Below are 222,931 nucleotides of genomic sequence, written 5' to 3' on the forward strand. Positions count from 1 at the left end.
CCGGTCACCTTCGCGCCCAGCGCTGCCAGCGTGACGTGTGGCCAGCAGCGCAGCCCGGAGCCGAAGGCGCCGCCCACGAACGGCGAGATGACGCGCACATTGGCGGCCTTGATGCCGAACACGGCCGCGATCTCCTCGGCCGTGTTCTCGACCCACTGCGTCTTGTCCCACAGCGTCAGCTTGTCGCCCTGCCAGGCGGCGATCGTGGCGTGCATCTCGATCGGGTTGTGGTTCTCGCGCGGAATCACGTAGGTCTGGTCGACCTTGACCGCTGCCTCGGCGAGCGCACGCTGCGCGTCGCCGCGCTGCACCTCGGGCGGCGTGCCTGCTCCCTGGTCACTTTTCTGCTGCGTGGGCATCACCGGTTCGACGCGTGCCACGTCGGTGGCCGCCACGTCCGCCGCGTACGCGACGCGCACCAGCGTCGCGGCGTGTTGCGCTTGCTCCAGCGTGTTGGCGACGACCAGCGCGACCGGTTGCCCTTGGTGGTTGACCTTGTCGTCCTGCAGCACGTGTACGCGCTCGCCGACCGCGGGATCGGTGGCGCCCTTGTGCGGCTTGTAGGGCAGGCGGGGCGCGTTTTTGTGGGTGAGCACGGCGACGACGCCCGGCGCGCGCAGCGCCGCCGTGGTGTCCACCGACGTGATGCGGCCGCTCGCGATGGTGCTGCGAACGGTCGCAGCGTGGGCCAGGTTGGACTGTTGGAACTCGGCGGAGTAGGTCGCTCGGCCGGTCACCTTCAGCGGGCCGTCGACGCGGCTGACGGGCTGGCCGATGAATTGAGTGGTCTCTGTGCTCATGCGCGTGCTCCCGCTGCCTCTGCGGCTCGCACGATGACGCGCTGCAGCAGCTCGATCTTGAAGTCGTTGTGACCGCGCCCCTGCGCCCCGCGGGCCGCGATGGACGCCGCCTTGTTCAGGCTCTCGCGGTCGAGCGCCGAGCCGGCCAGCGCCGCCTCCACCTCGGGCAGCCGCCACGGCCGGGTGCCGACACCGCCGGCCGCCACGCGTGCCTGGGCGATGCGCCCGTCCTGGCGGAGCTCCAGCGCCACGGCAGCGGAGACCAGTGCGAACTCGAACGATGCGCGGTCGCGCACCTTGAGGTAGTGCGAGCGGCGCGCCACCGGGTTGGCCGGGACGGTGATCGCGGCGATCACCTCGCCCGGCAACAGCTCGGTCTCGATGTTCGGCGTCGAGCCAGGCAGCCGATGCAAGACCGCAAGCGGTACGGTGCGTTCGCCGCGCGCGCTGCGGATGTGCACGAGGGCGTCGAGGGCGACGAGTGCCACGGCGAGGTCGGACGCGTGAGCGGCAATGCAGTGCTCGCTGCCGCCGAGCACTGCATGCCAGCGGTTCTCGCCACCGATCGCCGTGCAGCCCGAGCCCGGGGTGCGCTTGTTGCAGGCGGCGTATCCGGTGTCGCGGAAGTAGGGGCAGCGGGTGCGTTGCAGCACATTGCCACCCATCGTTGCCTGGTTGCGCACTTGCGGGCTGGCCGAGTTCAGCAGCGCCTCGGCGATCACGGGAAACTGCGAGACCACTGCCGGGTGCGCGGCCGCCTCTGCCATGGTGGCTGCAGCGCCCAGGCGCAAGCCCTCGGCGGTGACGTCGATGCGCCGGTCGAGCAGGCCTGCGAGGCTGACGAGGCGATCAGGGCGCCGCACGTTTTCCTGCAGCAACTGCACCATGTCAGTCCCGCCGGCGATGTATTCCGCGGCGGCATCGGTGCGCCCGGCCTGTGCCTGCATGGCGAGCGCCGCGGCAAGGTCGCGCGGCCTTTCGAGCTTGAAGGGGTGCATGGCTCAGCCTCCCTGTCCGCCGGCACGCGCCGTGTCCTGGATCGCAGCGACGATGTGGTCGTAGGCGCCGCAGCGGCAGATGTTGCCGCTCATCCACTCGCGAATCTCCTGTGCCGAGCCTGCATGCCCTTCGGCAATGCAGGCAACGCCGGCCATGATCTGTCCCGACGTGCAGTAGCCGCACTGGAACGCATCGCGCTCGATGAACGCGGCCTGCAGCGGATGGAGCTTGTCCCCGTTTGCCAGACCCTCGATGGTGGTGATCTCGCGGCCTTCGGAGAGTGCTGCCAGCGACAGGCAGGACTTGAACCGCTTGCCGTCCATCAGCACGGTGCAGGCACCGCATTGGCCGAGGCCGCAGCCCTTCTTCGAGCCCGTCAGATGAAGATGCTCGCGCAAGGCGTCGAGCAGAGTCGTGCGCGGGTCCAGTGTCAGGCTGCGATCGGTACCGTTGACGCGCAGCGACACACGCACCGGCGCAGCAGATGCCGGCGCATCCTTGGCCTCGGCCGGTACGGGCGCCGTCAGCAGCGGTGCCGTGGCGGCTGCGCTACCAGTGGCGATGGTGGCTTTCAGGAGATCTCGTCGCCGCAGGGCGGCACCGGCTGGCACGGGTGGGTGTTCGTCTTGCATGGGAGTCCTTTCAGAAGTGCCACAGCACCGGCGTCTGCGGCAGTGCACATTGCTCGGTGCTGCGCTGGCAGATGCAGGTGATCCCTGAGCCATCGAGGTCATTCGAGCTCATCGGCGGCAAAGAAACGGCGAGGCCCATTCTTCCCGCGATGTACTCGGTGCCGTTAGCCTGATCCGTCTGATTTCTTGCCCGATTCGACGGCACGCTGATCTCCGTTCGGTTGAACCAGACGGCCATCGAATGGAGCGGAGTCCACCTTGGGTGTCAGTGCCGAGATATCGCGTTTGGGAGGCGCACCGAAGAGGCGGCTGTACTCACGGCTGAATTGCGTGGGGCTGGCATAGCCAACGTGGAATGCGGCGCTCGCTGCGTCGAAGTTCTCGTTCAGCATCAAGCGCCTGGCCTCGTTCAAGCGGAGTGACTTCTGGTACTGCAAGGGGCTGGTGGCAGTGAGATGGCGAAAGTGATGGCGCAGGTTGGACGGGCTCATCTGCACGCGCGTGGCCAGTTCATCAATGTGCAGCGGCAAGGCGTAGTTCACCTTCAGCCAATCGATCGCTTTCGCGATTCGTTGGCTCTGGCTGCCTGCTGAAGCGATGTACCACAGGCGCGCGGCCTGGTCGCTCGCGAGCAGCCGATAGTGGATCTCGCGTTGAATGAGCGGGCTGAGCACCTCGATGGCGCCGGGCTCGTCGAGCAGATCCAGCAGGCGCTTGAACGGCTGCAGCAAGACCGGCGTGGTGACGCCGATGCCCATGCCWGCGCCATCACAGAGATCGCTGGGCTGCGGCAGGCCACTGTGCGCAATGAGTTCTGCCAAGACGCGCAGATCGAGCTTCAGCATCACGCCGAGGCAAGGCTTGTCAGGGCTGGCTTCGACGACCTGTGAATGGGCTGCCAGGTCGAGCGATGTGATGAGATGGCGGTCTCGGTCGTAGGCGTAGGCCTCACTGCCCATCAACATCCGCTTCGCCCCCTGGACGACGATGAGGATGCTCGGTTCAACCAGGCGGGCGGATGGTTGCGTGGGCAGCTCGCGCCTGAAGAGCGAGAGATTCGGGATCGGCGTCGCGCAGTCCTCCGTTCCCCGGGTTCGTTCTTCGATGATTCGGGCAAGCGACGCGTGCAGCACGTCAAGCTGCTCATGCCTGACGTGCAACGGTTCCATTCAGAGCCGGCGCAGCGGTAGATCGCGAACACGCTCGCCCGTCGCCGCGAAGATCGCGTTGACGAGCGCCGGTGCCACCGGTGGCAGCGGTGGCTCGCCCACACCGCCAGGCAGCAGACTGGGGTCGCCGCCGACCAAGTGCGTTCGGATCACGCGGGGTGACTGCGCGTGGCGCAGCACCTCGTAGTCGTGGAAGTTGCTCTGCTTGACGCGGCCGGCCTCGAAGGTGATCTCGCCGGTGAAGGCCAGCGACAAGCCCATGACCGCGGCGCCTTCCATCTGCGCGCGGATGCGCTCCGGGTTGACCTGCGGGCCGCAGTCCAGGGCCATGTCGACCGCGACCACCTTGACCTTGCCTTTGGCGTCCACCGCCACTTCAACGACGGTGGCCGCATAGGTGACGAAGCTGTAGGCGAATGCGAGACCCAGCCCATGTCCCTTGGGCAGCTTGCGGCCCCAGCGTGCGCCCCGGGCGGCGGCCTCGAGGACGACGCGCATGCGGCCCGTGTCGATCGGGTACTCGACCGGTGACTCGCTGTAGTTGAACGAGTCGGACAAGGCGTTCGGGTCGATCTTGCGTGGTGGGCCGATGAGCGCCAGCGCGTATTGCAGCGGATCTTTCTTCGCGCGATGCGCGAGCTCGTCGATGAAACATTGCGTGGCGAACACGTGCGGGATGTTGGCCACCGAGCGGAACCAGCCCATGCGCGCATGCGCTTCCACCTCGGCCCGCTCGATGCGCACATGGGACACGGCGAACGGCATGTTCGTCGCTGACATGCCGGTCTCGAACGGCGCTGCGGCCTTGGCGCCCGGTGCGAAGAGCGAGGTGATCGTCGGTGCGGCCGTGCGGTGCAGCCAGGCCTGGGGAAGACCGTTGTCGCCGACGGCGGCTTCCATGCGGTCCAGCGAGACCGCGTGGTAGTAGCCGTGGTGAATGTCGTCATCACGCGTCCACACCAGCTTGACGGGCGTGCCGGGCATGGCCTTGGCCACCAGGGCTGCTTCGGTCACGTAATCGGGTTTGGACTTGCGGCCGAAGCCGCCGCCCAGCAACAGCACGTTGAGCTTCACCTGCTCCGGCTTCAAGCCCAGCGCTGCGGCTGCGCCGCCGAGCGCGGCCTGCGGGTTCTGCGTCGACGTCCAGATCTCGCAGCCCTGTTCGTTGACCAGCGCCGTGGCCACGGGTGGCTCCATGGTCGCGTGGGCGAGATGGGGAACGAAGTACTCCGCGCTGTGGCGACGATTGGCAGGTGCATCGGCCAAGGCCTTCACCGCATCGCCATCGTTGCGCACGACGGTGCCCGCCACCTTGACGGCCGCAGCTTGTTGCTTCCGGAACGCAGCCGATTCGTACGTGGCATTGGGGCCGTCGTCCCACTCGATCTTGAGCGCCGCGCGGCCTTGCATGGCGGCCCAGGTGTTGTTCGCCACCACGGCCACACCACCCAGCGGCTGAAAGGCTGGCGCGCCCTGGAATGCCGGAATCTCGACGACCTTCAGCACACCCGGGAGCTTCAGCGCCTCGCTGGTGTCCACACTGCGCAGCTTGCCGCCCACCACCGGTGGCCGCGCGACGACGGCGAAGACCATGCCGGGCAGCGTGACGTCCATGCCGAAGGTGGCCCGGCCGCGCGCGATGGCATCCATGTCGGTGCCACCGATGCGGCCCTTGCCGATGTACTTCCATTCCGCGGGCTTCTTCAGACGCAGGCTGCTGGTTCCGGGCACGGGCAAGCGCGCAGCGTCGGCTGCCAGTTCGCCATAGCCGAGCCGCCGCCCGGTCGGCATGTGCAGCACCTCGTGCTGCACGGCCTGGACCTCGGCCACCGGCACGGCCCACCGTGCTGCCGCGGCCGCTTCCAGCATCTGCCGCGCGGCCGCGCCGACGCGCCGCATGGGCAGGAAGAAGTGGCGCACGCTGCGCGAACCGTCGACGTTCTGGTTGCCGTAGCGCGCTTCGTCGGCGAGTGCCTGCACGATCTTCACGCGGTCCCAGCGGGCCTCCATCTCGTCGGCGACGACCATGGGCAGGCTGGTGCGCACACCGGTGCCCATCTCGGCACGGTGCGCAACGATGGTGACGGTGCCGTCGGCCGCGATCGACACGAACACCAGCGGGTTGTCGACCGTGCCGCCCGGCATGGAGGCCGCGCCGTACTTCTGCGGCTCGGAAGCCAGGGCACCGTCCTTCATGCCGATGACGAGCGTGAAGGCACCGGCCGCTGCCTGCAGCAGCTGGCGGCGCTGAATCTGGACGTCGACGCCGCTCATGCCTTGGCTCCTGCAAGCCGGCGCGACGCCAGCTGCACCGCAGCGCGAATGCGCGGGTAGGTGCCGCAGCGGCAGATGTTGCCCGTCATCGCCTCGTCGATCTGGCGCTCGCTCGGTTTCGGCTTGGCCTTCAGCAATGCGGCCGCCGCCATGATCTGCCCCGCCTGGCAGTAGCCGCACTGCGCCACGTTGAGTTCCACCCAGGCCTGCTGCACGACCCGACCGACACGGTCGTTCTCCATGTGCTCGATCGTGTGCACCGCGCGCCCGCTGACGGCGGACGCCGGTGTGATGCACGATCGCGTCGGCTGCCCATCGACGTGAACGGTGCAGGCGCCGCACAAGGCCATGCCGCAGCCGAACTTGGTGCCAGTCATTTCCAACTCGTCCCGCAGCACCCACAGCAGCGGGGTTTCGTCGGGTGAACTCGTCGTTCGAGACTGGTCGTTGATCTTCAGCGCGGTCATGCGGTCTCCGGTGGTGGGAGAGGCGAGGTTACCGACGCGTGCCTGTGCGAGTCAGCCCCTCCCGCCGCATGGGCCTATGAGCACCGCTCATGAATCGAGTTCGGGTTTTCGGCGAGAGCAAAGGTCTCGCAACCGTTGCCTCGTTTCATGAGCGCTCGAGAGCCGCTTACAGCCAGCCCTTGAATGCCATCGTGTCCGCGACCAGCTGGGCGAGCAGGCGATAGCCGTAAGGCGTCGGGTGCACCGTGTCGGCGTACAGGTAGGTGTTGGCAAGGGTCGCAGGCTGGGTCAGGTCGCTCGGCGTCAGCGCGCTGATCAGCGTCGCCTTCGTGCACACCAACGAACTGCTCGTGGTGCAGGTGGGCGTGGTCACGTCGGTCAGGCCGTACTTGGCCATGTTCACGGCCTGGTCCACGCTCCGCGTGAAAGCATCCACCAGCAAAAGCGAATCGCCGTGCGTCAGCTTCGCTGCCAGCTCGGCATTGAAGGCCTGCACCATCGACTTGACCAAGGCCTGGCCCGAGGCACCCGAGGCGATCGCAGCAGGCGTGAGGCTGATGTCGGGCAGGTTGACGACGACGACATGCGTCGCACCCTTCGCAATCAGGTTGGTGTTGACGTCGTCGGCCAGCTCATCGGCAGCGGTGACCATCGCAGCGACGGCCGCTGCGGCGGCGGTCGTCGGATCGCCGCCGAGGGCAACCGTCGCCTGGAAGCTCGCGGCGTTGCTGATGATGTCGTTGCCCCCTGCAAACACGGTGATCAGCTGGTTGCTCGAAAACGCAGGCGACACGTTGGCGAGGTAGCGCTGGATCTGCTTGTGCACCGGCACTGTCAGCTGGCCAATGGCATTGCTGAACGTGCTTGGGTCGGCCTGATTGAACAGCCTGGCGTTGCCGGGCCCGATGTCTGCGGTGACGCGTGCGCCGCCCTGGGCATAGCTCAGGCAGGGAGAAGCTTCGCTGTCGTGGAACTTCGCCGAGACCGGGGCGACCCCGACGACGGCCTCGATCGTCTCGAGGCCGGTTTCCGCGGCGCACGGCTGCGTCACGTGCAGCGTGGCAGCGAGGAACTCGGTCCAGTTTGTGTGCGCCAGGCCCGTGGCATCTTCCCTATTGATCGAGAAGTGGCCTCCGCCCTGCAACTGCACGGCACCGACGGCATAGCTGCCAACGTCACTCAGGCTGTCGCCGAAGTTGATCATCTGGGTGAAGGCAACGTGCGGGGGCTCGTCCGTCGAATCAGAGCCACCACAACCAGCCAGAAATGCCGCGGCCAGCAAGGCCACGGTCGATACGCGAGATTTCATCATGTTCGTGTTGTTAGAAAAAGATTCGAAGAGTCATTGGTAAAACGATGGTTCGACTGCACGCCTGCAACGCCTGTACTGACGCGCGCAAAATTCAGCTCGAATGCAAGGTCTCATGCAGTGAGTGCCGTCGTCACGACAAAACGTTGCGGGCGATTTCCAACGACCGTGAAGTAGCGTGCTCGGATGACAGATCGGGCGGATGAGGACATGGCCGCTGACGCGGCCGCGTGCTCACAAATCCACAGTGAGGCCGACGTCACAACGCATCGAATCGGGTTGTGGTGCATTGCCGCGAGGCGATGCAGTCCAAGCAAACGGTGTGTGCTCTTCCACCTCTCCAGTGAAGCGGTAGCCGATGCGGGACATCGTCTTGATCCTCCTGGGCTTCTCGCTGTCACGGGTCGCCAAGCGCACTTTGTATATCGCGCTGGCAATCACGCTGACTGAAACGAAGCGGGTTCTCCACACCCGGTCCAGGAGTTCATCCTTGGACACGACTCGGGCTCGGCGCTCGATCAGGTAGACGAGCAAGTCGAAGGTCAGGGGCTCCACAAGCTGCACGCTACCGGCAACGATCAGTTCCCTGCTGCCGAGCCGAAGCTCGCAATCGCCAAAGCGGTACACCTTCTCTTGCATGGCTGTGTGAGTGATGCATCGCGACGCGAGTGGGACCTTCAACGAGGGGTACATCATGCGGAGTGGTGCATCTTTCGACCCGGTGGCTCGCAAGTCGCCGTCACCTTGTGTGAATGCTCGAACGCTGTGCTGGACGGCACCGTGATGCTTCGCCCGGCTTTCAACGCCTGCAGCTGCGCAGGGGTGAACGTCACCGTGTGGTCGTGGGTAGCCTGAGCTTGGATGCTGTAGGACTTGTTGGATTTGGAGTCGAGATCGGATGTGGCGATCGAGAGCGCATGTCCGTGATTGCCGGATATCGCCGCACCGCTCGATGTGCATTGATCAGTGCCTTCGCTCGCGCTCTCGCTGTCGTTGTCATCGTCACTGCCGCCACACGCCTGCAACAAGAGCGCAACGGTGCCTCCAGCCGCCGCGCCGAGGAATCCTTTGCGGGTCATCTTCATCAAATCGGGCTTCCCAATGTTCGGCGCTGAGTCCGCGTCAACGAAGCAAGCACTTCATCGGAGGCTCGCCTGCCGCGGGTGCTTGTGTCGGTGAGTGCGGGGAATCGCGGCGAAAGGTTGCACCGACCAGCAAATAAATCTCAGGCGCCGTTTTCCGCCACAAGATGAATGTCTGGACAAGGCACGGGGTATTGGTGCTGCGCAACCGCTCGACGGGTGGTCAAGGTCCACACTCTTTGGTTGAAGTTCTTCTATTTGCCGCTCAACTCGTAGCGGTTCATTTTTTATCAGGAGCAGCAACATGAAAGTATTGATTGTTTTGACCTCACACGACCAATTGGGTGACACAGGCCGCAAGACGGGCTTCTGGCTTGAAGAGCTGGCCGCTCCCTACTACGAGTTCAAGGCTGCAGGTGCGGAAATCGTGCTTGCCTCGCCGAAGGGAGGTCAGCCGCCGCTGGACCCCAAGAGCAGCGAGCCGTCCTCGCAGACCGAATTCACTCGACGCTTCGAGTCCGATGTGCAAGCAACAGCACAACTTGCTTCCACCGTGCGTCTCGACGGTGTTTCACAAGCCGACTTCGACACCGTCTTCTACCCTGGCGGTCACGGCCCGCTCTGGGATCTGGCTGAAGACAAGACTTCGATCGCGCTGATCGAATCCTTCATCGCCGCTGGCAAGTACGTCGCCCTTGTCTGTCATGCGCCGGGTGCCTTGCGGCACGTGAAGGCTGCGAATGGCAGGCCGCTCGTCGAGGGCAAACAGGTCACTGGATTCACCAATTCCGAGGAGGCTGCCGCGGGGCTGACCGATGTGGTGCCGTTCCTCGTCGAAGATGAGCTGAAAGCCAAGGGTGGCCGGTATTCCAAAGGTGAAGACTGGCAGTCTCACGTCGTCGTCGACGGCTTGTTGATCACCGGCCAGAATCCAGCGTCGTCTGCCGCTTCCGCTGCAGAACTCATGAGCCACGTCAAGGCGGCGCGCTAGAGGCGCGGCCCAACGAGTCTCCCTCGTCGGGGGCGGAGAACAATTGGTTCTGCTCCTACGAGGGGACGGCAGTTCGTCCCACGAGCGGAGTTCAACTGCCGCACGAAACTTTGCGACCAGGAAGTTCCCATCGCCCTGGCCGGCGACGACGCGCGAACTACCCGCAAAACAGGCCGCGCTCGCGGCTGCTTTTCTGCGCGCAAAACGAGCTCTTGAGAACTCCGTGACCAAAACAGTCCAGCCAAAAAACATGCGAGAAGATGCTGCTCATCCCATGTGCGCCACCAAGCTGAACGGCTCGACCACCAAGCCGAAGGCGCATGGCGGTTAAGCACCTCTCCAGAACGCGCGCGATCTGGATTGCGCTAGCTGCAGCTTTGGCGACGGCGGTTCTGGGGCTCATTGCCTACAACTTCATCGGCGGTGAGAAGCGCATCGAGCGCAAGCTCGAACGCCTCTACGGGATCGACGATCCACACTTCGAACGGGAGTTGAGCGTGCTGCTGGGCCCGCCAGTGGTGGGTGGCAATCGTTATCGCGTGCTCAAGAACGGCGACGAGATTTTTCCGGCGATGCTGGGCGCGATTCGCGGCGCCCAAAAGACGATCACCTTTGAGTCCTACATCTACTGGTCGGGCGACATCGGCAATCAATTTGCGCAGGCGCTGGCCGAGCGCTCTCGCGCCGGCGTCAAGGTGCACGTGTTGCTCGACTGGGTGGGCAGTCAGAAAGTCGACCAGTCGGTACTCGACGGAATGAGCTCCGCCGGCGTTCAGGTGCAGCGCTATCACCCCGTCCACTGGTACACCTTGGGCAAGCTCAACAACCGCACGCACCGAAAGCTCTTGGTCGTCGACGGCAAGGTCGGCTTCACCGGAGGTGTCGGGATCGCGCCCGAATGGACGGGCCACGCTCAAGACCCCGATCATTGGCGCGACACGCACTTCCAGGTTGAAGGGCCCGTGGTGGGCCAGATGCAATCGATCTTTCTCGACAACTGGATCAAGGTCAGCGGCGAGGTGCCGCATGGTGAAGACTACTTCCCATCGCTGCCCCCGGTAGGAGACGGCCGCGCGCAGATGTTCAGCAGTTCACCCACGGGCGGCAGCGAAAGCATGGTGCTCATGTACCTGCTGGCCATCACCGCATCGAGCAAGTCGGTCGACCTGTCTGCAGCCTATTTCGTCCCCGATGATTTGTCGTTGAACGCGCTCGTTGCGGCACTCCGACGCGGCGTCAAAGTGCGCATCGTCGTTCCCGGCGAACACATCGATTCCGAGACGTCTCGGTCGGCCTCTCGGTCGAAGTGGGAGCCGCTGCTGGCGGCAGGCGCGCTGATCGCCGAATACGGGCCCACGATGTACCACAGCAAGGTCATGATCGTGGACGGTCTGCTCGTGTCGGTTGGCTCCACGAACTTCGATAACCGCTCTTTCCACCTGAACGACGAGGCGACGTTGAACATCATCGATCAGGCCTTTGCCGCCGAGCAAACCCGCATCTTCGAGCAAGACCTCGCGCTTGCCCGCCCGATATCGCTGCAGGCGTGGAGAGAACGCCCGTGGCGCGAAAGGCTGGCAGACCGCGTGACATCACTCATCGGGTCTCAGCTCTGATGGCTGACGCCACAACCGGCAGAGGAGACGAATGATCAGTTGGGCATGGGGCTGCCTGCTGCTCGCGGTGATCGTGGTGCAGATCGCGGTCATCTGGTCGATTCGTCGGCACCGGGACCCGGCTTTGAAGATCGACAGCGACTCTCCCATCGACGAGTTGATGCCGAGCCTGTCGGGGCTCACGCTGTGCACGGCGGTGGAGGGCAACCGTGTCGAAGTGCTGGAGAACGGGGCATTCTTCGACGTCCTGCTGGCTCGCATCGCCGCAGCCCGCCAGTCCGTCCACTTCGAGACGTTTCTCTGGAAAGACGGGCTGCTGGGCCAGCGCTTGGCCCAGGCGCTGATGGAGCGTGCTCGTGCCAAGGTACAGGTTCGTGTGTTGCTCGATGCGCAAGGATCGAAAGACGTCGGAAAGGAGATCACGCGCCAGATGCGTGTCGCTGGCTGCAACGTCAGGTTCTTTCATAAGCGGGCGTTCCGGAATATCGGCGTGTTCAACGACCGAGACCATCGCAAGATCGTTGTGATCGACGGACGCGAGGCCTTCGTCGGCGGCCATTGCATCGTCGACAGTTGGCTCGGAGATGCCGAAGACCACACACATTTCTCCGATGTCAGCCTGCATCTCCACGGGCCGATCGTGCACAGCCTTCAGGGCGCCTTCAGCGAAAACTGGGCCGGCGAAACCGGCGAGTTGTTCCTCGGCGAGGATGTATTCCCGCGGCTCGAGCCCGAAGGCGACGTGCTCATTCACGCAGTATTCGCCAAGCCGGAGAATTCGGCGCCGACGGTAAAAATTCTTCACCACACCGCCATCTGCGTGGCGCGCAAGCGCATATGGATTCAGAACCCGTACTTCATTCCTGAGCCGGACGCCATCGATGCCTTCGGCGCAGCCGTGCGACGCGGCGTCGACGTGCGCGTGCTGATGCCCGCCATCAGTGGCTCAGACAATCCCATGGTCCAACACGCGGGACATCGCAATTTCGAGAAGCTTCTGAAGTGCGGTGTTCGACTGTTCGAGTACCCGCATACCTTGCTGCATCAGAAGATCATGACGGTCGATGGCGTCTGGTCTGCGATCGGATCGAGCAACTTCGATGACCGCAGCTTCGAGACAAACGACGAGATCAGCCTGTCGATATTGGACCGGGCGCTTGCAGATCGGCTCGATGCCATCTTCGAGAGGTACGTTCAGCGTGCCGACGAAGTTTTGCTCGAAGAATGGCAGCGTCGAGGCTGGATGCAGAAGATCAGGGACAACGCGTTTTATGCACTCAACGAGCTGCTATAGGTAAGTCTGGCGTCATCGGCCAACTCGTAGCGAGTTGAGCCCGAATCAAAGACCGACTCGACGGTGTACGCCTTCCACACCCTAGCGTTTGCTTCGCCCCTGGCTTGGTGGCTTCGCAGGTAGGCGAGCCTCAGCCAGTATCTGCTCCGCGACAACACGCCCTTCACGCACAAACTCCTCCGCCAGCCCGGCTCTTTGCAGGCCGACAGGTAGTGCAATTGCAAAGCGATGATCGATTCGAGTTGCCAAGGGCCGCAACACGACTCCGCGGTCCGCGAACTGCGCGGCAAGGAGCTCCGGCAAAACCGAGACTCCCAATCCGCTCGCAACGAATCCACATATCGCGGTCGCCGAGTGAGTGTCGACGCGAACGTCCGGGAGTCGTCGGGCGGCCCGGAACAGGGCGTTCAGTTCGCTGCGCCAGACCGTGTCGCGCCCGAGCAGAACCAAGGGCTCGCCGGCCAAGGCGGCGAGGCTGATCTCGCTGTGTTTCGCCAACGGATGCCCGTGCGGGAGCACGCAGACAGCGCCAGAGTCGATGAGCGGCTGGGTCGAGATGCCTGCATGCGAGACAGGTTCCTTGAGGACCCCAATGTCAACGGCGCGCTTGGCAACCATCGCGGCAATCGCTTCATACGTGCCGAACTCGACCGCATAGCGCAGGTTGCGGTGAATGGCCGCCAATCGCGCGACTACGCGGGGAACAAAGACCTCACCCAAGGCGTATGGCGAGGCAATCCTCAGCACGCCGGTGTCATGGCCGCGCAAGCGGCTCGCGAGGTTGAGAACACGATCGATGCCTTCGAAAGCAAAGGTCACTTCGTCGTACAACGCAATCGCGCTCGCAGTTGCGCGCAGCTTGCCTCCGCTTCGGGCGAACAGGTCCAGGCCCAGCTCACGTTCTATCTGCGCGAGCTGACGGCTCACCGCTGGCTGGGATATTCCAAGCCGACCGGCCGCCGCGGTCGCGGAGCCCGTGTCCATGAGTGCACGAAACACTTCCAGCTGCCGGTAATTCATCGCAGCCCATGCAGCACGGTTATGGGGGAATGCACGGTCAGAAACTCGTTTCCAGGCAGGCAACGGATACCCACAATGCCACCACTCGGCCACGTTATGCAAAGCCGAGGCGCCGAAGCCACCCTCATTGCGCTGCAAACGAAAGTCTCCATGAAGTCCACCCTCCATCTCCTTCTTGTGAGCCTTGCCGCCGTGAATGTGCAAGCAGCCCACGCTGCCGATTTTCCAGAAAAGCCGGTGAAGATCATTGTCCCCTTCTCGGCTGGTGCTGCGGCTGACGCCGTTGCCCGTCCCTTGGCCGCCAAGCTCACCGAGTACTGGGGACAGCAGGTGCTTGTCGACAACCGCCCGGGCCTCACGGCTGGAGCCCAGGCCGTTGCCACGTCCCCCGCTGACGGGTACACGCTGCTTCTCGGTGCCACCTCCACGATGGTGACGACGCCCATCACGGTGAGCAAACTACCCTATAACGTGGAGCGCGACTTCGTGCCCGTCATGCGCGTCGTGACGCTGCCGCCGATCCTCACCGTGAACTCTTCGCTCGGCGTCACGAGCCTGAAGGACCTGATCGCGCTCGCCAAGGCCAAGCCAGGTGAACTGAACTACGCCTCCAGTGGAATCGGAGCGCCCAACCACCTCGGCATGGAACAACTCATGTCGATGACGGGCATCAGCATGACCCACGTCCCCTACAAGGGCGGCGCTCCTGCGGTGGTCGACCTGATCGGCAACCAGGTGCAGGTCGGCTTCAACACCATTCCGAGCGTCCTGCAACACATCAAGTCCGGCAAGCTGACCGCCATCGCGGTGGGAAGCCCGAGGCGTTCTCCAGTGGTACCGACGATCCCCGCCGTGGCCGAGACGATGCCTGGCTTTGACTACACCGCGTGGTACGGGCTGTTTGCCCCTACCAGAACGCCTCCCGGGATTCTCGAAAAGATCAGAGCCGACGTGCAGCGCGCGCTCGCGACGCCCGAGTTCGCCAAGCTTCTTCTGTCCGAGGGCAGCGAGCCCGCACCCAGCTCCGGCGAGGAGCTCGGACAGGTCATAAAGCATGAGACCGCCATCTGGTCGAAGATCGTCAAGGATCGCAAGATCAAGGCCGAGTAGGTACGCCTCCATGACCGCCAATTCCAATCTCGAGCAAAGCACTACCTACCGGATCCACGCGGGCTCAGCCGAAGCGGCAACGCCCATCGTGATCGACTCCCCTCACAGTTTTCGGGACTGGCCTTGTGACGGAACTCCGACGATTGCTCCTGAAGAGGCGCTGCTCACCAGTTGGGATGCGTGGATCGACGAGCTTTGGGTGGAGGCTTCTGCGGGGAAGGCGCCGACGCTTGCAGCTGGATTCCATCGTGCATACATCGATGCAAATCGCGAGCGAGGCGACATCGACCCCGATCAGCTGGAGTCCGCGTGGCGGGAGCCTTTGCAACCGACGGCCAAGTCGCGCGCCGGGATGGGGCTGATCCGCCGTTTCGCACTGCCCGGAGTCCCGCTCTATGACCGACGTCTTTCGGTCGAAGACGTCCGATCCCGACTCACCCGCTGCTATGACCCCTACCACGCCGCACTGTCTCGGCTCGTGGACTCTGCGCACTCCCGCTTCGCGCTGAGCTGTCACATCGACTGCCACTCGATGAAGTCGGTTGGGAACGCGATGAATGAGGACAGCGGTCGACCGCGCCCGGACATCGTCATCAGCGACCTCGACGGGGCGAGCGCCGACCCGGCCCTTGTGCGCTGGTTCGCTTCGAGCTTCGCGGGCCTGGGCTTTCGGGTGCAGGTCAATGACCCGTACCGCGGTGCAGAGTTGATCCGGCGCCATAGCGATCCGTCAAACGGCCGCCACAGCGTCCAGGTAGAGATCAATCGGGCTCTGTACATGGACGAGCGACGGTTCATCAAGAACGACGGTTATGGAAACCTCGCTTCGAGTCTCGCGACGTTTTTCGACCGCCTTGCGAAGGCACTCGACGACGAGCTCGGTGAACTGCTGCGCAGCCGTTAGCGCTTTTCCCGTTGCCCTCAAGGATGCAGACACGATGAACACCTCTGAAGGCAAGCTTCTCGCCCGAGTCGAGTCTGACGAAGGCTGGAGCTGCTCGAGACGTTCGCTCGAATTTGGCGCGAACAAGTGCGAGACAGCACTCGCTACTTTCGACGGGTGATCACGCCCTAGACGGCCGGGCCCGGCCCTTCGAATCCACAGATCCATCACGAGGCACCTTGTGCCTTGTGAGGGTCGACCACGCCCATGGCAAATTTAATCCGGAGGATCCTTTCATGAAGAACCCATCGTGCGGCCCGATGCTCGCCGCGGCAGCGCTTGCGCTGAGCCTCGCCCCAGCCGCCGCGCAAACCAATGTCTCGGTCTACGGCCAGATCCGACTCACGGTCAACAGCATCAAGACGGGCAATGCCAGCGATCTGAAGGAGCTGCGCGACAACGCATCGCGGCTCGGCTTTCGCGGGATCGAAGACTTGGGCGGCGGCATGAGCGCGCTCTTCGGCCTTGAAATGGGACTCAGCGCTGATGACGGGACGGTCCCGGCCCCCACTTATCGCAACAGCTTTGTGGGGCTGCGCGGTGCGTACGGCACTGTTGCGCTGGGGCGGCTGGATTCAACCAACCCGACAGGCTCGCCCTTGTACTCGCAGGTCACGGCGATCACCAGCTTTGCCCCCAATGACGCCGGCGCCACCGCTATCGGCACCTCCATGCTGAACGCGCGCAATCGGACATCGAATTCAATCGGCTATCAGAGCCCCAACGTCGCGGGCTTCGATGTCCGTGTGCGGGGCTATCTCCGTGGGGCACCGGCCACGCTCGACAGCGAGAACGGGGCGAAGTCCTTGGACGTCGGGCTGAACTACGCGACAGGGCCGTTGAAACTCGCGTTCGGCGTGGCCAAGGACAAACGACCGGGCGGGCTCCTCACCAACGAGTTCGACAACAAGGTCCAGTTCGGTGTGCGCTACGACTTTGGCAGCATCGAGCCTTACGCCTTGCTCGGCAGGGACCGGTACAAGAACACCGTCGCGACACGTCGCGATGTCAACTACTGGATCGTCGGGACGAAGTACGTTGTCGGCTCGCATGCCATCGTGCTGAATGCGATCCAGCGTGCGGTGCAATCGAATCTCCTCGGACAGAGGAGGCGTCAGGAAATGTCCTATCAGTACGCGCTGTCCAAGCGCACCGAATTGCAGGCGTTCATCGACCGGGACGGAATCGACTCGTCAAAGAGCAACGTGCGCGTTCGCGCCATCGGTGCCGGCATCCGCCATGACTTCTGAATCACCGCAGGTTCAGTCGCTTGCGAAGCGACAAAAGGCCTTTGACCATCGCGCGCCTGTTCATCACCGACGGGTGATCGCACGCGTTCAGCGATCGGGCCTGCGCTCGTGGCGTCCGATCAACCACTGCTTCCAGTCGGGCAGGCTGGCGTTGTCGACCGCGAGCCGATGCGGAGGAAAGAACACCGAAGGTGGCGCGCCGTAGCAGCGTGTCCACACCTTGGCGAAGTGAGCCGAGTCGACGAAGCCGGCGTCTTGGCCGATCTCGGTCAGGCTGAGGCCGCTGCCCATGTACTGGGAGGCCGCGCGGATTTTTATCGCCAAGCTGTAGATGCGCTGGGCGATGCCCATGTCACGCGAGAACAGCCGCGACGCGGCGCTATCGGACAGGCCCAGCTTCACCGCCATCTCGTGCAGAGTGATGGCCGGCTGCAGGTCCATCATCTTTTGCATTCGCCGGACGCGGGGATCGAGCGCAGGCGGCGCTGGCCAGGTTGCGGCCAGCGTGTCGATCGATTCGCGTGCGGCGCGATCGGCGTCGGTGCCGGTCAGGGTGCCGGCATGGAAAGCCCTCGCCATCTCGCGGAAAGCATGCGCTGGTTCATCCGGCAACGTCTCCACGCCGCTGTTCCGGCAGGCGGCGGCCAGCACGCGAAAGTGCCGGTGGCTCGGCTCGACATCCATCAGGACGAACGGCACGCCGCGCGCCAGCAGGGTCTTGGCCTCCAGCGGAGCCACCATCAGCATCGTGCTCCGCAGCGTCTGTCGCTGGCACCGCACTTCAAGCTGCTGATCCCCCACGGCGCAGAGCAGGCTGACGGAGTGTCGGCAGGACTGACTGTCGTGGCCCGGGCCGGCGAACAGGAAACTGTCACCCATCAACCTGAACCGCGGGCTGGGCACCGGTGACGCAGGGTCTTCCATCTCGACTCCACGAATGCATGTCCAGCGTGCATTGTGAACACTGTCCCCCTGATGCGATGCTGTGAGGAACATCCCGTTTCGATTTGGCCTTCCAAGCGATCAGGGCCCGGGATTCTCCAAGGAATAGCGGGCTTGGGCGCGAATGGCCTTCTGCTCAATCGTCAGGTTCGCGGCGCGGTCGTCGCGCATCATCTCCAGCAGTCGCTTCGACACGGCCTCTTCGGCCCCGAACAGGTGTTGCGCCGCGTCCTGGCCGAAGTAGCTGGCACGCAAGGCACGTGTCGCCGCCAGTTCCGCGAGGCCTTCCTCGGGGACCATGGGCGCCGTACCGGGCTCGAAGGTGCCACGCCGCGCGGACTCGTAGGCACCATAGCGCTCAACCAGATCACGTGCCTGTGCGGCCGCCTCGGCTGGCAGCCCCGATGTCTGTTCTCCCACGAGTGCTGGCAGGCTCTCGGGGCCGTTCAGCCCGACGAGTTTCTCCACCGCCAGCCGCGTGCGCTCGTCGAGCACAAGCCGGCCCTTGCCGTCGGCCCTGAAGGCGCGTTCGTCATTGGCCGGCGTTTGCACGGCCGCCGCGGGAGGTGCGGGCACGGGCATGGCCGTGACGGCTGCCGACGCGGCGACCTGCAATCTCGGTGTGGCCGAAGGTTGTGCGGGCGTCGAGGTCGGCGAGTTACCCGCCCTCGACACCGCCGGTGCGGCATCGCCTTTCGGTTCCTCCCCACCCGACCACCAGGTGGCAGCCACAACCGCGGTCACCGCGGCGACTGCGATGAGCCGCATGCGCTGGGACATTCAGTACGGGCAGTTCTGCTGGTAGCGGTCGAACACCGACGGGGTGGCGTAGGACTCGTGGGGCGATCCACAAAGGAACGGCGAGTAACGCGTGTCGCCGTCGACGAAGCGCTTCATCCAGGTGACGCCGTAGCGGCCGATCGGCGTGTTGGTGGAGTTGGGCGTGAAGTGCGACGCGCTGTTCAGCTCGCCATAGGCCTTGAAGGTGCTCGAAGACAGGCTCGCGTACATGGGCCGCGAGTGCGCCGTCACCGCTGCGACGGTGTCGCCGTCGGCACCGATGATCATCGTCGGCACGCGAACAGAGCCGAAGCTCGTGCTCGTGTTCCACGGTGTCATCGGAAAGGAGGCCTTCAGCGACGCGTTGTCACGTGCCGCGATCATCGAGCCGCCTCCACCCATCGAGTGCCCGGACACGGCCTGTTTCGACGTGTCGATGCGACTGCGCACCGCGCTCGGGGCGCTATTGACCGCGTACGAGAGCGCGGCCATCAGCTGGTTCGCTCGGCTCGCGGGCTGATCGAGTGTGGAGTTGGTGTTCATCGCGACCACGACGAAGCCATGGCTCGCCATGCGCCGTGCCAGCCAGGCGATGCTCGACTGGGTGGCGGTGAAGCCCGGGCACATGGCGATCACACCATAGCTGCCGGCGGTGCTCGGGTAATACACGGTGCCGCCGCCGAAGCCGCGAGCGGCGAAGGACGAGATGCTGGACGTCGACACGGACAAGGGGCCCGCGGTGGCATTGAGTGAGGCTGACGTGGGTGCCGAGGTCTGGGCCTGAGCCACGCCAGCTAACAAGGAGAGGGCCGCCATGGCGGCCGAGACCAGGGTGCGCAACGCGGGGGTGCGAGTCGAGTTCATGGGGCTTGTCTCCATCTGATTTTTTGCCCTACATCGCGCGAATCGCGACAGGGCGAAATCAGTCTAGGCCGCGATCCCCCACTCGCGCTTGTATCGGTTTGCGATGCGCGGGAAGGCCCTAGGCTTGGGTTAGCCCTGCAACAGAGCAAAGGCAAGCGCTATCAGCACTAGAGGCGGGCCGGCCTCTTCGAGAGATCAAATAGTGGAGCAGCGCGACAGAAAGGTGCACCTCCACCGAGATCGCGAACCTTCCAAAGCCGCCCCACTTGAGAACGAGCAGATGAAGTGGCGCGAGGACGAAGTGCCACGGTGGCGACGGTGAGGATTGCTCGGTGACAGTGCTAGGGTGGCGAGATGCGAACCAGGCGGCCGCTATGGAATTCGGCGATTTTGAAGGACATTGAACAATGAGCATGCGTCGACTTTTCATCGGATTGATGGCCTCCCCCACGGCGCAGAAGGCCATCAGCCAATATCAGCTTCAGTATCAATGGCCTCCAACAGTCCGCCTGACGGAACCGGCCAAGCTGCATCTGACGCTTCTGTTCCTCGGTCAAGTTGAGGAGGAAGCTGAAACACGGCTGAGGGCAGCGCTGGCAAGTGTCCCGATGTCACCCATCTACTTGCGCTTTGGCAAGCCAGAGATGTTCTTGAACGGAGTGGCAGTCATCAGGCCCGACGAGAGCCAGCCCTTGGAGCTCATTCAGGGCGACATCGCTGCACTGGTGCATTCCCTGGGAATCGCGTCACAAGGCAAGCAGTGGCTACCCCACGTGACGCTCGCGAGAGATGCTGATGGCTGTGTGGCACCGCGTGATGAACCCGCCATCGAGTGGGATTCGTTGGCGTTCTCGCTGGTGTGGTCGAGGCCCGACCGAGGAGCGGGCTATGAGATTGTGGAAAGCTGGTCTCGTAGCTCTTAGGCTGTCTTGACTGGATCGATCTCCATGCAACCTTTGGATTGTTTCGCCAGTACTCAACCCATTGCCGCACAACAAGTTTCAAGTTGGTGGAGAGGAGGAGGATCGAACTCCCGACCTTCGCATTGCGAACGCGACGCTCTCCCAGCTGAGCTACCCCCCCAACGGAAAATAGTCTAGCAAAGACTGGCCCGCGAAACACCCTCTGGTTTGCGAGAGCGTGTCGGGTTAGAAAGCGGCTCTCGCGGCGACGCTTTCTGTGGAATCACCATGACCCAGCTCGACCCGGACTGGTTGGACGTGCAGTACAACAACCGCGCCCGTATTCCGGAGCATCCGCAGATATTCGAGCGCTGGGCTCGCGCTTCGGCGCACGCGCGTGAGGGCATGGCTTGCCATCTGGACGTTCGTTATGGCGGGGGCGAGAACGAGACGCTCGACGTCTTTCCGTCTGCGCGGGCGAATGCGCCAGTGCTGGTGTTCATCCACGGAGGTTGGTGGCGCAGCCTGGACAAGCGCGACCATTCTTTTCTCGCGCCGAGCCTGGTGGGCAAGGGCGCGATGGTGGTGATGCCCAACTACGCCTTGTGCCCCGGCACCGAGGCACAGCCGGTCAGCATCGAGACCATCACGCTGCAGATGGTGCGTGCGCTGGCCTGGGTGTACCGCAACGCTGCGCTATATGGCGCGGACCCGCGGCGCATCGTCGTGGCCGGCCACTCGGCGGGTGGGCATCTGGCGGCCATGCTGCTGAGCTGCAACTGGAAGGCCGTAGCCGACGATCTGCCGGCGCAGCGGGTGTCTTGCGCGCTCGGCATCTCGGGGGTCTACGACCTGGAGCCGATCCGGCAGACACCGTTCCTGCAAGCCGACCTGCGCCTCACGCCGGAGTCCGCGCTCGAGCTCAGCCCGGCCCGCTTCCCCAAACCAGAGGGGCAGTTCTACGCGGCCGTGGGCGCGCTGGAGAGCGAGGAGTTTCTGCGGCAGAACAGCCTGATCCAGCAGGCCTGGGGCAAAGGCGCGGCGCCGGTGTGCGAAGCCATTCCCGACGCCAACCATTTGAACGTGTTGCACGACCTGGCCGACCCGGACGGCCGCCTGCAGAAGATGGCGCTTCAGCTGCTGGGCTTGGTGGAGTGATCCGGAGCAGCCGACTGCGCGTTAACCCTAAAAAATAGCCGAGCGCTATGAACTCGTATTGAAGCTTTGTATTGGCGCACAGGGGCGGGCAGGAGTACGTTCGCAGCGTTGGCGGCTGTGTCCGCCATCACCTCCAATTCATTCACACGCGAGGAGAGCGACATGGGCTTGAAAGGATCGAAAACCGAGCAGAACCTGAAGGACGCCTTTGCGGGCGAATCCCAGGCGAACCGACGCTATCTGTATTTCGCAAACAAAGCCGACATCGAAGGGCAGAACGACGTGGCCGCGCTGTTCCGCTCCACCGCCGAGGGCGAGACGGGCCATGCCCACGGCCACCTGGAGTTCCTTGAGGCCGTGGGTGACCCGGCCACCGGCCTGCCCATCGGCTCCAGCCGCAACAACCTGAAGGCGGCCGTGGCCGGCGAGACGCACGAGTACACCGACATGTACCCGGGCATGGCCAAGCAGGCGCGCACCGAAGGCTTCGACGAGATCGCCGACTGGTTCGAGACCCTGGCCAAGGCCGAGCGCTCTCACGCCAACCGCTACCAGAAGGCGCTCGACGCCCTGGTGGACTGAGCAAGCAGCTCATCGGCCCCGTGTTCTGCGGGGCCGATTTCTTTCCGAGCCACGCTGGCGCTCAGCGCCACGCAGCCAGGAGTTCACATGACGACTCGAGAGGGCAACCTCGAAGCGCCCACGCGCCACGCGATCGACTGGAAGAACCCCGAGTTCTACGACGAAGACAAATGCCTCCACGAGATGGAGCGCATCTTCGACATCTGCCATGGCTGTCGCCGCTGCGTGAGCCTGTGCCAGTCGTTCCCCACACTGTTCGACCTGGTCGACGAGAGCAGCACACAAGAGGTCGATGGCGTGGCGAAGGTCGACTACTGGAAGGTGGTCGACCAGTGCTACCTGTGCGACCTCTGCTACATGACCAAGTGCCCGTACGTGCCGCCGCACCCGTGGAACGTGGACTTCCCGCACACCATGCTGCGGGCCAAGGCGATCAAGTTCAAGAAAGGCGGGGTGGGCAAGGGCGAGCAGCTGCTGGCCTCGACCGACGTGCATGGCCAGTTCGCCGGGATTCCCATCGTCGTGCAGGTGGCCAATGCGCTCAACAAGACCAAGCCGATGCGCAAGGTGCTCGACAAGGCGCTGGGCGTGCACCCCGACGCGTGGTTGCCCGACCTCGCGAGCAGCCGCTTTCGCTGGAGCGCCAAGAAGAAGGGCAGCGCCAAGGACGTGCAGGACGGCGAGCGCACGCCGGGCAAGGTGGCGATCTTCTCCACCTGCTTCGTCAACTACAACGAGCCCGGCATCGGGCACGACCTGATCAAGGTGCTCGAGCACAACGCCATTCCGTACGAGATCGTCGAGAAGGAGAAGTGCTGCGGCATGCCCAAGCTCGAACTGGGCGACCTCGATGCCGTGGCCGAGCACAAGGCCGCGAACATTCCGGTGCTCGCGCGCTATGCGAAAGAGGGCTATGCGATCTTGAGCGCGATTCCGAGCTGCACGCTGATGTTCAAGCAGGAGCTGCCGCTGATGTTCCCTGGCGACGCCGATGTGGCCGCGGTGCAGGAGGCGATGTACGACCCCTTCGAATACCTCGTCGCACGCAACCGCGACGGTCTGCTCAAGACGGACTTCAAGCAGGAGCTCGGCAAGGTGAGTTACCACATCCCCTGCCACGGTCGCGTGCAGAAGATCGGCAAGAAGACCGAAGAGATGCTCAAGCTCATCGGCCAGTCGGTCACCGTGCAGCTCAACACGGTAGAGCGCTGTTCGGGCCATGCCGGCACCTACGGCGTGAAGACGGCGACGCACCCGGTGGCGATGAAGATAGGCAGGCCGGTGTTCAAGGCGATGGCGAAGGACGAGCCCGATTACATCAGCTCGGACTGCCAGTTGGCCGGTCATCACATCGCGCAGGGCATGGCGCAGCAAGGCGGCCCGGATACGAAACTGGCGCATCCGTTGAGCCTCGTGCGCATTGCCTATGGGCTTGCCTGATTGGTGTGGACCTTCGATACCTCAGCCCGAACGATTGGGTGAAGCTCGCAGAAAGGTGAAGCAGACATGACCACCATCACCCGCGACAGCCTGATGAGCCTGGAGGCTTACGCCAAGATCCGCAAGGCGCAGGCGCCGGAGTTCATCGCCCACCGCAAGCTGCGCAGTGTGGGGCTGGGCGAACACATCACCGTGCAGTTCGAAGACGAGCAGACGATCCGGCGGCAGATCCAGGAGATGCTGCACATCGAGAAGATCTTCGAAGAGGAGGGCATCGCCGGCGAGATTGCCGCCTACGCGCCGCTGGTGCCCGACGGCAGCAACTGGAAGGCGACCATGCTGATCGAGTACCCCGACGTGCACGAACGCAAGCGCGAGCTCGCCCGCCTGATCGGCGTGGAAGACCGCATGTTCGTCGAGGTCGAAGGCTATCCGCGCATCTACGCCATCGCCGATGAAGACCTAGACCGCGAGACGGACGAAAAGACGTCCGCCGTGCATTTCCTGCGGTTCGAATTCCCGAAGCCCGCGCGCGATGCCGTCCTCGCGGGTGCCGCGGTCAAGCTGGGTTGCGACCACACGCACTACCCGGCGCACGTTGCGATCGCCACCGACACCTTGGCCAGTTTGGCGGGCGATCTCCGCTGACGCGGTGCCGTCCCCTGATATAGGCGCGCTGCGTTCAGCTCGAGGCAGAGCGCGTCCAGCGCTGACCGGCCATGGCTACAACCCTTCTGCGAGCGTGGTGCCAGGTCCTGCTGGCGCAACAGACATTTCCTACATGCCTGCGCGGCCCAGACCGATGCCGGCCGGTGTCGGGGGTTTCTAGAGTTGCTGCATGGCGTGCGTTGCAAAGCGACGTGCGTCTGATGAAGCAGGAAATGCTCATCCCTTGGCGCCGAACGGCGCTCAGGCTGCATAGCAGCTCCAACCTGAAGGAACTCATCATGACCACCTACAAGACAACTGCCACCGCCCTGTGCACCCTTGCTGCAGCGCTCGCGCTCGGCGCCTGCCAGCGCAATGACGCAGAAAAAACTGCCGGGGAGCGTCTCGACACCGCCGTGGCCAAGAGCGAGCAGAAGGCCGATGACATCAAGGCCGACGTGAAGCAGCAGGCCGGCGAGGCCAAGGAAGACATGAACAAGGCGACCGACGCCGCTGGCGCGCGCCTGAAGGACATGTCCATCACCACGGCTGTGAATGCGGAGCTGGCCAAGGACACCGAGCTAAGCGCGCTGAAGATCAATGTCGACACATCGCAAGGCCGCGTGCTGTTGCGTGGCTCGGCACCGAGCGAAGCATCGCGCGAGCGGGCAACCGCCCTCGCGTCGCGTGTCGACGGCGTGCTTGGTGTCGACAACCAGCTGACCGTCTCGCGAGGCTGACCCGCGCGGCATTGAGGTGGCGGGCCGCACAACTTGCAAGGTTGTGCGGTAAAGCGGCCACAGTTCCTCGGGACTGTGGCCGCTTTCATTTACAAACATCTTTAGGGTTTTTCGGGAACGCCGTTCGCCAAGGGAAAGGGGTGACAACTCCTACCGAGGTACCCATGCAACGCGTCATCGATGCGATCGTTCCCAGAGTGGTGCTTTACGTCGAGGACCATCCAACCAATGTGAGCCTGATGAAGGCGGTCTTCAGGCGCAGACCGCATCTCGAGCTCGTGGTGGCAACGGACGGCCGGGAGGCGCGCGAACTTGCGACCCACCTGCGGCCCGCTTTGCTGCTGCTCGATCTGCGCTTGCCCGACACCTATGGCGTCACGCTCCTGAGCGAGCTGCGCCGCATCGGCGGCTGGGCTGATATTCCGGCCGTGGCTGTCACCGCGGAGTCGGAGTTCCAGCTCGCTGGCAGCGGCTTCCGCGAGGTGTGGCCCAAGCCGCTGGACCTGGCGTTCCTGCTGGACCGGCTCGACCACCTCACGTCTGCACCGATCATTCGAGCGCCCGCGCGCGAAGAGGCGATGGCGCATGCCATGCCCGCCTCTCTGCCCGATCTGCAAGCTGCGACCCGATGAGCTTGATTGCACACACGCCGCCCCCAGAGCCAGGCGTGGTGCCGCCGGTGCCTCCGCCTCTTCCGCCGCCAACGCCGGACGAGCTGCCGCCTGAGGTCATCGAGCCTCCAGCGCCTGGGGAACATGAGCCGGTGCGAGAGCCGAATCGTCCGCGTCAGGACACCCCTCTCCAGTAAGCGCAGTTCGCGCCTGCAACTCTTACAGGTAAGCGAATCCGAGGTCGGTATTTCTGTCCGGCAAACGGTGTGCCGCCGCATTTCTTGCACTGCAGCAATTTCATAACTGCAAATTTTTACGAGCGTGGCACCTCGTTTGCCCTTGCGTCCATGGAGCAGGGTTTGCGCGGCATGACTGCCTGCCAAAACGTCTCTGTCTTGAAGAAGAAAGGCCCGGGAAATTGAACACATCACTGACATCGAGTCCGCTGCGTCGTGCGTGGCCAGCCACGCGCAGCGGTTGGGCGCTCGCCGTCTTGGCGGTCGCCACACTCGCTGGCTGCGGCAAGGGCAACGGTGGGCCGACGCAGGTCGCCGCGAAGGTCAACCGGGAAGAAATTTCGCTCCACCAGGTCAACTATTTGCTGCAACGTCAGAGCGGCGTCGCCGCCGACCAAGTCGAAGCGGCGAGCCGGCAGACGCTGGAGGCACTGGTGGACCAGGAGCTGGTGCTGCAGGCTGCCGCCGAGCAGCACATCGACCGCGACCCTACGGTGCTGCAGGCGCTGGATGCAGCGCGGCGCGAGATCATCGTGCGGGCCTATGCAGACCGGCTTTCGCAAGGCGTGCAGAAGCCGAGTCTGGCCGAAGTCTCCCAGTACTACGACAGCCGCCCGGCCTTGTTTTCAAAACGGCGGCTGTACACGCTGGTCGACACCGCCTTCATCGGCACGCCGGCGCAGCAGAAGGCCATCCGCGCCCAGTTGGGCGGGACCCGTAACGCCGCCGACGTGGCCGCATTGCTGCGCCAGGCCGGCCTGCGTTTCGGCGCACGTCGGTCGACGGTGGGCGCCGAAGCCTTGCCCTTGTCGGCCGTCGATGCGATGGCTGCGCTGCGCGAAGGCCAGTCTCACCTCGTGAGCGGCCCGCGCGACGCGCATGTGCTGACCATCGTGTCGACCGAATCCGCGCCGCTGTCTGAAGACAGCGCCCGTGCATCGATCGAGAACTTCCTCATGGCCGAGCGCAAGCGCCTGGCCGTGCAGCAGCAGATCAAGGCGCTGCGCAGCACTGCCCGCATCGAGTACGGGGGCAGGTTCGCGCAGCCGCTGGACGTCAAGAGCCAGGCTGCGCCCGCCGTCGACGCCGAGACGGCACTGAGCTCGGTGTCGCTGCAAGGCGCCGAGCCGTCCACCAAGTCAACCCTCACCAAGTAGCCGTCGTAGTCCAAGTAGCCATCAAGTAGCCAACAAGAGAAGACCAACATGCGCCACGCTTTCACTCTGTATTTCGTCTCGGCCCTCGTGCTGCTCGGCCTCGCGGCCTGCGCCAGCGGCCCCACCGCTGCTCCGCAGGCCACGCGGGCGGCAGCCGCTGCAGCGCCTGCTCAGGCTCCTGCGCCAGCGCCCAGGCCCGCCGCCGAAGCCTCAGCGGTACCCACCGGGCCCGACACCTCGCGCGACTACGTCGTCGGCCCGGGCGACGTGCTGCGCATCACCGTGTACCAGAGCCCGGACTTGTCACTCGACGCGCGCGTCGCCGAGAGCGGGCTCATCACGTATCCGCTGCTTGGCCAGGTGAGCGTGGGCGGCCAGTCGGTCTCACAGGTAGAGGCGACCATTGGCAATGGCCTGAAGAAAGGCAACTTCATTCGCGCGCCGCAGGTGTCGGTGCTGGTGATGCAAGTGCGCGGCAACCAGGCCTCGGTGCTGGGCATGGCCAACCGGCCGGGCCGTTACCCGATCGAAGTGAAAGGCATGCGCCTGAGCGAACTGCTCGCGCTGGCCGGCGGCGTGGCACCGGGCGGCAGTGATGTCGTCACCTTGAGCGGCATTCGGGACGGCAAACCTTTCCGGTTGAAGGCCGACATCACCCGGCTCTTTGCCGGCGGTGAAGGCGACGACCCGATCGTGCTCAACGGCGACACGCTCTATGTGGAGCGCCTGCCGATCGTCTACATCTATGGCGAGGTCCAGAAGCCCGGCCCTGTGCCGCTTCAACCCGACATGACGCTGATGCAGGCCGTGGCCAGCGGCGGCGGCCTCACCCAGCGCGGAACCATTCGTGGCTTGCAACTGCACCGCCGCAACGCCGCCGGAAAGCTCGAGGTCTACAACCCGCGCATGGACGACATGCTGCGGGCTGGCGACGTGATCTATGTCAAAGAGAGCCTTTTCTGAAAGCGGCGCCATGAAAAAAACCACCATCCACTTCGGTTGAGCAGTCATGACCTTTTCTCAGCTCATTGCGATCCTGAAAGCGCGCTGGAAGGCGGCGTCGATGGTCTTCGTGCTCATCGTCGGTGGCGTGGTGGCCGTGAGCCTGCTGCTGCCGAAGAAGTACACCGCCACGGCGGCGGTGCTGATCGACATGAAGTCGACCGACCCGATCGCGAGCCTCGGCTCGGTCAACGGCATGCCGATGGGCTATGTGGCCACGCAGGCCGACATCATCCAGAGCCCGCGCGTGGCGATCCGGGTGGTACGCGACCTCAAGCTCACCGACAACCCGCAACTGCGCGCGCAGTGGATGGAAGCCACCGACGGCCAAGGCTCGTTCGAAGTGTGGGTGGCCGAAGCGCTGGGCTCCAAGCTCGACGTGAAGCCCTCGCGCGAGAGCAGCGTCATCAGCGTTGCCTTCACGTCACCCGACCCGAAGTTCAGCGCGTCCCTGGCCAACGCCTTTGTGCAGGCCTACCTGGACACCACGCTGGACCTGCGCGTGGACCCGGCCAAGCAATACAGCACCTTCTTCGACAGCCGCTCCAAGGAGCTGCGTGAGGCGGTAGAGAAGGCGCAGGCCAAGCTCTCTGCCTACCAGAAGGAGCATGGCATCACCGCGAACGACGAGCGCTACGACGTCGAGAACGCACGCCTTGCCGAGCTGTCTTCGCAGCTGGTGGCGGTGCAGGCTTTGAGTGCCGAATCCGCAAGCCGCCAGGAGCAGGCCCGCAAGTCGGCCAACCAGTTGAGTGACGTGATCAACAACCCGCTGGTGTCGGGCCTGCGTGGCGACCTGTCCCGGCAAGAAGCCAAGCTGCAGGAGATGAGCAAGCGCTACGGCGACGCCTACCCGCAGGTGGCGGAGCTGCGCGCCAACATCGACGAGCTGCGTGCGCGGCTCGAGACCGAAAGCCGCCGCGTGAGTGGCAGCGTCACCGTCAACAACAGCATCAACCAGTCGCGCGAGGCCGAACTGCGCTCGGCCCTGGCCGCGCAGCGTGTGCGCGTGATGCAGATCAAGCAGCAGCGCGACGAGGCCACGGTGCTGCAGCGCGATGTCGAAGGCGCCCAGCGCGCATATGACGCGGTCTCTTCCCGCCTCACGCAGAGCAGCCTCGAAAGCCAGACCAAGCAGACCAACACGGCGTTGCTCAACGCCGCCAGCGTGCCGACTCGCCACTCGTCTCCCAACATTGCGTTGAACAGCCTGCTGGCCGTGTTCGTCGGTGCGATGTTCGCGGTCGCCTTCGCCTTGCTGCGCGAGCTGCAGGACCGCCGGCTGCGCAGCGTGCAAGACGGTGTGCAGATGCTCGGCCTTCCGGTCATCGGTCATCTCCCCGGGCCTCTGCGGCGGCCTTTGCTCGGAAAGCGGCGCTTCGTGCTGCCGGCCCAGGTGGTCGCGCGCCTGCCGCGTTCACGTGCAACGTCCACAGGCCTGGAGGTCCCCCGATGAGAACTGCCACCAACTCCCACGAGGAGCCCGATTTCGACTGGGGCCCCGCTTCGCAGGCAGCCGCCTCCTGGTCCGACGACGAGATCACCGACGTCCACGATAAACCGATCGGCAGCATCCTCACCGAGACCAACCGGCTCGGTGCCGGCCAGGTGCAGAAGGTGCTCGACTACCAGCGCAAGAAGGGCGTGCGCTTCGGCGAGGCCGCGGTGGCCCTGCGGCTGGTGAACGAAGACGACGTGCTGTTCGCGCTGTCTCAGCAATTCCACTATCCGTATGCGCCGCATGGCCGGCGTGACCTCAGCGGTGAGCTCGTCGCCGCGGTGCAGCCTTTCGGTGAACAGGCCGAGGCCTTCCGCGCGCTGCGCAGCCAGCTCACGATGCGGCAGGTGGTGGGCGGCGGCTCGGGCCGCGCGCTCGCGGTCGTGAGCCCGGAGTGCGGCGAAGGCAAGACCTTCTTTGCCGCCAACCTGGCGATCACGCTGGCGCAGCTGGGTGGCAGCACCTTGCTCATCGACGCCGACCTGCGCAACCCGCGCTTGCACGAGGTGTTCTCCATCACCGACCGGGCCGGGCTGTCGGGCGTTCTCAACGGGCGTCAGCAGGCCAACGTGATCCACCAGGTCCCAGACCTGAAGAGCCTGTACGTGCTGCCGGTGGGCGTCACGCCGCCCAACCCGCTCGAGCTGCTGGAGCGGCCGGCGTTCGGCCGCTTGCTGCTGGAGCTCATCGCCAAGTTCGACAACGTGATCGTCGACACGCCGGCCGCGCAGCGCGGCTCCGACGCCGGCGTGATCGCCTCGCGCTGCGGTGCGGCGCTCGTCGTGGCACGCCGCCACCAGAGCCGCATCGGCGCGCTGCAGAAGCTGGTGACGTCGCTGGCCGAAAGCCGTGCGCAGCTCGCGGGACTGGTGATCAACGAGTACTGACAAGGCACCGACGCCAGTGCCCCGATCCATGCTGCCCATCACGCACACCGCCGAGCTCCGGCGCCCCTGGACCTGGCCGTCGCGCTGGACGGTGGGAGCGTTGATCGCCGTCGGCCTGTTGGTGATGTACGTGCCGACGTACTGGACGCTGTTCCAGACTGCGTGGGCGTCCGACGAGCAGGGCCATGGCCCGCTCATCGTGGGCCTGTGCATCTGGCTCACGGTTCAGCGTTGGCCGAGCTTTGTGGCCTTGCCCGATCGCTCTGCCGGTGGCTGGGGTAGCCTGGCCTTGGCGGTGTCGCTTGCGGCCTACGTGATCGGGCGCTCGCAGGGCATCCAGGGGCTCGAAGCCGGTTCTCAGATCGGTGTGCTGGCGGGCCTGCTGCTGTGGTTCAAGGGCCGGGCAGGATTGCGGCTGATGGCCGTGCCGCTGGGCTTTCTGGTGTTTTCGGTGCCGCTGCCCGGGATCCTCGTGCTCACGCTCACCATGCCGCTGAAGTCGGCGGTGTCGGCCTGTGCCGAATGGCTGCTGCACCTGGCCGGCTACCCGGTCGGCCGCACGGGTGTCGTGCTCGTCATCGGGCAGTACCAGCTGCTGGTGGCCGACGCCTGCGCGGGCCTCAATTCCATGTTCACCCTCGAAGCGCTCGGCTTCCTGTGGATGAGCCTGCGCCCGCGCAGCACGGTGGCGCGCGATGCATTGCTTGCGCTGGTGATCCTGCCGATCTCGTTCGCCGCCAACGTGGTGCGCGTGATGGTGCTGGTGCTCATCACCTACTACTTCGGTGACGCGGCGGGGCAAGGCTTTGCCCACAGCTTCTCCGGCATCGTGCTCTTCGTCGTCGCCGTGCTGCTGATGATGGTGGCCGAGAGCGTGATCCGCCGGCCGCTCGGACGACGACGCGAGGTGCGCGCATGACGCGGCAGGCCGCTCCGACCTACATCGCCCGGGCCGCCTGGTTGCTGGCGGCGATGTTGCTGGCCGCCTGCCTCGCGCAGGTGCTCAAGCCTTCGCAGCAACTCGCCTCGCACCTCACCGCGATTCACTTGCTCGAGCAGGTGCCGTCGTCATTTGCCGGCTGGCGGCTCGACGAATCGACCGTGCCGGTGCTGCCGGACCCGACCCTGCAGGCGCGGCTCGATTCGGTGTACGACCAGACCTTGGCCCGCTCTTACGTGAACGCCAGCGGTGAGCGGGTGATGCTGACCATCGCCTATGGGCGCGATCAGAGCTCCGAAGCCACTGCCGTCCACCGCCCCGAGTTCTGCTACGGCGCGCAAGGGTTCCGCGTGCGCGGCAACGGTGTCGAACGCGTGGCCGTGGACGGCGGCTCCGTCGCCGTGCAGCGCCTGGTGGGAACGCTCGGCCAACGCATCGAGCCGATCAGCTACTGGGTGACGCTGGCCGACCACGCCACCTTGCCCGGCATGGGCCGCAAGTGGACGCAGCTGCGCCTGGGCCTCTCGGGCTACGTGGCCGACGGCATGCTGGTGCGCGTCTCCACGCTGGGCATGCCGGCCTCGCCGTACTCGGCGCAAGACCGCTTTCTGCAAGACCTCGCACGGGCACTGCCTGGCGATGTGAGAACGCGCTACTTCGGCGTCTGATTCCCATGGCCGCTTCCACGCTGCTAGACCTCCCCACCGCGCGGCCGGCTGTTGCCGTGCCGAGCCTGCCGTTGGGCCGGGTGACGCCTGCCGCGGTGCCGGCCGAGTCGACGATCTACGCCACCTTCCTGCTGCTGGCGGTGGTGTGCCACCACTGGGTGCTGTGCTTTCTGCAGACGCGGGGGCTCACGGTGTCGGTCGCCCTGGTGGCGGTGGCCGAGCTGGTGATCTATGTGGCATGCCTGCCTTACCTGCTGAAGCGCCTGTCGCTGCGCTCGCTCGTCGTGGTGTTCGTGGTGCTCGGCGTGTCGGGGCTGCTGGCGCTGCTGCGCGGCGGCTACTTCGACCCCAAGGCAGCGCGCGACCTGCTGATTCCGATGCTGTTCGTGTGGGCCGGTCGCAGCTTTGCGCAAGGAACGCGCTCGCTCGACGGGCCGCTGCTGGTCGCAAGCGCGGTGGTGCTCGTCATCGGCCTGGCGGAGGCGGCCGCTCCCGATCTCTACAACCGCGTCTTCAACACCTTCAACTACTACGTCAGCCTCGGCGGCATCCAGGCTGGCTCGGCGCAGGTGACTGGGCAGAACGTCACGCTGAACGGCATGCGCCCGGAGGGCATCGGCCGCACGCTGCTGCCGCAGCTGTTGGGCGCACAACGCGTGTCGTCGGTGTTCCTGGAGCCGGTGTCGCTGGGCAACTACGCCGTCATCTTGTTGGGTTATGCGCTGGCCAAGCCCTTCCGCGAATGGCGGCGTTCGCTGTGCTTCATGCTCATCGCCTTCGTGCTGATCGTGCTGGCCGACTCGCGCTTCGGCCTTTATATGACCGGGCTGCTCGTGCTGCTGCGCCTGACGGTGCATGGCCGAGCGCACAACGCCGCCATCGTGCTGCCGCTCATCGGCGCGGGCACCTTGCTGCTGTTCGCGAACTTCGCCACCTACGCGGGCGACAACCTGATCGGCCGCATGACCACCAGCGGCCAGTACCTCGCCACCTTCGACGAGATGAACCTGCTCGGCTTGCGCGACTACGCCACCAACTTCGGCGACATGGGCTACGCCTACGCCATCAGTCGCTTCAGCCTGATCGGCGCGGGGCTGCTGTGGGCCTGCGTCTACCTGCTGCCGCTGCACGACGAACCCGCCCGGCGGTTTCGCACCTACCTGTCCGCCTACATCACGCTGATCCTGTGCGTGAGCGGCACCTCGTTGTTCGCGTTGAAGACCGCCGGCGTCATGTGGTTCGCGTTCGGCGCGATGTCCCTGCGCCGGCCGCCCCCACCCAAAGAGAAAGAAGGAGAAACACCATGAGAACTCCCATCCGATCAGAACGGGCCGAGCGCCGGGCCGCTCCCAAGCCGGACCGCATCCCCTTGGGGGATCGTCTGCGGTACTCCGCAGATGAGGGGCGGACATGAGCGAATTAAGCGTCGTGCATGTTGTGCGCCAGTATTTGCCTTCGCGTGGCGGCATGGAAGACGTGGTGTTCAACATCGCGCGCATGCAGCAGGAGTTGCACGGCCATCGCGCGAGCGTGGTCACGCTCGACCGCGTGTTCCGCCAGACCGAAGACGTGTTGCCGGCCGACGAGGTGCTCGACGGCATCCCGGTGCACCGGCTGCCGTACAGCGGCTCGGAGCGCTACCCGCTGTTCCCGTCCGTACTCAAGAACATCAGCGACGCCGACGTGGTGCATGTGCACGGCATCGACTTCGCGTTCGACTTTCTCTCGCTCACGCGCTGGTGGCACCGCAAGCCGATGGTGGCCTGCACGCACGGCGGCTTCTTCCACAGTGGGTTTGCGCAGCGCGCGAAGAAGATGTTCTTCCACAGCGTGACGCGCTGCACCGCGCGCGGCTACGAGCGCATCCTCGCCAGCAGTGCGAACGATGGCGAGCTGTTCCGTCAAGTGGTGCCTGAAGACCGCGTGCGGGTGATCGAGAACGGTGTCGACATCGACAAGTTCGCCGGCGCCTCGTCGCCCATGCTGCAGCCGACGCTGATCTACGTGGGCCGCTGGTCGGTCAACAAGGGCTTGCCGCGCACGCTCGACCTGCTGGCCGCGCTGCGCCGCATTGACCCACGATGGACCATGATCATGGCGGGCCGCGAATACGACCTCGACCACCCGGCGCTCGTCAAGCTGGCTGAAGAAAAGGGCGTGACGGACGCGCTCACGCTGATGCCCAACCCCGACAACGACGCCATCCGCACGGCGATGGGGCGGGCGAGCTATTCGGTCTGCCTGTCGCGCCACGAAGGCTTCGGCCTTGCGGCCATCGAGGCGATGAGCGCCGGCCTGGTACCGGTGCTGAGCGCGATCCCACCGTTCGAGCGGCTGGCTGCAGAAACACGGGTGCCGCTGATCGTGCCGGAAGACGTGGACGACGCCGCGGCGCGCATCGTCGAGCGCCACCAGCAACTGGCGATGCACCACGCCGCCGCACGGGCGCAAGCGCAGCTCGCGGTGCGGCCCTACAGCTGGCGCAACGTCGTCGGCGCGTATGTCGAAGAGTACGAACGTGCCATCGACGGCGCGCGGTACGACCGAAAGGTGGCGGCATGAACGCGCGCCTCCTCGGCAAGTTCGCCGTCTGGTTGCGATGGGCCTGCGTGTGCGCGGGCTTGTCGGGCCTGGTGGCGAGCGCTCAGGCGGCGCAGGGCACCTGCCTGGGCGACAAGCCGCTGCGTGGCGTGAACATCGCGGGTGGCGAGTTCAACAGCCAGCGGCTCCCCGGCAAGCTCTTCAAGGACTACACCTACCCGACCGCGGCCGACCTGAAGTACTTCGCCGACAACGGCGCCAACACCATCCGCATGCCGTTCAAGTGGGAACGTGTGCAGCGCATCCTCGGCCGCCCGCTCGACACGAACGAGGTGGCGATGATCGGCAAGGTGATCGACGGCGCGCGCGAGTTGGGCCTGTGCGTGATCCTCGATGCGCACAACTTCGGCGGCTACGCCACGCAGCCACTCGGCACGCCGATGATGCCGCTGTCGGCCTTGAGCGATTTCTGGCTGCGCATGCGCGAGGCCTTTCCCGATGCCGACAACGTGGCCTTCGGGCTGATGAACGAACCCTCGAGCGCCGCGCGTGCGGACTGGGCGAAGGCCGCGCAAGACGCCGTGACCGAATTGCGCAAGGCCGGCTCGAAGCACCTGCTGCTCGTCTCGGGCGCGGGCTGGAGCGGCGCCCATGATTGGATGGAGCGCCGCGACGGCCTGTCGAACGCAGACGCATTCGCGAAGCTCAACGACCCGCTGAAACGCAGCGTGATCGAAGTGCACCAGTACGCCGACAAGGACGCCTCCGGCACGCACAACGACTGCATGGACCCTGCGCGCATGCAGGCCACCATGAAGCGCGTCACCGACTGGGCGAAGGCAAGCAACCAGCGCCTGTTCCTCGGGGAATTCGGCGTGCCGCCGACGCCCGAGTGCCTCGACACCCTCAAGGCCCAGCTCGACGCCACGCGCAATCCCAACTGGGCCGGGTGGACCTATTGGTCGGCCGGCGCATGGTGGGGGCCGGCGTATGCCTTTGGCGTGCACCCGATCAATGGCGTCGACCGGCCGCAGCTGGCTGTGTTGAAGGCCGCGTGGGGGGCGCCGCCGTGACGTCGTCACCGCCGGCTTCGGCCGCTTCTTCGCACGGCCAGATCAAGGCCTTGAACGCCTTGCGCGGCCTGGCGGCGCTGCTGGTGGTGTTCTCGCATCTGCCGGACTTCGCCGGCATGCACTTCGGACCTGCGCGAGAAGGTCACCTGGGCGTGATGGTCTTCTTCACCCTGAGCGGCTTTTTGATGGGACTGCTCTATCTCGGCCAGCCCGTCACGCGGCGCACCGTGTCTGCCTATGCCGTGGCGCGCGTCTCGCGCATTGCGCCGCCGTACCTCATCGTCGTGCTGCTGGCGTTTGCGGTCTACACGCTGGCCGACCCGGCGTTCCCGTACGCCATCGGCCCGCAGAACCTGCTGCGCCACCTGCTCTTCTCGGGCAATGTGAGCGTGCTCTGGAGCATCCCGCCCGAGGTGCAGTTCTATGCGCTCTTCATCGGGCTGTGGTGGGCCGTGCAGCGCGCGGCAACGGGCCGTGGCGCCGGTGCACTCATCGCGGTGCTGGCGATCACCGTGGCCGCGATCTGCCTGCGCGGCATGGTGCCCGGCACGTTCGTCGCCTCGAAGCTGCACTACTTCTTGATGGGAAGTTTGCTCGGCTGGTTGCACCCGCGCCTGCGTGCGGTATCGATCAGCACCCTGTCGCTGACGCTGCTGCAGGCGGGCCTGCTGATCTGCTTTGCGCTCTTCATGGTCGGCACCATCGGCCTGGGCGAAAACTACTGGCTCGATCTCGCGCCGGTGCTGGTGTGCGGCCTGGTGGTCTTCGCCTTCTCGCACGACCGCACCGCGGTCGACACGGTGCTCGCTGCCCGCCCGCTGCAGTGGCTGGGCGACTGGAGCTTCTCGCTCTACCTGCTGCACGTGCCCGCGCTCTACCTGCTGAACAAGGCCGGGCTCATGGAAAGCATGCCGGCCAGTTGGACGAGCGTGGCGCTCGCGATCGCGGCCTGCGCCGGCTTCAGCCTGCTCGTCGAACACCCCGCCTGCGCGGCCACCAAGCGCCGCCTCAATGCGCTCGTGCGGCGCACCGACACACCTCAGTCATCACCCCTTCTTGCTACCGACCGGAGACCTTGACCCTTATGAACAGCCCACTTCGCGAGAAGCTATTGCCGCTGTTGGTGAACGATGCCCACACGTGGGACGGGCTGCGCAATGCGCTGCGCGGCATGATCGCGCGCCACCCCGGCCGGCTGAAGTACGTCGCCAACGAGGGCAACGCCGGCGACGCCCTGATCGCTGCCGGCACCTGGCAGTTCTTCGACGACATGGGGGTGAACCCACCCTACGCCCAGGTGCGCCAGATCAAGGCCGGCGACGCGCCCATCTACAGCGGCGGCGGCAACCTGGTGAACGAGTACATGACCTGCGCGCGCTTCCTCGAGCGCTGCCTCGCGGTGGACGTGGCCGAGGCCCTGGTGATGCCGCACACCATTCGTGGCCACGAGCCGCTGCTCAAGCGGCTCGACGAGCGCTTCACGCTGGTCTGCCGCGACACCGCCTCGCTGCTTCGCGTGCAGGCCACCGGCTCGCGCGCCAAGCTGCTGTTCGCGCCCGACATGGCGCTCTACATCAACGTGCCGCGCCTGTTTGCCACTTGCAACTCGTACCGCGGCGCGAGCTTCTGGCTGCGCACCATGCAGACGAGCCGGCTGCTTCCTTACCTGCGCTGGCGCCACAAACTGAGCCGCCGCCTGCCACAGGCCAGCGGCAACGTGAGCATTCTGCGCGTGGACGTGGAGGCCACGTCGTCGGCGCCCGGCGACCCGCGCTGGGACGTGTCGAACATGTACGGCTCCGGCTTCAACTCGCGCGAGGAGTCCGAGCTGGTGGCGCGCGACTTTCTCGCCTTCTTCGAGAAGGTGAGCAGCGTGCGCACCAACCGTCTGCATGCGGGTGTGGCCGGCGCGCTGATGGGGTGCGAGGTGACCTACCTCGACAACTCGTACGGAAAGATCAGCGCCGTCTACGACGCCTGGCTGAGCCACCTGCCGTTCATCAGCTTCGAGGAAGCGGGGGCACCGGCATGAAGTTCTCGCTGATCATGGGCACCCTCGGCCGCAAGGACGAGGTCGGCGCGTTTCTCGAATCGCTGCAGCGCCAGGATCACCGCAACTTCGAACTGCTCATCGTCGACCAGAACCCCGACGAGCGGCTCGCCGACCTGGTGGCGGAGTACCGCAAGCACTTCAGCATCCGGCGCTACCGCTCGGCGCCGGGCCTGTCGCGCGCACGCAATGTGGGGCTGCGCTACGCCACTGGCGACGTGATCGCCTTCCCCGACGACGACTGCTGGTACCCCGACGGCCTGCTGTCGTACGTGGCGACGCGGCTGCTGGCGCAGCCCTCGCTCGACGGGCTCACCGGCCGCTTCGTCGACGGGGCCGGCCGTGCGGAGGGCCGCTGGCTGGCGCACTCGCAGGAGCTCAACCGCTTCAACGTGTGGCGCGGCGCCATCTCGTTCAGCATCTTCCTGCGGCGCCCGCTGGTCGAGCGCATCGGCGGCTTCGACGAAGCGCTGGGGGTCGGTGCCGGCACGCCCTGGGGCGCGGGTGAGGAGACCGACTTCCTGCTGCGCGGCATGAAGGAGGGCGGCCGCATCGAGTTCGACCACGACCTGGTGCTGCACCACCCGGTCAAGACGGCCGATTTCGGGCCTGCTGCCATCGAGCGGCAGAGCCGCTACGAGGCAGGTTTCGGCCGTGTGATCCGGCGCGGGGGCTTCCCGCTCTGGTACTTCCCGTGGGTCTGCAGCCGAACCGTCTTGGGCTCGCTGCTTGCCCTGTGTCAGGGCCGGGTGGCCCAGGCTCGTTTCAAGTGGCACAGCGTTCTGGCACGTGTTCGCGGCTGGCGCCAGGGCGCAGCCATCTCGTCGACGGCTCCCGTTCGGCATTCGTCCACCAACGCATGAGGTCCAACACCATGGCGACGACTCGCCCGCAAACCCTTCAGATCGGCCCCTTCCGCGTCAAGTCGTTCGACGCGCAGGCACTGATGAGTCAGATTTACCGGCGCCTGGCCCTTGGGCGCCACACCGAACTCTTTTTTGCCAACACCAATTTCGTGGTGACTTGCGAAGGCTTTGCATCGCGTTTCGACGACCCCGGCATCACGCTCGTCAACGACGGTGTCGGCATGGACCTTGCCGCCAGGATGGTCCATGGTCAGCGCTTCCAGGAGAACCTGAATGGCACCGATTTCATCCCCCGCCTGCTGCGTGGCAGCCCGCTGCCCTTGAGGGTGTTCCTCTTCGGCGCACGGCCCGAGGTCGTGCAGGATGCGTCCGAGGCCATCGAGCACCGCCTCGGCCAAGAAGTGGTCGGCGCCTGCTCGGGCTATGGGGTCGACGACAACGAGGTCTGTGCGCAAATCCGCGCGGCCCAGCCCGACGTGGTGCTGGTGGCGCTGGGCAACCCGCTGCAGGAGCGCTGGATCCTCGACCACGCGGCGAAGATGCCGCCGGCGCTCTACGTTGGCGTCGGTGCGCTGTTCGACTTTCTGGCCCAGCGGGCGGTGCGGGCGCCGATGTGGGTGCGCCGGCTGCGGCTGGAGTGGCTGTTCCGCCTGAGCCGCGAGCCGGGCCGCTTGTGGAAGCGCTACACCGTCGACGCCTTCAGGTTCTTCCGCATCTGCCGCAGCGCCAAAGCATGAACTGGACTTCTCCTGCAAACCCGCACGTGCCGGGTCGAAGATGCCATTTGACGAGGTCGCCGACTGAGGGTTCGTCGTGACCCGTGGCGGCTGGGCAGCCAAGTCGCTCTGGTCGGTGTGCGACAACGTCGTACAGCAGCTGTTGTCCTTCCTGATCTTCGCGGTGCTGGCGCGCTGGCTCACGCCGCACGAGTTCGGCCTGCTGGCGATCGCCCACCTGGTGGTGCAGTTCGTGCGCATGTCGCTGCTCGATGCGGTGGCCATGCCGGTGGTGCGTGCGCCGGAGGCCGATGACGCGCTCTTCAACTGGTTGTTCACGGTGTGCACGGTCGTGGCAGGCATGATGGCCTGCCTGATGGCGTTGCTGTCGTGGCCGTTGGCGCGCTTCTTCGGCGCCCTGGACCTGGTGCCGGTGCTGCTGGGCATGAGCATCGCGATACTGCTTTTCGGGCTGGTCCGGGCTCACGATGCCCGCCTGTTGCGCGAGGGCAATTTCAGGCTGCTGGCGATCCGCTCGCTGTGTTCGGTGACGGCCGGCGGTGCGGTGGCGTTGATCCTCGCCTCGCGCGGATTCGGTGCCATGGCCCTGGTGGCGCAGCAACTGGTGATGGCCATCGTCGGGCTGACGATCGCGGTGGTGGCCGAGTGGCGCATCTGGCGGCCGCGCTGGCGCTGGTCGGCTGCGCTCATGCGCAGCAACGCGGCCGAGGTACGGCGTGTCGGCCTGAGTTCGCTGGTCAGCTACGCCAACAGCAATGGCGACGCTGCGCTCGTGAGTGTTCTGCTCGGGCCTCAGGCCACGGGCCTGTACAACCTCGCGAAGCGGGTGTTGTCGGCGGCCTATCTGGTGGTGGCCGCGTCGCTCAGCCGGGTGGGGGTCAGCATGTTCGTGCAGCGCCAGCGCGACCCGGTGGCCCTGGCGCTCAGCTACACCCGCGTTCTCGGGTGGACGCTGCTGCTATTGGCGCCCATCTACACCATTGCCACGCTGGTGGCCGAACCCATGGTGGTGGTGGTCTTTGGCGAAAAGTGGCGCCAGAGCGCGAGCCTGTTCGGCTGGCTTTCAGTGGCGTACGTGAGCCAGTCCGCCTTCTGGCTGGGGCAGAGCCTGTCATTCACCACCGGGCGCAGCGACCGGGCCATCCGCCTGTCCAGCTTGCAGTTGGGCCTGTCGGTCACGCTGGCGCTGTTGCTGTCGCCTTTTGGCATGGGCGGCGTGGCGGCCGGCTTCGCTGCCGGCGCCATGGCGGGCTGCGTGGTGATGCAGGTGGCGGTCAAGCGGCAGCTCTCGCTGTCGTGGGTGGCGCTGGGCCGTACGGCGCTCCCGGCGGTGGTCGGGACGCTGGCAACGGCGGTGGCCATGTTGGCTTTGCCCTACATTGGGCTCGACGCGCAACGCTGGTTGGGGCTTCTAATGGCACTTGGCTTGGGGATTGCCTGCTATGCGGCAATCGCTACCCTCGTACATTGGCTCATGAGGCGGCAATGGCGCCTCAGGGCGTGAGTCTCCTTCACGGTGAAAATCAGGCCTCCGCTGGTTTCTCGAAGCTTCCAAGAAAACGAAAGGAAAACATGGCAAAAGCAATGATCCTCGCCGCAGGGCAGGGAACGCGGGTACGCCCGCTGACCAAAAACATGCCCAAGCCGATGGTGCCCATCCTCGGCAAGCCGGTGCTGGAGTACCTGATCGAACACCTTGCTCGCTACGGCATCAAGGAGATCATGATCAACGTCGCTTTCAACCACTGGAAGATTGAAAACCACTTCGGTGATGGCAGCCGCTGGGGCGTGGAGATCGGCTACTCCTACGAAGGCGTGCGCGAGCACGGCGACGTGGTGCCCAAACCCGTCGGCTCGGCCGGCGGCATGAAGAAGATCCAGGACTTCTCCGGCTTCTTCGACGAAACCACGCTCGTGATGTGCGGCGACGCACTGATCGACCTCGACCTCGGCGCAGCCTTGTTCGAGCACAAGAGCAAGGGCGCGATGGCCAGCGTGGTCGCGCTCAATGTGAAGCGCGAAGAGGTGCAGAGCTACGGCATCGTCAGCACCGACGAAAGCGGCCGCGTGGTCGAGTTCCAGGAGAAGCCGACGCCCGAAGCCGCCAAGAGCACGCTCGCGTCGACCGGCATCTACATCTTCGAGCCGTCGGTGCTCGACCTCGTGCCGAGCGGCAAGACCTTCGACATCGGCAGCGACCTATTCCCGCTGCTGGCTGAGAAGGGCCTGCCGTTCTACGCGCAAAGCCGCTTCTTCAACTGGATCGACATCGGCCGTGTGAGCGACTACTGGAGCGTGCTGCAGCGCGTCCTGATGGGCGAAGTGGCACAGATGGAAATGCCGGGCCGCGAGGTCAGGCCGGGTGTGTGGGTCGGGCTCAACACCAACATCGCCTGGGACGAAGTCGACATCACCGGGCCGGTGTACATCGGCTCCGGCGTTCGCATCGAACCCGGCGTCACGCTGGTGGGGCCGAGCTGGATCGGCACCGGCAGCCACCTGCGCAAGGGTGCCAACGTGAAGCGCAGCGTGCTGTTCGAGTACACCCGCATCGGCGTCGATCAGCTGTTCGAAGAGATGATCATCGCCCCTCAGTACTGCGTGAACCGCAGCGGCGCCACCAGCTACGTGGGAGATGAAGACCGCGGACACCGCTGGGGTGACGCGCGCGCCTGATCGAAGGCGCACCTGCCAAGAAAAACGGGCCGCGAATGCGGCCCGTTTGCTTTACAAGCTTGAACCCTCAGAGGCGCCGGCGGCGGCTCACGAAGACGATGGCGCCGAGACCTGCCAGCATCATGGCGTAGGTGGCCGGCTCGGGAACGGCCGCAACCTGGATGTTTTGCAGCGACATGCCGAAGTTGGTGCTGGGCACGCCGCGCAGGGCAAAGATCAGCGAAGCGTCGCCGCCGATCTGCGAGACGAACGAGTAGGTGTTCCAGCCCGCTGTGGCGGTGGAATCGTGGAGCACGCCGCGCGTATCTGCACCCTTGAGATTGTCGAAGAGGAACCCGAATGTCAGGTTTTTGTCGCCATTACCGGAAAATTTTTCAGCCTGATATTCAAAGCTGACGTTGTAGGCACCAGGTGTGAGGTTGTCGAACACCTCAGCGCAGAAGCGTTGGCCGATGGCACTGGTAAGCGGGTCATCGCAGCTCGCCAGCGCGGCATGGGAGGCCGTGCTTCCCAAAGCCATGGCGGCAAAGGCCAGACTTGCAAGGATCTTCTTCTTCATGGGTTCTCCTGAGGTTGAGGTCGGAACATTCAGAGCAAACGGCGCTCCTGGTGAACAGGTTCATCGCAAGGCGAACTGCGCGGAACAGCTCACCACGGAAGCGGTGTACGGCGAGCTCAGGCCGGCGTTGCCTTTGACCTTGCGCTGCTCGCGCGCCACGTCGCAGCCGAGGTCGAGCGCGTTGATGGGCGTCCAGCGCAGGCCCAGGCCGACGTTGGTGGTGTTGTCGGTGCCCTCGAGCGCGGTGTTGCCGAGGGTGGAGTCGAAACCGCTGTCGAGCTTGCGGTGCACGTAGCTGGCCTTCGGGATCACGCGGATCTTGGCGGTGGCCGCCCAGGTGACGGTGAGCGCGGCGGTCTGGGCGAGGCTCGTGTCGCTCGACGAAGCGTTGATCAGCGATGAATCGAAGCCGGTCTGCCCGACGCTGCTGTCGCGCACCAGATTGAGTGCCGCCGTGAGCTTGCCGGTGGGCTGCCAGCGCCAGCCGAGTGCGCCCGTCCAGCCGTTGATGTCGCGCTGGGACTGCACGCTGTGGCGCTCTCGTGTGGCGCTCAGGCGGGTGTCGAGGTGGCTTGCGCCGGTGGCCTCGAAGGTGCTGATGAGGTCGATGTCGTTCCGCGTGAAGTCGTCCGGGCCCGCGCCGAAGCGCGGGTACGTGCCCTCGCTGTGGCGAAAGTTCAGCCGGGTGTTGACGGATGAACTGGGCCCGTAGCGCACGCCCGCGTTGAACGAGTGCTGGCGCACGTCCTGGTTGTCCACGTCGGTGCCGCTGTAGTCGTTCTCGCTGCCTGCCGCACCGGCCTCGAACGACAGGCGGGTGCTGACGCCCACCCGCGCCAGGAAGCCCACCGCGGTGGTGCGAAGCTGGTTGCGTTGGGTGTCGATCACGCTGCCGGCTTGCTCCCGGTAGAGGCTTTGCGTCTGCGCAGCGCTGATCTCGCCCGACACGCGTTCCACCGTCTGCCAGTTCAGCTTGACTGCGGCACGGTAGTCGGTGTTGTTGAGCTGCGTGTTGGTGCGATAGCGGTTCACGTTGGCCGCCAGGTCGGCACTGAAGAACTGCCGGCCGAGGGGCTGGTTCACGCCAAGCCGCACGCCGGTGGAAGAGATACGGTCGCTCACCACCAGGCCGCTGCCCTCTGGCGCGCGGAACAGGTTGTCTTCGGACGTGAAGGTCTGCGTGACGCCGAGCAGATAGGGGCTCTGTTCGTTGCTGTCGGTGGCGTTGTTACCGGACGCGTTGTTCGCCGGTGCGGCGCTGTCTGAACTGCTGGTGCTGCCCGAGTTGCCCGAGCTGCCTCCGGGGGCGTCTTGCGCGATGGCCTTGGTGGCCATGAGCAGGCAGATGGCCGCCGTCAGCAACGACAAGGCAAATGGCGAACCCGCAAAAAGCCGCGGGCCAGAAACTTGTAGAACAGAAATTTGAGAGGAGCCAGAAACCAGCGAACCAGATGCTGGGCCATACCAAGTGTTTTCGCTCCCTTCGGAGCTGATGTCAGTACGCATTGCGGTCGAAGAGGACGACGCGCACGGTGCGCGCGATGATCTTGAGGTCAAGTGCCAGAGACCAGTTACGCAGGTACTCCAGGTCGTAGTGGACGCGTGCCGCCATCTTCTCGACGGTGTCGGTTTCCCCGCGGAAGCCATTCACCTGGGCCCAGCCGGTCATGCCGGGCCGCACCTTGTGGCGCAGCATGTAGGCCTGGACGATCTTGCGGTACTGCTCGTTGTGCGCCACTGCGTGCGGCCGCGGGCCGACGAGGCTCATGCTGCCGAGCAGCACGTTGAAGAGCTGCGGCAACTCGTCGAGCGAGGTCCGTCGGATGAACGCGCCGAAGGGCGTGATGCGCGAATCGCCACGCGTGGCCTGCTGCACCACGCTGCCGTTGTCTTGCGTGGTCATCGAGCGGAACTTGTAGACCAGGATCTCCTTGCCATCGAGCCCGGTGCGCCGCTGTTTGAAGAGCACCGGCCCCGGCGAGCTTCGCTTGACGCCCCATGCCAGCAAGGCCAGCACCGGCGAGATCGCGACCAGGATCAGCGAGGCCAGCACGATGTCGGTGGCGCGCTTGATCAGGTGGTTGGTGCCGGTGATCGGCGACTCGAGCAGGCTGACCACGGGCACACCGTTGATGTCTTGCAGCTGGCCCTGGATCACGTTGATGCCGAACACGTCAGGTGCGTAGTGCACCGAGGTGGTCGTGTCCTGCAGCTTGCTGAGCAACTCGACGATGCGCGGCTGAGCGGTCAGCGGCAGCGTGATGTAGACGTTGTGGATGCCTTCGCGCTTGACATGCTCGACCACGTCGTCGACGCGGCCCAGCACCCGGCCGAGGGCGTCTGCATGCACGCGCTCAGCACCGCGGTCTTCGAAGAAGCCAACGAGTTCGTGCACGCAGTCGTTCTGCGAGGCCAACGCCTGCGCCATCCGCACGCCGTTGTCTCCGGCCCCGACCACGACGCTGCGTCGCTTGAACTCGGGCCGTTCATTGATGCGGTCCAACCAGTGCCGGCCTGCCACCACCGAGCCCCATTGCACAAAGGGTGTCAGCACCGCCCACCACATCAACGTGGAGCTGGAGAAAAAGATGAAGCTGTCGGTGGCATACCCGCACAGCAGCAAGATGGCCACCACGGCGGCCCAGTCGGCCACGATGTGAATGCCGGCGGTGAGGGCGTTGTCCTTGAAGCGGTTGGCACCCGGAAAGGTGAGCACCAAGACGAGCATGCAAAGGATCAACCCGGGCCGGTCGACATGTTCGCCCTGCCATCGCACCACCAGTGCAAAACAGGCCAGTGTCACCAGCGGTTCGAGCACTGCGGCCACGAACGCCTGGATGGATGGCGGTGCGCTGGGAAACAATCGTCCCGGATGAGTTTCTGCGCGCATTGCACTGGCTATCGCACCCGCCATCGGCACATCTGACATACGGATTCCCCTTTGACCGGTCAAGACTTCCGGCCGCGGGCTGGCTGCGCTTTTGGCGCCCGTGCATCCCTTTGCACAGCAGCCCCGACCTCTGCGTCAGTAGGCAAAGCGTGTGCCGTGAGGCCCATTCGGACTGGTGCGACGACGTAAATTACAAACGCTTGTAAATTGGTATTTGCGAGTAGCTGCTCACTTGAACGTGGATCTCCCGATCGCGTTCAAGCGTTGCGAATCAGGCGCCACCACTCCGTGCGCTGGCCTTCTTCAATCCAGCCGATGAGCAGGCCGTTTGACGCGTCTGCATCCTGTTGTGCGAGTTGCAGTGCAGCGTGTGCGTCCTGGCACAACGCGAAGCGGGCATCGCCTTGCCACGCCAGTTGCTGGCTGAGTGCGGCGAGCATCTGGCTCGGCTGGCTTTGCATGAAGTTAAACGGCATCGGCAAGCCGGTGCGCGATTGCTCGGCAATGGCGCGGGCTGCCGCCATCGGCGCCAGCCGGCTGCCGATGCGCAGTGCGGTGCCGATCGGCAGCGTGGTCTCTTCCGCGGCATCGAGGCACAGGCGTGCGCCGTACAAGGCCAGTTCGGCAAAAGGGCCGATGCGGCGCGGGCGTTGGCCGAGGCGCTCGGCCAGGCGCTCTCGCCAGTCGGCGGGCAAGGGGTCGACGACCACATGGGCGCTGATGTGCCAGGCGTTCACCGGAGTGACTCTCATGCTTCGACGTCCTCCAGCACGACGGCCGTGTGGCCGCCTCCGAAGCCGAGGATGTTCGCCAACACATGGCGTGCGCGCGGCGGTGCCTGTTCGGCCAAGGGAGTGTTCAACGCGGCATCCAGCGGGTAGTCAACGCGCGGCCAGATGCCCGATTCCAGGCAGGCGGTGAGCAAGGCCAATTCGGCTGCACCAGAGGCCCCGAGCGTGTGGCCGATGGACGCCTTCAGCGAGACCAGCGCGGGCAGTGTCCCGAACACGTCTCGCAAGGCCTGCGCTTCGACAGCATCGCCCGACGGGCTGCCGGCCGCTTGCGGCTTGATAAGGGCGATGTCGCCGGCCGCGACGCCGCTGTCGGCGAGCGCCTGCCGGCACATCGCGACCACGGCACCCGGCACAGGCCCCGCGGGGTCTTTTCCATCCACCACGTTCGCACCGCCCGCAACCCGCCAGCGCGCGGGACGGGACGACAGGTGCAAGGCCGCAACCGCTTCGCCGAGGACCAGGCCGGCGCGGCCTGCGCCGAAGGGCAACGACCGTGTCGCGCTGAGCAGCTGCATGCCGCCGAAGCCGCCCACGGTGACGCGGTTGCGCAGCTCCAGGCCCAGCACGAGCGCGTGGTCGGCGTGGCCGTGACGGATGAGCGAGCGTGCGCTGAGCACGGCATTCAGGCCCGAGGTGCAAGCGGTGGAGATGGCGAACACCGGACCGCGCCAATCGAGCCAGCTGGCGACCAGGGCCGGGAAGTTGGGGTCGCTGCCGTCGAAGATGCTGTGGTCTTCGAGCGCGCCCATGTCGAGCGACGACGAGCAGAGGAACAGCGGACCGGTACGCGGGCCGGCCAGCGCGCCGCTCTCGGCCGACACGCGCTGCGCGATGCGGCAGGCGCGGGCCATCCAGGCGGCATCGTCGTCGGCCATCGCGTAGTACGGCCAGGAGAATCCGCCGGCCACCTCGAAGCGCGTCGGCGCCACGCCGCCTTGGCCCAACGCGACGAGCGCGCTGGCGAGGTCGGGCCCAAGTGCCGAAGCCAGGCCGCGGCCGGCGAGGTAGACCTCGTTCATGCCTTGCGTCGGCCCGGGTGCTGGGCGAGGTGCTCCGCCAGGTTGGCAACCGACGTCAGGGCACGCCGCGTCTCCTTGCTGTCCGGCATGCGCACGCCATAGCGCTCCTGGATTGCCATCGAGACCTGCAGCGCATCGAGCGAGTCGAGCGCGAGGCGGGAGTCCGGGCCGAACAGCGCTTCGTCGTTACCGAGGCCGCCGGGCGGTTCGGGCTTCTCGGCGGCTTCGAGAATCAGCGTCTTCAATTCGGCGGTGAGGTCGGTCATCGGGCAGGGCGTTGAAACAGCAGCAGGGCGATCGCAAACATCAGCACGGCGAAGCCGCCGAGCCGCAACACGTGGGGCAGGGTGCTCGCGACGTCACCGCCGCGCAGCAGCACGGTGAGCAGGGCTTCGAGGCCCCAGTTCATCGGCGAGAGTTCAACCAGTCGCTGCATCGACACAGGCATCACAAACTTGGGGACCATGATGCCGCCGAGGGCAGCCATCAGCACGTTGGCGATCGGGCCGATGGCCCCGGCCTGCGCCTGCGTGCGCACCGCGCAGGCGAGTGCGATCGCCATGCCCACCGACGCCAGGCCGATGGCCACGAGCGCCGTCACCAGTGCACCCCAGTGGATGCCGGCGAGCGACAAGGCATCGCCGCCCAGCAGCGGCATCAACCAGACGCCGACGGCGAGCATCAGCACGGCCTGCACCGCGTTCACGCCGAGGTAGGGAACCACCTTGGCCAGCAGCAGCATGCTGCGCGGCACGCCGAGGCTGTGCAGCCGCGCGAGCGTGCCGTTGCTGCGCTCTTCCACCAGCAGGCTGGACAGCGATGCGATCACGAAGAACATGCCGAACACCAGCCAGGCCGGCACGTTCTGCTGCACGGAGCTGGGCCGCGGGCCGCTCTGGCTCGCGAAACGCTCGGCCTGGATCAGCGTGAGCATCGACGCGTTCGGTGGCGGTGGCGGTGCATCGGTGTTGGCCAGCGCGGTGCGGGCCTTCAACTCGCCCGCCGTGCCGGCCAGCTGCGCTTGCAGCGAATTGAAGAGGTTGCTGTCGAGCCCTGGTTCGGTCAGGAAGCGGATGCGCGCGGTGGCGGGCAGCGAGGGCAGCTCCAGTTCGGCCGACAACCCGGGTTGCAGCACCAGCACGTACTTGAGTTGGCCGCTGCGCAGCTGTTCTTGCCAATTGGCCGCGAGCGCCTCGGGCTTGCCGTGGCTTTTCTCCCAGCTGCGCAGCAGCGACAGCGCCAGCGCGCCGTTGTCGCGTACGTCGACCGCGTAGTGGATGGCACCTTGCGGTGGGCTGTAGTAATCCTTCAGAGCCAGCGACATGATGATGATGAAGATCACCGGCATCGCGAAGATCGCGACCAGGCCGTGCGGGTCGCGCACCAGGGCCAGCAGCTCTTTCTTGATCAGTGCGGCCAGCATCAGTCGTCCCTCAGCGAGCGCTTGGTGAGCGACATGAAGAGCTGCTCGAGGTTGCTGCGGCCGAATTCGGCATGGCGCACGCGGGCACCGGCCGCATCGAGCGCAGCGAGCACCGTGGCGGGTGGCGCGGTCAGCAGCAGGCGCACGTGGTCGCCCAGCGCGTCGACGGTTCCGAATCGCGACAACAAGACTTGCAAGGCGTCGGGCGCGATGCCGTCGGCGGCCAGCGTCATCACCATCTGGTCTTGCGCCAGCAGGTCGTCGAGCGAGCCAGCGCGCAGCACGCGGCCGTGGTCGAGGATCACCACGTCATCGGCGATCGCCTCGATCTCTTCCATGTAGTGCGAGGTGTAGATGACCGAGGCGCCTTGCTTGGCCAGCGTCTTGATCGCATCGAGCATGAAGGCGCGAGATTGCGGGTCGACACCGACGGTGGGTTCGTCGAACAGCATCAGCTCGGGTTGGGGCAGCAGCGCAATCGCGAGGTTGAGCCGGCGCTTCAGGCCGCCTGAGAGCTGCGAGGCTCGCGTGCCGGCGAAACGTTCGAGCTGGGCAAAGGCCAGACTGGCCTGGATGCGCTCTTGCCGCTTGGCGCCATTCAGGCGGCCGGCCGCGGCGAAGCAGCTCAGGTTCTCTGTCACGCTGAGCATCGGATAGAACGCGTATTCCTGCGGCGCGACGGCAATGCGCGTGGGCGCCTTGGCACGCACTGCGTGCAGCGGCTCTCCGTCAATCAGGATCTCGCCGTGCTGCAAGGCCAGCAGGCCGGCGAGGTGCGAGATCAGCGTGGTCTTGCCGGCGCCGTTCGGGCCCAACAGACCGAGCACGCTGCCGCGCCGCGCTTGCAGCGACACGTCGTCGAGCGCCGCACCCGGCGCCTTCGGGTAGCGGTGGCCGAGGTGCTCGATCGAGAGCATCAGAGGGTGTGAATGGATCCGGCGTGCCCGAGCGGGCCGCCGGATTGCGGCCAATCAAGGCGCAAAGCACAGCCGTAGCTCGGGCTACGGCGAGCATTTGCAACGCAGAGTGGGTGCAATCTGGCGGAACGAGCGGGCATGTCGGATTTGTTCATACCCTCTTAGCGCACTGCGGTCCTGAGTTCGCGGAAGAACGCTTCCTCTTGCGCCGCCTGCTCGCGCAGCTTGGCGGCGATGGCGGGTGGATCGACGGGCTCGCGGCCCTTGACCATGCGTGCGGCCTTCAGCGCCAGGGCACGCCAGCCGTCGCCGATGTTCGTCAGCCGTTCGGAGAATTCGGCCAGCACTGGCAGATGCGCGAGCTGGGCGGCCTCTTGCAGAAAGGCGGCGTAGATGAAGCGGAAGCCCGCGCCGCCGGTACCGATCTCTTCCTGCATGCGCACGATGTGGCCGATGAAGTCGGCGCTGTGCGGCGCGCCTGCCGGCAGCTTCTGGACCTTGTTGGCCAGCAGCCGCATGCCACGCACGCCGGCGATGGGCACGGGCGCGAGCATGGCGCGGCAGTTCTTGCGGATGGCAGCGCGCACGGACTCGCCCGTCACTCTCTTGCGGTCGATGGACTTCGGGTAGTACAGCAGGCCCTTCGGTGCGAGTGCGCCCTTGGCAAAGCGGGCGCGCGAGAGGTCGGCGCTGGCGCATCGCACCGGCTCTTCAAACACCGGGTCGCTGATCAGGTAGTCGTCGCCGTCCTTGCCGTAGACCAGCAGGTTGTGCGCGTTGAAGTGAAAGCGCATGTCCGGCGGAAAGTAGGGCAGCCAGTAGACGGAGGTCTGCATGCCGACGATCTGCCCGTCTGCGAGCAAGGCATCGAGGCGTTGCTGGCCGGCCAGCGGCGTGCGGAAGGTCTCGAAGCGAAAGCGCGCGGCCAGCGGTGCCATCAATCCCTTGATGATGGAGCGCGGCAGTGCACGGTAGGCAACGACCGGCAGGCCGTTGATCTTGATGAAGGGCAGGTAGGCAAACGACAGGCTTGCAGACAGGCCGAAGGCCAGGCTCTCCGACATCGGCACGCCGTGGTGGCGCAGCAGGTTCGAGATGACGCCGCTTTCGCAATGCGCCGCATGCTGGTGCTGAAAACTCATGGCAACTTTTGAAGAGCGGCTGGCGAAATGCCGAGGGCTTCGGAATAGCGTTCGATCTGCTTGAGCGACAAGCTGGCGAAGCCTTCGGGCCGCAGGTGGCGTTTCACGCGCCATTGCCAGAAGCCGCTGGTCTGCGACAGCAGCGGCACGTCCATGCGGCGCTCGTACATCCAGAACTCCAGCGGCGAACTCACGCCGGCCTTCACGCGTTCACGTGCCTGTTCGGCCTGGGCGTGAATGGTTTCGACGGCATGGCTGGTGACGATCTCTTCGGCCTCCCACCCGGCCGATGGCGCGAGCACCATGCGGCCGTTGGCGTCCTTGGCGTACATGGCCTTGCGGTGGCCGCCCAAGGTCGCGTTGCCTTCTTGAGGAACAGATTCAATGTCCATTAGCAATAGCAAGCAAGCGAAGTGGTGCGCACAGAGCCACACCCGAAGCACGGGTTCCCCGGGCCGATGGGTGGCGCCCCTTGGGAGCAGGAGCGGAGCGACTGGGGGCCATCAAACCGCTTCCATGTAGACGAAGCCGCTGGAGAACCTGCCGCTTTCCGGGACGAACATCAGCAGCTTGTGTCCTGGCTTGATGCGCCCTGAGCGGAACAACTCATCGAGCATGATGAAGGGCGAGGCCGAGCCGGTGTTGCCCTTGCTCGTGAGGTTGCTGAACCAGCGCTCACGGGGAATCGGCAGGCCTACGACGTCCAACGAATCGAGCACGACCTGCACGAAATACTGTGATGAAAGGTGCGGCAGGAACCAGTCGATCTGGTCGGCTCGCAGCTCGCGCTTCTTCATGATCTCGGCGAGCGACTCGCGCATGGCACGGGCAATGTTGTCGTTGAGCAGGCGAACGTCCTGCTTTACCGAGAACACCGACTTGGCCTGCCAATCGTGCGTGGAAAAGCGCAGCCAGCCACGCAGCGATTCATCTTCGTTCTTGTCGGCGCCAGCGTACATGCAGACGGGCAGCTCGTGCGCAGCGGACGAGAGCTCGATCCAGTCGATGCGCAGAGAGAGCGGGCCGCGCGGTGCGGTTTCGAGCAGCACCGCACCTGCACCGTCGGACAGCATCCAGCGCAGGAAGTCTTTCTCGAACGCGATCTCGGGGCGCTGTTCGAGTGCCTGGAGCTTCTGCTCGACCTCGGCGTCGAAATTGCGCGCGAGCAGGATCGGCGAAGCGAGTTCGGACCCGGTGGCCACCGCGCGCTGCGACTCGCCAGCGCGCACCGACAGCCACGCATGCTTCAGCGCCGCCGTGCCAGCCAGGCAGATGCCGGCGCACGAGACCACTTCGAGTCGCGGCCAACCGAGTTCGCCGTGCACCATCACTGCGTGGTTAGGCATCAGCTGATCGGGCAGCGAGGTGCCGGTGGCGAGGCAGTCAACGTGGCCGATGTCGCCCATCGCACGGATGGCCGCTGCAGTGAGTTGCGCATTGGTCATCGCCGGCTCGCCGGTAGCGCGGTCGATGGCGTAGTGGCGTGATTGGATGCCGTTGCTGCGCAAGACGATGCGTCTTGCGCGCGATGGCTTGCCGCCCACGCGGCCGAGCACGTCTTCGATCTCTTCGTTGCCGACGGGCGCAAAGGGAAGGAAGGCGCCCGTTCGCGTGAGAAAGACTTCAGTCCTCATAGATGTGGCTGCGTTCCGTGGACGAGCCCGAGGGCTGCTCATACTGAGTCTTGATTTTAGTCAGCCACCTGCCCATGAAGGGCCGCAACAGCGCCTGCAAGCCGAGGCTCGCCGGCACAAGCGTGATGATCATCACGATGAGGAAGGTCACGTACAACGCCAGCACCGGGACGCGCTGCCACGCGCCGGGGCCGCCTACGGCAAGCAGCAACTTGCCCCAGATGAAAAAGCCGCGGGTACCCGCACGTTCGCTGAAATAGAGCCGGGGCTCGACTTCGACGGCGCCGAGGCCGCTGAGCAGTGGTGCGCTGCCCTTTTCGCGATCGTTCAGCAAGCCGTCGCGCAAGGCGAGTCCGAAGCGGCGCGAGCCCTTGATTTGCTCGTCGTTGAGCCCGGCAGGCGGCATGCCCCAGAAGCCCGTCTTGTTGCCCGTTAGCACCCAGCGCGGCGTGGTGATGAAGGTGGCGAGCGTGGGACCGGGGTCGATCAGCACCACGTTGTCGATCAGGCGCGCGCCTGCGTTGGCCAGCATGGCCTTGAGCTTGTCTTGCGCCGACAGCCACATGTTGCGGCATGCGATCACCGTGACCACCGGTTTGCCGCGCAGCACGCGCTGGCCGACGGGGTGCTTGAGGAAGGCGGTGACCGGTTGCGAAGGCGCGAGAAACCAGACTTGGTAGGGAAGCACGATCAGGTCGAAGTCTTCATCGCCGGTCAGCGAGAGCGGCTGCAGCGCGGGGGGGCACAGGTGTGCCGATTCTGGGAAGGCGTCGAGGAACTTGAAGAAGCTCCACGGGAAGGGAAACGGCTTTTGCGGCACCAGCGTTTGCACTTGCACCGCGATGCGTGGGTCGGCACGAAGCGGCGCGACGATCTGCTCGGTGAGGGTGGTCAATTGCCCGGATTGCGAATACTGGAGGACCAGCACTTTCTTGATCGGGCCAAGCGCGTCTGCTTCGGAGGTGCCAGTGTTCACGGGGGCAGTACTTCAGTTCTTTTGAGCAGCGCCAATGGTAGGCGGACGGCGGTCAGGGTAAGCCCTGCAAAGTGGGGAGCACACGGTCGCGTGCAAACCCTCGCAACGGTTATGTCACGAGATGTTTATTCAGGCCACACGGGGGACTTGACTGCGTGTCCACCACCAGCTCTCCGCGCTGTACATCGCGAGCGCCAGCCAGATCAGCGAGAAGCCGAACAGCCGGCTGGCCGAGAAGGGTTCGTGAAACAACCACAAGCCGAGCGCGAGTTGGATGGTTGGGCCGATGTATTGCATGAGGCCCAGCGTGGTGAGCGAGATGCGGCGCGCCCCGGCCGCAAACAGCAGCAAGGGGATGGCGGTGATGGGGCCCGCGGCGATCAGCCAGAGGTTCGTCGTGGCATCGGCCGACGGGAAGTGGCTGCTGCCCTGCCACATCCAGATGCCCAGCACCACGGCGGCAATGGGCGCGAGCAGCAAGGTCTCGAGCGTCAGGCCTTCGAGTGCGCCCAGCACGGCCACCTTGCGCAGCAGGCCGTAGCAGCCGAACGAACCAGCGAGCGCCAGTGCGATCCACGGCAGGTGGCCGGCTTGTACCGTAAGCCACAGCACGCCGCCAGCCGCCAGGGCCAGCGCCATCCATTGCAGGCGCCGTAGACGCTCGTGCAGCACGGTGTAGCCCAGCAGCACGTTGACCAGCGGGTTGATGAAGTAGCCCAGGCTCGCGTCAATCACATGGCCGTTGTTGACCGCCCAGATGTAGGTCAGCCAGTTGACCGACAGCAGCAGCGCGCTGGCAGCGAAGGCAGCCAACACGCGTGGCTGGCGCAGCACGGGCTTGAGCCAGGCCCACTGGCGGCGCGCGCTCAGCGTCATGATCACGAAGACGAGCGACCAGACGATGCGGTGGATCAGGATCTCGCCCGGAGGCACCGAGGCGATCTGCCTGAAGTAGATCGGGAAGATGCCCCACAGCGCGAAGGCGAGGGCAGCGTACAGGGCACCTGTGGACATGGGCGAGGCAACGAGACGGAGACGGCGGAGGCGCATTGTCCCAGCGACTTTGCTTCGGTACGGCGATGGCCACTTATTCGCTTCGAGTGAAGGTGTGGTGAAAGGCTCACACACGCCCCCCTGCAACGCGGGGGAGCCCATGCGCGGGGGAATGACAGTGTCACGAAGCGTCCAGACAATTCAAGCATTCCGGGGAGGAGTTGCCATGCCCATCACCATCGCTGTCGGGGCCCGTTCGTTGTTCGTCACAGCAACGGCGTGGGTGTTCATCATGCTGGGCATGCTGGCGAGCCTGTCGGCGCTGGTTCAGAACGCGATGCTCGCGTCGCTGCTGCCCGTTCCGGCGAATTCCGGCGTGATGGGCCTGCTGATGGACTACCTGCCCTGGGTCGTCGGCACCGGGCTCGTGATCTCGCTGGCCACGCTGGCCTCAGCCATCGGGCTGTTGCTGCGCCTCGACTGGGCGCGCCGCACCTTCATCACTTTGCTGGCGGTCGCCATCGTCGCCAACCTGCTCGGCTTGTGGCTGCAACAGGAAATGATGCAGTCGGTGGTCAGCAGCACGCTGGGCACGGTGGCCTTGCCGCCGCAGGCACTGGGCGTGTTCGGTGGTTTCGTCACTGCCGTGCGCGTGATGGCGGTGGTGGTCACGCTGGGCGCTTGTGGCTTGCTGGCCTGGATCATTCGCCGGCTGATGTCGCCTGGCGTGCGGCAGGAATTCGCCTGACTAGGGCCCCCCAGTCGTTTCGCTGCCACCTTGCAGGCCGCGCTGGGCCAGAGGCCCAGCTCTTCGCCAGGCACAAACAGTCCGCTGGACTGTTTGAGTCCAGGCTCAGCCCCAAGGGGCGCCGCCTGGCGGACCGGCAAAGCCGGATCCGCGGGCGTTGCTTGATGATCACCTCGCTTCGCCGGTGTGGCGGACTCGGTAGCTAGCGCATGTCTCCGTCGACGTAGAACCATCGGTTGTTTTCCCTGATGAAGCGGCTGAGTTCGTGCAGACGCTGGGCGCGCCCGCCGAGTTTGCTGCGGGCTACGAACTCCACCGTGGCATGGTCGTTGTCTTGTATTTGGTGGCCGCGTACCTCGAGCCCCAGCCAGCGCAGGCCCGCTTCGTTGATATCGAGTGCTGATGGGCGTGTGCTCGGGTGCCAGGTGGCGAGAAGGTAGTCGCTCAAGTCTCTAACGAAGGCGCTGTAGCGGGATCGCATCAGCGCTTCGGCGGTGGGCGCTTGCAGGTGCAGTGGGCCGGCGTGGTAGCGGCCGCAGCAATCGTCGTAGCGGCGAGGCGTGCCGCAATCGCAGTTCATGTCAGTTCTTTCTGCCAGGTTTCGCCGACCAGGTCGTGGCCGAAGCTGTGGTGCGATTCGCTGGCCACCAAGGCATAACCGGCCTTCTTGTAGATGCCCCGTGCCGCATACAGGAGGCTGTTGGTCCACAGCGTGATCTTTTCATAGCCGGCCAGGCGTGCGAAACGCTCGCATTCGTCCACCAGCCGGGCGCCGATGCCCAGCCCGCGTGCCGTGGGCTCGACCAGCAGYATGCGCAGTTGCGCGACGCCGGGCAAAGGTTCGTGGCTCGATTCGTCGCGCGCTTGCACCAGGAAAACGCTGCCGACGTTGCTGCCCTCGCGCTCGGCGATCCAGCAGGCTTCGCGTGTGGGGTCGAAGCGATCGACGAAGTCGGCGGCAATGCGGGCCACCAGCGCTTCGAAGCGCATGTCCCAGCGGTATTCCTGCGCGTACAAGGTACCGTGCCGTGCGATCACCCAGCCGATGTCACCAGGGCGATGGGGTCGCAGCAGATAGGGCGGCGCGCCATGCTGCGGCGCCTGGTCGCCGAGCAGGCGTTCGATGGTGGCCATGGCTTGCAGCAGTTGCTGCTGGCTGGCCTCGGGCAGCGCGCCGAGCAGGCCGGCCACTTGCTCGCGCGAGCGGGTGTTCAGCGGCGCGAAGGCCTTGCGGCCGGCTGCGGTGAGGCTGAGATGCACATGGCGCGCATCGGTGCTGGAGCGGGTGCTCTTGATCAGCCCGCGTTCCTTGAAGCTGCGCAGCAGGCGGCTCAGGTAGCCGGCGTCGAGATCGAGGGCATGGGCCAGGTCGGTGGCGGTGGGGTTCTCGTGGTGGGCAAACTCCCACAGCAGGCGCGATTCGGCCAGGGTGTAGGGCGAGTCGAGCAAACCTTCGTGCAGCACGCCGATGCGGCGGGTGTAGAACCGGTTGAAGGCGCGAATGGTCTCGATGCGGTCGGTCGTCGTCATGCGATGGCATTCTGCACAGATGTTTGCCAAAAGCAATCATCTGTTTGCCAAAGACAATCCAGGGTAGAGCGGGGTCATTTGCATAAATGACTGTATGAACATACAGTATTCTCATGGATGCGATGCCCACTTCCCTGCTGCCTCCGGCCCCTGCGCCGGTGCAGTCGGCGCGCGGGCCGCTGCCGCCTCCGGAGACCTTGCATCCGAGCTTGTGGCTGGCGCATCAGCTGGGCCGCAGCGCCGACAACACACTGCCTAGCGGCTTCGGCCCGCTCGATGCGCAACTCCCCGGCGGCGGGTGGCCGCGCCGGGTGTTGAGCGAGTTGCTGCTGCCACACCCCGGCATCGGCGAGATCCGCTTGCTGTCGGCTTGCTTGGCCGCGGTGCAGAAAGCAGGCCGGCTGGTGATGATGTTCGACCCACCGGCTGCAGTGTCTGCCCCCGCCTTGGAAGAACTGGGGCTCGACGTGGCGCAGCTGCTGGTGGTCCAGACGCATCTTCAGGTGCGCCCCGGTGCCGATCGCCTGTGGGCGCTCGAGCAGTCCCTCAAGAGCGGCCATGTGGGCGCAGTGGTGGCGTGGATGCCTCAGCGCTTGCGCTCCGAGCGCTTGCGCCGGCTGCAACTGGCCGCGCATGCGCACGACGGCCCGGCCTTTGTGCTGCGAGAGATGGCGGCGCAAGGCCATGCGAGCGCCGCACCGCTGCGCCTGGCCTTGCATCCGGCCGGCGCTGACCAGTTGGCGCTGCGCCTGCTCAAGCGGCGCGGGCCGCCCTTGCTTACGCCTTTGCATCTGGCTTTGCCGCCGGTCTTGTCTGCATCGGCGCTGCGCCGCGCGCAGGCCTGGAGTGAAGGCTTGGCCGAGGCCCCGCAGCCACTGCGCGCGGCCACCTTCGTCAACCTGGCGTGACGGTTGTGGGCTGCGGCTGCCATGTTGTGGGTCGGTCTCCATCTGCCATGGCTGTCGCTCGAATCGTTTGCGGCCACATTGCCGCCGGCACAGGCCGGGCAGCCCCTGGCGTTGATCGACGCGCACCACATCGTCAGTGCCAATGCCTGCGCCCTGGCCCTGGGCGTGACGCCAGGTCTGAAGCGTGCCACGGCGCTGTCGCTCGCGCCTCACCTGGTGCTGGGCCAGGCCGATGAGCTGCGCGATGCCCAGGCGCTGACGAGCGTGGCGCATGCCGCGCTGGCGTTCACGCCGGCGGTGAGCCTGTCGCCTCCCGATGGTGTGTTGCTTGAGGTGCAGTCAAGCCTGCGCTACTTCGGCGGGCTGCAGCCGCTGGTCCAGCAGCTGAGGGCCACGCTCGCCCCCTTGAACCACCAGGTGCATTGCGTGAGCGCGCCCACGGCGCAAGGGGCGGCTCTGCTGTCGCGCTTGCATGACGGTTTGCATTGCATCGACCGGCCTGCCTTGCAGAAGGCGCTGGATGCTGCACCCGTGTGGCTGCTCGCAGCCGGGAGCGAGCACCGCGAGGCCGTGCAAGGCATGGGCTTGCGCACGCTGGGTGAGTTGCGCCGCTTGCCGCGCGCGGGGCTGTCACGGCGTTTCGGTGTGGCGCTGTTGCAGGAGCTCGACAGCGCGCTCGGCGACCGGCCCGATCCGCGCGAGCCCGTCTGCTTGCCGCCGGTCTTTCAAAGCCAGCTGGAGCTGTTTGCCCGGGCCGACACCACCGAGCAGTTGCTCTACGGGGCCCAGGTGCTGTTGGCTCGCCTGGTGGCCTGGCTGTCGGCCCAGCATGCCTTCGTGCGCCGCTTCACCTTGCAGATGAAGCACGAGCCGCGATGGCGCCACAGCACCGAGTCGCCTGCCGTCACCGTGCTCGAGGTGGCCTTGGCCGAGCCCTCGCGCGACGCGGCGCACATGCTCGCGCTGCTGCGCGAGCGCCTGGGCGCCTTGCAACTGCCCGCGCCCACGCTCGAGCTGGGCCTGCAGTCGGACGACATCTCGCACCGCCCGCCGCCCAACACCGAACTCTTCGCCACACCGCAGAGCGAGCACGCCGGCCTCACGCGCCTGATCGAACGTTTGCAAGCCCGCCTGGGGCGCGACCAGGTGCAGCGCCTGGAGGCGGTGGCCGACCATCGGCCCGAGCGAGCCACGGCCGTTCACCCGGCGGAGCCGATCCGGCTGCGCGCCCGTGAAGCCGCCATGCATCGGCGTGAAGACATGCGCGGCACGGCACCCAGGCGCCCGCTCACCCGCCCACTGTGGCTGCTGCCGCAGGCCCTGCCGCTGCAAGAGCGCCACTCCCGACCCGTGCTCGATGGCCAGATGCTGCACGTGCTGGCCGGGCCCGAGCGCATCGAGTACGGCTGGTGGGACAACAGCCTGGCCGAGCGCGATTACTTCATCGCCCAGACGGTCGAGGGCGCGTTGGTCTGGCTCTATAAGGCGCGGCTGCCGCTGTCGGCCGAGCGCGACGGGTGGTACCTGCATGGCCGCTTCGCTTGAGTTCGTGCAGGGTCTCTGGCATTGCAGGCGCCGAAGCTGCTAGGGCCGCAAGTGCCACATCACCTGCGAAGCCAGCGGCGTCCATGCGCTGACCTTCACGCCGGCCTGCCGCAGCCCTCGGCCGATCCACACATTGCAGGTGGTGAAGAGGCTGTAGGAGCCACGCGCTTCATAGAACGCGTCGTCTTCGCCGTAATGCTGGCCCGGCACGTTCACGCCTTGCCCGGACTCCGAACGCACGAGTGTGGCGTCGATGTACTTCATGAGCGATGCGTACTGCGCTGCCGAGAGCGGTAGTGGGCGGCTGCCTTCCAGCAAATCGCTCTGACGCAGGTAGGTCACGTGCAGCAGCGAACGCCCGCTGCCCGACAAGGCCTGCAACGCGCGGCTCACCGTAAGGTCTTGCCAGCGCGGCGTGTTGAGATAGAACTCGCGGTCTCCCCAGCCGATGGCAATGAACGCCGCATCGGCCGGGATCTTGGGAAAGTGCCCCGCAGGAAACGTGAGCGCCCAATCGACGCTCTGGGTGTGGATGGGAAAGACGAAATCGGTGTGCACGCCGTTCGAGTGGACGTATGCGTTCACCGCCGTAGGCTCAGTGCGTTCGTGCGAGCCCACAGGCCACAACACCAACGCGTAGGCCACGGCAAAGTAGAGGGCTGCCAGGCCAATCGGCAGCAGCACCAAGCACATCAGAAGCTTCAAAGCGCGTCGCAACGGAGTGATCTGGAGTCAACGGTCGGCATGCTTGCCGACCAGGCGCACGACGGTGTTCCATGCGCGCGTGGTCACCGGCAGCGCGAGCGCCTTCTCCAGGAATGCATTCGGGCTGCCCGGCGTCTTGCCTGGCTTGTACGAGACGGACAAGACCTCCGAGTCGGTGAGCTGCACGAACTTCACGTCGCCCCGAGGCGAAGCTCGCGGAAAGCTGCGCGGGATCACGGCCTTGGCGTGAAGAAAGGTGACGTAGCAGTCGTAGACAGAATCGAGGTCGATCGACTTGAAGGGCCGTGTATCGACCAGCGTGGCGAGGTAGGTTATCTCGCGCAAGAACGCAGGTTCCACCAGGCCGCAGCTGGCTCCCATCAACTCAGAGGCTTCGGTGAGAATTTTCTTGGCAGAGCGGATGCCGCTTGCCTGAAACGCGATCGTTCCGTTCGTCAAAAACGACTTTGCTTCAGTCGCGCCCGCTTCGAGGAATGCGGCTTCGAACTGCTCGCGATTCGGGCTGTTGGCGCGCCCCAGGTTGAGGTTTCGGAAGAACGCTGCGTATCGCATGGGATGTGACCTCGATGGCAGTGGCGCCTTGCCGCTCAGGAGTCCGGCGCCAACAACGCGCGTGCCGAACCGCTCGGCGCACCACTCGGCTCATTCGGTTCTGAGATCAGCCCAAGTTCCATTCTTTGATCCATTGATGATGACCGAGCCCGGCATGACTGAGGATGAGTGCGAAGCGAGTGGCCGTCCATCGGATGGGTTGGATCGCATGCTCGGCGACCAACTGCGGGTCGTACAACATTGTCATGTGAGGTGTACTCGAGGATTGTGGGCGATGGCCGAATTGCCGCAGCGCCCTAGCGAGTGGCTGACGCAACCGCGCGATGGCTTCATCGCTCTTCGCGTCACACCGCAGAACGAAAGCGTTGCTTTCCTTGAAGCTCATTGCGCGGTCGAAAGTGATCTCGAACGGCGCGCAGTCCACGCGGCTCGCCGCAGCAACGGCCGCATCGATCTTCTCCTGAGGGATTTCATCCACAAAACCATCCACCTTCAGCAGCGTGATGTGCAGACGATCTTGCAGCAGGAGTTTGCCTGGGAGCCCGTACTGGCCGCGCAGCTTGCTTGCGAGGCCAACGAATTGCCGAGCGTCGGTGAACTCGGGAAAGATGGCCAGGAACAGCGTGTATCCGAACAAGGTGCCATGCGACGTGCTGATCAAGGCCGGCCTGAATGGTGGCGAAGGTGCATCGAGCCCGGGCAGGCTCAGCTGTGACGAGAGGGCGTTCGAACGCTGCATGGGATTTCTCCAGCAAGGCAGAAGCCTATAGGTGGAACGAAAAGAATACTGTATAAACATACAGCCTTCAATGCCACTTTGACGCCTTCGTTCCCGCCTTGCCCACCGTGCCGCGCCATGCAGTCATCCATCCTGCTGCCGTCTTACGCCGAGTTGCACTGCCTCAGCAACTTCAGCTTTCTCACAGGTGCTTCCCGCCCTGAAGAGCTCGTCGCGCGGGCGCAGGAGCTCAGCTATGGCGCGCTGGCTCTCACCGATGAATGCTCGCTGGCCGGCGTGGTGCGTGCGCACAACGAGGCCAAGGAGCGCGGCTTTCATCTCATCATCGGCAGCGAGATGCGCCTGCACTCGGCCTTCAACGGCGAGCCGCATGCGCGTCTGGTTCTGCTGGCGCAAACGCGGCGTGGCTACGGCAACCTGTCTCACTGGATCACCGTGGCGCGCAAGCGTGCCGACAAGGGCCGCTACCTCGCCCACCCCGACGATGTGGAAGGCAAGGTGCCCGACGGTCCCACGCTCGCCGGCCTGCCCGAATGCCTGGCGTTGCTGGTGCCGAGTGCTTCGCAAGCGTACGAAGAGGTGCTCGCGCATGCCCAGTGGTTGAAGAGGTGGTTCCAGGAGCGCGCCACCATCGCGATCGAGCTGCGCCATGGCGCGGGTGACGACGAATTGCTCGAGGTGGTGCAGCGCGTGGCGAAGGAAACCTCGTTGCCCATTGCCGCCGCCGGCGGGGTGCTGATGCACGTGCGCTCGCGCAAGCCTTTGCAGGATGTGCTCACCGCCACGCGCCGCGGCTGCTCGGTGGCGCAGTGCGGCAATGAGCTGCAGCCCAATGCCGAGGCGCACCTGCGGTCGCTGTCGAGGCTCGGCAGCCTCTACCGCGCCGAGTGGCTCGAGAAGACGATGGAGCTGGCCCGCACCTGCACCTTCTCCCTCAACGAACTGCGCTATGAATACCCGCAAGAGATCGTGCCGGTTGGCGAGACGCCCACGAGTCACCTGCGCAAGCTCACTTATGCGGGTGCGCTCAAGCGCTTTCCGCGCGGCCTGCCGGAGAAGGTGTGCGACCAGATCGAGCATGAGCTCGACCTCATCCAGCAGCTCGACTACGAGCGCTACTTCCTCACCGTGGCTGATGTCGTGCAGTGGGCGCGAGGCCAGAAGATTCTGTGCCAGGGCCGCGGCAGCGCCGCCAACTCCGCCGTCTGCTATTGCCTTCACGTGACCGAGATCGACCCCGACCGGGCCACGCTGCTGTTCGAGCGTTTCATCAGCGCCGAACGCAAGGAGCCGCCCGACATCGACATCGACTTCGAGCACCAGCGCCGCGAACAAGTCATCCAGTACATCTACGGCAAATACGGGCGGCATCGCGCCGCTCTCACCGCCGTGGTCATCTGCTATCGCCCGCGCTCGGCCTTGCGCGATGTGGGGCGCGCGCTGGGCATCGACCTGCAGCGCATCGAGGCCGTCGCCAAGAGCATTCAATGGTGGGATCACGGCCCCAAGAATCCCGAATGGCCGTCGGAGGAAGACGAGGCGGATGAGCCGCCCGGCACCGAGCGGGTCAGCAGCCTGAATGGTGATCGCTTGATCGAGAGCGGCTTTGACCCCGAGGCGCCGATCATCAAGCTGTGGATGGAGCTCACGCAGCAGCTCATCGGCTTTCCGCGTCACCTGAGCCAGCACCCCGGTGGCTTCGTGATTGCGCGGGACCAGCTGTCGCAGCTGGTGCCCGTCGAGAACGCGGCGATGGAGAAGCGAAGCGTCATCCAATGGGAGAAAGACGACCTTGAGTCGCTGGGCCTGATGAAGGTCGACATCTTGGCGCTGGGCATGCTGAGCGCCTTGCGGCGCTCGCTCGAATTCGTCGGCCACAAGCTTGGACGCGAGGTACCGCTGCAAGACGTGCCCGACAAAGACAAGCCTACCTTCGACATGATCTGCGCGGCCGACACGGTCGGCGTGTTCCAGATCGAGAGCCGCGCGCAGATGAGCATGCTGCCTCGCCTGCAGCCGCGCGAGTATTACGACCTGGTGGTGCAGGTGGCGATCGTGCGGCCCGGGCCGATCTTGGGTGGCATGGTCCACCCTTACCTGAAGAACCGCGGCCTCAAGGATGAGCAGATCGAATATCCCGGCGAATTGAAGCCGGCGCTCGAGCGGACCAAGGGCGTGCCCATCTTCCAGGAACAGGTGATGCAGATCGCCATGCTCGCGGCCGACTTCACGGCCGGCGAAGCCGACCAATTGCGCCGTGCCATGGCCGCCTGGAAGCGCAAGGGTGGGCTCGGCCCATTCCATGATCGGCTGGTCAACCGCATGGTGGAAAAAGGCTATGACGAAGCGTACGCGGAGCGCATCTTCAAGCAGATCCAGGGTTTCGGCGAATACGGCTTCCCCGAGAGTCACGCCGCCGGCTTCGCCTTGCTGGCCTACGACAGCAGCTGGCTCAAGTGCCATCACCCAGATGCCTTCCTGGCCGGTTTACTCAACAGCCAGCCGATGGGTTTTTACGCACCGGCGCAACTGGTCCGCGATGCGCGTGCGCATGGCGTCGAAGTGCGCGAGGTGAACGTGATGGTGAGCGGCTGGGAATCCACGCTCGAAGGCCCGCGTGGGCAAGACACAGGCGAGGTGCACGCACCGCTGCAGCCAGTGCGCCTGGGGCTGAACCGGGTCTCGGGGCTGTCGGAAGAGTGCGGCAAGCGCATCGTGGCAGCGCGGGAGCAGGGCGCTTTCACCAACGTCGAAGACCTGGCCCGCCGTGCCGAGCTGAATGCGCATGAACTGAAGGCGCTGGCGCAGGCCAACGCCTTGCAGGCCATCAGTGGCCACCGCCACCAAGCAGCCTGGGCCGTGGCCGGCATCGACACCCGGCCGACGGCCATGCTGCGCTCAACGCGTGTCAGCGAAGCGCCCGCCGAGCTGGAGGCTCCGGAAGAGGTCGAAGACACGCTGGCCGACTACCGGGCACTGGGGCTCACCCTCAAGCGCCATCCGCTGGCCTTGCTGCGCGAGCAGCTCGATGCCTTCAAGGTGCAGACGGCTGCCTCGCTGCGCAGCTACCCGCATGGCCGCTTGGCGCGGGCGAGCGGCCTGGTGACGCACCGCCAGCGGCCACCCACGGCCAAGGGAACGATGTTCGTCACGCTCGAAGACGAAACCGGCGCCATCAACGTGATCGTCTGGCCCAAGGTGGTCGAGTCGCAGCGCAAGCCCTTGCTCGCTGCCCGCCTGATGACCGTCTATGGCCAATGGCAACGGCAGGGCGATTCGAAATTTGCGGTGATGCACCTGGTTGCCACCAAGGTGATCGACCACTCTGCCTTGCTCGATGGGCTGGCGAGCCGCAGCCGCGATTTCAGGTGACGCCAAGCGCTTTGTAGGACGGGACCCACAGCCGAAACAGCGGCTTTCCGAGCGACACGGTCGAAGCTCCTGTCTACAGTGCGCTCAACAGATCGACGGCCTTCGAGGAGGCGCCATGAACGTCAAGTCCACGCTATACCTCTACGTTGCTGGTGCTTCCTTGGCCGTGGCGGCTTGCCAACCAAATGAAGGCTTGGCGGAGCGGGCTGCCAGGTCGCTCGATGAAGCCGCCCAGAAAATCAACAATCAGGCGGACAAGGGCGGCGACAAGGCGAAGGACACTGTCCGCGACGCGAAGAAGTAAGGCGCGCCGCCTCAGACCATCTCAGGTGCTGCCGTCGGCGCCTTGCTCACCTTGCGAGCCGGCTTGGGTGGCATTGTCATTTCCAGCGAGTTGTCGTGGCGTTGCACGATCTCTGCGCCGCGAAGCACATGCTTCAGTTCGCGTGCCCCACCCATCACGACGATGAGGTTGCAGCCCTCTTGACGAAGGTTGCGCGGGGTCTTCGCCTCCGGCAACCACAAGACAGCAGTCGCACCCCAGGCGCCAGCGGCCTGCATCAGCGGGCCCACCGGGTCTGACTTGAATTTCTTGCCCCGTGGGCCGACGAGCAAGGGCTCGCCGATGATGGGGTCGTTCCAGTCGGCATCGCCGTAGCCCTGGATGTCGATCACGAAGCGCACCCCGTCCGAGCGGATCACCGCCACAGGGATCACGCCGCCATGCGGCACGCGCTTGTCGAACTTCACCGCCCACTGTGTCGGGAACGTCAGCGAGCGGCGCGCCTTGCGAAGGATGCGCAGCGGGCGTTGTTTCTTCTCGGCATAGACCATCAGCGCGAGGCCCAGCACCGATGCTGCTGCGCCCGCGCCTGCGACCTCCCACCAAGTGCCCCAGGTGACGCGGGCGACCTCGAAGCCGCCGAGAAAGAATGCAAAGCCGAGCAGGATCTGTCCGAGCCAGGAAGCGAGATGGGTATGGCGCATGGCTGGTTTAGACGGGGGGATGTGGTAACCGATTCTGTCAAAGGTGTCCGGGTGCACAAGTGGCGTATTGCACAGTTCGGCTTGATTTACGGCCTGGGCATGCGTTGCCCGAGAATCGGGGCATGCACTTTCTGATATCTCCCGCCAAGACGCTCGACTACGAACGCTCATTGCCCACACCGGTGCTCACTCGCCCACGGTTCCTGGCCGATTCGGCCGAGCTGATCGACGTGCTCAAGCCCAAGACGCAGGGCGAGATCGCCGAGCTGATGGACTTGTCGGCGCCGCTGGCCTCCCTGAATGTAGAACGTTATGCCGCCTGGTCGAACCGTTTCACTGCGGCCAACAGCAAGCCGGCGATGCTGGCCTTCAATGGCGACGTGTACGAAGGGCTCAACGCGCCCACGCTCAGTCAGGACGATCTCGCCTGGGCGCAAGACCACGTGTCCATCCTCAGCGGCTTGTACGGCCTGCTGCGCCCGCTCGACCGCATGCAACCGTATCGCCTGGAAATGGGCACGGCGCTGGCCACGGCGCGCGGCAAGAACCTGTACGAGTTCTGGGGCGACATGCTGGTTCGCCAACTGAACCGCCAGTTGGCAGGCAGCACGCCAAAGGTCATCGTCAATCTTGCGTCGCAAGAGTACTTTCGCGCGGTGCAACGCAAGACGCTCAAGGCGCGTGTCATCGAGTGCGTGTTCGAAGACTGGAAGAGCAGTGCGGCAGGAGGCAGCTACAAGGTCATCAGCTTTTTCGCCAAGCGTGCCCGCGGGCTGATGCTTCGCCACGCGATCGACCGCCGGCTCACCGCGCCCGAGGGGCTGGTGAAGTTCAAGTCAGAAGGTTACCGATTCGAAAGCGCGGTATCTGAACCTGACCGGCTGGTATTTCGTCGTCGTATCGAGGATTGATCCGGCAGAATCAAGCGCATGAAATATCCAGCATCGACTTGGTCCGGGCCGACCGCCGGGCCGCTCCCAAGCCGGCCCGCGTCCTCCCGGCGGATCGGCCGTGGTATGCCGCCGACGAGGGGCTGACATGAATCAACACATCACTCCCGAACTTCGTCAATGGATCATCGACCAGGCCAAGGCCGGCCGGCCGCCTGACGACGTACTGAAGTCCATGATGTCCAGCGGCTGGGACGAAGACGTGGCCCTGGTCGCGCTCGAAGAGACGCTCGCCGGCTTTCTGAAGGAGCACGCCCAGGCCAACGGGCTGCCCTCGCCGGTGCCGGTGCCCGAGCCCGATCTCACCGACGCGCCCAGCTCCCTGGTGGTCGACGGCCATGAGATCAAGATCGTGATGACGCTGCGCAACCCCCGCGTCATCGTGTTCGGCAACCTGCTGTCGCATGACGAGTGCGATGAACTGGTCGAGCTGGCGCGGGCCCGCCTGGTGCGCTCAGAAACGGTGGTCACGAGCACAGGTTCGAGCGAAGTCAACGTTGCACGCACCAGCGACGGCATGTTCTTCGGCCGCGGCGAAAACGCGCTGTGCGCGCGGATCGAAGCGCGCATCGGCGCTCTGCTCGGCTGGCCTGTCGAGAACGGCGAGGGCCTGCAGGTGCTGCGCTATCGCCCGGGTGCCGAGTACAAGCCGCACTACGACTATTTCGACCCGGCGCACGCCGGCACGCCGACCATCCTGAAGCGTGGTGGCCAGCGCGTGGCGACCATCGTCACCTACCTCAACACGCCCGAGTGCGGAGGCGCCACGACCTTCCCCGACGTGAACCTCGAGGTCGCGCCCGTCAAGGGCAATGCGGTGTTCTTCAGCTACGACCGCGCGCACCCGATGACCCGCACGCTGCATGGCGGCGCACCCGTGATGGCGGGCGAAAAGTGGGTCACCACCAAGTGGCTGCGGGAAGGGCGCTTTGAGTGACGCTGCGCCGCTGCAAGGCATTCGTGTTGTCGACCTGACCCGGCTGCTGCCCGGGCCGCTGGCGACCCGGCACCTGATGGAGTTGGGAGCCGAGGTCATCAAGATCGAAGGCCCTGCAGAGCAGGGGCAGGAGGACGGCTCTCGCCTCTACTGGCGCACGCCGCAAGAGCAAGCCGCAGGGCAACCGAGCCTGATGTTTCGCGAGCTCAACGACGGCAAGCAACTGCGTCAGCTGGATCTGCGCAGCGCTGATGGCAAATCCGCTCTGCACGACTTGCTGAAGACGGCCGATGTGCTCGTCGAAGGTTTTCGCCCTGGTGTGATGAATCGTCTGGGCTTGGGTTGGGGCGAATTGCACTCGCGCTATCCGCGTCTCGTGATGTGTGCGATCAGCGGCTATGGGCAGCACGGCGTGTGGGCGCTTCGTGCGGGCCACGACATCAATTACATCGCGATGGCCGGTGTGCTGGAGCAGTGCGCGAGCGTCGACGGCGAAGTCATCACGCCCAACTTCCAGATCGCTGACCTGATGGGTGGCACGCAGGCAGCAGTCAGCGGCATCCTTGCCGGCTTGCTCGGTGCACAGCGCAATGGAGTGGGCCGCTTCGTCGACATCTCGATGACGCATGAAGTGCTGCGTCATCACGTGTTGGCGCGCATCACGCTGTCGAGCACGGGGCGTCCGCCACAACAAGGGCGAGAGCTGCTCTCCGGTGGAGCACCATGCTATGGCGTGTACGGCACGGCCGACGATCGCTACCTCGCGGTCGGCGCGCTGGAGTTGCCCTTCTGGCAACGGCTGTGCGAGACGCTAAGTAAACCGGAGTGGGCCGATCAGCACTGGTCACTCGGCTTGGTGGTGGGCAGCGATGAATCGATGAGCTTGCGTACTCTTCTTCAGCTTGAGTTCAGGAGTGAATCATTGGCGCACTGGGTGAACCGCTTCGACTCAGTCGATTGCTGCGTGACGCCGGTGCTGCGCCTCGATGAAGCGCAGACGCATCCTGCGATTTCCGAAAATTTGTCGAAACATCGTCAACCGGCGTTCTGAAGGCGGCGTTGTGGCAAGGGAGCAAGAAGCTCTTAACCCTTTGCAAAGGACATCACCATGAACAAAATCATCGCCGCGCTGATCGCCGCTACCTTCTCTTTCGGCGCTTTCGCCCAAGCCGCTTCGGCTCCTGCTGCCGCTCCGGCTGCCAAGGAAGCCAAGCCGGCTGCTGCCAAGGCAGAGAAGAAGGCCAAGGTCAAGAAGGCCAAGGCTGCGAAGAAGGCTGCTTCGGCTGCCTGAGCGTTCTCGCTCTCAGCATGAAAAACCCGGCCTCGGCCGGGTTTTTTGTTGGCACAGAGCCCGGTCGAGACCGGGCTTTTTCACGTGCACCTCGAGAGGATTCAGACCAGATTCAGGCGCGTCGGCGTGGTGCCGGTTGATCAGCCAATTCACCGGGTTGCGTGGTGCCGGCGTTGAGCCCCGCGAAGGGGCGGCTGAGGGCAATGCGCATCCATTTGCGCTGCTCCCAGGTCTGCGGGCCTTCGAGAGGCCATTGCTCAACGCGCGAGGCGAGTTCGGCACGTGGCAGCCGTGCATAGGCCGGCGCACCGGGGCGCAGCAGCCACACGCTGCGGCGGAGCCGCGACGGCAGCGAAGCCTTGTGTTCAGAAACCCAGTACACGCACTGGCGCTCGGCCCAGAAGCTCAACCGTTCGAAGTTCACGCGGCCTGCAAAGCCGGTTTCAGCGGGCAGAAGGATGTGTTCGTTCGGCAGCTCGACCAGTGCGAACAAGAGGTCGCCGGGCTTGTCACCGCTGCCGCGGTGCACAAAGATCACGCGTTCTATCTGTGCGGCCGGGAAACGGTCCACCTCTTTCTCGTCCTTGAAAACGACGAGGTCAGGGCCTTGCCAAGCGGTGTTCCAGGGGGTGCTCATGTGACTTTCTCCACAGTTCTGGCCGAAGGTACACGTTTTAAGCCATTGGGCTCCGAGCAGCGCGACAACCTGCAAGCGACAGGGGCTTTGGGTGACTCTCGTTAACAACTGGTGACAGTTGAAGCGCCGTGCGCTCAGTGCAGGTCGCCCGACCGGATCACCTGAATGCCGGGCCCGGGGTTGGTCAGGGCGCGCAGCATGCCTTCGGCGACCCGGGTGGCGGGGATGGGCCGCACGCTTCTGGGCAGCCAGCCCATCAATCGGGCACCCCACACTTCACCGGCGCGCACGGGCTGTCCGAGTGCAGAGCGGTCACCGACCAGGAGTGACGGCTGCAAGATGACGACCGACTCGAAGCCGAGCGCCGCGATGGCGTCTTGCATTTCGCCCTTCACTCGGTTGTAGAACACCCGCGATGTCGCGTCGGCACCCAATGCCGACACCACGGCCAAGGCTGTGGCACCCGCCTGGCGGGCCGCGCGGGCCGTGTTCACCACGGCATCAAAGTCGACCTGGCGAAACGCGGCTTTCGAACCAGCCACCTTGATGGTGGTGCCCAGCGCGATGAACACGTCATCGACCTTCGGCAATGCGGGCAGCGACTGGAAGTCGACCACCTGCACCTGCAGCTTGGGGCTGCTGGGCAGGTCACCTGCGGGCCGGCGCACCAACGCATGCACCCGCGCATAACGCGGAGAAGCCAGCAGCAAGGGCAGCAAGGCCCGGCCGATGAGGCCGGTGCTACCGGCCAGCAGGGCGACGCGTGGGGATGCGGATTCAGCGGCCATCGTGGATGGCCACTGTACTCAGCGCTTGGGCTGGGTCAAACGCGACGGCGGCTTGCCGCTGCCACCGCCGTCACGGCGTGGCTCGGGGCGAGGGCCTTGCGGGCGAGCGGCCGGCTGGGCTTGCCGAGCCGGTGCGTGGCCGCCTTCACGCGCGGGTGAGYGCGGTGCCGAACGCGGGTCGTTGTTGCGCGGCTCGCTGCTGCGCCCGTCGTTGCGGCCACGGCCGGAGTTTCCACTGCGTCCGCCACCACCACCGCCGCCACCACCACTGCGGTGACCGCCACGGCCGGCGCCTTCGCCGATCGTCATGCGGCCGAGCACGATGGGCTCGGGACGCTCGTTCGGGCTGGGTGCGAATCCGGGAATGATCTCCTTGGGGATCTCGCGCTTGATGAGCTTTTCGATGTCGCGCAAGAAGCCGTTCTCGTCCACGCACACCAGCGAGACTGCCTCGCCTTGCGAGCCGGCGCGGCCTGTGCGGCCGATGCGGTGCACGTAGTCTTCGGGCACGTTCGGCAGCTCGAAGTTGACGACGTGGGGCAGCTGGTCGATGTCGATGCCGCGGGCGGCGATGTCGGTGGCGACCAGCACCTGCAGGTCACCGCTCTTGAAGTCGGCCAGCGCCTTGGTGCGTGCGCTCTGGCTCTTGTTGCCGTGGATGGCCATCGCGCTGATGTCTTGCTTCAGCAGATGCTCCACCAGCCGGTTGGCACCGTGCTTCATGCGCGTGAAGACCAGCACCTGGTGCCAGTCGTTCTCTTTGATGAGATGGCACAGCAGGTCTTTCTTCATCTCGCGGCCGACGGGGTGAACCTTCTGCGCGATGCTGTCGTTGGTCTGGTTGCGGCGTGCCACTTCGATCAGCGCCGGCTTGTTCAGCAGGCGGTCGGCCAGGGCCTTGATCTCGTCGCTGAAGGTGGCCGAGAACAGCAGGCTCTGCTTCTTGGCCGGCACGAGTGCCAGCACCTTCTTGATGTCGTGGATGAAGCCCATGTCGAGCATGCGGTCGGCTTCGTCGAGCACGAAGATCTCGATGTGGCTCAGGTCGAGCGTGCGCTGTTGCGCGTGATCGAGCAGGCGGCCCGGCGTGGCGACGAGGATGTCGACACCACGCTTGAGCTTGTCGATCTGCGGCTGCATGCCGACGCCGCCGAACATCACCATCGATGTCAGCTTGGAGTACTTGCCGTAGGTGCGCACGCTCTCTTCCACCTGCGCCGCGAGTTCGCGGGTCGGCGTGAGGATCAGTGCGCGGATGGGCATGCGGCCGCGTGCATCGCGCACCGACGGCGTCGCCATCAGGCGGTGCAGCAGCGGCAGCGTGAAGCCGGCGGTCTTGCCGGTGCCGGTCTGTGCGCCGCCGAGCAGGTCGCCGCCGGTGAGCACGATGGGGATGGCTTGCGCCTGAATGGGAGTGGGGACGGTGTAGCCCTGTTCGTGCACGGCACGCAGCAGCGGCTCGGCAAGGCCGAGGGAGTCAAAAGACATTGGGGATTCCGGAGCAGATCGGCCCGTCGCTCACAAGGGAGCGCCAGTCGCAGGCAGAAGAGGTGGAGAGCATGGCCCTTGTGTAGGGCACGGCTCGTGTCAGAACTGACGTCAGCGCAGTGACTGGGGCCTGGGCTGGTGCGCGGAGTGTAACAGTGGGCCGCGCTCAGGCGGGCTGCAGGGTTGCCTGCTTGCGTGCACTCATCCACACGGTGAACAGGCCCAGCGCCGCCAGCGGCACGCCCATCCAGGCGAGCCGCGTCATGCCGAGCTGCGCAGAGATCGCGCCGCCGGCCGCAGCGCCAAGCGCGGTGCCCAGGTACAGCATCGAGGTGTTGAGCGAGAACAGCAGCGGCGCCTGCGCCGGAGCCAGTGCTGCCAGCCGCGATTGCTGCGGCGTCATCATGCCGAAGCCTGCAAGGCCCCAGACCACGAACACGGTGACGAGCAGCGGATAGTTGCCGTGCGTGAAAGGCACCAGCACCATCATCGAGCCGAGCAGCGTCATCTGCACGGTGAGTGTTCGCAGCGTGCCGAAGCGGTCATTGGCCCAGCCGCCGATCAGCGTTCCGGCCACACCCGACAGGCCGAATACCGCCAGCGTGGCCGACATGCGTTCGTGCGACATCGGAGACAGCGCCTGCAGCACCGGACCGATGTACGAGAACACGCTGAAGATGGCCATGAAGTAGAGCAAGGTGAACGACAGCGTCCACCAGACCGCGGCCTGGCGCAGCAGCGCGGGCAGGCCGGCGAAGCTCGCGCCGGGTGCGGCCAAGTCCTTGGGCACGACCAAGAGAAGCGTCGCCGCGCCCAGTAGCGACATGCCGGCAATCAGCACGAAGGGCCAGGGCCAGCCGAAGCGGAACGCAAGCCACGCGCCGAGCGGCACGCCGATCACATAGCTCAGGCTCATGCCCAGGAACACTAACGACAGTGCGCGCCCGCGCCGTGCCGGTTCGACCATCGCCACGGCGATGCCCGCTGCCAGCGGCGTGAACACCGCGCCCATGCCCATCAGCGCGCGGCCTGCGAAGAGCCAGCCCAGGTGGGTGGCGACGGCGCAAAGCAGATTGCCTAGCGCAAAGACCACCAGGCCGCAGCACATCGCACGCCGCCGCGGCCAGCGCCCGGTGAACACCAGCGCGAGCGGCGCCAGCACCGCAGTGGCGAGCGCATAGACCGTCATCGCCTGCCCCGCCGAAGCCACGCTCACACCGAGCGCATCGCTCAAGGGCTGAAGGATGCCGCTGAGCACGAAGGCGCCGGTGCCGATGACGAGGTTGCACAGGGCGAGCAGGTACAGCAGGCGGGGCATGGGCGAGGCGATGAGCATCGGGAAGGGCCACGCTAGCAGAACCGCGCTGCCCCTGGGGAGGCGTGATCCGTTGGGCGGCGGCCTGGGCACGTTCGGCATCGCCCCCCTAGCCTGAAGGCTGCCGGCGTGATCCGCTTTGGCGCGTGCTTGCGTCCTTGTGGACAGGAGCGTGGCATGCCGCTGTGCTCCGTTTTTCAGCACACACACAGGAGCACTTTCATGCCAACACTCAACACACCCACCCTCACTCTGGGCGACACGGTCAGCAACAAGCGCGACGTGACCGTCGCGGGCACCATCACCTTCGACGCAGGCGACGTCGGCAAGACCTACCGTTTGGAGATCAAGCTCTTCGGGGACGACTCGGCCAGCGACAACCGGCCGGCGGCCGACTCCGCGGCCGACGACCTCATCTACACGTACCAGTGGACATCGCCCTTCCTGTTGCTGCCCCGGCCCTTCAAGGCCATCACGGTGACGGCGGCCGGCAACGTGAGCTACTCCGAGAAGCGCGCGGTTGCCAGTGCCGCGCTCGACGAAGACAGCGGTGTCGTGTCGAACATGGTGGGCGGGGTGCTCATCCAGATGCCGCGCTCCGACGAGGTCTATGCCACGGTCACCATCGCAGGAGCGCCGGTAACCGCGAACACGGCCACCGTCACGGCCGGCATTGGCGTCTGACCGTCGGGAGCTCGGCGCGCCTCACTGGGTCACGCCCGAGGCCACGCCTGTGGGCCGCGTCGGGGTGTGCGTTCCGCCGCTCCCCAGTGTCGAGGTTGGGCGGGCTGGAAGGTGGGGGGCGCTGGCCTTCCTGGCGGGGGCGGCCTTGGCCTTGGGTTTGACCGGCGCCGAGGCCGCAGGCGCGGCCGGCGTGGCGAAAGCCGCCGGCGTGCCGACCCATGCAACGAGGGCCATCGAGGCGCAGAGGCCGGTCTTGAGAAGCATCGTCGTCTTCATGTGTTCGCTCCTTGGGTTGGGTCAGAACATCAGCAGGGGCCACAACTCGGCCACTTGCAACCGGGGCTGCGGTGCTTGCGCCAGCAGCTTCTGAGAATAGACGGAAATGGCGCTGAGATCGGATCGTTTGGGCAAGGCGCCGTGATACGCAGCGCTGGCTTGCAGCAGCGCGCGGCCTGTGGCCTCGCCAGGCGCTTGCCGCCACGTCGACTGCGCCAGCAGCAGCTCTGCCAGGGCCTGTTGAGGATGCCCTGCCGGCAAGCGGTTGGTCGCCACCTCGCGGGCTTTCTCGTAGTGGGGCAAGGCCTGCGTGACGCCGTGCAAGGCATCGGTGGCGATGGCCAACAGCATCAGCGTGGGCCACATGTCCTTGTGATGCGCGCCAAACAGCGTGCGCTGGTCGGCCAGGGTGCGGTTGAGCGTGGCAACGGCGCTGGCCGCATCACCGCGGCGGAGCTGGCATTCGCCCAGCAGGGCACGCGTGCGCGCGGCACGGCCGCGCGCCGAAAGGCCTGCCGCTTCGTCTTCGCGCAGGGCGGCGCGCAGCAAGGGCTCTGCCTGGTCGACCTGACCGCGGCGTAGCAGCAGGCGGGCGCCGATGAACTGCACCACCCTCATGACAGCCGGGTTGCCGGTCTTCGGCGCCGACTGCATCGCCAGCGCGATGGCCTGGTCGCTTTGGTCATGCTGCCCCAGGTGATGCAGCGCGACGGCATGCCACACCCGCGCATAGACCGTGTAGTTGTCGTCATCGCCCCAGAGCTCGACCAGCAGGTCGATGAGGGCCGGCATCAAGGTCTCGGCGCGGGCGTACTGGCCGAGCTCGACGTCGAGTTCGGCCATGCCATAGCGGGCGCGTGCCGCGGCGGGCGTGCGCTTGTCGGTGAGGTCGGCGTAGACGGCGGCGTAGAGCTGCCTGGCCTCGTTCCACTGGCCTGTCTCCTTCACCACCTCAGCCAGTTCGGACAAGGCCAGCCGGTGCGCCGGGTGGCCGCGCCCGAAGCGGGCTTCGGCCTGGTTGGCCGCCAGCCGCAGATCGCGCTCCGCTTCGTCGAGCCGGCCCTCGGTGCGTGCCAGCGTGCCCAGGCGCGTGCGTGCGTGGACGGGCTCCACGAAGCGACTGGCGTCCATGGTGGCGGCCGTGTCGATCACGTCGTGATAGTGCCCGCGGGCTGCGTCGTTGCGGCCCAGCAGTGAGGCCGCGTAGCCGAGTTCGAAGGTGACCCGCAGGTAGTCGTGGCTGCGGGTGCGCCTGGCTTCGCGCAGGTGCGCGTGGCTGAGCGAGAGGGCCGCATGGGCCTGCGCCACATCGCCGGCCGCGGACAGCATCAGGCCCAGAGGCTGGGCCACTTCGGCCTGCAGAGCCGGGTCGTCTCGCAGTGTCTTCTGCGACTCGCTCCAGCCACGGCGCAGCAGGTCGACCACGGGCACCTTGGCCGCCCCTGAGTCCTCGGGGTTCAGCTCGGTGAAGATGCCCGTCAGCAGCTGCACGACCGCGTGCGTGCGATCGGCCTCCTGCAGCGCGGCACGCCACTGCCAGGTGGTGGTTGCGATGCCGGCCACCAGCGTGAGCACGAGCGCGGCCAGCACGGCCACCTGGGCGCGGTTGCGCTGCACGAACTTGCTGGCGCGGTAGCCGAAGGTGTCGGGCTGCGCACTCACCGGTTCGTGGGCAAGGTGGCGCTGCAGGTCGTCACGCAGCTCCTGCACCGTGGCGTAGCGCTCTTGCGGGGACTTCTTCAAGGCCTTGGCGACGATGGTCTCCAAGTCACCGCGCAGTGCCTGCTCCAGGGCAGCGAGGCTGCTGCCGCGCGAGAGTGCTGCATCGGGCGATGCGCGCAGCGCGGCGGCCAGGCTGCGCGGCGGCTCTTCGACGATGGCGCGCGCCATCGCCGCCACGCCGCGCGAGGTTCCGCCATACGGCCGGGCGCCGCTGAGCAGACCGAACAGCACCACGCCGAGCGCGTACACGTCGGTCGCGGTGGTGATGGCCCCGCCTTCGACCTGTTCCGGCGCCGCGTATTCGGGGGTGAGGCCGGCCGCGCCCGCGCGCGTGAGCTCGGTGAGTTCACTGAGCTCATTGGCATCGACCAGCAGCTTGGCCACGCCGAAGTCGAGCAGCTTCACGTGGCCGTCGTCGCTCACCAGGATGTTGGCCGGCTTGAGGTCGCGGTGCACCACCAGGTGGGTGTGCGCATAGGCCACCGCCTCGCACACCTGCATGAAGAGCTGCAGGCGCGCGTCGATGCCGAGCTTGCGCGCGTCGCACCAGTGGTCGATGCGTTCGCCTTGCACATACTCCAGCACGAGGTAGCGCGCGCCGGCGGCGGTGAAGCCGGCGTCGAGCAGCTGTCCGATGTGCGGGTGCGCGAGCCGCGCGAGAAATTCGCCTTCGCGCGCGAAGCGTGCCTGCGCCTGCGTGCCCATGCCGGCAGCGTGCAGCAGCTTCACCGCAGCGCGGCCGCTGTAGAGGCCGTCGCTGCGCGAGGCCAGCCATACCTGCCCCATGCCGCCGCTGCCGATCGTCTCACGCAGCTCCCAGGCGCCCAGCCGCATGCCGGCGTGCTGGGCAGGGTCGTCGGCTGCCGTCGGCACGACGAGCTGCGGCGCTCCGTCGCTCAGGAAGTCCCGAGACTCGGCGGCGAGGTCGGCACCGATCATCGCCACCAGGCGCGGGTAGAGCGAAGGCTGCTCGGCCCGCACGCGCTGCAACTCGGCCTCGCGGGCAGGCTCATCGGCCGCCGCCCAGCGGTCGAACAGTGCCAACACCTCGCGCCAGGCCTGAGTCGATGACAGGGTGCCGGCCACGGCGGTCAGCGCATCAGCGGCTGAGGTAGTCGAACAGGAAGGCGCGTGCGCGGCGCCAGTCGCGCTTGAGCGTGGGCACCGACAGCTCCATCACCTCGGCGATCTCTTCCATCGTCATGCCGCCGAAGTAGCGCATCTCCACCAGCTTGTGGCCGCGCTCGTCGATGCGGCCCAGCGCCTGCAGCGCTTCGTCGACGGAGACCACGTCGGGGTGCTGCGGCAGCTCGTCGAAGGCGGCGGTGCTGAGCGTCACGTCGGCCACGCCGCTGCCGCGCTTCTGCGCCATGCGTTCGCGCACGTGGTCGACGATCACGCTGCGCATCACCGCACTGGCATAGGCGAAGAACTGCTTGCGGCTGCCGGTGGTCTGCCCGCCGTCGCAGCGCAGCCAGGCCTCATGAACGATGGCGCTCGGGTCGAGCGTGATCGGCCCGGCGTTCGACAGGTGCCCTCGCGCCAGGCGCTTCAGGTCGCTGTAGAGCACGGTGTACAGGCGATCTTTCGCCGCGGTGTCGCCCGCCTGCGCCTGCGCCAGCAGCAGAGTGATCTCGCTCATGCGGGCGATTCTATGCAGCGCTCCTCACCGAACTAGGGGGGTCTCTTTTGCTGCGCGCTTGCGTCTGTACAAGCAGGAGCCGATCGGGCTCTGCGTTGTTCATTCACCCAAAGGAGACCCGCATGAACATTCAAGGAAAACTGCATCGCATCACCAACGTGAGCGCCTTCGTTGCGAGCTATGTCAAGACCGGCGGCAAGCCGACCACCGGCTTCGCGCCGTGGGGCAAGGCGCGCGTGCACCTGGGCACCGATTTCCCGGGCGGCGACTTCGCGGGTGGATTCATCCCCCCGATGTCGCTGAAGGCCGACACCAACAGCCAGGGTGTTTTCAAGTTCGACGTGCCCGAGGCCTTCGCCAACGCGCGCGGCCGGGTGGTGGCATACAGCATCGGCTCCACACCCAGCCCCTTCCCGGGCCTGCCGCCGATCCCGGTGCTCGACCCGATCTACCGCTCGCAGGCCTTCAAGTTCACCGAGGTGTCCCCCGCAGAGCAGGCGCAGGTGCAGAACATCTTCATCTTCCCGGCCAAGACGCCCACCGAGGCCGGCGTGTCGCAAGAAGAGCTGAATGCAGAACTCGGTGCCCTGAAGAAGTCGCAGAAGCTCGACAAGTTGCGCGCCACCATCGGCTCGCACCACATCAGCGTGGCGGCCGAGAAGAGCGGCGGTGACCTCACCTTCAAGGCCCATGTGCGCGGCTCGACCTCGCACGACCTGGAGCGGGTGATCGAGATCAAGGCCGGCGAGATCGACATCGATCTGCCGGGCCCCGATTTCATCGTCGGGCTGTGCGTGGACGAAGACGAGATCGAGTCCAGCATCCGAAAGGGCTTGTCCAAGATGTCGGCCAAGGTGAGCAAGACGCTGCTGAACGAACTGGACAAGCAGTTCCCCGGTATCGCCTCTCAGGCCACGGTGTCGGTGTGGCGCACGCGCCATGTGCAGACCGGCGACAAGATCATCAAGTTGCCCTTGGTGCCCGACGTTCACGTCCCGGTGTTTGCCGTGGTGCCCGATGGCGCATTGGGAGTGCCTCGAAAACTCTATTGAGCCGGTATTGGGGCCATGGCGTGTGGGGTGGAACGGGTTGTCCCGGATAATCCTGGGTTTCCGGTTCCACCAGCGACCGCTCCACCCGAGAGAAGTGCCCCATGGCCCAGTACGTTTTCACCATGAACCGCGTCGGCAAGATCGTTCCGCCGAAGCGTCAGATTCTCAAGAACATCTCCCTCAGCTTCTTCCCCGGCGCCAAGATCGGCATGCTGGGTTTGAACGGCTCGGGCAAGAGCACGCTGCTCAAGATCATGGCCGGCGTCGACAAGGACATCGAGGGCGAAGCCACGCCGATGCCGGGCCTGAAGATTGGTTACCTGCCGCAGGAGCCGGTGATGAACCCCGACCAGACCGTGCGCGAAGCGGTTGAAGAAGGCATCGGCGGCGTACTGGCCGCCAAGAAGCGCCTCGACGAGGTGTATGCCGAATACGCCGCTGAAGACGCCGATTTCGACAAGCTCGCCGCCGAGCAGGCCGAGCTCGAGGCCATCATCTCCGCCGCCGGTTCCGAGAACACCGACCTGCAGCTCGAACTCGCGGCCGACGCGCTGCGCTTGGCGCCGTGGGACGCGGTCATCGGCAAGCTGTCCGGCGGTGAAAAACGCCGCGTCGCGCTGTGCCGCCTGCTGCTGAGCAAGCCCGACATGCTGCTGCTGGACGAACCCACCAACCACCTTGACGCCGAATCGGTCGACTGGCTCGAGCAGTTCCTGCAGCGCTTCCCGGGCACAGTGGTGGCCATCACCCACGATCGCTACTTCCTCGACAACGCGGCCGAGTGGATTCTCGAACTCGACCGCGGATCGGGCATCCCCTGGAAGGGCAACTACTCCACCTGGCTCGAGCAGAAAGAAGGCCGCCTGGAGCAGGAGCAGAAGACCGAAGACGCTCGCACCAAGGCGATGAAGAAGGAACTGGAGTGGGTGCGCTCGAACCCGAAGGGTCGCCAGGCCAAGAGCAAGGCGCGTCTGGCCCGCTTTGAAGAATTGAGCGACGTCGATTACCAAAAGCGCAACGAGACCAACGAAATCTTCATTCCTGTGGGCGATCGTCTAGGCCACGAGGTGCTCGAGTTCGAGAACGTCACGAAGAGCTTCGGCGACCGCGTACTCATCGACAACCTCAGTTTCAAGGTACCGGCCGGTGCGATCGTGGGCATCATCGGGCCGAACGGTGCCGGCAAGTCGACGCTGTTCCGGATGATCTCGGGGCAGGAGAAGCCCGACAGCGGCAACGTGAAGATCGGCCCGACCGCCAAGATGGCCTTCGTCGACCAGAGCCGCGAGTCGCTCGAGGGCGACAAGACGGTGTGGCAAGACGTCTCCGGTGGGCTCGACAACATCATCGTCGGCAAGTTCGTGATGCCCTCGCGCGCCTACATCGGCCGCTTCAACTTCAAGGGCAACGACCAGCAGAAGCTCGTCGGCAGCCTGTCGGGTGGTGAGCGCGGCCGCTTGCACCTGGCCAAGACGCTGGCGCAGGGCGGCAACGTGCTGATGCTCGACGAACCGTCGAACGACCTGGACGTTGAAACTTTGCGTGCGCTCGAAGACGCATTGCTCGAGTTCGCTGGCAGCGTGATGGTGATCAGCCATGACCGCTGGTTCCTCGACCGCATCGCCACCCACATCCTCGCGTGCGAAGGCGATTCGAAGTGGTTCTTCTTCGATGGCAACTACCAGGAGTACGAAGCCGACAAGAAGAAGCGCCTCGGCGAAGAAGGCGCGCGGCCGAAGCGGGTGCGCTTCAAGTCGATCAAGTGATCGGCGGGCACTGAGATCGAGAAGGGCGCTGCGGCGCCCTTTTTCATGGGCGATCGGAAACGGTCCCCCCAAACTTGGCAGTCTTGACGCTGTCACTCGCCGGTTCGACGATGCCGCCTCACCCTGCGAGGAGACAAGGCATGGCAACGGGCAAGACCACAAAAGCCGAGACGACGAAGAGCAAGGCGACCAAGAGCAAGACCAGCAAAGGCAAGCCGGCCAAGGCACCGCCCAAGCTCCTGTTCATGCGGGTCGCGCGCCCCGACCCGCCCGACTCGCGCGACCGGCCGTTCCGTCCTAACGTGGGTCGTGCGCCGGCCGCCACGCTCTTCCCGGCGGCGGGCCTTGCGGTCAAGGACCAGGGCGACACCAACGCCTGTACCGGCTTCGGCCTGTCACTGGTGGTGGAGCATCTGCTTCGCAGCGCGGAGCGCGAGTCCACCCCAGCCATCTCGCCGTTCATGCTGTATTCCATGGCGCGGCGCTACGACGAATTTCCGGGCTCCGTCGAAGACAAGGGCTCCAGCCTGCGCGGTGCGCTGAAGGGCTGGTTCAAGCACGGCGCCTGTCGCGCCGATCTGTTCGCAGAGATCGGCATGCCGGCCGCGAGCACGAAGCTCTCGGAAGACTGGTGGTTCGACGCGGTCAAGCGGCCGCTCGGCGCGTACTACCGCATCGACACGCAGTCCATCACCGACATGCACGCGGCGCTCAACGAGGTTGGAATCCTCTACGCGAGCGCAGGCTGCCACTCGGGCTGGGACGAGGGCATGAACCAGCCGCAGTTGAAGCGCCGGCCGACATCGTTCAAGGGCATCTTCGAGATCCCGATCAAAGGCGGGCACGCCGCGCACCCGGGCCACGCCTTCGCCATCGTCGGCTACAACGAGCGCGGCTTTTTGATCCAGAACTCGTGGGGACCGGAGTGGGGCTCTTACGGCTACGGAATCATCAGTTACGACGACTGGCAGAGCAACGCAATGGACTGCTGGGTCGCGCAGCTCGGCGTGGTGACGCAGGACCATACTGCCATCTCCAAGGCGATCAGCCTGCGCACCGATGCCGCCGGTCGTGTCGCGCTGGCGGCGAGCGAGGTGCTGCGCAACCGCGAGATCTCGCCGTTCATCGTCAACATGGGCAACAACGGCGCGCTCAGCAACAGCGGCGTGTTCCGCACCCAGCCGGACGACGTGCGTGCGCTGGTCGAGGTGCATCTCGCGCAGGCGCGCAAGAAGTGGGGGCTCGAAGACGAGGTGGTCGACGTGTGCATCTACGCGCACGGCGGCCTGGTCGGCGAGACCGCGGCCGCCGACATCGCTGCGCAGTGGATTCCCTTGCTCTACGACGCGAAGGTGTTCCCGATCTTCCTGATGTGGGAGACCGACTTTTTCTCGGCGCTGCTCGGCTGCATCGAAGACGCGGTGAGGGACGTGCCGCGCACCACCGGCTTCTCGCTCAAGCACTGGTGGAACCAGCGGCTCGAGCAGTTGCTGGCCCGCCCCGGCACGCGCATCTGGGGCGAGATGAAGCAGAACGCCGATGCGATGAGCGCCTACCGGCCCGTGCTCGCCGATGCGCTGGTCGACGAACCCGGTGGCGTGCGCCTGTACCAGCACTTCAAGCACGGCATGGTCAACAAGAAGATCCGCATGCACTTCGTCGGCCACTCGGCCGGCAGCATCGTCGCGAGCTTCATGATCGAGCGGCTGGCGCAAGAGGGCATGCAGTTCGAGTCGGTGAGCTTCATGGCACCAGCGGTGAGGCAGGACACCTTCGACCGACTGGTGCGGCCGCACCTCGAATCGGGTGTGGTCAAGCGCTACCAGCAGTTCCACCTCACCGACCAGGCCGAGCAGGACGACGGCAGCTGCGGGCCGTATCGCCGCTCGCTGCTCTACCTGGTGAGCGAGTCCTTCGAGGGCGGTGACACCACGCCCATCCTCGGCATGGAGAAGTTCTTCGCTGACTATGCGAAGAAGCTGCCGAACACGACGATGTACTCGTCGCCCGGGCCGGTCAGCTCCAGCCGTTCGCACGGCGGCTTCGACGACGACCCGGGCACACGTGCGCAGATCGTCAAGTTCATCCTGGGCCAGTAATCCGCTACAGCACCCGGCGCACGCGTTCGGCCTGCTCGTCGCTCAGGCGCTGAGTGGCCTGCACCAGCGCGAGCTGGCGCTGCGTCATCTCGCGGTAGAGCGCCGCGTGTTCGCGGCCGAGCGCTTCGAACGCCGCGAGGTGCCGCGCGATCACACCCGCGTCACCGCGCGACACGGGCCCTGCCACGGCCGCTGACAAGCCCTTGCTCGCAGCAGCGGCCAGCGTGCCCTGCGCGAGTGGGAGCAGTGCCTGCAATGCCTGCGCTTCGTCCACGCCAAAGCTGCGCCATGCGGCCACCGCTTCGGCCAGCATCGACAGCAGAAAGCTCGCTGCATAGCTGGCGCCGCCGTGGTACAGAGCCCGTGCGCCAGGCGGCAAGCGGATCGGGTGCATGCCGAGCAGCGCTGCCAGCTCCTGCAATTGCACTTCGAGTTCAGGCGGGCCTTCGATGGCCACCGAGCTGCCGGCAATCAATTCGAGTGCGCGGGCCGGGTCGGAAAAGATCTGCAGCGGATGAAAGCCGCCGATTACCGCGCCGGCATCGGCTGCAGGCTGCAGCACCGCGACTTCGGTGGCACCGCTGCAGTGAACCACGGCTTGCCCAGGTCGCCACGGCAACTGTGCGGCCACGGGTGCGAGCGCGTCGTCCGGCACCGTGAGAAACACCAGGTCGGCCTGCGCGGCCTCGCTCGCGTCGACGGCGCGGCAGCTTCCGAGTTGCGCCGCGAGTTGCTGCGCCGATGCAGCGTTGCGGTTCGCCACCATCGCAATGTCGACGCCCTGCCGGTGCAGGGCCTTCGCGAGCGTCGCACCCAGGCGACCGGTGCCGATGATCGCGATGCGGCCCGCCATGGGTGTCTCAGGCTTGCAGCGGCTTGTCGCGCGCGAGCTCGCCGCCCAGCGCGTTGATGAGGTCGGGAATCAACTGGCCCAGTTCGCCGGTGGTGATGGCCACGTCGGCATCGAAGCCGTTGTCTTCCTTGCCGCCGGTGGAGCCAGCGCCTTCGAGCGCGACGTCGAGCAGCTTGATCTTCTTGATCGTCATCGCTTCGGTGAGCACAAAGGAGACGCGGCTGTTCCACGTCATCGCCAGCTGCGTGGGCAGCTTGCCTTGCGCGATGTGCTCGCCGACTTCTTCGATGTCCAGCGTGTGGCGTGCATAGCGCACCGTCGACTTCTCGCTGTCGGGCTGCTTGAGCTCGCATTCGCGGTCGATGGTGAAGCCGGGAGGCGCTTCACGCGTCTTCAGCCACTCGGCCATTGCCGTGCCGGCCGAGGTCTCGGTCTGCAGCAGCGTGAGGGTGATGCCCCCGCCGAGCAGTTCGACCAGCATGCTGACGATGCGGTCCGCCGCCTTCACGCTGCCTGCACCCACCGTCACCAGATTGGCGCGCGGGTCGATCCAGATCGTGGTGGTGGACCGCTTCGGGAATGCACGCGGCAGCAGGCCGTGCACGATGTCTTCCTTCAGCTCGCGGGCCTTCTTGCCCTTGGGGCGGCGGCCCGTGTCGACCTCGATCTTCTCGAGTTGCTGCTCCAGCGTGTTCTTCACCACCTGGCTCGGCACGGCCTTGCGCTCGATGCACAGCTTGAGGATGAGCTGGCCGCCCACGCCTTCCATCAACACGCCGTTTTTCTCGCCGCGCGGTTCGACCCAGCCGGCGGACTCCAGCTGTGATGCGCCGCATTCGACGAAGCGGCCGGTGTCGAGGCGGCTTTCGATCTCGGCGCTCGAGGGCGGCTCCCAAGGGCCGATGCGGTAGAGGAGGGCGTTCTTGAACATGGGTGCACAGAGGGTTGGGGGGCGGATTGTAGGTGTCGGCCCTCGGGCTTCATCCGCGCTTCCACCATGGCCGGCTGGCGCATATCTTGCGAACATGACTCACCTTTACCGCAACCGAAAGAGCCTCCCCATGAAGAAGACACTCATCGCGCTGTGCGTTGCTGCCCTTGCCACCGCATCGGCCCAGGCCCAGGAAACCAAGGTCGCGATCGGAATGTCCGGCTGGACGGGCTTTGCACCTCTCACGCTGGCCAAGGAAGCCGGCATCTTCAAGAAGCACGGGCTCGACGTCACCATCAAGAAGATCCCGCAGAAAGACCGCCACCTGGTGCTCGCCTCGGGCGATATCCAGTGCGCTGCCACCACCGTTGAAACCTGGGTGGTCTGGAACGCCAACGGCGTGGCCGCCACGCAGATCTTCCAGCTCGACAAGAGCTACGGTGCCGACGGCATGGTGGTCAAACCCAACATCGCGAAGATCAGCGACCTGAAAGGCAAGACCGTGGCCGCCAGTGCGCCCGGCACCGCACCGTATTTCACGCTCGCGTGGATGCTGAAGAAGAACGGCCTCTCGATCAAGGACGTGAAGATCGTCAACCTGGAGCCGCAGGCCGCCGCCGCAGCCTTCGTCGCCGGCAATGCCGATCTTGATGCCGGCATGACCTACGAGCCCTACCTGTCCACCGTGCGGGCCAAACCCGAAGCCGGCAAGATCATCGCGACCACGCTCGACTACCCGATGGTGATGGACACCTTCGGCTGCGCACCGAAGTTCTTGGCCGAGAACCCGAAGGTCGCGAAGGCCATCGCCGATTCTTATTTCGACGCCGTCGAGATGATCAAGGCCGATCCGAAGAAGAGCTTCGAGATCATGGGTGCCGATGTGAAGCAAAGCGGCGAGGCCTTCGAGGCTTCGCAGAAGTACCTGCGCTGGCAAGACCGCGCCGCGAACCAGAAATTCTTTGCGGGCGAGCATGCTGCGTTCACCAAAGAAGCGGCCGAACTGCTGCTCGAGGCGGGGATCATCCGGCAGATTCCGGATCTGACGAAGCTGGCGGATACGCAGTTCATCAAGTGAGGCGAACGACGGCCCACTCCAACCCCCGCACGTGAAACCTCTCACTCCCGTACCACCCACCACCCGCATTGCCCTCGGCATCGCCTTCTTCATCGTCTTCGTCGCGCTGTGGGCTTTGGCCACGCTGAGCGGCTTTGTCTCCAAGACCTTTCTCGCCGACCCGATCACGATGGTGAAGGCCGGGTGGACGTTGCTCACCGAGATGGGTTTCATGAAGGACATCGGCATGACGGTGTGGCGCGTGGTCGGCGGCTTCGTGATCGCCGCCCTCGTCGCCTTGCCGCTCGGCGTGGCGATGGGGGCCTACAAGCCGGTCGAGGCCTTCTTCGAACCCTTCGTGTCCTTCGCGCGCTACCTGCCGGCGAGCGCCTTCATTCCGCTGCTCATCCTCTGGGCCGGCATCGGCGAATCGCAGAAGCTCGCGGTGATCTTCATCGGCAGCTTCTTCCAGCTGGTGCTGATGATCGCGGTGGTGGTGGGCAACACGCGGCGTGATCTGGTCGAGGCCGCCTACACGCTCGGCAGCAGCGACCGCGGTCTGGTGTGGCGCGTGCTCATTCCCGGTGCTGCGCCCGAGATCTGCGAGATCCTGCGCATGGTGCTGGGCTGGGCCTGGACCTACGTGATCGTCGCCGAACTCATCGGTGCATCGAGCGGCATCGGCCACATGATCACCGACAGCCAGGCGCTGCTCGCGACCGACCAGATCATCTTCGGCATCATCGTCATCGGCCTCATCGGTCTGGCGAGCGACCTGGGCTTCAAGTGGGTGAACCGCCGCGCCTTCCGCTGGGCGCTACTGGGGCGATGAGATGAACCCAAACCCGATTCTTTCCGTGCGCGGTGTCTCGCGCAGCTTCCCGGCCACGAAGGGCGGCTCGCCCACATTGGCATTGCAAGCCACCACGCTGGACGTCGCCGAGAACGACTTCGTCACCATCCTCGGGCCCTCGGGCTGCGGCAAGAGCACGCTGCTGCGCATCGTCGCCGGGCTCGACCATCCGAGCAGCGGCGAGGTGCTGCTCGACGGCTGCCGCATCGAAGGCCCCGGTGCCGACCGCGGCATGGTGTTCCAGAGCTACACGCTCTTCCCGTGGCTCACGGTGCGCGACAACGTGTGCTTCGGCTTGCGCGAGCGCGGCTTGCCGCGTGCGCAGCAGATCGAGATCGCACAGGGCTTCATCCAGAAGGTCGGGCTCACCGGCTTCGAGGGTCACTACCCTCGCCAGCTCTCCGGCGGCATGCAGCAGCGCACGGCCATCGCGCGCGCGCTGGCCAATGGTCCGCGCATGCTGTTGATGGACGAGCCCTTCGGCGCGCTCGACCACCAGACGCGCGAGCTGATGCAGGAGCTGCTGCTCGGTATCTGGGAAGCGGAACGAAAGACCGTTCTCTTCGTCACCCACGACATCGACGAAGCGGTGTTCATGGGCAGCCGCGTGGTGGTGATGAGCGCGCGCCCCGGGCGCATCAAGCTCGACCGCACGGTGCTGCTGCCGCACCCGCGGCACTACTCGGTGAAGACCACGCCCGAATTCATGGCGCTCAAAGCCGAGCTCACCGAGCAGGTGAGGGCCGAGGTGTTGGCCGCGCAAGCGCAAGCGACTTGACTGCTGACTAGGGTCGCGCGCGAGCGCGTCATTCACGGCCGCGCATTGCTGCGCCGCGCCATCGAACACCTCCAACCGGCTGGTCGCAATTAGCGGTTGACAGAGAGCTTTGCGGTCTCTATAAAACAAATGTTCCCAAGAATGAAAAAATAGAATAAATATTCTATTGGCGTTCTAACCCCAAAAAGCGATGCCGTTTGAACGGACGTCGCGAGGAGACAGACATGAATCACGCCCACGCGTCGTTGCGGGCCGGGTCGCGCCTTTTCGCGGCTTTGCTTTTCCTTTGTGCGCTGCTGCCGGGAGGCGCCAGCGCCGCCGGGCCCGGGTTGCCCAACCTCAGCTATGGCAGTGCCGAAGTCTTCAAGCCGCTCACTATCATCAACAGCGACGTGAGCGGCAGCGCGCGCGGCCAGGGCACGGTGCAGATGGTCGACGGCTATCTCTTCGTGCCCTTCGGCCGGGACTCCGGCGCCTCGGGCGGCGGCTTTTCGTTCTACGACATCTCCAACCCGCGCGCGCCGGTGAAGGTGTCGCAGACCAATGTGACTGCACTGCGCGAGCCGCACGGCTTCGGCTTCAGCAACAGCTACCCGGGCAGCTACGCGGTGATGCAGTCGATCGGCGGCATCCAGTTCTGGGACTTCACCAACCCGCTCGCACCGGCGCTGCTCAACTCCATGGTGCTGCCCGGCATCGCCGAGTCCGACTACGCACTCGGCGCGTGGTGGGCCTTCTGGCAGGCGCCTTACGTGTACGTGGGCGGTTCGGGCAACGGTCTCTACATCGTCGATGCGCGCGACCCGCGCAACCCGGTGTACGTGAAGACGGTGCCCACCAGCACCTGGGGCGGCTTCCGCATCGGGCCGGTGTTCGCGGTCGGCAACCTGCTGGTGATGACCAGCACCGATGGCAGTGGCCTCGCCACCATGGACATCAGCGACCCTGTGAATCCACGGCTGCTCGCATCGACCACCGCAACGGCAGGCCAGTACAGCGGCGTCGTTAACGGCGACCGCATCATCACCGCCGGCACCGACAACAAGCTGCATGTGTTCGACATCAGCAACCCCTCGGTGATCACCCAGACCGCGGTGTCGGCCGACATCGGCGGCAAGGGCGGCTACGTGTCGACCCAGCGCGGCTTTGCGCACGCAGGCTTCTCGGTCAAGTACGCCAAGATCGACCTCTCCAACGGCGCCATCGTCGGCACCGGCACGTCGAACATCGCCGACCGCGACGAAGACTTCGGCACCGTGATCGGCAACTTGGTGCTCATAGGCAACGACCACGGCAACGGCAGCGCAATCGTGCCGCACCAGACGGGGCCGATCACCGGTGCGCCGGTGGTGAACATGGTCTCGCCCAAGAACAACGCCACCGACCAGCCGGTGACCAGTCGCGTGGGCATCACGCTCACCGACCACATCGACCTGCGCACCGTGTCGAGCAGCAGCTTCATCGTTCGCCCGCTCGGCGGTAGCGCGCTCGCTGGCAAGTACAGCGGGCAGTCGTCCATCCTCAACTTCGCGCCCGACTCGCCCTTGCTGCCCGGCACCACCTACGAGGTGGTGGTCCCTGTCGGCGGCATGAAGGACGACGTGAACAACGGCGTTGCGGCCTTCACCTCACGCTTCACCACAGCCGGCAGTGCGGGCGTTTCGTGCACGCTCGCCACGCCGCGCGCGGCGGCGCTGGTCGGCAGCACCGTGTCGTTCAGCCCGGCCTCGGCCAGCGGCTCCAACCTGCAGTACTCGTGGAATTTCGGCGACGGCAGCAGCACCGCCTTCTCGAGCACGTCATCGGCGAGCAAGGCCTACTCGGCGCCGTCGCACTACCCGGTGATCCTCACGGTGCGCAGCGGCACGGTCACGAGCACCTGCTCGGCCACGCAGACGGTCTACGCCCAGCCTACGGCGACGGCACCGCGCTGGTCCGGCACCATCGCCTTCGACGCGTCGCGCAACCGCGTGTGGGCGGTCAACTCCGACAACGACTCGGTCACCGCCATCAACGCCGCCACCAACGCGAAGCTCTTCGAGCAAGGCGTAGGCGTGAGCCCGCAGACCCTGGCGCAGGCACCTGACGGCCGCATCTGGGTCACCAACCAAGGCTCGGGCAGCGTGAGCGTGCTCGACCCGGTCAGCGGTGCCGTGGTGCAGACACTCTCGTTCGGCCCCGGCACCCGGCCTTTCGGTGTGGTGTTCAACCCACTGGGCACCTCGGCCTTCGTCACGCTGCAGGGCGCGGGCAAGGTGCTCAAGCTGCACCCGAGCACGGGCGCGGTGGAGGGCACGCTGGTGGCCGGCACCTCGCCGCGCGGCCTCGCGATCACGGGTGACTCGAACCGCCTGCTCGTCACCCGCTACATCTCGCCGGTTGACCGCGGCGAGGTGGTCGAGGTGAACCCGAGCGCCTTCGCCGTCACGCGCACCTTCGCGCTTGCCACCGACCCCGGCCCCGACAGCGAAGCCAGCGGCCGCGGTGTGCCCAACTTCCTGACGGCCGTGACCATCCAGCCCGATGGCACGCGCGCCTGGATTCCGTCGAAGAAGGACAACACGCTGCGCGGCAGCTTCCGCGACGGCAATGCGCTCACCTTCGAGAGCACCGTGCGCACCATCGTCTCTCAGATCGATCTCGGCTCGAACGCCGAGGTGCTCAGCGCGCGCCGCGATCTCAACGACCGCGACATGGCGAATGCCGTCACCTTCAGCCCCCTGGGCGACTACGCCTTCATCTCGACGCAGGGCACCAACCAGATCGAGGTGATGGACGTGTACAGCCGGCAGATCAGCACCGGCATCGTCAACGTGGGCCGGGCGCCGCGCGGCCTGCTCATCACGCCCAACGGCCGGCTCTACGTGCAGAACTTCATGTCGCGCAACGTGGCGGTGTACGACGTGAGCGGCATCCTGAACGCCACCAGCAACAGCGCCACCAAGCTGGTCGACATTGCCTCGGTCGGCAGCGAGGCCCTGGCCGCCAATGTGTTGACCGGCAAGCGCATCTTCTACAACGCCGACGACCGGCGCATGAACCGCGACAAGTACATCAGCTGCGCCAGCTGCCACCAGGACGGTGGCCACGACGGCCGGGTGATGGACTTCACCGACCGCGGCGAAGGCCTGCGCAACACCATCCCGCTGAACGGCCGCCGCGGCGTGGGCCAGGGCCGCGTGCACTGGACGGCCAACTTCAACGAGATCCAGGACTTCGAGCACGACATCCGCAACAACTTCGGCGGCACCGGCTTCCTGACCGACGCGCAGTTCAACACCGGCACGCGCAATACGCCGCTGGGTGATCCGAAAGCCGGACTCAACACCGACCTCGACGCTTTGGCCGCGTATGTGAGTTCTCTCAACAGCGTGGGCCCGAGCCCGTTCCGCAATGCCAACGGCACATTGACCGCCGACGCCGTCGCGGGTCAGGCGATCTTCAACGGCAGTGGCCAGTGCAGCAGCTGCCACAGCGGCACCGACTTCACCGACAGCGCCGCCGGCGTGCTGCACGACGTAGGCACGATCAAGGCCTCGTCGGGCAAGCGACTCGGTGCCACGCTCACCGGCTTCGACACGCCCACGCTCAAGGGCCTGTGGGACACCGCGCCCTACCTGCACGACGGCTCGGCCGCGACGCTGCTCGACGTGCTGACCACCGCCAACCCCGCAGGCCGCCACGGCACCACCAGCGGCCTGAGCGCCACGCAGCTGCAGCAACTGGTGGCTTACCTGCAGCAGATCGACGACAGCGTGGATGCGACCACGCCGGTCGCCATCAGCAGCCTGTCGGTGAAGGACACCGCCAACGCCGCCGACTGGTCGGTGCAGAACAGCCTGCAGAACGGTGCCGTGCAATACGGCGACCGCACCTACGCCTTCACCACCGTGCCGGCCATCGTGGCCGGCGGCCGATGGATTCGCACGGCGAACGACTCTAAGTCCTTCACCGGCAACCCGACCGTCACCTTCAACATCAGCCAGGCCGCAGACGTTTACGTGGCGCTGGATGACCGCGTCGGTGCGCAGGGCTGGATGACGGGCTGGACCAACACCGGCCAGAAGCTCGTCAACAACGAAGGCGAGCCCAAGAGCTTCACGCTCTTCAAGAAGAACTTCCCAGCAGGCGCCGTGAGCCTGGGCCCGTCGACGGCCAGCGGCAGCATGTACACGGTCGTCGTCAAGTGATCGCCTGACGACTCCAACCACTCGAACCAAGGAGACACACGTGCCCCATATTCATCGAGTTCCTCTCACCGTGCCGCGTGCACGGGTGCTGCTGCAGTGGCAGCGATTCCTGCTGCTCGCCTTCGGGCTGCTGCTGATCGCCACGCTCGCGCAGGCGGCCAGCGTGCCGGTTGGCTTCAACGACCGGCAGGTCGCTGCCGGCCTCACCAGCCCGACGTCGATGGCGGTGATGCCCGACGGCCGCGTGCTGGTGGTGCAGCAGGACGGCATCGTCCGCATGATCAAGGCCGACGCGATGCTGCCGACCAATTTCTACGCAGCCGCCAACGTGGACTCGTCGAACGAGCGTGGTTGCCTCGGCGTGGTGCCCGACCCGGCGTTTGCCACCAACCACTACGTCTATCTCTATTGCACAACCAAGGTCGGCAGCGTCAGCCGCAACCGGGTGACGCGTGTCACCGAGGCCAACGACGTGGCCGTGGCCGGCAGCGAGCGTGTGATCTTCGAGCTGCCCGACGTGCCCGCCGCTACCAAGTGGCACATGGGCGGCGCGATGCGCTTCGGCACCGATGGCAAGCTCTACATCGCCGTCGGCAACCACGAAGACAACCCGCAGCCGGTGGCGACGTCCAACTCGCAGAACCTGGCCAGCGCCTTCGGCAAGGTGCTGCGCATCAATGCCGACGGCACCGTCCCGAGCGACAACCCGTTCTTCACCAACGCCACGGCCTACAAGGCGGTGTGGGCACTGGGCTTCCGCAACCCTTTCGTGCTCGACATCCAGCCCGGCAGCGGCCTCACCTACATCGGTGACGTGGGGCAGGGCAGCTGGGAAGAGGTGAACCGCGGCCAGGCCGGGGGCAACTTCGGCTGGCCAGCGGTCGAAGGCGCGGGCAGCAACGCGAGCTACATCAACCCGGTGTACGCCTATGCGCACAGCGTGGGCTGCTCCATCACCGGCACGGCCTTCTACAACCCCACCACCGCGCAGTTCGGCGTGGCGTATGTCGGCCAGTTCTTCTTCGCCGACTTCTGCAACGGCGCGATCAAGTACTTCGCGCCGTCGACACCGAACACCGTGACGACCTTCGCCAGCGGCATCGGCAACCCGACCAACATCGGCATCGCACCGAGCGGCGCCATGTACTACCTGGCACGCAACCAGGCCACCGGCACGCCAGCGCCGGGTGCGGGCACGGTGGGCAAGATCACCTACACCGGCAGCCAGGCGCCGCGCATCACGCAGCAGCCGCAGAGCCAGACGGTCTACGTGGGCACGGCAGCCACCTTTGCTGCCGCGGCCGATGGCGCCACCTCGTTCCAGTGGCAACGCAACGGCGCCAACATCAGCGGCGCGACGGCCGGCAGCTACACGCTGGCCACCACCACGGTCAACGACACCGGCTCGCGCTTCCGCGCGGTGGCCACCAACTCGTTCGGCAGCGTGACGACGGACGAAGCCACGCTGACGGTAACGACCAACCGCGCGCCCACTGCGCGCATCGACACACCCTCGGCCACCACCGGCTTTGCCACCGGCGACGTCATCACCTACAGCGGTGTCGGCACCGACCCCGAGGACGGCAACATCGCCGCCGCCAACCTCAGCTGGAAGGTCGACTTCCAGCACGACACGCACGCGCACTCGTTCATCACGCCGGTCAGCGGCAGCAGCGGGCAGTTCACCGTGCCCGACTTCGAGGCCAGCGAAGCCAACATGTGGCTGCGCATCACGCTCACGGTGCGCGACTCGTCGGGCGCCACGAACTCCGTCACGCGCGACATCTTCCCGCGCACGCAGGTGAGCAGCTTCCCGCTGATCGGCACGCCGGCCAATGGATGGGGGCCGTACGAGGTCGACCGCAGCAACGGTGAGCAGGGTGCGGCCGATGGCCGGCAGATCTCCATCGGCGGCGTGCTCTACCAGCGCGGGATCGGCGTGCATGCACCGTCGGACCTGCGCTTCAACCTCAACCGCACCTGCTCGGGCAACTTCGTGGCCGACCTTGGCGTGGATGACGAGGTGGCCGACAACGGCAGCGTCGTCTTCCAGGTCTACCTCGACGGCACGCTGGCGTACGACAGCGGCGTGCTCACCGGCGCTTCGCTGCGCAAGACGGCCATCGTGCCGGTGGCCAACAAGGCCGAACTGCGCCTGGTCGTCACCGATGGCGGCAACGGCGACGGCTACGACCACGCCGATTGGGGCGGGGCGCGCGTGACAGGCTGCGGTGCGCCGCCGGCCGTCACGCCGTCGAACCTGCTGGTGTCTGACGGCGCCAACTCGGCCAATTGGTCGGTGCAGAACAACCTGCAGGCGGGCAATCTGTCGTTCGGCGACCGCACCTTCACCTTCACCGCCGTGCCGGCGGTCGTGGCCGGCGGCAACTGGATCCGCACCGCCAATGCGTCCAAGGCCTACACAGGCAACCCGCTGGCGACCTTCGCGATCTCGGCGGCGGCCGATGTCTACGTCGCGCTGGACAACCGCGCGCCGCTGCCGTCGTGGGTCGACAGCAGCTGGGTCGATACCGGCGCTGACCTCACCATGGCCGAAAGCTCCACGGTGTCGCGCGGCTTCAGCCTGTTCAAGAAGCGCTTCAACGCCGGCACCGTCTCGCTCGGGCCGTGGAACAACACCGGGACCAGCATGTACACGGTGATCGTCAAGTAGCGCTCTCTGGAGCCGGCAGGCCGCGCGCCTGCCGGCTCTTCGTGCCTCGCCCCTCGAAAACCGCCGCTCGTCGCAGCGGGGCCGGGGGCGCCTTGGGAAAGGCGTCGATTGGCCGTATCGTGCGGCGCATGAACTCTCCTGCGCCCTCGTCTCACCGGCCCGGTTTGGGGGCCTTGCTCAAGGCCTCGTTCAAGCCCTGGCGGCTGGTGGTCAGTCTGGCCATCGCGACGCTGGTGGCGATGGCACTCAATCCGATCTTCATCACCTCCTTCGTGAGCGTCTGGGCACGCACGGTCTTCGTCGGCGTGGTGCTGCTGCTGGCGTTCGAGGTGGCCGGCCACTGGCCGCTGCGCTGGATGCCGCGCTGGGTGGCGCAGTTGCTCGCCGTGGGCCTGGCCGCGCCGGTTGCCACCTCGCTTGCCTACCTGTTGATCGTGGGCGGCAATGTGCGGGAGTTCCTTCAACACGAAGGGCTCATCTCGGGCTTCTTCTACATCAGCGCGGTCAGCCTGGTGGTCGGCCTGCTGCTGGCGCTCGGCGTGCTCTACCGCCAGCGTGACGTGCAGGCGCGCGCGCAGGAACTCGCGTTTGCGCTCGAGCGCAGTCAGCTCGAGAAGCAGGCGCTCGACGCGCGCTTGCGCCTGCTGCACGCGCAGATCGAGCCGCACTTCCTGTTCAACACGCTGGCCAATGTGCAGCAGCTGGTCGAGTCGGGCTCGCCTCGCGCAGCACCCGTGCTGCAGAGCCTGATCGCCTACCTGCGCGCCGCCGTGCCGACGCTGGGCGACGGCAACGCCACGCTGGGCACCGAGATGGCACTGGTCAAGGCCTACCTCGAGCTGATGCGCATGCGCATGCCCGATCGGCTGGAGTTCAGCGTTGATTGGCCCGCCGAGTTGGCTTCCCTGCGCTTCCCGCCCATGGCCCTGCTCACGCTGGTTGAGAACGCGGTGCGCCACGGCATCGACCCCAGCGAAACCGGCGGGCGCATTCGGGTTGAGGCGAGCGAACGGTCGGGCGGCGTCGAGGTGTCGGTCACCGACACCGGCGTCGGCATGGGCGAGACCGCGGCACCCGGCACCGGCTTGACCAATCTGCGCGAAAGGCTGCGCGTGTTCTTCGGCGATGCGGCACAGTTGCAGATGCTCGATGAGCCCCCGCACGGCTTGAAGGCCGTGATCGCATTCCCGAAAGGCTGAGCCCGCATGCCGACCGCCCTTGTCGCCGACGACGAACCCCTGCTGCGTGAACGCCTGTGCGGCCTGCTGGCTCGCCTGTGGCCTGAGTTGATCATCGTCGCGCAGGCGCGCAACGGGCGCGAGGCGGTGGAGATGTTCGACGAGCACGCGCCGCAGGTCGTCTTTCTCGACGTGCACATGCCGGGCCTGAACGGCGTGGAGGCTGCACGCTCCATCGCACGGCGTGCCGAAGTGGTGTTCGTCACCGCCTACGAGCAGTACGCCGTCACCGCGTTCGAGCAGGGCGCACTCGACTACGTCGTCAAACCCTTCGACGAAGCGCGGCTCGCCGACACGGTGCAACGCTTGCAGCAGCGCCTGGCGCGCGCGCCGGAAGGTGATGACGCCAAGCTCGATGCAGTGATCGAGAAGATGTCGGCCGAGCTCCGCCGCCGTGTCACCACGACCGGTTGGCTGCAGTGGATCAAGGCCTCCGTGGGCACCAGCGTGCGGCTGATTCCGGTCGAGCAGGTGGTCTACCTGCGCTCCGACGAGAAGTACACGCTGGTGGTGTGGGAAGGCGGCGAGGCGCTCATCCGCAAGAGCATCCGCGAGCTGGCCGACGAACTCGACCCCGAGCGCTTTGTGCAGGTGCATCGCTCAGTCATCGTCAACCTGCATCAGGTGAGCCAGGTTGCGCGCGGCCCGAACGAGACGGCCGAGGTGCACCTGAAAGGCCGCACCGAGCTGCTGCCGGTGAGCCGCAGCTTCGTGCACGTGTTTCGCCACATGTGAGTGGCGAAGCGTTCAGGTGTTGAAGTGGCGCGCGAACACCGGCGCGATGTGCGGGTGTGATTCGATGCGCTTCAAGGTGGCGAGAAACTCCGGCCGTGCCTGAGCAAGGTGTGCCCGCGTGCCCGACCATTTCGACACCACGGCCGCCAGCATGTCGAGCGCACGTGGTTGCGTGTCGCGCAGCTGTGCCGAGAACTGGTCGGCGAAGACATCCCAGTGGTGGTGCAGCCGCGCACGCGTGCCGCGGATGATCCGCTCGCGGGCCGAGTCGTCGATGTCGGCGCACCAGCGTTCCGGGTAGTCGATGACGCTGATGGCCGAATAGCAATTGGCCGTGATGTAGACCAGCCCGCGGATCGATTGCGCGCGGGCCGGTTCATCGGCGGGCAGCAGCTCGGCCCGTGGGTAGGCAAGCCCGAGGTGGATCAGGATGGCGGCGCTCTCGGTGAGCACGCTGCCGTCGGGCATCGCGAGCGTGGGGATCTGCTGCAACGGGTTGACGGCTCCCAGCTCGGCCAGCGCCGAATCGGGCTCCCAGGTCGCCGCACTGACGATGCGAAACGGTTCGCCGGTGCGTGCCAGCGCGGCTTCGATGGCAGCCGACCCGGAGCCCGCGCTTCCGAACAAGGTGTACATGGGTTCACCTCCGAGAAAGATGAACCCGCAGGTTAGCCCAGCGGCTCAATCCCTTGCACCGTGCAGCAATACGCCGCGGCCTTCGGCCGGCGTCAACGCGACCGCCGATGCGCTCTTGTGGGTGTGGCTGGCGCGCTTGGCGGTGATGACCACCGTCTCCAGCACGATGGGTTGCGCCGGCATGCTCCGTGCGGCCACTGCGGCCACGACTGCGTCAGTGCGCGGTGTGGAGAACAGGCCCGATGCGATCGCGGCCGTGCCGGCGATCAGCATGATGAAGGTGAGGAGGGGAGCGAAGATGCGGTCGATCATGGTGGGCTCCGAACGTTGGGTTTGACTGGCGACGAAATGGACTTTAGGCAGCGGGTCCGTCGCTTCCCAACGGATTGCGATGAACTGCGGGAAGTGCGGGACGGACTGCAGGCTCCAGTGATCGGTGACGCGTTGTCAGCGACTGGCAGCAGTGCGTTCATCAACGAAAAGAGCAGACAAAAAAAGGGCGACACGGCATGACCGTGTCGCCAACAGGAGACCTGCTCCGCGGTTCACCAAGCCGGGATCACCGGCCGGTGTACCCACATGGAGCAGGCATGTTCACGAGGTGCGCTTGGCGGTGATGACCACCGCTTCAAGCTGAATGACGGGCGCCTTGGCGACTTGCTCGACGGGCTGCGTGGCCGGCGACGAGAACAGAGCCATCGCGATGGCGACGTGGCCTGCGATCAGAACCGAGAAGGTCAGGGCGGGTGCGATGAAACGTTCGATCATGTTGGGCTCCAGTGGGTTTGTGTGTTGCGTTGGAGTGAACTTTAGGCAGCAGCCGTAGCGCCCGCCATCGGTCTGCGACGAACTGCGGGAAGCGCGGGATGGGCCGCAGATTGGCGAGCTGAGCGGTGCCGGTGGATCGAGGTGATGCGCTCGTTCGGCTGCACAGCGGCCGCAGGGCAAGGGCAGCACACAATGCAAGCCACCATGACCCACACGGAGACCACATGAAAACACCTCGCCTCACCCGCCGCGACGCAATCTGCCTGGGTGCCGCCGCCTTGACTCCGTTTGCCGCGCGGGCTCAGGCAGCCTGGCCGAGCAAATCGATTCGCTTCGTGGTGCCGTTCGCGCCGGGCGGCAGCTCCGAGATCGTGGCCCGTGCAACGGCCGCCGAGCTCGGCAAGTTGCTCGGGCAAGGTGTCTACGTCGACAACAAGCCCGGCGGTGCTGGCAACGTGGCCATGGCCGAAGTGGCGCGTGCCGATGACCAGCACACTGTGATCCTCGGCCACATCGGCACACTGGCGGTGAACCCGTACATCTTCGACAAGTTGCCCTATGACCCGGTGAAGGACTTTCGGCCGATCTCTTTGCTGTCGAAGGTGCCGAGCCTGTATGTCGTCAAGCCCGAGTTGAAGGTGAAGAACCTGAAGGAGTTCATCGCGCTGGCCAAGGCCAAGCCGGGCGCGCTGAACTACGGCTCAGCCGGCAACGGCAGTGCCGGGCACCTGGCCTTCGAGTACCTGAAGATGGTGAGCAACACCTTCGTGCTGCACGTGCCCTACCGCGGCACCGGGCCGCAGCTGACCGACCTGATGGGCGGCCGGCTCGACGCAGCGTCCGTTGGCGCGCCGGCGATCATGCAGTTCATCAAGACCGGCAAGCTTGTCTGTATCGCCACTGGCAGCACGCAGCGGCTGGCGCAGCTGCCCGACGTGCCGACGGTGGCCGAGCAAGGTTTCCCGGGCTTCGAGATGACGCAGTGGTACGGCATGCTGGCGCCATCGACGATGTCGCAGGCGAATGCCGAAAAGTTGGCTGCAGCGGCGGCGCGTGCCGTCAAGGAACCGGGGGCCATCAAGCTGCTGGAGAGCGAAGCGGCCATCACCGTGGGCAGCACCGCGGAAGAGTTCACGCGGTTCATTGCGGCCGAACAGCAGCGCTGGAAACCCGTGATCGCACGGGCCAAGATCAAGCCGGACTGAGCTCCGGCTGATTCAGACGACTGTGGATCAGCGGCCGGCGCCCGACGGGTAGATCGACAGGTAGACGCGGGCGCGGTCATTCATGCGGCGCTCCAGGTCATAGATGTCGACGGCGTCGTTAAGGTAGCGCTCGGTGTGGGCGGTGGCAGAAGTGCTGTTCCAGGCCGAAGAAATGGCGTGGACGATGGCGCGAAGGATGTTCATGGTGTGTCTTGGAGGCCCTTTTGAGGCCCGATCCTGTGATTGGGGTAAACCCTAGTTGTGCATGGTAGCCCTCTTCGCAAGACCTTGCCGGCGAAGAAGCGCGGCGAATGCGCTCTTGTTCACGCCGTGGCTGCATTCCTTCCGTTATCCCGTCACCTCATCGTTCCGTACGCACCATGAAAAACGCCAGCAAGCTGCTGGCGTTTAGGGAAGCAGAGAGGCAGTTTCAGGCCGGCTTGCGCTTCGCGGTGATAACCACGGTCTCCAGCACGATCACGGTTTTGGCTGCGCTTTGTGCCACTTGAGGTGCCGGAGCGGCTTGTTCGGTGAAGAGGCTCGATGCGACGGCGGCGGTGCCGCCGATGAGCAGTGCGAAGGTCAGGAAGGGGGCGAAGATGCGGTCGATCATGTTGGGCTCCAGCGGTTTGTTCGTTGCGTTGGAGTGAACTTTAGGCAGCGCCCCCCGCGCTGCCTACCGCATTGCGACGAACCGCCGGAAGCGCGGGATGAACCGCGCCTGCGGTGGACAGTCAGATCGGCTGCGTACGCTCGTTGAGCCAGGCGAGGGCATCGCCGGCCACCAACGGCGCCAGGCGCTCGCGCACCGTCGCGTGGTAACGGTTGAGCCAATCGATCTCGTCGGCACGCATCAGGCCCTTGTCGATGCAGCGGGTGTCGATGGGGCACAGCGTGAGTGTCTCGAACTCGAGGAACTCGCCGAAGGCGCCATCTGTCTCGGCCGGCACGTTGAGCACCAGGTTCTCGATGCGCACACCCCACTGGCCGGGGCGGTACAGGCCGGGCTCGATGCTGGTGATCATGCCGGGCTCCATCGCCATCTGCGGCTCGGGCGTCGTCTTCGAGATGCTCTGCGGGCCTTCGTGCACGTTGAGGAAGTAGCCCACGCCGTGACCCGTGCCGTGGCCGAAGTCGATCCCTTGTTCCCACAGCGGGACGCGTGCAATGGCATCGATCATCGGCGACAGCGTGCCGCGCGGGAAGCGCGTGCGGCTGAGCGCGATGGTGCCCTTGAGCACCAGCGTGTAGTCGCGCCGGTGCGCCGCGTTGAGCGTGCCGATGGGCCACACGCGGGTGATGTCGGTGGTGCCGCCGAGGTACTGGCCACCCGAGTCGATCAGCAGCAGGCTGCCTTCGCCTGGCTTCACTTCGATCACGGCGTGCGAGTCTGGGGTGGCGTGGTAGTGCGGCATTGCGCCGTTGGCTGCAAAGCCGGCGATCACGTTGAAGCTCAGGCCGACGAAGCCCGGCCGCTTGGCGCGCTCGGCGCTCAGCTTCTCGTCGACTGTCAGCTCGGTGATGCGCTCCTTGCCCAGCGCCTTCTCGAACCATGCGTAGAACTCGCACATCGCGGCGCCGTCTTGCGCCATGGCTTCGCGCACGTGGGCGGCTTCGGGGTTGCTCTTGCGACTCTTGAACAAGGTGCTGGGGTTGATCGCCTCGACCACTCGTGCCTCGGCGCCCACGCTTTCGCGCGTGCCCCAGGTGATGCGGCGCGGGTCGATCAGCAGCACGTCTTTCGCGCCCAGCGCTTTCAGGGCGGCGGCGGCCTGCCCATACGGTGCGAGTTGTACGCCGTCGGCGGCGAGCGCCGCCTTCACGTCCGCCGGCACCTTGCCGTCTGCGACGAACAGCGTGGCGCCGTGCAGGGTGATGAGCGCATGCGCAAGAAAGACGGGGTTGTACTTGACGTCGGAGCCGCGCAGGTTGAAGAGCCAGGCAATGTCGTCCACCGTCGAGACGAAGTGCTGCGTGGCGCCCTGGCGGGCCATCGCCTCGCGCACCTGCGCCAGCTTGGCAGTGCGCGACAACGGCGCATGTGGCGCCTTGTGTTCATAGACGGGTGCACTGGGCAGGCCAGGGCGCTCGGCCCAGACTTCGTTCAGCACGTCGAAATCGGTGTTCAGCTTGACGTTTGCCTTGGTCAGGTGGCCGCGCAGGTGCTGCGCCGCAGCCAGGCCTAGCACGCTGCCGTCGACCCCGACCGTCTGGCCGGCCGGCACATGGCTCGCGAGCCAGTCGACATGGTGGGTGGCGGTGCCGGTGGGGATCTTCACCAGGCTGATGCCGGTGCCGGCGATCTCAGCTTCGGCCTGCGCCCAGTAGCGGCTGTCGGCGAACAACGCAGCGTCATCGAGCGTGATGACCAGCGTGCCCATCGAGCCGGTGAAGCCCGACAACCACTGCCGCCCCTGCCAGCGCTCCGGCAGGTACTCAGACAGATGCGGGTCGCTCGATGGCACCAGCACGGCGGTGAGCTGGTGCTGCTTGAGCGCGTCGCGCACACGTTCGAGTCGCAGGCGGATGGGAGAGGTGCGGGTGTCCATGGGTGCGGTCCGGGTGGTGCCGCCGTCGCAGCCCGGGTGGGGCGCTGGGCGAGCGAACTGTGGATCGGCTCATTCTAGGAGCCTGCACTCGCCATGGCTGTTCAGGCGGCACAAGCCCTGCCGGTCTCCCAGTCGAACTCGCGCCAGCCATCCGGCACGCTGGGAATTACCTCCACGATCTCGAAGTAGCGCTGGCCGAAGAACGCGTGCTCGTGCAGGGCGGCCACTGCATCGCGGTATTCGGGCATGTCGGTCGTCTCCCACATCAGCACGTCGGAGCAGCGGCCCGAGAAGCCGCTCGAGTCGAAGAAGCGCACCCGCACCGAGGGAAAGTGGTTGTAGACCTGCATCAGCGCGCCGTCGTACACCTCGTCGCGGCGGGCGCGGTCGAGGGCCAGCCAGTGCGGCGTGGCCTTGAGCAGCATGAAGACGGTGTAGGGGCGGGCGGGCATGGGTGGTGTCCTCGGGGAGTTGACGCGGCGGTGGCCGAGGCGAGATGATGCGAGCTTCTGCTCATATTTCCAACTCGCATTTCGGACCGACCCATGAAGACCGTGCTCAGCCCTCGCAAATCGCCGCGCCAGGCGCGTTCGCAAGCCACCGTCGAGGCCATCCTCGATGCGGCGGCTCGCGTTTTGGTGGAGCGGGGGTATGCCGCGACCAACACGAACCTGGTGGCCGAGCGTGCCGGCGTGAGCGTGGGCTCGCTGTATCAATACTTCCCGAACAAGGACTCGCTCATCACCGCCTTGCACGACCGCCATTCGCGGCAGATGAACGAGGTGATCAACGACGCCTTCGATCGCAGTGCGGAGCTGAATTTCGACGATGCGCTGAGCACCCTCATCGAGGGCCTGGTGGAGTCACATCGGGTGGAGGCCGGCCTGCACCGCGTGCTCGAGATGCAGCTCGCGGGGCATGAAGACCTGGACAGCCACGCCAAGGCCGATGCCGCCATCAGCCAACGCATCGTCGAGCTGCTGCACCGCTACAGCGACGACATCAACGTCCCTCACCCCGAGCTAGCGGCCTTCACGTTGATGCACTCGCTGCACGGCCTCGTGCACGCGGTGGTGCTGGACCTGCCGGAGGGCGTGCCGCTCGAGCACGGCACGCGCGAGATCGTGCGCATGGCCAAGGCCTACCTTCAAGCCAAGGGCTGAAGGCCGCCCTACGGGTTGGCCGACTGGCTGTCTCGCCGACGCAGCGGCAGGGTGTCGGGTGCGTCCATCACGGGCGGCTGGGTGGGTAGCGAATCGGTTGCGGGCGGACTCGCCTCGGCCACCACGCGCGCATGGCGTTCGAAGGTGAAGTAGGCCCAGGCCCAGTCGATGAGCACCACCAGCCGGTTGCGAAAGCCGATCAGGAAGTAGATGTGCGCGAAGAGCCAGAACAGCCACGCGAAGAAGCCCGAGAAGCGCAGCGCACCGAACGCCGGCACCGAGAGGTCGACGACCGCCGCGCGCCGGCCGATGGTCGCCAGGTTGCCGTAGTCGCGGTAGTAGAAGGCCCGCGTCGGCTCGCCCTTCATTGAACGCATCAGGTTGCTTGCGGCCAGCCGGCCCATCTGCTTGGCGGCCGGGCTCACGCCTGGCACCGAGGCGAGCCCGCTCGGGCCGTAGCTCTTGGCGGCAGCGAGGTCGCCGATCACGGCGATCTCGGGGTGATCCACCAGCGTCAGGTCGGGCTGCACCAGCACGCGGCCTGCGCGGTCGAGCGTGGCGCCCGCGGTGGTGGCGAGTGATCTGCCGAGCGGTGAGCCTGCCACGCCGGCTGCCCAGATCACCGTGCGGCTGGGCAGGTGGGCCGCGAGTTCCACGTCACCTTCGTTCGAGACGTAGCTCACGCCGCTCTGGCCGATGGCCGTCACGGTGCAATTTGTACGCACGTCGACCTTCAATCGCTTGAGCTGCTCCTTGGCGCGCTGTTGCAGCGCAGGCACGAAGCTGCCGAGCACCTTGTCCGAGCCTTCAAGCAGCACCACGCGCGCGTGCTTGGAGTCGATGCGGCGGAACTCGCGCGACAAGGTCTGCTGCGCGATCTCGCTCAGCGTGCCTGCCATCTCCACGCCAGTCGGCCCGGCACCGACCACCACGAAGCTCATCCACTCTGAGCGCTCGATCGGGTTGGTGCAGCGCTCGGCGTGCTCGAAGGCGCCGATCACGCGGGCGCGGATGTTGAACGCATCCGCCAGCGTCTTCAGCCCCGGCGCATACGGCGCCCAGCCGTCATGGCCGAAGTAACTGTGCGTCGCGCCGGCGGCCACGATCAAATGGTTGTAGCCGAGCCGTTCGTTGTCGTCGAGGACCACGGCGCGGGCGTTCGCGTCGATGGCCGTCACCTGGGCTTGCAGCACGGTCAGGTTGCCACGTGCAATCTGTTTGCGCAGGATGTGGCGGATCGGTGCCGAGATCGCCGGCGCACTCAGCCCCGCCGTGGCCACCTGGTACAGAAGCGGCTGGAACAGGTGGTGGTTGGTGCGGTCGATCAGCGTGATCGTCACCGGCGCCTTCGACAGCGCGCGCACGGCCTCCAGGCCGCCGAAGCCGCAGCCGATGATCACGACATGCGGGAGATCAGGAACAGAAGATTTCATGGAGCGTGACGCCTGTCAGTGCGCGGCTGCTGCGGGTTGATCGAGGCGGTGAAGCGCGCGAGACAACATCTGCCGCGCGATCAAGCGATGAAACGGCATGATCGTCGCGAGGTACACCCGCCCCAGCCGGTTGTGCGTGCGGACCACCGTGCTTGTCGTGACGCGGCACCCTTTGCCTTGCGGCTCCACATGCACCCACACGCGAAAGTCGAGGTGCTTGTCGTCCTCGCCCAGCACGACCTCGGTGGCCGTGTCGCTGCGCACCGGGAAGATGCCGACCTTGCCCTCGCGCCCGCGGGCGATGAGGCCCTTGCTGGTCTTCAGGCCGACCAGGCTGACGACGCCATCGCGCACCGCCATCAGAGAGCTGACCCAGCGTGGCGGGTCTTCGAACATGCCGCGAGCCACTTGCATCGCAGTGACGTCGGCGCGGTTGATGTGGCCGCTGAAGGCGTCACTGAAGTCGCTGCCGGGCAGGCCGGCACTTGCAAAGGCCAATGCGGGTGTGGGCACTTCAGTGATGGCATTGGTTGACGTAGTCATGACTTTCGTCCTTGTTGTCTTCCGCTGGCCAGATTTTCCACAAGGTGGCGGTAACGGGAGCATTCATGGTTCATGCCAGTTGGGCCAGCAGGTTCAAACGTTGCATCACGGTATGCGCCCGCTCGGCGAGCGACTCGTCGGGCACGATCATCCCGATGAGGGTGTCTTCGAAACCGGGCTTCGTCAGCCAAGTGCTGCATTGCTCGGCCAGGTAGCGGCGCAGGTCTTCGGGAGCGACTTCCACTTCGGGCACCAACTCGGGCCGGCCGTCGACGAGGTTGACGATGTCTTCGGCGTCGTGGCTGCCGAGCAGGTCGTTCTGCCCGCGGCCCGCGAAGGCCTCGAACTTGGTGGCCATGAAAGCGGGGGCGCCGATCAGCCGGATGGCCGTGCCGCTCGGCAATTGCACGCGCTGCGCTCCTGCCACGGCCTGCGGGTACCAGCGATTGGAAAAGCCGAGCACGCTGGGGTCGGTGGGCATCAGGTCGACTTCGAGCCGCTGGTAGCGCCAGCGGCAGATCGGCGCATCGGGCGACACGTCGCGCTGGAAGCCCAGGCGCGAGAACTCGCCTTCGAGCCGGTGGTAGGCACTCAGCGGCGCCACCTCTGCGATCAAGTCCACGTCGTAGGTCACGCGGGGTGGGGCTGCGGCCGGGTCGGTGAGCAGCAGGCCCACGGCGCAGCCGCCCACGAAGACCACCTTTTCGCGCAGGTCGCCCAGCGCCTTGGCGATCATTTCCACCTTGGCCACGTTCGGGTCGCTCGGGTTCATGTGTTGGCGCAGTTCACAGGAATTGCGATTTCAAGAGCTTCAGTGCTGCGTCTCGCTCACGCGCCTGGCCCATGCGCAGTGCATCGAGCAGGGCCATCGCGGCGTAGAGCCGCGCGTCCTTCAGTGCTGCTTCCGGCACCGAGGAGTAGAGCGGCGCCAGCGACAACCCCCGCGACGAGCCTTTGGCGTGTGGCCATACTGGCGGCGGATCGGCCGAAGGAGCGATCACCTCATTGAGCGGCGCGGCCGCGTAGGCCGTGGGCACGCCGCGCGTGAGCCCGCCCTGCACCGGCGGGAAGGCGTAGCGGGCGCCGTGGTCCAGAAACTCAAGCAGCGCGGCCTTCAGCACCTGCGGCTTCCGCTCTTGAAACAGCACCAGCCGCGAGGCCGCGGCGCGCTTGAGCGAGGCATGCACGGCCGAGACGGCCAGCCCGGTGAGTGCCGCGAGGTCGGGGTACAGGCTGGCCGGAGGTTCGGCTCGGCTCAGCAGGGCCATTAGCACATACAGGTCTTGCGGCTTGAGGGCAATTTGACGGTTGCTGATCTTCGGCATTCTTATTTCTTGAAATGAGAAACGACCGTTAATATTAAAGGTAATTTGGCGGATCAACCTGGTTGTTCTCAATTCGAGAAATGAGAAACAGCAGGTTGCCCCTCCACCACGCCATACCGCCTCGGACATCTCTGCCCGAGGCAAACCGTACGAGTCCGCGAGCCGCGCAGGTCGACGCTTATGCCGCCGGCTGCGCCGCCAGCAGCTTGCTGCGCACCATCTGAATGTGGCTGCGCAGCGAATACAGCTCGTCGGCGTAGCTCAGCGGCACGCTGACGCCTTCGACGCCTTGCTCGATGTCGGCCAGCTCCTTCATCAGCTCGTCAGTAGGGCGCTTGCCCTGGGCTTCTTCCACCACGCGCAGGCGGCCGTACCAGCGGAAGACGCGCGAGCGGATGCGGAAGGTGTAGAGCGGCGGCACCACGCGGCTCAGCGGGATCAGGATGGCGACGATGGACACCAGCACCACCCACATGCGGTCGACCAGGTTGGCCAGCCAGAACGGGAGGAAGCGTTGCAGCACCGGAACGCCGGTCGCATAGAAACGCTGCGCTTCGGCGGCGATCGGGCGCTCGGTGTTCTTGATGTTCGGGAAGTCGCCCTTGTGCTGGAACCAGCCCGCCTCGCCGTGGATGGTTCGTGCGGCCTGCACGAAGAGCTGGATCAGCGCCGGGTGCGTGCTCTTGCGCGAGACCAGCGTGGCCGTGGGCGCCACCAGGCGCACGTCGGTCGGTGGCAGGTCGCCGGCCAGGTCGACGATGCCGCGCGGCAATGTCACCGGGCTGATGAATGGGAAGCGGCGCGAGTACGCATCGGCCTGGGCGAAGTTGAAGAGCTTCACGCCCGGCGTCTGCAGCAGCATCTGCACCATCAGCGATTCGGGTGCCGAGGCAAAGGCCACCGCGTCGATGTTGCCGGCCAGAAAGCCCACGACAGCGGGCGTCTGGGGTTCGCGCAGCAGCGTGAGCGTCTCCTTGTCGATGTGGTTCGCGTCGATGAGCTTGCGCATCAATGCCGGCACACCGCTGCCGCGTTCGCCGATGTTGACCTTCCAGCCCGGCAGCTGGGCGAGGCTGGTGAGTGCCACTTCCGGCTCGGGCTCGGCTTTTGCGCCGCGCGGCTTGGCCGGCTTCTTCGGGTCAGCCAGCAGGCGCTTGGCCGAGTCTTCGCGGTAGAACAGCCACACCGGTTCGTAGAACAGGCTGCCGAGCGATACGAGCTCTTCCTCTTGCTCGTCGAGGGCGAGCTGCTTTTCGTCGGACCCGCCTTGCACGAAGGCGATGTCGACGCCGGAGTTGTCGTCGCGCAGCAGCTTCAGGTTCTCCGACGCACCCTTGGTGGACCGCAGCTCCACCGTGATGCCATGCTGCTTCAGCAGTGCGGCATAACGCTTGCCGAACTCGGCGTACGCGCCTTGCTCCACGCCGGTGGCGAGCACCACGCGTTTGGGCGGCGTCGGGTCGAGGACCCAGTAGGCCACGACGAGCAGCACGATGGTGAGAACGATGAACGGCCCGGCCGTGGCCAGTACGTCGCGGAAAGAAAGCAGGGTGTTGCGCAGAACTTTTGGCATGGTGCAGCTCGAAGGCAGGTGCGGCCTGCACGATACCGTATGCTTTTCGGCGCCCCGCCTGCCCAACCCCGTTCGGGTATGCGCCGTCTGATTTCCTTTCAACCCTTACCCACCCAATGCGCCTGCTCCTTGTCGAAGACGACCGCATGATCGGCGAGAGCCTGCGCACCACGCTGCGCCAGGAGGGCTATGCCGTCGACTGGGTGCGCGACACCACCGCCGCCCAGGCCACGCTGGGCAGCGAGCGTTTCGACCTGGTGCTGCTCGACCTCGGCCTGCCATCGGCACCCGATGCGGCGCCCACCGGCGAAGGCGGCCTTGGCGTGCTGCGCTGGCTGCGCGGCCGGCAAGACGCCACGCCGGTGATCGTGCTCACCGCGCGCGATGCACTCGGCGATCGCGTGTCCGGCCTCGATGCCGGTGCCGACGACTACCTCGTCAAACCCTTCGAGCTCGACGAGCTCAATGCCCGCATGCGAGCCGTGCTGCGCCGCCACAGCGGCCGCGCGCAATCCACGCTCACCCACCGCGGCGTGACGCTCGACCCGGCCACGCGCCAGGTCAGCAAAGACGGCCAGCCCGTGCTGCTCTCTGCCCGCGAATTCGCGGTGCTCGAAGCGCTGATGACGCGGCCCGGCGCCTTGCTGTCGCGCGCGCAGCTCGAAGACCGGCTCTACGGCTGGGGCGAAGAGATCGAGAGCAACGCCGTCTCGGTCTACATCCACCAGCTGCGCCGCAAGCTCGGCGCCGAGTTCATCCAGAACATGCGCGGCGTCGGCTACTTCGTTCCGGCATGAGCGCGAAAGCCGGCCCGTCCTCCGCACGATCGCGCACCTTCGGGGCAGGAGCGCGGGTACGTGGGGGCTGGATGAATTCGATCCGCGTTCGGCTGCTGCTCGCCCTGCTGGGCATGCTCGCACTCGTTGCCCTCGTGATGGGCGTGGTCACCTATCGCAGCGTGCTCACCGAAACCGAAGCCCTGTTCGACTACCAGCTGCGCCAGATGGCGCTCTCGCTGCGCGACCAGGGCGAGATCCCCGCCGACCAGGCCGATGCGCTCGCGGATGAACAGCTCGACTTCGTCGTGCAGATCTGGACCATCGACGGCCGCAGCATCTACGCCACCCGCAACCACAGCGAGCTGCCGAGCCGCGCGCTACTCGGCCTGGCCGACGTGGGCGTGAACGGCGAAACGTGGCGCACCTTCAGCGTCGCCACACCGGGCCGCGTGATCCAGGTGGCGCAGCCGCTGCGCATTCGCCAGCGGCTGGCGGCCAACGCGGCGCTGCACAGCATCACGCCGATCTTGTTCCTGGCGCCGGTCATGGCGCTGATGGCCTGGTGGCTTGCGGCATTGACGCTCGCGCCGCTGCGCCGCGTGGTGGCCGAGGTGCGTGCGCGCGACGGCAAGCTGCTGCAGCCACTGCCCGACGCAGGCTTGCCCGACGACGTGTCGCCGCTGGTCGTCGCACTAAACGGTCTGCTCGAGCGGCTCGGCCAGACGCTCGACACCCAGCGTGCGTTCCTCTCCGACGCCGCCCATGAGCTGCGTTCACCGCTCACCGCGCTGAAGCTGCAGATCGAGACACTGAAGCGCGCTCACGACGAGCCGACGCGTGGCGCGGCCATCGCCACGCTGGCCGACGGCGTGGACCGCGCGGCCCGCATCGTCGAGCAGCTGCTGACGCTCGCGCGCAGCGAGCCGGGCGCGCCGGCCGCGGCCATGGAGCCACTGGACCTGAGCGAGGTCGTGCGCCAGGCCGTGGCCGACACGGTGCCCTACGCCTTGTCGCGCGGCAGCGCCTTCGAGTTGTTTGCCGACGAGCCGGTCAGTGTGCGCGGCGATCGCGTGGGCCTGGGCGTGCTGGTGCGCAACCTCGCCGACAACGCAGTGCGCTATTCACCCAAAGGTTCGCGCGTGGAGCTGCGCGTGTTCAGCGATGCCGGCGTGCCGACGCTGCAGGTCGACGATGCCGGCCCCGGCATTCCGTCGGAGGAGCGCGAGCGGGTGTTCGATCGGTTCTATCGCCGGGCCACGGGGGACGAAGAAGGCTCCGGCCTGGGCTTGGCGATCGTGCGCAGCGTGGCGGCTCGGCATGGGGCGGCGGTTTCGCTGGATGCCTCGCCGCTGGGCGGGTTGCGGGTGCAGGTTCGGTTCGCTTGAGCGGCGCCGAAAGAATCTCTTCGTTGTGACTGCCTAACGGAACGCTGATCAGTCACCCATCGGCAAAGTGATCGACACCCTCAACCCGCCCTCGGTGCGGTTCAGCAGCGCAATCCGCCCACCATGCGCTTCGGCGATCTCGCGGGCCAGCGCCAATCCCAAACCCGTGCCGGCGCGCTTGGTCGAATAGAAGGGCAGCAGTGCCTGCGCGAGCACCGTCTCGCTCATGCCCGGCCCGCGGTCGCTCACCTCGAAGCGCAGTTCCTGCCGGGCGCTCACGACGCTAAGCGTCACCTCGTCGTCCGGCCCGCCCGCTTCATGCGCGTTCTTCAGCAGGTTGATGAGCGCCTGCTCGATCTGCGCCGCATCGAACGAGCCGGTCTCGCGCGGCAGCTCGCCGACGAGGCGGAATGGGTTCTGCGCTGCCAGCCCGTCGAGAAACGACGCCAGCACCACGCGTTCGATGCGCGGCGCCGGCAGCTTGGCGAAGCGCGCGTAGCCGTCGAGAAAGCCGTGCAGGTGCCGCGCTCGCTCGCCGATGGTGGCAAACACGCCTGGCAGGCGCTCCATGTCGCCGCGGCGCGCCAGCTCGGCGCCGGTGTGCGCGAGTGACGAGATCGGCGCGAGGGAGTTGTTCAGCTCGTGGCTGATGACACGGATCACGCGCTTCCAGGTCGCTACCTCTTGCCGCGAGAGTTCGCGCGTCATGCGGCGAAACAGCAGCAAGCGATGCGGACGCCCTTGCAATCGGAACTGCCGCTGCGACAGGTGGAAGGTCTCTTCGCTACCCTCGAGCGTGACGCTGAAGAGTGCGTCCACACCGGCATCCACCGCCTGCGCGAGGCCGGGCGGCGTGTGGCGCAGCAGCTCGGTGAAGTCGCTGCCCTCCAAGCTGCGGCCTTCGCCGAGCAGCTGGCGCGCGGCGATGTTGGCGTAGGCCACGCGCTGACGCGTGTCGGTCAGCACCAGCGCGACCGGCGTGTTCTGCACCACGGTGTCGAGCAGAAGCTCACGCTGCGCGAGGTGCTGGCGCTGGTCGCGCAACGCATGGCCGAGCGCGTTGTGCTGGCGCACGAGTTCACCCAGTTCGTCGTGGTGGTCGGCGGCGATGGAAACGCTGAAGTCGCCGTCGCGGTAGCTCAACACCGCCGTTTCCAGCGAGCGCAGCAGGCGGCGCAGCGGCGCCATCCAGCGTTCGGCGAGCCAGAGTGCAAGCAGCACGGCGACGACCACGGCCGTCACCACGATCGCTGTCCCACCGGGGACCCATGCGGCCCAGGGTGCGCGGCCACCGTTGCTCAACCATGCTTGCCAACGCGGCCAATCGCTCACCACCGCATGCAGCAAGGCGCCGGCCGATGCGGCCAGCAGCAGCGCTGCGGCCAGGCGAAAGCGCAGCGTGTTGATGCGCACGCTCAGGTCGACGAAGCCAGGCCGTAGCGCTCCATGCGCCGGTACAGCGCCTGGCGCGACAAGCCGAGTGCAGAGGCGGCACGGCTCACCACGCCATCGGCCTGCGCCAGTGCAGCGACCACCACCTCGCGGCTCGGCTCATCGAGGTTGCGCGCCGACGCCGAGCTGGGCGCCGGCAGGCCCAGCAGCTCCGGCGTGATCGCACCATCGCGTGCCAGCAGCGCGGCGCGCTCGATCACGTTCTTCAGCTCTCGCACATTGCCCGGCCACGGGTGGGCCAGCAGCAGGTCGAGTGCCGCCTCGCCCAGCGTTGCGCGGTTGGCGAGAAAGTGTTCGGCCAGCGGCAAAACGTCGTCGCGCCGGTCCGCGAGCGAGGGCAGCGTCACCTCGATCACGTTGAGCCGGTAGTAGAGGTCTTCGCGAAACGTGCCGGCCTTCACCATCGCCTTCAGGTCGGCGTTGGTGGCGCTGAGCACGCGCACTTTGGCTTGGCGCGTTCGGCTCGAACCCAGCCGCTCGAAGCGCCCGGTCTCCAGCACGCGCAGCAGCTTTACTTGGCCGCTCAGCGGCAGGTTGCCGATCTCGTCGAGAAACAACGTGCCGCCATCGGCCGCTTCGAATCGGCCTTCGCGCGCCTTGGTCGCGCCCGTGTAGGCACCGCTCTCGGCGCCGAACAGTTCCGCCTCGATCAGGTCGCCGGGCAGCGCGCCGCAGTTCACCGCGACGAAGGGCCCGCACTGCACCGCCGAGTTGGCATGCACGATGGCGGCGATGCGCTCCTTGCCGCTGCCGTTCGGCCCGGTGATCAGCACCGGCACATCGGCCTTGGCCACCTGGCAGGCCAGCTCCAGCGTGCGCGCCATCGCGTCGGATGCGAACACGATGCCGTTTAGGTCGTAGCGCTTGGCAAGTGCTTCTCGGCGCACACGGCGCTCGTCGCGCACGCGGGCCACCTCGCGTGTCGACTCGGCCAGCTCCAGCAGGTTCTCCACCGTGGCCAGCAGCTTGGCGTCGTCCCACGGCTTGGCGAGGTAGTCGGCGGCGCCGGCCTTGACCAGCTCCACCGCAGCTTCAAGCCGCGTCCACGCCGTCAGCAGGATCACCGGCAGGTCGGCGTGCTTCGCGCGGATGGCGCGGAACAGCGCGGCACCTTCGGCACCCGAGGTGGTGTCGGCGCTGAAGTTCATGTCCTGGATCACCACGTCGATGCGCTCGCGTTCCAGCAGCGCCAGGCCCTCGGGCGGGCTCAGCGCCGTGAGCGCGCGAATGTCGTGCAGCGAGAGCAGGAGCGACAGCGCCTGGCACACGGCCGGGTTGTCGTCGATGATCAATATGGATCGCATGTCTTCAGCTTAACCGGCTCATCAAGCTCCACGCATCACGACGACCGGTGGCAACGCGGCAGCACGCCGTGCCGGCCCCAGCACCGCGATCTGCCCCAGCGCCCACAGCAGCACCGCGCCGATCGGCAGGCACACCCACGGCAAGCGCGGCAGCTCGTAGTAGGTCATCAGCACCTGGTTGATGCCGTACGCGCCAACCATGCCGATTACGATGCCGATGCTGGTGAGCAAAAAGTTTTCCGTCTGAAAGTAGCCGAGGATCTGCCGGCGTGAGGCGCCGAGCGCACGCCGCACGCCGATCATCCGGGTGCGTTGCTGCACCCAGAAGCTCGCCGGGCCCACGATCCCGAACGCAGTGACGACGAGCAGCGCCAGGCACACCGCCACCAGGAGCGCCGTCATCCAGCGGTCTTGCTGGTAGTACTTGTCGCGGATGTCTTCGAAGGTTTCTTGTCGCGTCACCACGCGCCGGCTGTCCAGCTTCTCGAGCGCCGCGACGGCGGTCTTCAGCACGGCCTCGCGCTGCGCGCTGTCCACGCGCAGCAGGTAGGCGCCTTCGCTGAAGGCGGGCCGCACCGGCACGATGACCACGTAGTCGCCCGCCGCGTTCAGCGGCCGCGGCGGCGCGAGGCGGTCGACGATGCCGATGATGCGGCTGGGCTTTTCGAACAGGTAGATCTGCTGGCCGATGGCCGGCTTGTCGGGGAACAGACGCTTGGCCGTCACGCGGTCGAGCATCACCGACGGCATCTCCAGCTTGTCGTCATGCTCCACCTGCGATTGCAGGCGGAACTCTTCGGGCGTGAAGTCACGCCCTTCGACAAGCCGCACGCCGAGCGTCGCCAGGCCTGATTCGCCGAGCAGGTAGAACGACGCTTCCAGCGTGGGCGCCGGTTGGTCGTGCTCCAGGTTGATGCCGGTGTCCGACGAGTGCTCGCCGAAGGGAAACTGGTTCACGGAGGCCACGCTCTTCACGCCCGGCAGGTTGCGCAGCGTGGCCAGGTCTTGCACCGTGATCGCGTCGTCGTTCTCCACGTTCTGCGAAGGCGTCAGGCGGATGTGCAGCAGCTCGTTCTCGGCCACGCCGGTGGGGGCCGACATGCGTTCGCTGCGGTCGGCAATCAGGAACACGGCATTGCTGACGATGGCGCAGGTGAGCGCGATCTCCAGCACGATCAACGCGGCCGCAGTCTTGTGGCGGCGCAGTGTCGAGAAGATGGGGCGGATGTCCATGGTCGATGCTCCTCGTGGTTATGGTGTCGTGTTCATTGCGACTTGAGCTGCAGGGCCGGCGTCACCTGGCATGCACGCCAGGCCGGCAGCAGGCCCGCAAGCAGGCTGGCCAGCAGGGCACTCAGCAAGGTGATGAACAGCATGGGTGCGTCGATCTGCGCGAGCTGTGCGTAGCTGGCGGGGTTCTGGCGAACACCCCACAGCCCGAGCAATGCCAGGCCCAGGCCGAGCACACCGCCCACCACGCCGATGGCACCTGCTTCGACGAGGAACTGCGCAAAGATCGCCTGCTTGGTGGCACCCAGCGCACGCCTCACGCCGATCTCGGAGGCACGCCGCAGGCACTTGGCGAGCAGGAGGCCAATGGTGTTGGTGAGGCATACCGCCAGAAAGCCGAAGGCCAGCCACATCTGCAGCCGCACGTCGCTCGGCACGACCTTCCTGAACTCCAGCCACTCGGTCACGTTGCGCAGGCGCACGTTGGTCGGCCGCTGGTAGCGGCCAGCGGCGCGCTGCTGGTCGGAGTGGTTCATCAGGTACTGTTTGTACGACGCGGCATCCGCCGCGGAGGCCAGCTCCACCCAGTACTGAATCCATGCGCAGGGTGCGTTCACGGAGCGGCGGTCTACCGTGTTGCCGTTGCCCCAGCAGCTCAGCGAGCCGACGATGCGCAGCTGCTGCTGCAGCGCGGTGGTGAAGGGCACGAAGAGCTGCTCGGTGTCGGCATAGCGGCCGCCGATCAGGTCGTAGAAGTGGGGGATGGGCCGCCAGCGGGCGAGCACGCCGATGATGCGCAGGTCGTGGCCGCCCACGTTCAGCGTCTTGCCGGTGCTGTCGGCACCGCCGAAGAGGCGCTGGTTCAGTTCCTCCGAAATCACCGCCACCCGTGCCGACGCGGCGTCGTCTTCGGCGCTCCATGCGCGGCCGTAGCGAAACGGCGTGTCGAACATCGGGAAGAAGTCGGCCGAGGTGTAGCGCGCGGTGGCGAAGAAGGGCTTGATGTCACCTTGCTGCGGCTGCTGGGCCGGCTGCACCGCCACGTTGCCGCCGGTCATCATGGCCTGCCGCAGGCCGCGCTTGTCGCGCAGCATCGCCTCGGCGTCGAAACGCGAGAGCTGCAGCGGCGGCTCCGAACCGAGGGGCGCGCTGCCGCTGGCCTGCGCGTCGAGCTGCACGTAGAACAGCCGGTCGCTCTTGCCCGGAATAGGGTCGGCCGAGAGCACGTGGTAGACCGTGAGCGTGGTCATGCTCGCGCCGATGCCGAGCGCGATCGCCAGCACCATCAGCGCGGTGAGGGCGGGGCTGCGGCGAAAGCTGCGCAGGGCAAGGTCGAGGTAGTAGCTGAACATGGTTCCCTCCTACTGAAGCAAGGCGTTGACGGCGGCGAGATCGGTCTCGCCGATCGCACCCACCGCCTGCTGCAGCAGCAGGCGGCTGAGGATGAACTGATGGCGCGCTCGCGAGTACGAATCCTGCGAACCCGCGAGCGTCTGGATGGCGAGCAGCAGGTCGGTCATCGTCTGCGTGCCCAGGCCCTGGCCGATGCGGGTCGACTCCAGCGCCTTGCGGGCCGAGTCCACCGCCACGCGCGTGGCCTCGATCTGCCCGATGCCGGCGAGCACGCTGCGGTACTGCGCCAGCGTTTCGCGGGCCACGCGGCGGCGGCGCAGCTCCAGTTCGTCGCGCGCGCCATCGCGGCGGTGCAGCGCCTGGCGCACCTGCGCCTGCGTGGCCCCGCCGGCGAACAGCGGCACGTTGAGCGTCACACCCACGGTGGTCACGTTGCGGCCATCGGTGTTCGATGCTGGCACCGGCCATGCGGCGGAGCGGCCCACCCCGAGCGCCGCGTTCAGCGTGGGCAAGTGCCCGGCGCGCGCGGCGGCAATGTCTTCGTCGGCGGCCGCCACGCCGCGCTGCTGGGCCTGCAATGTCGGGTTCTGGTTCAGCGCCACGTCGACCCAGGCCTGCGGCTCGGCGGGCGAGGGCGGCAGCAGCGGCAGGTCATCGCGCAGCGTCTTCAGGGGGCCGACCGGCTGGCCGGTGATCTCGGTGAGCGCCTCACGCGCGTCGGCCAGCGCCTGGCGCGCGGCGATGGTCGAGGCACGTGCCCGTGCGTGGTACGCCCGCGCCTGCTCCACGTCGACCGAGGCCGTCAACCCGTTGCGAAAGCGCTGGGCCGACTGCTCCACCTGCTGGCGGAACGCGTCTTCATTTGCCATCACGGTGGCCAGCGCGTCTTCGGCCGTCAGCACGTCGAAGTAGGCTTGCGCCACGCGGGCGCACAGCGCCTGCTCGGTGGCGCGGTAGCTGGCGTCTTGCGCATCGGCCAGCGCCAGCGCCGAGCGCAGCTGCGAGAGCCGGCTCACGTCCACGAGCACCTGGTTGAGGTTGGCCGACACGGCTCGCGCGCTGTTGTTGCCGGCGCTGTCTGCGGCCACGTGCGTCTGGTCGTAGGCCACGCCGGCCTGCGCCTGCGGCAGCAGCGGCGCGCGTGCGAGCGTGACGCCTTCGCGCACCGCCCACCGCGCTGCGTTGGCACCTGCGAGCACCGGGTCAGCGCGGCGGGCTTGCTGATAGACCTGCAGCAGGTCTTCGGCATGCGCGGCAACGGGCAGCGCCATGCACAGCGCGGTCAGGCTGGCGGTTAGACGAAACCGGCGCATCGCTTCTCTCACCCGCGTTTTGTCCTGAACTTTCACGCCACCACGGCGTCGTCGCGCGAGGTGTTCAGGCGCAGCTCGTCGGACACATCGACCACCTGGCCGTCGACCACGTGCACGTTGCGCTGCGCACGTGCAGCGAGCTGCGGGTCGTGCGTCACCATCACGATGGTGGCGCCTTCGCGATGCAGGTCTTCCAGCAGGCTCATCACGCTGCGTGCCATCTGGCTGTCGAGGTTGCCGGTGGGCTCGTCGGCGAGCAGCAGGCGTGGCGAGCCGGCCAGTGCGCGGGCAATCGCCACGCGCTGCTGCTGGCCGCCCGACAGCTCGGCCGGGTAGTGGCGTGCGCGTGCGCCCAGCCCCACGCGCTCCAGCGCATTGCGAACCCGCGTGCGGCGCTCTTCGCTCTTCATGCCGCGGTAGCGCAGCGGCACCTCCACGTTGTCGGCCACGTTCAGGTCGGGGATCAGGTTGAAGGCCTGGAAGATGAAGCCGATCTTCTCGTTGCGGATGCGCGAGCGCGCGTTGTCGTTGAGCTGGCCCACCTCCACACCGTCGAGCTGGTAGCTGCCGCCCGTGGCGGCTTCGAGCAGCCCGGCGATGGTGAGAAACGTCGTCTTGCCCGAGCCCGAGGGGCCGGTCACGGCCACGAATTCGCCTTCCTTGACCTCGAGGTTGAAGGCGCGCAGTGCATGCGTCTCCACCACTTCGGTGCGGTAGACCTTGGAGAGACCGGTCATCTTCAGCATGGTGTTCTTCCTCTGTGTTGGGAGTGAAAAGTTCAGCGCGGATTCAGCGGCTCAGGGCCACCCGCTCGGCGCCTTGCAGCGATTCGCCGCCTGCAATGACAACCTCGTCGCCCACGTTCAGGCCGCTCAGGATCTCGACCTTGTCGATGCTTCTCGCACCGACGCGAATGGGCGTCTTCACCGCGATGCCGTCGCGCACCACGTACGCATAGGCCCCGCCCGATTCGTCGACGAAGCTACCGCGGCGCACGGTCAGCACGTTGTCTCGCTTGTCAAGCAGCACCCGCACGGAGAGGCGCTGGTTTTGCCGCAGCTGCCCCGGCGTGGCGCCAGCAAAGCGCAGGCGCGCCGCCACCTCGTTGGCCACCACCTCGGGCGACACGGCGCTCACGAGGCCCTGCCACGCTTGCCCGTTGCCGCCGATCTCGCCCGGCATGCCGATGGCCAGCTCGCGCGCAAAGCTCTCAGCCACCTGTACCTGCACTTCGAGTGCCGAGAGGTCGATGACGGAGAGCAGCTGCGCATCCTTCGCCACGCTCGCATGCTCGGGCACGAAGAGCTGGCCGACCTGGCCGTCGACCGGCGATTTGATGGCCAGGCTGTCGAGCTGGCGCTGCAGGTCTTTCACCAGCAGCAGCTGGCGCTGGTGGGCGAGCTGCTTGGCCTGCACGTCGAAGCGCAGGCTGTCTTCCTTCAGCTTGAGGCCGGCGGTGGCGTTGGCGAGTGCGATGCGCGCTTTCTCGAGCGTGTCTTTCGCGTGGTCGACCTGCATGCCAGCCACGGCGCCGGCCTCGAAGGCCTTCTGCTGGCGCGCAAGGTCGTTCTCGGCGGTCTTGTGGTCGATGCTCGCGTTGTCCCAGGTGGACTGTTGTGCTGCGCGCTGGCTGCGCGAATCGACCTCGGCACGCATCGCGTCGGCCTGCATCGCATCGGCGTTCGAGCGCTCCTGTGCGAGCTTGGCCGTGAGGTCGGGGCTGTCGATCAGCGCGAGCACCTGGTTCTTCTTCACGCTGTCGCCGGCATGCACCTGCAGCGTCACGGCGCCACTGGCCGGCGCATACAGCGTGGGGCTGCCCGCGGCGACGACCTTGCCTTCGGCTGCGATGTCGCGCACGAAGGGGCCACGCTCCACCGTGGCGAACGACAGGCGTGCGGCGCTCACCGAGCTGCCGGTCGAGAAGGCTCGCTGCAACGCCGGTGCGCCTAGCACCGCTAGCAGCAAGGCGGCGCCCACGCAGCCGCCGATCACGAGCAGCCGGCGCTTGCGGGCGGGCTGGGTGTCGAGCGGTCGGTCTTGAGCAGAGGTGTCGCGAATCATGGCGTGTCCGGGTGTCGCAGACGGTGCGATCTGTCCTTCAATTTGCAACTCGCGTGCCTGTGGGGCCGCCAAGGGAAAGTCCATGCGAATCAAGGGTTTGGGTGTTTCGCGGTGTGCGCCCAATGTGTCCGCGGACACTTTGGCGGACTGTGCGGACACTGCGCTCTGGCTGGTTTAACCTTGCACCCCCAGGGCCACTGACCGGCCTGCTGCATGGAGAGTTGTGCAATGAAACATCGCCGTGGTGTGCTGTCTCTCGTCGTGTCTGCCACGCTGCTCGTGGCGTGCGGCACGCAAGTCGTCAACCCCGTCACCGGCCAGGCCGAGCGCTCGGCCATGAGCGAAGAAGACGAGATCGCCGAAGGCAAGAAGGCGCACGAGCAGGTGCTGCAGGAGTACACGGCCCTTGCCGACCCGAAGCTGCAGGCCTACGTGAACGAGCTCGGCCAACGCCTCGCCAAGCAATCGCACCGGGCCAACCTGAAGTGGACCTTCACCGTGCTCGACAGCCCCGAGATCAACGCCTTCGCGCTGCCCGGCGGCTACGTGTACGTCACGCGCGGCATCATGGCCTACCTCGACAGCGAGGCCGAGCTGGCCGGCGTGATGGGCCACGAGATCGGCCACGTGACGGCACGCCACGGCGCACAGCGCGCCACGCGCCAGCGCACCGCCGGCATCGGCGTGCTCGCGGCCACCGTGCTTGGCGCGGTGCTCGAAGGCGCGGGCGTCGGCGGCGCCACCGACCTGGCAAGCCAGGTGTCGCAAACTGCCGCGGCCGGCTACATCGCTTCGTACAGCCGCGAGCAGGAGTCGCAGGCCGACCAGCTCGGCGCCGAGTACCTGGCGCGCAACCAGTACAACCCGCAGAACATGGTCGAGGTGATCGGCGTGCTCAAGAACCAGGAGCGCTTTGCCGCCGAGACGGCCAAGGCCGAAGGCAAACCCGAGCCCTCCGCCGCGAGCTGGCTGGCCTCTCACCCCAGCAACGACAAGCGGCTGGCCGACATCAAGACCATCGCCGCCAAGTACACGGGCCAGTGGGGCGAAGACTTTCGCGGGCGCTACCTGCAGGCCGTGAACGGCATGACCTTCGGCGACAGCCGCGAGCAAGGCGTCACGCGGGGCCGCAACTTCTATCACGAGCCGCTGGGCATTGCGCTCACCGCCCCCGAAGGCTGGCAGGTGAAGAACTCGCCCGAGGCCATCCTGCTGGTGAACACTGCAGCGGACGCCGGCCTCGTCGTGCGCCTGGTACCTCCGAAAGCTGGCAGCACGCACGAAGAGATCTTGCGCAACGTCGTCAAACCCGCCAGCGGCAACAGCGAGCGCCGCAGCCTCAACGGCCTGAGCGCCACGCACTTCACCGGCACCGTGCGCAACGAGCAAGGGCAAAGCAGCAACGTAAACCTCACGCTCGTCAGTGGCCCCGGCGGGCGCAACTACCTGCTTCAGTACGCGGCGAAAGATGCAGCTGCCCTGCAGCGCGCCACCACGCAGATGGCCGAAGCCGAAGGCTCGTTCCGCGCGCTCACCGCAGCCGACCGGGCGGCCGCCAAGCCGTATGTCGTGAAGACCGTGAGCTTCCCGCGGGGCGGGTTTGCGGAGTTGGCGAAGTCGTCTCCCTTGACGACGCGGCCGGAAGCGCAATTGCGCTTGCTCAACGGCGCGTTCGGCGGCGGGGCGGAGCCGGCTGTGGGGCAGTTGGTGAAGGTGGTGGGGTGAGGGGTTGAGAGAAGCGCCATGACCAGGTCGTACGCCCCCAAGCAGACCAGCACCCGCGGGCATGCCGTTCAAGTCAACGGCATCGAGATGTACTACGAGGAGTACGGGGCCGGGAAGCCTCTGGTGCTTTTGCACGGCTTTGGTGGTTGCGCACAGAACTGGCACCCCTTCACCGCTGAGCTTGCAGAGCGCCATCGACTGATCGTGGTGGATCTGCGTGGCCATGGTCATTCCACCAACCCCGAAAAGAAGTTCACACACCGGCAAGCGGCCAGTGACGTGTTCCTCTTGCTTGAAAAGCTGGAGGTTGATCGCTTCTCAGCGATGGGAATGAGCACCGGCGGGATGACGCTGCTGCACATGGCAACGAGCCAACCCAAGCGCATCGACACCATGGTATTGATCAGCGCAACCACCCATTTCCCCGAGCAGGCGAGAGCCATCATGCGCAGAGCTTCGTTTGCCACCATGCCAGAAGAAGTGCGAGAGATGTACCGGGAGTGCGCAATACGCGGTGACGAGCAGGTTCGTGAGTTGATCGCGCAGTTCAACGCCTTGCACGCAAACTATGACGACATGAATTTCACCGCGGAAAGCTTGTCGACCATCACAGCTCGCACGCTCGTCGTGCATGGTGATCGCGACAGCTTCTTCCCGGTTGAGATTCCGGTGAACATCTACCGCTCCATACCAGACGCCGCCTTGTTGATCATTCCCGGCGGCGATCACGTTCCCATCTATGACGCTGCGGTTCCATTCACTTCAACGGCTCTGCGATTTCTCAGTGAGCCGGACGGGCGGTAGCCATCAGCGGCCTGGAGACACCTACAACCATGAGTCCAACCACTGTGTCTACAGAGACCCGCGACGCTGGCCCGATCTTTTGTGCCATCTACCGCTGGCGCTTGCATCCAGGCACCGAAGACAAGTTTGTCCAAGCCTGGTCGCAAATCACCGAGTTGTTGCGTGCAGAGCGAGGTTCCCTCGGCTCTCGCTTGCATCGTGGTCCGGACAACGTTTGGTACAGCTACACCCAATGGCCGTCCGCAGCAGCGAAGGCGGACGGACTGGCTCAACCGTCTGTCGATCCTGAGGCGTGGCAGCAGCTGCGCGAATCCATCGCAGAGAGCTTGCCGGAGTTGGTTCTCGAGCCGGTTGCTGATTTTTTGGCGCCGCTTCGGTTGGATGTCGCCTGACCGTTCCGTCTAGCCGAGGTCCAATTGAATGCGGCCGCCGGTCGCTGCTAGGTTCATCGTCAAGGCGTCACAGCAATGCTCATCGTTCAAGTTGTCGACATTCTTTGGACCAAGGCTACACGTGGAGCGCCGAGGTCCAATGAGCGAGCAATCCTCAAAAGGAGCTTTGCAATTGATCTCGATGCAGTGGTCGAATGCATGGTGCAGCGCTACCGCATGTCGGAATGGGAAAGCTTCACTCCCCAAATCATCAAAGTCGAAAAGCTGCCGAGTGTTCCCGGATCAGTAGACGTTCTTCGAATCAAGGCCGAAAAGGGTGGAGCATTTGCGCTCGGAATTCTTGGTACTCCCAATTCCGGTCAACCAAGGCGTCACGCAGTTAACGGCGCGATCCAACTGCTCCCTGATCAATGGGCTCGCCTGACCGTGAACGCGCGTCACACTTCGTATTCAGGGCAGCATTACTCCGAAACCATTTTCAATGTCGCTTCCGGTGCCACGGTACCAAGCAATCGGTTCTTGCTCGGGCCACCGGACCACGACCTCGATCTAAAAGCAGACCTCTTCTGAGGTGCAAGTGGCGCCTCGCCCTTCGATCGGGCGCTGGCCATCACGAGCTTCATCTGGTCGTCGTCGCCAACGCGGCGTACGCGGCGCACGAGGCAAATGCAACTGACGCGCGCGCCCAAGGCATTGAGGTACCCTGCACCCTCACTACTGGAGAAACGAATGGCCATCCAAGCACAACGCAATCGAGCGAGATTGCATGTTCTCCGAGACAACGTTCACCGTGCCAAGCGGGCGGTGAAGCTCCGAATCCCCGGGGCTGAAGAACGCCTGAAGGCTCACCAAGCAGCGCGTCTTGCGTATGCGGAAACAGGCAAGTAAGTTCTAGAAACCTCAGGCTTCGAATGAAAGGTCATCTCGAAGCTTGACCCAACTCTCATCACAAAAGCCCTTCCATCGAGAGGCAACTCCAGGCGCGCTGACGCCAGTGCAGCTAGCTCTCCTGTCAAGCCGGCAGCTCAGGGTCGATTGCAAACCGTTCACGCGGCAGCGACGCAATCCACTTCGATGTCGAACGCGCCCGGCCATGCCGACACGCAGACGAAAATGCGCGCCGCTCGTTCAACCTACCGCTCGAAGCGACCGGAGCCCTCACGATCGTGCTCATAACGCCTCGCGAGCGGAAAAGGTGGCAACCAAGACTCGCGGCGAACGATCCAGCTTTCGTAGGTGGGCGTTAGCTGATTGGGAGAGTCCAGCGAGCCCAGGTGCACTTCGACCTCATCGGCGGTGCGCGCGAAGACAGACGATCCGCAGCGTGGGCAGAAGAACCGACCCGCGTAGTCGCGTGTTTCGCCCTCGATCGTCACCGCCTCTTGCGGGAAGATGGCTGAGGCGCTGAACACGGCGCCATGGTGCTTGCGGCAGTCGAGGCAGTGGCACAAGCCGACGCGGTAGGGCGGCCCCACAGCCACCAGCCGCACGCTGCCGCACAGGCACCCTCCGGTGAATCGATCCATGCTGCGTCTCCTTTTGAAGCAAGTTGGCCGGAGCGTTTACAACGCGAGCGCTCGTTGGCGTGAACAGGCCCTAGTAGTGAATGCCCTTCGGTGCCCCACCGCCCGCCGCAATGGCATCGCCATTGATCGCCCGTGACCGCGGCGAGCACAGGAACACCACGACATCGGCCACCTCGCTCGCATCGACGAGGTGGTTGATGGAGTTGCCGCCTGCCATCTGCGCCTCGACCGACTGCTCGGTCACGCCCTGGCTGCGCGCCCGCTCCGCGATCAACGGTGCCGTGCGCTCGGTGCGGGTGAGACCAGGGTGCACCACGGTCACGTTGATACCGGAGGGGCCCAGTTCGTCGGCCATGTTCTTGGTGAGTGCGGCGATAGAGATGTTGCGCATGCTGCCCACCGCGCTGCCGGTCTGCCGTGCGGCCAGCCCGCTGATGTTGACGATGCGGCCCCAGCCGCTGGCCTTCATGCCAGCCACGACTTCGCGTGCGCAACGGATGTAGCCCATGACCTTGATGTCCATCTCCGCATGGAAGAAGTCGCCGGTGATCTCGGCCAGCTTGGGCGGGCCGGCATAGCCGGCGGGCTCGGCAGCGGCGTTCACGAGGATGTCGATCGGCCCGCCGAGCTGCGCGGCGGCGCTGGCCACGGCGAGCTTCACCTGCTCGTCATCACCCGTGTTGGCGACGACGCCGACGACCTTGCGGCCTGAGCCCTCGGAGAGTTCACGTGCGGTGTCGGCCAGCGCCTGCGCATTGCGCGCGAGCAGCGCCACGTCCACGCCTTCTTGCGCCAGCGCCTTGGCGATGGCCTTGCCGATGCCGCGGCTGCCGCCGGTGACGAGTGCCCGCTTGCCCTTGAGTTGCAGATCCATCGCGTGTCCTTGCTGACTGTTACGGGCGATGCTATCGAGCCCTGCAGCCCCTTGTGTCGACAGGCCATTGCAACTTGCAGCGGCATCGGCGCGGAAGTGCCGAGTTGCCCACGCAAACGTTATGTTGGCGACGCGGGTTGGTCTTTGATGAGCGCACAGATCGCCGCCACGAGGACTTGCGGGCGCAGCGGCTTCGCGCAGTGCTCGTCGAACCCCGCCGCCAGTGCAGCGTCGCGGTCAAGGGGACGCGCGAATGCCGTCAGAGCCACCGCGGGGATGCGACGCCCACCGAGTTCGCTGCGGCGCCACTCACGGATCAGCTCGTACCCGTCTTTGCCGGGCATGCCGATGTCGCTGACCAGTACATCGGGCCGGTGCTGTTGCAGGCTGCTCAGCCCGCTTGCATAGCCATCAGCGCCGGTCACTCGCGCGCCATGCTCTTTCAAGATCAACGCCAGCATTTCTCGGGCGTCGTCATCGTCGTCCACCACGACGATGTGCAGGCCCGAGAGCGGGTCGAGGCTGCCCAGCTCGGTGTCGAACTGGGTCACCTCGGCGCCTGAGGCCTCCAGCGCGCTGTCGCGAGGCAATTGAACGGTGAACGTTGACCCCAGGCCGAGGCCGGCACTGGCTGCAGAAACGTGCCCGCCGTGCAGCTCGACCAAGTGCTTCACAATGGACAGGCCGAGCCCCAGGCCTCCATGCAAGCGGCTGCTGCTCGAGTCGCTTTGGGTGAACCGCTCGAACAGGAAAGGAACGAACTCCGGCGCAATGCCGCGGCCTTGGTCTTGCACGGTGAGTACGAGGCCCTCGTCATCCTGCTTGCACCGCACCACGATGCGGCCACCAGAAGGCGAGAACTTGATGGCGTTGGTGAGCAGGTTCCAGATGATCTGCTGAAGGCGGGCGGCATCTGCCCACAAGGGGCGCGTCACGTCGATCACCTCGACGACGAGGTCGAGGTTCTTCTCGCGCACCGATGCTGCGAGCGCACTGACGGCACCATGCAGCTCCTCGGCCATGTCGACTTCTTCCGGCTCGAGGTGGAGCTTGCCCAGGTCCATGCGCGACACGTCGAGGATGTCGGACACCAGCCGGGATTGAATGCGGGCATTGCGCTCGATCGAGCTCAAGGCGCGCGCTAGCATGTCGGGCGTGTCGGTCTTCTTGAGGACGTGAACCCAGTTCAGGATCGCGTTCAGTGGCGTGCGCAGTTCGTGCGACAGCACGGCGATGAACTCGTCCTTCGAGCGGCCCAGGCGCTCGGCCGAGGCGCGTGCGGCTTGTTCGCGGTCGAGCATGAGTTCTCGTTGCGCGGCCATCACCGTGCGTTCGGAGATGTCGATTGCGATGGCCAGCACGAGCCCGGGTTCGCCGTGCGGTGACAGGTTCCACTCGATCGGCACCAGCCGCCCTTCGGCATCAACCAAGGGAAAGTCGCTGCGCCAGATGCCTTCTCGCGGGCCGGCCAGCATGACTTCGAGATGGTGTATCGCGCTGGCGGGCACGAAGTCCATCATCTTGTGGCCCACCACCTCGCTCGCTTCGCGCTTGAGCATGGAGAGCATGGCGGGGTTCACCTCGACGAAGGTGAACGCCTGGTCGATGAGGCAGATGCCGCTGATGGCCTGGTTGAAGATGGCGCGAAAGCGCGCTTCGCTGCTGCGCATGCCTTCTTCGGCCGAACGCGCGCGGATCAAGGCCTTGATGGTGGCCACCAGCAACGCCGGATCAGCGGGGTGGGTGATGTAGGCGTCGGCCCCGGCGTCGAGGCCGCGCACCTTGTCGACATCGTTGACGCGCGCGGCCGAGAGATGGATGACCGGCAGGCGGGCGGACCCCGGTCGTGCGCGCAAGGTGCGGCACACCTCGAAGCCATCGATGTCGGGCAGGTGGACGTCGAGTACCACGGCGGCCGTCTCGAAGCCGACCTGCGCGAGCCCGTCGCGGCCGGTGCCGGCTTCATGGACGACAAAGCCTGCCGCCCGCAGCACCCGCGACGTGGCATAGCAGGTGGCAGGGTTGTCGTCGACCACCAGCACGTGATGGCTCACGGCGGGGTGGTCGGCTTCAGGGCTCATTGCCTGGTGCTGGTGTGCCGTCTACCGGGGTCAGGCGCACCGGCACCCTGACCCAGAAGGTGGAGCCGCGCCCCAGCTCGCTTTCGAGACCCACCGTGCCGCCCAGCAGTTCGGCGAAACGCTTGCTGAGCGACAGGCCCAACCCGGTACCGCGCAGGCGCTTCTGGATGGGTGAATCGATCTGCACGAAGTCGTCGAACACGGCGTGGTGGAACTCCGGTGCGATGCCGATGCCGGTGTCGGCCACCGCGAAGGTGATGGTGCGGTCGTCTTCGCAGCGGACCGAGACCCGCACTTCGCCGCGGGCGGTGAACTTCAAGGCGTTGGAGATGAAATTGCGAAGGATCTGCGCAAGCATGCGGTCGTCGCTGAACAGGCGCGGCAGGTCCATCGGCTCTTCGAACACCAGCAAGAGGTCGGGTGTCTTGAGCACCGGCTTGAACATGCCGCGCAGCGCGGCAAAGACGTCCACCAACTCGAACCACGCTGGCGAGATGGCCAGCCGGCCGGCCTCGACCTTGGCCAGGTCCAGCAGGTCATTGACCATGTCGCCGAACTCGGTGGCGGTGGTTTCGACGAAGCGGACCTGCCGCTCCTGCTCGGAGGTGAGCGGGCCATCCACACAGTCGATCAGCAACCGGCAGATGCTGCGGATCGAACCGATGGGTGTGCGGAACTCATGGCTCATGTAGGCCAGGAAACGGCTCTTCAGTTCGGTGGCGTGGCGCAGTTCTTCGGCCTGCACGTCCAGCTCGCTGTAGAGGGCCACCACGCCGCGATTGGTTTCTTCCAGTTCGCTGCGGAGTTCCTTCGCATCGTTCAAGGCGGCGTCGAGCAAGGTCTGCAGTGCGGCCACGTCCGGCGCAGTCTGCGCATCTGGAGCGGGCAGGTCGTGAGCCATCAGGCCTGTCGCCGTTTGAGGACGGCGACGGTCACGTCGTCGCGCCCGCGAACCTGGTCGCGCAGCAGCCAGCCGGCCACGACCGTCGGATGGTGTTGCATGAGGCTCGGCACGTCGTCAAGGCGCCAGCGTGTCTGCACCCCGTCCGAATGCATCACGAGCAGGCCATGCGGAGGCCAGTCGTAAGAAACGTCGACGAGGCGGCGAATCTGCACACCTGCCGTCCCGTGCTGGGACATCAGCGACTTGTCCGTTGCGCCAGACAACACTCGCCCGGCAATGTTGCCCGCGCCCGAGTAGGTGAAGGTGTCGGACAGGGCATCGATGCGGGCCATGGCGACCGCGGCACCGCGGGTGCCACGCAGGGCGACATGCACACGTTCGATCATCTGGCTGGGCGACATATCGCCGGCATCGAGAAGGGTCGCCACGGCGGCCTGCGAGGCCTCTCTGGCAAGGGGGCCGTGGCCCAGGCCGTCGGCCACGAGCAAGGCCGCTGATGAACCGTGGCGCGCGATGGCCCACGAATCGCCGCAGACCACCTCGCCCGGCGCCGACAGCGTGACCGCGCCAATCTCGAACACGCGCTGCCGTCTGGCTGCATCCACCTCGGATGGAAGTTCACGGCGCGCAGGGACCGCCACGATGCGGGCCAGCACCACCGTGCCGGCAGCGACCGCCGAAAAGATGTCGAACTCATGCGCCAGGCGCCTCACTGCACCCAGGCCGGTGCCGGGCGTGCCGGCGGTGGAGTGGCCGTCCGTCATGCACTGCGCGACGTCGGGGATGCCCGGCCCGAGGTCAAGCGACAGCAGCTCGACGGCCATGACGCCATCCGCCGTTTCTACCGGCGCAACGAGGATGCGCCCACCGGTGGCGTGCAGCACGAGGTTGTTGCCCAACTCGGTGGCGACGATGGCCACTCGGCCGGTCGCCACCTCGTCGAAGTCCAGGTCTTCGGCCACGCGCACAGCGGCCCGCCGCACCTCGCCCACTTGCGAGGTTTCGCGAACCTCGTAGGCAATGTGAGCGGGCGTGCCGGTCATTTCCACCGCGTGATGCTGACGCACGTGCCTTCACCCACGGCCGTGCGGATCTCGAACTCGTTGACCAGCCGCTTGCTGCCCGACAGGCCCACGCCCAAGCCGTGGCCTGAGGTCCAGCCGTCGGTGAGGGCCAGGTCCAGGTCGGGGATGCCCGGGCCCTTGTCTTCGAAATGCAGCCGCAGGCCATGCTTGATGCCATTGGTGAGCAGCTCCCAGCGCATCTCGCCACCGCCGCCGTAGACCACCGTGTTGCGCGACAGTTCGCTCGCGGCGGTGATCATCTTCGTCTGGTCGACGATGGAGAAGCGCAGTTCTTGCGTGAGCTTTCGAACCGTCTGGCGGCTCATGACGACGTCCTGCTCGTTGCGCAGCGGCATCGAGCCTTCAAGTGCTGGAGTCAACACCGTGCTCCATCGTCGACGCGTTGATCACCTTCATGCCGCGCTCGACGTTCAAGGCTGTCTTAACGCCGTCCAGCGACAGGCCGAGCTCGACCAGCGTGATGGCCACGGCGGGTTGCATGCCGACCACCACCGTGACGGCATCGAGCACTCGCGCGATGCCCGAGATCGTGGTGAGCATGCGGCCGACGAAGGAGTCGACCACTTCCAGGGCCGAGATGTCGATCAGCACACCCGTGGCGCCGGTGCTCTGGATCTTGTTCGAGAGGTCGTCTTGCAGGGCAAGGGCGGTGCGGTCCAGCAGGTCCATCTGGACCGTCACCAGCAGGCACTTGCCCATCTTGAGGATGGGAATGCGTTCCATCGCTGTGCCTCAGGCCTTGGTCCGGCTGACGGTGTAGCCGGACGTCTTCAGGGCCAGGGCCAGTGCATCGGCGAGCGTCGCCTTCGTCGTGACGCCCTGCAGGTCGATGCCGAGGTGAACGATGGTCTGCGCAATCTGCGGGCGGATGCCGCTGATGATGCATTCGGCACCCATCAGCCGAATCGCCGCGACAGTCTTCAGCAGATGCTGAGCCACCAGCGTATCGACCGTGGGGACCCCGGTGATGTCGATGATGGCCAGCTCGGAACCGGTCTCGACGATGCGTTGCAGCAGCGCTTCCATCACGAGCTGGGTGCGGTTGCTGTCGAGCGTGCCGATCATCGGCACCGCCAGAACACCATCCCACAGCTTGATCACCGGCGTGGAGAGCTCGAGCAGCTCGTGCTGCTGGCGGTTGATGATCTCTTCGCGTGTGCGCTGGTAGGTGCCCACGGTGAACTGGGCCATCTTGTCGACCAGGCTCGACACCCACAAGATGGTGTCCATCAGCGCGGCTGCATCCGTGGCGTGCCGCGTTTGCAGACGCGAGAAGAGCGGCTTCTTCATCGCCAGCACGAAGCGGCTCGTCTCTTCGCTCGAGACACCCTGAGCGGCCCGGGATGATGACAGCGCGGCCAGAACGCTGCGCAAGTCGGCCCACTCCCGGCCGTCGAAGCTCGAGGGTTCGCCATCGGCCTGGATGCCTTCCGAAAAGGCCTTCATCAGCTCTTTGGCTTCAGAGACGCCACGTGCGTCGCCGGTCTTCGACTTGTGGTTGTCCAGCTTGGCTTCGGCCAGCCATTCCGTGAGAAAGCGGTCGGAGTCGGCCTGGACCATGTCGTTCACGGTCGTGTTTTGCGTCTTCATAGGTTCTCGCTGGTGGGGGTGGACGACGAGAAGCGCAAGGGTCGAGTGCCCCGGAACCGCCCACATGCCCCACGTCTCACGACGCAACGACAGGTTGCCCATCGTACATGAGGGCTTCTTACGCGCCACGTCTCACGCAGGGTGATCTGAAAGCGACCACCGTTGTCGATGCTCAGGTGCGACGCGATGTGGTCAAGTGGCAGAGGCGGTGAAGATGCCGCGTCGACCAGATCACTCCAACACAATCTTCTGCGTCTTGACGATGTTTCTGTAGAACTGAATCCGGTGCGAGATCTCTTGCTTGTATTGAGCCGGCGTGAGGGCTTCGGGCAGCATCGCGCCGCGTGCCTCCCAGGCTAGCTTCGTGGCCGGGTCGCCGAGCACGGTGCGCATGGCTTCGTACAGCCGCGCCACGATGGCGTCTGGCGTGCGTGCGGGCGCGGCCAGGCCGGTCCATGAGGTGAGGTTCAGGTCGGGGAGCTTCAACTCATCGAACGTCGGCACCGACGGCAACTGCGCAACGCGCTGCGGTGCCGCCACAGCGAGCGCGCGCAGCTTGCCGTTGGTGATCATGTTGAGATTCGACGTGAGGTTGTTCCACGTTATCTGCACTTGCCCCGAGAGCAGGTCACCCAACGCCACGCCCGCGCCTTTGTACGGCACGTGCGTGATGGCGAGCCCGAGCTTGGCCTTGAGGATCTCCATGCTCAGGTGGGCCACCGAGCCGTTGCCTGAACTCGCGTAGTTCCACTTGCCGGGGTTGGCTCGAACGAAGGCGACGAACTCGTCGAAGGTCTTCACCGGCAGGTCGGCGTTCACCAGCACCACGTTGGCGAGCCGATCGATCAGTGTGATGGGTGCAAAGTCGGTTTCGGCGTTGTAGCTCAGGTTGGGCGTGACGGCAGGGTTCACGACGTGGGTGGACTGCGAGGTGACGATGAGCGTGTGGCCATCGGGTGCGGCCTTCGCCACATACGTGCTGCCGATGGCACCGCCTGCGCCGCCGCGGTTGTCGACGATGATGGTTTGGCCGAGCGCTTTGCCCAGCCGGTCTGCAATGGCGCGGCCCGAGACGTCGACCGACCCGCCGGCCGCAAACGGCACCACGAGCGTGATCGGGCGGCTGGGATAGCGAGGCGCCTGGGCCCAGCTGGGGAGTGCCGCGCCACCCAGAGTGCCTGCAGTGGCGCCGAGCAGGTGTCGACGGTTGATGGTGTGCTTCATGGTGTTTTCTCGGTGGTGTGGTGATGGGGTGGGGTGGCGACTTCGGCTTGGATAAAGGCGGCGACCACGCGCAACACATGGCTCACGTCTTCGCGTGTCTGTGAATAGCGCGCGTTGGGCTCGCGGGTCTCTTCATCGAGGTAAAGCTTGCGGTTGATCTCGATCTGCAAGCTCTCGCAGCCGGTGCCGGGCTGGCCGTGCTCACGGATCAGGTCTTGCCCGGCATAGGGGTCGTTAATCGACACCTGATAACCCAACGCCTGGAACGCTTCGGTCACGCAGCGTGTGAAGGCAGGCGAGCAGCTGCGGCCGTGCAGGTCGCCGAGCACCACGTCGGCGAGCGGCGTGGTGGACACGCGGCCGAGCCGTTCATAGGCATTGCTCGGCATCGAGTGCAGGTTCAGGTGCCAGGCCCTGCCGAAGGCGGTTCTCGTGTCGCGCAGCGCCTCGCTCAGCGCGCTGCGGTAAGGCTTCCAGCACGAATCAACGCGGCGCTGAATCTCGCTTGGAGCCAGCTTGCGGTCGTAGATCTCGGCGAGCGTGGTCGTCTTGCTGAACACCAGCCCGTTGCCGAGCGTGAGACAGCGCTCGGACGCTTGCACCTCGCCCGGCCACGGGTCGGACAGCATCGCGACCTCGATGTCGGTGCAGGCGCGGTTGGTGTCGATGTAGCTGCGCGGAAAGTGCGCGTGGATCAGCGTGCCGCCGACCTTGGGCGCGTCGGCCCAGAGAGCGTCCACCAGCGTGTCTTCGCATTTGCGCAGGTCTGCGAGTGCCACGGAATACCTGAAATCGTCGGGATACGTGGTGCCGCTGTGCGGCGAGTCGCATACGAGTGCGATGGGTTCCGTCTGCGGCAAGACGGTCGCGATGTTGAGGTGTGATTCCAAGGCAGGCGCACAGGGCAGGAACGAGAAGGCTTCAGCGTACGAGCCGTGCCGCGCTTGGGGAATCGACTAAATCGTTCGGGGTGTCGCCATAATGTCATCGCCATGAAATTCCGGGCCGCTTCACTCGTCGAACTGCACGCGTTTCTCGGCGTCTGCAAGGCCGGCACCATGCGCCAGGCGGCCGAGCAGCTCTGCGTGACGCAGGCGGCGGTGAGCCGAGCGGTGTTGCGCCTGGAGCGGCGGGTTGGCGCGCCTCTGTTTGAACGCAGCGCGCAAGGTGTGGTGCCCAATGCGCACGCCCTGGCGCTGCGGGCACGCATCGAGCCGAGCCTCGTTGAACTCGAGCGCGCATTCGCCGACTTCGGCCAGACGAGCGCGCAGCGCCACACGCTGCGCATGAGCATCGTGCCCACGCTCGGTACGCGCTGGCTTATGCCGCGGCTGAAAGCCTTCAAGGCGGCGCACCCCGACGTCAACGTCGAGCTGCGCCAGTTCCATCACAACGAAGACTTTCAGCGCGACGACGTCGACATCTGGATCGACATCAAGCGGCCAGGCCGGCGCTGGCCGCGCGGTATCTCAGCGAAATACCTGCTCGGGCGCGAGATCACGCCGGTGTGCACGCCCGGCATCGCCGCGCGCCTCAAGACGCCGAGCAGCCTGCTGAAGGAGACGCTGCTCCACCACACCAACTATCCCGACAACTGGCAGCTGTGGATGGCCGCCGCCGACGTGAACACCGCCAGGCTCAAGCTCGGCAGTGGCTTCGATCTCGGCAACAACCTCATCGTGGCTGCCAGCGGCGGCATGGGTGTGGCCGTGCTTCAGCCTTGTTTGGTCGAGCGCGAGCTGGCATCGGGTGAGCTCGTGCAGCCTTTCGAGCTGAGCGCGTCGACCGGCCGCGGCTACTACCTGTGCACGCGCAACGCCGCCGATGGAAAGGGCGTTGTCGACGTGTTCACGCGGTGGATCGTTGACATGGCGAAGGCTGACGGCCGTTGAATCGAGCGAGGCCGCCAGGCGGCGAAACGTCAGCTCGCTTGCCGTGCCCCAGTCAACGCAACTGCCACGTGTAGCTCAGCGAGGCATACGAATGCGGCTGCCCGGCCTCGACCAGTGCGCTGTCCCGAGCCACTGAAATGGTCAGCGAGGACTTCTTCCACCCATACGCCAGGCCAGCGGTGCTGCGCAGGCTGTTCTTGCGCAGCCGGGCGCGCTGCGGGTCGTCGTCGTCGAAGCCTGCGTGCAACGCAATGCGGTCGTAGGAGAACGCGGCAAAGGTGAACCAGCCTTCTTCGACCAGCATCGGGTCGCCGCGCTGCGACAGGATGCGTGGCGTGGTGGGGTAGCTGCGGTCCAGCCCGCGCCCGTAGCGCAGCATCAGCGTGGTGCCGACGGAAGACTGCAGGTTGCCGAGCACGCCCTGGCCGATGGCGATGGCATCGGCGCCGGGGCCGCCGCTGTCGTTGTGCCACGCGGCCCGCCAGCCGCTGGCCCCTTCGACGCCGAACAGCCCGCGGTTCGAGACCTGGGTGTCCCAGCCGCGCGGCTCCCGCGAGCCGGTCACCTTGTGGCTGAAGCGCTGTACTTGCTTCGCGCCCGACGCCGGCCCGATGACGCCGAGGTTCAGCGCGAGCATGTGGACGGAGGGGCCGTGCACGGTCACGTAGGTCGAGCGCACGAGCAGCGCGCCGATGTACGGCGCGTCGCTGGAGTCGGGCGGGTCTCTGGTGATGTCGCGTGGCGTGACCATGATCTGGCCGATCGACAGGGCGGTGAGCGTGGGCCGCGGCAGGCCCAGGCCTTCGACCAGCGGGCGCATCAGCGAGGGCGGCTCGATGGTGTCTTCACCGGCAGACGCCACGCGCAGCCGCGACAGGTAGAGGCCGTTGCTGTAGCCGCCGCCGTCCTGGCCGATGAACAGATCGTTCTGCCACGCCGCGTAGCCGAAGGTCTCGGCCGCCGAAGCGGGGAGGGTGAAAGCGGTGCTGAGGGCGCAGAGAGTGAAGAACGCGAGCCCGCTCAGCCCTCGTGCAGGCTTGCCGGCGGGCAAACGCTTCTCATGCGGCAGCCTGTCGGCTGGGCCATCGGGTGTCATGCGTGATGTGGGGAGAGCTGTGGGGGCGAGACGGCGACGAGTTTAGTGCCGGGTTTGCATCGGCGCTTTGGGCCGGTCAATTCATGGGCTGGCCGTGGGCCAATTCATAAAGGCCGATCATGGTGGCCCACGGATTGCCCCGTTTCCTTGACCCGAACCATGCCGTTGCGTCGGTAGATTGGCCAGCCGGTTCGAGGCCGGCGGCCATCGGGAAAACCAATTAGCCCATGAGGATGAACATGAAAAACACCGCAGGAAAAGTTGTCGTGATCACCGGCGCCAGCAGCGGCCTGGGCGAGGCCACGGCCCGCCTTCTGGCCGCCGAGGGCGCCATCGTCGTATTGGGAGCCCGGCGGCTGGACCGCCTGCAGGCGCTCGCCACCCAGTTGACCAGCACAGGAGGCAAGGCGCTGGCGCTCGCCACCGACGTGACCCGGCAAGACGACGTGAAGCGCCTCGTGGATGCGGCGGTGGAAGCCTACGGCCGCATCGACGTGATCCTGAACAACGCGGGCCTGATGCCCAATTCGCCGATCGAGCGGCTGAAGGTCGACGACTGGGACCGCACGATCGACGTCAACCTGAAGGGCGTGCTGTACGGCATTGCCGCGGTGCTGCCGCACATGCAGCGCCAGCGCAGCGGCCACATCATCAACGTGTCATCGGTGGCGGGCCACAAGGTGCGGCCGGGCAACGCGGTCTACGCCGCCACCAAGCATGCGGTGCGCGCGTTGTCCGAGGGGCTGCGCCAGGAGGTCAAGCCGTACAACATCCGCACCACGGTGATCTCGCCCGGCGCGGTCGACACGGAGCTGATCGACAGCATCACCGAGGCCGACGTGGCCGAAGGCGCACGCAAGGTCTACGAACTCGCGCTGCCGGCCGAGGTCTTTGCGCGCACGGTGGCTTTTGCCATCGAGCAGCCCGACGAGGTCGACATCAACGAGATCGTGTTCCGGCCGACGCGGCAGGAGTTCTGAGCGCAGCGCGCGGTGGCGTGATCGGATGCCGATCGGACATTCGTCCGATGGCGCCGAACGCCGCCGAAAGAGACAGTGTGGTCTTCGCCAACCAACCTGTCTCGACACCATGAACATCCTCAAGCTCACCACCCTCGGCCTCGCCGCTTCGATCGTCGCCGGCTCTGCCGCCGCTGCTCCTGCCGACGACACCAAACCCAGCGTCGTGATCGTGCACGGCGCCTTTGCCGATGGCTCCGACTGGGCCAAGGTGATCCCGCTGCTGCAGGCCAAGGGCCTGCACGTGGTCGCGGTGCAGAACCCGCTCAGCTCGCTGGCCGACGATGCTGCGGCCGCCAAACGCGTGATCGACGCGCAGCCGGGCAAGGTGGTGCTGGTCGGCCACTCATGGGGCGGTGCCGTGATCACCGAGGCCGGTGACAACCCGAAGGTCTCGGCGCTGGTGTACGTGGCGGCCTTTGCGCCCGATGTCGGCCAGGCTGTCGGCGACCTCGGCAAGGGCTTCCCGGCCGCCCCCGGCCTGGCCCATCTGGCGCCCGATGCAGCCGGCTGGCTGTACCTCTCGCCAGAAGGCATGAGCAAGCACTTTGCGCAGGACCTACCGGCCGCGACCACCGCGGTGATGACCGCGACGCAAGGGCCGATCTTTGGTGCAGCATTCGGCCAGAAGGTCTCCGTGGCTGCGTGGAAGCAGAAGCCGTCGTGGTACCTGCTGGCCGAAGCCGACCACATGATCGTGCCCGAGCAGCAGCGTGCGATGGCCAAGGCGATCAACGCCAAGCTCAGCACCGTCAACAGCAGCCACGTGCCGCAGCAGTCGCAGCCGGCCAAGGTGGCCGCGGTAATCCTCGACGCGGTGCAGAGCCTCAAGTAAGCACGGCATGATCCGGGGCGCGCCGCTTGATGCGGCGCGCCCTGTTTTCCATTTGATGCAAGCGATGTCCGCCTCCGACTCTCAGTCCTCAGACTCACACGTTCAGGTTTTCGACGCCGTGAAGGCGCTCGCCTTCGTCGGCGACCTGAGCATGGGCCAGCCCGTCGACCATTCGGCCCGCACCGGCTGGCTGGCGTCGCAGCTTGCGGCAGCGCTCGGCCTCGATGCGCAGGTGCAGACGCATGCGCTCTACGTCTCGCTGCTGCGCTGGTCCGGCTGCACCGCCAACGCGCCAGAGTTCGCCGACCTGATGGGCGACGACGTGGGCGGCCGGCAGGCGATGCTGGCGGTCGGCTTGCCGGCGCATCTGGTCGGGTCGATCAAGCCCGCGGCGCAGATCCACTGCGAGGTGTCGGGTGACGTGGCGCGCACGCTGGGCCTGCCCCTGCCGATCGAGCGCGCGCTGCGCCGCATCTTCGAGATGCTGGATGGCAGTGGCCAGCCGAACGCGCTCGCCGGCAACGAAGTGCCGACCGAGGTGCAACTGGTGCAGATCGCGAGCGACCTGGAAATCCACAGCCGCCTCTATGACCTCGAACGCGCGCTGACCGGCTTGGCCGCACGCGCCGGCCGGCACTATCCCGTGGAGTGGCTGTCGACGCTGCGCGAGAACGCTGCCGACTGGCTGCACACGCTGGAGCAGGAGCCGGGCTGCATCGATGCGCCGCTCGCGCAAACGCTGCCGGCACCGAGCACGTCGCTGGAGTTGATCGCCGACGTGATCGACCTGAAGCTGCCCTGGCTCACCGGCTACTCGCGCCGTGTCGCGGAGGCAGCGCGGGTCTGCGCGGTGCAGCTCGCGTTGCCCGAAGCGCAGCAGCTGCGCATCCGCCGTGCGGCACTGATCCACGGCATCGGCCGCGCTGCGGTGCCGAATGCGATCTGGAGCCAGCCGGGCCCGCCCGGCGAGGCGGCGATGGAGCGCCTGCGCCTGGTGCCGTACTGGACGGCACGCGCCGCGCGCCGCATCGGCAGCCTGGGCGAGGAGGCCGACATCGCCTCGTATGCCGACGAGCGCCTGGACGGCTCAGGGTTCTTTCGGGGCGCATCCGGCGACGCGATCGGCATCGAGGGCCGCGTGCTCGCCGCCGCCACGCAATGGGTGATGTGGCAAACCGAGCGACCGGGCCGCGTGGGCCTGAGTGAAGAAGAGGCCGCGCAGCGCCTGCGTGACGAGGCGGACCGTGGCCGCTTTGACGCGAAGGTGGTGGCCGCGCTCACCGGCGGGCCGCCAGCGGCGCACAAGCCGGCCTCAGTCGACCCAGCTGGCCCTCTGTCTGGCCGCGAGATCGAGGTGCTGCGCCGCATCAGCCATGGCGAGAGCAACAAGGAGGCAGCACGCACGCTCGGCATCAGCCCGAGCACGGTGCGTGCACACCTGGAAAACATCTTCCGCAAGCTCGAATGTACGACACGCGCCGCGGCCACGCTGAAGGCACTGACGACCGGGCTGCTGTAGCGGCGGGGTGGGGTCACGTACGGTGATAGGCGAGCACCTGATCGAGTGCCCGAGGCACATGGTCGAGAGGCAATGCCTCGACCAGCAAGGAGCCGTAGCGGATCTTGCGCCGTGCGCGCGTGCCCATGAAGCGCCGCAGATGCGCGTGTGCACTGCGCCCGCGTTGCGCGGGCTGGTCCTGAAACTTGCGGAACGACGCCAGCTCGCCTTCGCTGTCGAGCACGCGCTCGACGGCTGCGGTGCCCAAGGCGCGAATCAGCTCGTCCTCCAGATCGGCTTCGCACACGAAGAAGCCGAGCGCTTCGGTCGCTTCGCGGGTGAGCGCGTTGGCAAGCCCCATGCGGTGCAGGCTGCGCGTGGCGTACGGTGCCTCGGCCGCGTCGCAAAGACCTGCCAAGCGGAGGTTCAACCCCCTTGGACCCAGCGCGTCTGCGAACTTGCCGATGTTGGTGATGCCGCCCATCGGCAGGATGCCGATCCCCTCGGCAACCAGGTCCATGCCTCGTCTCAGCGCCAGTGATTCAAGAGCGGCCTGATCGCTCCAGCCTTCGACGAGGATCACTGCGCGTGCATGGGCTGCTGCGAGCAACTCGCAAGCGTCTTCGACCGCCAAAGGCGGCCGGGGACCTGGTGCGAATGGCTCGGCATCGAGATGATGGTGTGGTGCGGTCATGCTGGAAGCGGGAATGCAACCGGGCTTGAAAGCTACTAGCATGCCGCCGATCAGTCCAGCGGGGAACGGCGGCTTCCCCAGACCCGACTTCCCGCTACCCGTTGAAGCAGCATGACGACATCCATCTCCATTCACGAATTCGCGAAGCAGTTTCGCTTCGACCCCATCCCCGTCGAGCAATGGCACGCGCACATGCCAGCCGCCGTCGCGTCGGCCTTGCATGGCGAAGACGTGCTGGTGTTCTCGTGCCTGGACGAGTACTCGGACACCGCGGCGTTCAGTGCCCGCTACGGGTTCGGGCTCGAGGACTGTGCGAACACGCTGATCCTGAAATACACCCGCGACCAGGGCGAGCACTTCGCGGCTGCCGTCACGCTCGGCTCGCGCCGGCTCGACATCAATGGCGCGGTGAAGGAGAAGCTCGGCGCCAAGCGCCTGACCTTGGCGAAGCGTGAGGTCGCGACGGAGATCACCGGCATGGAGTTCGGTGGCATCACCGCGGTCGGGCTGCCGTCGGGCACGCGCGTTTTGGTGGATGCGGCGGTGGTGGCGCGGACGTATGTCGTGATGGGAGCGGGCGTTCGCGAAACCAAGATCCTGTTGTCACCGTCGACGCTGACGCGCCTGCCATTGCTTGAAGTCGCCCCGCTCACATTTGAGCCTCAGCCGCAATAGACGGCCGAGGTCCCCAGTGGGTGTCGCCTCGCCGACAGCGCGTGCGGCGCGTTCGTGCAACCCTGTGGAAGCCCGGCCAGGGCGGGCCACCGGATAGACCCATCAGCCGGCAGGGTTAGCGCGCTACTGCGACGAGCACGCCTCGCCAATACTTCGCTCTGCCCCTTCTCCAACCTGTTTTCAACGGAGCAAGACACCATGCGTGACTACCTCAAGTTCTACATCAACGGCGCCTGGGTCGACCCGGCGACGCCCAAGACGCTCGACGTGATCAACCCCGCCACCGAAGGCGTGGCCGGCCGCATCTCGATGGGTTCGGCCAAGGATGTCGACGTGGCCGTGAAGGCGGCTCGTGCAGCCTTCGCGAGCTTCTCGCAGACCAGCGTGGCCGAGCGCGTGGCACTGCTCGAACGCATCATCGACGAGTACAAGAAGCGCTATGCCGACGTGGCCGCTGCCATCACCGAAGAGATGGGCGCACCCGCCAAGCTCTCGAACGACGCGCAGGCAGCCATGGGCATCGGCCACCTGCAGACGGCGCTTTCGGTGCTGAAGAGCTACTCGTTCAGCGAAGACCGCGGCACCACGCGCATCGTGCATGAGCCCATCGGCGTGTGCGCCTTCATCACGCCGTGGAACTGGCCGATGAACCAGATCGCCTGCAAGGTGGCGCCTGCCCTCGCGGTGGGCTGCACCATGGTGTTGAAGCCCTCGGAGATCGCACCGTTCTCGGCCCAGGTGTGGGCCGAGATCCTGCACACGGCCGGCGTGCCCGCGGGCGTGTTCAACCTCGTCAACGGCGACGGGCCGACCGTGGGTGCCGCGCTCTCCAGCCACCCCGAGGTCGACATGGTGTCGTTCACCGGCTCTACGCGTGCCGGTGTCGAGGTGGCGCGCAATGCGGCGCCCACTGTGAAGCGCGTGCACCAGGAGCTGGGTGGCAAGTCGCCGAACATCATTCTGGAAGACGCCGACTTGAAGAAGGCCGTGACCGCCGGCGTGCGCGGCGTGATGGGCAACTCGGGTCAGTCGTGCAACGCACCGACGCGCATGCTGGTGCCCAACTCGCGCATGGCCGAGGCCATCGCCATCGCCAAGGCCGCCGCCGAAGCGACGACCGTCGGCGCACCGGCCAGCGGCGCCAGCCTCGGCCCCGTGGTCTCGGCCCAGCAGTGGGACAAGATCCAGACGCTGATCCACAAGGGCATCGAAGAAGGCGCCACCGTGGTCGCAGGTGGGCCCGGCAAGCCGGCGGGTCTGGAAACCGGCTACTACGTGAAGCCGACGATTCTTGCGAACGTGAACAACCAGATGACGGTGGCGCGCGAAGAGATCTTCGGCCCGGTGCTCACCATCCTCGGCTACGACACGGTCGACGAAGCCATCGCCATTGGCAACGACACGCCTTACGGCCTGGCCGCTTACGTCTCGGGCACCGACCCCGAAGCCACGCGCAAGGTGGCCTCGCGCCTGCGCGCCGGTCAAGTCAACATCAACAGCGCAGCGGTGGATCTGATGGCACCGTTCGGCGGCTTCAAGCAATCGGGCAATGGCCGCGAGTGGGGCGACAAGGCATTCGGCGAATTCCTCGAAACGAAGGCCCTGCTGGGCTTCGCGCCGAAGGCGGCCTGACGTTCATGCACCCGCGCACGGCCGGGAGGCCGGCGCGGGCGCGATGGCCCAGCCATCAGGCCCGGTGGCGTAGGCCTCGTATCGAGGTTTCCATAACGTGCGACAGTCTCCGACCGTTCGCACTGAGCTGGTCGGAATGCCTGCACCTGGGCAACGCCGGACATGATGTGTGGTGTTCATCGGCATGCCGCCCCTCGATCTCGTAAGAATCAGATGAATTTATTCAGCAAGTTCGCCGTTCGTTGCGTGTTGATCGCGACAAGCCTGTTGCTTGCCGGTTGCCCAAAATCACAAGTTCGATATTCCGAAACCCTGGACCGAAATGCCTTGATGGTTCTGGCTTTCCCCGGTTGGGCGCCGACCGGAAGCGAAAAAATCCAAAGCACGGACTGGTCGATCACAACAGATGCTCCCGGCGAAGCGGTGGCCAAAGCAGTGACTCAGGCAGAAGTCTCCCCTCTGTATGTTGTGAAACTGGACGACACACATGCTGCGCTGGTGACCCAGGTTCTGCCGGTCGATGAAAGCAATCGTCCATACGACCACCCTGCGTCTTCCGGGACGATCGGTGCCTACTTCTTTGAACACAGTGCCGCCGGGTGGCGGATAGCGAACCGACAGCATTCCGTGGCAACCAGTGGCGCGGGCGGCAATATCGGCCAGACCGGCGTCACAAAACTGGGAGAGGGGCACTTTGCCGTCACCGCCCAATGGGGAAGCTGCTCGCAAGGCTATTGCGGCAGATGGCTTGTGGTCGTTGGCCTTCAGCGCGATCGAGCCACCTTGCTGAATTCGGGCATTGCCCTGTCGGTGAACAACGATGGCGCCTATGGCGCCTGCAGTGCTTTGGACAATCCTGCCCCTGTGGAGGAAGACGCCGAGGAAGACCCTGAAGAAGACACCGAGGTACAAAACAACGAGTGCCTGGATATTCAAGGTCAGTGGAAATTCCGGGGAAACCGCTTGCTGGTGTCGTACGAAGGTCGACTGCGCCAACTGGACGAACACGGTGAGTTTCTGCCCATCAAGAAGATTCAAGAACAGGCGATCTACGAAGCGACACGGGGCGAGCTCACGCTGATCAGTGGTAGCAATCCCATCCCTGATTTTTAAGGGTGCAACGCGTGCGTAGCCGTGTGTCGCGCGATTCACTCAGTTAGGGTCTCCCATGTTGCTGCTCTGGGGCAATGCCGATTCCGTCAACGTTCAGAAAATCATGTGGTGCTGCGAGGAGCTCGGCCTCGCGTACCAGCGCATCGACGCGGGCCGGCACTTTGGAGTGGTGAACACTCCGGAGTTCCGCCAGATCAACCCCAATGGCCTGGTACCGACCATCGACGACGATGGCTTCGTGCTGTGGGAGTCGAACGCAATCCTGCGCTACCTTGCGGCGAAGCACGCAGCCGGGACGCTGTGGCCCACGGATGTGAGAGAACGCGCGCGCGCCGACCGCTGGATGGACTGGGCCAACTCGACGCTTTGGCCGACGATGGTGCCGTTGTTCCGCGCCTTCATGCGCACGCCCGAGGCGCAGCGCAATGCAGCGGCGATCGAGGCAGATCGTTTGGAGACCGTCGAAGTCTTGCGGGTTCTCGACGCGCAACTCGCTGCGACCGAGTTCGTCGGTGGCGACACGTTCACGATGGGCGATATCGCGGTGGGCTGCGCGGCGTGGCGCTGGATGGCGCTGCCGATCGAGCGGCCGCTCTTGCCCAACTTTCAGCGTTGGTTCGACGCGCTGGCGACGCGGCCGGCGTACCGCCGTGTCGTCATGCTGCCGTTGAGCTGACCTGGCCGCTGCGCCACGGCTTCATTGCCACCAGCGCGGCGAGGGCCATCGCGACCAGCAGCGAGCCGTAGCCCATCGCGGTGGGCTTCAGGCCGAAGATGCCGACGCACAGGCCGGCCGCAATGGCCGGCAGGCTGAACGCCAGGTAGCTGAGCACGAAGAAGCTGGCCATCAGCCCGGCCCGCTCGAGTGCTGTGGCCAGCGGCACCAGGCTGCGCATCGCGCCGTTGAACGAAGCGCCGAAGCCCACGCCCGCGAGCGCCGTGCCGGCGAAGAACAGCGGCGTCACATGCCAGTGCATGCCGGCCAGCGTGATGACAAGCCCGACGGCGAAGAAGGCGGCACCCACGGCCAGCGTGGCGCGCGGCGAGCGCGCTCTCACCGCGTAGATCGAGACAGCGGCGCTGAGCACCAGCACGGCGATCAGCGCACCTCCGATGACCGGCGCATCGTTGCCGGTGATGAGCTTCGCGAGCGTGGGCCCGAGCGACAGATAGAAGCCGCCGAGCGCCCACAACGCGGTGTTGACGGGCAGCAGCTGCCACAGCGTCAAACGGGCCTGCACGGGAATCGAGAGCTTGGGCTTCAACGATTGCCACACGCCGGGGCGCCGCTCGACCGTCTCGGGCAGATAGAACGCCGCCACGGCTTGCAGGGCAAAGGCGAGCAGCAGCAACTCGAACACCAGCTTCGTCGGTGCGGGTGCGAACTGCACCAGCGCGCTCGTGCCCAGCGCGCCAAGCGCCATGCCGATCATCGGCGCGATGCCGTTGATGAGCGAGCCACGTTCGCGGTTCAGGTCCAGCATGGCGGCGCTGACGGTGCTGGTGGCGATGCCGGTTGCCAGGCCCTGCAGCACGCGCGCGGCCAGCAGCCAGGTTACCGAGTCGGCGCGCCAGAAGAGCACGATGGACGCGAATTCTAGGCCGATGGACAGCAGCACCACTTCGCGCCGGCCGCGGTGGTCCGACAGCCCGCCCAGCACGAGCAGCGCGGCAAGCAATGCGAAGGCATAGCTGCTGAACACCAGCGTGAGCGTGAGGGCGGAGAAGCCCCAGGCCTCTCGGTAGATCGCATACAGCGGCGAAGGCGCGCTCGATGCCGCGAGAAAGCTCACGAGGACGATGCCGTGCAGCCACAGCGCCTGCGCGGCGTTCATGCGCCTGGCGCCGAGGGCGGGCAGCGGGTCGTTGGCGAGCGGCGGCATGTGAATCCCTTCGGTGCGACAAAAGCAAAGTCTTTGCGTTTATTCATTCTGTCACTAAAGCAAATCCTTTGCGTTAACATTGTCCGCATGAGTTCCAGACCCAACCTCCGCCCCGGTGGCCGCAGCGCGCGGGTGCAGGCAGCCGTCCACCAGGCCACACATGAATTGATGGAAGCGCATGGCCGCGCGGAACTGACGGTGCCGCTCATCGCGGCGCGTGCCGGCGTGACGCCATCGACCATTTACCGACGCTGGGGTGACCTGGCCGACCTGCTGGCCGACGTGGCCATGGAACGCATGCGCCCGGAAGGCGAGCCTGCCGACACCGGCACCGTGAAGGGCGATCTGCGGGCGTGGGCCGAGCAGTACCTGGACGAGATGTCGTCGGAGATCGGCCTGGCGATGATGCGCGATGTGCTCTCGGGCCGCAGCAGCGGCGACGTGCCGGTGCCGTGCCGCTGTGCAGAGTTCACCGCAAGCCAGATCGCCGTCATCGTGGACCGCGGCATGGCGCGCAAGCAGGCGGTGCCCGAAGTCGATGCGGTGATGGACGTCGTGGTGGCGCCGATCATCTACCGCCTGCTGTTCGGGCCGGTACCGCCCACGCAGCGGCACGTGCGAGGGCTGGTGGATGCCTGCATGGCGGGCGCCGTGAAAAAGAAGGCGGCGGCAGCAACCCCCGCCTGAGAGGCGTGACGGCCGCCGTCAGCCCGTGCGGGTCAGCGCGGCGACGAGGTCGGACTGCGTGATGATGCCGACCAGCCGCTTGTCGGCATCGATGATCGGGATGTGGTGGTGGCCGGTGTCGGCGAACAGCGGCACGAGCTCGCTGATCGGCCGGTCGGCGCTGGCCACGCGCACCTGCCTCACCATGATCTGGCCGACGGCTTCGGGCTTGTCTGAATGCGTGGTGTTGGACGGGCTGACGAAAGCGCGCAGGCGCTGTGCCCAGCCATGATGCCAGTCGAGGTCGGCACTGCGCAAGAAGTCGGACAGCGTGACGATGCCCACCACGCGCGACACGCGGTCGACCACCGGCAAGGCCTTGATGCGGCGCTCGCGCAGCAGGGCCCAGGCGTCTTGCAACGAAGTGCCGTAGGAGACGGTGGCCACGTCGCGCGACATGATGTCGGCACAGCGCACCTCGCCCAGCCGGCGGCGGTAGGCCTCGATCTCGGTTTGCGCCAGCAGGTTCTGCAGGTCGTCGCGGCTCAGGTCGAGCACCTGGTTGTAGCGGGCGAGTACCGCGTCGAGATCGGCCTCGGCGAATCCCGGGGCCTGCACCTTGCCGGCAGCCGGTGCGGGCAGGAGCTGGCCATGCGGATAGCGGCGCTGGGTCAGGTTGTTATAGGCAATGCCGGCGGTGACCAGCAAGGCCGAGCCGAGCAGCACCGGCGCGAGCGCGAACTGCAGATCGTGCACACCCGTCAGCACCACCAGCAAGGCGCTGGCACCGCCCGGCGGATGCAGGCAGCGCAGCAGGAACATCGCGCCGATGGCCAGCCCCACCGCCGAGGCCGCGACCCACGGTTCCACGCCGAAGGCCTGCACGCAGACGATGCCCACCATCGCCGACACGGTGTTGCCGCCGGCCACGGCCCAGGGCTGCGCCATCGGGCTGGCCGGCACGCCGAACACGAGCACCGCGCTCGCACCCAGCGGTGCGATGAGCCAGGGAACGCCGGCGACGTTCTGCGTCAGCCAGTGGCTCAGCAGGGCGGTGAAAAAGAGGCCGAGTGCGGCACCTGCCACCACGCGCCAGCGCTCGCGGGCGTCGACGGCCATGCGGGCCGGCAGGAAGTCGCGCAGCCAGGCGCGGGCGCGTGCGCGTCTCGGCAAGGCGAGGGCGCTGAGGTTCACGTCTTGTTCAGCCATCGATGCATCTGTGGAGAAGCCGGCAAAGGGTTGCCATTGTGGCTGCTCAGGCCCTGGCGCCGCCCCGGGTATCTCCCCACGAATACCTCCCCGGGGCGATGCATTACGCCCGGTGCTAAGCTGGCTTCGTCCTACTCAAAAGAACCCTCGGAGACCCACCATGCCCGGACTGCTTCCCCACGTCGACCCTGAAGGCCTGCTCGAGTTCTCGGTGGTCTACACCGACCGCGCACTGAATCACATGTCGCAGAAGTTCCAGGGGGTGATGCGCGACATCTCGTCCACGCTGAAAGAGGCTTACAAGGCCAAGTCGGCGATCGTGGTGCCGGGCAGCGGCACTTTCGGCATGGAAGCGGTGGCGCGCCAGTTCGCCACGGGGCAGAAAGTGGTCGTGGTTCGCAACGGCTGGTTCAGCTACCGCTGGACGCAGATCTTTGACATGGGCTCGATCCCGTCGAGTGCCACGGTGCTGAAGGCCCGTCCGATCGCCTCGGGCCCGCAGGCCGCATTTGCGCCGGCGCCCATCGAAGAGGTGGTGGCTGCCATCCGCCGTGAAGAGGCGGGCGTGGTGTTCGCAGCGCATGTCGAAACGGCCTCCGGGATCATGCTGCCCGACGGCTACCTGCGCGCCATCAGCGAGGCCGTGCACGCCGTCGGTGGCCTGTTCGTGCTCGACTGCATTGCCTCGGGCGCGATGTGGGTGGACATGCAAGCCAACGGTGTCGACGTGCTGATCAGCGCGCCACAAAAGGGCTGGAGCGGCTCTCCTGGCAGCGCCTTCGTGATGCTGAGCGAACGCGCCCGCGAGCGCATCGACAAGACCACGAGCACCAGCTTCGCCTGCGACCTGAAGAAGTGGCTACAGATCATGGAGACGTATGAAAACGGCGCCCATGCGTACCACACCACCATGCCGACCGATGCGCTCACGCGCGTGCGCGACGTGATGCTGGAAACCAAGCGCCTCGGCTTCGACACTGCGCGCAGCGCGCAGCAAGCGCTGGGCACGCAGGTGCGTGCGCTGCTTGCTCGCAAGGGATTCAAGAGCGTGGCGGCACCGGGCTTCGAAGCGCCCGGCGTCGTCGTGAGCTACACCGACGACCCGGAGATCCAGTCGTCGAAGAAGTTCGCGGGCCTCGGTCTGCAGACAGCGGCCGGCGTGCCGCTGCAATGCGATGAGGGGGCGGACTTCCGCAGCTGGCGCATCGGCCTCTTTGGGCTGGACAAGCTGCAGAACGTGGAGCGCACGGTTCAGCAGCTCGACGACGCGCTGAGCCGCATTCGCTGATCAGCGTTTGCCTTCGAGGTGCCGCTCAGGCGGTGCCTCGGATCTGGCGCACGCCGCGCCCCAACCGCCGGCGCAGCAGCGAGCGCAGCGTCACGCCGTCGGCATAACCCACCTGTGCCGCGATGCTTTCGATGTCGGTTCGACTGGTCTTGAGCAGGTGCACCGCCCGCTCGACGCGCAGATCCTGGAAGTACGAAAGCGGCGTCTTGCCGAGCACGGCCTCGAGCCGGCGCTGCAGGGTGCGCTTGCTTGTGGCCAGTGCCTCTGCCGCGTCGTCGAGCGAGAAGCCTTGTGCGAGCCGGCCACGCGCCCAGCGCTCGAAGCGCGACACCAGCGGGTCGGTGTGTGCCAGGTGGTCGGGGATCACATAGGGCGCCTGTGAGGGCCGGTCATCGACGATCAGGTAGCGCGCGGTCACCGCGGCCAGCTCAGGGCTCACCTGCCGAACCAGCCACAGCGCGAGGTCGATGTGGGCGATGGCGGCACCAGTCGTGACGAAGTCGCCCGAGTTCACCAGCATCTGCGATTCGGTCAGCTTCACTGCCGGGTAGCGCTCGCGAAACAGCGGCGCCAGCCACCAGCTCGTGGTGGCCTCGTGGCCGTCGAGCAGGCCTGATTCGGCCAGCACGAAACCGCCGATGCAGGCCGCGGCCAGCCGCGCGTCCTGCTCATGCCAAGTGCGCAGCTGCTGCGCGGCTTGCTGCACGTCGCGGCGCTGCAGCGCCTGCGTCAACGCCGCAGGCATCTTGGTGCCAATGGCGACCACGACCACCCAGTCGGGGCGTTCGTCTGGGTCGATCGCGTGCACCGGAACACGCAGGCCCTGGGCGGTGCTGACCTGCCTGCGCAAGCCGACCACGCGCACGTCGAACGGTGTGATGGCCAGCTGCTGCGCGGCGGCGAGCTCATTGGCGGTGGTGAGTGCGTCCAGCACGGTGGCCAGGCCCGTGTCGAACACCCCGTCGAGTGCGAGTACCCAGATCTTCATGGCGTGAACGATATCAAAGATGTCATTTGCGGCAATGGTGGGTTACCCGCTGGCTGCCTAGAGTCAGCTCTGTCGAATCCTCGACCTTCACCTCACCTGGAGACACATCATGATCAAGTTCGCACTGTTCGTCCGCCTCGAAGCCAAGCCGGGCAAGGAGGCCGAGGCCGAGCAATTCCTGCAGGCCGGCCTGTCGATGGCCAACGACGAGCAGACCACGCCCATCTGGTTTGCGCTGCGCCTGTCGAAGTCGAGCTTCGCGATCTTCGACGCCTTCCACGACGAAGCGGGCCGCCAGGCTCACCTCGCCGGGGCGATCGCGAAGGCCTTGATGGCCAAGGCGCCCGAGCTGTTCGAAGGTTCGCTGAAGATCGAGAGCATCGACGTGCTGGGGCTGAAGAACAAGGCCGCCGGCTGAGGCTCGGGCGCAAAGAGACCCTTCTGAAAGAGCAACCTTGCGGTTGCTCTTTCATCGAGGCGCGTCTATAAATGCAACCAGGAGGTTGCATATGAACGCCATCAATACCCGTACCAGCACAGACCGCATCGAGAAACAGATCGATCTCAAGGCCCCGCGCTCACGCGTGTGGCAGGCCCTCACCGATGCCGAGCAGTTCGGCACCTGGTTCGGCGTGAAGCTGGAAACAGCTTTCGTTCCGGGCCGGCCCGCGTGGGGCCAGATCACCTATCCGGGCTATGAGCATGTTCGTTTCGAAGTGCAGGTGGAACGCATGGAGGCCGAGCGCTTGTTCTCGTTCCGCTGGCACCCGTATGCGGTCGACCCGAAGGTCTATTACTCGAAGGAGCCCAGCACGCTGGTCGAGTTCACGCTCGAAGACATGCCGGGTGGAACGCGCTTGACCGTGGTGGAGTCGGGTTTCGATCGCCTGCCCGCATCGCGCCGCGACGAAGCTTTCCGCATGAACGAAGGCGGCTGGGCAGAGCAGGTGATCAACATCCGCAACCATGTCTCGGGTTAGCCAGCAGTCGGCCACGCAGGCCCGCAACGCCGCACCGCTGTTCGCTGCACTGGGCGACGAGACGCGGCTGCAGCTGCTGGTGCGGCTCTCGCGCCAGGGGCCGGAGTCGATCGCGCAGATGAGCGCGGAGTCGGCGGTTTCGCGGCAGGCCGTCACCAAGCACCTGAAGGTGCTGGCGGATGCCGGTTTCGTGGTCGGGCAGCGCCGAGGCCGCGAGCACATCTGGGCGTTGCAACCGCGGCGGCTGCGCGAGGTGCGCGAGCACCTCGACCGCATCTCGCTGCAGTGGGACGACGCGCTGATCCGGCTGAAGGCCTTCGTCGGGGGGTAAGCGAATTCAGCGCGGGGCCAGTGAGGCCAGCGCGCGGCTCGCCGCCACGCCGGTCACGCGGGCGTCGTGAACGGTGACCTGCAGGCGCCACAACAGCCAGGGCAGCAGCGCCTGGGTGGGTGGCTCGGCGGGCAGGTGCTCGAGTCCGATCTCGATGGCGGGCGCGGCGCTGTCGTCTGCCACGGGCGCCGAGGCGGCGAGTGCCTTGCCCAGTGCCTCGCTGGCGGCTTGCAAGGCAGCAGACGCTTCGGGCTGGCCGAGCTCGGCGCTGCCTCGGGCCAGCATCAGGCGCAGCACCGACAGGTGAGCCATCAGGCGCTGGCCATGGTCGAGCAGCAGCGCGAGTTCGTGCACCGGCGGGCGCACGCTCGCCGGCTCGGCGGCGCTGCGCTGCAAGGTAGCGGCGAGCGCTGCCAGCGCGTCGTAGGCTTGGCGGCGCGCGAGCCGCTGGGCCACCGCACCGGCGGCATCGAGGCTTTGCAGCGAATGGCGGGCGTAGTCTTGCAGCGCCTGCAGGCCGCGCGCGATGGTGAGCGGCAGGTTGCGCCGCTCCCACGAGGGAAGTACGTAGCTGAAGCCCCAGGCCAGCAGCGCGCCCAGCACCGTGTCGGCCACGCGCTCGGCAATGGGAAAGCCGGAACCGGGCTGCGCCAAATGGGCCTGCAGCAAGGCCATCACGGTGGCGGCGACGGCGGTGACGAGGTAGCGCTCAACAGCAAAACTGTGGGCGAGCCCCACGGCCACGAGAAACACCAAGCCCATGAAGGCGGTGGACGGCACCTGTGCGAGCAGCATCACCAGCATGCAGCCGGCGATGGTGCCGAGCACGCGCGCGTTGCGCCGCGCCAGCGTCTGCCCGAGGTTGCCGCGCAGCACCACGGCCACGCTCAGCACCAGCCACTGCGGGTGCGAGGCCCAGGGCAGCACGAGCGCCACGTAGTAGGCGGTGGCAAGCGCCAGCGCCGCACGCAGCGCGTGCCGCAACACCGGTGACTGCAGCGTGGCGTGGGCGCGCAAGGCCACGAGCGGCCAACTGGTGGGGCCGACGAACTGGCGCAACTCTTCGCGCGAGAGCTGCAGCTGAGGCGCTCCGCCGCGCAGCAGCGCCTGCATGCGGTCGAGATCGCGCTGCAGGTGCAGCACGCGGTTGACGAGTGCCGGCAACAGACGGGCGCGGCCGTCGCCCGTGGCCAGGTTGACCGTGCCGAAGAGACTCGACACCGTGCTGGCTTCACGCGGCACGACAGAGGTGAGGGGCGCGCCGCGCAGCGCAGCCTGCATCGCGTCGAGCTCGTCGCCCATCTGGCGCAGCCGCTCGGCCAGGCAATGGCGCAGCTGGCGGCCTTGCTCGTCGGCGCCTAGCAGGCCGATGTCGAGCTGGCTCGCGAGCAGGATGTCGCGCAGCTCGATGGTGTGCAGCAGCAGGGCCGTTTCTTGGCGGGCGCGTGGGGTGTCGGAGGCGGTGAACAGCAGGTCGCGCGCCGCCTGCAGCCGCTCGGCCAGTGCTGCTTCGTTGAGGATCCAGTCCTGCAGGCGGCCCGAGGTGTCGGCGCGGTCGCCCACCGCTTCGAGCAGGTTGGCGCGCGATTGCAGCAGCCGCACCGTGGCGCCGATGGCGTTGGCCAGCAGCAGGCTGCGGTAGCGCCGCTGCATGGCCGAGACGGCGATCTGCGACCACAGCRCGTAGGCCAGCGCGCCCGCTGCGTTCCAGGCGACGACTTGCAGCGTGTCGTGTGCCTTCGGCAAGCCCATGGTGAAGATGATGGCCAGCAGGGGCGCGAACGATACCGGGCCGGCGCGCGGCCCCCACACCAGCGTCATCATCGCGGCGAAGGTGATTGCGGCAATGCCGATGCCGACGAGCTGAGGATGCGGCATCAGCAGCAAGATCAGCCACGCTGAGAGCGTGCCGCCCGCCGCTGCGCTCAGCACCCGGCGCCACGAGCGGGCGCGTGTGTCGGGCACATCGGCCAGGCTTGCGTAGACGGCGCCGCTGACGGCAAGCTGCGCGATGTGCGGGCCGGCCAACACGCCGAACAACAGCTGCACGCAGCCGATGCCCAGCGCCACGGTGAGACCGTTGAGCACATGGGCGGGCAGGCGCAAGGTCCAACGGGTGAGGGCGGAATGCGGCATCGGTGCAGGGAGTGGTTGGAGGCGAGGAGGGCCGACTCAGCATAGCGCCGCAGGCGCCATGGCCCTTAACCCTCGCCTAATCCTTGCCTAATGGAACGCTCACCGGTCGCCCCTATCTTTTGCTGCATGCGGAATCTCCCGCGAAGACAGTCACAAGAGAGGCTCACGATGAAACTCAACCCACTGAATGCCACCTTGGTCGCAGCCGGTGTACTGGCCATGGGCACGGCCGGCGCGTTCAGCCTGAAGCCGAGCTGGCTCTCCAAGAACGAAGCCCCCGAGAGCACCCAGCATGCGGCCGTGACGACGCCTTCAGCGCCCACCCTGGCCGCCGCCGCGATGGCGCCTGTCGCACCCATTCCGGCGCAAGCTGTGGTGCCCAACTACCGCGCGATCTTTGCGCAGGCCGGCCCTGCGGTTGTCGGTGTGACCGTGTCCGGCACGCACAAGCTGTCGGCAGACGAGCAGCAGTCCAACGGGCTGCCGCCCGGCATGGAGAACGACCCGTTCTTCCAGTTCTTCCGCGGCCTGCCCGGCATGCAAGGGCGTGGGCGCGGCAATGGCGGCAGCCCGTCGCAACCGTTCCGTGGGCAGGGCTCGGGCTTCATCATCAGCGCCGATGGCCTGATCCTGACCAACGCGCACGTGGTGCGTGAAGCCAAGGACGTGACTGTCAAGCTCAGCGACCGCCGTGAATACGCGGCCAAGGTGCTGGGTGCCGACCCGACGACCGACATCGCCGTGCTGCGCATCAACGCAAAAGACCTGCCGACTGTGCGCCTGGGCAACCCCAAGCAGCTCGAGGTGGGTGACCCGGTGATGGCCGTGGGCGCGCCGTTCGGCTTCGAGCAGACCGCGACGCAAGGCATCGTGAGCGCCAAGGGCCGCTCGCTGCCGGGCGACTCGGTGGTGCCTTTCATCCAGACCGACGCTGCGGTGAACCCCGGCAACTCGGGCGGCCCGCTGTTCGACGGCAGCGGCGCGGTGGTGGGCATCAACGCGCAGATCTACTCGCAGTCCGGCGGCTACCAGGGCCTCGCGTTCGCGATCCCGATCGACGTGGCGCTGAAGGTCAAGGACCAGATCGTCGCCACCGGCAAGGCCACGCACGGCCGCCTCGGCGTGACGGTGCAGGACATCAACCAGACGCTGGCCGAGTCCTTTGGCATGAAGCGGCCGGATGGTGCGCTCGTGGCGACCGTGGCACGCAACAGCGCTGCCGAGAAAGCGGGCCTGAAGCCGGGTGACGTGATCACCGAAGTGAACGGCGAGCCGATCGTTCGCTCGGGTTCGCTGTCGAGCATCATCGGCATGGCGAGCCCCGGCGAGAAGGTCAAGCTGAAGGTCTGGCGTGACCAGTCCTCGCGCGAGATTGAAGCCAAGCTCGGTGGCGCCGAAGAGGCCGACAAGCAGGTGGCTGACAAGGACGCCGCCGACCAGGGCGGCCAGCTCGGCCTGGCACTGCGGCCGCTGACGCGCGACGAGCGCCGCCAGATCCAGAGCGATGGCGGCATGGTGATCGAGAACGTGAGCGGCGCAGCCGCGCGGGCCGGTGTCGAAGCGGGCGACGTGCTGATCGCGATCAACGGGAAACCGGTGACATCGATCGATCAGGTGCGCAGCGTGATGAGCGGCAAACCGAAGAGCGTGGCGCTTTTGGTCGAGCGTGACGGAGAACGTATCTTCGTGCCGGTAAACCTTGGCTAATGCGGGCGTAGGACTTGGCCGCGACCTGCTGCGCGGCCGGAACGATCGGGAAGAACAAGTGCCAAATGCATGTTCTCCAACAACTTTGAGAGGAACGTCATGAAAAACGTGATGCACAAAGTCGCCCCGATCGTTGCCGCTGCTGCGCTTGCCCTGTCGGGTGCTGCGTGGGCGCAAGACCCGGCCGTTCCACCGGCAAGCAACGCATTGAAGACCGTTGCTCCTGGCGAGGCGGTGCCGTTGCCTGAGGTCCAGACCTCCGGCGACGTTCAGTACGTGACCGGCGGGGTTCCCTTCGAGCAGTTGCCCGCCTTTCGCGAGGCGCGCCGCGACTATCCGTTGAACATCGAGATCTACGAACGCGAAGGCAACAAGGACGGGTTCACCGCCGACGCGGACGTGCAGGTCGTGAACGCCAAGAGCGGTGACGTCGTGCTCGAGACCAAGACCCAAGGGCCGTACCTGTGGGCCAAGGTGCCTCCCGGCCAGTACAAGGTAACGGCCACGCTGAACGGCAAGGTGAAGGAAACTCGCGTTGCCGTGAACAGCTCGAAGCCGACACGCGCGGTCGTTGTGTTCCCGAAGGGAACCGAGCAGTAACAGCGAAGCTTTCTTCTATTCGCTGACGAGGCGATTGATGCTGCCCGCGCTGCGGGTTGCGTCAATCGCTTTTTTCTTGCTTCCAACCTCCGGTCTCGATCATCAGCGCCGTATACCGGCGCTGCATCTCCTCCGTCGTCAGCTTCTCGATCGAATGGCCGAGCAGCCAGGTGTGGCCAAACGGGTCCAGCACCCTGCAGCTGCGCTCACCGTAGAACTGGTCGGCAGGTTCGCTCAGTTGCTTGGCGCCCGCGGCAAGGGCTGAGCGCAGCATCGCGTCGCAGTTGTCGACGTGCAGATGGATTCGCGAGCCGGGCATGCCTTCCGGTGGCGGCGGAAAGATGCCGAACTCGGGGAACGGATCGTTCAGCATCAGCACGGCGCTCGGCCCCATCTGCAGCTCGGCGTGGCCTATTCGCCCTGACGGCTCGGTGAGGCGAAACAACTCCACCGCGCCGAAAGCCTGCTCATAGAAGGTGATGGCCTGTTTCGAGTCGGGCACGCAGAGGTACGCGAACAGTTCGTGGATGGAATTCTTGGTGACGGGCATGGCGGTCTTCTCCTGAAGTGATTGACCGAATCTAGAGCGGCCAATTTAGTCCGTATTGGAGATTTTTTCGACCACGGCCACATGGGTTGGATGGTCGGGCGCGATGGGCCGGTAGGCCCTTGGCGTCATGCCCGCGAGGCGCTTGAACTCATGGATCAGGTGCGATTGGTCGGCGTAGCCGGCCTCGACGGCCGCCTGAGCCCAATCATCCGGCCGGCGGAGCGCCACGCGCTCGATCAGCGCATGGAAGCGCAGCACCCGCGCATAGCGCTTGGGCGTGAGGCCCACGGTCAGCTCGAAGCGGGCGATGAACTGGGCCGGGCTGCAGCCGCTGGCGCGTTGCACGGGCTCGATGAAGGCAGCAGCGGGTTGTTGCCCCAGCGCACGCAGAGCGGCGAAGGCCATCGCATCGGCCGGCGCGGCTTGCTGCAGCCGGGCCATCAGGTAGGACTCGAGCCGCTGTAGCCGCGCGTGCGGCCCGATGGTGGCCCGCAACTCTTCTCGCAGGTAGCGGGCGCAAGGTCCCCACAATGCGTCGAGCGGCACGGTGCGGTTGCGCAGCTCCGGCAGTGCACCGCCGAAGAACACCGCGGCGCCGCCGGGTTTGAAATGAACGCCCACCACGGCCGAGGCGCCGTGTGTTTCGCGCTGGTGGCTGCGGTCTTGCGCGCCCTGGACCACGCCGCCGCCGAAGCTGTCGCCCAGGTCGTCAATGCCGGTGAAGCGCGTGATGCGTTGCCCGTCGAGCAGCGGGATCACGATGTCGACGCAGCCGGTGGGCAGGTTGCGCTCGCGGGCGTGCGGCAGGGCAGCCCGGTCGCTGGCCCACAACGTGTCGACGAACGCCGCCAGTGGAGCAACCGGGCGGCGCGAGAAGAACATCGTGTCGTGTCCCTAGAGCTCGGTGCGCAGCGACCAGATCTCGGGGAACAGCACCACGTCGAGCATCTTGCGCAGGTAGCTCACGCCGCCCGTGCCGCCGGTGCCGCGCTTGAAGCCGATTACGCGCTCGACGGTGGTCACGTGGCGGAAGCGCCAGAGGCGGAACGCGTCTTCGAGGTCGGTGAGTTCTTCGCCGAGCTGGTACAGGTCCCAGTGCGGTTTCGGGTCGCGGTAGACCGTGAGCCAGGCGGCTTCGACCTGCGCGTTGGCTTGGTAGGGCTGCGTCCAGTCGCGCTCGGTGTGGCTGGCAGGCACCGGGACGCCGCGGCGTGCGAGCAGGCGCAGTGATTCGTCGTACAGCGAGGGTGCGCGCCAGGCCGCGTCGACCCGCGCGAGGATCTCTGGCCGGTGCGCGTGAGGCTTCAGCATCGCGGCGTTCTTGTTGCCGAGCAGGAACTCGATGCAGCGGTACTGCCAGCTCTGGAAGCCGCTGCTGTTGCTCAGGTAGGGGCGAATCGCCGAGTACTCGGGCGGCGTCATCGTGGCCAGCACGTCCCACGCGTGCACGAGCTGCTCCATGATCTTGCTGACGCGCGCGAGCATCTTGAAGGCGCTGCCGAGTTCGTCGCGTGCGACGCATTGCACCGCGGCACTCAGCTCGTGCAGCATCAGCTTCATCCACAACTCGCTGGTCTGGTGCTGCACGATGAACAGCATCTCGTTGTGGTCGGGCGAGAGCGGCACCTGCGCGTTCAGCACCTCGTCGAGGTGAAGGTAGTCGCCGTAGCTCATGTCCTTGGAGAAGTCGAGCTGGGCGCCTTCTTCCTTCACGATGTCTTCTGGCTTGCTCATGTGACCGCTCATGTCACTGCCGCTCGCTGGTTGAAGCGCGCTTCGCGCCATTCGCCGCTTTGCAGCACCTGCACGAGGTGCTCGACGGCGTCCCACACGTCGATGAAGCGGGTGTAGAGCGGCGTGAAGCCGAAGCGCAGGATGTCGGGCGCTCTGAAGTCGCCGATCACGCCACGCGCGATCAGCGCCTGCATGATGGGGTAGCCCGCGCTGGCATGCGCGAAGCTTGCCTGGCTGCCGCGCTGTGCGGCCTGCCGCGGGGATGCGAGCTGCAGCTCGTTGCCGGCGCAACGTGCTTCTACCAGCTCGATGAAGAGATCGGTCAGTGCCATCGACTTGCGGCGCAGTGCCTGCATGTCGGCGGCGAGCACGGTGTCGACGCCGCATTCCAGCGCGGCCAGCGACAGCACCGGCGGCGTGCCGCACAGGTAGCGGGCGATGCCGGGCGCGGGCCGGTAGTTGCTCGTGAACTCGAACGGCGCGGCGTGGCCCATCCAGCCGGCCAGCGGTTGCCAGAAGCGCTCGGCATGGCGTGGGTGTGACCACACGAAGGCCGGTGCGCCGGGGCCGCCGTTCAGATACTTGTAGCCGCAGCCGACGGCGAAGTCGGCATGGCTGCCTTTGAGATCGACGGGCAGGGCGCCGGCGCTGTGCGCCAGGTCCCACACCGTGAGGCCGCCGGCTTCGTGCGCGGCTTTCGTCAACGCCGCCATGTCGTGCAGCCGGCCGGTGCGGTAGTTCACCTGCGTGAGCATCAGCACGGCGAGGTCGGCGTTGAGGTGCTGCGCGATCTCATCGGGCTCGACCAGCACCAGGCGCATGCCATGGTCTCGTGCCAGGCTTTCGGCGATGTAGAGGTCAGTGGGGAAGTTGCTGCGCTCGGAGACGATGCACTTTCGGGTCGGCGCGTCGGCCTGCACGATGCGCAGCGCGGCGCTCAGCACCTTGAACAGGTTGACCGAGGTGGAGTCGGCCACCACGAGTTCGTTCTGACCCGCGCCGACGAGTTGGGCGATCTTGTTGCCCACGCGCTGCGGCAGCTCGATCCAGCCGGCGGTGTTCCAGCTGCGGATCAGGTCGGTGCCCCACTCGTGCATGACCACCTGCTGCACGCGCGCGGCGGTGGCGCGCGGCAGCACGCCGAGCGAGTTGCCGTCGAGGTAGATCACGCCCTCGGGCAGGGAAAACTGGTCGCGCAGCGGCGCCAGCGGGTCCTGCGCATCGAGCGCGAGGCAGTCTTGCCGGGTGGTGGATGTTGAAGCGGTCATTCAGAGTTCTCGCAGCACGGCGCGCACAGGCGATGCGCACGCCATCGTCAGTTTCAAGGGGAGCGCGATCAGCTCGTAGTCGCCGGCTGGCACGCCGTCGAGCACCAGGTTCTCGAGCACGCGCAGGTGGTGTTTGAACAGCTGCTGGTGGCTGTCCAGCGTCTTGCTTTCTGCCGGGTCGACCGACTGGCTGTCGATGCCAACCAGCTGCACGCCCAGGCTCGCCAGCCACGACAGGGTGTCGGGCGCGAAGGCAGAGAACTCGGCCGACCATGCTGTGGGCGCCTTCTCGGTGGTGCGCACCAGCACGCGCGGCGGCATGCCCTTGGTGGCATGCGCCAGGTCGCTGATCTGGATCAGCCTTGCCGGGCCGATGGCGTGGACCACGCGGCAGGGGCCGAGGTAGGGCGCGAGGTCGACCTCGCCGATCGGCGGCGCGTCGTCGGCGTAATGCAGCGGCGCGTCGGCATGCGCGCCGATGTGCGGCGACATCGTGATGGCCGAGAGATTCACCGGGCAGCCGGGGCCAATGCGCGCCGTCCACTGCTGCGAATAGGCCTGGTCGCCGGGGAAGAGCGGCGAGTCGGGTGCGATGGGTGGGGAGATGTCCCAGAGGCGTTTCACGAGGGTGCTTTCCAGGCGGTAGCTGACACAGAGCCGAAACGGTAGCACCGCGTTCTGCGCTGCGGTGTCGGTATTTTCAGACAGGATGCGCAGATTTCAAATTGCTTGACACTTCAAATATCAAGACATAAATTGTGATCGGCCAGTCGTGCGTTGCGGCGGCTTTCTGGAGACGGACCCATGCGCATCGCCTGCATCGGCGGCGGCCCGGCGGGCTTGTATTTCGCCCTGCTCATGAAGAAGCAGAACCCCGCGCACGAGGTTCGCGTGATCGAGCGCAACCGTGCGCACGACACCTTCGGCTGGGGCGTCGTCTTCTCCGACCAGACGTTGGGCGCCGTCCAGCGCACCGACCCGCCCTCGGCCGAGAAGATCCTCAACGCCTTCAACCACTGGGACGACATCGAGGTCCATTTCAAGGGCCGGCGCATTCGCTCGTCGGGCCACGGCTTCTGCGGCATCGGCCGGCGCCAGCTGCTCAACATCCTGCAAGACCGCTGCACCGAACTCAGCGTGGAGCTGGTCTTTCAGAACGAATGCACCGACGACACCGAACTCGGCGCTGACCTGGTGATCGCCTGCGATGGGCTCAACAGCCGCGTCCGCAGCCGGTACGCCGCCACCTACCAGCCCGACGTCGACCTGCGCTTGTGCCGCTTCGTGTGGCTGGGCACGCACCAGCGCTTCGACGCCTTCACCTTTGCGTTTGAGGAGACCGAGTTCGGCTGGTTCCAGGCGCATGCCTACCGCTTCGACGACAACACGTCGACCTTCATCGTCGAAGCACCCGAGCCCGTGTGGCAGGCGGCGGGGCTGGAGGGCATGTCGAAGGAAGACAGCATCGCATTCTGCGAGCGGCTGTTCGCCGAGCAGCTTGGTGGGCATGGACTGATGTCGAACGCGGCGCACCTGCGCGGCTCGTCGCAGTGGATTCGCTTTCCGCGCGTGGTGTGCCGCCGCTGGGTGCACCGCAACGAGCGCGGCACGCCGGTGGTGCTGATGGGCGACGCTGCTCACACAGCCCACTTCTCCATCGGCTCGGGCACCAAGCTGGCGCTCGAAGACGCCATCGACCTCGCAGCCCGCATCGCCGACCACCCCGGTGATCTGAACGCTGCGCTGCAAGCCTATGAGGCCGAGCGCAGCATCGAGGTGTTGAAGATCCAGAACGCGGCGCGCAACTCCACCGAGTGGTTCGAGAACGTCGAGCGGCATGCGCGGCTGGAGCCGGAGCAGTTTGCGTACTCGCTGCTCACGCGATCGCAACGCATCTCGCACGAGAACCTGCGGCTGCGCGACGTGGGCTACGTGGGTGACTTCGAGCATTGGCTCGCCTCGCGCGCCGGCCTGCAGACGCCGACCGGCGTGCCGCCGATGTTCACGCCGTTCCGCCTGCGCGGCCTGACGCTGAAGAACCGCGTGGTGGTGTCGCCGATGGCGCAGTACAGCGCGGTCGATGGCCTGCCCACCGACCATCACCTGGTGCATCTCGGCGCGCGCGCGATGGGCGGTGCCGCGCTGGTGTTCACCGAGATGACCTGCACCAGCGCCGATGCGCGCATCACCCCAGGCTGCACCGGCCTCTACAACGATGCGCAGATGCAGGCGTGGAAGCGCATCGTCGACTTCGTGCACGGCAACAGCACCGCGAAGATCGCCTTGCAACTCGGGCATGCCGGGCCGAAGGGGTCGACGCGCGTGCCGTGGCAGGGCGAAGACCAGCCTCTGGAAACCGGCAACTGGCCGCTCATCGCCGCCTCGCCGCAGCAGTACCTGGACGGCGTGAGTGACTGGGCGCGCGAGATGACACGCGACGACATGCTGCGCGTGACGCAAGATTTCGTGGCGGCCACGCGCCGTGGTATCGAGGCCGGCTTCGATTGTCTGGAGCTGCACTGCGCGCACGGCTACCTGTTGTCGGCGTTCCTGTCACCGCTCACCAACCACCGCCAGGATGCCTATGGCGGCTCGCTGGCCAACCGCCTGCGCTGGCCGCTGGAGGTGGTGGCCGCGATGCGCGCGGTGTGGCCGGAAGATCGGCCGATGTCGGTGCGGCTGTCGGCGCACGACTGGGTGGAGGGCGGCAACACGCCGGCCGACGCGGTGGAGATGGCGCGCGCCTTCCGGCTGGCCGGTGTCGACCTGATCGACGTGTCGTCGGGCCAGGTGAGCGTGGCGCAGAAGCCGGTGTACGGGCGCATGTACCAGACGCCGTTCGCCGAGTTGATCCGCAACGAGGTGGGCATCGCCACCATGGCTGTGGGCGCCATCACCGAGGCGGATCACGTCAACAGCATCATCGCGGCCGGCCGGGCCGACTTGTGCGCAGTGGCCCGACCGCACCTCGCCAACCCGGCATGGACGCTGATGGAAGCCGCCAAGATCGGCCACGTGAATGGCATCGGTGCCGACTGGCCGAAGCAGTACCTGTCCGGCAAGGCGCAACTCGAACGCAACCTGGAGCGCGAGCGCGCCTTGGCCGCGCAGACGGCGGGCTTGTCTGCGCAAGAGCAAGCGCAACTAGCGCAGGGAGTGTGATGACGATGACCGATGCATCGACACTCGCTGGGCGGCACGCCGTGGTCACCGGCGCTGGCAGTGGCATCGGGGCCGCCATTGCGCATGCGCTGGCCGGGCAGGGTGTGCGCGTCACGCTGATGGGCCGTACGCTGGCCAGCCTGCAGGCGCAGGCGGTGCCAAATGCGCAGTGCATTGCCGTGGACGTGGGCGATGAGCGCAGCGTGCAGGCGGGCTTTGCCGCGGCGGCCGAAGTGCATGGCGCGGTGGACGTGCTCATCAACAACGCCGGGCAGGTAGAGAGCCAGCCCTTCGGTCGCACCTCGATCGAACTCTGGAACCGCATGCTGCAGGTCAATCTGACCGGCGGCTTCCTGTGCACTCAGCAGGTACTGCCGGGCATGCTGGCGCGCGGTAGCGGCCGCATCGTCAACGTGGCGAGCACGGCCGCGCTGAAGGGCTACGCGTATGTGGCGGCGTATTGCGCGGCCAAGCATGGTGTGCTGGGCTGGACCCGTGCGCTGGCGCTTGAGGTGGCGCAGCGCGGCGTCACGGTGAACGCGGTGTGCCCGGGCTACACCGAGACCGAGCTGATCGAGCGTGCCGTGCAGCAGATCAGCGACAAGACAGGCCGCTCGGCCGAGCAGGCGAAACAGCAGCTGGCTGCGGCCAATCCGCAGGGGCGGCTGGTGCAGCCGCACGAGGTGGCGCAGGCGGTGCTGTGGCTGTGCCAGCCGGCGTCAGCCGCCATCAACGGCCAGGCCATCGCGGTGGCGGGTGGGGAGGTGATGTGACGAACGAACGCCATTCGGACCCGCGAGACGCTTTGCCTGCGGAGGCAGCGCACGACCACGAGTCGCGCGTGCAAGACGAGCACCACCAGGCGCTCAAGCTCTGGCTGCGCCTGCTTTCGTGCACCACACGCGTGGAAGGCGCGATCCGCAACCGCCTGCGCAGTGAATTCTCGACGACCTTGCCGCGCTTCGACCTGATGGCGCAGCTGGAGCGCCAGCCCGAAGGCTTGACGATGGGCGAACTGTCGCAACGGATGATGGTCACCGGCGGCAACGTGACCGGCATCACCGACCAGCTCGAAGCCGAAGGCCTGGTGCGCCGCGCGCCGCACCCGAGCGACCGGCGTGCGTATGCGGTGCAGCTCACTGCGGCGGGCAAGCGCCACTTCCGCCGCATGGCAGCCACGCACGAGCAGTGGGTGATCGAGCTGCTGGCCGGCTGGTCGGCGCCGGAGAAGACGCAGGTGCAGGCGCTGCTGGGCAACCTGAAGCAGCACCTGGCTGCGCTGGACTCTGCTGCGCCATCGAAGCCCTTGAAAGCCAAGGCCGCGGCGCCTGCGCGAAGCCGCTCACCGAAGGAGAACAACGCATGACACGACCGATGGACACGCACCTCGCGTCGGGAAACCGCCGCACGGCCGATTCGCTGAGGCCGCAGCATGTGGGCTGGTCGGTGGAAGGTCGCGTGGGCCTCATCACGCTCAACCGGCCGGAGCGCAAGAACCCGCTGACCTTCGAGTCGTATGCCGAGCTGCGTGACCTGTTCCGCGCGTTGGCACAAGTCGACGAGGTGAGGGCGGTGGTGGTGCAGGGAGCAGGCGGCAACTTCTGTTCGGGCGGCGACGTGCACGAGATCATCGGCCCACTGACGCAGATGAGCATGCCCGACCTGCTGGCGTTCACGCGGATGACGGGCGACTTCGTGAAGGCCATGCGAACCTGCCCGCAGCCCATCGTGTCGGCGATCGACGGCGTGTGCGCCGGGGCGGGCGCCATCATCGCGATGGCGTCGGACCTGCGGGTGGGCACCGCGCGCAGCAAGACCGCGTTCCTGTTCTCGCGCGTGGGGCTCGCGGGTTGCGATATGGGCGCGTGCAGCCTGTTGCCGCGCATCGTCGGGCAGGGCCGTGCGTCGGAGCTGCTCTACACAGGCCGCTCGCTGGGCGGCGAAGAGGCGCTGCAATGGGGCTTCTACAACCGCCTCAGCGAACCCGAAGCCTTGTCGGCCAGTGCCATCGCGTGGGCCGGCGAGCTGGCGCAGGGCCCGGGCTTCGCGCATGCGATGACCAAACGCATGCTGCATCAGGAATGGGCGATGGGCGTCGATGAAGCCATCGAGTCCGAAGCGCAGGCGCAAGCGATCTGCATGATGACGCAGGACTTTCATCGCGCCTACGAAGCCTTTGCCGCCAAGACAAAGCCGAGCTTCGAAGGTGACTGACATGCCCCGACGTTCACTCCGTTCACTGCCCCCCGAGGGGGCGCAGGCCTCCCTTGGGGCGGCCCGGCGGGAAGCCTGAAATGCACGTCGACACCTTCGCGCACGATCACCTGCCACCGCCCGAGCTGTTGCCCGAGTTCGTGTTCGACCGGCCGGAGCTGCAATTCCCCGCCGCGCTGAACTGCGCTGCAGAGTTGCTCGACCGCTGGGTGGCCGAAGGCCGTGGCGACCGCCCCTGCCTGCTGGGCCACGGCGTGCGTTGGACGTATGCCGAGCTGCAGGCACAGGTGAACCGCATCGCCCACGTGCTCGTCGACGAGCTGGGCTTGGTGAGCGGCAACCGCGTGCTGCTGCGCGGGCCCAACACGCCGATGCTCGCGGCGTGCTGGTTCGCAGTCGTCAAGGCGGGTGGCATCGCGGTGGGGAGCATGCCGCTGCTGCGCGCGAAGGAACTCACGCAGATCGTGCGCAAGGCGCGCATCAGCCATGCGCTGTGCGACGTGCGGTTGGCCGACGAGCTGGCCTTGGCGCGGCCTGGTTGCCCCACGCTCATGCAGGTGCTGCACTTCAACCCGGGCGCGCAAGGCGAGCTCGAAGCGCGTGCCGTGCATCAGTCGGCCGAGTTCGAGACCGTGCAGACCGCAGCGGACGATGTGTGCCTGATGGCTTTCACATCAGGCACCACCGGCGAGCCCAAAGGCACGATGCACTTCCACCGCGACGTGATGGCCGCCTGTGCCTGCTGGCCGCGCCATGTGCTGAGGCCGAAAGCCGACGACGTGTTCATCGGCAGCCCGCCGCTTGCCTTCACCTTCGGGCTCGGTGGCTTGCTGCTGTTCCCCATGTCGGTGGGCGCGGCCTGCGTGCTGATCGACAAGCCCAGCCCCGATCAGTTGCCGCTGGCGATCGCACAGTACCGCGCCACCACGCTCTTCACGGCACCCACCTCGTACCGCGCGATGGCCCCGCTGGTGAAGTCGCACGACATCAGCTCGCTGCGCCAGTGTGTGTCGGCCGGTGAAGCGCTGCCCGCGGCCACGCGCAAGCTATGGAAGGACGCCACCGGCATCGAGATCATCGACGGCATCGGGTCCACCGAGATGCTGCACATCTTCATCTCGCACGATGAAGCCCATGCCAAGCCCGGTGCCACCGGCTTCGTGGTGCCCGGCTACCAGGCCTGCGTGATCGATGACGAAGGCAAGCCGTTGCCACCCGGCCAGGTGGGCCGGCTCGCCGTGAAGGGCCCGACCGGGTGCCGCTACCTTGCCGACGAGCGGCAGCGTGACTACGTGCACGACGGCTGGAACCTCACCGGCGACGCGTACCTGGTGGACGACCAGGGCTACTTCGTCTACCAGGCGCGCACCGACGACATGATCATCTCCGGCGGCTACAACATCGCCGGCCCCGAGGTCGAAGCTGCGCTGCTGCTGCACCCGGCCGTCGCTGAGTGCGGCGTGGTGGGTGTGGCCGATGAGGAGCGCGGGCAGATCGTGAAAGCCTATGTGGTGCTGCGCCCTGGCCATGAAGCGGGGGAGGCGCAGGTGAAGGCACTGCAGGACTTTGTGAAGCAAACCATCGCCCCGTACAAGTACCCGCGTGCCGTGGTGTTCTGCGCCAGCCTGCCGCGCACCGAGACTGGCAAGCTGCAGCGTTTTCGTCTGCGCCAGTTGGCAGCAGGCACGGCCACAGCCCCCGAAAGGATCTGATGAAAGTTCTTCAACCGCCCGGCTGGGCGCCACCGCGCGGCTATGCGAACGGCGTGGCTGCGCAGGGCATGCAGGTGTTCGTCGCAGGGCAGATCGGCTGGAATGCGCAGTGCCAGTTCGAGACCGACGACTTCGTCGGCCAGGTGCGGCAGGCGCTGCTCAACGTGCTGGCCGTGCTGGGCGAGGCGCGTGCGGGCCCACAGCACATTGCGCGCATGACCTGGTACGTGACGGACAAGCGCGAGTACCTGGCGCGCGGGCGCGAGGTGGGCGCCGTGTTCCGCGAGCTGATCGGCGCCTATGGCATTGCGATGAGTGCGGTGCAGGTGTCGGCGCTGATGGAAGACCGCGCGCAGGTCGAGATCGAGGTGACGGCGGTGTTGCCGCCGGCCCTGTAGAGACTCAGCGCTCCGGCGCAGGCGCGCGGACCACGGTGACGCTGCAGTCGGCCTGCGAGACCACCTGGGTCGACACGCTGCCGAGATAGCGACGCAGCACGCCGCTGCTGCGTGCGCCCATCACGATGTGGTCGACCTGGTTCTTGCGCGCGTAGTCGATGATGGCCGTGGCGGTGTCGGGCGCTTCCAGCACATGGAAGGTCACGCGGCCCGCTTGCGCCTCGGTGGGCAGCTTGAGCGACTGCACCAGCGGGCGCGCCCAGTGCCTCAGCTGCACCAGCAGGTTGACGTGCTTGCTGCTGCCGTCGCGCTCCATCAACTCGTCCATGCCGATGCGGTTGATCTTCATCACCGCAAGACATGCCAGCCGCGCGCCGGGCTCGGTCTGCAACAGGCGTTCGACGGTGAGACGCAACGTGTCGAGCAGCTCGCGCTCGGCATTGGCCACGTCCACCGCGACCAGCAGGATGGGGCTGCGGGCGAGCTGGTTGGTGGCGTCGACGCGGGCCATGGGCTCGGCGCCCATGGCAGAGAACCAGCGGCCCAGCACCTTCATCGTGCCGCTGCGTGATCGCCGCGTGGCACGTTCGGTGAGTGGCACCTGGTCGGGGTTCTGCAACTCGAAGGCGAGCTGCGCGCCGGTTTGCTGGCGCTTGTCGGGCAGCGGTTCGAGTGCTTGCAGGATGATCTCTTGCAGCCACGGCGGGCAGTCGATGCGCAGCGTGCGTGGTGGCAACGGGTCGCGGTACAGGCGCTCGCGCAGGCCGCGCACGCTGTCGGGCGAGCCGAAGGGGCGCTCCCCGGTGGTCAGGTGATAGAGCATGACACCCAGGGCGAACAGGTCGCTGCGCGGATCGTTGCGCACGAACTGCACCTGCTCGGGCGACATGTAGGGCGCGGTGCCCATCGGCAGCTCGAACTCTTCGTCGAGCAGATCGGGCAGATGGTCGTGACGCGACAGCCCGAAGTCGACCAGCACGGCCTCTCCACTCTCGCGGAACATGATGTTGCTCGGCTTCACGTCGAGGTGCACCAGGTGCTGGCGATGCAGGTCGTGCAGCGCAGTCGCCACGCGCGTGCCGATGCTCACGACCTCGGCGATGGGCAGCGGCGCGGCATCGAACCGGCTGCGCAGCGAGTTGCCGGCGATGCGCTCCATCACGATGTAGGGCTGGCGCGTGATGTCGCCCTTGGCAACGAAGCGCGGCACGTGGATGCCCGAGAGCTTGGGCAGGATCATCTGCTCGACCTCGAAGCCGACGATGCTGGTCGGGTCTTCGCCGCCGAGGATGCGCGGCACCTTCATGATCAGCGGCATCAGGTTGTCGCTGCCCGGCGGCATGCCGTTGGCGCTGTCGGCTTCGACGGCGCTGACCTGCCACAGATGCGCCATGCCGCCCTGGTGCAGGTGGCGTTCGAGCCGGAAGCCATCGATCACCTGGCCGGCTTGCAGCGGCCGCAAGGGGTGCGTGGCCGGCGCGGCCACTTCGAACGGCACGCCGGTGTCGGTGTTGCCGATTTCAGCCGCCATCTTGCAGGCGCTGCGCCAGGCGCTCGGGCAGGCCGGCTGCGCGCACTTTGGCAGCGGCGGTGTCGTGGTCGTAGGGAATGCGGTGGAAGGTGAGTTCGGCACTTTGGGTGTCGAACATCGCGTAGCAGGCGGCAGGGTTGTTGTCGCGAGGCTGACCGGTCGAACCAGGGATCACCAGCCACTGCCGCTGCGGAGACAGCGGGATCACAACGTCGGGCACCGGCGCGAACTCGCCTACCTTGCCGGTGGTGGCCAGGTGGTAGAGCCGTGGCTCGTGCACGTGGCCGCAGAAGGTGATGCGGCAGGCCGTGGCCTGCATGCTTTGCACGGCGTCGGAGCGGGCATGGATGTAGCCCCACTCGGGTGGCGCGAAGGCGTTGGCATGCACGAACAGCCGGGTGTCGTCGATGGCGGTGAACGGCAGCGAGGCGAGGAAGTCGAGCTGATCGGGTTGCAGCTGTTCGTGCGTCCACGCGACGACCTCGCGCGCATCGTTCACCATCGTGGGCTGGGGCCCCATCACGGCTGCAGCGTCGTGGTTGCCCTTGACGGCGAATGCGCCGCGCGACACGTGCTCACGCACGCAGTCGACGACCCAGCCCGGATCGGCGCCGTAGCCAACGAAGTCGCCGAGGAACGCGTGCTGCTCGGCACCCTGGCTCTGCGCATGCGCGAGCACCGCTTCGACGGCCTCGCGGTTGGCGTGCAGGTCGGTGACTAGGGCGAGTTTCATCTTGCCGCCGTTCGCCCGAGCGCCGGGCCGCCCCAAGCCGGGTGGCGCTCCCCCGGGGGGCAGGAGCGAAGCGACGTGGGGGCGGTCATTGCCTTAGCCGATGCGGCCGAGCAGCAGAAATTCCATCAGGGCCTTCTGGACGTGCATCCGGTTCTCAGCCTCGTCCCAGACGACCGATTGCGGCCCGTCGATCACCTCGGCCTCGACCTCTTCGCCGCGGTGGGCGGGCAGGCAGTGCATGAAGAGGGCGTCGGGTTGCGCGGCGGCCATCATCTCGCCGTCGACACACCAGTCGGCGAAGGCCTTCATGCGCGCCTCGTTCTCGGCCTCGTAGCCCATGCTGGTCCACACATCGGTGGTGACCAGGTGTGCGCCACGGCAGGCGTCGAGCGGGTTCTTGAAGGTCTTCACGCAACGGGTGTTGGAGACGCCCGCTACCTTGGGGTCGATCTCGTAGCCACCGGGCGTGCTGACGTGCAGGGTGAAGCCGAGGATGTCGGCCGCCTGCAGCCAGGTGTTGGCCATGTTGTTGCCATCGCCGACCCACGCCACCACCTTGCCCGCGATGCTGCCGCGGTGCTCGATGAAGGTGAAGACGTCGGCCAGGATCTGGCACGGGTGGTACTCGTTGGTCAGGCCGTTGATCACCGGCACGCGCGAGTTGGCGGCAAAGGCCTCGATCTTGGTCTGCTCGTAGGTGCGGATCATCACGATGTCGACCATGCGGCTGATGACGCGTGCGCTGTCTTCCACCGGCTCGGCACGGCCGAGCTGGCTGTCGCCGGTGGTGAGGTTCACCACCGAACCGCCCATCTGGTACATGCCGGCCTCGAAGCTCACGCGCGTGCGCGTGCTGGCCTTCTCGAAGATCATTGCCAGCGTGCGGTCGACCAGCGGCGTGTACTTCTCGTAGTTCTTGAAACGCTTCTTGATGACCGCCGCGCGGTCGAACAGGTACGCGTACTCTTCGGCGCGGAGGTCCTTGAACTGCAGGTAGTGCTTCATCAGGCTCATGCCCGGTTTCATGGCGCGTGCCGCGCGAGGAAGGTCTTGACCAACGGGCACAGGATGGCCAGCAGCTGGTTGATCTCGCTCTCGTTGATGATGAGCGCCGGCAACAGGCGGATCACGCGGTCGGCCGTCACGCTGATCATCAGGCCCGCCTGAGCGGCCTGGCCCAGCAGCTCACCGCAGTTGCGGTCGAGTTCGACGCCGAGAATCAGGCCCTGGCCGCGGATGTCCACCACGCCCGGCAGGCTGCCCAGCTCGCGCTGCAGGCCTTCTTTCAGCAGCGCGCCCATGCGGCTGGCGTTCTCGAGCAGCTTGTCTTCTTCCATGATGCGCAGCGTCTCGACGCCGGCGCGCATGGCCAGAGGGTTGCCGCCGAAGGTGCTGCCATGGTTGCCTGGACCGAGCACGCTTGCCGCCTTGGGCCCGCAAACGATCGCACCCACCGGAACGCCGGAACCCAGGCCCTTGGCCAGGGGCATGACGTCGGGCTTGATGCCGGCCCACTGGTGGGCGAACCACTTGCCGGTGCGGCCCATGCCACATTGCACTTCATCGAGCATCAGCAACCAGCCCTGCTCGTCACAGAGCTTGCGCACGGCGCGCAGGTATTCGGACGTGGTCGGGTTGATGCCGCCTTCGCCCTGAATCACTTCTAGGAACACCGCGACCACGTTGCGGTTGGTTTCGGCGATCTGCTGCACGGCGGCGATGTCGTTCAAGGGCACGCGCACGAAGCCTTCGACCAATGGGCCGAAGCCGGCCTGCACCTTGGTGTTGCCGGTGGCCGAAAGCGTGGCGATCGAACGGCCGTGGAACGCCTTTTCGTAGACGATGATTTCGGGCCTCTCGATGCCCTTGTCATGGCCGAACTTGCGAGCGATCTTGAGCGCGCCTTCGTTCGCTTCGAGGCCGGTGCTGCAGAAGAACACGTTGCTGAGGCCCGAGACCTCAACCAGCTTCGCAGCGAGTTGTTCCTGCAGCGGCACCTGGTAGTAATTCGAGGTGTGGATCAACTTGCTGACCTGGTCCTGCAACGCGGGCACGAGCTTTGGGTGGTCGTGGCCCAGCGTGTTGACGGCGATGCCGGCAAGGCCGTCGAGGTACTTCTTGCCCTCGGTGTCCCACAGCCAGCAGCCTCGGCCGTACGCGAGCGCCATCGGCAGACGGCCGTAGGTTTGCATCACGTGCGGATCGGGGCGGGCGGGGACTTTGTCAGGGGCATTCATGGCGGGCGTCCTGTGACGAATATGACAAGGCGGGCAGGCGTGCTCGCCAGGGAGCGTTTGATTCTAAGGGTCGACCCCAGCACTGCCGATAAGTGTGCATGGTTGACGTTTCCACACTCGCCGACGGTGCTGCGCTGCAGCACAAACGCGGCACAATACCCGCCGGATCGCCCCGCTTCCTGTGGCAAGAACAACTGAAGGCGCGGGCTCCTGCAACCTCGTGCCATCGCATGTCTACTCCCGTCCCGCGCGAATACTTCATCCAGGGCCTGACCAAGGACGGCAAGACCTTTCGACCCAGTGACTGGGCCGAGCGGCTGGCGGGCGCCATGTCGTGCTTTCGCCCAGAGGGATCGGTGGGCGGGCGCGGAGCGTTCATCGGCTATTCGCCCTACTGCGTGCCGCGCACGATCGACGGCGTGAAGTGCGTGATCGTCAACGAGGCCTTGCGCTCGATCGAACCCATGGCGTGGGACTTCGTGATGCATTTCGCCCGCGACAACGAGCTTCAGGTCATCGAGGCCTGCCTGCTGCCCGATCCGCCCAAGAACACGCCCTGAGCGGCCCATGAAAAAGGCCCGCAGCGATGCGGGCCTCAGTCGACAAAAAGCCCGCCTAGGCGGGCTTTTGCTTCGCTATCTGGAAACCTGAATCAGGCAGCAGCAACCAGTGCCTTGACCTTGGCCGACAGGCGGCTCTTGTGGCGAGCGGCCTTGTTCTTGTGGAACAGGCCCTTGTCGGCCACGGAATCGATCACGCTCTGGGCCGACTTGAACAGCTCGGCTGCCTTGACCTTGTCGCCAGCGACAACGGCCTTCTGGACATTCTTGACGACGGTGCGGAATTTGGAACGCAGCGCGGTGTTGGCTGCGTTGAGCTTCACGTCTTGACGGACGCGCTTGCGGCCCGAAGCGATGCGGACCGTCTTTTTGACTTTGGAAGAGGTAGCCATGTTTGGAGCTGTCTTTGTAGGACGCCAGAATAAGCGAAGTCCGCGAGTATAGCAGCCCGAAGTGCAAGCCCGCAAACTGACGGAGCCGACGTTAGCGAGTGCTACCGAGCGGCCATAATCCGCCCGCATCAGAGGCGGCGTTCCCGCCCGCTTACGGCCCTCCATGAACCTGCTGCGTGCTGCGTCCACTGTTTCTCTGCTGACCCTCGCATCGCGCATCACGGGCCTCCTGCGGGATGTGCTGCAGGCCTCGCTGTTCGGGGCCAATGCGCTCACCGATGCCTTCAACGTGGCGTTCCGCATCCCCAATCTGTTGCGCCGGCTGGTGGGCGAGGGCGCTTTTTCGCAGGCTTTCGTGCCTTTGCTCGCGGCTTCGCAGGCCCGCGATGGCGAAGAGGCTTCGCGGCGCCTGATCGACGCGGTGGCCACGGTGCTTCTGTGGACGCTGGTGGTGCTGTGCGTGCTCGGCGTGGTCGGTGCGCCGCTGCTGGTGTGGCTGATGGGCAGCGGGCTGCAGAAGAGCGGCGGCTACGAGCCGGCGGTGCTGATGACGCGCTGGATGTTTCCGTACATCGCCTGCATGTCGCTGGTGGCGCTGTCGGCCGGCATCCTGAACACCCAGCGCCGGTTCGTGGTGCCTGCCGCCACACCGGTGCTGCTGAACGTCGCCTGGATCACTTCGATGCTGCTGCTCACGCCGCTCTTCAAGCGCTGGGGCATTGAGCCGATCTACAGCCTTGCCGCCGGGGTGATGGTAGGCGGCGTGCTGCAGCTCGCGGTGCAGGTGCCGGCGCTCAAGCGCGTCGGGGCGTTGCCGCATTTCGGTCTGGGCTGGCAGCGCTTGCGCGACGCCTGGTCGCATGAAGGGGTGAAGAACGTGTTGCGCCGGATGGCGCCTTCGTTGCTGGGCGTGTCGGTAGCGCAGATTTCCCAGCTCATCAACACCCAGATCGCCAGTCACCTGGGCGCGGGTGCCGTGTCTCTGCTGACCTACGCGGACCGCTTGATGGAGTTCCCTTCGGCCCTGCTCGGTGTGGCGCTGGGCGTGGTGCTGACGCCGCAGCTTGCCGCCGCGCATGCGCGCAAGGACGATGCGGCCTACTCGGACCTCATCGAATGGGGGTTGCGCCAGCTGCTGCTTTTGGCGCTGCCTTGCGCGGTCGCGCTGCTGGTCTTTTCAGAGCCACTGGTCGCCACGCTGTTTCAGCGGGGGGCTTTCGGGCCGCAGGACGTGCAGCTGGCCGCACGCGCCGTGGCCGGTTACGGCGTCGGGTTGCTGGGCATCGTGTCGATCCGCATCCTCGCGCCCGGGTACTTTGCCCGCGACGACACGCGCACGCCGGTGCGAGTGGGCGTGGCGGTGCTGGTGCTGACGCAGCTTTTCAACGCCGTCTTCGTGTTCGGCTTCAACCTCGGCATCGCCGGGCTGGCGCTGTCTACGGGCCTCGGCGGCATGGTCAATGCCGGCGTGCTGCTCTTCCTGTTGTGGCGCCGGGGCAGCTACAAGCCCGCGCCGGGCTGGGCCCTGTACCTGGCGCGCCTGATGGGCGCCAGTGCCGTGATGGGTGTTGGGCTGTGGTGGGCGGGCCGGCACCTCGATTGGCTGCACAGCACCACGCTCATCCGCGCCGGCTGGATGGCGGGCGTGCTGGCGGCCGCCGCGGTGGTGTATTTCGGTTGCCTGCTGGCGAGTGGGATGCCGCTTCGGCAGCTCGTGCGGCGCGGATAATCTTCACCATGCCCGGTCGCCTGCAGTTCCTCGCCTCAACGCCCCTCGAGTACTTCGCCATGCTGGTGGCCGACGACGCCAGCTTGCCCCTCGTCGAAGCCGCCGTCGCGATTGCCCAGGACGAGCATCCCGGGCTCGACACGCAAGCGGTGCTCGGGCAGATCGATGCGCTGGCTGAACGCCTCAAGCGGCGCGTGCCGGCCGATGCGGGTTCGCGGCAGCGCCTGCGCGTGCTGAACCACTTCTTCTTCAAGGAGCTGGGCTTCTCGGGCAACGTCAACAACTACTACGACCCCGGCAACAGCTTGCTGAGCACCGTGCTTGAAACGCGCCGCGGTATTCCCATCACGCTGGCGGTGCTCTATATCGAGCTCGCCACGCAGATCGGCTTGGCGGCGCGCGGCGTGTCGTTCCCCGGGCACTTCCTGATCAAACTGCGGTTGTCGGAGGGCGAGGTCGTGATCGACCCGTTCACCGGCCAGTCGCTGTCACGCGAGCAACTCGACGAACTGCTCATGCCCTATCGCCAGAGCCAGGGCCTGACCGGCGACTTCGATGTGCCGCTGGGCCTGTTCCTGCAGGCCGCACCAGCGCGAGACGTGCTGGCCCGCATGCTGCGCAATCTGAAAGAGATTTACCGCAGCAGCCAAGACTGGCCCCGCCTGCTGGGCGTGCTGCACCGCCTCGTCGTGTTGCTGCCGCAGGCCTGGGAAGAACGGCGCGACCGCGGCATCGTGCTGGCCGAAATGGGGGAAGTCGCCGGTGCGATGCTGGACTTGGCAGAGTACCTGGCCCATTCCCCGAAGGCCACCGACCGGACGGCCATCGGTGAGCGTTTGCTGGCATTGCGCGAGCGCGGTTCAGGGCCTTTGCACTGAGCTGTATGCAAAGTCAGCACTGCTCGTTCTGGCCTTAGAATTTGCCCCTTCGTGCTTGCCGACTCCCGACCGGCAGTCCGCCCCCTCCGAGTTTTGCGAGCCTCGATGCAACTCACCAACGCCCAGCGGCAAACCCTCTCCTGGCTTCTGATTGCCCTGGCAGGCGCCTTGCTCATCTGGCTGCTGGCACCGGTGCTGGCACCGTTCCTGATTGCCGGCGTGCTGGGCTACGTCCTGCTGCCGACAGTGGACCGCCTGGTAGCCCGCAAGGTGCCACGCGTGCTGGCAGTTACGTTGATCGAGGTGGTGGCGTTCGTGCTCATCGCGGCGGTGCTGCTGCTCATCGTGCCCATCCTGTCCAAGGAGCTGCCGCTGCTGCGTGAACACCTGCCGGTGTTGGCCGACAAGCTCAACGGCACCATGTCGCCATGGTTGGCGCAGTTCGGTGTCGACGTCTCGCTCGACAGCACCAGCATCAGGAACTTTGTCGTCAAATACCTCGGCGCGAACATCGAAGATGGCCTAAGCGCCGCGCTCAGCTCGGCGCGCATCGGCGGCAGTTTTCTGCTGGCCCTGATCGGCAATGCGGTGCTGGTGCCCGCGGTCCTGTTCTATCTGCTGATGGACTGGCCCCAGCTCTCGGCGCGACTGCACCGGCTCATTCCGCCACGCTTGCGCGCGCGAGTGCAATCTTTCCTGAACGACTGCGATGAGATGCTCGGGCAGTACCTGCGCGGGCAGCTGCTCGTGATGGTCATTCTCGCCGTGTACTACAGCGTGGGGTTGGCTCTGTTCCGCTTCGATCTCGCGGTGCCGGTGGGTGTGTTCACCGGCCTTGCGGTGTTCATTCCCTACCTTGGGTTCGGCCTCGGCCTGGTGCTGGCGCTGCTTGCCGGCGTGCTGCAGTTCGCCAGCTGGTACGGCGTGATCGCCGTGGCGGTGGTGTACGGCGTGGGCCAGGTGCTGGAAAGCTTCATCCTGACGCCGCGCCTTGTGGGTGAGCGCATCGGCATCAACCCGCTGACGGTAATCTTCGCGCTGCTCGCCTTTGGCCACCTGGCCGGTTTCGTCGGTGTGCTGATCGCGCTACCGGTGTGTGCCGTGCTGGTGGTGGCCACGGGCCGGCTGTACACGCTGTATGTCGACAGCAAGCTGTACCAGGGCTGAGGCAGGCGGCACCATGACGCTTCGTTCTGCATGAGACAGATTCCCCTCGCCATCGCCAATGAGCCTGTCCGCTCATTCGACAGCTATGTGGCCGGGCCCAACGCACCGGCGCTGGCGCATCTGCGCGGTTTGACTCAGCAAGCGGCGCCGGTCTACCTGTGGGGCGTTTCGGGCGTGGGCAAGACCCACCTGCTGCAGGCTCTGGCGAGCCATGTGCAGCAGCTCGGTGGACGAGCGAGCTGGTTCAGCGCGTCGGAGCCGGCACCGTGGCAGTTCGAAGAGAGCGACATGCTGATCGTGTTCGACGATTGCGATCGCTTCAACGACACCCAGCAGCAGGCCGCGTTTGCGCTCTTCGTCGAAGCCACCACGCATGGCATTCCGGTGGCTGCGGCGGGCCATGTGCCTCCGGTCGATCTGCCGCTGCGCGATGACCTGCGCAGCCGCCTGGGCTGGGGCCATGTGTTCGCCATCGCTCCGCTGGCCGAACCCGAGGCCCGCGCAGCGCTGCGCCGCGAAGCCGATCGCCGCGGCCTCTTCCTGTCCGATGACGTGATGGACTACCTGCTGACCCGTTTTGCGCGCGACCTGAAGCACCTGATGGCGGTGCTCGACCGCCTTGACGAATTCGCCCTGGTGCACAAGCGCGCCATCACTGTGCCGCTGCTCAAGCAGATGCTGGCCGAAGAAAAAACTGCCCCATGAATCTTTGTCTGTTCGATCTCGACGAGACCCTGCTGCCGCTCGACTCCGACCATGCGTGGGGCGATTTCGTCGTGCGCCAGGGTTGGGTCGAGCCGGTCGAATTCGCTCGCCGCAACGATGCCTTCTTCGCGCAGTACAAGGCCGGCACGCTCGACATCCACGAGTACATCGAGTTCGCGACCCGCCCGTGGCGTGATCGTCCGGCAGACGAGATGCAGGCGGCGCATGTGCGCTTCATGCGTGAAGCGATCACACCGGCGATCCGGCCTGTGGCCCAGCAACTGATTCAGCGCCACCACGAGCAGGGCGATCTGGTCGCGATCGTCACGGCCACCAACGAGTTCGTCACCGAGCCCATCGGCCGCGCCTTCGGCGTCGACCATCTGCTGGCCGTTCGTCTCGAAAAGGGGCCGGCGGGTAATATCACGGGCCGAATCGAGGGAACTCCGTCGTTTCGAGAAGGCAAGACGGTGCGCACGCAGCAGTGGCTGGAAGGCCTGGGTTATCGACTGCAAGACTTCGAGCGCATCAGCGTCTACAGCGATTCGGCAAACGATCTGCCCCTGCTCGAATTGGCAAGCGACCCTGTGGCAACCAACCCATCTCCCCCGCTCGAGGCGATTGCCCGTGAGCGGGGCTGGCGCATTCTTCGACTGTTCGATTGATGATCAAAAAGTTCATTGACAAGCTGCTGGGCAAATCCAGCACGGCCAAGCCCGGCATCCCCAAGGGCAAGCGGGTCGAAGTGCCGGCGTCCGAGCACCAGATCGACCTGAATCTCGTCGACGAGAACGCGGTGCGCGTGGTCAAGACGCTGGCCGATGCGGGCTACGAGGCCTACATCGTCGGCGGCGCGGTGCGTGATCTGCTGGTCGGTTTGCGGCCCAAGGATTTCGACGTTGCCACCAACGCCACGCCTGAGCAGGTGAAAGGCCTGTTCCGCCGCGCCTTCATCATCGGCCGGCGCTTTCGCATCGTGCACGTGGTCTACGGCCGCGGGCGCGAGCACGAGGTGATCGAGGTCTCGACCTTCCGCGCGATGATGGATTCGGCGGCGGCCGAGCAGGTGGCCGGCAACGAGAAGACGTCGAAGAGCGAGCTCGCCGGCAAGACCCATGTGGTCGACGCTGCCGGCCGCGTGCTGCGCGACAACGTGTGGGGCCCGCAGATCGAAGACGCTGCGCGGCGCGACTTCACTGTCAACGCCATGTATTACGACCCGCAGAAGCAGATCGTGGTCGACTACCACGGCGGCATCAAGGACGCGAAGAAGAAGGTGCTGCGCATGATCGGCGACCCTGCCACGCGCTACCGAGAAGACCCGGTGCGCATCATCCGCGTGATCCGCTTTGCGGCGAAGCTCGGCTTCGCCATCGACCCTAAGACACGTGCGCCGATCCAGGAAATGGCCGCGTTGCTCGAGAGCGTGCCCGCCTCGCGCACCTTCGACGAGATGATCAAGCTGCTGCAGACCGGCCATTCGCTGGCCAGCATCCAAGAGCTGCGCAAGCAGGGCTTGGTTGGCGCTCGCAGCGGCGTGTTCCCCATCCTCGACGTGGTGCTGGCCGATACCGCCAAGCACCCGGAGCGAGCCAAGTTCGTCGAACTCGCGCTGACCGATACCGACCGCCGTGTTGGCGAAGGCAAGCCGGTGGCGCCGAGCTTCATGCTGGCGTGCATGTTGTGGCACGACGTGCTCGACGGCTGGAGCAAGCTCAAGAAGAAGGGCGAAGCGCCGTATCCTGCCTTGCAGCAGGCGGTCGATTCGGTGTTTGATGCACGAATCGGCGACATCTCTGGCCGCGGCAAGCTGGCGGCCGACATGCGCGAGATCTGGCTGATGCAGCCGCGCTTCGAGCGCCGCACGGGCAGCGGCCCCATGACGCTGGTGGAGCAGCCGCGTTTCCGCGCGGGCTTCGATTTCCTGCGTCTGCGTGCGGACGCCGGCGAGATCGACGCGGAACTGAGCGAGTGGTGGGAGAAGTTCTCGCTCGCCGACGAGCAAACGCGTACCGAGATGATTCAGCAATCGCGCGCGCATGACACACCGCGCCGGCGCGTGCCTGCCAGTGCGGCGGCCGTGGCCGAGCCGAGCGACGCGCCCGCTGAAGTCAGCGATGCGCCCAGGAAGCGCCGCCGCCGTCGCCGCAAGCCGGGAGGTGCCGACGCAGGCGCCTCCTCCAGTGAGTCGCACTGAGGCGAGGAACGCGTGGCGACGGCCCCCGTGCTGGCCTATGTCGGACTGGGTGCCAACCTCGGTGACCCGGCTGCCGCACTGAAGGCCGCGCAAGAGTCGCTGGCTGTCTTGCCTCAGACGCAGCTGCATCGGGTGTCGTCGATCTACAGAACGGCGCCGGTCGATGCGCTGGGCCCCGATTTCCTGAATGCCGTTGCCGTGCTGGAGACCCGTCTCGCGCCCGATGAGTTGCTGACTGAGTTGCAGCGCGTCGAGGCCATGCACGGTCGCGAGCGGCCCTACCGTAATGCGCCACGCACGCTCGACCTTGACCTGCTGCTGTATGGGGATGCGACCCTGGTCTCGCCCAGGCTCACCGTGCCGCACCCTCGTTTGCACGAACGCGCTTTCGCGTTAGTGCCGCTGGCGGAGGTGGCCCCTGCCGATCTGATGATTCCGGGTCGGGGTGGCTTGCGGCAACTGCTGATCGATGTGGCGGGTCAACGCATTCAAAAGGAAGCGACATGAGCTCAACCAAGAGCTCGGCCGCCTGTGCAAACAATCCCAAGAACAAAGCATGAACAGCGTTTCAGTCCCCTTGCAAACCGTACTGCTTCTGGCGGCATCCAACGTCTTCATGACGATCGCCTGGTACGGCCACCTGAAGAATCTGGCGGACAAGCCGTGGTACCTGGCGGCCATCATCAGCTGGGGCATTGCCTTGTTCGAGTACCTGCTGCAGGTGCCGGCCAATCGCATCGGCTACGCCGGGGGCTTCACGCTGGCGCAACTGAAGATCACGCAAGAGGTGATCACGCTGGCGGTGTTCGTGCCGTTTGCGATGGTCTACATGAACCAGCCCTTCAAGCTCGACTACGTCTGGGCCGGGCTGTGCCTTGTCGGCGCGGTGTACTTCATCTTCCGCAGTTGATGAAGCCCGGCCTCGATCGCTTTCACCACATCGCCATCGAAGGCCCCATCGGCGTGGGCAAGAGCTCGCTCGCGCGGCGGCTCGCGGCCCACCAGGGTGCCGAGCTGATGCTGGAGCGGGCCGAGGAAAATCCGTACCTCGAGCGCTTCTACAACGACCTGCCGGGTTACGCCTTCCAGACGCAGGTGTTCTTCCTGTTCCAGCGCATGCGGCAGGTGCGCGAACTGGCGCAGCCGGGCATGTTCTCGAAGTCGGTCGTCAGCGATTTCACGCTGGCAAAAGACGCGTTGTTCGCCCGCATGAACCTAAGCGATGAGGAGTACCGCCTCTACAGCCAGATGTACGCGCAGGTGTCGCAGCAACTGCCGCAGCCTGACCTGGTGATCTGGCTGCAGGCCACACCGCCGGTGCTGATGCAGCGCATTCGCCAACGCGGTATCGCGATGGAGCAGCGCATCGACCCTGTCTACCTGCAGCGGCTGTGCGACGCCTATGCGGCCCATTTCCAGACCTTCGCCGGTGCGCCCTTGATGGTGGTCAACAGCGAGCACTTCAACCCGGTCGAGCGGACGCAAGACTTCAATGCGCTGATCGAGGCGCTGGCCGCCTTTGAAGGCCCGCGCGCGATCTTCGACCTGTCGCCGCACGAACCGGGCTGAAACGCAGCGCTACACTCGCGCCTGTCGTTTTGTGACAGAACCGTGACGCCTCGCCCTCGAGCGACGTCAAGCGGCTGATTCCCTGGGAGAAACCACCATGCTGTTTGGCAAGCTGCTGCCGCGAGAAGGTAATTTTTTTGAGCTCTTCAACCAGCATGCGGCCTACATCGTCGAAGGTGCACACGCCTTCATCGCGATGATCGACAACTACAGCAACATCGATCTCCGCGAGAAGCACGCCAACGAAGTCGTGACCGCCGAGCGTGCTGCCGACAAGGTGACCGCCGAGGTCAACCGCCTGCTGCACAAGACCTTCATCACGCCGATCGACCGCGAGCAGATCCATGGGTTGATCAATGCGATGGACGACATCGTCGACCTGCTGCAAGACGCCACCGAGACCATGCAGCTCTACGACGTGCGCGCCATGACCGAGGAAGTGCTGCGCCTGGGCGACCTGAGCGCCAAGTGCTGCGAGCGCGTACAGCATGCTGTGTCGCTGCTGCCCAAGCTCAACCAGACCGATGCCGCCGAAGCGGCCATCAAGACCTGTGAAGAAATCGACAAGCTCGAATCGGACGCCGACCGCGTGATGCGCTCGGCCATGTCGAAGTTGTTCCGCGAAGAAACCGATGTGCGCGAGCTGATCAAGCTCAAGGCCATCTACGAGCAGCTCGAGTCCATCTCTGATCGATGCGAAGACGTGGCCAATCTGATCGAGGGCGTCGTCCTCGAAAATTCCTGACCCGCAGGCGGATCTGCGGATGCAAACAATCCAGGTAGCGTTCTGGGTAGTGGCCTTGCTGGTCGTGCTCGCCATCCTGTTCGATTTCATGAATGGCTTCCACGACGCGGCGAACTCCATCGCCACGGTCGTGTCCACCGGCGTACTCAAGCCGCAGCAGGCTGTGCTGTTCGCCGCATTCTTCAATGTGCTGGCGATCCTCGTGTTTCACCTCAATGTGGCGGCCACGGTGGGCAAGGGCATCGTGCACCCGGGTGTCGTCGATCACCACGTGGTGTTCGGTGCGCTGATCGGTGCGATCGTGTGGAACGTGGTGACGTGGTGGTACGGCATCCCGTCGAGCTCGTCGCATGCGCTGATCGGCGGCATCTGCGGGGCGGTGATCGCCAAGGCCGGCGTCAGCGCGCTGGTGGGCGCCGGCGTGTTCAAGGTGGTGGCCTTCATCTTTGTGTCGCCATTGCTCGGCTTCGTGCTCGGATCCCTCTTGATGGTGGCGGTGGCATGGATTTGTCGGCGCAGCTCGCCGCTGCGCGTGGACAACTGGTTCCGACGCCTGCAACTCCTTTCGGCCGGGCTGTACAGCCTGGGCCACGGCGGCAACGATGCGCAGAAGACCATCGGCATCATCTGGATGCTGCTCATCGCCACTGGTTACTCATCTGCTGGCGACAAGTTGCCGCCAGCCTGGACGATCTGGAGCTGCTATCTCGCGATCGGCATGGGCACGATGTTTGGTGGCTGGCGCATCGTCAAGACCATGGGGCAGAAGATCACCAAGCTCAAGCCGGTGGGCGGCTTCTGCGCCGAGACGGGCGGCGCGATGACGCTGTTCCTCGCGACGGCCTTGGGCGTACCGGTGTCGACCACCCACACCATCACAGGTGCCATCGTCGGCGTGGGCTCGGTTCGCCGCGCCTCCGCCGTGCGCTGGGGCGTGGCGGGCAACATCGTGTGGGCCTGGATCTTCACCATCCCGGCATCAGCCTTCGTGGCTGGAATCTTCTACTGGGTCAGTTTCTCGCTGTTCGCGTGATTCCCAGGCGCCTGATCACTGGCTGATCTTGCGGCCTTCTTCGATCTGGTACTCGAAGTAGCGCTGGCCGCTGAAGGCGATGGTCGACATCAGCACGGTCGACCCCACCAGCAGCGAGAGCACCAAGCCGAAGACGACCCCCCAGCCGGTTTGGTGGGTGCGGCCCTGCGGATTGAAGCGGGCATTCCATTTGTCGTCCGACGTCACGCCGTAGACGATGGCGGCCAGCATGCTGGCCGCGAGCGCGATGCCGAGCAGCGGTACCAGCGCCCAAGCCAGTTGGTCGTCCTGGCCGTACTTCAGCACGCGCGCGACGCCGTACGCGCCGACGAGGGTCGGCAACCACCACAGCCAGCCCCAGACGTCGCGCAAGCCGTAGAGGTAGAAGCGGTGCAGACCGAGGCCGCCGCCCAGCAGCGCGATCCACGTCGCCAGCGTCTTCGATTTGTATGAACTCATTGGCCGCTTTCAGGCGGCACGCTGTTGCCGGCACCCAATGCGCGCTGCATCAGGACCACGTCGCGCCAGGCATCGAACTTCCAGCCGCTGGCCTTCAGCAGGCCGGTGTGCTCGAAGCCCAGGCTGCGGTGCACGCCGATCGAGCCGGCGTTCGCCGAGTCGCCGATCACGGCCAGCATCTGGCGTGCTCCGAGTGCTTCGCATTGCTTCAGCAGTTCGGTTAACAGCAGTTTGCCGACACCTTGGCCGCGCGCTACTTCGGACAGATAGATCGAGTCCTCGAGGCAGAAACGGTAGGCGCGGCGCGGCCTGAAGTGGTTGGCATAGGCGTAGCCGAGGATCTGGCCTTCGCGTTCGGCCACCAACCAGGGCAGGCCCTTTGAGAGGACGTCATCGCGGCGGCGAGTCATTTCGGCCAAGTCAGGCGCGTCCAGTTCGAACGTGCCGGTGCCGTTCAGCACGTTCCAGCCGTAGATGGCGGTGATGTGGGGAAGATCGGCTGATGCGCTGGCGCGGATCACGGGAAGGGTCAAGGTTGCACTCCAGAATGACAGTTGAGTTTATAATGCGCGGTTTCGATGGCGGTCGGCCGAAAGCCGGCGTATCTACGACATCGAGCTCATGGCAGAGGCCCTGCGCCTTTGCCCTTTTGATCTGCTTGCCCTGAGTGTCTCCTGGTGCGGTGGATGTTTTCAAGATTCAAGGAAACAACATGGTCGTGATCCGACTTGCACGTGGTGGCGCGAAGAAGCGTCCGTTCTACAACATCGTGGTGTCCGATTCCCGGAACCGCCGCGACGGCCGCTTCATCGAGCGCGTCGGTTTCTACAACCCGGTGGCCGCCGGGGCCGAGCAGCCGCTGCGCGTGGCTTTCGACCGTGTCGACTTCTGGGCTGGCAACGGCGCTCAGCTGTCGCCGACGGTGGCTCGCCTGGTGGCGCAAGCCAAGGCCGCAGCCTGACGTCAACCGTGGCTGCGACGCCCTCGGTCGCCAGTGGGCTCGACCCGGCCTGGCCCGAGGATGCGATCGAGGTCGGCCGCGTTGTCGATGCCTGGGGTGTGAAAGGCTGGATCAAGGTCCAGCCTTTTGCATCCGACCCACAGGCTCTTTTCTCTTCCCGCCGCTGGTTCGTCAAGCCACCGGAAGAAGCCGCTCTCAAGCGGCTGGGTGCCAAGGCATCCGCTTATCCCTCTCTGCTGAAAATCACCGCGGCCAAGGAACATGGCGACGTGGTCGTGGCCCAAGCCCAGGAGGTCGAGGACCGAAGTGGTGCTGAAGCCTTGCGCGGCGCGCGCATCTTCATCGGGCGCTCGAGCTTCCCCACGGCCGATGCCGATGAGTACTACTGGGTCGACCTGATCGGCATGTCGGTGGTCAACAAGCAGGGCGATGCACTGGGCGCCGTGGTCGGCTTGATCGACACCGGGCCCCACAGCGTGCTGCGCATTCAGTCCGACGACCCCAAGGCCGAAGAGCGGCTTGTTCCGTTCGTGGCCGCTTACGTCGACGATGTGAACATGGCCGAGAAGCGCATCACCGTGGACTGGGGTCTGGACTACTGATCCAGCGCCGAGCATGCGCATCGACGTCATCACGCTGTTTCCGGAGTTGTTTGCGCCTCATCTGACGCAGGGCATCACGCGCCGGGCCTTCGAGTCGGGTCAGGTCGACGTGAAACTCTGGCCGCTGCGCGACTTTGCCGACAACGCCTATCGCCGGGTAGACGATCGCCCGTATGGCGGCGGCCCAGGCATGGTGATGCTGGTTGAACCACTGGAGAGGGCGCTTCAGGCCATCCGCGCGGTCCGTGCCGATGCGGCTCCTGTGGTGCATTTCTCGCCCACCGGCCAACGCATCGACCAGGCTCTGGTCACAGAGTTCGCTCGAGGTCCTGGAGCCGTGCTGCTGTGCGGGCGCTATGAAGGCATCGATCAGCGCTTCATCGACCGTCATGTCGACGTGGAGCTGAGCCTGGGCGATTTCGTGCTGTCGGGTGGCGAATTGCCCGCGCTGGCCCTGCTGGATGGCGTGGCGCGTCTGCAAGACGGCGTGCTCGGGGATGCCCAGTCGCATCAGCAAGACAGCTTCTCCGATGGGCTGCTGGACTGCCCGCATTTCAGCCGCCCCGAGGCGCTGGCCACGCCCGAGGGCGAGTCGGCCGTGCCGGCGGTGCTGCTGTCCGGCCACCATGCCGAGATTGCCCGCTGGCGCCGCGAGCGGTCGCTGGAACTGACGGCTCACCGGCGGCCCGACTTGATCGAGGCTTTGCGCAAGCGTGGAGGTTTGAGCAAGGCTGACGAGAAGTACCTGCTCTCCCTTGGGCTATAATCGAGGGCTTTTCGATCCTCTGCCCCGGAGCGGCCAGGGTCCACGGACCCGGCCCACAACAGCAGCATCTGCGTCAAACACCCGCGCTGGCACGATCACAAGGAGAAAGCCTGTGAACCTCATCCAAACCCTCGAGCAAGAAGAAATTGCTCGCCTCAACAAGACCATCCCTCCGTTCGCTCCCGGCGACACGGTGATTGTCAGCGTCAACGTGGTCGAAGGCACGCGCAAGCGCGTCCAGGCTTACGAAGGCGTGGTCATCGCCAAGCGCAACCGTGGCCTGAATTCCAGCTTCATCGTCCGCAAGATTTCGAGCGGCGAAGGCGTGGAGCGTACGTTCCAGCTGTACAGCCCGCTGATCTCGAACATCGAAGTCAAGCGCCGTGGTGATGTGCGCCGCGCCAAGCTGTACTACTTGCGTGACCGTTCGGGCAAGTCGGCTCGAATCAAAGAAAAGCTGGCTTAAGCGCCCGTTGCTCCAAGGAAGAAGCCGCCCCCTCGGGCGGCTTTTTTCGTTTCCAATCTCGCCATGGCTTTGAGTTTCGATCCCCTCGAGTTACCCGTGCGTTCGGTGGACGACCATCTGCCGGCGGTCATCGCGGCCGAGTTGCAAGCCGAAGCCTTGCGCCGGAGATTCCACCAGCCGCCGGTCTGGTCACCTGAGATCGTGGTCGAGCGGCAATTCACCACCAGTCGAACACCGACACATGCGTCGGTGCTTGTGCCTCTGGTGCAGCGTGACGAAGGCCTTGCCGTGCTGCTCACGCAGCGCACCGATCACCTCACGGATCACCCGGGTCAAGTGAGTTTCCCGGGAGGGCGCGCCGAGCCTGAAGACGCGGATGCTGTCGCCACGGCCCTGCGTGAAGCCCATGAAGAGATCGGGCTAAAGCCTGGCCAGATCGACGTGATCGGCCAGTTGCCGACGTACACCACCGGCACCGGCTTCATCGTGACGCCGGTTATCGGGCTGGTGCAGCCGGACTTCAGCATTCAGATCGACCCGTTCGAAGTGGCAGATGTCTTCGAGGTGCCGCTGTCGTTCCTGATGAACCCGGCGAACCACCGCTGGCATGTCGTCGAAGTCAACGGGAGCAAGCGGGAGTTTCTCTCGATGCCGTGGGAGGGTGTCGATGCGGCAGGCCAGCCGCGTCGCTACTTCGTTTGGGGCGCGACAGCCGCGATGCTTCGCAACCTCTACCGCTTTCTCGTTGCGTAGCCTCGTGGCGTGAAAGCTCGCCGCTATCATCCCGGCACATGAGCTTTTTCGCCGTCTTGTTTGCGCTGCTTGTCGAGCAGCTGAAACCCTTGCCACGTAGCAACTTCGTCCACGACGCTCTCACAGGTTGGATGCGTTGGACTGGCCGCAATTTCGATGCGGGCAAGGACCACCACGCGTGGGTGGTGTGGGGCGTTACCGCGCTGGTGCCGGCCCTTGCCTCATGGGCGATCTACCTGGCCATCGCCCATGTCAACTTGCTGCTGGCGCTGGTGTGGAACGTGGCGGTGCTTTACGTCACCATGGGCTTTCGGCAGTTCAGCCACTACTTCACTGACATCCGTGATGCGCTGCAGCGCGGCGATGAAGCCACTGCCCGCAGGCTGTTGGCGGAATGGCGGCATCTCGATGCGAGCGAGCTGCCGCGTACCGAGTTGCTGCGCCATGTGGTCGAGCATTCGCTGCTCGCGGCGCACCGGCATGTCTTCGGTGTGTTCTTCTGGTTCGTTGTGCTGTCGACCCTCGGCTTCGGGCCTGCGGGTGCCGTGCTGTATCGCATGGCTGAGTTCGCGAGCCGTTATTGGGCGTTCAAGAGTCGTGTCGTCGGTGTGCCGAGCAACGAGCGGCTGCTGGCTTTGTCGCAGCGCCTGTTCGGGTTGATCGATCACCTGCCGGCCCGTCTCACTGCCTTCGGTTTTGCGGTGGTGGGCAACTTCGAAGAAGCCGTGACCTGCTGGCGACGTGATGCGGGGCTGTGGAGACACGCCAACGAGGGGATCATCCTCGCCGCTGCTGCGGGTGCGGTGGGCGTGCAACTCGGCGGCAGCGCCGCACCTGGCGTCACGCCCGATCGGTCCAAGACCTTCGATGCAGGCATCATGGATGAGACGGCGGGAGCCGAAGGTTCAACGCCGGGCACCTTGCCCCAGCTCGATCACCTGCGCAGCATCGTCGGTCTGGTGTGGCGCTCGGTGGTCTTGTGGATGCTGCTCTTGGCCTTGCTGTCGCTGGCCAACCTAATCGGTTAGAGATCGATCAGTGCCGTGACTGGGACAGCTCGGCAAAGATCTCGGTGTAGATGCGATAACGCGGCTCGGTGATGTCGCCGCGCTCCAAGGCAGCACGGACTCCGCAGCCGGGCTCGTGCAGATGCGTGCAGTTGTAGAACTTGCAGAGCTTGGACGCGTCGTCGAGGTCGGGCATCAGGCGCGGCAGCTCCTGTGCGCTGATCTGTCGCAGACCGAACTCCTGGAAGCCGGGTGAGTCGATCAAGCCCGTTCGCCGTTCAGCGTCCAGCCAGTACCACTGCGTGGTCGTTGTCGTGTGTTTGCCGGAGTTCAGGGCCTGCGAGATTTCACCCACCTGCGCCTTTGCGTCGGGTGCCAGCAGGTTGATCAGCGTGCTCTTGCCCGTGCCGCTGGGGCCAAGGACGAGGGTGGCCTTGCCTGCCAGCAGATCGGCCAGCTTTTGCCTTGCTTCGTCTGGCCGCGCCTTGAGTGCGACCTCCAGCACGTCGTAGCCCATGTTCGAGTACGGCTTCAAGCGCTCGCGGGCCACGTCGATCTGTGGCAGATCGGCCTTGTTGAGCAGGATGCGTGCGGCAATGCCGGCGCTTTCGGCCGCCATCAGCGCACGCGCCAATTGCGACTCACTGAACACCGGCTCGCTGGCCACCATCACAAGGATCTGGTCCAGGTTGGCCGCGAACGACTTGGTCTTCCACTCGTCTTGCCGGAACAGCAGGTTGCGGCGCGGCTCGACGTGCTCTATCACGCCTTCATCGCCACTGGCCTGCCAGCGCACACGGTCGCCAACCACGCAGTCGCTCTTCTTGCCCCGAGGGTGGCAGATGATGCGTGTGCCTTCGGGAGATTCCACGATGTAGTGGCGGCCGTACCCGGCCACCACCAACCCCAGGTCGAGCGAAGCGAACTTGCTCAACGGGCCGCCGCCACTGCCACCGCGTCAGCCGACAAAGGCCACCAACGCATCGGCCTTGGCCGCACAGATGAAGTCGTTGATCGAGACGCCGTTCACCGAATGCGTGTTGAAGCGCACCACACAGCGGTCATAGCTGACTGCGAGATCAGGATGGTGGTCTTCGGTGTTGGCAATCCAGGCCAGTGCGTTCACGAACGCGATGGTCTCGTAGTAGTTCTTGAACGAGAAACTCTTTTCGATGGAACCACCCGCCAGATGCCAGCCGCTGATCTGTGCGAGGTGGTTGCGGACCTCCGTGTCGGTCATCGCATGGGTGTTTTGTGCCTGGCATTTCTGATGCAGCAGGTTGGTCACGGCTAGCTCCCTTGAAGTTGGATGGCGGCCAGACGTTCCGACGCCGCCGGGTGCGAATAATAGAAGCGCACGTACAGCGGGTCGGGTGTCAGCGTCGAGGCGTTGTCTTCATGCAGCTTCAAGAGGGCCGCGGCCAGATCCTGCCCGCTGGACTGCGCGCAGGCGTAGGCGTCGGCTTGGAACTCGTGCTTGCGCGACAGCTGCGCAAACAGCGGCGACACGAAGAAGCCGAACACCGGCACCACCAACAGGAACAGCAGCAACGCGAGCGCGTCATTCGGTGCGCCGAGCGAGGGGCGCACGCCGAGGGCGGTATAGAACCACGCCTGGCCGGACAGCCAGCCCAGCAAAGCAAATCCGGCCAGGCTGATGGCGAACATCGAGACGATGCGCTTGGTCACGTGCTTGTGCTTGAAGTGGCCGAGTTCGTGCGCGAGCACGGCTTCCACTTCACCGGGGGAAAGCTTTGATAGCAACGTGTCGAAGAAGACAACGCGTTTGGCCGCGCCCATGCCGGTGAAGTACGCATTGGCGTGGGCCGAGCRCTTGCTGCCGTCCATCACGAACAGGCCTTTGGCCTTGAAGCCGCAGCGGGTCATCAGCGTTTGCACACGGGTCTTCAGCGACTCGTCGGCCAGGGGCTGGAACTTGTTGAAGATGGGCGCAATCAGGGTGGGGTAGAGCACCAGCGCTGCGAGGTTGAATACCACCCATGCGMCCCAGGCCCACAGCCACCACAGTGAACCGGCGGCACCCATGATCCAGAGAATCAGGGCCGCAATGGGCAAGCCGATCAGCGCGCCAACGAGCGCACCCTTCAGCGCATCGGCGATGTAGAGCTTCAAGGTCATGCGATTGAAGCCGAACTGCTGTTCGAGGCGGAAGGTGCTGTACAGCTCGAACGGGAGGTCGAGCAGGCTGCCGATGATCGTGAACGACGCCAGCAATGCGAGCTGGTAGGCCATGGCACCGAAACGCGGCGCGACGGCGTCGCGCACCAGCACATTCAACTCATCCAGGCCGCCCAGAAGCGTCCATCCCAGCAAGACCGCCGAGCCGAAGGCGGTGGTCAGCAAACCGAAGCGGCCCTTGGCCAGCGTGTAGTCGGCGGCCTTCTGGTGCGCGGCCAAGGTGATGGTCTTCGCAAAGGGCGCGGGCACCGCATCTCGATGCGCCGCCACGTGGCGCATCTGCCTCGTGGCGAGCCAGAACTTGACGAGCAGCGAAGCCATCAAGGCCGCCGCAAAGAGCAGGGTGAGCGCGGTACTTTCCATAGGCACCAAGTGTAGGCTGCGAGAATGCCCTCAAGGAGAACCAGATGACCGATACCTCAAACACCACCCTTGCCAGCAGCGACCAGAATCTGGTCTGGATCGACCTTGAAATGACGGGGCTGTACCCCGATACCGACCGCATCATCGAGATCGCCGTCGTGGTGACCGATGCCAACCTGACGCAGCGCGTCGAAGGGCCTGTTTTCGCCGTACATCAGACCGATGCGGCGCTGGACGCGATGGACGCCTGGAACAAGGGCACCCATGGCAAGAGCGGCCTCATTGACCGTGTAAAAGCTTCCACCATCGACGAAGCCAGCGCCGAAGCCCAGGTGATCGAGTTCCTGAAGCGTTACGTGCCCAAGAGCACCTCGCCGATGTGCGGCAACAGCATCTGCCAGGACCGGCGTTTCCTTGCCAACTACATGCCCAAGCTGGAATCCTTCTTCCACTACCGCAATCTCGACGTCAGCACGCTGAAGGAACTGGCCAAGCGCTGGAAACCCGAAATCCTGGCTGGGTTCAAGAAGGCGCAAGCGCACACCGCGCTGGCCGACATTCACGAGTCGATCGACGAACTCGCGTACTACCGCGAGCATTTCCTGATCAAGTAATGCGCAGCGCAACAAAAGGCTTTCGGGAAAACCCGGAAGCGATTACAATCTGAGGCTTCGCTGTGATGACCCTTGGGACGACCCAATCATTGCAGCGTTTCGTTCATCCCCTCTGACCTCATCGAGTCTTCCCGCAACTTCGGTTGCGCGGCCTGTTCGAAACCCCCTGGTGTATTGCCAAGGGAACGGTTGGCGGCGATGCCGTCGCTTTGACTGTTCCTTTGCACCCGTCCTCCGGCGCCATGCTGCCGGTGTGGGTTCGGACCTTCTCCCCAGCGACTGATCAGCAGGCCTCTGCCCACGTAGGCGGCCTGCGGTGCTTTTGCGTACCCTTCATCAGAAGCCGGGTGCGCAGGCATTGTTATGTGAAGAAAGAAGACGATGAGTTTCGATACCCTCGGCCTCCAAGAAGGCCTGCTCCGCGCTGTGACTGATTCGGGTTACACCTCCGCCACTGAAGTGCAAGCCCAAGCGATTCCGCCCGCGCTCGAAGGCAAGGACCTGATGGTCTCCGCCAGCACCGGCAGCGGCAAGACCGCCGCATTCGTGCTGCCTGCACTGCAACGCATCCTCGCCGCCCGCGGCGACAACACCAAGCGCCGCGAAAAGGGCGTGGTCTACGGCCCGCGCATCCTCGTGCTGGCTCCCACCCGTGAACTCGCGATGCAGGTCGACAAGGCCGCCACCGTGTACGGCCGTCACGTTCAAGGCCTGCGCGTGACCACCGTCGTCGGCGGCGTTCCCTACGGCGCCCAGCTGAAGGCGCTGCGTGGCCCGCTCGACATCCTGATCGCGACCCCTGGCCGCCTGATGGACCACATGCAATCCGGCAAAGCGATTCTCGAGAGCGTTGAGATGCTGGTGCTCGACGAAGCCGACCGCATGCTCGACATGGGCTTCATCGACGACATCCGCCACATCGTGGACAACCTGCCGCAAAGCCGCCAGACAGTGATGTTCAGCGCCACCTTCGGCGGCAACGTCGGTCGCCTGGCGCAAGACCTGCTGCGCGACCCGCTGCGCATCGACGTGGCCTCGCACACCGACACCCACGAAAACATCGAACAGCGCCTGCACTGGGCCGACAACAAGTCGCACAAGGATGCGCTGCTCGACCACATCCTGACCGAGAAGGAAATGGAACAGGCCGTGGTGTTCACCAGTACCCAGCGTGACGCCGATTGGCTGGCCGACCGCCTCGCCGACATGGGCCACGCCGTGGCCTCGCTGCACGGTGGCATGCCGCAAGGCCGCCGCACCCGCGTGCTGCAAGGTCTGCGCAACAAGCAGCTGAAGGTGCTGGTCGCAACCGATGTGGCCGCACGCGGCATCGACGTGCCGAGCATCAGCCACGTCATCAACTACGGCCTGCCGATGAAGGCTGAAGACTACGTGCACCGCATTGGCCGTACTGGCCGTGCGGGCCGCAATGGCCTAGCGGTGACGCTGGCCGAGCGCATGGACAGCGGCATGATCCGCCGCATCCAGCAATTCACCACGCAGAACATTCCGGTGGCAACCATCGTCGGCCTGGAGCCCAAGAGCCCCGAGCCGCGCATGTTTGCGCCGCGTGCCGACAACAAGTTCGGTGGCGGTGGCAAGTCGTTCGGCCACGGCCGTCCGTCGGGCCCGGGCAAGAGCTTTGGCAACAAGCCTTTCGGCAAGCCGGCGTATCAGCGCGCAGGTGAAGGCTTCCCGCCGCGTGATCGCGCTCCGTTCGACCGCGACCGTGCTCCTATCGATCGCGACAGCGCACAGCACAACCGCTTCAGCACCGACCGTCCGAACGACCGCCACAACAGCGTGTTCATTCCGAATGGTCAGCCAGCTCAGCGTGGTGCCTTCGACCGCGCACCGGTCGATCGCAATGCCAACGGCTTTGCGCCGCGCAAGCCCGCCGGTGCTCCGGCGAAGGGCGGCTTCAGCAAGCCCCAGCGTCCGCGCCCGGGTGGCTTCAGCCGCTGAGTCGATTCGGCGCTGATAAAAAAGGGCTCGCACTGCGAGCCCTTTTTCTTGGCGTCCATGAAAGCGCTTGTCAGATGCGCTTGACGCGCACCACGACGTCGAGGCCCACGTAAGCGTCGGGTTCGCCGTACCAGCTGCCCGAGATCGGCGCGGCCTGCTTCGGGTCGCGCGACACGCCCACGCGCACGAGGTGGTAGCCGCCGAGCAGGTTGTTGGTGGGATCGAACGGCACCCACCCGGCACCCGGCAGATAGGCCTGCAGCCAGGCATGGGTTGAGCCGGCCCCGACGACAGCGGAGTCGCCTGCCTCATCGCTCGCTTCGTCCAGCGAGGGATCGTAGAGATAACCCGACACGAAGCGCGTGGCCACGCCGAGCCGGCGTGCTGCCTCCATCATCAGCAGCGCGAAATCGCGGCAACTGCCGCTGCCACGCGCGAGCGTGATAAGCGGGCTCTGCGTGCCTTCTTCATCCCGAGCGATGTAAGTAAGCTCGTCGCGAATGTGCTGGTTCATCTGCACCAGCAGGTCGCGCGTGCCGGTGGGGCCATCGGTGCGGATGAACTGGCGCGCCCAGGCCGTGAGCTTGCCTTCGGGGTCGTCGTAGTGCGGGCGCAGGTAGTGCTCGAGGTCGAAGCGCTCATCCACGGAATAGGCGAACGGGAAGAACTCGGCCGTTGGCGACAGCGGCAACTCCAGGTTGTTGCTGTGCGCGTGCTCGATAGTGAACGCGCACACGATCTTCAACTCTGTGGCTTCACCCTGCGGCTGCACCAGGGCCACCGAATTGGAGTACGGGTCCTGGATCATTCGCACCAGCGCGACGGGGCTCACCTGCAGATCGGTGGCCAGTACGCGCAAGTCGTGACTCTCGCGCGGGCGAAACATCACCCGGTGCTCGCCGAAAGTCACCGGCTTGGCGTAGCGGTAGACCGTCGTGTGGGTGATGTCGTACCGGACAGGCATGAAGAGTCTGTTCGGCTCAGACGCCGAGCAGTTCGACCTCGAAGATCAGCGTCGCGTTCGGCGGGATCACGCCGCCGGCACCGCGTGCGCCATAGCCGAGTTCGGGCGGGATGACGAGCAGGCGCGTGCCGCCCACTTTCATGCCTTGCACGCCTTCGTCCCAACCCCTGATGACCATGCCGGCACCCAGGCCGAAGTCGAACGGGTCGTTGCGGTCCTTGCTGCTGTCGAACTTGGCGCCCTTGACGCCATCGTTATACAGCCAGCCAGTGTAGTGCACCTTCACGTGCTGGCCGGCCTTGGCTTCGGCGCCCGTGCCGGGTGTGGTGTCTTCGTACTGGAGGCCCGAGGCGGTGGTCTGCATGATGAATAGCCTTTGTGAAAGCGTTTGGAAGATCGCGCATGCTACCGGAGTGCGGCCACGCCGATGGCGGCAGTTGGCCCTTCGCGCGAGAGACCAGCCGCCCTGCGCGGGCAATCCGCATTGCGTGCCGGGAGCGCGCGCCACGTGACTACAGTCGCTCATTTTGAGGAGATCACCATGAGCCAGAACCGCAAAATCGCCGTGCTCGTTGGCAGCCTGCGCAAGGATTCGGTCAATCGCAAACTGGCGTTGGCACTCGCCAAGCTGGCTCCTCCGCGATTCACCTTCGAGCATCTGCGCATCGACGATCTGCCGCTGTACAACCAGGACCGCGACGGCAACCCACCCGAGCAGGCCACCCGCATCAAGCGGGAGGTCGAGGCGGCTGACGCGCTGCTGTTCGTCACGCCCGAGTACAACCGGTCGATCCCCGGCGTGCTGAAGAACGCGCTGGACACGGCCTCGCGTCCGTATGGCAAGAATTCGTTCGCAGGCAAGCCCGCTGGCGTGGTCGGCGCCTCGGTCGGCGCCATCGGTACCGCGATGGCACAGCAGCACCTTCGAAACGTGCTGGCTTACCTCGACGTCCCCACGCTCGGGCAACCGGAGGCCTTCATTCAGTTCACCGAGGGCTTCTTCGACGATGCCGGCGGGGTGAGCAACGAAGGCACGCGCAAATTCCTTCAGAGCTGGGTCGACAAGTACGTGAGCTGGGTCGACACCCACCTCGCAGGGCGTTGAATCAGGGCTTGGCGAGAGGCCACTGCTCGCGCCAGGCCGCGACGGCCTGCGTGAGCCACATGGCCAGCTCGCGAGCGGGCTCCGGCACGGCTAAGTCCAGCGTTAGCGCCGCCTGCTGCAGCAATGCCAACGGGTCGGCGGTGTCGAGGCTGCGAGCCCCGTTCTGCTTCGACAGCTTCTCGCCGTTCTCGCCGAGCACCAATGGCGCGTGCAAATAGCGTGGTGTTGGCAAGCCCAGCAAACGCTGCAGGTGCAGCTGGCGCGGTGTGTTGTCGGCCAGGTCTTCGCCGCGCACCACGTCCGTGATGCATTGGTCGGCATCGTCGACCACGACCGCCAGCTGATAGCTCCACAGACCGTCGGCGCGGTGCAGCACGAAGTCGCCGACTTCCTGCGTGAGGTTCTGCCGTTGGGCGGCCAGACGTCGGTCTGACCACTCGATGTGCATGTCAGACTCGTCTTCCCGGCAGCTGAGCACGCGTGTGGCCCGCGGCGGCTTGCCCTTCAGCCCGTGACGGCAGGTGCCGGGGTAGACCAGTTCGCCATGGCGCGGTTTGTGGCGGCCGGCGGCGGCAAGGGCTAGAGCGATGTCGCTGCGCGTGCAGCCACACGGATAGGTCTTCCCCAGCTGCGCAAGGCGATCGAGCGCCGCCTGGTACAGCGCGCCGCGCTGCGATTGCCACGCCGGCGGTTCATCAGGGTGCAGCCCGCAGGCTGCCAGCTGCGACAAGATCAACCGGTCGGCGCCAGGCACGCAACGCGGCGTGTCCACGTCTTCGATTCGCACAAGCCAGGTGCCATTGTTCGCTCTTGCATCGAGCCAACTCGCCAGCGCCGCGACCAGTGAGCCAGCGTGCAGCGGCCCGGTCGGTGACGGGGCGAAACGGCCGCGGTAGCCCGCCATGGCCCGATGTCAGGCGCTGCCCAGCGGCAAGCGGCTGCCGTGCCGCTCGAGCAAGGCCTTGCGGGTCGCGGCGCTTTCCAGCTGATCGAGCCACCAGCGCAGCGCCAGGCCGAGCTGCGGTTTGCGGCTCGTGGTCACGACCGAGGTGTTGCGCCAGGCATAGCCGAGGCGCGCGTGCAGCGGCTGGCGTTGCACCGCCTTGGCGACCAGATGGCCGGCGGCAATGTGTTCGCGCGCCATCTGCTCCGGGATGAAGCCGCAGCCCATGCAGCGCAGCAAAGCCTCGATCTTGGCCTGCATCGACGGCACGGTGAGCACGTCCTGCCCCGGCAGCAGGTTGACGGTGAGCGGCGCCAGCCGATGCGCCGAGTCAGCCACGGCGACGGCGCGGTGGCGCATCAATTCGGCATCGGTGATGGGGTGCGTGGCGGCAGCCAGCGGGTGGTGCGGCGCGACGGCGAAGACGAAGGGCATAACCCCCAGCATCTGCATCTGGACGCCCGCGGGGGCCGTTTGGTCGGCACCCACGCCGATGGCCAAGTCGGCCTCGCCGCTGATCAACGCTTCCCAGGTGCCGGCCATGATCTCGGTGCGCAGCCGCAAGCGCGTGCCCGGTCCGCTGCGCTCCGGGTCGCCGCCTTCGGGCTTGAGCGCGTAAAAGGCCTCGCAGATCTCGAACACCGTCACCCGTGAGATGGCGCCGTCGACCGCCACGGTCAGTTGGGTCTCCCAGCCGGTGGCCACGCGCTTCACCCGATTCGCTACGGCATCTACCTGCTCCAGCAGCCGACGCCCCTCGCTCAGCAGCTCTTCGCCGGCAGCGGTGAGCTTGGCCTGGCGCGATCGGCGGTCGAACAGCAGCACGTCAAGCGCATCTTCAAGCTGGCGCACGTTGTAGGTGAGGGCCGATGGCACCTTGCCGAGCTCGCGTGCGGCCGCAGCAAAGCTGCCGGTGCGTGCGATGACATCCATCATCGCGAGGGCTTCGGGGGTCAGCACATTGCGAGCATTCGACATCGGGCGGGCATCTTGGGAGGCAGGCGTGTTCATCTTATTTGAACGCACGCTTCAACGCGCGGGCCTGCCCATGGGAGCTCTCGAGACCTAAATTCATAGCCTCGAAAGGACGACACACCATGATCAATGTTCGCAAATCGTCTGAACGCGGCTTCGCCGACCACGGCTGGCTCAAGTCGTTTCACAGCTTTTCTTTCGCCGACTACTACCACCCCGAGCGCATGGGCGTGGGCAACCTGCGTGTCATCAACGAAGACCGCATCGCGCCCGGCACGGGCTTCGGCACGCACGGCCACCGCGACATGGAAATCATTTCCTACGTGCTCAAGGGTGCGCTCGGTCACAAGGACGACATGGGCAACGGCACGCAGATCGTGCCAGGTGACGTGCAGCGCATGAGCGCGGGCCGCGGCATCCAGCACAGCGAGTTCAACCACGCGGCCAACGAGACCACGCACTTCCTGCAGATCTGGTTGCTGCCGAACGAGCGCGGCATCGTGCCCGGCTACGAGCAGAAGAGCTTCTCCGACGCCGACAAGCGCGGCCGCCTGCGCCTCGTTGCCAGCCCCGATGGGCGCGACGGCTCGGTGACCGTGCATGCCGACGCCTCGCTGTACGCCGGGCTCTTCAACGGCGACGAGAAGGCCGAGCTGCCGCTCGACGTCCGCCGCAGCACCTACGTGCAGGTGGCCCGTGGATCGTTGAAGGTCAACGGCCGCGAAGCGACGACCGGCGATGCTGTGCTGCTGGACCAGGAGCCCACGCTTCGCCTCGAAGCAGGGCGAGACGCCGAGGTCATCGTGTTCGATCTGGCACCCTGAGTTTTTCGGACAACCAGCAGTAAGGAGGCGGACCTCGGTCACGAGCGTCCGCCTCGCCGCATGGAGGCCTTGCTACAGTGCGCCGCATGGACACTGTGTTGAAGCTCTTCAGCATCTTGCCGTGGTCGGACTGGGCCGCGCTGGCGGCCTTTTTTGCGGCCTGGGCCGGCTACGCCTGGTTCGCACGTGACCGCTCGCAGACCAAGCCCTCGGTGCTGGCCAGCACCAACCGCATCCGCCGCCTGTGGATGATGCAGACCACCTACCGCGAGGTGCGCGTGCTGGATGGCGTGGTGATCCAGAACCTGTCGACGAGCCCGTCGTTCTTTGCCTCCACCACGATCCTCGTCATCGGTGGGCTGCTTGCGGTGCTGAGTACCAGTGACAAGGCCAGCGAACTGGTGCGCGAGATTCCGTTCGCCGCGCGCACCTCGGTGCTGATCTTCGACCTCAAGCTCGTGCTGCTGCTGGTGATCTTCGTGTACGCGTTCTTCCGCTTCACTTGGTCGATGCGCCAGTACACCTTCGGCGCGTTGCTGATCGCCGCCGCACCCGAAGCCAAGCAGCTCGAGGCGCTTGGGGCAGTCGGTGAAGAGCAGCGCCAAGCCTTTGCCAAGAAGGCAGGCGGTGTGGTGGGCATGGCGGCTGAGACCTTCAATGACGGCTTGCGCGCCTACTACCTGTCGTTCGCCGCGGTCGGGTGGTTCTTCTCGCCACTGATCTTCATGCTCGCCACGGCGGGCGTGATCTACATCCTGTTCCAGCGCGAGTTTCGCTCCGACGTGCTCGAGGTGCTGAACTCGTGAAGCCTGAGCAACAGAGCTAGCGCTGCGGGTCGAGCGCGGGGTCGAGCGCCTCTCGTTCGTCAAAGACGAAGCAGTCGCCGTCGAAGTGGGCGCCACCCACTTCTTCGAAGTACTTGAGGATGCCGCCGTCGAGCTGCACCACGTGCTCGATACCGGCCTCGGCCATGAAGATCGCGGCCTTCTCGCAGCGGATGCCGCCAGTGCAGTAGCTCACCACGCGCTTGCCTTGCAGTTCGCCGCGATGCGCGAGCACCTGGGCCGGGAACTGGCTGAACTTGTCGATCTGCCAGTCGATCGCGTCGCGGAAGCGGCCGTGGCCGATCTCGAAGGCATTTCGCGTATCGAGCGTGACCACCGGCCGGCCCTCATCGTCCTGCCCGGCGTCGAGCCAGCGTGCCAGCGTCTTGGCATCCACTGCGGGCGCACGGCCTTCAGTCGGCTGGATCGTCGGGTGGTTCATGCGAATGATCTCGCGCTTGATCTTCACCAGCAGCTTGCCGAAGGGCACGCTCTCGGACCAACTTTCCTTTGGCTCCAGCGGCGTGAAACGCGCGTCTTCGCGCAGCCAGGCCACGAAGGATCGCAGTTTGTCGGGCGCTCCGGCCAGGAACAGGTTGATGCCTTCTTCGGCGAGCAGCACCGTTCCCTTCAAGGCCAATGCCTCGGCTTGTGAGCGAATGCTCTCGCGCAAGGCAAGCGTGTCCGTCAAGGGGACAAAGCGGTAGGCCGAGATGTTCAGAATTGGTTTCACACCTTGATTTTACGGAGGCGACGCGTCCCTAAAATGCCCGGATGGCCTTCATTCACCTGCGCACCCACACCGAGTTTTCTGTTGTCGACGGCACCTTGCGCATCGACGAGTTGGTGGGTGCGGCCGCAGGTGATGGCCAGGCCGCGCTTGCCATCACCGACCTTTCCAACCTCTTCGGTACCGTCAAGTTCTACAGCACCGCACGCAAGAAAGGCGTCAAGCCGCTCATCGGTGCCGATGTGTGGATGGAGCCGACCGAAGGCGACAAGCAATCCAGCCGTTTGCTGCTGCTGGTGCAAAGCAAGACTGGCTACCTGAATCTCTGCGAGCTGTTGTCGCGCGGCTGGCTCGATGCATCGGCTCGTGGCCAGGCGTGGCTCAAGTGGGAATGGTTGACGGCGTTGAACGAAGGCTTGATCGCGCTGTCGGGTGCGGAGCAGGGTGCCATCGGCCAGGCCCTGATGGCGCAGGACACGCAGCGCGCACAAGCCGTCGCAGCGCGACTGGCAGCCACGTTCCCTCAGCGGTTCTACATCGAGGTGCAGCGCGCCGGCATGCCGAGCAACGAAGCGCATGTGCGTGCGGCAGTGCCGCTGGCGGCAGAGATGAAACTGCCGGTGGTGGCGACGCACCCGGTGCAATTCCAGACCCCCGAAGACTTCGAAGCGCACGAGGCTCGTGTCTGCGTGGCCGAAGGCGAGACGCTCACCAACCCCCGACGCGTCAAGCGCTTCACCCGCGAGCAATACTTCAAGTCGCAGGCGCAGATGGAAGCGCTGTTCGCCGACTTGCCGAGCGCGGTGAAGAACACCGTCGAGATCGCGCGGCGTTGCAGCCTGTCGCTGGTGCTGGGCAAGCCGCAACTGCCCGACTTCCCGACGCCCGAGGTGAACGGCGAACGCATGGCGCCGGAAGCCTACTTCCGCTACGCCTCGCACGAAGGGCTGAAGGAGCGGATGGTCCAGCTCTACCCCGACGAGGCCGAGCGAGCGAAGCAGCTGCAGCGTTATGTGGATCGGCTCGAGTTCGAGATCACGACCATCCTGAAGATGGGCTTCCCGGGCTACTTCCTGATCGTGGCCGACTTCATCATCTGGGCCAAGAACAACGGCTGCCCGGTGGGGCCGGGCCGGGGGTCGGGTGCCGGCTCGCTCGTGGCCTATGCACTGAAGATCACCGACCTCGACCCGCTGCGCTACAACCTGCTGTTCGAGCGCTTCCTGAACCCGGACCGTGTGTCGATGCCCGACTTCGACATCGACTTCTGCCAGGGCAACCGCGACCGCGTGATCGATTACGTGAAGGACAAGTACGGCCGCGATGCCGTGAGTCAGATCGCGACCTTCGGCACCATGGCCGCCAAGGCCGCGCTGCGCGACGTGGGCCGCGTGCTCGGCATGGGCTACGGCCACGTCGACAGCATCGCCAAGCTCGTGCCGGCGCCGCCCGGCAAGACGGTGACGCTGCGCCGCCCCGGCGACAAGCCCGACCCCGGCGTCATCTATGCGCGCGCCGAGGCGCCCGAGATCGAGCAGCGCGAGAAGAACGAAGAAGAAGTGGCGGAGCTGCTGTCGCTCGCCGAACGTGTCGAAGGCATCGTGCGCAACATCGGCATGCACGCCGGGGGCGTGCTGATCGCGCCGGGCAAGATCACCGACTTCTGCCCGCTCTACATGCAGCCCGGCAGCGACAGCGCGGTGAGCCAGTTCGACAAGGACGACGTCGAATCCATCGGCTTGGTGAAGTTCGACTTCCTGGGCTTGGCCACGCTCACCATCCTGGAGATGGCGAAGGATTTCATCCGCGCGCGCCACGCCGACCAACGCGACTTCAGGCTCGAGAACATCCCGCTCAACGACCGCGGCGCCTACCGGCTGATGAGCGAAGGCAAGACCGTTGCTGTGTTCCAGCTTGAAAGCTCGGGCATGCAGCGCATGCTGCGCGACGCCAAGCCCAGCGTGTTCGAGGACATCATCGCGCTGGTGGCGTTGTACCGGCCGGGGCCGATGGACCTGATCCCCAGCTTCTGTGCGCGCAAGCACGGCCGCGAGGAAGTGGATTACCCGCACCCGCTGATGAAAGAGGTGCTGGAAGAAACCTACGGGATCATGGTCTACCAGGAGCAGGTGATGCAGGTCGCCCAGCGCCTGGGTGGCTACTCACTCGGCGGCGCCGACTTGCTGCGCCGCGCGATGGGCAAGAAGAAGCTCGAGGAGATGGTGGCCCACCGCGCCACGTTCGCCGAAGGTGCAGCGAAGAACAACATCGCCGAGCCGCTGGCCAACGAGATCTTCGACCTGATGGAGAAGTTCGCGGGCTACGGCTTCAACAAGTCGCACGCCGCCGCCTACGCCTTGCTCGCCTATCACACGGCGTATCTCAAGGTGCACTACCTGGCCGAGTTCACCGCGGCCAACATGAGCGTGGCGCTCGACGACACCGACAAGCTGAAGATCTTCCACGACGACGCGTTGATGATGGGCCTCACCTTCGAGCCGCCCAACGTCAACACCGGCACGCATCGCTTCGAGCCGGTCAGCGACAAGGTCGTGCGCTACGGCCTGGGTGCCGTGAAGGGCACGGGGCAGAGCGCGATCGAGGCCATCGTCAAGGCTCGCAATGAAGGCGGACCGTTCAAGAGCCTGTTCGACTTCTGCGCGCGCGTGGATCGCAGCCGCATCAACAAGCGCACGGTCGAGGCGCTGATCAAGGCCGGCGCCTTCGACCTGCTGCATGCAGAGCGTTCGATGATGGTGGCGAGCATCGGCCTGGCCTTCGACTTTGCCGACACTCAGGCTGCGCACGCGGACCAGGGCGGCTTGTTCGACTTCGGCGACTCCCACGCCGCGTCGACGCAGGAGCCCGATCTGGTTCATGCCGAGCCGTGGAGCATCAAGGAGCGCCTGAGCCTGGAAAAGGTGGCGCTGGGCTTCTATCTGTCCGGCCATTTGTTCGACCAGAGCGAGACCGAGGTGCGGCAATTTGCGAAGCGGAAGATCGCTGACCTCATCGACTCTCGCGAGCCGCAGATCCTTGCCGGCATCGTGGGCGACTTGCGCGTGATCAACGGCCAGCGCGGCCGCGTCGCGATCTTCAAGCTCGACGACAAGAGCGAATACATCGAAGCCGTGGCCAACGAAGAACTGCTCAACGCCAACAAGGAGCTGCTGAAGGACGACGAGCTGATCATCGTGCTCGGCAAGGTGCAGCCCGACCGCTTCTCGGGCGGAATGCGGCTCAACGTTCAGCAGGTGTGGGACTTGGCCACCGCGCGCTGCCGCTTCGGCAAGTACCTGCGCGTCGAAGTGAATGGCAGCGTGCCGCCGGTGGCAGAGGTGCTGCGAGAGTTTCCGAGCCGCCGCATCACCACCGAGCAAGGGCCGGTCGCGCAAGGCCTCGGGGTGCGGCTCGTGCTGCAGCGTGATGCTGCGAGTGGTGAGCTCGACCTTGGCGATGAAGGCCGCTTCTTCCCGACCGACGCTGCGCTGGCGCGTTGGCAGGAAGGAAGCCATGGCAAGGCCAAGGTGGTTTACGAATAGAAACCTGGCGGCGTCGGCGAGACAAGGACCGCGGGCGTTGTAAGAGGGTCTCGTCCGTAGATCACAGGAGCTAGCAATGAGAAAAATTTACCTGGCCTTGGTGCTGGCCGCCGCAGCAGCGCCCGCACTGGCCGCCGATGTCGGCGTATCGGTCAGTGTCAACCAACCAGGGGTCTACGGCCGCATCGACATCGGCCAAGCTCCGGTGCCGCCGGTGGTGGTGTACCGCCAGCCGATGATCATTGCGCCGGCTCCGGTGGCGGTGCAGGCTCCGCCGCCGATCTATCTGCACGTGCCCCCGGGGCACTCCCGCAATTGGCGCAGGTACTGCGGCCGCTACAACGCGTGCGGCCAGCCGGTCTACTTCGTCCGCGAAGATTGGTACCAGCGCCACTACCACCGCGGTGACGACCACCGTGACAACGACCATCACGGGCATGGTCATGGCCACGACGACCATCGCCATGAAGGCGGTCGCGAGCGCTGAGTTGATCAAGGGGCACAGTTCAAGTGCGCCCCTTTTGTGGCAAGCCATCCAGCGCTGATCGCAATGGTGGCTAGCCCGCAGCTTGTCTTCCGTCAGGCCTGTCTACACTGCGGGGCATGCCAAAAAAGACGACGGGTCTGATCCTCACGGGCGGTGGTGCTCGGGCCGCCTACCAGGTGGGCGTGCTGAAGGCGATAGCAAAGATTCGGCGTGACGCTGCGCCCTGGGAGCGCAGCAACCCGTTCCCGGTGATCACCGGCACGTCGGCCGGGGCCATCAATGCCGCGGCGCTGGCCTCGCATTGCGACGACTTCGACGGCGCCGTGGCCGCGATTGCCGAGGTGTGGGAAGACTTTCGCGCAGAGCAGGTCTACCGCAGCGACACCATCGGCGTCATCCGCACCGGCGCACGCTGGCTGACGATGATGTCTCTTGGCTGGGTCATTGCGCGTTGGCGCCGCGCGCGCCTGCGTTCGCTGCTGGACAACTCGCCTCTCGAAGAGCTGCTGAACAAGATGGTGGCGGTCGATCGGCTGCATGGCGTCATGCAGTCCGGCCACCTGCAGGCGCTGGCGGTCACGGCATCGAGCTACAGCTCGGGCACGCACGTCACTTTCTACGACTCCGAGAAGGAGTTCGTGCCTTGGAATCGCTCGCAGCGGGTGGCTGTGCGGGTGCCCATCACCGTGGGGCACCTGATGGCCTCAGCGGCGATTCCGTTCGTCTTCCCCGCGGTGCCCTTGCCCTTCGATGGCGAGACCGAGTATTTCGGCGACGGGTCGATGCGCCAGTCGGCGCCGATCTCGCCAGCGGTGCACCTGGGCGCGACGCGCATCCTCGTGGTGGGTGCCGGCCGCATGCATGAGCCGCCGGGCAAGCGGAAGGTCAGCAGCACCTACCCGAACTTTGCACAGATCGCCGGCCACGCCTTGTCCAACATCTTCCTGGATGCGCTCGCGGTGGACGTGGAGCGCTTGCAACGCATCAACAACACGCTTGGCCTGTTGCCGCCCGAGGCGCTGGCATCGACCAGCCTGCGGCCGATCGAGGTGCTGGTGATTGCGCCGTCGCAGCGTCTGGATGATCTGGCGGCCAAGCATGTGAATGCATTGCCCACGCCCATTCGTGCTTTGCTGCGCGGCGTCGGTGTCACCGGCAAGACCACCGATACGCGCGGCGCCGCGCTGGCTAGCTATCTGCTGTTCGAAGCAGCGTACACACGTGAGCTGGTGGCGCTGGGCGTGTCGGACACCATGTCGCGGCGTGACGAGGTGACTGCCTTCTTCGGCTGGGAGCGGCGCTCCAAGCCTCGTGGCGGCCCGATCGCCGACAGCGACTATCACACCACCGAGCTGGAATGAAAGCGGCCTGCAGGCGATGTGCCGTGCAGGCCGTGTTCGAAGAGCAAACGCGGGTTACTTCTTCTTCGCTGGGTTCTTGGCCGCGGCCGGAGCTGCTTCGAAGCTTGCGCCGTTGACCGTCAGGCCTTCCTTGGACAGCTTGGTGGCCGTGCCTTCCTTGATGCCCTTCACGCGGCTCATCAGGTCAGCCCAGTCCTTGAACGACGACTTCTTGCGCTCGTCGAGGATGCGTACCGACACCTTGGTGCCGATGCCCTTGACGGATTCGAGTGCGGCTTGGTCGGCCTTGTTCACATCGACCGCAGCGAACGCGGCAGTGGTGGCGAACAACATGACGAGCACGCACAACAGCTTCTTGAACATGACATAACTCCCTTGAGATCTTGTTGTGGAGTGCGGCCTTTCCGCACCCCTGGCGGGACTGTAGTCATGCAGAGCATGTTTGCCATTCCCCTTGGGGAGGGCCACCGAAACGGGGCTGTGGGAGGCCGCCTTTCGGGTGGGATGCGGTCAGGCGATCTCAGGCCTTTTGCTGGCCCAGCCACTCGACGTAGCGGGCCACGCCGGTCGCCACATCACCGAAGCGGTGGTCGCAACCGACCGCGCGCAGCCGCGTCATGTCGGCCTGCGTGTAGCACTGGTACTTGCCGACCAATACGTCAGGGAAGGAGATGTACTCGATAAGACCAAGCTTCACCAGCTCGGCCAGCGGTAGCGCAGCTTCGCCCTTGGCAGCGCGGGATGCGTTGACCACAGCCACGGCGACGTCGTTGAACGGTTGGGCGCGGCCTGTGCCCAGGTTGAAGATGCCGCTCTTGCCAGGGTTCTGCAGGAACCACAGGTTGACCGCCACCACGTCGTCGACCGAGATGAAGTCGCGCGTCTGGCCGCCGGCGCCGTAGCCACCGTATTCGCCGAAGAGCTTGACCTTGCCCGCTTCGCGGAACTGGTTGAAGTTGTGGAAGGCCACCGAGGCCATGCGCCCCTTGTGCTGCTCGCGCGGGCCGTAGACGTTGAAGTAGCGGAAACCGGCGACCTGGGTCGTTGCTGCAGGCAGCATGCGGCGCACGACGTTGTCGAACAGCAGCTTGGAGTAGCCGTAGACATTCAGCGGCTGCTCGAAGGCTGGCTCTTCGCGGAAGGTGTCGCTGCCGCCATACGTGGCAGCCGACGAGGCGTACAGCAGACGCGTGCCCTGGATCTGGCAGGCGTCCAGCAGCTCTTTGGAACAGCGGTAGTTGGTGTCGAGCATGAAGCGCCCGTTGTGCTCCATGGTGTCGGAGCAGGCGCCCTGGTGCAGCACCGCATCGACCTTGCCGAAGTCACCGCGTGCGAAGCGGGTGTAGAACTCGGACTTGTCGAAATAGTCGCTGATGCGTGCGCCCAGCAGGTTGCGGTACTTGGGGCCATCGGTGAGGTCGTCGACAGCGATCACATCATCGTGCCCCAGCGCATTGAGACCATGAACGATGTTGCTGCCGATCATGCCGGCGGCGCCTGTGACGACGATCTTCATGCGAACAACTCCTCGTAGCTCACGCTGGCGGTGCCGAACTTGCCGACGACGATGCCGCCCGCACGGTTGGCGATGGGCAGGGCATCGCGCAGCGTGACGCCGCAGGCCAGCAGGGCGGCCAGCGCTGCGATGACGGTGTCGCCGGCACCGGTGACGTCGAACACCTCGCGTGCCTGCGCCGGCACCCGGGCTTCGCCTTCGGCGTCGAACAGCGACATGCCTTCTTCCGATCGGGTCACCAACAGACCCGTCAGGCCGAGTTTCTTGCGCAACGCTTCCGCACGCTCATGGAGCTGCGTTTCGCTGCTCCAGTTGCCGACGACCTGGGCCAGCTCGGCTCGGTTGGGGGTGATGACGGTCGCACCGGCATAACGCGAGTAGTCGCTGCCTTTGGGGTCGACCAGCACGGGCTTGCCGGCCTTGCGCGCCAGCTCGATCATGCGCGGAATGTGCTCCAGCCCGCCCTTGCCGTAGTCGGAAAACAGCACGGCGTCATGCGCATCCAAGGCGCGCTCGAAGTCGCCCAGCATGCTCGCGAGCACCTCGTGGTCGGGCGTGTTCTCGAAGTCGACGCGGATCAGTTGTTGCGAGCGGCCAATTACGCGCAGCTTGACGATGGTGTAGAGCTGCGGGTCGTGGCCCAGCAGCGTCTTCACGCCTTGCTGTTCCAGCAGCTGCTGCAGCTTGCGGGCGGGTTCGTCCTGCCCCACCACGGTCAACAGCGTGACCTGCGCGCCGAGCGTTTTGGCATTCAATGCCACGTTCGCAGCACCGCCCAGGCGTTCTTCTTCGCGATTGACGCGTACCACCGGCACCGGTGCTTCGGGAGAGATGCGATCGACGGCACCGAACCAGTATCGGTCGAGCATGGCATCTCCGACCACCAGCACGCGAGCGGCTGCCATGCGATCGCGGGTGATCTTGGTTGAACTCATCACAAATCCTCCAGCCGTTGTGGTGGGTAGCTGTCCCAGCTTAGGCAGCCGGGACATTGCCAGAAATAATGCTGCGCCTCAAAACCGCAGGCGGCGCAGCGGTAGCGCTGCAAGGGTTTGGCAGCGCGGGTCACGGCCGTGCGCAAGCTTTGCGCTTCCTCGGTGCTGAGGCCAGTCCCTTCGCTCGTCATCTGACGCAGCAACTCCTGGGCCGCCGAGAGGGTGGGCTGCTCTTGCAGGTGAGCCAGCAAGCGATGGCGCTGGGCGGCCGGCGCGGGGTCGAGCGTGGCGATTGCGGCCAGCAAGTCCATTGTCGGTGCGCGCCGATACAGAGCCTGCAGACGGTCCAGCGCAGCCGCTTGTTCGCCGGCGGCAAGGGCGCTGGCCGCGTACTCGCGGGTCACCAGGTTGAAGGCGGTCGGGTGGGCGGCGAGCAGCTCACCCCACAACTGCAGCGCCTGCGCATGGTCACCACGGCTGTGGGCGCGCTGGCCCGCCAACACGAGCGGGCGGGCCGCGTTGGGTGCTGCGGCACGGGCATTGCGAAGTGCTTCGTCGGCCTGTGCGGCCTGCTGACGGGCATCGGCTTCGAGCGCGATCTCGCACCAGTAGTGCGCGATGCGCGCAGCAAACGAAGCCGTGCCGCTGTGCTCGAGTTTCTGGGCCACATCGACGGCGGCGCGCCAGTCGCGTGACCGCTCGTGCAAGGTGAGGAGGGCGAGGCGCGCTTCGGTGTCAAAGGCCGTGCCTTCAAGGGTCTTGTAGGCCTCTTCGGCACGGTCGAACAGGCCGGCTTTCATAAAGTCTTGTGCCAGGGCGTGCTGCGCTCTGTCGCGCTCGGCCCGGGGAAGGTCGGCGCGGCTCACCAGATGCTGATGGACACGCACCGCACGTTCGTATTCGCCTCGGCGGCGAAAGAGATTGCCGAGCGCGAAGTGCAGGTCGGTGGTGTCGGGGTCGTGCTGGACGGCCTCGATGAAGGCGTCGATGGCCTTGTCCTGCTGCTCGTTCAGCAGCAGGTTGAGGCCCTTGAAGTACGCCTTGGGCGAGTCCTTCTGCTCACGCTTCCATTGCCACAGGTCCATGCGCGAGCCGATCCACCCCAGCGCGAAGGCGATGGGCAGGCCGAGCAGCAGCCATTGGAGGTCAAAGTTCATATTGCAGGAGTCGGGAGTCGGAGGGAGGCGGCGTGTCGGGCGATTGGGCGTCCAGCGATTCGTCGTCTTCAACTGCGCGACGGCTGCGCGCTGCACGCCGGTGTTGCCACCAGCTCGGCACCATCGCGAGCACGCCGAAGGCGCAACCGAGCGTGAATGCACCCAGCACGATGAACACCATGGGGGCGCGCCATTCCTGGCCGAAAAACCACTTGATGCTGGCTTCGTGCTGGTTGTTCAGTGCGAAAGCGAGCAGGACGAAGAAGAGGGCGGCTCGAATGAGCCAGACAATAATTTTCATTGCAACTCCGGGCCTGATTCTAGAGTCCGGATGTTGATGAAACGCAGGGGCACGGCATGCGCCGTGTACGCCGTCGTAACAGGAACTCGCGTCAGCCCGTGGGCTCGGTGTTCGCTGCAGCGGCTGCTGCTTCTTCGAGGGAAGTCGCCCTGGCGTCCACTGCCTCACGCAGGGCCTTGCCGGGCTTGAAATGCGGAACGAGCTTCTCGGGAATCACCACCTGCTCGCCGGAGCGGGGATTGCGCCCCACACGCGGCGGCCGGCGGTTGATCGAGAAGCTGCCGAAGCCGCGGATCTCGATGCGGTGCCCGCGCGCGAGCGCGTCGGACATGGCATCCAGGATGGTCTTGACGGCGAACTCGGTGTCGCGATGCGTCAGCTGGCCGAATTGCTCGGCCAGCCGTGCGACGAGGTCGGAACGCGTCATTGCTTCCTGTGGACCCGGGCTTCAGGTTTGTGACAAGAACAGCGGCTTAGTTGCCGTCGCCCTTGTTGTCCAGCTTGGCACGCAGCAGGGCGCCCAGGCTGGTCGTGCCGGCGTTCTCACGCTCGCTGGTCTGCGAAAGGCGAGTCATGGCTTCTTGCTGGTCGACGTTGTCCTTGGCCTTGATCGACAACTGGATCGAACGCGTCTTGCGGTCGACGTTGATGATCAGGGCGTTGACTTCGTCGCCTTCCTTCAGCACGTTGCGTGCGTCTTCGACGCGGTCACGGCTGATTTCAGAAGCGCGCAGGTAGCCGGTCACGTCGTCGTTGAGCTGGATTTCAGCGCCACGGGCATCCACCGTCTTGACCTTGCCTGTCACCGTCTGGCCGCGGTCGTTGACCGAGGTGTAGCTGGTGAACGGGTCGGAGTCGAGCTGCTTGATGCCCAGCGAAATGCGCTCGCGCTCCACATCGACGGCCAGCACGACGGCTTCGACTTCCTGGCCCTTCTTGTAGTTGCGAACCGCGGCTTCGCCCGGCTCGTTCCACGACAGGTCGGACAGGTGCACCAAACCATCGATGCCAGCCGACAGGCCGATGAACACGCCGAAGTCGGTGATCGACTTGACGGGGCCCTTGACCTTGTCGCCGCGCTGCACGGTGCCCGAGAACTCTTCCCACGGGTTGGCCTTGCACTGCTTCATGCCCAGGCTGATGCGGCGCTTGTCTTCGTCGATCTCGAGGACCATGACTTCGACTTCGTCGCCCAGCGAGACGATCTTGTTCGGCGCGACGTTCTTGTTGGTCCAGTCCATTTCGGAGACGTGTACCAGGCCTTCGATGCCCGGCTCGATCTCGACGAACGCACCGTAGTCGGCGATGTTCGTGATCTTGCCGAACAGACGCGTGCCGTTCGGGTAGCGGCGCGAAACGCCATGCCACGGGTCGTCGCCCAGTTGCTTGATGCCCAGCGAGACGCGGTTCTTCTCAGCGTCAAACTTGAGGACCTTGGCTTGCAGTTCTTGGCCGACCTGAACGACTTCGCTTGGGTGGCGGACACGGCGCCATGCCATGTCGGTGATGTGCAGCAGGCCGTCTATGCCGCCGAGGTCGACGAACGCACCGTATTCGGTGATGTTCTTGACCACGCCGGTGACGATGGCGCCCTCGGACAAGGTGCTCAGCAGCTTGCTGCGCTCTTCGCCCATCGAGGCTTCGACCACGGCACGGCGCGACAGCACGACGTTGTTGCGCTTGCGGTCGAGCTTGATGACCTTGAAGTCCATGGTCTTGCCCTCGAACGGGCTCATGTCCTTGACAGGGCGCGTGTCGAGCAGCGAACCGGGCAGGAAGGCGCGGATGCCGTTCACGAGAACGGTCAGGCCACCCTTGACCTTGCCGTTGACGGTGCCGGTGACAAACTCGCCGGATTCGAGCGAGTTCTCAAGCGACAGCCATGAGGCGAGACGCTTGGCTTTGTCGCGCGACAGGATGGTGTCGCCGTAGCCGTTTTCGACGGCATCGATCGCGACAGAAACGAAATCGCCAGGCTGAACTTCGAGTTCGCCCTGGTCGTTCTTGAATTCTTCGATGGGCACGTAGGCTTCGGACTTGAGGCCGGCGTTGACCACCACGAAACTGTGTTCGACGCGCACCACTTCAGCGGTGATGACTTCGCCAGTCCGCATCTCCGACTTGTTCAGAGATTCTTCGAACAGAGCGGCAAAGGATTCCATCCCGGCGGGGGCGGCAGTTTGGGTTTGAGGCATTTGGAGTTTCCGGTGCAACTTGCGTTGCGGGTTAGGTTGCTGAAAACCGCTGCTTCAGCGTGCCGGAGCTTGGGGGACAAGACGGCACAGGAGGGGAAGCAGCGGGCTCGTTGTTCGGACGCTTCTCTTTCGAGGTGAGCTCAGCCGAACGGCTGACGACTTTGCCACCAATTCAGCACCACCGCGACGCATTCGTCGACCGTGAGCGCCGAGTTGTCCAGCACCATCGCATCTTCGGCAGGCTTCAAAGGCGAAACGCTGCGCGATTGATCGCGAGCGTCACGCGCTTCCAAATCGGCGCGAAGACTGTCGATATTAGTCGAAATTCCCTTAGAAATCAATTGCTTATGTCGCCGTTCGGCGCGTACGGTGGCGCTCGCGACGACGAACACCTTGAGGTGGGCACCGGGGAAGATGACGGTACCCATGTCGCGCCCATCGGCCACCAACCCGGGCAGGCGGCGGTGGGCGAGTTGAAGCTGAAGCAAGGCCTCGCGCACGGCGGGCCATGCCGCGACCTTCGAGGCCATGGCGCCCACGTCTTCCCGCCGCAACTGGTCGCTGACCTCGACACCGGCCAGCCAGATGCACTGGTCCGCGAACTTGAGCTGCAGTGACGCCGCGGTGCGGGCCAGTCCGGATTCGTCCGTCTCCACCACGCCGGCCTGCATGGCGGCCAGTGCGGTGGCCCGGTACAGAGCGCCGGAGTCGAGGAAGTGATAGCCCAGGGACTGCGCCACGGCGCTCGCGAGCGTGCCCTTGCCCGATGCGGTCGGGCCGTCGATCGTGATGACGGGGATGGTTTGGGTTGCGGCTTGGCCCACGCCGAACAAGGCTTCGAAGTAGTCCGGGAAGGTTTTGCCGACGCAGCGCGGGTCCAGCACCCGAACGGGCAGGTTAGCGGGGTTGAACGCCGCGAGCGAGAAGCACATCGCGATGCGGTGGTCGTCGTAGGTATGGATTGCGGCGGCGCGCCATGCGGTGGGCGGGGTGACTTCGATGAAGTCGGCCCCTTCGGTCACCTGCGCACCGAGCTTACGCAGCTCGGCGGCCATGGCGGCAATGCGATCGGTTTCCTTGACGCGCCAGCTGGCGATGTTGGTCAGCCGCGTTGTGCCCTGCGCGTAGAGCGCCATCACGGCCAGCGTCATCGCGGCGTCCGGGATGTGGTTGCAATCGAGCTCGATCGCCCGCAAGGGCCATTGGCCGCGCTTGATCTGGAGCCAGCCGGGGCCGCTGCTGACGTCGGCGCCCATGGCGCGGGCAGCGTCGACGAAGCGGATGTCGCCCTGGATCGAATCGCTTCCCACGCCTTCGACGCGGATGCTTCTGCCCTCGTGCGCTGCGATCGCTCCCAGCGCGATGAAGTACGAGGCCGACGACGCATCGGCTTCGACATGGATGTCGCCCGGAGAACGGTAGGCGCTGCCCTGCGGAATGACGAATCGCTGCCAGCCTTCGCGCTGAACCTCGATGCCGAAGCGGGCCAGGAGGTTGAGCGTGATCTCGACGTAGGGCTTGGAGATCAGCTCGCCCACCACGTCGATCGTGACGGCGTTGTCGGTCGTTACCAGGGGCAGGGCGAGCAGCAGCGCGGTGAGGAACTGGCTCGACACATCGCCTCGCACGCGGATCGGTGCGCGCGTGTCGATGGTCCCAGCGCCCAGGCGCAGCGGCGGGAAGCCGTCGTTGGCGAGGTAGTCGACATGACAGCCGAGCTGCCTCAATGCGTTGACCAAGTCACCGATCGGCCGCTCGTGCATGCGCGGCACGCCCTTGAGTTCGAAATCACCGCCTTGCGTCGCCGCCAGCACCGCGAGTGCGGCCGTCAGCGGCCGCATGGCCGTGCCTGCATTGCCGAGGAACAGGCTGGCCTGGCGCACCTGGAGCTGCCCGCCGAGACCGGTGATGCGGACCACATCACCCGCCGCCTCCACGGTGCAGCCCAGCTGGCGTAGTGCGGCCAGCATGACCTGTGTGTCGTCGGAGTCGAGCAGGTCGCGGACGATCGTGGTGCCGCGGCTCAGCCCGGCCAGCAGCAGGACGCGGTTGGAGATGCTCTTGGAGCCGGGAAGGCGCACGGTGCCGTCGGCGGACAGCAGCGGCGGGATGTCGAGGAACGGCGTGTTGAACATCGGGGCAGGACGCGCACCAGGCGCAGAGAGGTCAGCGCGAAGAGCCGGGCTTGGTGGCACCCATTTGCCAGTTGGCACGGGCATCGGAGGCGCTGCGGATCAAGTCTTCCAGCGCCTCGACGTTGCCGGTCTTGATGACGTGCTCGAGCGCGTCCAGCGTGTGACGGAAGCGCATCGATTGCTTGAGGATCTCTTCGCGGTTCGACATCAGGATGTCGCGCCAGACCTCCGGGTCGCCGGCGGCGATGCGGGTGAAATCCCGAAAGCCCGGGCCGGCGAGCGACAGAAAGTCGCGCCCTGCCGGTTGCTTGGCCACCGAATTGAAGAACGCGAAGGCCAGCATGTGCGGGAGGTGGCTCACCGCAGCGAACGCCGCGTCGTGATTCTCGGGCGTCATGCGCAGCACCTGCGCGCCGATGGCCGACCACACATCGGTGGCCTTTTGCACCAGTTCCGGCGAGGTTTGCGGCAGCGGCGTGATGATGACCTGGCGGCCGGCATACAACGAAGCGTCAGCATGCGACACGCCCGACACTTCCTTGCCGGCGATCGGGTGGGCCGGCACGAACGACCCCACGCGCTCCTTGAGCACCCGGCGAGCGGCGTCGACGACGTCCCTCTTGGTCGAGCCGACGTCCATGAAGAGCACGCCGGGCTCCACCATGTGGCGAATCGCCTTGAAGGTGGATTCGCTGGCCGACACCGGCACGGCCATCAGCACGATGTCGGAGCCCGACACGGCGAGCAGGGCTGACTCAGCCGTGTCGTCGATTACGCCCATCTTCTTGGCGCGTTCGGTGGTGGATGGCGACTTGCTGTAGCCGATCACCCGCTTGACGAGCCCAGCCCTCTTGAGTGCAAGCGCGAAGGAGCCGCCCATCAGGCCGCATCCGATCACCCCAAGCTGGTTAAACATGGTTTCCTTCGTAGGAGCCCAACCACGCAAGCGAAGCGATGCGTAGATGAAGCAACAACTCACGGAACGGGCTTCGCCCGGCTGTCGAGTTGGCGCCCCCTCGGGGGGCAGGAGCGTAGCGACGTGGGGGCTTCATTTCTCTAGTGCACGTCGATCGGATAGGTGCCGAGCAACTTGAAGAAGGCGCAGGCCTCGCGCAACTCGCGCAACGCGGTGGCTACGTGAGGTTGGTCGGGGTGACCCTGCAGGTCGATGTAGAAGTAGTACTCCCACTGGCCGGAGCGGGCGGGGCGCGACTCGAAGCGCGTCATCGACACGCCGTGAACCTTCAGTGGCACCAGCATGTCGTGCACGGCACCGGGCCGGTTGGTGACTGAGACGACCAGGCTTGTGCAGTCGTGGCCCGATGCCTTGGGCTGAGGATGGCGCTGCGGGTGGGTGACCACGGCGAAGCGGGTGCGGTTGTTGGCTTCGTCCTGGATGGCGGGTGCGATCAGGTGCAGGCCGAATTCGCTGCCGGCGCGGGCGCTGGCGATGGCTGCCCATCGGGAGTCGGTTCCGGCGAGTCGCGCGCCTTCTGCGTTGCTGGCGACGGGCCGGCGCTCGGCGTGAGGCAGGTGGGTGCTCAGCCAGCCGTGGCACTGGGCCAGGGCCTGGGGATGGGCGCACACCGCTTCGATGCCATCGAGCGAGTTGTCGCGCCTCAGCAGGTTGTGCTGAACGAAGAGACTGGTCTCGCCGATGATGAAGAGGGGCGTCGTGAGAAAGAGGTCGAGCGAACGGGTGACCACGCCTTCGGTCGAGTTCTCGACCGGCACCACGCCGAAATCGGCAGCCCCGGTCGAGGTGGCATGGAAGACTTCGTCGAAGCTCGCGCAGGGCATCTTGACGATCGACGAACCGAAGAAGCCGAGCGCCGCCTCTTCGCTGAAAGTGCCGGCCGGGCCGAGGTAGGCCACGCGTGATGGCGTCTCGAGTGCCCGGCAGGCCGACATGATCTCGCGCCAGATGGGCGCCACGCTGTCGGCCTTGAGCGGACCGGGGTTCGCGGTCTTCATGCCGTCGATCACCTGGGCCTCACGCTCGGGGCGGAATGCCACCGAGCCTTCCTGCTTCTTGACCTCTCCCACTTGCTGGGCCAGGCGAGCGCGTCGGTTCAACAGCGCGAGCAGCTCGCGGTCGACCTCATCGATCTGCTTGCGGAAGGCCAGCAGATCGGCATTGGGTTGTGAAGGGGAATCAGCCATGACGTCAGGCAAATTCTCGCATGCTGCCTAGAGAGATGGCTGAGTAAAGGCCAACGGGCGAAGCCGCGTTGGCGTCATTTCTTGGCGGGCTTGGAGGCTGCCGACGCTGCTGGCTTGGCCGCTTTGGGTGCCTTGGAGTCCCCAGGGGCAGTGGCGGGCGCGCCTGCATTGATGATGGCTGCCACCCGTTGCTCGAGCGCATTCAGCTTGGGGTTGATGGTCGGCTCGACGTCGGCGACCAGCTGCTGCACGAACACGTTGGTTAGGTCAGGCAGGTTCTGCTGGAACTTCTTGTAGGCAGGCGATTCGAGCGTGACCAGCAATTGGCGCAGTTCGTCTTCGCTGAACTTCTCTTCGAACACCGGCCCGAGACTGATCTGCCCGATCTTGGCGGAGCGGTCGCGAACCACGGGAACGGCTTCGTCCAGGAACTTGCGCATCTCGCCCTCGATCTGCTCACCCATGGCCTTGCGCTTCTCCGGCGGCACGCGGCTCTGCATGGCGTTGTCCGCCGCGGTCATCATCTGCCGCACCGGGCGCTCGGCCAGGTTGCGTGCCATGTTGTCAAGTGCCGGTTGCTGCAGGGCCACCATGCGTTGCACCAACTCCTTCTTGGCGGCGCTGGCGGGCGCATTTGGAATGGGCTGGTTCTGGGCGTGTACCAGGCCGGTACCGGTCAACAGGGCCAGGCAGGCCAAGCGTTTGAGAGCGAAAAGACGCGTCATTCTTCAGTGCCTTCAGTGGGGGGTTCGTCACCCGATTCGGGGTTGGCGTCGTTCTCTACGATGCGTTGCAGGCCGCTCAGCTTGGCACCGTTGTCCAGTGCGATCAGCGTCACGCCTTGTGTGGCGCGGCCGAGTTCACGGATCTCCGAGACACGGGTGCGTACCAGCACGCCCTTGTCGGTGATCAGCATGATCTCGTCGGCCGGGCGAACGAGTGTGGCGGCCACGACCTTGCCGTTGCGCTCGGTCTGCTGGATGGCGATCATGCCCTTGGTGCCACGGCCATGGCGGGTGTACTCGACGATGCTGGTGCGCTTGCCGTACCCGTTTTCGGTGGCGGTGAGCACGCTCTGCGTTTCGTCTTCGGCCACCAGCATGGCGATCACGGTCTGGCCTTCGCCGAGGTCCATCCCGCGTACGCCGCGGGCGTTGCGGCCCATGGAGCGCACGTCGTCTTCGTCGAAGCGAACGGCCTTGCCGCCGTCGCTGAAGAGCATCACGTCGTGCTTGCCGTCGGTGAGGGCAGCGCCGATCAGGTAGTCGCCTTCGTCGAGGTCGACGGCGATGATGCCGGCCTTGCGCGGGTTGCTGAACTCATCGAGCGACGTCTTCTTGACCACGCCCTGCGCCGTCGCCATGAAGATGTAGTGGTCGGCCGGGAAACTGCGGAAACCGTCAGTCAGCGGCAGCACTACGTTCACCTTTTCGCCGGCTTGCAGCGGGAACATGTTGACGATGGGGCGACCGCGCGAGGTGCGCGAGCCCTGCGGCACTTCCCAGACCTTGAGCCAGTACACGCGGCCCTTGTTGGTGAAGCACAGGATGTAGTCGTGCGTGTTGGCGATGAAGAGCTGGTCGATCCAGTCGTCTTCCTTCGTCTGAGCCGCCTGCTTGCCGCGGCCACCACGCTTCTGCGCGCGGTATTCGCTCAGCGCCTGGCTCTTGATGTAGCCGGTGTGCGAGAGTGTGACCACCATGTCGGTGGGTGTGATCAGGTCCTCGGTGCCGAGGTCTTGTGCGTTGTGCTCGATGGTGCTGCGGCGAGCGCCGACCTTCGTCTGGCCGAATTCGAGCTTGATGGCAGCGAGCTCGTCGGAAATGATGGTCGTCACGCGGGCTGGTGTGGCCAGGATGTCGAGCAGATCGGCGATCTGCGCCATCACGTCCTTGTATTCGTTGACGATCTTGTCTTGCTCGAGCCCGGTCAGGCGCTGCAGGCGCATCTGCAGGATTTCGCCAGCCTGGTCGTCGGACAGGCGGTACATGCCGTCGGTTTGCATGCCGTATTCGCGCGGCAGGCCTTCAGGCCGGAATGCCTCACGACCGCCAGGCGTCTCGCCTTCAGCACGCGAGAGCATCTCGCGTACCAGCGACGAATCCCAGCTCTTGCTCATCAGCGCAGCCTTCGCAATGGGTGGCGTGGCCGAGGTCTTGATGGTCTCGATGAATTCGTCGATGTTGGCCAGAGCGACGGCAAGGCCCTCCAGCACGTGGCCGCGCTCGCGCGCCTTGCGCAGCTCGAACACCGTGCGGCGGGTGACCACCTCGCGGCGATGCTCCAGGAAGATAGCGATCAGGTCCTTCAGGTTGCACAGCTTGGGCTGGTTGTCGATCAGCGCCACCATGTTCATGCCGAAGGTGTCTTGCAGCTGCGTCTGCTTGTAGAGATTGTTCAGCACGACCTCAGGCACCTCGCCACGCTTGAGCTCGATGACGACGCGCATGCCCGACTTGTCGGACTCGTCCTGGATGTGGCTGATGCCTTCGAGCTTCTTCTCGTGAACCAGCTCGGCCATGCGCTCGAGCAGGTTTTTCTTATTCACCTGGTACGGAATCTCGTCGACGATGATGGACTGGCGGGCGCCCTTGTCGATGTCTTCGAAATGGCATTTCGCGCGCATCACCACTTTGCCCCGGCCGGTGCGATAGCCGTCGCGCACGCCGCTGGTGCCGTAGATGATGCCGGCGGTGGGGAAGTCAGGCGCGGGGATGATCTCGATGAGTTCGTCGATGCTGGCGTGAGGGTTTTTCAGCAGATGCAGGCAGGCATCCACCACTTCGTTGAGGTTATGCGGCGGGATGTTGGTGGCCATGCCGACGGCGATGCCACCTGAGCCGTTGACTAGCAGATTGGGCAGGCGCGAAGGCAGCACCAGCGGCTCTTTTTCCGAGCCGTCGTAGTTGGGTCCGAAGTCGACGGTTTCCTTGTCGAGGTCGGCCAACATTTCGTGGGCAATCTTCGACAGGCGGATTTCGGTGTAGCGCATGGCCGCCGCGTTGTCGCCGTCGACGGAGCCGAAGTTGCCCTGCCCGTCGATGAGCATGTGGCGCATCGAGAAGTCCTGCGCCATTCGCACCGCGGTGTCGTACACCGATTGGTCACCGTGCGGGTGATATTTACCGATCACGTCGCCGACGATACGGGCCGACTTTTTGTAGGGTCGGTTCCAATCGTTGTTGAGCTCGTGCATCGCGAACAGCACGCGCCGGTGCACTGGCTTCAGACCATCGCGCGCGTCGGGCAGTGCGCGCCCCACGATCACGCTCATCGCGTAATCCAGATACGAGCGCCGCATCTCCTCTTCAAGGCTGATGGGCAGGGTTTCCTTGGCGAACTGGGTCATTCGTGGTGGGCAGCAAAGCCTTAGAGACAGGCACTGGCGGGCCTGCGAGCGCAATCGGTCATTCTAGTTGCTGTGAATCCTGTCGCCGTCACGCAACATCGCTGCAGTACAGAGAGTGCATCTGGTGCAAAACTCTGTGTGTTGAATACCCTATGGCACAATCGCGCGTCGGTGGGAAACACCCGAAGTACTTGGGGTTTGCCAGTACTTTCCGATTCCGGTTTAGACGTTTCGCTAGAACATCTGCACCTTTCCCTTGAGAGGAGAATCATGAAGAAACTGAATAAGGTCGCATCGCTCTTTGCATCGGCCACACTTGTTGCGATGGCCTCCACCGCCATTGCACAAACCACGCCCACGGGCGCGGACAACTGGGTCAGTGGCTCCGGTCTGCCTTGGAAGAATGGCAGCAACGAGCTCTGCTGGCGCGATGCCAACTGGACCCCGGCCACTGCCAATGCAGCCTGCGATGGCGCACTGAAGCCGCCGCCTCCTCCTCCCCCGCCTGCTCCGGCTCCTCCGCCTCCGGCACCGGCTCCGGCACCTGTCGCTCCGCCGGCTCCGGTCGTCGTTCCGGCCGCTCCGGTCAGCGAAAAGGTCACCTTCGCTGCAGACGCGTTCTATGACACAGGCAAGTCGGTTCTGAAGTCTGATGCCAAGGCCAAGCTGGACGATCTGGTGAGCAAGACGGCTGGCATGAACCTCGAAGTGATCATCGCTGTCGGCCACACCGACTCCGATGGTTCCGATGCCATGAACCAGAAGCTGTCGGTCGCTCGTGCAGAGTCCGTCAAGACTTACCTGGTGAGCAAGGGCATCGAAGCCAACCGCGTGTACACCGAAGGCAAGGGCGAGAAGTCGCCGGTCGCCGACAACAAGACCAAAGAAGGCAAGGCAAAGAATCGCCGCGTCGAAATCGAAGTGGTCGGTACCCGCACCAAGAAATAAACGCTTTTGCGTTGATTTCAAAACCCCGCTTCGGCGGGGTTTTTTATTTGCGGGTCGGGTTTTGTGAAAGCCTTCAAATCTCTTGGGTACCATCGCAGCATGCTCAATGCCGACCCCCAAGAACTCGCCAAATTCAGTGAATTGGCCCACCGCTGGTGGGACCCCGAAAGCGAGTTTCGACCGCTGCACCAGATCAACCCGCTGCGATTGGACTGGATCAATGGCCTTGTGCCGCTGCAGGGGAAGAGAGTCCTTGATGTGGGGTGTGGGGGCGGCATCCTCGCCGACTCGATGGCTCGCAAGGGCGCCCAGGTGCTCGGCATCGATCTGGCCGCCAAGCCATTGAAGGTTGCTCAGCTGCACGCTGCAGAAGCGGGCACGCCATCCATCGAATACCGTGAGGTGGCTGCCGAGGCGCTGGCCGAAGAAATGCCGGGGCAGTTCGACACAGTGACCTGCATGGAAATGCTGGAGCACGTGCCCGATCCCTCTTCCATTGTTCAGGCGTGTGCKACTCTCGTGAAGCCCGGTGGCTGGGTGTTCTTCTCCACCATCAACCGCAACCCCAAGTCATTCCTGTTTGCCATCGTGGGCGCCGAGTACATGCTCAAGCTCTTGCCCCGAGGCACGCACGAGTACGCGCGCTTCATCCGCCCGAGCGAGTTGGCGCACTGGTGTCGCGATGCCGGGTTGACGCTGCAGGCCACACGTGGCATGGAATACAACCCGCTGACCCGCCGCTACTGGCTGTCTTCTGACGTCGGTGTGAACTACCTGTTCGCCTGCCGCAAGCCCGAGTGATGGCGCGCTTCCAGGCGGTGCTGTTCGATCTCGACGGCACCTTGATCGACAGCGCTCCCGATCTCGCCGGTGCGGGTAACGACATGCGCCTGGCCCGACGCTTGGCGCCTTTGCCGTACGAGAGCTTCCGCCCGATGGTGGGCGCGGGCGCTCGTGGCATGGTCGGCATTGCGCTGCAAGTCGTTCCGACGGATGCCGAATTCCCTGCCTTGCGTGATGAGTTCCTTGCGCGCTATGAGCAGCGCATGACGCAACTAACCCACGTCTTCGCCGGCATGCAGCCCGTACTGGCCGAGCTGCAAGTGCACGGCATGCCATGGGGCATCGTGACTAACAAGGCGCGCCGCTTCACCGAGCCACTGGTGCGCAGTCTCGGTTTGGACGCGAGCGCGGCCACTGTCGTCTGCGGTGACACGACGCCGCATTCCAAACCTCACCCGGCGCCTTTGCTGGAGGCCGCTCGCCAGTTGGAACTCGATCCGCGGCACTGCATCTATGTGGGAGACGACTTGCGTGACGTTCAGGCCGGCCACGCTGCCGGCATGGGTACTGTGGCCGCTGCCTGGGGCTACCTGGGCTTGGGCGAAGCCATTGCCGACTGGGGCGCAGACCATGTCATCCAAACGCCCAACGAGCTCTTGAAGCTGCTAGCAATGGCCTAAACTAGGTGCTTCCTGGGGCCGACCTGGTTTCGACGCAGGTTCGGAGTTGGTTCAGGGCATGCCGAGCACCAGTTAGCTCGTAAATCCATCTGGAAACGCATTAACTGCAAACGATTCGTCTTACGACGTAAAACTCGCCGCTTAAAACCGGTGAGCTTCGCAACAGCTTGTCTATGGGCTGGGCTTGAGGGGCAACCCAAGAGCTGCGAAGTCATACACATAGGCTCGGTCTGAGTTGCGTCACTCATCACAGACCTAAATCAAGTGGCTCGGGGTGGAAGTAGCGTGCTGCTGCGCGACTGTCACCCTCAAACACAAATCAGACAGCTACGCATGTAGAACTGGCCAGCAATGGTTTGCGGACGCGGGTTCGATTCCCGCCGGCTCCACCAGATGATGATTTGAAGACGTCCCAGAACGTCCCGGAAAATCCTAAAACCCCCAAGTAAATCAACGACTTGGGGGTTTTTTCTTGCCCGGAGGGTGTCAGAACGTCTACTTGAATCTTCGAGCAATATGGGATAACTTTTGGGGTAACTGCCTTGTGCCGAAAAGCAGTTATCCCTAAATGCCCACCCTCACTGACACGCAGATCCGAAACGCGAAGCCCTCAGCGGGGCCGGTTCGCTTGTACGACGATCGCGGCCTCTATCTGGAAGTCAGCCCGAAAGGCGGCAAGTGGTGGCGGTTCAAGTACAGCTTTGACGGCAAGGCGAGATTGCTGTCCTTGGGCACCTATCCCGACACTGGCTTGAAGGCGGTGCGTGACAAGCGTGATCAAGCGCGACGCCTCATCGCTCAGGGCGTAGACCCAAGTGCTGCCCGCAAGGCCGAGAAGGCAAGCCGATCGGAAGCCGTCGTCGATAGCTTCGAAGCTGTCGCGCGCGAATGGCACGCAACGATCCATTTGGAGCAGGTCAGTGCGGGCCACGCCGCGCGCACGCTGATTCGGCTCGAACAGGATGTGTTTCCGTGGCTGGGCGGGTTGCCCGTCGGAGAGATCAAGGCGCCTCAGTTGCTCCAAGCGGTGCGCCGGATCGAAGCGCGCGGGGCGATCGAGACGGCGCATCGAGCGTTGCAGTCGTGCGGCCAAGTGTTCCGGTATGCGATCGCGACCGGCCGGGCCGAACGTGACCCGACGCCCGACCTGCGCGGCGCATTGAAGCCTGTGCTGGTGCAGCACATGGCGGCGATCACTGACCCCAAGCGCGTGGGTGACTTGCTGCGGGCGATCGAAAGCTACAAGGGCATGCCGATCACCCGCGCGGCGCTTCAACTCGCACCCCTCGTCTTCGTTCGCCCGGGCGAGTTGCGCAAAGCCGAGTGGGTCGAGTTCGATCTCGATGCCGCACAGTGGCGCATCCCGGCCGCGCGCATGAAGCGAACCAAGCAGGAGAAGCTCAGCGGCGCAGCGCATGTCGTTCCGCTGTCTCGACAGGCCCTTGCGATCCTGCGCGAGCTGCAGCCGCTGACGGGGCATGGCCGGTACCTGTTCCCGAGCCCCCGCACCGGCGAACGACCGATGAGTGACAACGGCGTGCTCTCGGCGTTGCGGCGCATGGGCTTCCCGAGCGACGAGATGACAGGCCACGGTTTCCGAGCCATGGCCCGCACGCTCTTGGCCGAGCGATTGAATGTCGACGAAGCGGTGATCGAGGCCCAGCTCGCCCACGCCGTGAAGGATTCGCTGGGCCGCGCCTACAACCGGACGGAGTTCCTGGAGCAGCGCCGCAAGATGCTGCAGATGTGGGCCGACTATCTGGACAAACTGCGCACCGGTGCCGAGATCATCCCGATCAAGCGCAGCAGGGCGCGTGGTGTTGACCGACCGCCGACGACCGACAAGATGAACTGACGGAGAGGAGAAGGGTAGCGACAGAGCCCCGCTTCATGCTCGCCGCCAAAGCTTGAGCATCAGCACAGTGGAGAAGCACATCGCCAAGGCAACACTGCAACTAACCACCTGGATGGAGGGCTGGTGAGTCGAGCTCCTGTGCGGCGGGTGCTAACGCTGGCCGCTGGCTGGCGTACGCACGCTGACTGACTGACACCAAGTAGTCGTTGGGCTCCGCGACGGCCGGTGGGTCGAATGGCCGCTGTACGAGTCGCTACGGTCGTAGGCCTCTCGCGAGGCGGGCCGCATCGCGACGGCGACCGCTCCTCTACAGCTCGAACTCACAGTACCGACCCAAGGCGGGTACTACGTCGAAAGATTGAGCGGACATTCGAACACACTACATTCACACGCTTTTTCCGAGGGGTCTGGGCTGCGAGCCCCCAGGTGTTGATTTCCATCCAGAAGTGATCCACTGACCCCGCTGGGGGGTGCGGCAGGGTCAGGATTGCGTGGAACTCAACACCCCAGGCACAACGCGCGCTTGATTCATCCATCGAAAGGTAGCGATGTAGAGGCCTTGGATGCATCAAGCCGCCGATTCACGCCTTAGCATTGCTGAGATCCACCCGAAGCGCCCCGCATCCGCGAACTCGATCAGATTCCTGACACTCTCCGCGTTGCGGTGCGAAATCCGAAGCTCACACCACATCGCTTCACATACCATCTCGGCAAGCCCATGCTCTTGCGCCACGCGCCGCATGTGTCGGACCGCTTCCCCATCCTCCGCCTGCCGCGCCAAGTCCACGCGCGCCCGCCACCGCCGCGCGTGCACCAGCGGGTGCACGCTGCGCTCAGACAGCGCGTCCAGGGCGTCGATGCACGTCGTCGGCACAGCCAGTCGCATCAACTCGTGCGTTAACCTGATGCGTCTTGTGGCGCAGGCCGACGCCAAGTCGTTGATTTGACGCTCGCGCCAAGGCAACTACTGTGGCGCCCTACGGTTGAGTTCGCTCGGAAAGACGCACCCCTCGGGTCATGACGGCGCACCTAGAATTCTCGTGTCCATTGATCAACTGAGTTGGCGTGGTTGCCTCGCTTGCAGCCGAAAAAGGGCGAACGCTATGGCCGAGAATTTTGGAGACTTGGTAATCGTCCTTCCCGGAATCTTGGGCTCACGCTTGGTTCGTCGTATGGGCGAGCGCGAGGTGACGGTATGGGATTTGTCCTTGCGCTCGCTTCCTCGTACGCTCAAGGAAATCGCTGATGGCGGTCTGGTACTGCACAGCAGCGACGGCAAGCCCGACGACGATGTGTTTGCCAAGGAACTCCTGAACTATCAGTTTCTCCCCGGGTTCTTCGGAATTGATGACTATGCGCCGCTTGTGCAAGCGCTAGCGCGCGCTGTTAACGATCCACGCCAGTTGCTGACGTTTCCGTACGACTGGCGCGGTTCAAACCGGCATGCAGCCCAAGGCCTCGCCGACATGGCGCTTCCAGCCCTTGCTGCATGGCGGCGCAGCAGTGGTTACAGCCAGGCAAAACTTTGGCTGGTGTGCCACTCGATGGGTGGGTTGGTGGCGAGGTACTTTTGCGAAACGCTCGGAGGCGCAGAGGTGACTCGAGCGCTCATCACAATGGGCACGCCGCATCGCGGAGCGATGAAGGCGCTGGACAAGCTTGTCAACGGAATGTCCGTTCTCGGTGTCCTGGATTTGACTGCGCTCGTGCGTAGCCTGCCCTCGGCCTACGAACTTCTGCCCCTATATCCAGCCGTACTTGGCACCGGCTCCTCCGGATCGCCTGCGATGCACCGAGTCGCGGACTTCTTCGATCTCGACCCGTTGAGTGGCACCGAACTCGCGCACACAACGGGTCTCGAAAGGTTGCCCGGTATCGACCCGAGTCGATTACGCGTCGCGCTTGAATTTCATCAAGGCATCCGTGGGTCCGCTCAAGCGCGGTGGGACGCCGGAGAACCGTCGCCATATCGAATGGAGGCATTTTTCAATCGGCGCCAATTCACCGCCGCCTCTGGCGTCTGGCACGACGGCCGTCTGTCAGTCCTGAACACACTTCCAAGACTGGCGGGGGGCTCACACGTCGAGGCAGACTATCGCGGTGATGGCTCAGTCCCATCTTTTGCCGCGGTACCCATCGAGTGGACGGACACGAGCGATGCACGTGCCGTCCCCGACAAACACGCGGCGATTCAGTGCTCAGCTTCGGCCGTGGATTCGATCGTAAATTGGATTCGGCCGCATGACGTGCGTGAACTGAAAGGCGAACCATCGTCCGATCGCGATGTAGTCGCGCTGGACGTTCCGCCCGCTGGTCTGTCCAGCGACGAGATTGTCGTTCGGGTCTCTGCGCTATCGATGATCAATCTAACGATCGAGATACAGAGTATCCAAACGGGGCGCTCCGATACCTTCGCGGCGCGGACGCCCGGGGAAGACGGCGTAGCGGAGATTTCGCTGGGGCGCCGGGCCGAAGGGACCTATCGTGTTCGCGCAATTCCCGTCGATAGGCGACTGCCAACGGTCAGCGACTACACGGTTGTGCTTGAAGGCTGACGCACCGCCGCATCGCAGATTAACGGCCGATGCGCGCGACTCGCATCAGCGCGAGACCGTTCTGGCAGCCTATCCCCACTTTGTCAGGCGAAGTGATGGACACACAGTGCACTGCATGGCCGATATTGAGTTCCATGCGGGCCGAGGGCAGGAGATCGCTTCCGAGCTTTCTGATCACAATCACTCCATCCTCCCCGCCAGAAAGCAGAACTGGCGCATCGCATAACGTGCCCAGGATCGTGCTGCGCACCGACCTCTTGTGAACATCAGATTCCACAAAGAGGCTAACCGCCTTGCTCAGATCACGCAGTTCTACGGATCCATCGTCGCAGCCGATTGCAAGTAGCAAGCGCTCTCCCATGCGTGTCATCGACAATGAGCGCGGTGCGCTCTTCTCAGTTGTGATGTCCGCACGGGTGACATGTGTTCCCACGAGAGTCGCGACGACAAGTGACCCGTCCATGTGCCCAATGGCCAGTGTGCGACAACCGGCGGTATCAGATATTTGACCCAGGTCTGCCGCTAGGCAGGTGATCTCCGCTGAGCCCGAGGTGAAGCTTCCCAGTGCGTCAGAGCGAATTGATCCCAGTCGACCATAGGAGTAGACATTGATGCCGATGCTTATGGCGTCCGTCTTTATGACCTTCCAATCCTGGTCACGATTCGACACGGTGGTTTGTCGTTTCCCGGTCACGGCGATGTTGCCAATCTGATAGGGTTCATCGGAAACGCGAACGAATTCGACGACGCCCCCGTCGCGCGCGATGAGCACGTTTGGCAGTGAGGGCAACAGCGCAACAGGTCCTTCGATATCGAATGTCCAGAGGCTACGATCACGATTGCTCGTGACAAGGAGCGGTTCGCCAACAGAGCATGCAGCGATGTCGCGTACCTCGTGTCCAAATGAGCCCATTGCTTCACCGACAGGCTGACCCGAGCTTTCATCCCAGACCCGCACCTGAGCGCCGTCGGCATTCGTGGAGACCAGCGATGCTCGGCGATTCAGCGATGTGAGAATAACTGCAGGAGGTGTTAAGCCCTCGTAGGAGATGTGATCTGCCCGCGCGTCCGCACTATGGGCTTCCACATCCCACACCCGTATGGTCGAGTCTTCGCTTCCGGAAACTGCCACAACACGCCCGCTTCGCACGAGAGCGTGTACTGAATTAACCCAGTTCGTATGGCCAATGAGATTGGGAATCGACCGTGTTGCAGTACGCGCATTCCAGACCATAACCCGCCGGTCGCGCCCGGCTGAGACCACATAGGCGTCCCCGCCGAGCACGAAAGTATCAAGGGCAGAGATATAGCCCGCGTGGGCTCTCACGGTCCGTGTTTGCATCGGCATTGTGCGTGTATCGCAAAACGTTAGAAAGCCGGCTTGGTCGCCCAAAACGAGCAAGGTAACGCCGTCCGAGATCACGGCCGCAACCGACGTCACCGGGTCGGCTCCCGGTGTGCGATATCTCTCAAGTTCTGTCTGATCCGTTGCAGACCAGATCTTTGCGTATCCGTCCCGGCCGCAGGAGATGAACGTCGGCACTTCTCGCACTGTCGCGACGGCAAGCGCAAGCGTTGCATCATCATGTGCATGCAGCACGCGCTCCGGCCGACGACGATTCAGCATGTCGTGGAATGTGATCGTACCGTCTCCGCGTGCCGCCAAAAGTAGAGCACTATCGGAAGCCTTTGACACGACAAGCGCATTGACGGCGGCGCGGCTCGCGGACTGGATTTTGCCGATCGGCTCGTCTTTGGCTGCATTCCACAAATACATCGTTCCACCTCGATCGCCAGAGGCAACAAGCTGCTGCCCTTCGTGCTCACATGCGACGAGCGCGTCTACACGCTCCAAATGAGCCTCAAGTGGTTTGCGTTGGACTGGGTCATTTGCCATGCTCCAGAACCTTAGATGCCCATCAGCATGGCCCGAGACAAGAACCGGATCGCGTTGCGCGAGCATGCAGCTCGACCACACCGGGGAGCCGGCTTGGCGCGAGGGTTCCGAGCGTACGCCGGCCGCGTTGATGCCCCAAATTCGCAGGCTCT

Annotated in this window: 218 protein-coding genes, 1 tRNA gene and 1 other RNA gene (2 of these 220 only partly in view); 110 read left to right on the forward strand and 110 right to left on the reverse strand. The window is 65.6% G+C overall.

Annotated features, from left to right (window positions below):
• The 9 genes from AC1DYS_RS21425 to AC1DYS_RS21465 form a co-directional block, all read right to left on the reverse strand.
• Window positions 1-800, reverse strand: the start of a protein-coding gene (locus AC1DYS_RS21425) for a xanthine dehydrogenase family protein molybdopterin-binding subunit (protein WP_477902896.1). The gene continues 1,348 nt to the left of window position 1, outside the view; 800 of the gene's 2,148 nt are visible here — the first part of the coding sequence; it begins with the start codon at window positions 798-800; the stop codon falls past the left edge of the window.
• A complete protein-coding gene (locus AC1DYS_RS21430) occupies window positions 797-1,798 on the reverse strand; it encodes an FAD binding domain-containing protein (RefSeq protein WP_477902898.1) in 1,002 nt (333 codons plus the stop codon). The genes AC1DYS_RS21425 and AC1DYS_RS21430 overlap by 4 nt, the downstream gene beginning before the upstream one ends.
• Before the next feature lie 3 nt (window positions 1,799-1,801).
• Window positions 1,802-2,431, reverse strand: a complete 630-nt coding sequence (locus tag AC1DYS_RS21435; RefSeq protein ID WP_477902900.1) for a (2Fe-2S)-binding protein — start codon at window positions 2,429-2,431, stop codon at window positions 1,802-1,804.
• A gap of 164 nt (window positions 2,432-2,595) precedes the next feature.
• The gene (locus AC1DYS_RS21440) at window positions 2,596-3,600 is read right to left on the reverse strand and encodes an AraC family transcriptional regulator (RefSeq protein WP_477902902.1); all 1,005 of its coding nucleotides are present in this window, start codon (window positions 3,598-3,600) and stop codon (window positions 2,596-2,598) included.
• Entirely contained in the window at window positions 3,601-5,874 is a 2,274-nt protein-coding gene (locus AC1DYS_RS21445) for a xanthine dehydrogenase family protein molybdopterin-binding subunit (RefSeq protein WP_477902904.1), read from the reverse strand.
• Window positions 5,871-6,341 carry a (2Fe-2S)-binding protein gene (locus AC1DYS_RS21450; protein ID WP_477902905.1) on the reverse strand — a complete coding sequence of 157 codons (471 nt, stop codon included), beginning with the start codon at window positions 6,339-6,341 and terminating at the stop codon, window positions 5,871-5,873. The genes AC1DYS_RS21445 and AC1DYS_RS21450 overlap by 4 nt, the downstream gene beginning before the upstream one ends.
• Before the next feature lie 166 nt (window positions 6,342-6,507).
• Window positions 6,508-7,653 (reverse strand): SGNH/GDSL hydrolase family protein, encoded by a 1,146-nt coding sequence (locus tag AC1DYS_RS21455; RefSeq protein ID WP_477902906.1) that lies wholly within the window; start codon window positions 7,651-7,653, stop codon window positions 6,508-6,510.
• Window positions 7,654-7,884: 231 nt separating this feature from the next.
• Window positions 7,885-8,289 carry a winged helix-turn-helix domain-containing protein gene (locus AC1DYS_RS21460; protein ID WP_477902908.1) on the reverse strand — a complete coding sequence of 135 codons (405 nt, stop codon included), beginning with the start codon at window positions 8,287-8,289 and terminating at the stop codon, window positions 7,885-7,887.
• A gap of 53 nt (window positions 8,290-8,342) precedes the next feature.
• Window positions 8,343-8,735: a hypothetical protein gene (locus tag AC1DYS_RS21465; RefSeq protein ID WP_477902910.1), complete on the reverse strand. Its 393-nt coding sequence runs from the start codon at window positions 8,733-8,735 to the stop codon at window positions 8,343-8,345.
• 301 nt (window positions 8,736-9,036) lie between these two features.
• Here AC1DYS_RS21465 and AC1DYS_RS21470 point away from each other — a divergent pair, with 301 nt between their 5' ends.
• The 3 genes from AC1DYS_RS21470 to AC1DYS_RS21480 all read left to right on the forward strand — a co-directional run bounded on the left by AC1DYS_RS21470 (window position 9,037) and on the right by AC1DYS_RS21480 (window position 12,633).
• Window positions 9,037-9,723 (forward strand): type 1 glutamine amidotransferase domain-containing protein, encoded by a 687-nt coding sequence (locus AC1DYS_RS21470; protein WP_477902912.1) that lies wholly within the window; start codon window positions 9,037-9,039, stop codon window positions 9,721-9,723.
• A 320-nt stretch (window positions 9,724-10,043) separates the two neighbouring features.
• Window positions 10,044-11,339 (forward strand): phospholipase D-like domain-containing protein, encoded by a 1,296-nt coding sequence (locus AC1DYS_RS21475; protein WP_477902914.1) that lies wholly within the window; start codon window positions 10,044-10,046, stop codon window positions 11,337-11,339.
• A 67-nt stretch (window positions 11,340-11,406) separates the two neighbouring features.
• Entirely contained in the window at window positions 11,407-12,633 is a 1,227-nt protein-coding gene (locus tag AC1DYS_RS21480; RefSeq protein ID WP_477902916.1) for a phospholipase D-like domain-containing protein, read from the forward strand.
• An 81-nt stretch (window positions 12,634-12,714) separates the two neighbouring features.
• Here the strand turns inward: AC1DYS_RS21480 and AC1DYS_RS21485 are convergent, their stop codons facing one another.
• Complete coding sequence (locus AC1DYS_RS21485) at window positions 12,715-13,791, reverse strand: LysR substrate-binding domain-containing protein (protein ID WP_477902918.1); 1,077 nt, start codon at window positions 13,789-13,791, stop codon at window positions 12,715-12,717.
• Window positions 13,792-13,803: 12 nt separating this feature from the next.
• Between AC1DYS_RS21485 and AC1DYS_RS21490 the strand changes: the two genes are divergently transcribed.
• The 3 genes from AC1DYS_RS21490 (at window position 13,804) to AC1DYS_RS21500 (ending at window position 16,956) form a co-directional block, all read left to right on the forward strand.
• Window positions 13,804-14,763 (forward strand): Bug family tripartite tricarboxylate transporter substrate binding protein, encoded by a 960-nt coding sequence (locus AC1DYS_RS21490; protein WP_477902920.1) that lies wholly within the window; start codon window positions 13,804-13,806, stop codon window positions 14,761-14,763.
• A 10-nt stretch (window positions 14,764-14,773) separates the two neighbouring features.
• Window positions 14,774-15,667 carry an N-formylglutamate amidohydrolase gene (locus tag AC1DYS_RS21495; protein WP_477902922.1) on the forward strand — a complete coding sequence of 298 codons (894 nt, stop codon included), beginning with the start codon at window positions 14,774-14,776 and terminating at the stop codon, window positions 15,665-15,667.
• A 275-nt stretch (window positions 15,668-15,942) separates the two neighbouring features.
• A complete protein-coding gene (locus AC1DYS_RS21500; protein ID WP_477902924.1) occupies window positions 15,943-16,956 on the forward strand; it encodes a porin in 1,014 nt (337 codons plus the stop codon).
• Between the two features lie 87 nt (window positions 16,957-17,043).
• On the opposite strand, the gene AC1DYS_RS21505 is transcribed toward AC1DYS_RS21500, so the two are convergent.
• Window positions 17,044-17,880: a helix-turn-helix transcriptional regulator gene (locus tag AC1DYS_RS21505; protein WP_477902926.1), complete on the reverse strand. Its 837-nt coding sequence runs from the start codon at window positions 17,878-17,880 to the stop codon at window positions 17,044-17,046.
• Between the two features lie 99 nt (window positions 17,881-17,979).
• Window positions 17,980-18,480, reverse strand: coding sequence for a lipase secretion chaperone (locus tag AC1DYS_RS21510; protein WP_477902928.1), 501 nt, complete (start codon window positions 18,478-18,480; stop codon window positions 17,980-17,982).
• Here AC1DYS_RS21510 and AC1DYS_RS21515 point away from each other — a divergent pair.
• Window positions 18,479-18,703, forward strand: a complete 225-nt coding sequence (locus tag AC1DYS_RS21515; protein ID WP_477902930.1) for a hypothetical protein — start codon at window positions 18,479-18,481, stop codon at window positions 18,701-18,703. The two genes, AC1DYS_RS21510 and AC1DYS_RS21515, sit on opposite strands and share 2 nt — an antisense overlap.
• Here the strand turns inward: AC1DYS_RS21515 and AC1DYS_RS21520 are convergent.
• Window positions 18,679-19,542 (reverse strand): poly(ethylene terephthalate) hydrolase family protein, encoded by an 864-nt coding sequence (locus AC1DYS_RS21520; RefSeq protein ID WP_477902932.1) that lies wholly within the window; start codon window positions 19,540-19,542, stop codon window positions 18,679-18,681. The two genes, AC1DYS_RS21515 and AC1DYS_RS21520, sit on opposite strands and share 25 nt — an antisense overlap.
• 413 nt (window positions 19,543-19,955) lie before the next feature.
• Between AC1DYS_RS21520 and thpR the strand changes: the two genes are divergently transcribed.
• Window positions 19,956-20,465, forward strand: coding sequence for an RNA 2',3'-cyclic phosphodiesterase (gene thpR, locus AC1DYS_RS21525; protein WP_477902934.1), 510 nt, complete (start codon window positions 19,956-19,958; stop codon window positions 20,463-20,465).
• An 84-nt stretch (window positions 20,466-20,549) separates the two neighbouring features.
• Here the strand turns inward: thpR and AC1DYS_RS21530 are convergent.
• A tRNA-Ala gene (locus AC1DYS_RS21530) sits at window positions 20,550-20,625 on the reverse strand.
• Between the two features lie 107 nt (window positions 20,626-20,732).
• On the opposite strand from AC1DYS_RS21530, the gene AC1DYS_RS21535 reads away from it, so the two are divergent.
• From AC1DYS_RS21535 to AC1DYS_RS21635, 21 genes are all read left to right on the forward strand, one after another.
• The gene (locus tag AC1DYS_RS21535) at window positions 20,733-21,602 is read left to right on the forward strand and encodes an alpha/beta hydrolase (protein WP_477902936.1); all 870 of its coding nucleotides are present in this window, start codon (window positions 20,733-20,735) and stop codon (window positions 21,600-21,602) included.
• 162 nt (window positions 21,603-21,764) lie between these two features.
• Complete coding sequence (locus AC1DYS_RS21540) at window positions 21,765-22,184, forward strand: rubrerythrin family protein (protein ID WP_047484140.1); 420 nt, start codon at window positions 21,765-21,767, stop codon at window positions 22,182-22,184.
• 87 nt (window positions 22,185-22,271) lie between these two features.
• Window positions 22,272-23,624: a heterodisulfide reductase-related iron-sulfur binding cluster gene (locus tag AC1DYS_RS21545; protein ID WP_477902938.1), complete on the forward strand. Its 1,353-nt coding sequence runs from the start codon at window positions 22,272-22,274 to the stop codon at window positions 23,622-23,624.
• 66 nt (window positions 23,625-23,690) lie between these two features.
• On the forward strand, window positions 23,691-24,272 hold the full coding sequence (locus AC1DYS_RS21550; RefSeq protein WP_477902940.1) for a DUF3501 family protein: 582 nt from the start codon (window positions 23,691-23,693) through the stop codon (window positions 24,270-24,272).
• A gap of 299 nt (window positions 24,273-24,571) precedes the next feature.
• Entirely contained in the window at window positions 24,572-25,012 is a 441-nt protein-coding gene (locus AC1DYS_RS21555; protein WP_477902942.1) for a BON domain-containing protein, read from the forward strand.
• A gap of 164 nt (window positions 25,013-25,176) precedes the next feature.
• Window positions 25,177-25,644 (forward strand): response regulator, encoded by a 468-nt coding sequence (locus AC1DYS_RS21560; RefSeq protein WP_477902944.1) that lies wholly within the window; start codon window positions 25,177-25,179, stop codon window positions 25,642-25,644.
• A gap of 397 nt (window positions 25,645-26,041) precedes the next feature.
• Complete coding sequence (locus AC1DYS_RS21565) at window positions 26,042-27,016, forward strand: EpsD family peptidyl-prolyl cis-trans isomerase (RefSeq protein ID WP_477902946.1); 975 nt, start codon at window positions 26,042-26,044, stop codon at window positions 27,014-27,016.
• Window positions 27,017-27,064: 48 nt separating this feature from the next.
• Entirely contained in the window at window positions 27,065-27,979 is a 915-nt protein-coding gene (gene epsE, locus AC1DYS_RS21570; protein WP_477902948.1) for a polysaccharide export protein EpsE, read from the forward strand.
• 46 nt (window positions 27,980-28,025) lie between these two features.
• Window positions 28,026-29,474, forward strand: coding sequence for a chain length determinant protein EpsF (epsF, locus tag AC1DYS_RS21575; RefSeq protein WP_477902950.1), 1,449 nt, complete (start codon window positions 28,026-28,028; stop codon window positions 29,472-29,474).
• Window positions 29,471-30,403 (forward strand): polysaccharide biosynthesis tyrosine autokinase, encoded by a 933-nt coding sequence (locus AC1DYS_RS21580; RefSeq protein ID WP_477902952.1) that lies wholly within the window; start codon window positions 29,471-29,473, stop codon window positions 30,401-30,403. Before epsF ends, AC1DYS_RS21580 begins: the two co-directional genes overlap by 4 nt.
• A 28-nt stretch (window positions 30,404-30,431) precedes the next feature.
• Complete coding sequence (gene xrtB, locus AC1DYS_RS21585; RefSeq protein ID WP_477902954.1) at window positions 30,432-31,322, forward strand: exosortase B; 891 nt, start codon at window positions 30,432-30,434, stop codon at window positions 31,320-31,322.
• Window positions 31,319-32,011 (forward strand): exosortase-associated protein EpsI, B-type, encoded by a 693-nt coding sequence (gene epsI, locus AC1DYS_RS21590; protein WP_477902956.1) that lies wholly within the window; start codon window positions 31,319-31,321, stop codon window positions 32,009-32,011. Before xrtB ends, epsI begins: the two co-directional genes overlap by 4 nt.
• A 5-nt stretch (window positions 32,012-32,016) precedes the next feature.
• Window positions 32,017-33,318 (forward strand): polysaccharide polymerase, encoded by a 1,302-nt coding sequence (locus tag AC1DYS_RS21595; RefSeq protein WP_477902957.1) that lies wholly within the window; start codon window positions 32,017-32,019, stop codon window positions 33,316-33,318.
• Between the two features lie 103 nt (window positions 33,319-33,421).
• Complete coding sequence (locus AC1DYS_RS21600) at window positions 33,422-34,573, forward strand: glycosyltransferase family 4 protein (RefSeq protein WP_477902959.1); 1,152 nt, start codon at window positions 33,422-33,424, stop codon at window positions 34,571-34,573.
• On the forward strand, window positions 34,570-35,625 hold the full coding sequence (locus AC1DYS_RS21605) for a glycoside hydrolase family 5 protein (protein ID WP_477902961.1): 1,056 nt from the start codon (window positions 34,570-34,572) through the stop codon (window positions 35,623-35,625). The genes AC1DYS_RS21600 and AC1DYS_RS21605 overlap by 4 nt, the downstream gene beginning before the upstream one ends.
• A complete protein-coding gene (locus AC1DYS_RS21610) occupies window positions 35,622-36,704 on the forward strand; it encodes an acyltransferase family protein (protein ID WP_477902963.1) in 1,083 nt (360 codons plus the stop codon). Before AC1DYS_RS21605 ends, AC1DYS_RS21610 begins: the two co-directional genes overlap by 4 nt.
• A 5-nt stretch (window positions 36,705-36,709) precedes the next feature.
• A complete protein-coding gene (locus AC1DYS_RS21615; RefSeq protein ID WP_477902965.1) occupies window positions 36,710-37,657 on the forward strand; it encodes a polysaccharide pyruvyl transferase family protein in 948 nt (315 codons plus the stop codon).
• Entirely contained in the window at window positions 37,654-38,538 is an 885-nt protein-coding gene (locus AC1DYS_RS21620; RefSeq protein WP_477902967.1) for a glycosyltransferase family 2 protein, read from the forward strand. Before AC1DYS_RS21615 ends, AC1DYS_RS21620 begins: the two co-directional genes overlap by 4 nt.
• 11 nt (window positions 38,539-38,549) lie before the next feature.
• The gene (locus AC1DYS_RS21625) at window positions 38,550-39,278 is read left to right on the forward strand and encodes a WecB/TagA/CpsF family glycosyltransferase (protein WP_477902969.1); all 729 of its coding nucleotides are present in this window, start codon (window positions 38,550-38,552) and stop codon (window positions 39,276-39,278) included.
• Window positions 39,279-39,354: 76 nt separating this feature from the next.
• Window positions 39,355-40,782 carry an oligosaccharide flippase family protein gene (locus AC1DYS_RS21630; RefSeq protein WP_477902971.1) on the forward strand — a complete coding sequence of 476 codons (1,428 nt, stop codon included), beginning with the start codon at window positions 39,355-39,357 and terminating at the stop codon, window positions 40,780-40,782.
• A gap of 68 nt (window positions 40,783-40,850) precedes the next feature.
• Window positions 40,851-41,954 carry a nucleotidyltransferase family protein gene (locus AC1DYS_RS21635; RefSeq protein WP_477902973.1) on the forward strand — a complete coding sequence of 368 codons (1,104 nt, stop codon included), beginning with the start codon at window positions 40,851-40,853 and terminating at the stop codon, window positions 41,952-41,954.
• Between the two features lie 67 nt (window positions 41,955-42,021).
• Here the strand turns inward: AC1DYS_RS21635 and AC1DYS_RS21640 are convergent, their stop codons facing one another.
• The 13 genes from AC1DYS_RS21640 to rarD all read right to left on the reverse strand — a co-directional run bounded on the left by AC1DYS_RS21640 (window position 42,022) and on the right by rarD (window position 54,322).
• Entirely contained in the window at window positions 42,022-42,513 is a 492-nt protein-coding gene (locus tag AC1DYS_RS21640; protein ID WP_477902975.1) for a PEP-CTERM sorting domain-containing protein, read from the reverse strand.
• A gap of 60 nt (window positions 42,514-42,573) precedes the next feature.
• Window positions 42,574-43,881, reverse strand: coding sequence for a porin family protein (locus AC1DYS_RS21645; protein WP_477902977.1), 1,308 nt, complete (start codon window positions 43,879-43,881; stop codon window positions 42,574-42,576).
• A 127-nt stretch (window positions 43,882-44,008) separates the two neighbouring features.
• Window positions 44,009-45,442: an undecaprenyl-phosphate glucose phosphotransferase gene (locus AC1DYS_RS21650; RefSeq protein WP_477902978.1), complete on the reverse strand. Its 1,434-nt coding sequence runs from the start codon at window positions 45,440-45,442 to the stop codon at window positions 44,009-44,011.
• 218 nt (window positions 45,443-45,660) lie between these two features.
• Window positions 45,661-46,155, reverse strand: coding sequence for a hypothetical protein (locus AC1DYS_RS21655; RefSeq protein ID WP_477902980.1), 495 nt, complete (start codon window positions 46,153-46,155; stop codon window positions 45,661-45,663).
• Entirely contained in the window at window positions 46,152-47,216 is a 1,065-nt protein-coding gene (locus AC1DYS_RS21660) for a beta-ketoacyl synthase N-terminal-like domain-containing protein (protein WP_477902982.1), read from the reverse strand. The genes AC1DYS_RS21655 and AC1DYS_RS21660 overlap by 4 nt, the downstream gene beginning before the upstream one ends.
• Complete coding sequence (locus AC1DYS_RS21665) at window positions 47,213-47,482, reverse strand: phosphopantetheine-binding protein (protein ID WP_477902984.1); 270 nt, start codon at window positions 47,480-47,482, stop codon at window positions 47,213-47,215. The genes AC1DYS_RS21660 and AC1DYS_RS21665 overlap by 4 nt, the downstream gene beginning before the upstream one ends.
• Window positions 47,479-48,639, reverse strand: coding sequence for an ABC transporter permease (locus tag AC1DYS_RS21670; RefSeq protein ID WP_477902986.1), 1,161 nt, complete (start codon window positions 48,637-48,639; stop codon window positions 47,479-47,481). Before AC1DYS_RS21670 ends, AC1DYS_RS21665 begins: the two co-directional genes overlap by 4 nt.
• Entirely contained in the window at window positions 48,639-49,556 is a 918-nt protein-coding gene (locus tag AC1DYS_RS21675) for an ABC transporter ATP-binding protein (protein ID WP_477902988.1), read from the reverse strand. The genes AC1DYS_RS21670 and AC1DYS_RS21675 overlap by 1 nt, the downstream gene beginning before the upstream one ends.
• A 161-nt stretch (window positions 49,557-49,717) precedes the next feature.
• Complete coding sequence (darH, locus tag AC1DYS_RS21680; RefSeq protein WP_477902990.1) at window positions 49,718-50,698, reverse strand: BtrH-related acyltransferase DarH; 981 nt, start codon at window positions 50,696-50,698, stop codon at window positions 49,718-49,720.
• Window positions 50,695-51,090, reverse strand: coding sequence for a DarG family dialkylresorcinol biosynthesis protein (locus AC1DYS_RS21685; RefSeq protein ID WP_477902992.1), 396 nt, complete (start codon window positions 51,088-51,090; stop codon window positions 50,695-50,697). The genes darH and AC1DYS_RS21685 overlap by 4 nt, the downstream gene beginning before the upstream one ends.
• A gap of 111 nt (window positions 51,091-51,201) precedes the next feature.
• Entirely contained in the window at window positions 51,202-52,332 is a 1,131-nt protein-coding gene (locus AC1DYS_RS21690) for a beta-ketoacyl-ACP synthase III (protein ID WP_477902994.1), read from the reverse strand.
• Window positions 52,322-53,308, reverse strand: a complete 987-nt coding sequence (locus tag AC1DYS_RS21695) for a dialkylrecorsinol condensing enzyme (protein WP_477902996.1) — start codon at window positions 53,306-53,308, stop codon at window positions 52,322-52,324. The genes AC1DYS_RS21690 and AC1DYS_RS21695 overlap by 11 nt, the downstream gene beginning before the upstream one ends.
• 129 nt (window positions 53,309-53,437) lie before the next feature.
• Window positions 53,438-54,322: an EamA family transporter RarD gene (gene rarD / locus AC1DYS_RS21700; protein ID WP_477902998.1), complete on the reverse strand. Its 885-nt coding sequence runs from the start codon at window positions 54,320-54,322 to the stop codon at window positions 53,438-53,440.
• 205 nt (window positions 54,323-54,527) lie between these two features.
• Between rarD and AC1DYS_RS21705 the strand changes: the two genes are divergently transcribed.
• A complete protein-coding gene (locus AC1DYS_RS21705) occupies window positions 54,528-55,049 on the forward strand; it encodes a hypothetical protein (protein ID WP_047483527.1) in 522 nt (173 codons plus the stop codon).
• Window positions 55,050-55,251: 202 nt separating this feature from the next.
• Here the strand turns inward: AC1DYS_RS21705 and AC1DYS_RS21710 are convergent, their stop codons facing one another.
• The gene (locus AC1DYS_RS21710; protein ID WP_477903000.1) at window positions 55,252-55,629 is read right to left on the reverse strand and encodes a YchJ family protein; all 378 of its coding nucleotides are present in this window, start codon (window positions 55,627-55,629) and stop codon (window positions 55,252-55,254) included.
• Window positions 55,626-56,579, reverse strand: coding sequence for a bifunctional helix-turn-helix transcriptional regulator/GNAT family N-acetyltransferase (locus tag AC1DYS_RS21715; protein WP_477903001.1), 954 nt, complete (start codon window positions 56,577-56,579; stop codon window positions 55,626-55,628). Before AC1DYS_RS21715 ends, AC1DYS_RS21710 begins: the two co-directional genes overlap by 4 nt.
• 122 nt (window positions 56,580-56,701) lie before the next feature.
• On the opposite strand from AC1DYS_RS21715, the gene imuA reads away from it, so the two are divergent.
• Together imuA and AC1DYS_RS21725 are read left to right on the forward strand one after the other, a co-directional pair.
• The gene (gene imuA / locus AC1DYS_RS21720) at window positions 56,702-57,487 is read left to right on the forward strand and encodes a translesion DNA synthesis-associated protein ImuA (RefSeq protein ID WP_477903003.1); all 786 of its coding nucleotides are present in this window, start codon (window positions 56,702-56,704) and stop codon (window positions 57,485-57,487) included.
• 21 nt (window positions 57,488-57,508) lie between these two features.
• Window positions 57,509-59,032, forward strand: coding sequence for a Y-family DNA polymerase (locus AC1DYS_RS21725; RefSeq protein ID WP_477903005.1), 1,524 nt, complete (start codon window positions 57,509-57,511; stop codon window positions 59,030-59,032).
• 39 nt (window positions 59,033-59,071) lie between these two features.
• On the opposite strand, the gene AC1DYS_RS21730 is transcribed toward AC1DYS_RS21725, so the two are convergent.
• The 3 genes from AC1DYS_RS21730 to AC1DYS_RS21740 form a co-directional block, all read right to left on the reverse strand.
• The gene (locus AC1DYS_RS21730) at window positions 59,072-59,725 is read right to left on the reverse strand and encodes a TIGR02117 family protein (RefSeq protein ID WP_477903006.1); all 654 of its coding nucleotides are present in this window, start codon (window positions 59,723-59,725) and stop codon (window positions 59,072-59,074) included.
• 39 nt (window positions 59,726-59,764) lie between these two features.
• Window positions 59,765-60,310, reverse strand: a complete 546-nt coding sequence (locus AC1DYS_RS21735) for a DUF1697 domain-containing protein (RefSeq protein WP_477903008.1) — start codon at window positions 60,308-60,310, stop codon at window positions 59,765-59,767.
• A 106-nt stretch (window positions 60,311-60,416) separates the two neighbouring features.
• Complete coding sequence (locus AC1DYS_RS21740; protein ID WP_477903010.1) at window positions 60,417-61,049, reverse strand: 2'-5' RNA ligase family protein; 633 nt, start codon at window positions 61,047-61,049, stop codon at window positions 60,417-60,419.
• A gap of 117 nt (window positions 61,050-61,166) precedes the next feature.
• Here AC1DYS_RS21740 and AC1DYS_RS21745 point away from each other — a divergent pair, with 117 nt between their 5' ends.
• Window positions 61,167-64,421, forward strand: coding sequence for an error-prone DNA polymerase (locus AC1DYS_RS21745; RefSeq protein WP_477903011.1), 3,255 nt, complete (start codon window positions 61,167-61,169; stop codon window positions 64,419-64,421).
• Window positions 64,422-64,536: 115 nt separating this feature from the next.
• Window positions 64,537-64,725: a hypothetical protein gene (locus tag AC1DYS_RS21750; protein WP_477903013.1), complete on the forward strand. Its 189-nt coding sequence runs from the start codon at window positions 64,537-64,539 to the stop codon at window positions 64,723-64,725.
• Window positions 64,726-64,736: 11 nt separating this feature from the next.
• Here AC1DYS_RS21750 and AC1DYS_RS21755 read toward each other — a convergent pair whose 3' ends face one another.
• Entirely contained in the window at window positions 64,737-65,408 is a 672-nt protein-coding gene (locus AC1DYS_RS21755; RefSeq protein ID WP_477903015.1) for a hypothetical protein, read from the reverse strand.
• 122 nt (window positions 65,409-65,530) lie between these two features.
• Between AC1DYS_RS21755 and yaaA the strand changes: the two genes are divergently transcribed.
• The 4 genes from yaaA (at window position 65,531) to AC1DYS_RS21775 (ending at window position 68,586) form a co-directional block, all read left to right on the forward strand.
• The gene (yaaA, locus tag AC1DYS_RS21760; RefSeq protein WP_477903017.1) at window positions 65,531-66,319 is read left to right on the forward strand and encodes a peroxide stress protein YaaA; all 789 of its coding nucleotides are present in this window, start codon (window positions 65,531-65,533) and stop codon (window positions 66,317-66,319) included.
• Between the two features lie 127 nt (window positions 66,320-66,446).
• Complete coding sequence (locus AC1DYS_RS21765) at window positions 66,447-67,295, forward strand: 2OG-Fe(II) oxygenase (RefSeq protein ID WP_477903019.1); 849 nt, start codon at window positions 66,447-66,449, stop codon at window positions 67,293-67,295.
• Window positions 67,288-68,346 carry a CaiB/BaiF CoA transferase family protein gene (locus AC1DYS_RS21770; RefSeq protein WP_477903021.1) on the forward strand — a complete coding sequence of 353 codons (1,059 nt, stop codon included), beginning with the start codon at window positions 67,288-67,290 and terminating at the stop codon, window positions 68,344-68,346. The genes AC1DYS_RS21765 and AC1DYS_RS21770 overlap by 8 nt, the downstream gene beginning before the upstream one ends.
• Before the next feature lie 57 nt (window positions 68,347-68,403).
• On the forward strand, window positions 68,404-68,586 hold the full coding sequence (locus AC1DYS_RS21775) for a hypothetical protein (protein WP_047483552.1): 183 nt from the start codon (window positions 68,404-68,406) through the stop codon (window positions 68,584-68,586).
• Window positions 68,587-68,698: 112 nt separating this feature from the next.
• Here the strand turns inward: AC1DYS_RS21775 and AC1DYS_RS21780 are convergent, their stop codons facing one another.
• From AC1DYS_RS21780 to AC1DYS_RS21795, 4 genes are all read right to left on the reverse strand, one after another.
• Window positions 68,699-69,223 (reverse strand): hypothetical protein, encoded by a 525-nt coding sequence (locus tag AC1DYS_RS21780; protein WP_047483554.1) that lies wholly within the window; start codon window positions 69,221-69,223, stop codon window positions 68,699-68,701.
• A gap of 134 nt (window positions 69,224-69,357) precedes the next feature.
• A complete protein-coding gene (locus tag AC1DYS_RS21785) occupies window positions 69,358-70,011 on the reverse strand; it encodes an NAD(P)H-binding protein (protein ID WP_477903023.1) in 654 nt (217 codons plus the stop codon).
• Window positions 70,012-70,029: 18 nt separating this feature from the next.
• Window positions 70,030-71,499 carry a DEAD/DEAH box helicase gene (locus AC1DYS_RS21790; protein ID WP_477903025.1) on the reverse strand — a complete coding sequence of 490 codons (1,470 nt, stop codon included), beginning with the start codon at window positions 71,497-71,499 and terminating at the stop codon, window positions 70,030-70,032.
• A 166-nt stretch (window positions 71,500-71,665) separates the two neighbouring features.
• On the reverse strand, window positions 71,666-72,817 hold the full coding sequence (locus tag AC1DYS_RS21795; RefSeq protein ID WP_477903027.1) for an MFS transporter: 1,152 nt from the start codon (window positions 72,815-72,817) through the stop codon (window positions 71,666-71,668).
• Between the two features lie 219 nt (window positions 72,818-73,036).
• Here AC1DYS_RS21795 and AC1DYS_RS21800 point away from each other — a divergent pair, with 219 nt between their 5' ends.
• On the forward strand, window positions 73,037-73,498 hold the full coding sequence (locus AC1DYS_RS21800; RefSeq protein ID WP_477903029.1) for a hypothetical protein: 462 nt from the start codon (window positions 73,037-73,039) through the stop codon (window positions 73,496-73,498).
• Window positions 73,499-73,519: 21 nt separating this feature from the next.
• Here AC1DYS_RS21800 and AC1DYS_RS21805 read toward each other — a convergent pair whose 3' ends face one another.
• From AC1DYS_RS21805 to AC1DYS_RS21815, 3 genes are read right to left on the reverse strand one after another with little or no spacing between them, the layout of a single operon-like run.
• A complete protein-coding gene (locus AC1DYS_RS21805; protein ID WP_477903031.1) occupies window positions 73,520-73,774 on the reverse strand; it encodes a hypothetical protein in 255 nt (84 codons plus the stop codon).
• 21 nt (window positions 73,775-73,795) lie between these two features.
• Complete coding sequence (locus tag AC1DYS_RS21810) at window positions 73,796-76,582, reverse strand: protein kinase domain-containing protein (protein ID WP_477903033.1); 2,787 nt, start codon at window positions 76,580-76,582, stop codon at window positions 73,796-73,798.
• A 13-nt stretch (window positions 76,583-76,595) separates the two neighbouring features.
• Entirely contained in the window at window positions 76,596-77,138 is a 543-nt protein-coding gene (locus AC1DYS_RS21815; protein WP_047483570.1) for an ECF-type sigma factor, read from the reverse strand.
• Between the two features lie 122 nt (window positions 77,139-77,260).
• On the opposite strand from AC1DYS_RS21815, the gene AC1DYS_RS21820 reads away from it, so the two are divergent.
• The 3 genes from AC1DYS_RS21820 (at window position 77,261) to AC1DYS_RS21830 (ending at window position 82,055) form a co-directional block, all read left to right on the forward strand.
• A complete protein-coding gene (locus AC1DYS_RS21820; protein WP_477903035.1) occupies window positions 77,261-78,190 on the forward strand; it encodes a hypothetical protein in 930 nt (309 codons plus the stop codon).
• A gap of 101 nt (window positions 78,191-78,291) precedes the next feature.
• Entirely contained in the window at window positions 78,292-79,956 is a 1,665-nt protein-coding gene (gene ettA / locus AC1DYS_RS21825) for an energy-dependent translational throttle protein EttA (protein WP_477903037.1), read from the forward strand.
• A gap of 140 nt (window positions 79,957-80,096) precedes the next feature.
• Window positions 80,097-82,055, forward strand: coding sequence for a C1 family peptidase (locus AC1DYS_RS21830; RefSeq protein WP_477903039.1), 1,959 nt, complete (start codon window positions 80,097-80,099; stop codon window positions 82,053-82,055).
• Window positions 82,056-82,059: 4 nt separating this feature from the next.
• On the opposite strand, the gene AC1DYS_RS21835 is transcribed toward AC1DYS_RS21830, so the two are convergent.
• On the reverse strand, window positions 82,060-82,908 hold the full coding sequence (locus AC1DYS_RS21835) for a Rossmann-like and DUF2520 domain-containing protein (protein ID WP_477903041.1): 849 nt from the start codon (window positions 82,906-82,908) through the stop codon (window positions 82,060-82,062).
• 7 nt (window positions 82,909-82,915) lie between these two features.
• Window positions 82,916-83,839 (reverse strand): recombination-associated protein RdgC, encoded by a 924-nt coding sequence (locus AC1DYS_RS21840; RefSeq protein ID WP_477903043.1) that lies wholly within the window; start codon window positions 83,837-83,839, stop codon window positions 82,916-82,918.
• 130 nt (window positions 83,840-83,969) lie between these two features.
• Here AC1DYS_RS21840 and AC1DYS_RS21845 point away from each other — a divergent pair, with 130 nt between their 5' ends.
• From AC1DYS_RS21845 to AC1DYS_RS21875, 7 genes are all read left to right on the forward strand, one after another.
• Window positions 83,970-84,917 carry an ABC transporter substrate-binding protein gene (locus AC1DYS_RS21845; RefSeq protein WP_477903045.1) on the forward strand — a complete coding sequence of 316 codons (948 nt, stop codon included), beginning with the start codon at window positions 83,970-83,972 and terminating at the stop codon, window positions 84,915-84,917.
• Window positions 84,898-85,728 carry an ABC transporter permease gene (locus AC1DYS_RS21850; RefSeq protein WP_477903289.1) on the forward strand — a complete coding sequence of 277 codons (831 nt, stop codon included), beginning with the start codon at window positions 84,898-84,900 and terminating at the stop codon, window positions 85,726-85,728. The genes AC1DYS_RS21845 and AC1DYS_RS21850 overlap by 20 nt, the downstream gene beginning before the upstream one ends.
• 1 nt (window position 85,729) lies before the next feature.
• Complete coding sequence (locus AC1DYS_RS21855; protein WP_477903047.1) at window positions 85,730-86,527, forward strand: ABC transporter ATP-binding protein; 798 nt, start codon at window positions 85,730-85,732, stop codon at window positions 86,525-86,527.
• 224 nt (window positions 86,528-86,751) lie between these two features.
• Window positions 86,752-90,717: an Ig-like domain-containing protein gene (locus AC1DYS_RS21860; protein ID WP_477903049.1), complete on the forward strand. Its 3,966-nt coding sequence runs from the start codon at window positions 86,752-86,754 to the stop codon at window positions 90,715-90,717.
• 40 nt (window positions 90,718-90,757) lie between these two features.
• Window positions 90,758-93,391 (forward strand): PQQ-dependent sugar dehydrogenase, encoded by a 2,634-nt coding sequence (locus AC1DYS_RS21865; protein ID WP_477903051.1) that lies wholly within the window; start codon window positions 90,758-90,760, stop codon window positions 93,389-93,391.
• A 128-nt stretch (window positions 93,392-93,519) separates the two neighbouring features.
• Window positions 93,520-94,590, forward strand: a complete 1,071-nt coding sequence (locus AC1DYS_RS21870) for a sensor histidine kinase (RefSeq protein ID WP_477903053.1) — start codon at window positions 93,520-93,522, stop codon at window positions 94,588-94,590.
• Between the two features lie 6 nt (window positions 94,591-94,596).
• Window positions 94,597-95,364, forward strand: coding sequence for a LytR/AlgR family response regulator transcription factor (locus AC1DYS_RS21875; protein WP_477903055.1), 768 nt, complete (start codon window positions 94,597-94,599; stop codon window positions 95,362-95,364).
• A 12-nt stretch (window positions 95,365-95,376) separates the two neighbouring features.
• Here the strand turns inward: AC1DYS_RS21875 and AC1DYS_RS21880 are convergent, their stop codons facing one another.
• From AC1DYS_RS21880 to AC1DYS_RS21890, 3 genes are all read right to left on the reverse strand, one after another.
• Window positions 95,377-96,000 carry a glutathione S-transferase family protein gene (locus AC1DYS_RS21880; RefSeq protein WP_477903057.1) on the reverse strand — a complete coding sequence of 208 codons (624 nt, stop codon included), beginning with the start codon at window positions 95,998-96,000 and terminating at the stop codon, window positions 95,377-95,379.
• A 45-nt stretch (window positions 96,001-96,045) separates the two neighbouring features.
• Complete coding sequence (locus tag AC1DYS_RS21885; protein WP_477903059.1) at window positions 96,046-96,312, reverse strand: hypothetical protein; 267 nt, start codon at window positions 96,310-96,312, stop codon at window positions 96,046-96,048.
• 282 nt (window positions 96,313-96,594) lie between these two features.
• Entirely contained in the window at window positions 96,595-96,768 is a 174-nt protein-coding gene (locus AC1DYS_RS21890; RefSeq protein WP_477903061.1) for a hypothetical protein, read from the reverse strand.
• A gap of 224 nt (window positions 96,769-96,992) precedes the next feature.
• Between AC1DYS_RS21890 and AC1DYS_RS21895 the strand changes: the two genes are divergently transcribed.
• A complete protein-coding gene (locus tag AC1DYS_RS21895) occupies window positions 96,993-97,973 on the forward strand; it encodes a Bug family tripartite tricarboxylate transporter substrate binding protein (RefSeq protein ID WP_477903063.1) in 981 nt (326 codons plus the stop codon).
• Window positions 97,974-98,000: 27 nt separating this feature from the next.
• Here AC1DYS_RS21895 and AC1DYS_RS21900 read toward each other — a convergent pair whose 3' ends face one another.
• The 4 genes from AC1DYS_RS21900 to AC1DYS_RS21915 form a co-directional block, all read right to left on the reverse strand.
• Window positions 98,001-98,177 carry a hypothetical protein gene (locus AC1DYS_RS21900; protein WP_477903065.1) on the reverse strand — a complete coding sequence of 59 codons (177 nt, stop codon included), beginning with the start codon at window positions 98,175-98,177 and terminating at the stop codon, window positions 98,001-98,003.
• A gap of 226 nt (window positions 98,178-98,403) precedes the next feature.
• Window positions 98,404-98,586, reverse strand: coding sequence for a hypothetical protein (locus AC1DYS_RS21905; RefSeq protein WP_477903067.1), 183 nt, complete (start codon window positions 98,584-98,586; stop codon window positions 98,404-98,406).
• Between the two features lie 121 nt (window positions 98,587-98,707).
• Entirely contained in the window at window positions 98,708-100,522 is a 1,815-nt protein-coding gene (locus tag AC1DYS_RS21910; RefSeq protein WP_477903069.1) for an aminopeptidase P family protein, read from the reverse strand.
• A gap of 101 nt (window positions 100,523-100,623) precedes the next feature.
• On the reverse strand, window positions 100,624-100,974 hold the full coding sequence (locus AC1DYS_RS21915; protein WP_477903071.1) for a darcynin family protein: 351 nt from the start codon (window positions 100,972-100,974) through the stop codon (window positions 100,624-100,626).
• Between the two features lie 93 nt (window positions 100,975-101,067).
• Here AC1DYS_RS21915 and AC1DYS_RS21920 point away from each other — a divergent pair, with 93 nt between their 5' ends.
• The gene (locus tag AC1DYS_RS21920; RefSeq protein ID WP_477903073.1) at window positions 101,068-101,685 is read left to right on the forward strand and encodes a TetR/AcrR family transcriptional regulator; all 618 of its coding nucleotides are present in this window, start codon (window positions 101,068-101,070) and stop codon (window positions 101,683-101,685) included.
• An 8-nt stretch (window positions 101,686-101,693) separates the two neighbouring features.
• Here the strand turns inward: AC1DYS_RS21920 and AC1DYS_RS21925 are convergent, their stop codons facing one another.
• The 5 genes from AC1DYS_RS21925 to AC1DYS_RS21945 all read right to left on the reverse strand — a co-directional run bounded on the left by AC1DYS_RS21925 (window position 101,694) and on the right by AC1DYS_RS21945 (window position 106,559).
• Entirely contained in the window at window positions 101,694-103,118 is a 1,425-nt protein-coding gene (locus AC1DYS_RS21925) for an NAD(P)/FAD-dependent oxidoreductase (RefSeq protein ID WP_477903075.1), read from the reverse strand.
• Between the two features lie 15 nt (window positions 103,119-103,133).
• Entirely contained in the window at window positions 103,134-103,661 is a 528-nt protein-coding gene (locus AC1DYS_RS21930; protein ID WP_477903077.1) for a DUF2867 domain-containing protein, read from the reverse strand.
• 70 nt (window positions 103,662-103,731) lie between these two features.
• Complete coding sequence (locus AC1DYS_RS21935) at window positions 103,732-104,433, reverse strand: hypothetical protein (protein ID WP_477903078.1); 702 nt, start codon at window positions 104,431-104,433, stop codon at window positions 103,732-103,734.
• A 13-nt stretch (window positions 104,434-104,446) separates the two neighbouring features.
• On the reverse strand, window positions 104,447-104,986 hold the full coding sequence (locus tag AC1DYS_RS21940) for a hypothetical protein (RefSeq protein WP_477903080.1): 540 nt from the start codon (window positions 104,984-104,986) through the stop codon (window positions 104,447-104,449).
• Between the two features lie 178 nt (window positions 104,987-105,164).
• Window positions 105,165-106,559 (reverse strand): TAXI family TRAP transporter solute-binding subunit, encoded by a 1,395-nt coding sequence (locus tag AC1DYS_RS21945; RefSeq protein ID WP_477903082.1) that lies wholly within the window; start codon window positions 106,557-106,559, stop codon window positions 105,165-105,167.
• Window positions 106,560-106,675: 116 nt separating this feature from the next.
• Between AC1DYS_RS21945 and AC1DYS_RS21950 the strand changes: the two genes are divergently transcribed.
• Window positions 106,676-107,356 carry a response regulator gene (locus tag AC1DYS_RS21950; protein ID WP_047483613.1) on the forward strand — a complete coding sequence of 227 codons (681 nt, stop codon included), beginning with the start codon at window positions 106,676-106,678 and terminating at the stop codon, window positions 107,354-107,356.
• 71 nt (window positions 107,357-107,427) lie between these two features.
• The gene (locus AC1DYS_RS21955; protein ID WP_477903084.1) at window positions 107,428-108,723 is read left to right on the forward strand and encodes an ATP-binding protein; all 1,296 of its coding nucleotides are present in this window, start codon (window positions 107,428-107,430) and stop codon (window positions 108,721-108,723) included.
• Window positions 108,724-108,771: 48 nt separating this feature from the next.
• Here the strand turns inward: AC1DYS_RS21955 and AC1DYS_RS21960 are convergent, their stop codons facing one another.
• The 7 genes from AC1DYS_RS21960 to AC1DYS_RS21990 all read right to left on the reverse strand — a co-directional run bounded on the left by AC1DYS_RS21960 (window position 108,772) and on the right by AC1DYS_RS21990 (window position 117,439).
• Complete coding sequence (locus AC1DYS_RS21960; RefSeq protein ID WP_477903086.1) at window positions 108,772-110,136, reverse strand: sensor histidine kinase; 1,365 nt, start codon at window positions 110,134-110,136, stop codon at window positions 108,772-108,774.
• Window positions 110,137-110,138: 2 nt separating this feature from the next.
• A complete protein-coding gene (locus AC1DYS_RS21965) occupies window positions 110,139-111,479 on the reverse strand; it encodes a sigma-54-dependent transcriptional regulator (protein ID WP_477903088.1) in 1,341 nt (446 codons plus the stop codon).
• A 21-nt stretch (window positions 111,480-111,500) separates the two neighbouring features.
• Window positions 111,501-112,712 (reverse strand): ABC transporter permease, encoded by a 1,212-nt coding sequence (locus tag AC1DYS_RS21970; RefSeq protein WP_477903090.1) that lies wholly within the window; start codon window positions 112,710-112,712, stop codon window positions 111,501-111,503.
• A gap of 32 nt (window positions 112,713-112,744) precedes the next feature.
• A complete protein-coding gene (locus tag AC1DYS_RS21975; RefSeq protein WP_477903092.1) occupies window positions 112,745-114,061 on the reverse strand; it encodes an ABC transporter permease in 1,317 nt (438 codons plus the stop codon).
• Window positions 114,062-114,070: 9 nt separating this feature from the next.
• On the reverse strand, window positions 114,071-115,333 hold the full coding sequence (locus AC1DYS_RS21980) for a TolC family outer membrane protein (RefSeq protein WP_477903094.1): 1,263 nt from the start codon (window positions 115,331-115,333) through the stop codon (window positions 114,071-114,073).
• Window positions 115,334-115,407: 74 nt separating this feature from the next.
• Window positions 115,408-116,121 (reverse strand): ABC transporter ATP-binding protein, encoded by a 714-nt coding sequence (locus AC1DYS_RS21985; protein WP_047483625.1) that lies wholly within the window; start codon window positions 116,119-116,121, stop codon window positions 115,408-115,410.
• Window positions 116,122-116,164: 43 nt separating this feature from the next.
• Window positions 116,165-117,439, reverse strand: a complete 1,275-nt coding sequence (locus tag AC1DYS_RS21990) for an efflux RND transporter periplasmic adaptor subunit (RefSeq protein WP_477903096.1) — start codon at window positions 117,437-117,439, stop codon at window positions 116,165-116,167.
• 228 nt (window positions 117,440-117,667) lie between these two features.
• Here AC1DYS_RS21990 and AC1DYS_RS21995 point away from each other — a divergent pair, with 228 nt between their 5' ends.
• The 4 genes from AC1DYS_RS21995 (at window position 117,668) to AC1DYS_RS22010 (ending at window position 120,930) form a co-directional block, all read left to right on the forward strand.
• Window positions 117,668-119,164 carry a M48 family metalloprotease gene (locus AC1DYS_RS21995; RefSeq protein WP_477903098.1) on the forward strand — a complete coding sequence of 499 codons (1,497 nt, stop codon included), beginning with the start codon at window positions 117,668-117,670 and terminating at the stop codon, window positions 119,162-119,164.
• 18 nt (window positions 119,165-119,182) lie between these two features.
• A complete protein-coding gene (locus tag AC1DYS_RS22000; protein ID WP_477903100.1) occupies window positions 119,183-119,968 on the forward strand; it encodes an alpha/beta fold hydrolase in 786 nt (261 codons plus the stop codon).
• A 29-nt stretch (window positions 119,969-119,997) separates the two neighbouring features.
• The gene (locus AC1DYS_RS22005; protein WP_477903102.1) at window positions 119,998-120,360 is read left to right on the forward strand and encodes an antibiotic biosynthesis monooxygenase family protein; all 363 of its coding nucleotides are present in this window, start codon (window positions 119,998-120,000) and stop codon (window positions 120,358-120,360) included.
• Between the two features lie 75 nt (window positions 120,361-120,435).
• Window positions 120,436-120,930, forward strand: coding sequence for a hypothetical protein (locus AC1DYS_RS22010; protein WP_477903104.1), 495 nt, complete (start codon window positions 120,436-120,438; stop codon window positions 120,928-120,930).
• 563 nt (window positions 120,931-121,493) lie between these two features.
• Here the strand turns inward: AC1DYS_RS22010 and AC1DYS_RS22015 are convergent.
• From AC1DYS_RS22015 to AC1DYS_RS22060, 10 genes are all read right to left on the reverse strand, one after another.
• Window positions 121,494-121,886 (reverse strand): GFA family protein, encoded by a 393-nt coding sequence (locus AC1DYS_RS22015; RefSeq protein WP_477903106.1) that lies wholly within the window; start codon window positions 121,884-121,886, stop codon window positions 121,494-121,496.
• Between the two features lie 70 nt (window positions 121,887-121,956).
• Entirely contained in the window at window positions 121,957-122,760 is an 804-nt protein-coding gene (locus AC1DYS_RS22020) for an SDR family NAD(P)-dependent oxidoreductase (protein WP_477903108.1), read from the reverse strand.
• Window positions 122,761-122,879: 119 nt separating this feature from the next.
• On the reverse strand, window positions 122,880-124,841 hold the full coding sequence (locus AC1DYS_RS22025; RefSeq protein WP_477903110.1) for a hybrid sensor histidine kinase/response regulator: 1,962 nt from the start codon (window positions 124,839-124,841) through the stop codon (window positions 122,880-122,882).
• On the reverse strand, window positions 124,831-125,742 hold the full coding sequence (locus AC1DYS_RS22030) for a sensor histidine kinase (RefSeq protein ID WP_477903112.1): 912 nt from the start codon (window positions 125,740-125,742) through the stop codon (window positions 124,831-124,833). The genes AC1DYS_RS22025 and AC1DYS_RS22030 overlap by 11 nt, the downstream gene beginning before the upstream one ends.
• Window positions 125,742-126,788: an ATP-binding protein gene (locus AC1DYS_RS22035; RefSeq protein ID WP_477903114.1), complete on the reverse strand. Its 1,047-nt coding sequence runs from the start codon at window positions 126,786-126,788 to the stop codon at window positions 125,742-125,744. Before AC1DYS_RS22035 ends, AC1DYS_RS22030 begins: the two co-directional genes overlap by 1 nt.
• Window positions 126,785-127,165, reverse strand: coding sequence for an anti-sigma regulatory factor (locus AC1DYS_RS22040; RefSeq protein WP_047483637.1), 381 nt, complete (start codon window positions 127,163-127,165; stop codon window positions 126,785-126,787). Before AC1DYS_RS22040 ends, AC1DYS_RS22035 begins: the two co-directional genes overlap by 4 nt.
• Window positions 127,166-127,172: 7 nt before the next feature.
• Window positions 127,173-127,553, reverse strand: coding sequence for an STAS domain-containing protein (locus AC1DYS_RS22045; RefSeq protein WP_477903116.1), 381 nt, complete (start codon window positions 127,551-127,553; stop codon window positions 127,173-127,175).
• Window positions 127,554-127,562: 9 nt separating this feature from the next.
• Window positions 127,563-128,420, reverse strand: a complete 858-nt coding sequence (locus tag AC1DYS_RS22050; RefSeq protein WP_477903118.1) for an STAS domain-containing protein — start codon at window positions 128,418-128,420, stop codon at window positions 127,563-127,565.
• Between the two features lie 231 nt (window positions 128,421-128,651).
• On the reverse strand, window positions 128,652-129,644 hold the full coding sequence (locus AC1DYS_RS22055; protein WP_477903120.1) for a Bug family tripartite tricarboxylate transporter substrate binding protein: 993 nt from the start codon (window positions 129,642-129,644) through the stop codon (window positions 128,652-128,654).
• Window positions 129,641-130,534 carry an N-formylglutamate amidohydrolase gene (locus AC1DYS_RS22060; RefSeq protein WP_477903122.1) on the reverse strand — a complete coding sequence of 298 codons (894 nt, stop codon included), beginning with the start codon at window positions 130,532-130,534 and terminating at the stop codon, window positions 129,641-129,643. Before AC1DYS_RS22060 ends, AC1DYS_RS22055 begins: the two co-directional genes overlap by 4 nt.
• A gap of 102 nt (window positions 130,535-130,636) precedes the next feature.
• Between AC1DYS_RS22060 and AC1DYS_RS22065 the strand changes: the two genes are divergently transcribed.
• Window positions 130,637-131,536: a LysR substrate-binding domain-containing protein gene (locus tag AC1DYS_RS22065; RefSeq protein ID WP_477903124.1), complete on the forward strand. Its 900-nt coding sequence runs from the start codon at window positions 130,637-130,639 to the stop codon at window positions 131,534-131,536.
• Window positions 131,537-131,588: 52 nt separating this feature from the next.
• Here AC1DYS_RS22065 and AC1DYS_RS22070 read toward each other — a convergent pair whose 3' ends face one another.
• Entirely contained in the window at window positions 131,589-132,632 is a 1,044-nt protein-coding gene (locus tag AC1DYS_RS22070; protein WP_477903126.1) for a lipid A-modifier LpxR family protein, read from the reverse strand.
• Window positions 132,633-132,871: 239 nt separating this feature from the next.
• Here AC1DYS_RS22070 and AC1DYS_RS22075 point away from each other — a divergent pair, with 239 nt between their 5' ends.
• The 3 genes from AC1DYS_RS22075 (at window position 132,872) to AC1DYS_RS22085 (ending at window position 136,005) form a co-directional block, all read left to right on the forward strand.
• On the forward strand, window positions 132,872-133,612 hold the full coding sequence (locus AC1DYS_RS22075; protein ID WP_477903128.1) for an SDR family oxidoreductase: 741 nt from the start codon (window positions 132,872-132,874) through the stop codon (window positions 133,610-133,612).
• Between the two features lie 109 nt (window positions 133,613-133,721).
• Window positions 133,722-134,486, forward strand: coding sequence for an alpha/beta fold hydrolase (locus tag AC1DYS_RS22080; RefSeq protein WP_477903130.1), 765 nt, complete (start codon window positions 133,722-133,724; stop codon window positions 134,484-134,486).
• A gap of 64 nt (window positions 134,487-134,550) precedes the next feature.
• Complete coding sequence (locus AC1DYS_RS22085; protein WP_477903132.1) at window positions 134,551-136,005, forward strand: HD domain-containing phosphohydrolase; 1,455 nt, start codon at window positions 134,551-134,553, stop codon at window positions 136,003-136,005.
• Between the two features lie 13 nt (window positions 136,006-136,018).
• Here AC1DYS_RS22085 and AC1DYS_RS22090 read toward each other — a convergent pair whose 3' ends face one another.
• Entirely contained in the window at window positions 136,019-136,678 is a 660-nt protein-coding gene (locus tag AC1DYS_RS22090) for a TOPRIM nucleotidyl transferase/hydrolase domain-containing protein (protein ID WP_477903134.1), read from the reverse strand.
• Window positions 136,679-136,789: 111 nt separating this feature from the next.
• Here AC1DYS_RS22090 and AC1DYS_RS22095 point away from each other — a divergent pair, with 111 nt between their 5' ends.
• From AC1DYS_RS22095 to AC1DYS_RS22110, 4 genes are all read left to right on the forward strand, one after another.
• Window positions 136,790-137,353, forward strand: coding sequence for a YbaK/EbsC family protein (locus tag AC1DYS_RS22095; protein WP_477903136.1), 564 nt, complete (start codon window positions 136,790-136,792; stop codon window positions 137,351-137,353).
• A gap of 198 nt (window positions 137,354-137,551) precedes the next feature.
• A complete protein-coding gene (locus tag AC1DYS_RS22100) occupies window positions 137,552-138,985 on the forward strand; it encodes an aldehyde dehydrogenase family protein (RefSeq protein WP_477903138.1) in 1,434 nt (477 codons plus the stop codon).
• 213 nt (window positions 138,986-139,198) lie between these two features.
• On the forward strand, window positions 139,199-140,098 hold the full coding sequence (locus AC1DYS_RS22105; protein WP_477903140.1) for a hypothetical protein: 900 nt from the start codon (window positions 139,199-139,201) through the stop codon (window positions 140,096-140,098).
• Window positions 140,099-140,153: 55 nt separating this feature from the next.
• The gene (locus tag AC1DYS_RS22110) at window positions 140,154-140,774 is read left to right on the forward strand and encodes a glutathione S-transferase family protein (protein WP_477903142.1); all 621 of its coding nucleotides are present in this window, start codon (window positions 140,154-140,156) and stop codon (window positions 140,772-140,774) included.
• On the opposite strand, the gene AC1DYS_RS22115 is transcribed toward AC1DYS_RS22110, so the two are convergent.
• Window positions 140,755-141,981 carry an MFS transporter gene (locus AC1DYS_RS22115; RefSeq protein ID WP_477903144.1) on the reverse strand — a complete coding sequence of 409 codons (1,227 nt, stop codon included), beginning with the start codon at window positions 141,979-141,981 and terminating at the stop codon, window positions 140,755-140,757. The genes AC1DYS_RS22110 and AC1DYS_RS22115 overlap by 20 nt on opposite strands.
• Before the next feature lie 87 nt (window positions 141,982-142,068).
• On the opposite strand from AC1DYS_RS22115, the gene AC1DYS_RS22120 reads away from it, so the two are divergent.
• Window positions 142,069-142,668, forward strand: a complete 600-nt coding sequence (locus AC1DYS_RS22120) for a TetR/AcrR family transcriptional regulator (RefSeq protein ID WP_477903146.1) — start codon at window positions 142,069-142,071, stop codon at window positions 142,666-142,668.
• An 18-nt stretch (window positions 142,669-142,686) separates the two neighbouring features.
• Here AC1DYS_RS22120 and AC1DYS_RS22125 read toward each other — a convergent pair whose 3' ends face one another.
• Window positions 142,687-143,856: an HPP family protein gene (locus tag AC1DYS_RS22125; RefSeq protein ID WP_477903148.1), complete on the reverse strand. Its 1,170-nt coding sequence runs from the start codon at window positions 143,854-143,856 to the stop codon at window positions 142,687-142,689.
• A gap of 160 nt (window positions 143,857-144,016) precedes the next feature.
• Here AC1DYS_RS22125 and AC1DYS_RS22130 point away from each other — a divergent pair, with 160 nt between their 5' ends.
• Window positions 144,017-145,144 (forward strand): aminotransferase class V-fold PLP-dependent enzyme, encoded by a 1,128-nt coding sequence (locus tag AC1DYS_RS22130; protein ID WP_477903150.1) that lies wholly within the window; start codon window positions 144,017-144,019, stop codon window positions 145,142-145,144.
• Between the two features lie 25 nt (window positions 145,145-145,169).
• Here AC1DYS_RS22130 and AC1DYS_RS22135 read toward each other — a convergent pair whose 3' ends face one another.
• Entirely contained in the window at window positions 145,170-146,132 is a 963-nt protein-coding gene (locus tag AC1DYS_RS22135; protein WP_477903152.1) for a GlxA family transcriptional regulator, read from the reverse strand.
• Between the two features lie 109 nt (window positions 146,133-146,241).
• Here AC1DYS_RS22135 and AC1DYS_RS22140 point away from each other — a divergent pair, with 109 nt between their 5' ends.
• From AC1DYS_RS22140 to AC1DYS_RS22150, 3 genes are all read left to right on the forward strand, one after another.
• Entirely contained in the window at window positions 146,242-146,550 is a 309-nt protein-coding gene (locus tag AC1DYS_RS22140; RefSeq protein WP_477903154.1) for a putative quinol monooxygenase, read from the forward strand.
• Window positions 146,551-146,641: 91 nt separating this feature from the next.
• Complete coding sequence (locus tag AC1DYS_RS22145; protein ID WP_477903156.1) at window positions 146,642-147,112, forward strand: SRPBCC family protein; 471 nt, start codon at window positions 146,642-146,644, stop codon at window positions 147,110-147,112.
• Window positions 147,099-147,443 carry an ArsR/SmtB family transcription factor gene (locus AC1DYS_RS22150; RefSeq protein WP_477903158.1) on the forward strand — a complete coding sequence of 115 codons (345 nt, stop codon included), beginning with the start codon at window positions 147,099-147,101 and terminating at the stop codon, window positions 147,441-147,443. The genes AC1DYS_RS22145 and AC1DYS_RS22150 overlap by 14 nt, the downstream gene beginning before the upstream one ends.
• Window positions 147,444-147,449: 6 nt before the next feature.
• Here AC1DYS_RS22150 and AC1DYS_RS22155 read toward each other — a convergent pair whose 3' ends face one another.
• Entirely contained in the window at window positions 147,450-149,579 is a 2,130-nt protein-coding gene (locus AC1DYS_RS22155; protein WP_477903160.1) for an FUSC family protein, read from the reverse strand.
• 168 nt (window positions 149,580-149,747) lie between these two features.
• Between AC1DYS_RS22155 and AC1DYS_RS22160 the strand changes: the two genes are divergently transcribed.
• Window positions 149,748-151,286 (forward strand): Do family serine endopeptidase, encoded by a 1,539-nt coding sequence (locus AC1DYS_RS22160; RefSeq protein WP_477903162.1) that lies wholly within the window; start codon window positions 149,748-149,750, stop codon window positions 151,284-151,286.
• Window positions 151,287-151,397: 111 nt separating this feature from the next.
• Window positions 151,398-151,886, forward strand: coding sequence for a hypothetical protein (locus tag AC1DYS_RS22165; protein ID WP_477903164.1), 489 nt, complete (start codon window positions 151,398-151,400; stop codon window positions 151,884-151,886).
• Window positions 151,887-151,947: 61 nt separating this feature from the next.
• Here AC1DYS_RS22165 and AC1DYS_RS22170 read toward each other — a convergent pair whose 3' ends face one another.
• The 5 genes from AC1DYS_RS22170 to kynB are packed head-to-tail and all read right to left on the reverse strand — an operon-like array spanning window position 151,948 to window position 156,062.
• A complete protein-coding gene (locus tag AC1DYS_RS22170; RefSeq protein WP_477903166.1) occupies window positions 151,948-152,436 on the reverse strand; it encodes a VOC family protein in 489 nt (162 codons plus the stop codon).
• 45 nt (window positions 152,437-152,481) lie between these two features.
• Entirely contained in the window at window positions 152,482-153,318 is an 837-nt protein-coding gene (locus AC1DYS_RS22175; protein WP_477903168.1) for a DUF6597 domain-containing transcriptional factor, read from the reverse strand.
• Between the two features lie 12 nt (window positions 153,319-153,330).
• Window positions 153,331-154,170, reverse strand: a complete 840-nt coding sequence (gene kynA, locus AC1DYS_RS22180) for a tryptophan 2,3-dioxygenase (protein ID WP_477903170.1) — start codon at window positions 154,168-154,170, stop codon at window positions 153,331-153,333.
• 8 nt (window positions 154,171-154,178) lie between these two features.
• Entirely contained in the window at window positions 154,179-155,438 is a 1,260-nt protein-coding gene (gene kynU / locus AC1DYS_RS22185; RefSeq protein WP_477903172.1) for a kynureninase, read from the reverse strand.
• Window positions 155,439-156,062, reverse strand: coding sequence for an arylformamidase (kynB, locus tag AC1DYS_RS22190; RefSeq protein ID WP_477903174.1), 624 nt, complete (start codon window positions 156,060-156,062; stop codon window positions 155,439-155,441).
• Window positions 156,063-156,242: 180 nt separating this feature from the next.
• Between kynB and AC1DYS_RS22195 the strand changes: the two genes are divergently transcribed.
• The 6 genes from AC1DYS_RS22195 (at window position 156,243) to AC1DYS_RS22220 (ending at window position 162,924) form a co-directional block, all read left to right on the forward strand.
• A complete protein-coding gene (locus tag AC1DYS_RS22195) occupies window positions 156,243-158,600 on the forward strand; it encodes a bifunctional salicylyl-CoA 5-hydroxylase/oxidoreductase (protein ID WP_477903176.1) in 2,358 nt (785 codons plus the stop codon).
• 5 nt (window positions 158,601-158,605) lie between these two features.
• Entirely contained in the window at window positions 158,606-159,373 is a 768-nt protein-coding gene (locus tag AC1DYS_RS22200) for an SDR family NAD(P)-dependent oxidoreductase (protein ID WP_477903292.1), read from the forward strand.
• Entirely contained in the window at window positions 159,370-159,966 is a 597-nt protein-coding gene (locus AC1DYS_RS22205) for a MarR family winged helix-turn-helix transcriptional regulator (protein ID WP_477903178.1), read from the forward strand. The genes AC1DYS_RS22200 and AC1DYS_RS22205 overlap by 4 nt, the downstream gene beginning before the upstream one ends.
• Window positions 159,963-160,814: an enoyl-CoA hydratase family protein gene (locus AC1DYS_RS22210; RefSeq protein WP_477903180.1), complete on the forward strand. Its 852-nt coding sequence runs from the start codon at window positions 159,963-159,965 to the stop codon at window positions 160,812-160,814. The genes AC1DYS_RS22205 and AC1DYS_RS22210 overlap by 4 nt, the downstream gene beginning before the upstream one ends.
• 80 nt (window positions 160,815-160,894) lie before the next feature.
• Window positions 160,895-162,526 carry a benzoate-CoA ligase family protein gene (locus AC1DYS_RS22215; RefSeq protein ID WP_477903182.1) on the forward strand — a complete coding sequence of 544 codons (1,632 nt, stop codon included), beginning with the start codon at window positions 160,895-160,897 and terminating at the stop codon, window positions 162,524-162,526.
• The gene (locus AC1DYS_RS22220; RefSeq protein WP_477903184.1) at window positions 162,526-162,924 is read left to right on the forward strand and encodes a RidA family protein; all 399 of its coding nucleotides are present in this window, start codon (window positions 162,526-162,528) and stop codon (window positions 162,922-162,924) included. Before AC1DYS_RS22215 ends, AC1DYS_RS22220 begins: the two co-directional genes overlap by 1 nt.
• Before the next feature lie 4 nt (window positions 162,925-162,928).
• Here the strand turns inward: AC1DYS_RS22220 and AC1DYS_RS22225 are convergent, their stop codons facing one another.
• The 4 genes from AC1DYS_RS22225 to AC1DYS_RS22240 form a co-directional block, all read right to left on the reverse strand.
• The gene (locus AC1DYS_RS22225) at window positions 162,929-164,455 is read right to left on the reverse strand and encodes a protein kinase domain-containing protein (RefSeq protein WP_477903186.1); all 1,527 of its coding nucleotides are present in this window, start codon (window positions 164,453-164,455) and stop codon (window positions 162,929-162,931) included.
• Window positions 164,445-165,188, reverse strand: coding sequence for a metallophosphoesterase family protein (locus tag AC1DYS_RS22230; RefSeq protein ID WP_477903187.1), 744 nt, complete (start codon window positions 165,186-165,188; stop codon window positions 164,445-164,447). Before AC1DYS_RS22230 ends, AC1DYS_RS22225 begins: the two co-directional genes overlap by 11 nt.
• A 93-nt stretch (window positions 165,189-165,281) precedes the next feature.
• The gene (gene argF, locus AC1DYS_RS22235; protein WP_047483694.1) at window positions 165,282-166,214 is read right to left on the reverse strand and encodes an ornithine carbamoyltransferase; all 933 of its coding nucleotides are present in this window, start codon (window positions 166,212-166,214) and stop codon (window positions 165,282-165,284) included.
• Window positions 166,211-167,425: an aspartate aminotransferase family protein gene (locus tag AC1DYS_RS22240; RefSeq protein WP_477903189.1), complete on the reverse strand. Its 1,215-nt coding sequence runs from the start codon at window positions 167,423-167,425 to the stop codon at window positions 166,211-166,213. The genes argF and AC1DYS_RS22240 overlap by 4 nt, the downstream gene beginning before the upstream one ends.
• A 230-nt stretch (window positions 167,426-167,655) precedes the next feature.
• Here AC1DYS_RS22240 and AC1DYS_RS22245 point away from each other — a divergent pair, with 230 nt between their 5' ends.
• Window positions 167,656-167,985: a DUF3579 domain-containing protein gene (locus AC1DYS_RS22245; RefSeq protein ID WP_477903191.1), complete on the forward strand. Its 330-nt coding sequence runs from the start codon at window positions 167,656-167,658 to the stop codon at window positions 167,983-167,985.
• Between the two features lie 92 nt (window positions 167,986-168,077).
• Here the strand turns inward: AC1DYS_RS22245 and rpsT are convergent, their stop codons facing one another.
• Complete coding sequence (rpsT, locus tag AC1DYS_RS22250) at window positions 168,078-168,377, reverse strand: 30S ribosomal protein S20 (RefSeq protein ID WP_047483699.1); 300 nt, start codon at window positions 168,375-168,377, stop codon at window positions 168,078-168,080.
• A 163-nt stretch (window positions 168,378-168,540) separates the two neighbouring features.
• Between rpsT and murJ the strand changes: the two genes are divergently transcribed.
• The 11 genes from murJ to AC1DYS_RS22305 all read left to right on the forward strand — a co-directional run bounded on the left by murJ (window position 168,541) and on the right by AC1DYS_RS22305 (window position 178,400).
• Window positions 168,541-170,106 carry a murein biosynthesis integral membrane protein MurJ gene (gene murJ / locus AC1DYS_RS22255; RefSeq protein WP_477903193.1) on the forward strand — a complete coding sequence of 522 codons (1,566 nt, stop codon included), beginning with the start codon at window positions 168,541-168,543 and terminating at the stop codon, window positions 170,104-170,106.
• 8 nt (window positions 170,107-170,114) lie between these two features.
• Window positions 170,115-170,984, forward strand: coding sequence for a SirB1 family protein (locus AC1DYS_RS22260; RefSeq protein WP_477903195.1), 870 nt, complete (start codon window positions 170,115-170,117; stop codon window positions 170,982-170,984).
• Between the two features lie 105 nt (window positions 170,985-171,089).
• Entirely contained in the window at window positions 171,090-172,151 is a 1,062-nt protein-coding gene (locus AC1DYS_RS22265) for an AI-2E family transporter (protein WP_477903197.1), read from the forward strand.
• A 30-nt stretch (window positions 172,152-172,181) separates the two neighbouring features.
• Entirely contained in the window at window positions 172,182-172,856 is a 675-nt protein-coding gene (gene hda, locus AC1DYS_RS22270; RefSeq protein WP_477903199.1) for a DnaA regulatory inactivator Hda, read from the forward strand.
• Complete coding sequence (locus AC1DYS_RS22275; protein ID WP_477903201.1) at window positions 172,853-173,521, forward strand: HAD family hydrolase; 669 nt, start codon at window positions 172,853-172,855, stop codon at window positions 173,519-173,521. The genes hda and AC1DYS_RS22275 overlap by 4 nt, the downstream gene beginning before the upstream one ends.
• Entirely contained in the window at window positions 173,521-175,053 is a 1,533-nt protein-coding gene (gene pcnB / locus AC1DYS_RS22280; protein WP_477903203.1) for a polynucleotide adenylyltransferase PcnB, read from the forward strand. Before AC1DYS_RS22275 ends, pcnB begins: the two co-directional genes overlap by 1 nt.
• A gap of 12 nt (window positions 175,054-175,065) precedes the next feature.
• Window positions 175,066-175,560 (forward strand): 2-amino-4-hydroxy-6-hydroxymethyldihydropteridine diphosphokinase, encoded by a 495-nt coding sequence (gene folK / locus AC1DYS_RS22285; protein ID WP_477903205.1) that lies wholly within the window; start codon window positions 175,066-175,068, stop codon window positions 175,558-175,560.
• Window positions 175,561-175,609: 49 nt separating this feature from the next.
• On the forward strand, window positions 175,610-175,963 hold the full coding sequence (locus AC1DYS_RS22290; protein WP_047483715.1) for a DMT family protein: 354 nt from the start codon (window positions 175,610-175,612) through the stop codon (window positions 175,961-175,963).
• Window positions 175,963-176,622, forward strand: coding sequence for a deoxynucleoside kinase (locus AC1DYS_RS22295; RefSeq protein WP_477903207.1), 660 nt, complete (start codon window positions 175,963-175,965; stop codon window positions 176,620-176,622). Before AC1DYS_RS22290 ends, AC1DYS_RS22295 begins: the two co-directional genes overlap by 1 nt.
• A 97-nt stretch (window positions 176,623-176,719) precedes the next feature.
• A complete protein-coding gene (locus AC1DYS_RS22300) occupies window positions 176,720-177,367 on the forward strand; it encodes a DUF47 domain-containing protein (RefSeq protein ID WP_047483718.1) in 648 nt (215 codons plus the stop codon).
• Between the two features lie 19 nt (window positions 177,368-177,386).
• Window positions 177,387-178,400 (forward strand): inorganic phosphate transporter, encoded by a 1,014-nt coding sequence (locus tag AC1DYS_RS22305; protein ID WP_477903209.1) that lies wholly within the window; start codon window positions 177,387-177,389, stop codon window positions 178,398-178,400.
• 15 nt (window positions 178,401-178,415) lie between these two features.
• On the opposite strand, the gene AC1DYS_RS22310 is transcribed toward AC1DYS_RS22305, so the two are convergent.
• Window positions 178,416-178,859, reverse strand: a complete 444-nt coding sequence (locus AC1DYS_RS22310; protein ID WP_477903211.1) for a hypothetical protein — start codon at window positions 178,857-178,859, stop codon at window positions 178,416-178,418.
• Window positions 178,856-179,392 carry a GNAT family N-acetyltransferase gene (locus AC1DYS_RS22315; protein WP_477903213.1) on the reverse strand — a complete coding sequence of 179 codons (537 nt, stop codon included), beginning with the start codon at window positions 179,390-179,392 and terminating at the stop codon, window positions 178,856-178,858. Before AC1DYS_RS22315 ends, AC1DYS_RS22310 begins: the two co-directional genes overlap by 4 nt.
• A 179-nt stretch (window positions 179,393-179,571) precedes the next feature.
• Between AC1DYS_RS22315 and rpsP the strand changes: the two genes are divergently transcribed.
• From rpsP to AC1DYS_RS22345, 6 genes are all read left to right on the forward strand, one after another.
• A complete protein-coding gene (gene rpsP / locus AC1DYS_RS22320) occupies window positions 179,572-179,820 on the forward strand; it encodes a 30S ribosomal protein S16 (protein WP_047483726.1) in 249 nt (82 codons plus the stop codon).
• Window positions 179,821-179,828: 8 nt separating this feature from the next.
• Window positions 179,829-180,422, forward strand: a complete 594-nt coding sequence (gene rimM / locus AC1DYS_RS22325; protein ID WP_477903216.1) for a ribosome maturation factor RimM — start codon at window positions 179,829-179,831, stop codon at window positions 180,420-180,422.
• A gap of 13 nt (window positions 180,423-180,435) precedes the next feature.
• Window positions 180,436-181,188, forward strand: a complete 753-nt coding sequence (gene trmD / locus AC1DYS_RS22330) for a tRNA (guanosine(37)-N1)-methyltransferase TrmD (protein ID WP_477903218.1) — start codon at window positions 180,436-180,438, stop codon at window positions 181,186-181,188.
• 112 nt (window positions 181,189-181,300) lie between these two features.
• Window positions 181,301-181,654 carry a 50S ribosomal protein L19 gene (gene rplS, locus AC1DYS_RS22335; protein WP_047483733.1) on the forward strand — a complete coding sequence of 118 codons (354 nt, stop codon included), beginning with the start codon at window positions 181,301-181,303 and terminating at the stop codon, window positions 181,652-181,654.
• 63 nt (window positions 181,655-181,717) lie between these two features.
• On the forward strand, window positions 181,718-182,407 hold the full coding sequence (locus AC1DYS_RS22340; protein ID WP_477903220.1) for a CoA pyrophosphatase: 690 nt from the start codon (window positions 181,718-181,720) through the stop codon (window positions 182,405-182,407).
• 38 nt (window positions 182,408-182,445) lie between these two features.
• Window positions 182,446-183,435 carry a CobD/CbiB family protein gene (locus AC1DYS_RS22345; RefSeq protein WP_477903222.1) on the forward strand — a complete coding sequence of 330 codons (990 nt, stop codon included), beginning with the start codon at window positions 182,446-182,448 and terminating at the stop codon, window positions 183,433-183,435.
• A gap of 7 nt (window positions 183,436-183,442) precedes the next feature.
• On the opposite strand, the gene rsgA is transcribed toward AC1DYS_RS22345, so the two are convergent.
• The 3 genes from rsgA to AC1DYS_RS22360 are packed head-to-tail and all read right to left on the reverse strand — an operon-like array spanning window position 183,443 to window position 185,976.
• Window positions 183,443-184,348 carry a ribosome small subunit-dependent GTPase A gene (gene rsgA / locus AC1DYS_RS22350; protein WP_477903224.1) on the reverse strand — a complete coding sequence of 302 codons (906 nt, stop codon included), beginning with the start codon at window positions 184,346-184,348 and terminating at the stop codon, window positions 183,443-183,445.
• A gap of 24 nt (window positions 184,349-184,372) precedes the next feature.
• Entirely contained in the window at window positions 184,373-184,702 is a 330-nt protein-coding gene (locus AC1DYS_RS22355) for a 4a-hydroxytetrahydrobiopterin dehydratase (RefSeq protein ID WP_477903226.1), read from the reverse strand.
• 2 nt (window positions 184,703-184,704) lie between these two features.
• Window positions 184,705-185,976 carry a M48 family metallopeptidase gene (locus AC1DYS_RS22360; protein ID WP_477903228.1) on the reverse strand — a complete coding sequence of 424 codons (1,272 nt, stop codon included), beginning with the start codon at window positions 185,974-185,976 and terminating at the stop codon, window positions 184,705-184,707.
• 44 nt (window positions 185,977-186,020) lie between these two features.
• On the opposite strand from AC1DYS_RS22360, the gene orn reads away from it, so the two are divergent.
• Both orn and AC1DYS_RS22370 read left to right on the forward strand, forming a co-directional pair.
• Window positions 186,021-186,590, forward strand: a complete 570-nt coding sequence (gene orn / locus AC1DYS_RS22365; RefSeq protein WP_477903230.1) for an oligoribonuclease — start codon at window positions 186,021-186,023, stop codon at window positions 186,588-186,590.
• A 381-nt stretch (window positions 186,591-186,971) separates the two neighbouring features.
• Window positions 186,972-188,555: a DEAD/DEAH box helicase gene (locus tag AC1DYS_RS22370; RefSeq protein ID WP_477903232.1), complete on the forward strand. Its 1,584-nt coding sequence runs from the start codon at window positions 186,972-186,974 to the stop codon at window positions 188,553-188,555.
• Window positions 188,556-188,625: 70 nt separating this feature from the next.
• Here AC1DYS_RS22370 and AC1DYS_RS22375 read toward each other — a convergent pair whose 3' ends face one another.
• Together AC1DYS_RS22375 and AC1DYS_RS22380 are read right to left on the reverse strand one after the other, a co-directional pair.
• Window positions 188,626-189,519, reverse strand: a complete 894-nt coding sequence (locus tag AC1DYS_RS22375) for a transglutaminase family protein (protein ID WP_477903234.1) — start codon at window positions 189,517-189,519, stop codon at window positions 188,626-188,628.
• 16 nt (window positions 189,520-189,535) lie between these two features.
• Complete coding sequence (locus tag AC1DYS_RS22380; protein WP_477903236.1) at window positions 189,536-189,883, reverse strand: FKBP-type peptidyl-prolyl cis-trans isomerase; 348 nt, start codon at window positions 189,881-189,883, stop codon at window positions 189,536-189,538.
• Between the two features lie 177 nt (window positions 189,884-190,060).
• Between AC1DYS_RS22380 and AC1DYS_RS22385 the strand changes: the two genes are divergently transcribed.
• A complete protein-coding gene (locus AC1DYS_RS22385) occupies window positions 190,061-190,624 on the forward strand; it encodes an NADPH-dependent FMN reductase (protein ID WP_477903238.1) in 564 nt (187 codons plus the stop codon).
• Between the two features lies 1 nt (window position 190,625).
• On the opposite strand, the gene gluQRS is transcribed toward AC1DYS_RS22385, so the two are convergent.
• Both gluQRS and AC1DYS_RS22395 read right to left on the reverse strand, forming a co-directional pair.
• Entirely contained in the window at window positions 190,626-191,528 is a 903-nt protein-coding gene (gluQRS, locus tag AC1DYS_RS22390) for a tRNA glutamyl-Q(34) synthetase GluQRS (RefSeq protein WP_477903240.1), read from the reverse strand.
• A gap of 9 nt (window positions 191,529-191,537) precedes the next feature.
• Window positions 191,538-192,545, reverse strand: a complete 1,008-nt coding sequence (locus AC1DYS_RS22395; RefSeq protein ID WP_477903242.1) for a LysR substrate-binding domain-containing protein — start codon at window positions 192,543-192,545, stop codon at window positions 191,538-191,540.
• Window positions 192,546-192,664: 119 nt separating this feature from the next.
• On the opposite strand from AC1DYS_RS22395, the gene AC1DYS_RS22400 reads away from it, so the two are divergent.
• On the forward strand, window positions 192,665-193,366 hold the full coding sequence (locus AC1DYS_RS22400) for a pirin family protein (RefSeq protein ID WP_477903244.1): 702 nt from the start codon (window positions 192,665-192,667) through the stop codon (window positions 193,364-193,366).
• Between the two features lie 86 nt (window positions 193,367-193,452).
• On the forward strand, window positions 193,453-194,172 hold the full coding sequence (locus AC1DYS_RS22405) for a DUF599 domain-containing protein (protein WP_477903246.1): 720 nt from the start codon (window positions 193,453-193,455) through the stop codon (window positions 194,170-194,172).
• Between the two features lie 16 nt (window positions 194,173-194,188).
• Here the strand turns inward: AC1DYS_RS22405 and AC1DYS_RS22410 are convergent, their stop codons facing one another.
• Window positions 194,189-194,923: a sulfurtransferase gene (locus AC1DYS_RS22410; RefSeq protein WP_477903248.1), complete on the reverse strand. Its 735-nt coding sequence runs from the start codon at window positions 194,921-194,923 to the stop codon at window positions 194,189-194,191.
• A gap of 41 nt (window positions 194,924-194,964) precedes the next feature.
• Here AC1DYS_RS22410 and dnaE point away from each other — a divergent pair, with 41 nt between their 5' ends.
• From dnaE to AC1DYS_RS22425, 3 genes are all read left to right on the forward strand, one after another.
• Complete coding sequence (dnaE, locus tag AC1DYS_RS22415; RefSeq protein ID WP_477903250.1) at window positions 194,965-198,462, forward strand: DNA polymerase III subunit alpha; 3,498 nt, start codon at window positions 194,965-194,967, stop codon at window positions 198,460-198,462.
• Between the two features lie 76 nt (window positions 198,463-198,538).
• Complete coding sequence (locus AC1DYS_RS22420; protein ID WP_477903252.1) at window positions 198,539-198,949, forward strand: hypothetical protein; 411 nt, start codon at window positions 198,539-198,541, stop codon at window positions 198,947-198,949.
• Between the two features lie 116 nt (window positions 198,950-199,065).
• Window positions 199,066-200,310, forward strand: a complete 1,245-nt coding sequence (locus AC1DYS_RS22425; RefSeq protein ID WP_477903254.1) for a patatin-like phospholipase family protein — start codon at window positions 199,066-199,068, stop codon at window positions 200,308-200,310.
• A gap of 54 nt (window positions 200,311-200,364) precedes the next feature.
• Here AC1DYS_RS22425 and AC1DYS_RS22430 read toward each other — a convergent pair whose 3' ends face one another.
• The 12 genes from AC1DYS_RS22430 to gyrA all read right to left on the reverse strand — a co-directional run bounded on the left by AC1DYS_RS22430 (window position 200,365) and on the right by gyrA (window position 214,061).
• On the reverse strand, window positions 200,365-200,673 hold the full coding sequence (locus AC1DYS_RS22430; RefSeq protein ID WP_477903256.1) for a ComEA family DNA-binding protein: 309 nt from the start codon (window positions 200,671-200,673) through the stop codon (window positions 200,365-200,367).
• Between the two features lie 157 nt (window positions 200,674-200,830).
• Window positions 200,831-201,826 (reverse strand): ADP-glyceromanno-heptose 6-epimerase, encoded by a 996-nt coding sequence (gene rfaD, locus AC1DYS_RS22435; protein ID WP_477903258.1) that lies wholly within the window; start codon window positions 201,824-201,826, stop codon window positions 200,831-200,833.
• A complete protein-coding gene (rfaE1, locus tag AC1DYS_RS22440) occupies window positions 201,823-202,761 on the reverse strand; it encodes a D-glycero-beta-D-manno-heptose-7-phosphate kinase (protein ID WP_477903260.1) in 939 nt (312 codons plus the stop codon). The genes rfaD and rfaE1 overlap by 4 nt, the downstream gene beginning before the upstream one ends.
• A complete protein-coding gene (lapB, locus tag AC1DYS_RS22445) occupies window positions 202,761-203,918 on the reverse strand; it encodes a lipopolysaccharide assembly protein LapB (RefSeq protein ID WP_477903262.1) in 1,158 nt (385 codons plus the stop codon). Before lapB ends, rfaE1 begins: the two co-directional genes overlap by 1 nt.
• A complete protein-coding gene (locus AC1DYS_RS22450; protein WP_477903264.1) occupies window positions 203,908-204,219 on the reverse strand; it encodes a LapA family protein in 312 nt (103 codons plus the stop codon). Before AC1DYS_RS22450 ends, lapB begins: the two co-directional genes overlap by 11 nt.
• Before the next feature lie 91 nt (window positions 204,220-204,310).
• Window positions 204,311-204,646 (reverse strand): integration host factor subunit beta, encoded by a 336-nt coding sequence (locus AC1DYS_RS22455; protein WP_047483777.1) that lies wholly within the window; start codon window positions 204,644-204,646, stop codon window positions 204,311-204,313.
• A gap of 46 nt (window positions 204,647-204,692) precedes the next feature.
• Window positions 204,693-206,414, reverse strand: coding sequence for a 30S ribosomal protein S1 (gene rpsA, locus AC1DYS_RS22460; RefSeq protein WP_082000638.1), 1,722 nt, complete (start codon window positions 206,412-206,414; stop codon window positions 204,693-204,695).
• 140 nt (window positions 206,415-206,554) lie between these two features.
• A complete protein-coding gene (locus AC1DYS_RS22465; RefSeq protein ID WP_477903266.1) occupies window positions 206,555-208,549 on the reverse strand; it encodes a bifunctional 3-phosphoshikimate 1-carboxyvinyltransferase/cytidylate kinase in 1,995 nt (664 codons plus the stop codon).
• A gap of 31 nt (window positions 208,550-208,580) precedes the next feature.
• Entirely contained in the window at window positions 208,581-209,465 is an 885-nt protein-coding gene (locus AC1DYS_RS22470) for a prephenate dehydrogenase (RefSeq protein WP_477903268.1), read from the reverse strand.
• A 140-nt stretch (window positions 209,466-209,605) separates the two neighbouring features.
• On the reverse strand, window positions 209,606-210,712 hold the full coding sequence (gene pheA, locus AC1DYS_RS22475; protein WP_477903270.1) for a prephenate dehydratase: 1,107 nt from the start codon (window positions 210,710-210,712) through the stop codon (window positions 209,606-209,608).
• A gap of 74 nt (window positions 210,713-210,786) precedes the next feature.
• Window positions 210,787-211,437: a DUF2059 domain-containing protein gene (locus tag AC1DYS_RS22480; protein WP_477903272.1), complete on the reverse strand. Its 651-nt coding sequence runs from the start codon at window positions 211,435-211,437 to the stop codon at window positions 210,787-210,789.
• A complete protein-coding gene (gene gyrA / locus AC1DYS_RS22485) occupies window positions 211,434-214,061 on the reverse strand; it encodes a DNA gyrase subunit A (RefSeq protein ID WP_477903274.1) in 2,628 nt (875 codons plus the stop codon). Before gyrA ends, AC1DYS_RS22480 begins: the two co-directional genes overlap by 4 nt.
• Before the next feature lie 270 nt (window positions 214,062-214,331).
• Here gyrA and ompA point away from each other — a divergent pair, with 270 nt between their 5' ends.
• From ompA to AC1DYS_RS22515, 6 genes are all read left to right on the forward strand, one after another.
• Window positions 214,332-215,009, forward strand: coding sequence for an outer membrane protein OmpA (ompA, locus tag AC1DYS_RS22490; protein WP_047483788.1), 678 nt, complete (start codon window positions 214,332-214,334; stop codon window positions 215,007-215,009).
• Between the two features lie 99 nt (window positions 215,010-215,108).
• Window positions 215,109-215,810, forward strand: a complete 702-nt coding sequence (gene ubiG / locus AC1DYS_RS22495) for a bifunctional 2-polyprenyl-6-hydroxyphenol methylase/3-demethylubiquinol 3-O-methyltransferase UbiG (protein WP_477903276.1) — start codon at window positions 215,109-215,111, stop codon at window positions 215,808-215,810.
• A complete protein-coding gene (gph, locus tag AC1DYS_RS22500; RefSeq protein WP_477903278.1) occupies window positions 215,810-216,472 on the forward strand; it encodes a phosphoglycolate phosphatase in 663 nt (220 codons plus the stop codon). Before ubiG ends, gph begins: the two co-directional genes overlap by 1 nt.
• Before the next feature lie 14 nt (window positions 216,473-216,486).
• Window positions 216,487-216,864, forward strand: a transfer-messenger RNA (tmRNA) gene (gene ssrA, locus AC1DYS_RS22505).
• 176 nt (window positions 216,865-217,040) lie between these two features.
• The gene (locus tag AC1DYS_RS22510; protein WP_477903280.1) at window positions 217,041-218,327 is read left to right on the forward strand and encodes a tyrosine-type recombinase/integrase; all 1,287 of its coding nucleotides are present in this window, start codon (window positions 217,041-217,043) and stop codon (window positions 218,325-218,327) included.
• A 1,103-nt stretch (window positions 218,328-219,430) separates the two neighbouring features.
• A complete protein-coding gene (locus tag AC1DYS_RS22515) occupies window positions 219,431-220,882 on the forward strand; it encodes an esterase/lipase family protein (protein WP_477903281.1) in 1,452 nt (483 codons plus the stop codon).
• Between the two features lie 19 nt (window positions 220,883-220,901).
• Here the strand turns inward: AC1DYS_RS22515 and AC1DYS_RS22520 are convergent, their stop codons facing one another.
• Window positions 220,902-222,931, reverse strand: the end of a protein-coding gene (locus tag AC1DYS_RS22520; protein WP_477903282.1) for a caspase family protein. 3,331 nt of this gene lie beyond the right edge of the window; 2,030 of the gene's 5,361 nt are visible here — the last part of the coding sequence; its start codon lies beyond the right edge, outside the window; the stop codon is at window positions 220,902-220,904.

The organism is Rhizobacter sp. P2_G4 (assembly GCF_056403575.1).

Bases quoted from the DNA above. Each gene is read 5' to 3' on its own strand.
- AC1DYS_RS21430 (WP_477902898.1), bottom strand. From the start codon at position 1,798: ATGCACCCCTTCAAGCTCGAAAGGCCGCGCGACCTTGCCGCGGCGCTC.
- AC1DYS_RS21435 (WP_477902900.1), bottom strand. From the start codon at position 2,431: ATGCAAGACGAACACCCACCCGTGCCAGCCGGTGCCGCCCTGCGGCGA.
- AC1DYS_RS21445 (WP_477902904.1), bottom strand. From the start codon at position 5,874: ATGAGCGGCGTCGACGTCCAGATTCAGCGCCGCCAGCTGCTGCAGGCA.
- AC1DYS_RS21450 (WP_477902905.1), bottom strand. From the start codon at position 6,341: ATGACCGCGCTGAAGATCAACGACCAGTCTCGAACGACGAGTTCACCC.
- AC1DYS_RS21455 (WP_477902906.1), bottom strand. From the start codon at position 7,653: ATGATGAAATCTCGCGTATCGACCGTGGCCTTGCTGGCCGCGGCATTT.
- AC1DYS_RS21460 (WP_477902908.1), bottom strand. From the start codon at position 8,289: ATGCAAGAGAAGGTGTACCGCTTTGGCGATTGCGAGCTTCGGCTCGGC.
- AC1DYS_RS21465 (WP_477902910.1), bottom strand. From the start codon at position 8,735: ATGAAGATGACCCGCAAAGGATTCCTCGGCGCGGCGGCTGGAGGCACC.
- AC1DYS_RS21470 (WP_477902912.1), top strand. From the start codon at position 9,037: ATGAAAGTATTGATTGTTTTGACCTCACACGACCAATTGGGTGACACA.
- AC1DYS_RS21475 (WP_477902914.1), top strand. From the start codon at position 10,044: ATGGCGGTTAAGCACCTCTCCAGAACGCGCGCGATCTGGATTGCGCTA.
- AC1DYS_RS21490 (WP_477902920.1), top strand. From the start codon at position 13,804: ATGAAGTCCACCCTCCATCTCCTTCTTGTGAGCCTTGCCGCCGTGAAT.
- AC1DYS_RS21495 (WP_477902922.1), top strand. From the start codon at position 14,774: ATGACCGCCAATTCCAATCTCGAGCAAAGCACTACCTACCGGATCCAC.
- AC1DYS_RS21500 (WP_477902924.1), top strand. From the start codon at position 15,943: ATGAAGAACCCATCGTGCGGCCCGATGCTCGCCGCGGCAGCGCTTGCG.
- AC1DYS_RS21505 (WP_477902926.1), bottom strand. From the start codon at position 17,880: ATGGAAGACCCTGCGTCACCGGTGCCCAGCCCGCGGTTCAGGTTGATG.
- AC1DYS_RS21515 (WP_477902930.1), top strand. From the start codon at position 18,479: ATGGCCGTGACGGCTGCCGACGCGGCGACCTGCAATCTCGGTGTGGCC.
- AC1DYS_RS21510 (WP_477902928.1), bottom strand. From the start codon at position 18,480: ATGCCCGTGCCCGCACCTCCCGCGGCGGCCGTGCAAACGCCGGCCAAT.
- AC1DYS_RS21520 (WP_477902932.1), bottom strand. From the start codon at position 19,542: ATGAACTCGACTCGCACCCCCGCGTTGCGCACCCTGGTCTCGGCCGCC.
- thpR (WP_477902934.1), top strand. From the start codon at position 19,956: ATGCGTCGACTTTTCATCGGATTGATGGCCTCCCCCACGGCGCAGAAG.
- AC1DYS_RS21535 (WP_477902936.1), top strand. From the start codon at position 20,733: ATGACCCAGCTCGACCCGGACTGGTTGGACGTGCAGTACAACAACCGC.
- AC1DYS_RS21540 (WP_047484140.1), top strand. From the start codon at position 21,765: ATGGGCTTGAAAGGATCGAAAACCGAGCAGAACCTGAAGGACGCCTTT.
- AC1DYS_RS21545 (WP_477902938.1), top strand. From the start codon at position 22,272: ATGACGACTCGAGAGGGCAACCTCGAAGCGCCCACGCGCCACGCGATC.
- AC1DYS_RS21550 (WP_477902940.1), top strand. From the start codon at position 23,691: ATGACCACCATCACCCGCGACAGCCTGATGAGCCTGGAGGCTTACGCC.
- AC1DYS_RS21555 (WP_477902942.1), top strand. From the start codon at position 24,572: ATGACCACCTACAAGACAACTGCCACCGCCCTGTGCACCCTTGCTGCA.
- AC1DYS_RS21560 (WP_477902944.1), top strand. From the start codon at position 25,177: ATGCAACGCGTCATCGATGCGATCGTTCCCAGAGTGGTGCTTTACGTC.
- epsE (WP_477902948.1), top strand. From the start codon at position 27,065: ATGCGCCACGCTTTCACTCTGTATTTCGTCTCGGCCCTCGTGCTGCTC.
- epsF (WP_477902950.1), top strand. From the start codon at position 28,026: ATGACCTTTTCTCAGCTCATTGCGATCCTGAAAGCGCGCTGGAAGGCG.
- AC1DYS_RS21580 (WP_477902952.1), top strand. From the start codon at position 29,471: ATGAGAACTGCCACCAACTCCCACGAGGAGCCCGATTTCGACTGGGGC.
- xrtB (WP_477902954.1), top strand. From the start codon at position 30,432: ATGCTGCCCATCACGCACACCGCCGAGCTCCGGCGCCCCTGGACCTGG.
- epsI (WP_477902956.1), top strand. From the start codon at position 31,319: ATGACGCGGCAGGCCGCTCCGACCTACATCGCCCGGGCCGCCTGGTTG.
- AC1DYS_RS21595 (WP_477902957.1), top strand. From the start codon at position 32,017: ATGGCCGCTTCCACGCTGCTAGACCTCCCCACCGCGCGGCCGGCTGTT.
- AC1DYS_RS21600 (WP_477902959.1), top strand. From the start codon at position 33,422: ATGAGCGAATTAAGCGTCGTGCATGTTGTGCGCCAGTATTTGCCTTCG.
- AC1DYS_RS21605 (WP_477902961.1), top strand. From the start codon at position 34,570: ATGAACGCGCGCCTCCTCGGCAAGTTCGCCGTCTGGTTGCGATGGGCC.
- AC1DYS_RS21615 (WP_477902965.1), top strand. From the start codon at position 36,710: ATGAACAGCCCACTTCGCGAGAAGCTATTGCCGCTGTTGGTGAACGAT.
- AC1DYS_RS21620 (WP_477902967.1), top strand. From the start codon at position 37,654: ATGAAGTTCTCGCTGATCATGGGCACCCTCGGCCGCAAGGACGAGGTC.
- AC1DYS_RS21625 (WP_477902969.1), top strand. From the start codon at position 38,550: ATGGCGACGACTCGCCCGCAAACCCTTCAGATCGGCCCCTTCCGCGTC.
- AC1DYS_RS21635 (WP_477902973.1), top strand. From the start codon at position 40,851: ATGGCAAAAGCAATGATCCTCGCCGCAGGGCAGGGAACGCGGGTACGC.
- AC1DYS_RS21640 (WP_477902975.1), bottom strand. From the start codon at position 42,513: ATGAAGAAGAAGATCCTTGCAAGTCTGGCCTTTGCCGCCATGGCTTTG.
- AC1DYS_RS21650 (WP_477902978.1), bottom strand. From the start codon at position 45,442: ATGTCAGATGTGCCGATGGCGGGTGCGATAGCCAGTGCAATGCGCGCA.
- AC1DYS_RS21655 (WP_477902980.1), bottom strand. From the start codon at position 46,155: ATGAGAGTCACTCCGGTGAACGCCTGGCACATCAGCGCCCATGTGGTC.
- AC1DYS_RS21660 (WP_477902982.1), bottom strand. From the start codon at position 47,216: ATGAACGAGGTCTACCTCGCCGGCCGCGGCCTGGCTTCGGCACTTGGG.
- AC1DYS_RS21665 (WP_477902984.1), bottom strand. From the start codon at position 47,482: ATGACCGACCTCACCGCCGAATTGAAGACGCTGATTCTCGAAGCCGCC.
- AC1DYS_RS21670 (WP_477902986.1), bottom strand. From the start codon at position 48,639: ATGCTGGCCGCACTGATCAAGAAAGAGCTGCTGGCCCTGGTGCGCGAC.
- AC1DYS_RS21675 (WP_477902988.1), bottom strand. From the start codon at position 49,556: ATGCTCTCGATCGAGCACCTCGGCCACCGCTACCCGAAGGCGCCGGGT.
- darH (WP_477902990.1), bottom strand. From the start codon at position 50,698: ATGAGTTTTCAGCACCAGCATGCGGCGCATTGCGAAAGCGGCGTCATC.
- AC1DYS_RS21685 (WP_477902992.1), bottom strand. From the start codon at position 51,090: ATGGACATTGAATCTGTTCCTCAAGAAGGCAACGCGACCTTGGGCGGC.
- AC1DYS_RS21690 (WP_477902994.1), bottom strand. From the start codon at position 52,332: ATGAGGACTGAAGTCTTTCTCACGCGAACGGGCGCCTTCCTTCCCTTT.
- rarD (WP_477902998.1), bottom strand. From the start codon at position 54,322: ATGTCCACAGGTGCCCTGTACGCTGCCCTCGCCTTCGCGCTGTGGGGC.
- AC1DYS_RS21705 (WP_047483527.1), top strand. From the start codon at position 54,528: ATGCCCATCACCATCGCTGTCGGGGCCCGTTCGTTGTTCGTCACAGCA.
- AC1DYS_RS21710 (WP_477903000.1), bottom strand. From the start codon at position 55,629: ATGAACTGCGATTGCGGCACGCCTCGCCGCTACGACGATTGCTGCGGC.
- imuA (WP_477903003.1), top strand. From the start codon at position 56,702: ATGCCCACTTCCCTGCTGCCTCCGGCCCCTGCGCCGGTGCAGTCGGCG.
- AC1DYS_RS21725 (WP_477903005.1), top strand. From the start codon at position 57,509: ATGTTGTGGGTCGGTCTCCATCTGCCATGGCTGTCGCTCGAATCGTTT.
- AC1DYS_RS21730 (WP_477903006.1), bottom strand. From the start codon at position 59,725: ATGTGCTTGGTGCTGCTGCCGATTGGCCTGGCAGCCCTCTACTTTGCC.
- AC1DYS_RS21735 (WP_477903008.1), bottom strand. From the start codon at position 60,310: ATGCGATACGCAGCGTTCTTCCGAAACCTCAACCTGGGGCGCGCCAAC.
- AC1DYS_RS21740 (WP_477903010.1), bottom strand. From the start codon at position 61,049: ATGCAGCGTTCGAACGCCCTCTCGTCACAGCTGAGCCTGCCCGGGCTC.
- AC1DYS_RS21745 (WP_477903011.1), top strand. From the start codon at position 61,167: ATGCAGTCATCCATCCTGCTGCCGTCTTACGCCGAGTTGCACTGCCTC.
- AC1DYS_RS21750 (WP_477903013.1), top strand. From the start codon at position 64,537: ATGAACGTCAAGTCCACGCTATACCTCTACGTTGCTGGTGCTTCCTTG.
- AC1DYS_RS21755 (WP_477903015.1), bottom strand. From the start codon at position 65,408: ATGCGCCATACCCATCTCGCTTCCTGGCTCGGACAGATCCTGCTCGGC.
- yaaA (WP_477903017.1), top strand. From the start codon at position 65,531: ATGCACTTTCTGATATCTCCCGCCAAGACGCTCGACTACGAACGCTCA.
- AC1DYS_RS21765 (WP_477903019.1), top strand. From the start codon at position 66,447: ATGAATCAACACATCACTCCCGAACTTCGTCAATGGATCATCGACCAG.
- AC1DYS_RS21775 (WP_047483552.1), top strand. From the start codon at position 68,404: ATGAACAAAATCATCGCCGCGCTGATCGCCGCTACCTTCTCTTTCGGC.
- AC1DYS_RS21780 (WP_047483554.1), bottom strand. From the start codon at position 69,223: ATGAGCACCCCCTGGAACACCGCTTGGCAAGGCCCTGACCTCGTCGTT.
- AC1DYS_RS21785 (WP_477903023.1), bottom strand. From the start codon at position 70,011: ATGGCCGCTGAATCCGCATCCCCACGCGTCGCCCTGCTGGCCGGTAGC.
- AC1DYS_RS21795 (WP_477903027.1), bottom strand. From the start codon at position 72,817: ATGCCCCGCCTGCTGTACCTGCTCGCCCTGTGCAACCTCGTCATCGGC.
- AC1DYS_RS21800 (WP_477903029.1), top strand. From the start codon at position 73,037: ATGCCAACACTCAACACACCCACCCTCACTCTGGGCGACACGGTCAGC.
- AC1DYS_RS21805 (WP_477903031.1), bottom strand. From the start codon at position 73,774: ATGAAGACGACGATGCTTCTCAAGACCGGCCTCTGCGCCTCGATGGCC.
- AC1DYS_RS21815 (WP_047483570.1), bottom strand. From the start codon at position 77,138: ATGAGCGAGATCACTCTGCTGCTGGCGCAGGCGCAGGCGGGCGACACC.
- AC1DYS_RS21820 (WP_477903035.1), top strand. From the start codon at position 77,261: ATGAACATTCAAGGAAAACTGCATCGCATCACCAACGTGAGCGCCTTC.
- ettA (WP_477903037.1), top strand. From the start codon at position 78,292: ATGGCCCAGTACGTTTTCACCATGAACCGCGTCGGCAAGATCGTTCCG.
- AC1DYS_RS21830 (WP_477903039.1), top strand. From the start codon at position 80,097: ATGGCAACGGGCAAGACCACAAAAGCCGAGACGACGAAGAGCAAGGCG.
- AC1DYS_RS21835 (WP_477903041.1), bottom strand. From the start codon at position 82,908: ATGGCGGGCCGCATCGCGATCATCGGCACCGGTCGCCTGGGTGCGACG.
- AC1DYS_RS21840 (WP_477903043.1), bottom strand. From the start codon at position 83,839: ATGTTCAAGAACGCCCTCCTCTACCGCATCGGCCCTTGGGAGCCGCCC.
- AC1DYS_RS21845 (WP_477903045.1), top strand. From the start codon at position 83,970: ATGAAGAAGACACTCATCGCGCTGTGCGTTGCTGCCCTTGCCACCGCA.
- AC1DYS_RS21855 (WP_477903047.1), top strand. From the start codon at position 85,730: ATGAACCCAAACCCGATTCTTTCCGTGCGCGGTGTCTCGCGCAGCTTC.
- AC1DYS_RS21860 (WP_477903049.1), top strand. From the start codon at position 86,752: ATGAATCACGCCCACGCGTCGTTGCGGGCCGGGTCGCGCCTTTTCGCG.
- AC1DYS_RS21870 (WP_477903053.1), top strand. From the start codon at position 93,520: ATGAACTCTCCTGCGCCCTCGTCTCACCGGCCCGGTTTGGGGGCCTTG.
- AC1DYS_RS21875 (WP_477903055.1), top strand. From the start codon at position 94,597: ATGCCGACCGCCCTTGTCGCCGACGACGAACCCCTGCTGCGTGAACGC.
- AC1DYS_RS21880 (WP_477903057.1), bottom strand. From the start codon at position 96,000: ATGTACACCTTGTTCGGAAGCGCGGGCTCCGGGTCGGCTGCCATCGAA.
- AC1DYS_RS21885 (WP_477903059.1), bottom strand. From the start codon at position 96,312: ATGATCGACCGCATCTTCGCTCCCCTCCTCACCTTCATCATGCTGATC.
- AC1DYS_RS21890 (WP_477903061.1), bottom strand. From the start codon at position 96,768: ATGATCGAACGTTTCATCGCACCCGCCCTGACCTTCTCGGTTCTGATC.
- AC1DYS_RS21895 (WP_477903063.1), top strand. From the start codon at position 96,993: ATGAAAACACCTCGCCTCACCCGCCGCGACGCAATCTGCCTGGGTGCC.
- AC1DYS_RS21900 (WP_477903065.1), bottom strand. From the start codon at position 98,177: ATGAACATCCTTCGCGCCATCGTCCACGCCATTTCTTCGGCCTGGAAC.
- AC1DYS_RS21905 (WP_477903067.1), bottom strand. From the start codon at position 98,586: ATGATCGACCGCATCTTCGCCCCCTTCCTGACCTTCGCACTGCTCATC.
- AC1DYS_RS21910 (WP_477903069.1), bottom strand. From the start codon at position 100,522: ATGGACACCCGCACCTCTCCCATCCGCCTGCGACTCGAACGTGTGCGC.
- AC1DYS_RS21915 (WP_477903071.1), bottom strand. From the start codon at position 100,974: ATGCCCGCCCGCCCCTACACCGTCTTCATGCTGCTCAAGGCCACGCCG.
- AC1DYS_RS21920 (WP_477903073.1), top strand. From the start codon at position 101,068: ATGAAGACCGTGCTCAGCCCTCGCAAATCGCCGCGCCAGGCGCGTTCG.
- AC1DYS_RS21925 (WP_477903075.1), bottom strand. From the start codon at position 103,118: ATGAAATCTTCTGTTCCTGATCTCCCGCATGTCGTGATCATCGGCTGC.
- AC1DYS_RS21930 (WP_477903077.1), bottom strand. From the start codon at position 103,661: ATGACTACGTCAACCAATGCCATCACTGAAGTGCCCACACCCGCATTG.
- AC1DYS_RS21935 (WP_477903078.1), bottom strand. From the start codon at position 104,433: ATGAACCCGAGCGACCCGAACGTGGCCAAGGTGGAAATGATCGCCAAG.
- AC1DYS_RS21940 (WP_477903080.1), bottom strand. From the start codon at position 104,986: ATGCCGAAGATCAGCAACCGTCAAATTGCCCTCAAGCCGCAAGACCTG.
- AC1DYS_RS21945 (WP_477903082.1), bottom strand. From the start codon at position 106,559: ATGCCAAAAGTTCTGCGCAACACCCTGCTTTCTTTCCGCGACGTACTG.
- AC1DYS_RS21950 (WP_047483613.1), top strand. From the start codon at position 106,676: ATGCGCCTGCTCCTTGTCGAAGACGACCGCATGATCGGCGAGAGCCTG.
- AC1DYS_RS21955 (WP_477903084.1), top strand. From the start codon at position 107,428: ATGAATTCGATCCGCGTTCGGCTGCTGCTCGCCCTGCTGGGCATGCTC.
- AC1DYS_RS21965 (WP_477903088.1), bottom strand. From the start codon at position 111,479: ATGCGATCCATATTGATCATCGACGACAACCCGGCCGTGTGCCAGGCG.
- AC1DYS_RS21970 (WP_477903090.1), bottom strand. From the start codon at position 112,712: ATGGACATCCGCCCCATCTTCTCGACACTGCGCCGCCACAAGACTGCG.
- AC1DYS_RS21975 (WP_477903092.1), bottom strand. From the start codon at position 114,061: ATGTTCAGCTACTACCTCGACCTTGCCCTGCGCAGCTTTCGCCGCAGC.
- AC1DYS_RS21980 (WP_477903094.1), bottom strand. From the start codon at position 115,333: ATGGCGCTGCCCGTTGCCGCGCATGCCGAAGACCTGCTGCAGGTCTAT.
- AC1DYS_RS21985 (WP_047483625.1), bottom strand. From the start codon at position 116,121: ATGCTGAAGATGACCGGTCTCTCCAAGGTCTACCGCACCGAAGTGGTG.
- AC1DYS_RS21990 (WP_477903096.1), bottom strand. From the start codon at position 117,439: ATGATTCGCGACACCTCTGCTCAAGACCGACCGCTCGACACCCAGCCC.
- AC1DYS_RS21995 (WP_477903098.1), top strand. From the start codon at position 117,668: ATGAAACATCGCCGTGGTGTGCTGTCTCTCGTCGTGTCTGCCACGCTG.
- AC1DYS_RS22000 (WP_477903100.1), top strand. From the start codon at position 119,183: ATGACCAGGTCGTACGCCCCCAAGCAGACCAGCACCCGCGGGCATGCC.
- AC1DYS_RS22005 (WP_477903102.1), top strand. From the start codon at position 119,998: ATGAGTCCAACCACTGTGTCTACAGAGACCCGCGACGCTGGCCCGATC.
- AC1DYS_RS22010 (WP_477903104.1), top strand. From the start codon at position 120,436: ATGCTCATCGTTCAAGTTGTCGACATTCTTTGGACCAAGGCTACACGT.
- AC1DYS_RS22015 (WP_477903106.1), bottom strand. From the start codon at position 121,886: ATGGATCGATTCACCGGAGGGTGCCTGTGCGGCAGCGTGCGGCTGGTG.
- AC1DYS_RS22020 (WP_477903108.1), bottom strand. From the start codon at position 122,760: ATGGATCTGCAACTCAAGGGCAAGCGGGCACTCGTCACCGGCGGCAGC.
- AC1DYS_RS22025 (WP_477903110.1), bottom strand. From the start codon at position 124,841: ATGAGCCCTGAAGCCGACCACCCCGCCGTGAGCCATCACGTGCTGGTG.
- AC1DYS_RS22030 (WP_477903112.1), bottom strand. From the start codon at position 125,742: ATGGCTCACGACCTGCCCGCTCCAGATGCGCAGACTGCGCCGGACGTG.
- AC1DYS_RS22035 (WP_477903114.1), bottom strand. From the start codon at position 126,788: ATGACCGGCACGCCCGCTCACATTGCCTACGAGGTTCGCGAAACCTCG.
- AC1DYS_RS22040 (WP_047483637.1), bottom strand. From the start codon at position 127,165: ATGCCGCTGCGCAACGAGCAGGACGTCGTCATGAGCCGCCAGACGGTT.
- AC1DYS_RS22045 (WP_477903116.1), bottom strand. From the start codon at position 127,553: ATGGAACGCATTCCCATCCTCAAGATGGGCAAGTGCCTGCTGGTGACG.
- AC1DYS_RS22050 (WP_477903118.1), bottom strand. From the start codon at position 128,420: ATGAAGACGCAAAACACGACCGTGAACGACATGGTCCAGGCCGACTCC.
- AC1DYS_RS22055 (WP_477903120.1), bottom strand. From the start codon at position 129,644: ATGAAGCACACCATCAACCGTCGACACCTGCTCGGCGCCACTGCAGGC.
- AC1DYS_RS22065 (WP_477903124.1), top strand. From the start codon at position 130,637: ATGAAATTCCGGGCCGCTTCACTCGTCGAACTGCACGCGTTTCTCGGC.
- AC1DYS_RS22070 (WP_477903126.1), bottom strand. From the start codon at position 132,632: ATGACACCCGATGGCCCAGCCGACAGGCTGCCGCATGAGAAGCGTTTG.
- AC1DYS_RS22075 (WP_477903128.1), top strand. From the start codon at position 132,872: ATGAAAAACACCGCAGGAAAAGTTGTCGTGATCACCGGCGCCAGCAGC.
- AC1DYS_RS22080 (WP_477903130.1), top strand. From the start codon at position 133,722: ATGAACATCCTCAAGCTCACCACCCTCGGCCTCGCCGCTTCGATCGTC.
- AC1DYS_RS22085 (WP_477903132.1), top strand. From the start codon at position 134,551: ATGTCCGCCTCCGACTCTCAGTCCTCAGACTCACACGTTCAGGTTTTC.
- AC1DYS_RS22090 (WP_477903134.1), bottom strand. From the start codon at position 136,678: ATGACCGCACCACACCATCATCTCGATGCCGAGCCATTCGCACCAGGT.
- AC1DYS_RS22095 (WP_477903136.1), top strand. From the start codon at position 136,790: ATGACGACATCCATCTCCATTCACGAATTCGCGAAGCAGTTTCGCTTC.
- AC1DYS_RS22100 (WP_477903138.1), top strand. From the start codon at position 137,552: ATGCGTGACTACCTCAAGTTCTACATCAACGGCGCCTGGGTCGACCCG.
- AC1DYS_RS22105 (WP_477903140.1), top strand. From the start codon at position 139,199: ATGAATTTATTCAGCAAGTTCGCCGTTCGTTGCGTGTTGATCGCGACA.
- AC1DYS_RS22110 (WP_477903142.1), top strand. From the start codon at position 140,154: ATGTTGCTGCTCTGGGGCAATGCCGATTCCGTCAACGTTCAGAAAATC.
- AC1DYS_RS22115 (WP_477903144.1), bottom strand. From the start codon at position 141,981: ATGCCGCCGCTCGCCAACGACCCGCTGCCCGCCCTCGGCGCCAGGCGC.
- AC1DYS_RS22120 (WP_477903146.1), top strand. From the start codon at position 142,069: ATGAGTTCCAGACCCAACCTCCGCCCCGGTGGCCGCAGCGCGCGGGTG.
- AC1DYS_RS22125 (WP_477903148.1), bottom strand. From the start codon at position 143,856: ATGGCTGAACAAGACGTGAACCTCAGCGCCCTCGCCTTGCCGAGACGC.
- AC1DYS_RS22130 (WP_477903150.1), top strand. From the start codon at position 144,017: ATGCCCGGACTGCTTCCCCACGTCGACCCTGAAGGCCTGCTCGAGTTC.
- AC1DYS_RS22135 (WP_477903152.1), bottom strand. From the start codon at position 146,132: ATGAAGATCTGGGTACTCGCACTCGACGGGGTGTTCGACACGGGCCTG.
- AC1DYS_RS22140 (WP_477903154.1), top strand. From the start codon at position 146,242: ATGATCAAGTTCGCACTGTTCGTCCGCCTCGAAGCCAAGCCGGGCAAG.
- AC1DYS_RS22145 (WP_477903156.1), top strand. From the start codon at position 146,642: ATGAACGCCATCAATACCCGTACCAGCACAGACCGCATCGAGAAACAG.
- AC1DYS_RS22150 (WP_477903158.1), top strand. From the start codon at position 147,099: ATGTCTCGGGTTAGCCAGCAGTCGGCCACGCAGGCCCGCAACGCCGCA.
- AC1DYS_RS22160 (WP_477903162.1), top strand. From the start codon at position 149,748: ATGAAACTCAACCCACTGAATGCCACCTTGGTCGCAGCCGGTGTACTG.
- AC1DYS_RS22165 (WP_477903164.1), top strand. From the start codon at position 151,398: ATGCACAAAGTCGCCCCGATCGTTGCCGCTGCTGCGCTTGCCCTGTCG.
- AC1DYS_RS22170 (WP_477903166.1), bottom strand. From the start codon at position 152,436: ATGCCCGTCACCAAGAATTCCATCCACGAACTGTTCGCGTACCTCTGC.
- AC1DYS_RS22175 (WP_477903168.1), bottom strand. From the start codon at position 153,318: ATGTTCTTCTCGCGCCGCCCGGTTGCTCCACTGGCGGCGTTCGTCGAC.
- kynA (WP_477903170.1), bottom strand. From the start codon at position 154,170: ATGAGCAAGCCAGAAGACATCGTGAAGGAAGAAGGCGCCCAGCTCGAC.
- kynU (WP_477903172.1), bottom strand. From the start codon at position 155,438: ATGACCGCTTCAACATCCACCACCCGGCAAGACTGCCTCGCGCTCGAT.
- AC1DYS_RS22195 (WP_477903176.1), top strand. From the start codon at position 156,243: ATGCGCATCGCCTGCATCGGCGGCGGCCCGGCGGGCTTGTATTTCGCC.
- AC1DYS_RS22200 (WP_477903292.1), top strand. From the start codon at position 158,606: ATGACCGATGCATCGACACTCGCTGGGCGGCACGCCGTGGTCACCGGC.
- AC1DYS_RS22210 (WP_477903180.1), top strand. From the start codon at position 159,963: ATGACACGACCGATGGACACGCACCTCGCGTCGGGAAACCGCCGCACG.
- AC1DYS_RS22215 (WP_477903182.1), top strand. From the start codon at position 160,895: ATGCACGTCGACACCTTCGCGCACGATCACCTGCCACCGCCCGAGCTG.
- AC1DYS_RS22220 (WP_477903184.1), top strand. From the start codon at position 162,526: ATGAAAGTTCTTCAACCGCCCGGCTGGGCGCCACCGCGCGGCTATGCG.
- AC1DYS_RS22225 (WP_477903186.1), bottom strand. From the start codon at position 164,455: ATGGCGGCTGAAATCGGCAACACCGACACCGGCGTGCCGTTCGAAGTG.
- AC1DYS_RS22230 (WP_477903187.1), bottom strand. From the start codon at position 165,188: ATGAAACTCGCCCTAGTCACCGACCTGCACGCCAACCGCGAGGCCGTC.
- argF (WP_047483694.1), bottom strand. From the start codon at position 166,214: ATGAAACCGGGCATGAGCCTGATGAAGCACTACCTGCAGTTCAAGGAC.
- AC1DYS_RS22240 (WP_477903189.1), bottom strand. From the start codon at position 167,425: ATGAATGCCCCTGACAAAGTCCCCGCCCGCCCCGATCCGCACGTGATG.
- AC1DYS_RS22245 (WP_477903191.1), top strand. From the start codon at position 167,656: ATGTCTACTCCCGTCCCGCGCGAATACTTCATCCAGGGCCTGACCAAG.
- rpsT (WP_047483699.1), bottom strand. From the start codon at position 168,377: ATGGCTACCTCTTCCAAAGTCAAAAAGACGGTCCGCATCGCTTCGGGC.
- murJ (WP_477903193.1), top strand. From the start codon at position 168,541: ATGAACCTGCTGCGTGCTGCGTCCACTGTTTCTCTGCTGACCCTCGCA.
- AC1DYS_RS22260 (WP_477903195.1), top strand. From the start codon at position 170,115: ATGCCCGGTCGCCTGCAGTTCCTCGCCTCAACGCCCCTCGAGTACTTC.
- AC1DYS_RS22265 (WP_477903197.1), top strand. From the start codon at position 171,090: ATGCAACTCACCAACGCCCAGCGGCAAACCCTCTCCTGGCTTCTGATT.
- hda (WP_477903199.1), top strand. From the start codon at position 172,182: ATGAGACAGATTCCCCTCGCCATCGCCAATGAGCCTGTCCGCTCATTC.
- AC1DYS_RS22275 (WP_477903201.1), top strand. From the start codon at position 172,853: ATGAATCTTTGTCTGTTCGATCTCGACGAGACCCTGCTGCCGCTCGAC.
- pcnB (WP_477903203.1), top strand. From the start codon at position 173,521: ATGATCAAAAAGTTCATTGACAAGCTGCTGGGCAAATCCAGCACGGCC.
- AC1DYS_RS22290 (WP_047483715.1), top strand. From the start codon at position 175,610: ATGAACAGCGTTTCAGTCCCCTTGCAAACCGTACTGCTTCTGGCGGCA.
- AC1DYS_RS22295 (WP_477903207.1), top strand. From the start codon at position 175,963: ATGAAGCCCGGCCTCGATCGCTTTCACCACATCGCCATCGAAGGCCCC.
- AC1DYS_RS22300 (WP_047483718.1), top strand. From the start codon at position 176,720: ATGCTGTTTGGCAAGCTGCTGCCGCGAGAAGGTAATTTTTTTGAGCTC.
- AC1DYS_RS22305 (WP_477903209.1), top strand. From the start codon at position 177,387: ATGCAAACAATCCAGGTAGCGTTCTGGGTAGTGGCCTTGCTGGTCGTG.
- AC1DYS_RS22310 (WP_477903211.1), bottom strand. From the start codon at position 178,859: ATGAGTTCATACAAATCGAAGACGCTGGCGACGTGGATCGCGCTGCTG.
- rpsP (WP_047483726.1), top strand. From the start codon at position 179,572: ATGGTCGTGATCCGACTTGCACGTGGTGGCGCGAAGAAGCGTCCGTTC.
- trmD (WP_477903218.1), top strand. From the start codon at position 180,436: ATGCGCATCGACGTCATCACGCTGTTTCCGGAGTTGTTTGCGCCTCAT.
- AC1DYS_RS22340 (WP_477903220.1), top strand. From the start codon at position 181,718: ATGGCTTTGAGTTTCGATCCCCTCGAGTTACCCGTGCGTTCGGTGGAC.
- AC1DYS_RS22345 (WP_477903222.1), top strand. From the start codon at position 182,446: ATGAGCTTTTTCGCCGTCTTGTTTGCGCTGCTTGTCGAGCAGCTGAAA.
- orn (WP_477903230.1), top strand. From the start codon at position 186,021: ATGACCGATACCTCAAACACCACCCTTGCCAGCAGCGACCAGAATCTG.
- AC1DYS_RS22370 (WP_477903232.1), top strand. From the start codon at position 186,972: ATGAGTTTCGATACCCTCGGCCTCCAAGAAGGCCTGCTCCGCGCTGTG.
- AC1DYS_RS22375 (WP_477903234.1), bottom strand. From the start codon at position 189,519: ATGCCTGTCCGGTACGACATCACCCACACGACGGTCTACCGCTACGCC.
- AC1DYS_RS22380 (WP_477903236.1), bottom strand. From the start codon at position 189,883: ATGCAGACCACCGCCTCGGGCCTCCAGTACGAAGACACCACACCCGGC.
- AC1DYS_RS22385 (WP_477903238.1), top strand. From the start codon at position 190,061: ATGAGCCAGAACCGCAAAATCGCCGTGCTCGTTGGCAGCCTGCGCAAG.
- gluQRS (WP_477903240.1), bottom strand. From the start codon at position 191,528: ATGGCGGGCTACCGCGGCCGTTTCGCCCCGTCACCGACCGGGCCGCTG.
- AC1DYS_RS22395 (WP_477903242.1), bottom strand. From the start codon at position 192,545: ATGTCGAATGCTCGCAATGTGCTGACCCCCGAAGCCCTCGCGATGATG.
- AC1DYS_RS22400 (WP_477903244.1), top strand. From the start codon at position 192,665: ATGATCAATGTTCGCAAATCGTCTGAACGCGGCTTCGCCGACCACGGC.
- AC1DYS_RS22405 (WP_477903246.1), top strand. From the start codon at position 193,453: ATGGACACTGTGTTGAAGCTCTTCAGCATCTTGCCGTGGTCGGACTGG.
- dnaE (WP_477903250.1), top strand. From the start codon at position 194,965: ATGGCCTTCATTCACCTGCGCACCCACACCGAGTTTTCTGTTGTCGAC.
- AC1DYS_RS22420 (WP_477903252.1), top strand. From the start codon at position 198,539: ATGAGAAAAATTTACCTGGCCTTGGTGCTGGCCGCCGCAGCAGCGCCC.
- AC1DYS_RS22425 (WP_477903254.1), top strand. From the start codon at position 199,066: ATGCCAAAAAAGACGACGGGTCTGATCCTCACGGGCGGTGGTGCTCGG.
- AC1DYS_RS22430 (WP_477903256.1), bottom strand. From the start codon at position 200,673: ATGTTCAAGAAGCTGTTGTGCGTGCTCGTCATGTTGTTCGCCACCACT.
- rfaD (WP_477903258.1), bottom strand. From the start codon at position 201,826: ATGAAGATCGTCGTCACAGGCGCCGCCGGCATGATCGGCAGCAACATC.
- rfaE1 (WP_477903260.1), bottom strand. From the start codon at position 202,761: ATGAGTTCAACCAAGATCACCCGCGATCGCATGGCAGCCGCTCGCGTG.
- lapB (WP_477903262.1), bottom strand. From the start codon at position 203,918: ATGAACTTTGACCTCCAATGGCTGCTGCTCGGCCTGCCCATCGCCTTC.
- AC1DYS_RS22450 (WP_477903264.1), bottom strand. From the start codon at position 204,219: ATGAAAATTATTGTCTGGCTCATTCGAGCCGCCCTCTTCTTCGTCCTG.
- AC1DYS_RS22455 (WP_047483777.1), bottom strand. From the start codon at position 204,646: ATGACGCGTTCCGACCTCGTCGCACGGCTGGCCGAGCAATTCGGCCAG.
- rpsA (WP_082000638.1), bottom strand. From the start codon at position 206,414: ATGCCTCAAACCCAAACTGCCGCCCCCGCCGGGATGGAATCCTTTGCC.
- AC1DYS_RS22465 (WP_477903266.1), bottom strand. From the start codon at position 208,549: ATGTTCAACACGCCGTTCCTCGACATCCCGCCGCTGCTGTCCGCCGAC.
- AC1DYS_RS22470 (WP_477903268.1), bottom strand. From the start codon at position 209,465: ATGTTTAACCAGCTTGGGGTGATCGGATGCGGCCTGATGGGCGGCTCC.
- pheA (WP_477903270.1), bottom strand. From the start codon at position 210,712: ATGGCTGATTCCCCTTCACAACCCAATGCCGATCTGCTGGCCTTCCGC.
- AC1DYS_RS22480 (WP_477903272.1), bottom strand. From the start codon at position 211,437: ATGACGCGTCTTTTCGCTCTCAAACGCTTGGCCTGCCTGGCCCTGTTG.
- gyrA (WP_477903274.1), bottom strand. From the start codon at position 214,061: ATGACCCAGTTCGCCAAGGAAACCCTGCCCATCAGCCTTGAAGAGGAG.
- ompA (WP_047483788.1), top strand. From the start codon at position 214,332: ATGAAGAAACTGAATAAGGTCGCATCGCTCTTTGCATCGGCCACACTT.
- gph (WP_477903278.1), top strand. From the start codon at position 215,810: ATGGCGCGCTTCCAGGCGGTGCTGTTCGATCTCGACGGCACCTTGATC.
- AC1DYS_RS22510 (WP_477903280.1), top strand. From the start codon at position 217,041: ATGCCCACCCTCACTGACACGCAGATCCGAAACGCGAAGCCCTCAGCG.
- AC1DYS_RS22515 (WP_477903281.1), top strand. From the start codon at position 219,431: ATGGCCGAGAATTTTGGAGACTTGGTAATCGTCCTTCCCGGAATCTTG.